The following is a 225999-nucleotide window of genomic DNA, read 5'->3' as shown; positions in this document are numbered from 1 at the left end:
TCCGGCATGTCGCTCACGTGGACCCAGCGCACCGGCCGGTCCAGCTGTTGTGCGCTGAGCACCTCGGGCTCGCCGGCCTGCACCACCGGCAGGCTGACGATGTCGCGCACGGTCGGGATCATTTTACAAAGTGTAATGAACCGGCTGATCAGGATTACAAGATGATCGTCCCGCTGGTATTGACGGTGGCCCAGAGTAGTACCAGTACTTACCGCCACAGGAAGGTTCGGGAATCCATGAGCAATGTCATCCAGCATTGGCGCGACGGCAAGGTGTTTGCCGGCACTTCGACCGCCACCGCCCCGGTGACCAACCCGGCGACCGGTGCGGTCACCGGCGAGGTCGCGCTGGCCAGTGTGGATGACGCGCGTGCGGTGATCGACGCCGCCGCCGCGGCGTTCCCGGCCTGGCGGGACACGTCCCTGACCAAGCGCACCTCGGTGTTGTTCGCCTTCCGCGAGCTGCTCAACCAGCGGAAGGGCGAACTCGCAGAGATTATTACCAGCGAGCACGGCAAGGTGCTCTCCGATGCGCTCGGCGAGGTCAGCCGTGGTCTGGAAGTCGTCGAGTTCGCTTGCGGCATCCCGAATCTGCTCAAGGGTGGATTCAGCGAGAACGCGTCGACCAACGTCGACGTGCACTCCGTGCTGCAGCCGCTGGGACCGGTCGGCATCGTCTCGCCGTTCAACTTCCCCGCCATGGTGCCGATGTGGTTCTTCCCGATCGCCATCGCCGCCGGTAACACCGTGGTGCTCAAGCCGTCGGAGAAAGACCCGAGCGCCTCGCTGTGGATGGCGCAGCTGTGGGCCGAGGCCGGACTGCCCGAGGGTGTGTTCAACGTCCTGCAGGGTGACAAGACGGCAGTCGACGAGGTGCTGACCAACCCCAAGATCAAGGCGGTGTCCTTCGTCGGGTCCACCCCGATCGCGCAGTACGTGTACGCCACTGCCACCGCGGCAGGCAAGCGCGTGCAGGCCCTGGGTGGGGCCAAGAACCACGCGGTGATCCTGCCCGACGCCGATCTGGACCTCGCGGCCGATGCCATGATCAACGCCGGATTCGGTTCCGCCGGTGAGCGCTGCATGGCCATCTCGGCCGCCGTCGCTGTGGGCCCCGTCGCCGACGAGCTGGTCGCCAAGATCGCCGAGCGTGCCGCCACCATCAAAACCGGTGACGGAACCAAGGATTCGGACATGGGGCCGCTGGTCACCAAGGCCCACCGCGACAAGGTGGCCTCCTACATCGACGCGGGCGAGGCCGACGGTGCCAAGGTCGTCGTCGACGGCCGTACGGTCCTGGACGGGGCGGGTCAACGGGATTCGGGTGGCTTCTGGCTCGGCCCGACCCTGCTCGACAACGTCACCCCGGAGATGAGCGTCTACACCGACGAGATCTTCGGCCCGGTGCTGTCGGTCCTGCGCGTCGAGACCTACGACGAGGCGCTTGAGCTGATCAACAACAACCCGTACGGCAACGGCACCGCGATCTTCACCAACGACGGTGGCGCCGCGCGGCGGTTCCAGAACGAGGTCGAGGTCGGCATGGTCGGCATCAACGTGCCGATCCCGGTTCCGATGTCCTACTACAGCTTTGGTGGTTGGAAGGCATCGCTGTTCGGTGACAGCCATGCGCACGGCGCCGAAGGCGTGCACTTCTTCACCCGCACCAAGGCCATCACCACCCGCTGGCTGGACCCCAGCCACGGTGGCATCAACCTCGGCTTCCCCGAGAACAAGTGAGAGAATTCAACTCATGACTGCGATTCAAGAGTCCGCCACGCTGCCCAACGGGTTGACCGTCGATGCGGCGAAGGCCGAGGCCGCGCGGGCCTACGAACTAGACCGCGCACACGTGTTCCACTCCTGGTCGGCGCAGGAGGAGATCTCGCCGATGACGATCACCGCCGCCCAGGGTTCGTACGTCTGGGACGGTGACGGCAACCGGCTGCTGGACTTCTCCTCCCAGCTGGTCAACACCAACATCGGTCATCAGCACCCGAAAGTTGTTGCCGCGATTGCCGAGCAGGCCGCCAAGCTCTGCACCGTGGCTCCGCAATACGCCAACTCGGCACGTTCGGAGGCGGCCCGGCTGATCGCCGAGCGCACCCCCGGTGAGCTGAACAAGGTGTTCTTCACCAACGGCGGCGCCGACGCGGTCGAGCACGCGGTCCGGATGGCCCGCCTGCACACCGGCCGCTACAAGGTGCTGTCGCGGTACCGCGCCTACCACGGTGGCACCGACACCGCGATCAACCTGACCGGTGACCCGCGGCGCTGGCCCAACGACCGCGGCAATTCCGGCACCCTGCACTTCAACGGGCCGTTCCTCTACCGCTCGTCGTTCCACGCCGAAACCGAGGAACAGGAATCCCAGCGCGCTCTGGAGTACCTCGACAAGCTGATCCAGATGGAGGGTCCGACCACCATCGCCGCGATCATCCTGGAGTCGATCCCGGGTACCGCGGGCATCATGGTCCCGCCGCCGGGGTACATGGCCGGGGTGCGCGAGATCTGCGACCGCTACGGCATCGTGTTCATCGCCGACGAGGTGATGGCCGGCTTCGGTCGTAGTGGAAAGTGGTTCTCCATCGGCCATTTCGACGTGGTGCCCGATCTGCTCACCTTCGCCAAGGGGGTGAACTCCGGTTACGTTCCGCTCGGTGGTGTCGCGATCAGCCCGGCCATCTACGAGACGTTCGCGCATCGTCCGTACCCGGGTGGGCTGACCTATTCCGGGCACCCGCTGGCCACCGCGGCTGCGGTCGCCACCATCAACGCCATGGCTGACGAGGGCATGGTCGAGAACGCCGCCAAGATCGGTGCCGAGGTGCTGGCACCCGGCCTGGCCGAGTTGGCGGCCAAGCACCGCAGCGTCGGCGAGGTGCGTGGCGCGGGCGTGTTCTGGGCGGTCGAGCTCGTGGCGGATCAGCAGACCCGCGAACCGTTGGCGCCCTACGGTGGCTCCAGCCCGGCGATGAATGCCGTGATCGGCGCGTGCAAGGCCAACGGCTTGCTGCCGTTCGCCAACTTCAACCGCATCCACGTGGTGCCGCCGTGCAACGTCACCGAAGAAGAGGCGCGCGAGGGTCTGGCGATCCTGGACTCCGCGCTCGACGTCGCCGATCAGCACGCCAACTGATCTCGGCTGAGTAGTCAACGGCCCGGCTGTGCGGTTTCCGCTCACCGGGCCGTTGCTTTCAGCGCCGGCCGGTTATGAGGTCCTTGATCTCGGCCAGATGCTCGTCGACTGAGCGCAGGCGGGCTCGGGTCTCTTGACGGAAGTCCGTCAGTTCGCGCTCGACCGAGGTGAGCCGCCCCTCGACGGAGGTGAGTCGTTGGCCCTGCTCACGCTGATTGGCACCCAATGCGTTGACTGCCGCAAGCACCGCGCGATAGTCAAAATGGGAGGCCTCCAGCGCTGCCACCCGCGCTTCGAGGTCTTCGAGGGCTGCCATCGCCCCATCGTATGGAGGCGGGGGCGTCACCGCCATGCCATCGCCACACCTTGTGGATAACTCCGTTGCCGCTTGATCCGCACGGCGAGTTGAGACACTGGACCGGTGCGTTCACCTGCCCAGTGCTGGCTAACCGACATGGACGGCGTCCTGGTCCGCGAGGAGCACGCGCTCCCGGGCGCCGCCGAGTTCCTGCAGACTCTGGCCGACAAACAACGGCCGTTTCTGGTGCTCACCAACAACTCGATCTTCACCCCGCGCGATCTGGCGGCCCGACTGGCCCGGTCGGGGCTGATCGTGCCCGAGACGTCGATCTGGACCTCCGCACTGGCGACCGCGGCGTTCCTGGCCGATCAGCAGCCGGGCGGCTCGGCGTATGTGATCGGCGAGGCCGGGCTGACCACCGCGCTGCACGAGGCCGGCTACACCCTGACCGACATCGATCCCGACTATGTGGTGTTGGGGGAGACCCGCACCTACTCCTTCGAGGCGATCACCAAGGCCGTCCGACTGATTCTCGGCGGCGCCCGATTCATCGCCACCAACCCCGATGTCTCAGGTCCGTCGGCCGAGGGCCCGTTGCCCGCGACGGGATCGGTGGCGGCGATGATCACCAAGGCCACCGGCCGCGACCCCTACTTCGTCGGGAAGCCCAATCCGATGATGTTCCGCAGTGCGCTCAATCGGATCGAGGCGCATTCGGAGAACACCGTGATGGTGGGGGACCGGATGGACACCGACGTGGTGGCCGGGATCGAGGCGGGTCTGGAGACCATCCTGGTGCTCACCGGTTCGACGTCTGTCTCCGACATCGAACGTTATCCGTTCCGGCCCAGCCGCGTGCTGCCGTCGATCGCCGAGGCGATCGAGCTGATCTGAATGACCATCGAGCCCATCGACGCGTACTTCACCGCGACGGTAGCGTCGCTCATCGCGCCGGGCTCAGAGGATGCCCCGGCACTGGATATGCCGAATCCCTTGGCGCTCTTCGACGCTCAGCTGGGCAGCAGGCATCTGGACCTGGCCGCCCGGTGGCTGCGTTCGCAGGGGCAGGGCTTCTACACCATCGGATCGTCCGGGCACGAGGGTAATGCCGCTGTCGCCGCCGCCCTGCGGCCGAGCGATCCGGCGTTGCTGCACTATCGGTCGGGCGGCTTCTACCTGGCCCGCGCCGCGCAGGTCGACGGCTGCGATCCGCTGCGCGACGTGCTGCTGGGGTTGGTGGCGGCCACCGCTGAGCCGATCTCCGGCGGGCGGCACAAGGTGTTCGGCCGTCAGGACCTGAACATCATTCCGCAGACGTCCACCATCGCGTCACATCTGCCGCGGTCGGTCGGGGTGGCGTTTTCGATCGCCCGCACCCGCAAGCTCGGTGTGGCCTGCCCATGGCCGGAGGACGCGGTCACCGTGTGCAGTTTCGGTGACGCCTCGGCCAATCATTCGACGACCGTCGGCGCCGTCAATGCCGCCCTGCACGCCGCATACCAGGGTCTGCCGATGCCGCTGCTGTTGGTCTGCGAGGACAACGGCATCGGGATCAGCACGCCGACGCCGCGCGGCTGGATCGCCCGTGCCTACGGGGACCGCAAGGGGTTGCAGTACTTCGCCGCCGACGGGTGCGACCTCGTCGATGTGGTCGAAACCGCACGCGCCGCGGCCGATTGGGTCCGGCGCGTTCGCAAACCGGCATTCTTACACCTGCGCACGGTACGGCTGATGGGTCATGCCGGGTCCGACTATGAGCAGGCCTACCGGCGGCCCGCCGACATCGTTGCCGACTATGAGCGTGACCCCGTGCTGACCACCGCGAGAACACTTGTGGCCCATGGCATCCTGACGCCCGATCAGGTGCTGCAACGCTATGAGGACAAACGGGCCGAGGTGATGAGCCTGGCGCGCGAGGTCAGCGATCGTCCGCGATTGGACAGTGCGACGGCGGTGATGCAACCGCTGCGCGAAACACTGGACGAGGCCAGGTCGGTCTCCGCCGTCGCGCCGGGTGAGCCCGGCGGTCCACCGCTGACCCTGGCTCTGGCCGTCAATCGGGCGCTGCAGGAGGTGCTGCAGGCGCATCCGGAGGCGATCGTGTTCGGCGAGGACATCGCCCGTAAGGGCGGTGTCTACGGGGTGACCCGCGGCCTGCAGGCTGCGGCCGGCCCCGCGCGGGTCTTCGACACCCTGCTCGACGAACAAACCATCCTGGGACTGGCCCTGGGCGCCGGTGTCTCGGGGCTGGTGCCGATCCCGGAGATCCAGTACCTGGCCTATCTGCACAACGCCGCCGATCAGATCCGCGGTGAGGGGGCCACGCTGCAGTTCTTCTCCAACCGGCAGTACCGCAATCCGATGGTGGTGCGGATCGCGGGCTACGGGTATCAAAAGGGGTTCGGCGGTCACTTCCACAACGACGATTCGGTCGCCGCGATCCGCGACATCCCCGGGGTGGTGATCGCCTCGCCGGCCCGGCCCGACGACGCCGCGGCGATGCTGCACACTTGCGTTTCCGCCGCGAAATCCGCTGGTGCGGTGTGCATTTACCTCGAACCCATCGCCTTGTACCACAGCAAGGATCTCTATGCCGACGGTGACGAGCAGTGGCTGGCGGCCTATCCGCAGCAGCCTGTCCGTGTCGGTACGGCCCGCACGTACGGCAACGGTGTCGACCTGACCATCCTGACGTTCGCCAACGGACTGTGGATGAGCCTGCGGGTCGCGGCTCGCCTGGAGCGCGCCGGGATCGCCGCCCGGGTGGTCGACCTACGCTGGCTGTCGCCGCTGCCGGTCGAGGACATGCTGCGCGAGGCGGACGCGACCGGACGGGTGCTCATCGTCGACGAGACCCGCCGCACCGGGGGCGTGGGGGAAGGGGTGCTGGCCGAACTCGCTGACCACGGCTTCACCGGGCGGGTGCAGCGGGTCTCCAGTGCCGACAGCTTCATCCCGCTGGGCGATGCCGCACTGGAGGTGCTGTTGTCCGAGGACACCATCGAGGCCGCCGCGGTGAAACTGGTGGGCGAACCGGCTTGATAGCTTGACTCCCATGGCCGAATCCGTAACGCCGGACCCGACCCGCCCGCTGGCCGGGGTACGGATCGTCGAGATCTCCAGTTTCGTCGCCGTGCCGCTGGCCGGCATGACCCTGGCCCAGTTGGGCGCCGAGGTGGTGCGCGTCGATCCCATCGGGGGTGCCGCCGACTATCACCGCTGGCCGCTGACCGACGGTGGCGACAGCATCTACTGGGCCGGGCTGAACAAGGGCAAGCGTTCTGTGGCTGCCGATATGCGGTCACCGGAGGGCCAGCAGCTGGTGCAACGGCTGATCGCCGAGGCCGGTGCGCTCATCACGAATGTGGCTGGACGGCAATGGCATTCGTACGACGTGCTGTCCGCGCAGCGTCCCGACCTGATCCACGTCGAGGTGTCCGGGCGTGCCGACGGCGGCACCGGGGTGGATTACACGGTCAACGCCGGGTTGGGCTTCCCGATGGTCACCGGGCCAGCCCAGCTGTCCACCCCGGTGAACCATGTGTTGCCCGCCTGGGATGTCAGCTGCGGGCTGTACGTGGCGCTGGCAGTCAGTGCCGCACTGCGACACCGTGATTCCACCGGTGAGGGCGCCCGGATCAGCATTCCGCTGGAGAACGTCGCACTGGCCACGGCGGGCAATCTCGGATTCCTGACGGAGGTGATGGTCAACGGTACGGGCCGCGAACGGCTCGGCAACACGCTGTACGGCACGTACGGCCAGAACTTCACCAGCAGCGACGGCGTCGGTTTCATGCTGGTGGCGCTCACCGGACGGCACTTCCGGGACCTCACCGAGGTCACCGGCACCACCAAAGCCGTTGCCGCCCTTGCCGAGGCGTTCGGCGCAGACTTCACCGACGAGGGGCAGCGGTACATCCACCGAGACGCCCTGACTGGCCTGTTCACCTTGTGGTTCAGCGAACACACCGCCGAGGAGATCAGTGCGGCGCTGTCGGGCACCTCGGTGCTCTGGGAGCAGTACCGCAGCTTCGCGGAGGTCGCCGTCAACGAGCGGGTGGTCGCCAATCCGCTGTTCACCCCGCTGGAGCAACCCCGCATCGGCACCTACCTGGCGCCGGGCCTGCCGGTTTCGATCGGCGGGATGTATCCGCCCGCGGTCCCTGCTCCCGCTCTCGGCGACGACACGAACTCGGTGCTGGCCGAGCACCTCGGGCTCGGTGCCGACGAGATTGCCGCGCTGACCGAATCAGGCACTGTCGCAACGGGTACCGATCAATGAGTGCTCTGCTGAAGCTGTTGGACGTACGGGCCGCCGATGGCGATGTGTTCACCGGGCAGGCCAGCGGTCCGGCAGGCAAGCGGGCCTACGGTGGTCTGCTCGCCGCACAGAGCCTGGCCGCCGCCTGCCGGACGGTGGGCGATGACCGGTCACCGACCAACATGCACCTGCAGTTCCTGCGCGGCGGGGACGCCGGGGAACCGGTCGAGCAGCGCGTGCACCGCGTGTACGACGGGCGTACCGCCTCGGCGCGACGTGTCGAATCGTATGAGCATGGCCGCATGCTGACCACGGCCACGGTGTCGTTCGCGACGGCCCTCGCCGGCCCCACACACGGGCTCGGTGCGATGCCACACGACCCCGAGGTGCTTCCGTGCACCGGCCCGCCCGGTCCGGCGCCGTCCCTGCCGCTCGACGAGTTCGACATCCGCATCGCCGACGACGGTTCGGGCGAGGAGTTCGTGCGCCGCATGTGGTGGCGGGTCACCACCGAGCTGCCGGACGATCCGTTGGTGCACATGCTGATCGCGGTGTACATCACCGACCTGTACGGCATCGATCCGGCGTTGGCTGTGCATGGGCACAGCATGCGGTCGCGCAGTCACCGCAGTGGCACCACGGATTCGTCGATCTGGTTTCACCGTCCGGTGCGGGCCGGGGAGTGGAACCTGCTGGAGTCACGCTCACCTGCCGCTGAGCGGGGGCGGGGGCTGATCACGTCAAGCCTGCTGCGTGCCGACGGTGCGGTGGCCGCCACGCTGGTGCAGGAGGGGCTGGTCGCCGACCGCGTGGCGGACTGAGTTTCCCTGCCGAGCAGACACGTAGGGACCCACTTTCGTCGCGATCCGGGCACCTACGCGTCTTCTCGCGAACTTCCTTCGGGTCACGTTGATCAGGTACGTGAGCGCCACCCCCACGATCAGCGCCGCCAGCACACCGAGCACCCGGTGGTCGCCGAACAACGGATAGACCTGGTAGTGCGTCAGGTACGTGTACAGCGAGGCCTCGGCGAGCAGCCCGCAGCCAGTCGCTATCGGCGCGGGACAGCGCACCGCGGGCAGCCAGATCAGCAGTGCGAACCCGGCCAGTACCAGGGTTTCCCGGCCAGTGTTGCCGAAGTAGCCGTGCAAGCCCACCGCCAGCACGACGGTGACGAGGGCGCGTTGCCAGGTGGCGGTGGCCTTGGCCGCCACCCACCCGGCCGCGAAGAACCAGAACGCCAGCACCGTGAACCAGGCTTCGCGGCCCAGACCCAAACCGGGTAGGTCGTAACGCAATACCAACCCGAGTGCGAGGAACGCCGCGGCGAAGGCCAACGGGCGGCGTCGCTCCAGCCGGTCGGCACCCGGCAGCGCGCATACCGCGGTCAGTGCCACCAGGATCCAGACGAGGGCCTCGACGAACCACAATCGTCCGGCGGTCATGCTGTCGGGCGGCCCGAGGAACTTGTTGGCCAGCAACAGGTTCGACGCGTGATAGTCGTCGGTGACGACCAGCGCGACGGCGACCCAGACGATGGAGGGCACGGCGATCCAGGCGATCGTGTTGCGCAGGTGACGTAGCCGCGTCGACGGCGGGGCCGGGGTCAGGCAGAACCGGCCGAAGTTGTAACCGGCCACCCCGAGCAGGATGTGCGCACCGCCCCACAGTGCGAATAACTCGGCATGCGAACCGACGATGAGGACAATGGCTGCGGCACGCAGGGCGACGCTGGTTTCCACGGTTGCCCATCGACGCCGACGGGGCGCGCAATGGTGCTCCAGGTCCCGCAGCGGCATCCGGTGCCAATCCTTCGGCAGCCGTCCCAGGGCGCGTTCCAGCCGAACCGACATCGCCACATAGGACAGTGAGTTACCGCCGAGATCGATGAAGCTGGCGTCGCGGTCGACGGACGCAGCAGGCAGGTGTAGAACCTCGGCGAACAGGCCCTTCAGGTCCGAGATGTCGCCGACTGGGGGTGCGGCGGCCAACGTGCGCACCGTGGCGTAATCGGGCTTGCCCGAGATCAACCGGGGCAGTTCGGAGACGAGCGCCGAGCGCACCGCACCGGCGGGCACGCCGGCCAGAGTGGCGGTCAACTGCTGCACTTCACCGGCAGTCGTGGCGCCCGTGTCAACGGCGGCCACCGCAAGGGCTTCGCCGTCGTCGGCGCACAACGCCGTCACTCCGTGGTCGGCGAGGGTGGTCTGGAGACGGTCGAGGTCGATGCGCAGGCCGAACAGCTTCACGAATCGGCCACTGCGGCCGATGACTTCGTACAGGCCGTCCGAGGTGCGCCGGGCGATGTCGCCGGTGCGGAGTTCGGAGATGGTGGCGCCGAGGGCCAGGTCCTCGGGTCGCTGCGCGTATCCGAGCATCACGTTGGCGCCGCGGTAGACGAGTTCACCTGTGCCCTCGGGCCAGCCGTCACCGGAACGGATGGACAGGCTGCCGCCGGGAATCGGACGTCCGACGGCTTCGGGGTGTGCCAGAGCCAATTCCGGTGGCAGATAAGCCATCCGGGCGGTCGCCTCGGTGGCGCCGTACATCACGAACAGCTGCCAGCCACGGCGCTGTCCCAGTGCCGCGAAACGGCGCACCCGATCGGGTGCCATCCGCCCACCCGCCTGGGTGAGGTACCGCAGATGGGGCAGGTCCATGGTGTCGAAGCCGATGCGGTCGAGCAGTTCGAACGTGTGGCTTACCCCGGCGAAGGTGGTGGCCCGGTAACGGGTGAACAGGTCCCAGAACTCGTCGTCGACCACCGAGCGATCGGTGAGGACCAGGCCGGCTCCGCGCAGCAGGTGACTGTTGACCACCGACAGTCCGTAGCAGTACGACAGTGGCAATGTCGTTGCCGCCCGATCGGTTTCACTGATCGCGAGGTACTCGGCGATGGCGGCGGCATTGCTGGCGAGATTGGTGTAGGACAGCCGGACCAGCTTCGGTGACCCGGTGCTGCCCGAGGTCGACATCAGCAGTGCCAGATCGTCGTGCAGCCGGTGCGTGCTGTGGGTGCGCCGGTGGTGGATGCCTGCGGCGTCGATCACGGTGTCGGGGGAGTAGGTCCGCAGGATCGTGCCGTGGTCGCCGTCCGCGGGTACCGGCAAGGACACGTGGCCACCGGCCAGTGCGCCCAGGTAGTGCACCAGGGTGGGCAGGTCGTTGCGTGCTTCGAGAAGCACGAGGCGTCGTTCGGTGCCCAGCGTCATCGCGGACTGTGACACGAGGTCGGCGAGGGTCGAGTAGCTGATCTGCCGGGTCTCGGTGAAGACCGCGATCCGGTCACCGTGCGCCCTCAACGCGGAGACGATGTGGCTCAAGGCAACGCCGTTCCCGCGCCCCGCACATTGATCCGGACCTTGGTGTCGCGGGCCGGCGGATTCAGGCTGTGCTGGCGCACGACGATGGGCTCACCGGCTGCGGCCGGCTCGATGGTGAGCAGCACATCGTGGCCGAGGAACTCGGTGCCGACCACGGTTCCCACACTGGCGGCGGCGTGGGCATCACCCTCGCTGTCCGAAATCGCGGTGGCGACAAGCTGTTCAGGCCGCAGCACCAGCGTGCACGGACCGTCGGCGGCGCCGGCCTGTACCGGTATCCGGCCCAGCGCGCTGTCGGCCCAACCTGACGTGACGGTGCCGGCCACCGTGATGCAGTCCCCGAGGAACTCGGCGGTGAACCGGTCGGCGGGTTGGCGGTACACGTGCTCGGGTGTTCCGACCTGGGTGAACCTGCCCTCGCGCATCACCGCGACCTGATCGGAGATCGACAGCGCCTCCTCCTGGTCGTGCGTCACGATCAGGGTGGTCACCCCGGTCTCGGACAGCGCACGGGCCACGGACTTTCGGGTGGCGGCACGCAGTCCGGTGTCGAGCGCGCTGAACGGCTCGTCGAGCAGCATGACCACCGGCCGGCGGGCCAGCGCCCGGGCCAACGCGACGCGCTGCTGCTGGCCACCGGAGAGTTGATGCGGGCGGCGCTGCGCGAACGACGAATCCAGGGACACGGTGGCCAGCAGCTCGCCGACCCTGGCCCGGGCCGCAGTGCCGCGCTCGCGCAGACCGTAAGCGACGTTCTGGGCCACCGTGAGGTGGGGGAACAATGCACCGTCCTGTGCCACGTAGCCGACGTCGCGTCGATGGGGTGCGACAGTGTTTGTCGGACTTGCCATTTCGCGCCCACCGATGGTCACGGTGCCGGCGTCGGGGGATTCGAAGCCGGCGATCACCCGTAGCAGCGTGGTCTTACCGCACCCGGACGACCCGACCACCGCGGTGATGGTGCCCGGCGTCAGGGTCAGGTCGATGCCGTCGAGCACCGCAGTGCCGTCGAAGGACTTGCGGAGTCCGCGCACCTGCAGGACATCGTCGGTCACAGGGCAGCCACCTTTGTCGACTGACGCAACAGCATCAGGGTCACGGGTATGGACAAGGCGATCAGCATCAGGGCGTAGGGTGCCGCCGCGGCGTAATCGAGTTCGCTGCTCAGCGACCAGAACCGCATGGCCAGGGTGCGGGTGCCGGTCGGTGCCAGCAACAGCGTCGCGGTCAATTCCGTTGCCACGGCGACGAAAACCAGCGAGGCCCCGGCCGCGGCGGCCGGGGCGGTCAGCCGCAGGGTGATCAGCACGAACGTCCGCGCCGGTGAGGCCCCCAGCGAACGTGAGGCTTCTTCCACTGACGGCGGGACCTGTGCCAGGCCCGAGCGCAGGCTGACCAGGGCGCGCGGCAGGAACAGCAGCACGTAGGCGCAGATCACCAGGGCGGCAGTCTGATAGAGCGGGGGAGCGTAGCGGATCGCGACGGTGACCAGGGCCAGCGCGGTGACGATGCCGGGCATCGAGCTGGTGATGAAGTTGGCGCCCTCGATCGAGCGGGCCAGCAGGCCGCGGTAGCGGACGGCGACCCAGGCGAACGGGAAGGCCAGCACGGTGGTCAGAACCGCGGCGGCAGCGGCCAGCGTCGCGGTCTGGGCGAGCGCGGTACCGATCTCGGTGGCGTCCCACACCTGCGCGCCACCGATCCACGTCCACCGCGTCAGCGTCCACAGCGGAACTCCCAGTGCCAGGGCGGCCAGGGCCAGCAATCCGACGGTGGCCGGCACCATGGTGTGGCCCAGGCGCATCGGCGCACTGGCCCGTTGCGCTCCGGAGCCGATCCGTGCGAAGCGGGCATTGCCGCGGGCCGCGGCTTCGGTGACCAACAGCAGCAGGCACAGCAGCACCAGAACGGCGGCCAGCGTGGCGCCGGCCGCGCCGTCGAACGTGGCCTGGAACTGTTCGAAGATCGCGGTGGTGAAGGTCGAGAAGCGGATCATCGCGAACGCGCCGTATTCGGCCAGCAGGTGGACACCGATCAGCAGTGCGCCGCCCAGGATCGCGAGGCGCAGCTGCGGCAGCACCACCCGGAAGAACACGCCCGAGGAACCCGAACCGAGTGCGCGGGCCGATTCCTCGAGTGCCGGGTCGATGCGACGCAGCGTGGCCGCGGCGGGCACATAGACGAACGGGAAGTACGACAGCGTCGCGATCAGCACCCCGGCCGAGAAACCGTGCAAAGACGGCACCACACTCACCCAGGCGTAGCTGTTGACGAACGCGGGCACGGCCAGGGGTGCGACGAACACCGGCCGCCACCATGTCCGTCCCGGCAGATCGGTGCGCTCAACCAGCCAGGCTGCTCCGACTCCGAGCACAACGCACACGGGCACGGTGATCACGACCAGGCCCACGGTGTTGAGCAGGAGTTCGCCGACCCGGGGCCTCACCACCAGCTCGATCACCCGACCCGGGCCGGTGGTGATGACCGACCAGGCGACGTAACCCAGCGGGATGAAGGTCGCTGCCAGCAAGAGCACCACGGCGGAGCTCAGCGCTGCCCCCGGCCGGGGACGTGCGGAACGCTGCTGCGGTCCGGGTTGAGCCGGTGGTGCTTCTGTCGCGACCAATTACAGCAAGCCAGCTTTCGTCATCAGGTCGGTGACCTTGGCGGCATCGAGATTGGACGGGTTGACCGCGGGCGCCTGCAACGTGTCCAACGGCGGCAGGGCCGGGTTGGCCGCGACACCACTGGCGACCGGGTATTCGAACGAGGTGCCCTTCTGCAGCACTTCCTGACCGGCCTTGCCCGTGATGAACCGGAGGAACCGCTGGGCCTGATCCTGCTTCTTGCTGGATTTCAGGACGCCGCCGCCGGACAGGCTGACGAACGCGCCGGGATCTTGGTTCTTGAAGTAGTGGAGGGCGGTGTTCCCGCTGATCTCCTTGGTCTTGGCTTGATCGCGGAACCAGTAGTAGTGATAGATGATCCCGCCGTCGACCTGACCGTCGTTCACGGCGCGCAGCGTCGCGATGTTGTCCTGGAGCACAACGGCATTGGTCTTCAATCCGGCCAGCCACTGCGCCGTGGCCGGCTCGCCCTTCAGCTCGAGGATGGCCGCGACGATCGCCTGGAAGTCCGCCTTGGCCGGCGGCGCACCCCAGCGGCCCTTCCACTGCGGCTGCTGCAGATCCATGATCGAGTGGGGCAGCTGATCGGCCGGCAGCTTGGCCTTGTTGTAGACGAAGACCGTCGAGCGCGCCGCCACGCCGCTCCACTTGTTCGACGACGGGCGGAACTGGGCCGGGACCTGGTCGAGGGTCTGCTGCTCGACGTCGGCGAACAGCCCGGCCTTCTCGACAGCGGCCATCGCCGGGGAGTTCTCGGTGAGGAAAACGTCGGCCGGGGAGGCGTTGCCCTCGGCCACCAGCTGGTTGCCGAGCTCGGTGTCACCGCCCTGCCGGTAGGTGACCTTGATGCCGGTCTCCTTGGTGAACGCGTCGATCCACTCCTTGGTGAGCGACTCGTGCTGGGCGTTGTAGATCAACAGCTCGTCAGACCCCGAACTGGAGCACGCGACCATCCCGGCGGCGACCGCGACGGCAGACAGGACAACAGCAACCCGGCGGCTCCAGCGTGTGAGCATCAAGTGAATCCTTTCGGCGTTAGCTGAGCATCACCTAAGGACACTACCGGGGTGGGCGAGACCTGTGGATGAACTCGACGCTGGGGATAACTCGGCCGGATTGAGCAGATGCTGTCGGACCGGGTCCGCACGGTGTGGGCATGAGTTCTCTGACACGGGCCGAGATCGGCGCACTGGGCGAACAGCTGGCCGTCGAGTATCTGACGGCACAGGGCTTGCGCACCCTGACCCGCAACTGGCGATGCCGCTACGGCGAGCTCGACGTGATCGCCGTGGACGTCGCCACCAACACGGCGGTCTTCGTCGAGGTGAAGACCCGCACCGGCGATGGTTTCGGCGGGCTGGCCGAGGCGGTGACGGCCCAGAAGGTGCGCCGCATCCGCCGGCTGGCGGCGCTGTGGCTGGCCGAGCAGGAGGTTCGTTTCGCCGCACTGCGCATCGACGTGATCGGGGTGCGCCTCGGCCGCCGCCGAGAACCCGAGCTGACGCACCTCAAGGGGGTGGGTTGAAATGGGTTTGGGCAGAGCCTATTCGGTGGCCGTGCGTGCGGTGGACGGCGTCATCGTGGAGATCGAGGCGGATATCACCTCGGGGCTGCCGGGCGTGCATCTGGTGGGGTTGCCCGACACCGCCCTGCAGGAGTCGCGGGATCGGGTGCGGGCGGCGATCACCAACTGTGGCAACGAATGGCCGATGTCGCGCCTGACGTTGGCGTTGTCCCCGGCCACGTTGCGCAAGGTCGGTTCGGTCTATGACGTGGCGCTGGCGGCTGCGGTGCTCTCGGCGCACACCAAGACGGCCTGGGCCCGGCTGGAAAAGTCGGTTCTGCTCGGCGAACTCGCCCTCGACGGCCGTATCCGTCCGGTCCACGGCGTCCTGCCGGCGGTGTTGGCCGCCAAGCAGGAGGGCTGGCCCCTCGTGGTGGTGCCCGTCGACAACCTGGCCGAGGCGAGTCTGGTGGACGGGATCGAGGTGTGCGGTGTGCGCACGTTGCGTCAGCTGCAGGCCTGGCTCGACGGCAAAGGGGATCTGGTGGCGCGGGTGGCCGCGCCGGGGTGCGCCCCCGAGCCCACAGCTGATCTTGCCGACGTGGTCGGTCAGGCTCAGGCCCGCTACGCCCTGGAGGTGGCCGCCGCGGGTGCTCACCACCTGATGCTCACCGGCCCTCCCGGCATCGGTAAAACGATGTTGGCGCAGCGTCTTCCAGGCTTGTTGCCGCCGTTGTCGCCGGGGGAGTCGTTGGAGGTCACCGCGATTCACTCCGTGGCAGGGCTGCTGGCAGGGGATACACCGCTGATCACGCGGCCGCCGTTCGTGGCTCCTCACCACACCTCGACCGTGGCGGCGCTCGTCGGAGGCGGAAGCGGGTTCGCTCGCCCCGGAGCGGTCAGTCGGGCACACCGCGGTGTGTTGTTTCTCGACGAGTTCGCCGAGATGGGCTCAAGTGCCCTCGAAGCGCTGCGAACCCCGTTGGAGGACGGTGAGATCCGGCTGGCCCGCCGGGACGGGGTGGCGTGTTACCCAGCCCGCTTCCAACTGGTTCTGGCGGCCAATCCGTGCCCGTGCGCGCCGCCCAAATCGCAGGACTGTGTCTGTTCGGCCCAGGCCAGGCTGCGGTATCGCGGCAAGCTGTCCGGGCCATTGGTGGACCGCGTCGACCTGCAGGTGGAGTTGCATCCCGTCAGCGTCGGAGCATTCACCCCGCAGGTCGGAGAGTCGAGCGCCGTGGTGCGTGACCGCGTTGCGGCAGCCCGCCTCGCCGCCCAGGAAAGGTGGAAGCCGTACGGGATCGGTACCAACGCCGAGGTCGGCGGTTCGCTGCTGCGGCGTGAGTTCCGACTGCCCAGAGCCGCCATGGAGCCGTTGCGGTCCGCACTCGACCTTGGGGTGATCAGCATGCGCGGCGCCGACAGGAGTTTGAGAGTCGCCTGGACGTTGGCCGATCTCGCCGGCCGGACCATGCCGGCGCGTGAGGACGTGGCCACGGCGTTGGGCTTCCGTCGGGCCGGGGGTGTGTCATGACCGACGAGGTCCGGCGTGCCTGGGCCTATCTGTCACGGGTCGCTGAGCCGCCGTGCGCGGAACTGGCGGCCTTCGTCGCGCAGGTGGGTCCTGTCGAGGCGGCCGATCGGGTCAAATCCGGTGAAGTCGAGTCGGAGTTGTCGAGCCGGGTCGAGGCCCGTCGGGAATTGGATTGTGCAGTCAAGGATCTGGACATCCTCGACAAGATGGGCGGGCGGTTGATCACCCCCGATCACGATGAGTGGCCGCTGCTGCGATTCCGCGCACTGGGCGTGGGCAAGGATCGCAAGCGTTCCAATGATCATCCGCCGTTGGTGTTGTGGGCGAGCGGGCCGGTCCGGCTCGACGAGGTGACTGAGCGCGCCGCGGCGATCGTCGGTACCCGCGCGGCCACGGCGTACGGCGAGCACGTGACCGCTGACTTGGCCGCTGGGTTGGTTGAGCGCGAGGTGACGGTGGTGTCCGGTGGTGCGTATGGAATCGACGGAGCAGCGCACCGCGCCGCCCTGGCCTGTGAGGGCATGACCGTCGCGATCGTCGCCGGCGGCATCGACAATCCGTACCCGGCCGGGCACAGCGCACTGTTCCACCGGATCCGCCAAGAATGCCTGTTGGTCAGCGAGTATCCGCCTGGCGTGGCGCCGGGCCGGCTGCGGTTTCTCACCCGCAACCGGTTGGTCGCTGCACTCTCGGGCGCGACGGTGGTCGTCGAGGCCGGGTTGCGCAGCGGTGCGGCCAATACAGCCGGGTGGGCCAAGTTGCTGGGCCGGTCGGTGTGCGCGGTGCCAGGGCCGGTGACATCGGCGGCATCGGCGGGATGCCATGCGCTGCTCCGAGGTGGTGCCAATCTGGTCGGCCGTGCCGAGGAGATCGTCGAACTCGTCGGCCGCATAGGCGAACTCGCGTCGGAGGAACCGCATCCGGTGGCGCCGCTCGACAAGCTCTCGCCGATTGAGAAACAGGTCTACGACGCGCTGCCGTCGCGCGGCGCCCACACCGTGGACGAGATCGCGATGCTCGCCGCCCTTCCGCCGCATCAGATACTGGGGCCGTTGACGACGTTGGAGCTCGCCGGGATGGTCGTCAGCGAGGACGGGTGCTGGCGGTTGCGCCGGCGCCGGTAGACCCCATGCGCGGGGCCTGTCTCCGTATAGTCGATGAGGTCGGCTAATAAAGAGATCCGGCCGAGCGAGTTTTGGAGGCGGTATGGCAGGACGTCCCGTGCACACTTTTGAAGTGGTGCGCCGCGAGCAACTGACCGACCACATGGTCAGGCTGGTGCTGGGCGGCAACGGTGAAAATGGCTTCGACACGTTCTCGCCCAACGAGTTCAGCGATGCCTACGTCAAAATCGCCATCGTCCCTGACGGTGTCGATGTCGCGGCGCTGCCGAAGCCCTTGACACTGGACAGCTTTCAGGAATTGCCCGCCGAGCAGCGACCGACGGTGCGCACCTACACCGTGCGCAACGTCGACACCGAGCGTGGCGAGATCACCATTGACTTCGTCGTGCACGGTGAGCAGGGCGTAGCCGCACCGTGGGCTGCGGCGGTCCAACCCGGTCAGCCCGCTTACCTGATGGGGCCGAGCGGGGCCTACACCCCCGACCCGGCCGCTGATTGGCATCTGCTGGCTGGTGACGAAGCCGCGCTGCCCGCGATCAGCGCAGCACTGGAAGCCTTGCCCGACAACGCGATCGGCAAGGTTTTCATCGAGGTGGCCGGCCCGGGGGATGAAATCGCGCTCACCGCTCCCGATGGTGTCGAGGTCACATGGATCCACCGGGGTGGGCGCGCAGACCTGGTCGGCGACGACCACGCCGGAGACAACGCACCACTGATAGCCGCGGTCAAAGAGGCGGCCTGGCTGCCAGGCCAGGTCCAGGTGTTCATCCACGGCGAGGCCCAGGCCGTCATGCACAATCTGCGCCCGTACATCCGCAAGGAGCGCGGCGTCCCGGCGAAGTGGGCCGCCTCGATCTCGGGCTACTGGCGTCGTGGACGCACCGAGGAGACGTTCCGGCAATGGAAGGCCGAGCTGGCAAAAGCGGAGGCCGACACCGCGGGCTGACGCCAGATGGCAAGGTAGCCGTCATGGCATTCGGCGATTACCAACTCGAGATCTACCTCCAGGGGCTGTCCGGCGTACTGCCGACCATGCCGATGGACTACGCAGGACTTGAGGCCAAGGCCCAGGCGGCCATGCCGGCCTCGATCTGGTCGTATGTGGCCGGTGGTGCCGGTGACGAGCGCACTCAGCAGGTCAACCGCACCGCCTTCGACAGGTGGGGGTTGATGCCCCGGATGTTCAACGCGCACCGGGAGCGCGATCTGTCCGTCGAGGTGTTCGGGCTCAAACTGCCGTCCCCGTTGTTCATGGCGCCGATCGGGGTGCTGGGCATCTGCGGGCAGGACGGTCACGGCGACCTGGCCGGTGCCCGCGCCGCGGCGCGGACCGGGGTGCCGCTGATGGTGTCCACCCTCACCGAGGATCCGCTGGAAGACGTCGCCGCCGAATTCGGCGACACCCCAGGCTTTTTCCAGCTGTACACACCGACCGACAAGGACCTGGCCGCCAGTCTGGTGCAGCGTGCCGAGAAGGCCGGGTACAAGGGCATCGTCGTCACGCTCGACACCTGGGTGCCGGGTTGGCGCCCTCGCGACCTGTCCACCTCGAACTTCCCGCAGTTACGCGGCAAATGTCTGGCCAACTACACCAGTGACCCGGTGTTCCGCGCCGGCCTGCAGCAGCCGCCCGAGGAGAATCCCCAGGCCACGGTGCTGCGCTGGGTCAGCCTCTTCGGCAATCCGCTGACCTGGGATGACCTGCCGTGGCTGCGGTCGCTGACCAAGCTGCCGCTGATCCTGAAGGGCATCTGTCACCCCGACGACGTCCGGCGGGCCAAAGACGGTGGCGTCGACGGTATCTACTGTTCGAATCATGGTGGGCGCCAAGCCAATGGTGGCCTGCCGGCGATCGACTGCCTGCCCGGTGTGGTCGAGGCCGCCGACGGGCTGCCGGTGCTGTTCGACTCGGGAATCCGCAACGGCGCCGACATCGTCAAGGCGCTTGCGCTGGGCGCCACCGCGGTCGGTGTGGGCCGTCCGTATGCCTACGGGCTGGCCTTGGGCGGCACTGACGGCATCGTCCATGTGCTGCGGTCGCTGCTCGCCGAGGCCGACCTGATCATGGGCGTCGACGGTTATCCGACGCTGGCCGACCTCACGCCGGAGACGCTGCGGCGCGTCGACTGACCTCCGGAGCCCGCTCGACGCCACGTTCGGCGGGTGGGCTGGTTTGGCGGCTTCATCGTCACGCTGGAGTGGCGCTCGGGCTCGGCAGCCACTCCAGTGTGACGAACCGCGGTGAAAGCCGCGAGTAGCAGTCGCAGCTAACGCCACACGTAGAAAGGCAGCTCATGACGCCTGGCCATTGATTATTCATAGGTGTAGCATTTTCCTTCATGAGTGTAGAAACCGTTCGCGGAAGGGCCGCCCACCTGGGGCCCGAGCGGCGGCGCCCGCAGGTGCTGGATGCGGCGCTGGCGATCGCGGTGAACGAGGGAGTCGCCGCGGTCACGATCGGTGCGGTGGCACAGCGACTCAAGGTCACCCGCCCGGTGGTGTACTCATGTTTTCCCGACCGGGTCGAATTGCTGAGGGCATTGCTCGAGCGGGAATTGGCGCTGCTGGTCCAGGGGGCGATCGACGCGCTGCCCTACGGTCGCGCCGACGCCGACGAAACCGTCTTCGTCGAGGGCTTCCAGGCGCTGCTGGAGACGGTGGCCGGCCGGCCCGATTCGTGGCGGCTCGTGATGAGCGCCGACCCGGATCCGGCCGTGGCCAAACACTTCCGCAACGGCCGCGCGCTGATGGTCGGCAAGGTCTCCCGCCGGCTGGCGCCCACGCTGGAACGTTGGGGCACCACCGCCGCCGACAAGAAGCTGCCGGTGCTGGTCGAGCAATTCGTGTCTACCTGTGAAGGCGCGGTGCGAACCTTGTTGCATGACGACGGAAAAGACTGGACCCCAACCACATTGGGCGAATTCATCGGATCGGCCACCTATCGGGCGTTTCGCACCGCCTGATCCCGTACAGAGGAGTTGTCACATGTCTGATCTGCAGCCGATGGCTGACTACGGATTCTTCGGACCGAATTCGGTGACCTGGAAGGTCTGGGGCCATGCGACCACGCCGATCATCGGACTGCAGCGTGCCGTGGTGGTCGAGGAACTCGACCCTGCACTGATCGCCGCGGTCGATACCACCGGCGCCAATTACGATCGGCCCCGCACCCGTTACGACCGGACCGTGCGTTACTTCGCGATGGTCGCCTTCGCCGACACCGAATCGGTGCTCAAGACCGCCGATGTGCTGGTCAAAGTCCACTCGAAAGCCATTGGTACGGAACCCCTGAGTGGCAACAAGTACGACGCCAATGACCCCCAGTCGCAGCTGTGGATCCTGCTCACCGGCTGGCATTCGGTGCTCAAGGCCTACGAGCTGTACGGCGGCGGCAAGCTGACGGCCGAGGAGGAGGCCCGTTACTGGCAGGACTGTGCCCGGGCCGCCGAGTTCCAGACCTGCGATCCGGCCGACGTCCCACGGACCCGCGAGGGCATCAACGACTACTTCGAGCAGATGCGGTCACACCTCGCCGTCAGCGAGGCCGCCCGCGCGATGATGGATCACCTGCTCAACGCCAAGGTGGTGCTGCCGCCCGCACCGCGTGCTGCGAAACCGGCCGTCGAGGTTCTCAACTGGTTCCTGCGCGCCGGAACCATTGCCACCATGCCGCGCTGGATGCGCCGGCTCAGTGGGTTCGACCAGCCACGGGTGATCGACCTGGCCGTGCGGCCGGTGCTCAAGCTCGGCTTCGGCGTGGTCGACCGGGTTCCCCAGTTGAAGCTGTTGGTGGCCAAGATCATTTCGCCGTCGGTGGTGCCGATCGCGGGCCCCTACATCATGGGTATACCGCCCCGGTCGACCGAGGTGCTCAGCCCGGAAGAAGGGCGCAAGCGCTACGGCTACGTCAAGCCCGCCGAGGCACACAAGGAGTTGCGGGCCCGCCAGCACGAGCGGGTGTTCGGCCAGGGGCAACGGCCCAGCGATGAAGGCCTCATCGAATCTCAGTCCTACTTAGGGAGTTTGGCGTGACCGCACGATCTGATGTCCTGTTCGACCCGAACCGGACCGACTTCGACCAGTTCGACAGCAGAACCAGGGAAATCTTCCGGGCCACCATCGACTTCTTCGAGTCCCACGGCAAGCGGTGGCTCAAGCAGCAGGACCGGGATCGGGTCTGGTACAGCGATTTTCTCGACCTGGTCAAGCGGGAGGGCATCTTCGCGACGTTCCTGACTCCGGCGTCGGAGGCCGCCGGCGATCCCGACAAGCGCTGGGACACCGCGCGCAATGCCATGTACAGTCAGATCCTCGGGTTCTACGGCATGCAGTACTGGTACGTCTGGCAGGTCACCATCCTCGGCCTCGGTCCGATCTGGCAGTCGGAGAACACGGTGGCGCGCAAGAAGGCTGCCGCCCTGTTGGATTCAGGGGAGATCTTCGCCTTCGGGCTGTCCGAGCAGGACCACGGCGCCGATGTCTACTCGACCGACATGGTGCTGACACCGAACGCGGATGGGTCGTACTCGGCGAACGGCGGCAAGTACTACATCGGCAACGGCAACCTGGCCGGCATGGTCTCGGTGTTCGGCCGTCGCTCCGACAAACCGATCATCGACAGTTCTGATCTCGACCGGCGCCGTCCCGCGCAGGACTTCGAGGGGTACCTCTTTTTCGCCGCCGACAGCCAGCATTCGAACTACCACCTGCGCAAGAACGTCGTCGACGGCCAGATGTACGTCGCGGCGTTCGACCTGGAGAACTATCCGGTCAGTGCCGACGACATCCTGCACGAGGGCAAGGCGGCCTTCAACGCCGCGATCAACACCGTCAACATCGGCAAGTTCAACCTCGGATTCGGGGCGATCGGGGCTTGCGAGCACGCCATGTACGAGGCCGTCACCCACGCCGAGAACCGCGTGCTGTTCGGCCAGCGGGTCACTGAGTTCCCGCAGATCCGCCGCATGCTCGCCGACGGCTACGCCCGCTTGATCGGGATGAAGCTCTACAGCGAGCGGGCCATCGACTACATGCGCAGCGCAAGCGCGGACGACCGGCGCTACCTGTTGTTCAACGCGATCGAGAAGATGAACGTCACCCGCGAGGGCGAGAAGATCGTGACATTGCTCGCCGATACCATCGCCGCCCGCGCTTTCGAATCCGACATGTACTTCACCATGGCATTGCTCGGCCTCACTGGATTGCCACGCCTCGAGGGCACGGTGCACGTCAACATGGCGCTGTCACTGAAGTTCATGCAGAACTACATGTTCGGCGCGTCCAGCGTCGGACTTGTGGCGCTGTCCGCATTGCCGGTCGGCCGGGCCCCGGCGCCGCTGGTGAGCGCACTCGCCGGCGGTTTGCGTGCTGCCGGTGGAGTCATCGCTGGTTCACCTGTGGCGCAGCGCATTCCACCACTCAAGGCGTTGCTGGCTGAGGTCCCGCAGATTCCGACGCGCAGGGATGCGACCAACGACGACTTCTTGTTCCGCCAGGGGTCGAGCAGTGGGTTGGCGAAGATCAGGTTCGGAGACTGGCAGTCGGTGCTGCGCAGGTTCTCGTCGACGCCGAACGTCGCTGTATTCCTGGCCCAGGCGCAGGCGTTGCAGACGCTGCTGGCGGTGGCGACACCCAACGCCGACCAACAACGCAACGTCGACTTCTTGTTCGCGATCGGTGAGATGTTCACCCTGATCCCGTATGCCCAGCTGATTCTGGAGCAGGCGGAGACCGAGGCGATCGACGCCGATTTCATCGACCAGCTGTTCGAGGTGCTCGTCACCGACATGTCCACGCACGCGACCAAGCTGCATTGCCATCCGGATGCTACTGCGGTGCAACAGCAGCGCGCCCTCGACATCGTCAAGCAGCCAGTTGCGGACGGCGCCCGCCGCGATCGTGTGGTGGCAGGTGTGCGCGGATTGGCCGGCCGCTACGAGATGAACCCGTGATGGTCACGCGACGGTAGCGGCTCGGCGCGTCGGGTGCAGCGCGGGCGTAGTTCTGCCACGGTGGCACGGTGCCCGTAGTTCAGGATGTGCTCGCCGAGTTCGACGAATACCTGGCGCTGCAGTGCGGCAGGTCTGCACACACCCGCCGCGCCTACCGGGGTGACCTGACTGCGCTGTTCGATTTCACCGGCGGCGGACTGGAGACTCTGACCCTGCCGAGGTTGCGCTCGTGGTTGGCCGCCCAGGCTGCAGCCGGAACGGCGCGGACCACGTTGGCGCGCCGAACCTCCTCGGTCAAGACCTTCTCCACCTGGGCGACACGGCGGGGACTGTTGCCGAATGACCCCGCCGCGCGGTTGCAGGTGCCCAAGGCTCACCGCACGCTGCCTGCGGTGCTGCGCCGCGACCAGGCAGTGGACGCCATGGAAGCGATGAATTCAGCTGTGCAGGAAGGTGACCCGCTCGCGCTGCGGGACAGGTTGATCGTCGAGCTGCTGTATGCCACCGGTATTCGGGTCAGCGAACTGTGCGGTCTGGACATCGATGACATCGACACCCCGCGCCGGGTGCTGCGGGTGTTGGGTAAGGGCAACAAGCAGCGCACGGTCCCGTTCGGGGAACCGGCGCTGGTCGCGTTGACCTCCTGGCTCACCGACGGGCGGCCCGAGCTGGTCACTGCCGATTCCGGCCCCGCGCTCCTGCTCGGGGCGCGCGGCAAGCGCCTCGACCCCCGTCAGGCCCGAACCGTGGTGCACCAGACCGTCTCTGCCGTCGACGGTGCCCCCGCCATCGGCCCCCACGGACTACGCCACAGCGCGGCCACCCACCTGCTGGAAGGCGGTGCCGACCTGCGCGTCGTACAGGAGTTGTTGGGACACAGTTCGCTGGCCACCACCCAGCTCTACACACACGTCACAGTGGAACGGTTGCGCGCGGTGCACGACCAGGCGCACCCACGAGCCTGAAGAGGAGATCGTGCCGGAGTTGACTGTCGAGCCGACCCGAACCACCGTCGATCTGCCCTGCGGGCCGGTGTCCTATCTCAGCTGGGCCACCGACCACACGGCGCCGACCGTCGTCTTGCTGCACGGTGGAGGCGTGGACAGCGCGTCGTTGTCCTGGGGCGGTATCGGCCCCCGGTTGGCGGAGGCGGGCTACCGCGTGATCGCGCCCGACCATCCCGGCTATGGCTGCAGTCCGCCGGCGCGGTTGCCCGTGACACAGGACCGTTTGGTCGGCTACGTGGGGGAGTTCGTCGACGGACTCGACCTGCAGCGCTACGCGATCGGCGGGCTGTCACTCGGTGGGGGTATGACCATCGGCCATGTCCTGGACCGGCCGCAGCGGGTGACGGGTGCGATGCTGCTGGGCAGTTACGGCCTGATGCCGCGCCTCTCGGACGGGCCGATGTCCGGTGTGCGGCAACTGGTCACGTGGGTGACGCTGCGTACCGGTCTGCTCGGAGCGGTGACGCGGTGGGTGGGCACCAACCGCCGAGCGATGGTGCGCAGCATGCAGGCCCTGATCACCGACCCCGCCCAGGTCACCGATGCGTTGATGGACGAGGTCATGGCTGCCGCGGGCCAACCGGAGGGATTCTCGGCGTTCGAGCAGTGGCAACGCGATCAGGTCCGGTGGAACCGGCTGCGCACGGACTACAGCGGACGGTTGTCATCGTTTCCCCGCCCGGCGCTGATCGTCCACGGTGACCATGATCCGGGCGTGCCGGTTGCGCGGGCCCGGGCGGCCGCGGAGTTGATCCCGGACGCGGAGCTCAAAATCATTGCAGGAGCCGGACATTGGGTGCAGCGCGACCGTCCGGACGCTGTGCTGGAGGCGATGACCGGGTTTCTGGAGGGCGTCGTCGGCCGTTAGCGCAGCAGCTTGATGACTTCGGCCAGGTGCGGAAGCACCGACTCGCGGCCCGTCCATGCGTCGATCGCCGTCCAGTAGCTGATCCCGAACCGACGCTGCCGCTCGGCCAGAGACTCGGCCATCTGCTCGTAGCTGCCGAACAATGCAAACGGCGATTCCAACAGCAGTTCCGTCGAGGCGCCCAACGGCCCGGCCACCTCGGCTGCCGCGGCCGCGGGGTCGTCGGTGTGGACCACGAACTGCAGCAACCCGTTGAGCTCGATGGCTTCGAACCGGTCGCCGGCGGCATCGTGCACAACAGCGATCCGGTCCAGCAGGCCCTTCGCGTCGAAGTGAGTCAGCCGGACCTCCGTGGCGTCATGGTTGTGACTGAAACCCGCCAGCCCGGCGATATCGGCGACCCGGCCGGCGAGCTGCAGCACGCGCGTGCCGTTGCCACCGATGAGCAGCGGCACGTCGACTCCTGCCGGTGCGACCAGCGAGCCGGCGTCCGCCCGCACGCAGTAGTGCGCGCCGTCCACGTCCACGGGCTCACCGGCCAGGAGTGGGCGGATCACGTCGACGGATTCGATCAACCGGTCCACCCTGGTGGCGCCGTTGTCGAATTTCAGTCCGGCCGCGTCATATTCGGCCTTCATATGGCCCGCACCCAGGCCCAACTCGAACCGTCCACCCGACAGCGCTGCCACGCTTACGGTTTCCCGTGCGGTGTCGACCGGATGACGCAGATCGTTGTTGAGCACGAGTGTGCCGGTGCGCAGGCGTGAGGTGACGGCACAGGCGGTGGCCGCCCCGCTGAACGGTGCCACTGTCGGTGCCAGGTGGTCGGGGATCGTCATGACGTCGAACCCGGATCGTTCGACGGTGCGCGCGAACTCGGCGAAATCGGCACCGCGGGGGAGTGCGGTGTGCAGACCGAATCGCATCGGCCGGGTGCGGTGGAAATGCGACGCGACGGTCATATTTCGACCCTAGGCCGCACTCGGTGACGTGTGCGCGTGCGCGAACTGCTGATGTTTGGCGGCGTGGCGGTCGGCAGACACGCACGGTCGCGGTGCAGGGGGGTCACCCACCCACCGGCTTGAGCCGGATCGGGGTCTCGGCGAGCAGCCCCAACGGGTTGACGTAGTCCGCCCTGGCAGCTGCGCCCCACATCGCTCCCCAGTGCAGGCAGGCCGCCACCGGACAACCGGGGTGACCGGCCAGCAGCGTGCCGAGCAGCTGCCCGGCGGTGACGGTCTGTCCGGGCCGGACCGTGGCCTGTACCGGCTCGTAGCTGGTGCGCAGCCCACCCGGATGGGCGAGCGAGACCACCGGCCGCCCGGCCAGCACACCGGCGAACACCACAGTTCCCGGGCCGGCGGCATAGACCGGTTGATCCGGCGCGGACGCGAGGTCGATGCCGCGGTGGCCGCGGTTCCAGTTGGGGGAGGGGGCGTCGAAACCCCTGGTCACCGTCGGTCGGGGGGACACCGGCCACTGCAGTCGGGAGGTCTCGGCGTGGGCGGCCGCCGGCCAGATCCACGTCATACTGAGCAGCAGCGCCGTCACGGCAAACCTCACTGCTTCAGTTCAGCGTCAACCCCGGGCGGTCCGGAAGCCCCAAAGTCGGGGGCTGTGGATGGATGGGCCCGCGTTTGCCGCGTGGTAAAAGCACCCCTGCCCAGCGTGTAAACTTCTACCCGCAGCTCGCTTGCGGGCTGACTTCGCGTGTCTGCGCATATTGATCGCCTTGATGGGGTCGTACACGGATGCCGACGGTCCTGACCTGGGATTTCCCGGATCGGGTTCGGCGTCCGGGCAGGCACCAGGGCCTGGCATCACCCGACGCCTGGCGACAACCGACACATAAAGGAATGAGCTCATGGCTGTTGTGACCATGAAGCAGCTGCTGGACAGCGGCGCTCACTTCGGGCATCAGACCCGACGCTGGAACCCCAAGATGAAGCGGTTCATCTTCACCGACCGCAACGGCATCTACATCATCGATCTGCAGCAGACGCTGACCTACATCGACAAGGCCTACGAGTTCGTCAAGGAGACGGTGGCCCACGGCGGCTCCGTCCTGTTCGTCGGCACCAAGAAGCAGGCGCAGGAGTCCATCGCCGAAGAGGCCACCCGCGTCGGTATGCCCTACGTGAACCAGCGCTGGCTGGGCGGCATGCTCACCAACTTCTCCACCGTGCACAAGCGCCTGCAGCGCCTCAAGGAGCTCGAGGCCATGGAGCAGACCGGTGGCTTCGAGGGTCGCACCAAGAAGGAAATCCTCATGCTCACGCGTGAGAAGAACAAGCTTGAGCGCAGCCTCGGCGGTATCCGGGACATGCAGAAGGTGCCCTCGGCCATCTGGGTCGTCGACACCAACAAGGAGCACCTGGCGGTCAACGAGGCCATCAAGCTCGGTATCCCGGTCATCGCGATCCTGGACACCAACTGCGACCCCGATCAGGTCAACTACCCGATCCCGGGCAACGACGACGCCATCCGTTCGGCCGCCCTGCTGACCAAGGTCGTCGCCTCCGCGGTTGCCGAGGGCCTGCAGGCTCGCGCCGGTCAGGGTGCCGGTGAGAAGCAGGACACCGAGGGTGCTGCTGAGCCGCTCGCCGAGTGGGAGCAGGAGCTGCTCGCCGGTGCGACCGCTGGTACCGCCGAAGGCGAGGCCGCTGCTGCACCCGAAACATCCACTGACGCTTCGTAATTCCAGGAGAAGTCTTAAATGGCTAACTACACCGCCGCCGACGTCAAGCGCCTTCGGGAGCTGACCGGCTCCGGCATGATGGACTGCAAGAACGCGCTGGCCGAATCGGACGGCGATTTCGACAAGGCCGTCGAGTTGCTCCGTATCAAGGGCGCCAAGGACGTCGGCAAGCGCGCTGAGCGCGCCACCGCCGAGGGTCTGGTCGCGGCCAAGGACGGCGCGCTCATCGAGCTGAACTCCGAGACCGACTTCGTCGCCAAGAACGCCGAATTCCAGGAGCTCGCCAACCAGGTCGTGGCGGCCGCCGCTGCGGCGAAGGCCGGCGATGTGGATGCCCTCAAGGCCGCCAAGGTTGGCGACACCACGGTCGAACAGGCCATCGCCGACCTGTCCGCCAAGATCGGCGAGAAGCTCGAGCTGCGTCGGGTTGCCTACTTCGACGGCACGGTCGAGACCTACCTGCACAAGCGTGCCGCGGACCTGCCGCCGGCCGTTGGTGTCCTGGTGGAGTACACCGCCGGCGACGCGGAGAAGGGCAAGGAGGCCGCCCACGCGGTCGCCCTGCAGATCGCCGCGCTCAAGGCCAAGTACCTCACCCGTGAGGACGTCCCCGCCGACATCGTCGCCAACGAGCGGCGCATCGCCGAGGAGACCGCGAAGGAAGAGGGCAAGCCCGAGCAGGCGCTGCCCAAGATCATCGAAGGTCGCGTCACGGGCTACTACAAGGACGTCGTGCTGCTGGACCAGCCGTCGGTGTCCGACAACAAGAAGACCGTCAAGGCGCTGCTCGACGAGGCCGGTGTCACCGTGACCCGCTTCGTGCGGTTCGAGGTCGGTCAGGCCTGACACCGAGAAGACTCGGGCGGCACATCACACCCGATTGACGGCTCGGCCGTCGCCGCCCGTCGCAAAACCCCGCGCTCATTCCGGCGATCCCGGAAAGCGCGGGGTTTTGTTCATTCGTGACCCGGTCGGTGCCGGGTAGTTGCTCACGGCGGGGCAACAGGCTTTGCCGATGTGGGAGTGTGGCAGGTACGAATGGGTTGGGGAGTGGTGTTGGAGGTGACATGCGCGTAGGTGTGGTGTTTCCGCAGACGGAACTCGGCGGAGATCCGGGAGCGGTGCGCGCATACGGCCAGCGTGTCGAAGAGTTGGGCTACACCCACATCCTGGCCTACGACCATGTGGTCGGCGCCGATCCGGCTGTTCACCGGGACTGGTCGGGCCCATATGACCTCTACACCACTTTTCACGAGCCGATGGTGATGTTCGGCTACCTGGCCGCAGTCACCTCGTTGGAACTGGTCACCGGGGTGATCATCCTGCCGCAGCGCCAGGCCGTTCTGGTTGCCAAGCAGGCCGCCGAGGTCGACCTGCTCAGCGGTGGGCGGATGCGCCTGGGCGTCGGGCTGGGCTGGAATGCGGTCGAGTACGAGGCGCTCGGCGAGGATTTCGGAAACCGTGGCAAGCGGTCCGAGGAGCAGGTCGAGTTGATGCGTCGGCTGTGGACCGAATCGTCGGTGACCTTCGAAGGTCGCCACCACCGGGTGACCGGTGCGGGTCTGGCGCCGCTGCCGGTGCAGCGTCCGATCCCGGTGTGGTTCGGCGCTGCCTCCGCTCGCGCCCTGGAGCGGGCCGGGCGACTCGGCGACGGCTGGTTCCCGATGGTCGGGCCGGGGCTGGAACTCGACGACGCCCGGGCCAGGGTTGAGCGTGCGGCTGTCTCCGCCGGGCGAGATCCCGCCGGGATCGGCATGGAGGGTCGGGTGACCTGGACCGGCGATCCGGACAAGGTGGTGGCCGACATCGCCGCGTGGGCCGACGCCGGGGCCACCCACGTCACCGTGAACACCATGGGAGCCGGTCTGCGGACCGTCGACGAGCATCTGGCTGTGCTGCAGAGCGTGGCCCGGACGCAGTAAGCGGCGGTTGGGCGGCGAGAGCCCGCCGCCCGATCGGTACCAGTTGGTACCGTCTGGTCATGAGTCGAATCTTCGCCTTCGGCGACGACGCCCTCGGTGAACACGACGCCGTCGGCCTGGTGGAAGAGCTGCGAGCCGGCCGGGTATCGGCGGCCGACCTGATCGAGGCGGCAGTGGCGCGCGTCGAGGCGGTCAATCCCACCCTCAACGGGCTGGCATTCGAGGCCTTCGACCGGGCCCACGCCCGCGGCGCCGCCCCCAGCCCCTACGGCGGGTACTTCGACGGTGTCCCGACCTTCGTCAAGGACAACTCCGCGGTCGAGGGCATGCCGACGATGCGCGGCACCGATGCGTGGGAACCCCGCGCCGAAACGTCGCACGGCGACTTCGCCCGCGCCTACCTCGCCACCGGCCTCGTGGCGCTGGGAAAGACCCGGCTCTCGGAATTCGGTTTCAGCGCGGCGTGCGAGCACCCTCGGCTCGGCCCGGTGCGCAATCCATGGAACCCGCTCTATACCGCGGGCGCGTCCTCGTCGGGTTCGGGTGCCTTCGTCGCGGCCGGAGTCGTACCCATCGCGCACGCCAACGACGGCGGCGGATCGATCCGGATCCCGGCGGCCTGCAACGGGCTCGTCGGTCTCAAGCCAACCCGGGGTCGGCTGCCGCAGGATCACGATCTGCGGATGATGCCGTTGCGGATCGTGGCCGACGGCGTGCTCACCCGGTCGGTGCGTGATACCGCAGCGCTGTACCGGGAGATGGAACGCGTCTACCGCAACCCCAAACTGCCACCGATCGGCGATGTCAGCCGCCCGGGCAAACAGCGTCTGCGCATCGCGGTGTGCACGCAGTCCGTCGTGCACGATGCCGGCCCGGAGATGACCGAGCTGACCCACAAGACCGCAGCGCTGCTCGAGGAGCTGGGGCACCAGATCACCGTGATCGGCAATCCGGTCCAGCCCCGGTTCAAGGATGATTTCCTGCTGTACTGGTCGTTCCTGGCCTATGCGTTGGTACGCGGTGGGAAGCGATCCTTCGGCCCGAGCTTCGACCGCGACAAGCTCGACAATCTCACGTTGGGCCTGGAACGACACGCATCGCGCAACCTGTATCGGGTCCCGGCGGCGATCGCCCACCTGGCCCGGTCGCGGCGGATCACCGAGCGACTGTCCAACAGCTATGACGCGGTGCTCATGCCCACCCTGGCCGAGCCCACCCTGGAAATCGGCCGGCTCGATCCCACGGCGGACTACCAGCAGATCATCGACCGGCTGCTGGGTTGGGTGGCGTTCACACCGCTGCAGAACGCCACCGGGGACCCGGCCATCTCGCTGCCGCTGGCCCAGACGAAAACCGGCCTTCCGGTGGGCATGATGCTGTCGGCGACCCGTGGCCGCGAAGCGCTGCTGCTGGAGCTGGCGTACGAGCTGGAGGAGGCCAGGCCCTGGCCGCGTATCCAGGATCCGGTTCCCACAGCTCCGCGGAAGCGGGCACGAAAAGCAGTGAAGTAGACCGTTTTTACGCGACCAGAGCCAGATCTGAGACGCGCTCCCGCCTCCACACCCGGGTTTTGCTCAGGTGCTGCGCTCAGGGGTGGCGATGTGCTCTTATGATGACCGTCAGGTGTCAGAGTTTGCGGGGGTGTGAATGACGTCTGGGCCAGACGAGCAGTGGAACCAGGCCGGCGAGGGATCGATTCGTTGGCAGGATCCGGCCACAGCCACGCCACGGCCTCCGACCGTGGCCGAGGCGCGGCAGCGCGACAAGATGCAGAAGGAGCGCGAGGCCGCCGAGGCGTGGGCCAGGCAGCAGGAGGAGACGCGCGAACAGCGTGCCGCCACCGGCAAGAAGATCCTGATGGGCTCGGTGGCCGTGGTCGGTGTGGTCGGAGTCATCGCGCTGGGCTACCACTTGTTGCACAAAGAGGAAATCGCGGCCTCGTGTGTCAAGGACGGGACCAACGAGGTGGTGCCCGATTCGTATTGCTCCAGCGGCCACAGCGGCTCCGGGGGCACCTTCATCTACCTCGGCTCGCCATACCGGTACTACTACGGCGGCAACAACAGCGGCGTCGGCACCATTGCCCGAGGCGGGACCATCGAACAGCCCAAGGGCACCACGGCCAAGACCAAGTCGGGGACGTCGATCTCGCGCGGCGGTTTCGGCTCGTCGTCGAGCTACGGCAAGAGTTCGGGGAGCTGAATGCACCGCCAACGCAGTTCCCCGCGACCAGGCTGGGAACAGATCGTCGCCGACCAAGGCATGTGTTATGGCACTCCGGCACGCGACGCGACCGGCGCCGACCGCCCGTACTGGGACGAGTCGGTGCACTACGTCTTCGACATGGACGAGGTGCTGTCGATCGAGGCCTCGGTCGAGGTGCTGCACTCGATGTGTCTGGAGGCTGTCGAGCACGTCGTGCTGACCGGGCGCTACCGCGACTTCGGGCTTCCCGAGTGGAGCTGGGAGCACATCGAGAAGTCGTGGCGGCGCAGCGACCCGCATCTCTACGGCAGATTCGACCTGCGCTACGACGGTCGTCGGCCGCCGGTTCTGCTGGAATACAACGCCGATACGCCCACCACACTGTTGGAGGCGGCGATCCTGCAGTGGCACTGGAAGACCGACGTCTACCCGGCCGACGATCAGTGGAACTCGTTGCACGAGAAGCTGGTTGCCCGCTGGGCTGAGGTCCGTGACCGCCTCCCGGGCGCCGAGACCTACTTCACTTGGTCGGGTGCCGAGCACACCGGTGAGGATCACGTCACCGTGGCCTACCTCCAGGAGTGTGCAGCGGAAGCCGGCCTGCACACCGTGGGCCTGGCCATCGAGGACATCGGGTTCGACCGCGACCTCGACCAGTTCGTCGACCTGGAGGAAGCTCCGATGTCGTCGATCTTCAAGCTCTACCCGTGGGAGTGGATGCTCGACGACGATTTCGGCCGTCGGGCCGTCGAATCGTTGCCGGCCACCATGTGGGTGGAACCGCTGTGGAAGACGCTGCTGAGCAACAAGGCGATCCTGGCCGTGCTGTGGGAGATGTATCCGGGGCATCCGAATCTGCTGCCCGCCTACGTCGATGACCCGCACGAGCTCACCGACTACGTTCGCAAACCGAAGCTGGGCCGCGAGGGCGCCAACATCACCATCGTCGGCGCAGGCTTCGAGACCGAGACCGGCGGTGTCTACGGCGAAGAGGGCTACGTGTACCAGTTGCTCGATCCGCTACCGCAGTTCGACGACATGCGCCCCGCGTTGGGGGCGTGGATAGTCGGCGACGAATCTGCCGGACTCGGGATCCGCGAGACCTCGGGTCTCGTCACCGACAACGGCGCTGCCTTTGTGCCACACCGCATCCCGCAGTGACCCGGAAGGAATACCTATGACAACCACTCTGGTTGCGCTCGACTCCGATTACTGGTCGGTTCTCGGCCACGGCGTCTCGGCGATCGTGTTGTACACGATTGTCGGTGTGGCACTGATGGTCCTGGGTTTCTACGTGATCGACTGGACCACACCCGGGCCATTGCGGACCTTGGTACGAGCGGGCCGCCCGAATGCTGCCGCTGTGACGGCCTCCGGCGTGGTGTCGATGGCTTTCATCATCGTTCTCGCCATCTACTCCTCGTCGGGTGACCTCGTCCAGGGGCTCATCATGACGCTGGTGTTCGGGCTCTTGGGCATTGCGGCCCAGGCGTTTTCCGTTCGGCTCATCGGCGCGATCAAAGGCATCGACATCGGCATGGTGCTGGCCTCCGAGCGGTTCACGCCCCAGGTCCTGGTCGTGACGGCGTCCTACCTGGCTTTCGGGCTGATCGTCGCGGCGGCGATCCTGTAGCTGGCGCTACAGGGACCGGCACACCGCGGCGGCCGCGCGGGTCAACGCGGCGGGGCCGTCGCGCAGGGCCTGATCCAGCGGAGTGCCCGGCTCGGTGATGGCGACCAGCTGTGCCACCCCGTTGGCCAGCAGGACGTCGGCGTCGGGGGACACCCGACCGGCGAAGATCACCACCTGGGTGCCGGTGTGCGCGGCCACCCGGGCGACGCCGAACGGCGTCTTGCCCAGCATGGTCTGGGCGTCCACGCTGCCCTCCCCGGTGAACACCCAGTCCGCTCCGATCAGTGCCTGCGCCAGCCCCACGGTCTCGGCGATCACCTCGACACCCGGGTCGCATTCGGCGGCAAGGAATTCCATCAGCCCGAAACCCAGGCCCCCGGCGGCCCCGGCACCCGGGCGATCGGGCCGGGCGTGGCCGAGAGCGGTCTGGGTCACTTCGACCAGGCGGGCGAGGGCGGCTTCGAGGGTTGCGACGTCTGACGGGGTGGCTCCCTTCTGCGGTCCGAAAACCGCACTGGCACCACCGGTTCCGAGCAGCGGTGCGGTGACGTCGGAGGCGATCCGGACGTGTACTTGGGCGAGCCTGGGGTCCAGGCCGGCGACGTCGATGTGATGGAGCCGGGCCAATGCCGCGCCGCCGGGTGGCAGAACGGCACCGTCGGTGTCGGTGAAGGCGACGCCGAGCGCGGTGAGCATGCCGGCCCCGCCGTCATTGGTAGCCGAACCGCCGATGCCGATCAGCAGCTCGGTCGCGCCGTGCTCCAGGGCTGAGGTGATGAGCTGTCCGACTCCGAAGGTGCTGGCGCGCAGGATGTCACGATCCTCCGGTGCCACCAGCTCTAGGCCGGAGGCGGCGGCCATTTCGATCACGGCCAGGTGACGCTCGGCGACATAGCCGTAGGTGGCCGCGACCGGTCGGCCGAGCGGGTCCTGCACCGTCTCGGTGATGCGGTCACCGCCGAGCGCGTCGACGACGGCGTCGACGGTGCCTTCACCGCCGTCGGCCATCGGCACCCCGATACATTCGGCCTCCGGCAGTGCAGACCGGACGCCCTCGCGCAGCGCTGCGACCGCTTGCGACGCGGTCATCGACTCCTTGAACGAGTCCGGGGCCAGCACGATCTTCATCGGCTGGCGACATTACCGACTGCGGCGCCACACGGCGCGCCAGACGGCATGCCGGTTCAGGGAACGGCGTGGGCCAACAGTCGCTTGAGCTCGCGTCGCTGCTCGGCGTCGAGGCGATCGAGCACCTCCTCCTCGGCGGCGTACACGGCGGCTTCGGCGCGTGCGAGCAATTCGGCGCCCTCGGCGGTCAGCTCGGCGGGTAGCGCGCGTCCGGAGTCGACGGTGGCCGGCCTGCGCACCGCCCCTCGGTCTTGTAGCCCGCGCACCACGTTGTTCATCGCCTGCGGTGACACGTTGGTGTGGCGGGCGAGCTCGGCGTTGGACTGACCCGGGGCCATGGACAGGATGCGCAGGCAGACGAACTCGGGCAGTTTGAGGCCCAGTGGTTGGAGTTGCGCGGAGACCCGTGGCTGCAGCACCGCGACCACGCGATACATCAAGTAGCCGAGTGGCTGCTCCTCCAGGGCGGCTCCCTTATCGGAGTTCATGTCAAGCATATTGACACATATCAACCAGGTTGATATACCGGACGTATGACCACGCCAAGCGAAATGTCAGACGCAATGTTCGAATCCGCTTACCGCGGTGAGGCTCCGGAGTTCGCTGGGGTACGCCCGCCGTGGAGCATCGGCGAACCGCAGCCCGAGATCGCGGCCCTGATTGCCGAGGGCAAATTCCACGGGGAGGTGCTCGACGCCGGCTGCGGTGAGGCGGCCACCGCTCTCGACCTGGCCGAGCGCGGATTCACCACGGTCGGGCTGGATCAGTCGGCCACCGCCATCGAGTTGGCCAGGGCCGAGGCGGCCAAACGCGGGCTCACCAACGCGACCTTCGAAGTGGCCGATATCAGTGCCTTCACCGGTTACGACGGCCGTTTCGGCACGATCGTCGACAGCACGCTGTTCCACTCGATGCCCGTGGAACTGAGGGACGGCTACCAGCAGTCGATCGTGCGGGCCGCTGCTCCCGGCGCCTCCTACTTTGTGCTGGTGTTCGACAAGGGGACGATGGGCGATTCCGGACCGGCCAATCCGGTCAGCGAGGACGAATTGCGTGAGGTCGTCGGCAAGTACTGGGTGATCGACGACGTGCGGCCGGCCCGCATCCACGCGCACGTGCCTGCGGAATTTGCCAACTTCGCGGATTTCGCCCGAATGGACCTCCGTGACGAGGGCAAGGACCGGAAGTCGATGGCCGCCTGGTTGCTTCAGGCGCACCTGGGATAGGCGCCGGCTGAGCTGCGCCGCCGGCGACACTCGGTCCTGCAGAGTTCACCCAAACTAGGTGTGCCGCCCGCCATAGGGCAGGATGGAGAGGCCGTCCAGGGGTAACCCGGGTGGCTCTCTACATGCGAGGAGTGCCGAGGAGACCGATGGCGGATCCGAATGTCGCCGGCGAGGGCGCAGCACCCATTCGTCCCTTTTACAAAAGGGTTCTGCTGAAACTCGGCGGAGAGATGTTCGGCGGCGGCCAGGTCGGCCTCGACCCCGACGTCGTGCACCAGGTGGCCCGCCAGATCGCCGCAGTGGTGCGTAGCGGAGTTCAGGTCGCGGTCGTGATCGGTGGTGGCAACTTCTTCCGCGGCGCCCAACTTCAGCAGCGCGGGATGGAACGCACCCGCAGCGACTACATGGGCATGCTCGGCACGGTGATGAACAGCCTTGCGCTGCAGGACTTCCTGGAGAAAGAGGGCATCGACACCCGCGTGCAGACCGCCATCACGATGGGGCAGGTCGCCGAGCCGTACATCCCGTTGCGGGCCGTGCGACACCTGGAAAAGGGTCGCGTCGTCATCTTCGGTGCCGGCATGGGCCTTCCGTACTTCTCCACCGACACGACGGCCGCGCAGCGGGCTCTCGAGATCGGGGCCGACGTGGTGCTGATGGCCAAGGCTGTCGACGGCGTCTACACCGCCGACCCACGCGAGGACCTGAACGCCGAGTTGCTCACCGAAGTCAGCCATCGTGATGTCATCGACCGTGGCCTGCGGGTCGCCGATGCCACTGCCTTCAGTTTGTGCATGGACAACCGCATGCCGATGCTGGTGTTCAACCTGCTCACCGAAGGCAATATCGCCCGTGCCGTGGCGGGTGAGAAGATCGGAACACTGGTCACCACCACCACCTGACCTGCCGCGCACGCGAGGAGCAAGATCGATGGAGAACCCGAAGTGATCGACGAAACTCTCTTCGACGCCGAAGAGAAGATGGAAAAGGCCGTGAGTGTGGCCCGTGACGACCTGGCCACGATCCGCACCGGCCGGGCCAATCCGGGCATGTTCTCCCGGATCAACATCGAGTACTACGGGTCGATGACGCCGATCACGCAGATGGCGAGCATCAACGTGCCCGAGGCGCGGCTCGTCGTCATCAAGCCCTACGAGGCCGCTCAGCTCCGGCCGATCGAGGACGCGATCCGTAACTCCGACCTCGGGGTCAACCCGACGAACGACGGCAATATCATCCGGATCTCCATCCCTCAGCTCACCGAGGAGCGCCGCCGCGAGCTGGTCAAGCAGGCAAAGTCCAAGGGCGAGGACGCCAAGGTGTCCGTGCGCAACATTCGTCGTAAGGCGATGGAAGAGCTCAGCCGGATCAAGAAGGACGGCGAGGCCGGCGAGGACGAGGTCGGGCGCGCGGAAAAGGATCTCGACAAATCCACCCACACCTACACCAGTCAGATCGACGAGTTGGTCAAGCACAAGGAAGGCGAGTTGCTGGAGGTCTAGGCGACCTTCAGCACCCCAGTCCCGTGGCACAGACCGAGCCACCGCAGAAGACCTCGCGCGCCGGCCGTGACCTGCCGGCCGCCATCACCGTCGGCGTGGTCCTCGGCGCCCTCGCGATAGGCACCCTGCTCTTTGCGCCCATCTGGTGGCTGCCGCTGTTGGCCATCGCCATCGCCATCGCCACCCATGAGGTGATCCGGCGGATGCGTGAGCACGGTTACGCATTGCCCGCCGTTCCGCTGCTGCTGGGTGGCCAGGCGATGATCTGGCTGACGTGGCCCTTCGGGGCCGTCGGTCTGCTGGGCGCCTATGGCGGCACGATCGTCGTCTGCATGGTCTGGCGTCTGGTCGGGCAGGGCCTGGACCAGCAACCGGTCAATTACCTGCGAGATGTCGCCGCCACGATCCTGCTTGCCACGTGGGTGCCGTTGTTCGCGGCCTTCACCGCGCTGCTCATCTTCGCCGACCACGGCGGAGTCCGGGTTTTCACCATCATCGTGACGGTCGTCTTCGCCGACATCGGCGGCTACGTCGCGGGCGTCCTGTTCGGCAAGCATCTGCTCGCGCCGGCGATCAGTCCGAAGAAGTCCTGGGAAGGTTTGGGCGGATCGCTGCTGTTCGGTGTCACCGCAGCGGTGTTGTCCGTGGCGTTCCTGTTGGACAAGCCGGCCTGGGTGGGCGTACCGCTCGGCCTCTTGCTGGTGATCACCGGTGTGCTCGGGGACCTGGTCGAATCGCAGGTCAAACGCGATCTCGGCATCAAGGACATGGGCACGCTACTGCCGGGCCACGGCGGGATCATGGACCGCATCGACGCGATGTTGCCGTCCGCCGTCGTCGGCTGGATCGTGCTCACGCTCCTCGCGTAGACCGCGTTCGCTGCGTGTGGCAGACGCGTTCAGCCAGCAGGCGATCGCACCCAGGACCAGTCCCGCGGCGATGCCGATGTTCACCCGCTCGCCGAGCATGAGCCAGGACAACACCCCGGCGACTGCGGGGATCACACAGAACAGCATCGCGACCGCCGACGCCCCGTGCAGGTTGATGGCCCGCACGTAGAGCGACACCCCGAGGATGGCGTTGAGCAGCACCACGCCGGCCACCGCCAGCACGGCTTTGGTGGCGTCATGCACCTCGATCGGGGTGCTGAGCGCCAGCGCCAACGCGGGTAGGAACGCGACGGCGTTCTGCACGGAGGTCGAGGCCCGGAAGTCGACATCAGAGCAGAACCGCTGCTGATACACCCCGCCTGCCGCCAGACCGAGCAATGCCACCAACAGCAATCCGACTGCCGGGTCGATACCACCTGAGGTGACCAGTCGCGTCGCGCATGCTGCCAGCACTGCGGCGATACCGAGCACCAACGCGACGATCCGGCGTGGTGTCAGCCGGTCACGTAGGAACACCGCGGCCAGCAGTGCCGTCGCCACCGGGTTCATCGCAATGACCACCGCGCAGAGCACTGCCGGGGCGCCCTGCTGAATCGCAACGTAGAGCGCACAGAACTGCACCGCCTGCATGAGCAGACCCGCCACCGCGACGTGCAGCAGCTTCCGGCCCGTCGGGAAGCCGACCCGGGCCAGCCCGGCCCAGGTGCCGAGGATCAGTCCTGCCGCCCCGAAACGAACCGCCAACACCGCCATCGGGGAGAGGGCGTGCACGGCCAGGTTCCCGATCGGATAACCCAGGGCGTAGAAGAACGTCACGGTGGTCGCCGTGCGCATCGGCATCGGAGTGGGCGGCATGATCCCTATCGTGAGCGAGCCTCGTGCGCGCGGTCCAACGATTATCGGCAATCACGATTGATCATCGATGCTAATCAATTCGGCGGAATAACCCGATGAATAGGGTGAAACACCAGGTCTTTGATCGTGAGTACTGATCGGAGTACCTTGATCGCATGGGTCAGGTGCTGGACATCGCGCCGCTGCGCAGCGTGGTGGCGGTGGCGGACTGTGGCGGGTTTCACCGTGCCGCCGCGGTGTTGCACATGACGCAGTCGGCCGTCAGCCAGCATGTGCGGCGGATCGAGGCCGTCGTGGGTGGCCCCGTCGTCGAACGGTCCGGTCGCGGGGTCGCCTTCACCGAACTGGGCCACCGCGTACTCGGGCACGCCCGGGGCATCCTCGCCGCCCACGACGCGGCGCTGACCGATCTCGGTGCAGCCGAGGAACAGGTGCTGCTGATCGGTGCCACCGAGCACGGCGCCGATGTCATGCTGCCCGCCCTCACTGCGGCGCTGGGCGAGCGGTTGCCGAACTGGCGGCTGCGGTTTCGCCTCGACCGCAATGTCACGCTCGCCGACGCCGTCGAACACGGTCTGGTCGACCTTGCCGTGATGCTCGACGGTTCCGGGATGGACCCCGCTCACGCCTCGGGAACGCTTGCACTGAAATGGGTTTCGGGGCGCAGCCTCGCTGCGCACGCGGCGAACCAGCCGTTGCCGGTGGTGATGTTCTCCGAACCCTGCACATTGCGCGAACCCACGTTCGCCACGCTCGACCGCAGCGGGACCGACTACCGCATCGCTGCCGAATCCGCGAACCTCTCCGGCCTGTTCGCAGCGGTGCGCTCTGGTCTCGGGGTGGCTCTGCTGCCGATGATCGGCCGGCTGCCCGACGGGTTGTGTCTGGCCGAGGGGCTGCCCCCGGCCAGCCGCGCATCGGTCTTCGTCCGCGGCCGTCCCGGGGTGGATAACGATGTCCTGGACACCGTTGAGCGCACTGTTCACGATGTTCTCGCCGAACAAGCCTGATACTGGAAAAGACATGAAGCAGGAATTGGTCTTCGAAGCCCCGCGCCGCGGCATGCCGCCGCGGCACCTTGCCGACCTCGACGAGGACGGCCGCGCTGCTGCCGTCACCGAGCTGGGGCTGCCGAAATTCCGGGCCAAACAGCTGGCCAACCAGTACTACGGCCGCCTGATCGCCGACCCGAAGCAGATGACCGACCTGCCTGCCGCGGTGCGAGATCAGGTGGCCGAGGCACTGTTCCCTACGCTGATCGACCCGGTGAAGCAGGTCCAGTGCGACGCGGGGGAGACCCGCAAGACGCTGTGGCGCGCCGGCGACGGCACGACCTTCGAGTCGGTGCTGATGCGCTATCCGCAGCGCAACACGGTGTGCATCTCCTCGCAGGCTGGCTGCGGCATGGCCTGCCCGTTCTGCGCGACCGGCCAGGGCGGCCTGATGCGCAACCTGTCCACCGCCGAGATCCTCGAACAGGTCCGGTCGGCGTCGTCGGCCATGCGGCTCGAACATGACGGGCGGCTGTCCAACATCGTCTTCATGGGCATGGGTGAGCCGCTGGCCAACTACAACCGGGTGGTCGCCGCGGTGAAGCGCATCATTGCGCCGCCGCCGAACGGTTTCGGGATCAGCGCCCGGTCGGTGACGGTGTCGACGGTCGGTCTGGCTCCGGCCATCCGCAAGCTCGCCGACGAACGCCTCGGCGTCACCCTTGCCGTGTCGCTGCACACCCCCGACGATGAACTACGCGACACCCTGGTGCCGGTCAACAACCGGTGGAAGGTGGATGAAGTTCTGGACGCGGCGCGGTACTACGCCGACGTCACCGGCCGTCGCGTGTCCATCGAGTACGCGTTGATCCGCGATGTCAACGACCAGCCTTGGCGCGCAGACCTTCTCGGTAAGAAGCTGCACAGCAAGCTGGGGCAGCTGGTGCACGTCAACCTCATCCCACTCAACCCGACGCCGGGCAGCAAATGGGACGCCAGTCCCAAACCCGCCGAGCGTGAGTTCGTCAAACGCGTTCAGGCCAAGGGCGTGTCGTGCACCGTGCGCGACACCCGGGGGCGTGAGATCGCCGCGGCCTGTGGCCAGTTGGCCGCCGAGGGCTGAGGTGCGGCGTCGACTTTGAACTGAGGGTGCAAAAGGTCGAGTAGACGTCTGCGTCGATTCAATGTCAACGTGGGTCGTCAGGCTTGACCCGGCGCGTTGGTGAACCACAGGTTCTCTTCGCGCAGACTGCGACTGCGCCAACCGTCGAGGGTGCGCACCAACTCGTGATGGTAGTACCCGCCGCACGCGCTGATCTCGGCCATCCCGGGCAACTGCATGGGGTTGTAGAACATCGCCCGCACCGTTGCGGCGTCGCCGTCGCTTTCCAGGATCTCGACGTTGGTGATGTAGTGCATGCTCCACGGGATCACCCCGAAGTTGGCGGCGAACCAGTCGACCACCTCGTCGCGACTGCCCACGACGGCCCCCGCCGACGAGTAATCGATGTGTGCGTCCTCGGTGAACACCGACCTGTACAGCTCCCAGTCCTTGGAGTCGACCGCCCGCGCGTAGCGGTACAGCAGGGCCGAGATGTCGGAATGCTCGCTCACTATTCGGGCATCCCGATGGTCTTGGATTCGAAGTACTCCTTGAAGCCTTCCTCGCCGTTGCGCCGGCCCAGACCGCTCTGCTTCGAGCCACCGAACGGGCTGTTGATACCGAAGTGGCTGCGGCTGTTGATGGTGACGTTGCCGGTCCGGATGCGGCGTGCGACGGCGAAGGCCCGGTCGACGTCACCGGATGAAACCTCCCCGGACAGGCCGTAAATCGAGTTGTTGGCGATGGCGACCGCTTCGTCGTCGGAGTCATACGGGGTGACCGTCAGCACGGGTCCGAAGATCTCCTCCTGCGCGACCTGCGAATCGGGGTCGACGTCGGCGAGCAGCGTGGGCTGAGTGTAGTAACCCGTGGGCAGGTTTTCCGGAACGCCGCCGCCGGTGACCAGGCGGGCGCCCGAATCGATGCCCGACTTGATGAGCCCGAGCACCTTTTCGCGCTGCGTGGCGCTGATCTGCGGGCCCTGCATGATGCCCGGGGTCCACGGGTCGCCGACCGGGAAGTTCTCCATCGCGCCCTTGAGGAGCTCGACTCCTTCGTCGTAACGGCTGCGGGGGAGCAGGATCCGGCTGGGCAGGATGCAGGACTGGCCGCTCATGACGCAGGCCATCATCGCCGCGATGGGCAGTGCCGAGTTGAAGTCGGCGTCGTCGAGCACGATGTGCGCGGACTTGCCGCCGAGCTCGAGCATCGTCTTCTTGACCGTCGACGCGCCGGCGGCCAAGATGGCGCGTCCGGTCGCGGTCGAACCGGTGAAGGTGATCATGTCCACCCGCGGATCCGCCGACAGTGCGGCGCCGACCTCATTGGCGTTCGAGACGACGACGTTGAACACGCCGGCCGGGATGTCGGTGTGCTCGGCGACGATGCGACCCAGCTCGGTACCTGACCACGGAGTGAGCTGCGCGGGCTTGAGCACCACCGTGTTGCCGGCCATCAAGGCCGGAACGGTCTCGGCGACGTTGAGGTAGAACGGCACATTCCACGGGGTGATGGCGCCGACCACACCGACCGGTTCATAGGCGATCTTGCGTCGCGCCGGCCCGAGCTGGGTTTGGTGGACGCCATTGTCGACCACGTACTCGAAATTCCTGCCGTGTTCGGCCCAGTGCTTGACCTCGCCGATCGGATCTTCGATCTGGGAGCCGGTGACGGTGATGGGACAGCCCACCTCGGTGACCAGAATCCGGCGCAGACGCTCTTTCTCGGCATCCAGCGCGTCGTGCAGCTGCATCAGGCAGTGGTAGCGGAACTCGACGTCGCGGCTCCAGTCGGTTTCGTCGAAGGCTCGTCGCGCGGCACCGACGGCACGCTCGATGTCGGCCACCGTGCCGTCGGTGGCCTGGCCCGCCACCTGCTCGCTGGCGGGGTGTACGACGTCGAACTTCGCGCCGCCGCTGGTGTATTGGAGTTCCCCGTCGATGAGCATCCGCTCGTCACCGGCGAGCACGCCGGTGTCGCTCTGCACCTGAGTCATGCCGATAGCTTTACAAAATTTACGTGTCGTGTCACCCCTCAAAACGAGGATTTGACCGATCGGGAAGTCTCTGCGATCGTAGAGTTCCGAATGTCACGCCAGAGTGGCGGTCGGCGCCGAGAGTCACGCCGGCGTGACGGAAAGGGGTTCAGAACCGAGCAGAAACAATCAGAACCGAGCAGAAACAAGTAGCGGCGAGGCTGGAGTTCTCAGTTCGAGTCGGGCTGTTTCAGGCCGACGGCATGACGCAGCTGCGCCAGAAACTGGTCGCCGTCATCGCTGCGCACGATGTAGTGCGAGACCGCGACCCGGATCGCGGTGGCCGCCTTGACCGGGGCATTGGCGCCCGACAGCAGCTTGAGCAGTCGTGCGCGCATGAGGGGGATGACGTTGGCCAGTTGGGCGATCACGACTTCCGGCTCGATGTCGACCAGCCGGACCCCCGAATACGACTGCTGATACTGCACGATGAAACGCAGTGCGGCGTCAAGCTTCTCGTTGCCGCGCAGGCCTACGGTCGCGCGGCTGATGCCGTGGTCGAACATCTCGCGCTCGTAGGTACCGAACGCGTCGAGTAGCTCCTGTTTGTCGGCGAACCAGCGATACAACGTGGGCCGGGAAACGCCAGCCTGCAGCGCCACCTCGGACAGACTCAGCTTGGTCTGACCGCTGCGGGCCAGCACCTCGGCCGTCGCGACCAGGATTCGGTGGCGTGTCGAGGTGTCTTCGACTGATGCGTCCCGCTGCGCGGGTAGAGGTTCATTCACGTCCAGGCCTTGGTTGTTCGTGGTTCACCAAATGGTAGGACCATCACAGCAACTTCTTGAGTATTGCCACAGTCTCGAGGTCGGCCAAGGCTGCCACGCCCCGCCTGGCTCCTTCTATTGCGATACCTTCATCCTGCATACCGCCGAGTCCGGCGGTGATGACCGGTGCGGCGTAGGCGTAGATCGCACCGAGCCGGTAGCGCTCCCACAGGTCATCGTGACCCAGCGTCGGTCCGCCCGCCGCGGCGAGTGCGCGTCGGTACTCTTCGAGCAGGTCGCGTTCGGCAGCCTGCCGGTCGGCCGTGGTCATGCAGGTGACCAGCGTGTAGGCCAGCTCTCGGCCCGGATGGCCGCGGCGCACGGCCTGCCAGTCGAGCAGGCCCGCTTCGCCGTCGCGGAAGAACAGGTTGCCCGGATGCGCGTCACCGTGCATCACGGTGTGTGGTGGCCGGTCCAGTAGTTGGGCCGCCGCGCGATAGTTCTCGTCGATGAACCGGCCGTCGGCCACCGGTATGTCGGTGCTCTCGGCCAGCCGTTTCGTCGACAGCTTGAGCAGGGAACCGGTCATCAGCGAGGTGTGGTCCCCGGACGCGGAATACAGCCAGCCCAGCGGCCCGGTGCCGGTTCTGGCCGGCAGCCGCCCCCAGAACGAAGCGTGGACCCGGGCCAGGAGCTCGACGGTCTGCGCGGCGCGGTCCTTGTCCAGTGGATGCAGGGTGTCGGTGAACTCGCATGGGCTGAGCGTCAGGTCTTCCAATGCCAGTACGTACCGCCCGGTCAGGGCATCGAAGGCGGCGCCGTAGGCGCGGGGCACTCCGGGCAGGCCGTCGGCCAGTTGTTGGTAGAAGCGCACCTCGGTGTGCCCCAGCCGGCCCAGCTCGCCCATCATCCGGGTGGCCGCGGTTTCGGCGGGCATCTTGACGAAGACCGATTCCGGCGCGTCGACTCCCGTCAGTGCCAGTCGCGCCCGCGACGACGTGCCGGCGTCACCGCCGATGATCGATACCGATTCGATCCTGCGCCCGGTGAGCTGCGACAGGTAGGCCGGGTGGAGGTCGCCGATGCGGCGGGGCATTGCACGCATTCGGCTGACGGCCGCGTCGGTTGCGATACGTTGCACGCCATGGCCGATATGTGCGGCCAAGCCGGCGACAGGGACGAGGCGGCGGGCCGGTGTGAGCATTGGCCAAGTTTACAAATCTCAATCAGATTGTAAAGCATTTTCGGAAGGAGCGTTGATGGCGGGTCCGATGGAGGGTTTTCGGGTCATCGAGTTGGGCGTGTGGGTCGCCGCGCCGGCCGCCGGAGCGATCCTCGCCGACTGGGGCGCCGACGTCATCAAGATCGAACCGCCCTCGGGTGATCCGGCGCGAACCTTCGGTCGGATGCTCGGCCTCGATCCGGACCTGGGCGTGGCGGCCAACCCGCCCTTCGAGATGGACAACCGGTCCAAGCGCAGCATCGTCCTCGACCTCGCCACCACCGAGGGACGTGATAACGCACGGGAATTGCTTTCTACCGCAGACGTTTTCCTGACAAATGTGCGCCCGGCAGCGTTGCACCGGCTCGAACTCGACTTCGAGACCGTCGCGGCGCGCAATCCACGTCTGGTGTACGGGTTGGTCACCGGTTATGGCCTGACCGGGCCGGAGGCGGATCGGGCGGCCTACGACGTCGCCGCGTTCTGGGCGCGCGCCGGTGTGGCCGATCTGCTCACCCGCCCCGGCGACACTCCGCCGTTTCAGCGCGGCGGCATGGGGGACCACTCCGCCGGAATGACGCTGGCGGCCGCGGTGTGCGCCGCGCTGCTCGCCAGAAACCGCACGGGCACAGGCCAATTGGTCAGCACCTCGCTGTACCGGCAGGGTGCCTACACCGTCAGCTTCGATCTCAACACCGTGCTGATGAGCGGTGAACAGATCGCGATCGGTCAACGCGAGGCAATGGCCAACCCGTGTATGAACAACTACGCCGCCGGTGACGGGAAGCGCTTCTGGATCGTCGGGCTGCAGGGGGACCGGCACTGGCCCGCACTGTGCCGGGTGGTGGCTCGCGAGGACTGGCTGACCGACACCCGGTTCGCCACGGCGCGGGACCGGTACCGCAACGCCCGCGAGCTGATCGCCGAGTTGGACACCATCTTCGCTGCCCATCCGATGGACCACTGGGCCCCGCTCTTCGATGGCGAGCCCGATTTCTTCTGGTCGCCGATCAACAGCCTCGACGACGTCATCGCCGACGAGCAGTTCCACGCTGCCGGTGGCATCGTCGAAGTGCCCGACGGCATGTCGACCGTGCCGATGGTGGCCAGCCCCGCCGACTTCTCGGCCACGCCGTGGCAGCCACGCATGGTTGCCCCGACCCTCGGGGCGCACACCGACGAGATCCTGGCCGAGCTACGGGGCGGTCAGGATCGGTGAGCGTTGATGCCCGCGAGCAGTTCATCGAGCTGCTCGCGGGTGACCTTGCCCGCCGAGAACCCGACCATCCGACCGACCGGCACTGATTCCAGCATCCGCAGCAGGTCGCTGCCGAGCGCGGAATCGGCAGCACCGAACGGGGATGCACTACCCAGCGCCGTCAGGATGGTCTGCGCTGCCGTGGGGTCGGCGAGCAGTTCGCCCAGCGTCGACTCCCGGGTGAACGGCCGCGCCGGCTCGTCGCCGGCGACGGTCACCGTCGCGCTCAGCCGGATGTCTCGGCTTGATGCCCCCACCGACACCTCATATCCGCCGGATTCCACGACCCAGCGGGCGGCATCCGTGCTCCAGTACGCGAGATCGGTTCGGTCGACGGCGATTTCGACCGTCTGTCGGCGCCCTGGTTCGAGGGTGACCGAAGCGAATCCGGCCAACCAACGCGCCGGCCTGCCGACGCGGGAGCCGGGTAGCCCGGCGTAGGCCTGCACCACGTCCCGGCCCGGTCGATCTCCGGTATTGGTGACCGTCACACGCACGGTCACACCGGCACCGGTAGCCTCCAGCTCGAGATCCGAGTACGTGAAGCAGGTGTAGGACAAGCCGTGGCCGAACGGGAATGCCACCGGTAGATCCCGCGTGTCATACCAGCGGTAGCCGACGAACATCCGCTCCCCGTAGACGGTGTGACCCGATTCGGACGGAAAGTTGAGATAGGCCGGAGAATCCTGCAGCCGCAGCGGCACCGTCTCGGCCAACCGGCCCGAGGGGTTCGCAACGCCGAACACCACGTCGGCGAGCGCGCCGCCGCCGGCCTGCCCGAGCAGCGCCCCGTCCATGACCGCCGGGGCCAGATCGGCGACGGTGTCGAGGCGTACCACGCCACCATGGGCCAGTACCACCACCGTGCGCGGCTGGACCTCGACGACGGCACGCAACAGGTCGAGTTGTTCGGGCGGCAGATCGATGTGCTCGCGGTCGTAGCCCTCGGATTCCTCTTCGGCGGTGAGCCCGAGGAATACGATTGCGGTTTCCGCAGATTCAGCGGCCGCGGCTGCAGCCGCGACGTCGGTTCCGGAGGAGTAGCTGACCGGATGGTCGCCCGCCAGCCTGCGGATCTCGTCCAACGGAATGTCGACGCGGGACGGGTTCACATGGGAACTGCCGCCACCCTGATATCTGGGCTCCTGGGCGAACCGGCCGATGACCGCAAGGGTTGACGGCGCCAGCGGCAGCAGATCATCGTCGTTCTTCAACAACACGATGGCTCGGGTGGCCGCCTCGCGGGCCAGCTCGTGGTGGGCATTGACATCGAATGATGTTGCAGCGGGGGGTGTCCGGGTGACGCGGCGCGACAGGTCGGCCACCCGTGCGGCGGCCCGTGCGACGGCAGCCGCGTCCAACTCGCCGGCGCGGACCGCGCGCACCACCTCGGCATCGGAGCTGCCACCGGTCGCCGGCATCTCCAGGTCCAGGCCCGCGGCCACCGCCGCGACCCGGTCGGACACCGCGCCCCAGTCGCTGACCACCACGCCGTCGAAACCCCATTCGTCACGCAGGACCGTGGTCAGCAGCCAGGTGTTCTCCGAGGCATAGACGCCGTTGATCCGGTTATAGGAGCACATCACGGTCCAGGGTCGGGCCTGGCGCACCACGATCTCGAACGTCCGCAGGTAGATCTCACGTAACGTGCGGACGTCGACGTCGGAGCTGGCACGCATGCGATCGTGCTCGGCGTTGTTGGCCGCGAAGTGTTTCAGCGACGCGCCGACACCACGGCTTTGTACGCCGCGCACCCAGGCCGCCCCGAGCGTGCCGGACAGGAGCGGGTCTTCGGAGTAGTACTCGAAGTTGCGCCCGCACCGTGGGTCGCGCTTGATGTTGACTCCGGGGCCGAGCAGCACGTGGACGCCCAGCGCACGGCTTTCGTCGCCGAGAGCCTGACCGATCCGTTCCACCAGTTCGGGATCCCAGGTCTGGCTGAGCCCGACCGCGGGCGGAAAACAGGTCGCCGGCTCACTGCCGGAGATGCCCAGATGATCTGTCGCACTGCCGGATTGACGGCGAACGCCGTGCGGTCCGTCGGTGAGCATGATGGCCGGCACCGTGCCGATTGCTTTGGTGGTCCAGAAGCTCGCGCCGCTGCCCAGCGCGGCCTGGTCGGTCAGGTCGAGCCCGGCGATGGCATCAATGGAGTCGGTCACCGCCGCCAGCGTAGCGCCGGATGCGGCTCGCCCAGGTCAATGCGGGTGTCGGACGCCGGCGGCATGGCGCAGCTGTGCGAGGAAATCGTCGGCGTCATCGCTGCGAACCAGGTAGTGACAGACCGCAACCCGCACTGCGGTGGCCGCGGCGATGTCGGCGTCGGGCCCGGTGGTCAGTCGCTGCAGGCGCTCCCGCATCAGCGGGATGACCTGGGTGAGGCGTTTGATGACCTGTTCGGGCTCGATATCGACCATACGCAGACCCGGGTAGGACTGCTGGTACTCGACCACCGTGCGCAGGGCGGCATCCAGGTGCTCGCCCTCGGGCAGATCGGCGGAGGCCTGTGCCACCGCCTGTTCGTAATACTTGCGCTCCCACACGACGAACGCGTCGAGCAGCTCCTGTTTGGAGGCGAACCAGCGGTAGAGCGTGGGCCGGGACACCCCGGCCTGCATCGCCACCTCGGACAGACTGAGCTTGGTCATCCCGTTGGCCCCGAGCACCTCGGCGGTCGCGGCCAGGATCCGCCCTCGGGTACTGCTCTCGTCGTCGAGGGACGATATTTCCGCCATGCCCACAGCTTTACAAACTATCGACGAACTGTCACGCTAATTCGTGGCGCGACACTGTGGTCGGACGCCGTGCAGGGAGGGAATACCGTGACAGTTGCCAGCTCACCGCAGGCACGCGAATACAGCCCATTCGACATCACGTCGCACGACTTCTGGAGCCGGCCGTTCGCGAAGCGCGACGAGACTTTCGCTCGGTTGCGTGCCGCTGACGGCCTGAGCTGGCATCAGCCGCTGTCGACACTCTTCGACGTCGAAGAGCCGGGTTTCTGGGCGATCACCCGCCGCGCCGACATCCAGTTCGTGAGCCAGCATCCTGAGTTGTTCACCTCCACAAAGGGTGTGGCGCTGGATCCGATGCCGGCCGACGTGCAGAAGTTCGCCACCTTCTTCCTGATGATGGATCCGCCCGAGCACACCACGTATCGCCGCCTGATCAGCTCGGCGTTCACCCCGCGGAACGTGCGCAAGATCGAGGAGCAGATTCACCGCAACGCGGTTTCCGTCGTCGACGAACTGATCGGCGCCGGCGACGTCGATTTCGTCGAGGCGTGCTCGGCGCAGCTACCGATGCGGACGATCTCCGACATGCTCGGTGTGCCCACCGCCGATCAGCCCGCATTGGCCAAGGCGGCCGAAAAGCTCTTCAGCATGAGCGACGACGAGTACTCGTCTCTCGAGGAGCGGGCGATGGCCACCATCAACGAGATCATGCTGATCTCGAACACCGGGGTCGAGCTGGCCAAGTTCCGGCGGGCCAACCCCGGCGACGACCTGATGACCAGCATCGTCAACGCCGAGGTCGACGGCCACCGGCTCACCGACGAGGAAATCGGCGCCTTCCTGATCCTGCTGGCCTCGGCCGGCAACGACACCACCAAGCAGACCACCACCCACGCGATGATGGCACTGGCCGCAAATCCGGACCAGAAGGATTGGCTGCTGGAGGATTTCGACAACCGGATCGGTCTGGCCACCGAGGAATTCGTTCGGTGGGCCACCCCGGTGATCCAGTTCGCGCGGCATGCCACCGAGGACGTCGAACTGGCCGGCCAGCAGATCAGGGCCGGTGACAAGGTGGGCCTGTTCTACTGTTCGGGCAACCGGGACGAGTCGGTGTTCACCGAGCCCGGCCGTTTCGACCTCAGTCGTTCGCCCAATCCGCAGGTCGGTTTCGGTGGTGGCGGCCCGCACTTCTGCCTGGGTAATCAGCTGGCCAAGACCGAGTTGCGACATCTGTTCCGTGAGTTGCTGACTCGGCTCAAGGCCGTCGAGTTCGGTGAGCCCGAACTGCTGTACAGCAGTTTCGTGCACGGCATCAAGCGCGTGCCCGCGCACATCGCGTAGGTCGCGGCCATGCGCGTGGAAGTCGATCTGGGCAAGTGCACCGGGCACGGCATCTGCGAATCGATCGCCGAGGACGTGTTCGAGGTTTCCGACGAGGGCATGGTGCACATCCACGGCGACGACCACCCCGAGAGCGACCGGGAACGATTGCAGCAGGCCGTGACTCAGTGTCCGGCTGGGGCTCTGCGGATGCAGGGCTGAATCACGTCGACCGGCCAGCTATGTGCACGATCTTCCGGAATTCGTGTCATAACTGGCCATTGGGCGACTGAATCGTCAGCCCAGCGACACAAGTAACCGGCTCGGCCCGCGCACCGTGTAGTTGGTGCCGTAGTCCAGTGGACCGGCCAACTGCCAGTCACCCACGGTGCCGATCAGTTCCTCGAGGAAGATCTGGGCCTCCAGACGAGCCAAGTTCATCCCGAGACAACTGTGCAGGCCGAACGCGAATCCCAGGTGCGACAGCTTGCGCCTGGTGACGTCGAAGTCGTCGGGGTGCTCCCAGCGTCGCGGATCGCGATTGGCCGCGCCCAGGAGCAGGGTGATCCGTTCACCGTCGGCCATGGCAACGTCACCGACGGTCACGCCGTCACCGACCACATCGCGGAAGATGGAGTGCGACACCGTTTCCAGGCGGTGCACCTCTTCCACCGCGTCCAGCGCCAGAGTGTGATCTGCCTGTAGGGCTCGGCGCTGATCCGGATGTGTGGCCAGCGTCGCGACGATCTGAGCGAGCAGCTTGGCGGTGGTCTCGTTGCCGGCGAACACCAATTGGGTGTTGCTGGCGACGATCTCCTGCTCGGTCATGTGCTCACACGCGTATTCGTGGGCGACCATCGTCCCGATCAGATCCCAGCTGTCGTCGGCGGGGCAGCCGCGGCGGGGCAACTGCTCACGAATGTAGGAATTCAGTTGGGCGGTTGCGTGTTTCCCGGCTGCGATCAAGTCAGCTCCGTGCTCGTTCGGCATGCTGTAGCCCTCGGCGGAAGCGCCCATCGCGTCGCTCCACACGGTGAACTGGCCGACCATCTCCGGTTCCACGCCGAGCATGTGCGCGATCACCTCCGTCGGGATGCCACGGGTGAGTTCCGAGACCACCTCGACGGTTTCGCCATCACGCAATCTGGCGGCGACCGGCTCCAGCCTGGACCGGACGATTTCGGTGATCACCGGGCGCAGTCGTGCCAAGGCCCTGGGGCGGAAATCGCCGGACCAGATCGACCGGATCTGATCATGGTGCGGACCGTCGTAGAACTCCATCGTCGGCCCGCCGAACACCGCGGCGTGCTCCACCTGACCGCGTTCGGAGCCGAACCGTGAAGGTGCGCTGAGGATCTGCTTGACCAGGTCGAATTCGCCGACCATCCAGCGGTTGATCCGCTCGTTGAAGACGATTCCGCCCAGATCCCGGATCTCGCGGTAACGCTCCCACGGCTCGGCGACGAACGCCGGGTCGGTGGTGTCGAACGACAGCAGCGGAGAATGGGTGGCGACCATAGCTGCCATGTTGACAATTGTGTGCAATTCTGTAAAGCATGAGTTTCAAAGACCTCGGCCGGGAACTGTCCAACTGGGGCCGCTGGGGGCCGGACGACCAGATCGGCACCCTCAACCTCGTCGAGCCCCGTCATGTGCAGGCCGCGGCCCGTGAAGTCCGTTCGGGCAAGGTGTTTCAGCTGAGTATCCCGGTGGGCAAGGACGGTCCCCAGAGCGGTATCGGCGGCCGGCTCAACCCGGTTCACCTGATGTCGATGCAGCCCGACGACTGGGAGCCACACGGTCTGCAGGTTGCTGACGACTGGATCATCATGCCGTTGCAGTCCGGCACTCAGTGGGACGCCCTGTCGCACGTCGCCTACGACGACAAGCTGTACAACGGCTACTCGACCGACCAGGTCCGCACCCGTGCCGGCGCCCGTCAGTTGGCTGTCGACGCCTTCACCGACAAGATCGCCGGGCGCGGGGTGCTGCTCGACATCGCCCGGTTACACGGAGTGGACTGGCTCGAAGGCGGTACCGCGATCACCCCGGCCGATCTCGAAGCGGCCGAACAGGCGCAGAGCGTGACGGTCGGCGAGGCCGACTTCCTGCTGGTGCGCACCGGGTGGCGGGGCAGGCTGCTGGCGCAGGGCCGCGACGACTGGATGTCCACCGAGCCGGGCCTTGGCATCGACTGTGCGCGCTGGTTGCATGACCGTGGCGTCGCGGCGGTGGGCAGCGACAACTGGGCCATCGAGGTGATCCCCAGCGAGACAGGGGAGACGCTGCCGCTGCACTGCATCCTGATCCGCGACATGGGCATGCCGCTGGCCGAGATCCTCGATCTCGACGAGCTGGCCGCCGACTGTGCTGCTGACGGCCTGTGGAGTTTCCTGTTCGTGGCGCCGCCGCTGCACATCAGCAACGCGGTCGGCTCACCCGTCACGCCCATCGCGATCAAATGAGCCCGGCCTTTCAGTACCGGTTGCGCACACCGACCCCGTTGGTCACGGTCGAGGACTATCGGGACGTGGCGCGCCGGGTACTGCCGAAAATGGTGTGGGCCTACCTCGACGGCGGGGCCGAAGACGAGCGCACGTTGCGCGCCAATCGCAACGCCTTTGCGAACTGGTCACTGCGCCAACGGGTCCTGGCCGGTCACTCCGAGGCTGACCTGGGTGTGACGATCGACGGGCAGCGACTCGAGCTGCCAGTGGTGCTGGCCCCCACGGGACTCACCGGCCTCGCGCACTGGTCGGGTGAACTGGCCGCCGCGCAAGCCGCCGAACGTGTCGGAACCCGTCTGACGCTGTCCACGGCGTCGTCGTACTCCATCGAGGAAGTCGCGGCGGGAACCTCGGCCGACCACTGGTTCCAGCTGTATCCATGGGGCGACGGCCCGTTCTCGGATTCGATGCTCAGCCGGGCTCGTGACGCCGGGTATCGCATCCTGGTGGTGACGGTCGACGTTCCCGTGCAGGGCAACCGGACGGGGGAGCGGCGCACCGGCATGGGGCACCCGCCGATCCTCACTCCGCGCCGGATCGCCGACGCCGCGATCCGGCCGCACTGGTGGTACGGGCTGCTGCGACACCAGCGGATGACGATGCGCAGTCTCACCCATACCGCCGGAGCGAAAGGGGCGGTGGAATCCGTCAGCATCCAAAATCGCCGGATGCGGCCGGATCTCAGCTGGCGTGACGTCGCCGCGCTCCGCGAGCGCTGGGACGGGCCGTTCCTCGTCAAAGGCGTGCTGGAACCCGGCGATGCGGTGCGCGCGATCGATGACGTGGGCGCCACCGGGGTGGTGGTGTCCAATCATGGTGGGCGCCAACTCAATGGCGCGATCGCGTCGGTCGACGCGTTGCCCGACATCGCGGACGCGGTCGGCGGCCGCGCCACCGTGCTGCTGGACAGCGGCGTGCGAACCGGTAGCGACATCGTGACGGCGCTGGCTCTCGGCGCCGACGCCGTACTGATCGGCCGGCCCTACCTCTACGGACTGGCCGTTGCCGGTGGCGCGGGGGTGGGCGCAGTGCTCGACATTCTGGCTGCCGAGATCCGGTCGACGCTGACGCTGATGGGCGTGGCGAGCGTCGCCGACCTGACCCGTGACGTTCTTCGGCGAGCAGACGCGTAGGTACCCAAAAAGCGCTATTGACGGGTACTTGAGTGTCTGCTCGCGCTAGGAACGCTTGGGCGGACGCGGCCGCACCAGCACCGACTGTTGGATCGCGCCGACCGCACCGCTCTGGTCGAACAGCGTCCCGACCGTGGTGCCGATACCGTCGGGCCCATAGTTGGTGTCAGCACGGATGCCGATCCACTCGCCGTCCGGCACTCGGTGGATGTGCACGACCAGATCGGTATTGAGGAACGTCCACTTTCGGATGTCGATCTTGGAGCCGATTCCGTTGGCGTCATCGGCCACCGCGAACAGCCGCTGCAACGGCGTCATCGGCTCACCCTTGACCACGTCGACCGTCGGCTTGAGCCAGGACTCACCGGGCCCGGGTGCCTGCGGCACCGTCAGCCAGCGCCAGTCCACGCTGTGCACGTAGTTGGGCTCCCAGTTCTTGGCCATGTCGCGGCTGCGGGCCTGCTCGAGCGGTGGTAGCGGCTCGACCCCGGTGTGCGCGACCGCGGTGGTGTCCAGCCGCAACATCCGCCAACCGCTGGCCCGGGCCACCACCCGGGGATCACCATCGGGCCCGGTCGCCAGCATTTCGGCGCTGACCAGTTCGATCTGCTTGCCCGGTCGCTCCAGCTGCGCACGTACCCACAGATCACCCTCGGAGGGCACGCCGCCCATCAGATCGATCGCCACCCGGCTCAACCGGGTTTCGGCACGGTGCTCACACACTTCCAGCGCCCGCACCAGCAACGCCGATACCGGGGCACCGTGCTGGATCGCCGCCGACCAGGTGCCGCGCGCCATGTCGGTCGCGCGAAATTTCGCTCCGATCGGATCGTTCTCGTCGATCAGCTCGTAGTAAGAGTCAGACATGTCTACCTGTCGTCAGTGGTGGTGATGTGAGTCGTGATCGCCCGGAGCGGGCGTTTCGACCATCAGCGCGTCGACCCGCGACAGTTTGGTGCCGATCAGTCGCTCCGGATAGGCGTCGGTGGTGGTGACCAGAAACAGCGTGCGTCCCTCGACACCGCCGAGGGCGCACGCGATCGCGGTACGTCCGTCGGTTTCGATTCGATGCGTGATGGCCGATCCGCCGGGCGCGATGCGCTGGAACTCGTGGGCCAACGTCAATGCCGCCCACACCCCGCCCTCGACGTCGATCGCGAGACCGTCGGGAGGGCCGTCGAGCCCCTCGGCGAACACCCGCCGATCGGTGAGGCCGCCGTCGGCGCCGATGGCGAACGCGCTCAGTCGTCGTGCGGTGGACTCCGCGACGATCAGGGTGGCGCCGTCCGGGGTGATCACCATGCCGTTGGGGAAGTCGAGATGTTCGGCGACGACAGCCGTGGTGCCGTCGGGGTCGATGCGCACGATCACCCCATCCGTACGGGCCTGCGATCCGACATAGGCCCGGCCGTGCTCATCGACCACCATGTCACCGAGGGCGGCGGGGACCAGGTCGGTCAGATCGGACAGAAGTTCGACTGCGTCGCCGTCGTAGCGCAGCACCTGGCGGCGCTCGGTCGACACGATCAGCAGGGTGCCGTCGGGCCGAAAACCCAACCCGGACGGGGAATGTCCGGGGACAGGCAGCGTGGTCATGGAGCCTGCCAGCGTGACCGTGTGCACGGCCTCGCCCAACATGTCGGAAAACCAGAGCAGACCCTCGAACCAGCGCGGGCCTTCACCAAAACAGAAACCCTGTGCCAGTTCGGTTGTCCCGGTTTGGTCGGTTCCCGCCGTCATGTTCCCGCACCTTTACAAAACACGCCTCAAGTGTCACGCTCGCAGGGTGTCACTGTCAACCACCGGAGCGTCGTGATGAAGAAGTTCTACGGCCACACGCTGCTGTACTTGCACGAGACCATCGACCTTGGGTCCGGTCGAACCGATCGGTTCACAGAAATCTTCGGTGAGGTCTATCAGCCGATGATGGAGGACCTCGGAGCCCGGCTGTTCTCGATCTGGGAAACCACGGCCTACAACGGGCACTGGCCGCAGGTGACGATCATCTGGGAGATCGACGCATTCGCCGACTACGCCCGGATCGGCAAGGCGCAGGCGGTCGGCGGCAGCCACGAGAAGCCCGCACTGCAGTGGGCGTCCTACCTGTCCGAGATCGGGGCCCGTGGTGAGGGCCGAATCATGTACGCCGGCAAGTACAACCGGACACTCGCACAGTTGCGAGAGGCGAACTTCGGTGCCGGCCTGGTGATCCAGGAGATCATGGAGACCAAGCCCGGACGTCAGGACGACTACATCCGGGAACTCGAGCGGCTGTATGTGCCGTGGTCGGAAAGCACCGGCAAACGTTGGCTGGGTTCGTTCATCACCACCTTCCGGTTCAACGAGGTGATCCACTACTGGGCACTCGACGACGACTGGGACTGCTTCGAGAACCACTACCCGTCGTGGAAGGGCAATCCGCCCGCGGAGATCGTCACCTGGATGAGCGTGGCGCCCGCGCTTCGCGACGGCTGGGAAGATTCCATTCTTTCAGCCCTGCCGCCGTCGCCGCTGAAGTAGGACTGCCGTGAATCAGCCCGTGCTGCAGGATTTCACCTACGATCCGTTCGATCCGGACGTGATGGCCAACCCGCTGCCGTACTACCGGATCCTGCGCGACGAGTACCCGGTGTACTACATCGACAAATGGGACACCTACGCGCTGTCCCGGTTCGACGACATCTGGAACATGCTCGGACTCAACGACGGGACCTTCGTCGCCTCGGAGGGGACCCTGCCGGCCGCGAACGTGCTGGCGAACCGCAACGACGGCCCGGTCCCCGATCCGCCGCTTCATCCCATGCCCTTCCACGCCAACTTCGATTCCCCGCTCTACGAGAATGTGCGGCGGTGCACCTCGGCGCAGTTTCGGCCGCGGTCGGCGGCCAAGCTGGCCGAGAGGATCCGGACGTTGGCCAACGAGCGCCTGGACGAGTTGCTGCCACGCGGCACCTTCGACCTCACGCAGGATTACGGTGGCATCGTCGCCGCCGCGATGGTGTGCGAGTTCGTCGGACTGCCAGTCGATCTCGCGCCGGAGGTGCTGGCCACGGTCAACGCGGGCAGCCTCGCGCAACCCGGGGAGGGGGTGGAGGTGGGCAACGCCCGCCCCGGCTACCTGTCCTACCTCACCCCGATCATCGAGCGGCGGCGCGCAGCCGGTCACGACGGCAGCGTGCCGATCGCCGATGCCCTGATCGACTTCCGGCTGCCGGATGGATCGGCGTTCGGGGACATGGAAGCCGCTGTGCAGATGCTCGGCGTGTTCATCGGCGGCACCGAGACGGTTCCGAAGATCACTGCGACCGGGCTGTGGCAATTGCTCCGGCACCCCGACCAGTTGGCCGCGGTACGTTCCGATCTGGACGCCAACGTGCCGGTCGCCCGCGAGGAGATCATCCGGCACAGCGCCCCGGCGCAGTGGTTCGCCCGGACGGTGCGGCGGCCGTACACCGTTCACGGCACCACCATCAATCCCGGGCAACGGGTCATCACACTGCTGGCGTCGGCCGCCCGAGACGAACGGGAGTACGAAAATCCGGACGATTTCGTGTGGAACCGGCCCATCGAACGGCTGTTGTCGTTCGGCCACGGGCAGCATTTCTGCCTCGGCGTACACGTGGCCCGGCTGGAGATCACCATCATGATCCAGGAATTCCTCAAGCGCGTGCCTGATTACCGCATCGACGAGGCCTCGGCATCCCGGCCGCCGTCGAGTTTCCAGTGGGGCTGGAACAACATTCCCGTGGAGGTGTGACGTGTGGTCGTATCGACTCGTCGCTCCATTTACGTTCGAGCGGCAAGAGGTTTCAGAACCATCGCCGGAATCTTTGGCCGACGGCCAGGTACTACTCGACTTCCTGGCCGCCGGTATCTGTGGCAGCGATCTCCCGGGATTCCGTGGAACCCAAGGCAAGCTGCCGGGGGACACCGGATGCTGCGCGGCGGAGATGAACGGCTTCCCCATCCACGAGATCGTGGGCGAGGTACTGGCCAGCCGCCATCCGGACCACCGGCCGGGCGAGCGGGTGGTGGGGTGGGCGTCGGGTTTCGACGGTCTGATGGGCCGCGTGATCGCCGACGGAGCCGGGCTGGTCTCCTACGATCCAGCGCTGACGCCGGAACAGGCCGTCGGCCTGCAGCCGCTGGCGTGTGTCCTCTACGCCGTCGAACAACTGCCGGTTCTGGAAGGCCGTCACGTCGCGATAATCGGACAGGGCTCGATCGGCTTGTTGTTCTCCTATGTGGCAAAGGCTTTCGGTGCCGCACGGGTTACCGGGGTGGATCCGGTGGATCGTTCTTCGGTGAGCGCCCAGTTCGGGGTTGACGACGCGGTCCGGGCCACCAGTGACCGTTGGGTCCGACATCTGGAACACGCGGACAAGCCCGATGTCGTCATCGAGGCGGTCGGGCACCAGGTCGCCACGCTCAACCACGCGTTGGAAGCCGCCGCGTTCGGGGGCACGGTGTTCTACTTCGGGGTGCCCGACGACGACAGCTATCCGATCAGCATGCGCACGATGTTGCGGAACAACCTCACCCTGAAATCTGGTGTGACACTGGACCGTCAGCGCGTGCTGCGCCGGGCCGACGAGTTTGCCAGGGAGCATCCCGACCTCTTGCCCAGCTACGTGACCCACACTTTCGGCTCGGACGATGTGCAGGCGGCATTCGAACTGGCCTGTCGTCCGGTGCCCGGGCGCGTCAAGATTGCGATCACCCGATGAACCCCAGTCGCCTGCAGGACGCGTTGGCATCCAACTCCCAGGTCTGGGGTGGATGGGTGGTCGGGCCGACGATCCTCGGGCCCGAGGAGTTCGCCGCGGCGGGATACCACTACGTCGGATTCGACGTTCAGCATGGGTATCTCGACGATGCGGACGTGGCGCTGCTGTTGCGGCGCCTGGAGCACGTGCCGATCGCCACCGCCGTGCGCCTGCCCTCGGCCGATCCCGCACCGATCGGCCGGGTGCTCGACGCCGGCGCTGACGCGGTGATCATCGCGATGGTGGAATCGGCCGAGCAGGCCGCCTCGGCGGTGGCGGCTACGCGATATGCGCCCGCCGGGATACGCAGCTTCGGGCCGTTGCGTGCTGGTCTGGGACACGACACCGCAGCGCTGGAAGCCCGGGTGAGTGTGTTCGCGATGATCGAGACCGCGCGGGGTCTGGCTGCTGCCGACGAGATCTGCGCGGTGCCCGGCCTCACCGGGATCTACGTCGGCCCGGCTGATCTGGCCATCTCGATGGGTTACCAACTGTCCGATGCCTGGACGCATCCCGAGGTGCGGGCGGCGATGGTCGCGATCCGGACTGCCGCCCATGCGGCCGGACTGGTCTCCGGGATCCATGCCGGCGCAGGAAAACTCGGAAAGGCCATGGCCGACTTGGGGTTCCAGATGATCACGCTGGCCTCGGAATCGCAGGCGCTGCGCCGGGGTGCCACCGAACACCTCAACGAGGCAACAGGAAATACCGACGGTCCGTCTGCCCCCGCGCAAGCCGCGACCGGCACCGAACGAGGAGGCTACAACTGAACGCAGGACCACAGCCCGGCCGCACCCGGGTGGCCTTGGTGACCGGAGCTGCCCGGGGCCAGGGCGCGGCCATCGTGCGCAGGCTGGTGACCGACGGCTACCGGGTGACCGCGGGGGATCATCTGATCGACGAACTCACCCCTACTACAATGGAGTTCGGCGACGATGTGTTGGCTGTCGAGCTCGACGTGACATCGTCAGAGCACTGGCAAGCTGCCGTATCGGCCACCGTGGCCCGATTTGGTGGGCTCAACGCACTGGTGAACAACGCCGGTGTGCTGCACAGTGCCTCGATCGCCGAGGAAACCCCGAGCGGTTTCGAGGGCTTGTGGCGAGTGAACTGCCTGGGGCCGTTCCTGGGACTGCAGGCAGCGCTCGAGCCGCTGCGGCGCGCGGACAGCGCCGCGGTGGTGAACACCTGCAGCACCGGCGCGATCCGCCCGTTTCCGCACCACGCGGCCTACGGTTCGTCGAAGTGGGCACTGCGCGGCCTCACGCAGGTGGCGGCCGCCGAACTCGGCCGTCACGGGATCCGGGTCAACTCGATCTTTCCCGGCCCCGTCGAGACGCCGATGCTCGACGAGTCCACCCAGGCCCGGCTGGCGGAGCGGGCCACGTTGGGGCGGCTGGGCAAGCCGAGCGAGATGGCCGACGCGGTGGCGTTCCTATTGTCCGACCAGGCGGCGTTCATCACCGGTTCGGAGCTCGTCATCGACGGCGGCCAATGTCTGCAGATCGGATGACGCAGGTGCCCGGTTCAAGACTGTCAGTCGGGATCATCGGTGCCGGTCCGGGTGGGCTGGCGCTCGGAATCTTCCTGAAGAAGGCGGGTTTCGACGATTTCACGATCTTCGACCGCGAGGACGGGGTCGGCGGAACCTGGCGGATCAACACGTACCCAGGTCTGGCCTGCGACGTGAAGTCGCACCTCTACTCGTATTCGTTTGATCTCAATGCCGGCTGGAGCCGGCTGTGGGCGGGGCAACCGGAGATCCTCGAGTACTTCGAGCGCTGCGCCGAGCGCTACCGGTTGGGTCCGCATCTGCAGCTGAACGCCGAGGTCACCTCGGCGCGGTGGAATGTCGACACCAACAGTTGGCTGTTGACCACGGCCTCGGGAGGGCAGCACCGCTTCGACATCGTGGTGTCCGCCATCGGACTGTTCACCCAGCCGCTGCAACCGGATCTGGTGGCCGAGGAGCCGTTCACCGGCACCGTCATGCACACCGCTGAATGGGATCACAGCGTGGCGCTCGACGGTGCCAGGGTAGCCGTTCTCGGCACCGGATCGACTGCTTCCCAAGTGGTTCCGGAACTGGCGAAGGTGGCCGACAAGGTGTACTCGGTGCAACGTTCGGCGACCTGGGTGCTGCCCAAGCCCGACCGCCCGTACACCGACCGGGAACGCTGGCTGTTCGCGCATGTGCCGTTCGCGAAGAAGATCTACCGGACCCGGCTGTGGCTGCGCAGTGAATCCAACATCGCGGTCATCGAGAACGGCAGCGACAAGACCCAAGAGTTCAAGGCGATTGCACTCAACCTCCTCGAATCGACCGTCGCCGACGAGGAATTGCGCGCCCGGCTCACCCCGGATCACCCGCTGGGGTGCAAGAGACTGGTGTTCTCCCCGGATTTCATCGCGGCGTTGACCAAGCCCAACGTCGAGGTGGTGTCCAGCCCGGCTCGTGCGCTGCGGGCCCGGTCCCTGGTCACCGAGGACGGCCGGGAACTCGACGTCGATGTCGTGGTGTGCGCCACCGGTTATGCGGCGGCCGATTACCTGGGTGAGATCGAGGTGACCGGTGAAGGCGGGGCGTCGCTGCACGACACCTGGAGTGACGGGGCATTCGCCTACCTGGGCATGACGGTGCCGGGCTTCCCGAATTTCTTCATGCTGTACGGGCCGAACACCAATGTCGGCTCCAACAGCGTCATCTTCATCCTCGAGGCGCAGGCCCGCTACGTGGTGCGGGCCCTGAAACACCTTCGGCGCAAACGTAAGTCCTATGTGGCGGTGCGTCCCGGCGCGATGGCCGCGTTTCTCGCCGACATCGACCGGTGGATGCAGGGCACCGTGTGGCTGACCCGGTGCAGCAGTTACTTCCGGGCCCCGAGCGGCCGGGTGGTCACCCAGTGGCCGCGCAGCGCCCGAGCTTTCTGGTCGATGACCCGCCGGTTCCGGTCCGCGGACTACACTTTCGAACCGCCCATCAACTACCCGGCCCGGGTCCCCGCGGCCGCCGATCGGACGGACGGCTGAGCCATGGCCTGGCTGGAGCGCCTCGACCCCGCGTTACACGGGTTTGCCGAGGCCCGGACCGACCTGAGCGCCGAGCAGTTGGGCGTGGTGCGTACCTCGCTGGATCAGCGTCGGCGGGACGCTGCGCAGGTGCTGGACACCCCCGGTGTGGAGATCGTCGGGGCCCGCGTCGCACTCGGGCGGCGCACCATCCCGGTTCGCATCTACCGCGGTGGACCGTCGCCGTCGCCGGTGGTCGTCTACTGCCATTCGGGTGCCTTCGTCCTCGGCAATCTCGACACCGACCAGATCCAATGCGTGGAGTTGGCCAGGCGGGCCAGGTGCACGGTGATCGCGATGGATTATCGGCTGGCGCCCGAGTATCCGTATCCGGCCGCTTTCGACGATGCGATGGTGGTGCTCAACTGGGCAGCCACGCTGGCCGGGGAACTCGACATCGATGCCGGCCGCATCGCAGTTGCCGGCACCAGCGCCGGCGGCGCGCTGGCCGCGCTGCTGGCCCAGCACTCCGCAGCCGGTTCCGCTCCACCGATCGTGTTCCAGGCGATGCATCAGCCCGTGCTCGATGACCGGCCCACCCGTTCCAAGCAGGAATTCTCCGACACCCCGGGCTTCGACGGCCCGGCAACGGTGGCGATGTGGCGGCACTATGCGGGCGCGAGGGACGTTCCGGAGGCGGCGGTGCCCGCCCGGGCCGCCACCCTGGCCGGTGTGGCGCCGGCACTGATCACCTGCTCGGAACTCGATCCGCTGCGCGACGAGGCACTCGACTATGCGCGCAGGCTGCTCGCCGACGGCGTTGCCACCGAACTGCATCTGTTTCCCGGGACGTGCCACGGGTTCGATTCGTTGCTTCCCGAGTGGGAGGTCAGCCACCAGCTTTTCGCACTACAAGGTGCGGCGTTGCGCCGCGCCCTGCACGGATGACGCGGTAGCTGGCCAGCACGGCGGTGGTTGCGATCGACGTTGTGGGCAATAATGCAGGTCTGTTCTATCCGGATTTCGCACGGACAAATCTGTGCGGCCGGTGCGACGATGGCTACGGCACGCCTGAGGGGTCAACCCGGGTACGTCGGGAGCGAGTAAGCGATTGAGAGGTAACTATGTCGGCCGACGACGACCGGCTCATGTACTCCGGCGACGCCAAACACGCCAGGGAACCTCTGGGATACGGCGGACTCGACGCCCTGCTGGGCGGACCGGTCGCGGCCCTGCCGAGCGGACGGTCCCGCCACGGCGACGCCAGGGTATCGACTCCTCCCATCGTTCTGACCTCGAATTTCGCCGCTCCCCGCGAATCGGAGATCACCACCAAGCTCCCGCCGGTCCCCGGCCGCCCGATCAGCGGGTCGTCCTCGGCCGGGAGCTGGATCCTGGAACAACCGGTCCCGGCGGCCGCTCCGGGCGAGCCCCGCGCCATCGACAACCTCTCCCGCGTCGGCGTGCGCTCCTCGGTCAAGATGCAGCCGCGGCGCGGCTGGCGGCGGGCGGTCTATGTCACGACTCGCCTCAACCTGGGGTTGTCCCGCGACGAGCTGTACGAACTGGACCTCTACGCCAGGGTGCGCCGCACCGCCCGTGAGTCCCACCAGATCGGTGTCTTCGGCCTGAAGGGCGGCGTGGGCAAGACCACCGTCACCGTGGCGCTCGGATCGGTGCTGAGCGCGGTTCGGGGTGACCGGATCCTCGCCGTCGACGCCGACCCGGCCGGCGGCAATCTGGCCGACCGGGCAGGACGGCAGTCCGCGGCGACGGTGAGCGATCTCCTGGCCGCCAAGGACCTGTCGCGTTACAACGACGTCCGGGCCTACACCAGCATGAACGAGTCGAAGCTGGAAGTGCTGTCCAGCGATGAGTACAGCGGTGCCAGTCGGGCCTTCAACGACGCCGACTGGAATGCGGCCACCGCCGCTGTCTCGAAGCACTACAACCTGGTGCTGGCCGACTGCGCGGCCGACATGTTCGCGCCGGCCGGCCGCGGCGTGTTGGCGACGGTTTCCAGTGCGGTCATCGTGGCCAGTGCCTCGATCGACGGTGCCCGCCAGGCCGCGGTGACCATGGACTGGTTGCGTCACAACGGGTACCAGGACCTGCTCAACCGCTCCTGCGTGGTGGTCAACCACGTCGGGCCCCGTAAACCCAACGTGAACACCGGCGACCTGGTGCACCAGTTCCAGAAGCATGTGGCTCCGGGCCGGGTGTTCGTGCTGCCGTGGGACAAACACATCGCGGCGGGCACCGAGATCCATTTCGATCTGCTGCGGCCGGCGTTCCGGCGCCGCACCCTGCAGTTGGCGGCGGCGCTGTCCGACGATTTCGAGGGCGGTGCGGGCGTCTGATCCGCGGCTCAGCCGTGCCGGCTTGATTCGCGGCTCAGCCGCGGTGCCTGATTCGCGGCTCAGCCGCCGTGCCTGATTCGCGGCTCAGCCGCGGCAGCTAGCTTGACTCGCCGCTCAACTCTCGGGCCACAGCGGCGTGATAGGCGTCGATGTTGGCCGGGTTGACCACGCGGAACAGTGCATCCGGCAACGGGGCATCTTTGTAGGCCTCGATGGTCATCGTGCGACTGAACAGCGTGATGTCGTTGCCCGGGCGGGTGAACTGGTACTGCACGGTGATGCGGCCTTCTCTGCCGCCGTTGCCGTCGGCATCGTGGCCGAGCCGGCCTACCGAGTTGAACACCCACATCCGCGGTCGCATGGCGATCGCCAGGTGCCAGGTGTAGATCTGCGTGCCGTCGGGTCCGGCCTCGGTCCAGGTGTCGCCGACCTCGAGCGGCAGCCGCTCGGGTAGTCCGCCGATGTGCGCACTCCCAGGGTAGGTCTTCACCCAGTTCGCCGGATTGGTGACGAAGTCATAGATCTCCTCCGCTGATTGTGTGAACGCGGTTTCGGAACTGGTCGTCACGATGCCCAAAGTTGTTCGCCTTCCTCGGTGTTCCCGGTGTGATCAGAGCTCGCAGCCGCAGGTTGCCGACGCCCCCGAGGAGGGAAGCTCGGCGAGTACGTCCACCCGCGTCGTGTCGAAGCTGAGGAATCCCTGGATGGGCAGGGACTCCGGAGGGGTCTCGGGGTAACTCCACGCCACGTCGGCGATGACGGTGTCACCCACGACCGCCGACCAGTAGGCGGCGATGCCCTTGTAGTTGCAGTACGACGTGGTCGAACTGGGCTGCAGGAGATCGGTGCGGACCAGGGTGGGGTCCACATACAGTCGCGGTTCCAGTGCCGTCTCGAAGACGATCACTGTGTCGTCGGTGTCGACGAGAACGGACCCGGCGGCCGTCACCCGAAGGCCTCGGCGGGACGGCCGGCAGTCGATCCGGTGGTAGGGGTTCGGCGGGTAGTGCACCAGCTTGCGTCCCTCTTCGAACCACGCGTCGACGGCATCCCAGGGCACCGTCACGTATCCCGGTGCCTCGGCCACCGGCGCATGCGGAAGGCCGCCGACCTCGTCGCTCGGAAACGCATAGCTGAGCGGGTGGCCGGCGCGGTGCACCATCAGGGCATGTTCGGTGTCGAGCACGGCGACATCGCCGCGCAGGGCTTGAATACGGCGCGGGTGCGGTTCGACGTAGACCGTGCCGCCCGCGAGCGGTGGCGTGAACCAACCGGCCGGTTGTGTACTCAACGGACCCCGCCCTGCGACGAGACTCATTGCGGGACCTCCATTTTGGCAGACTGATGGATATGGGCGCGGCCATCGAACGCAGCGGTGTCCGTTCGGGGGGTCGATCGCTGCGTCCAGATAGAAGCTTTACAGATTCTCTTGAGAATGTCACGCTGTTGGGTGAGGCGGGCCACACCGCAACACCCCCGTCGAGAGTGCCGGCCGATCAGCCCTTTGGACCCGGATTGGATGCCCTATGTCCCTACAGTCAGGAATGTCCGCACAGTTGTCCGAAGCGCGCGGCGGCAATGTGCACGGCACGGTTGCCCGCACTGGCCCGCTGTCCGGGCCGCGGGCGCAGCCCGACAAGACCCTGCAGTACGAACTCAACGTGGTGGCCGCCGACGTCACCGCCGTGGTGTCGGCTATCGGCGGATGGTTGTTCGACCGGGCGATGGCGGGCTGGCGTGTCAGCGTCGCCGCCGACGCCTGTGCAGACGAGCGTGCACTCCGGATCCTCGGGGTGAAAGCCGTTGATCTGACCGGCCTGTGGTCGACCGAGGCAGATGCGGTGACGATGACGGCGATCGGGACCGATCGGTTCGAATCCGGTGACCACGTACGCGCCGTGCGCCGATCCGGTACCGGCGTGGTCTTTTTCGGGGCACATGGCCCTGACGGTCTGAGCGGGGCCGTGGACCATGTGCAGTACCAGCCGAGCGCGGCAGCGCTGGCGTTCAAGGCTCACGCGTTGGTGATCGCCGGGGCGAATCCGGGTTCGACCGGGCAGGTCGAGACACTGTTCCGGTACGGACGATCTGCGGGCCTGCTCGAGGCCGATCTGGTGCCGGTGTGTTGATGTCCCGACAGGCGTCTGTCGCCGGTCTGCTCGAGGTGTTCGATGTGACGCAGGCCGGACCGGACCGGTTCGTCGGCGTCACCGGACCGGCCGGCACCGACGGCAGGAAGGTGGCCAAGGGTACGCAAGCGTTGGGCCAGGCCATCGTCGCAGTGGCAAAGCGGTTCCCCGACAAGGCAATTCGTTCGGCCCATGCGGTCTTTACCCGGCCGGTCGAGATCGACTCCACCGTCGAGCTGGCGGTGACCGTGGTGCACGAGGGCCGTTCGACGGCGACGGCTGTGGTGGCCGTCGCCCAGGATTCACGGTTGTGCGCGACCGTTACGGTTCTCGCCGATGTGCCCGCGGGCGACGTCGTCAGTCACCATGCGTTGCGGCCCGACGTCGAGACGCCCGAGGACGCCCACCCGGCCGGGCGGGCCATGGCCGGTCATGAGTTGCGCCTGGTCGATGTGGTCGATGTGAACAGTCCCGAGGAGGTGGGGCCGCCGGAACTCTACGCCTGGCTGCGCTATGACCCGATCCCTGAACGGGACGAACTCGGCAAGGCGCTGCTGGCATATTTCACGGGCCAACTCGGAATCTCCACCACCATGCGGCCGCATCGCGGGATCGGCACGGCGCAGGCGCACTCGACGCTGTCGACCGCCCTGATGTCGACATCGGTCAGCTTCCACGAGCCGGTGGAGTGGGACGGCTGGTTGCTCTACGGCCACGAGAGCACCGCGGCCGGACAGGGGATGTCATATGTTCGCGGTCAGGTGCATACCGAGGATGGCGAGCTGCTGGCGTCATTCGCCCAGGAGGGGCTGATTCGCCCGATGCGACCGGTGGATACCGCGATCGATGTGCCGGCCCGGTTGTAGGGCCGGCGGGCGCGCTGTGCGGCTAGCGGATCCAGCCGCGGCGACGCAGCCAGATGTTGCGGATCACGGCCAGGAAGATGAGCGCCGCGAACGTGATGAGGAACCAGTTCTCGACATGTCCGATGTGGTTGCCGTGCATCATGACCAGCAGGAAGATCGCGGACAGGATGCCGCCGAGGTGGATCACCTTGATGTTCAGATCCGACCAGCCCCACGCTGCGGACGGCACTTCCTCGACGTCGACGCCGTTGTTGCGCTCCACTTCGGTGCTGGCCACGGTTGCTCCTCCGGATCGAACTGGCTTCAGGCTTGGCTTCCGCACATTCTGACATACGACACTGCGTCGTACGCCGGCCCTGGGGGTTCAACCGAGGCGCCGGTACCTCCGCAGGGCCTCCTGGCGCTCCTCGGCGTGGTCGACGAGCGGTTCCGGATACGACCTCGGTCGTCCGGCGCCGAGTTTGTGTACATCGGCGACATCGGCCAACTCCGGTATCCAGCGTCGGATGTAGTCGCCGTCGGGGTCGAACTTCGCGCCCTGCAGGTCCGGATTGAAAACGCGGAAGTACGGTGCGGCGTCGGTGCCGCAACCGGCTGCCCACTGCCACCCGTGCTGGTTGTTGGCCAGATCGCCGTCGATCAACTGGTCCAGAAACCAGCGCGCGCCCCATTGCCATGGCAGATGCAGGTCCTTGACGAGAAACGAGGCCACGATCATGCGCACCCGGTTGTGCATGAAGCCGGTCGAGGCGAGCTGGCGCATCCCGGCATCGACGATCGGGAAGCCCGTCCGGCCGTCCTTCCACGCCTCGAATGCCTGCTGGGCCGCCTCGCCGTCGTCCACTTCGATCGCGTCGAAGTCGCGGTTCCAGTTTCGCCACGCGCTGTCGGGCCAGTGGTGCAGCACGGCGGCATAGAAATCGCGGAAGGCCAGCTCGCGCAGGTAGGTCTCATCGTTCGAGTCGAGGTCAACGGCCATGGAGCGTGGGTGGATGGCGCCGAACTTGAGGTGCGCCGACATCCGGCTGGTGGCATCGAGGCCCGGGCGGTCGCGCCGGGCCGGATAGTCGGCCAATTCCTCCGCCACGAATTCCCGCCACTGCGACCGCGCCGCGTCCTCGCCTGCTTCGAAAATCAGTTGTCCTGTGACAGAAGGAATTTCGACGCGTGCGGAGATGTCGTCAGGGATATCGGCCGGGTCGATCCAGTGCGCGCAATCGGGCCCGGAATCCGCAGGCATGCGCCAGCCGTGCCGACGCCAGGCGCGGAAGAACGGCGTGAAGACCTGATATGGCGCGCCATCAGATTTGGTGATCCTGCCGGGCGACACCAGATAGCCCGATCCTGTTGCACACAGGTCGGTTTCGCCGAGGGCCGCCCGGACCGCCTCGTCGCGACGCCGGCCGAACGGCGCGTGGTCCTGCGAGGTGTGCACCGAGGCGGCGCCGATGGCCCGGGCGAGCGCCGGAATCCGCTGTTCTGGTCGGCCACGAGTCACCAGAAGTCTTCCATCGAGGTTGTCGGTGAGGTTGCGCAAGGCCCGGTACAGATACTGCAGGCGACGTGCACCCGCGGATGCCTCCAGTCGCGGATCGAGCACGTAGCAGGCCAGTACCTCGCCGCCTTCTCGTGCGGCCTCCAGCAGGGCGGGATGGTCGTGGCACCGCAGGTCTCGCCGGAACCAGAGCAGTGTGGGCATGTGTCCATGCTGCCTATGAACACACCGGAATACACGGAAGGGCGCAGATGCAGTTTTGGAGCGGTACGGCATTCATGGACACCACCGACGCGCTGGCGGTGGCGCCGTTGCTCGACGAGGCCGGCTATCACGGCATGGTCTGCTCGGATCACATGATCTATCCGCGCGAGCTGTCATCGCCGTATCCGGACTCGTCGACGGGTAAGCCACCGTGGGCGCCGGAGACGGCCTGGCCGGACTCCTGGGTTCTGATCGGGGCAATGGCGGCGCTGACCCGCCGGTTGCGTTTCTCCAACGCCGTATACGTGGCGCCCGCGCGTCCGCTGCTCGAGGTCGCCAAGCAGGTGGCGACGGCCGCGGTGATCTCCGGTGGTCGGGTGGCGCTCGGGGTCGGGGTCGGCTGGATGCGTGAGGAGTTCGAGCTCATGGGCCAGGATTTCGACACTCGCGGCAAGCGGCTCGACGAGATGATTCCGGCGCTGCGCGAGATCTGGCGCGGCGGCTGGGTGTCGTACGACGGGCGCTACTACTCGGTTCCCGAGCTGATGATCGAACCGCATCCGCCCGCCCCCGTGCCGATCCTGTGCGGCGGTGAATCAGAGGCGGCGCTGCGGCGGGCGGCCCGATCGTGCGACGGCTGGATCGGCTACGCCTACACGCTGGAGCAGGCCACCCGCTACACCACCCGGTTGGCCGAACTGCGCCGTGACCACGGGCGGCAGGACGAGCCGTTCGACATCATCCTGGCGCTGCTGGATCCGCCGTCCGCGGATCTGTACAAGCGCGCCGAGGATCTCGGCATCACCGCGGTGATGTGTGCGCCCTGGCTCTCAATGCCCAACGGCGCCACCGGCGTCGACCGATTCCGGGGTCCCATCGAGCAGTTCGCGGAAACGGTCATCGCGAAGATCTGCTGACCGGGGCTACCCGGTCGGCGCCACTATGATCGCGCTAAACCGGTGTGGACAGGGAGGGTCATGAAGCGCACGCTGATGCGCGTCGGCCAAGCCGGCGCTGCCGGTGTCCTCATCGCCGCCGGGATCGGGCTCGGCGCTTATAACGCCTGGTGGGTGGCGGTGTTGGTCTCAATTCCGCTCATCGTCGCGGGTCTTGCGATTGCACCCCGGCTCTCGCGGGCATCCGACCTTGAGGTGTTCGGGGACCTGACGCATCCGCAAGCGGTGCCGGTCCGTGTCGACGCACTCGCCCGCAGCAGTCTCACCGACGACGATCTGCAGCCGACACTGGTGAGCGCGACGATCAGCCCACCGCACGACACCGTGTATCAGGCGCGGTGGATCGCGTCGATGTCACGTGGCAACTTTCGCTCCCTGACGGAAAATCCGCTCACGACGCTGCCGCCAGATCGACTGCCCGCGCGCGACGTTTCCCGTCCGCCGGGCTTCGGCGATCACCGCGGCGCGCGCGACGTGATCTATCCGGTGGTGACCGTGCTGGTGACGTTCGCCGTGCTGTTCGGGGTTGGCGAGGCCTGGCATATCTCGTTCGGTCGGCCGGCGTCGCCTGTGCCACGGGCCGATACCGAAACCAAGTCGAAGAGCATGAACTTCAACGCCCGTCGTGACGGCATGATCCGCGCGATCGCCGAACAGTTCGGTCCGGCGGCGTCCAACAATCTGCTCGATCTGCGTCTCACTGCCAGCGGGTCGGACTATGGCACGGTGCTCGACCCGACCAACGGTGACGCGACGATCGTCTACATCAACAACGGCGGCGACGCGTTCATCACGCCGTCACAGCGGGTGCTCCGCAAGGACAGCACTTTCACGGCTGCCGAGATCGCGTCGACCGATCTGGACGCGATCGCCGACAAGATGGCCCAACGTGCGAGCTCGGCGGGGCAGCGGGGTGACCTGGAGATCAAACGGTCGGCGCCCGGCGCTCCGGTGATGCTGACCGGCTCCTTCGGTGGCAAGACCGTCAACGGCCTCCCGGACGGCACAGTGGGCGAGATCTTCGATCCGGCGGATTTCGCGGTGTCGTTCGACAAGGCGCGAGAAGCGTTGGCACAGGCCGGGATTACAGCCTCCGACCGGGTGCTGACGAACTTCGAGATCCGCGGCACCCACCGGGCCACGCCGACCGCGCACGCGAGCCAACTCCAGAGCAGCGGCGGGGTGCTGCTGGATTTCGACACCGGTGACCGGTCCGGTCAGATCGTCATCGTGCCGGGCGAACTGCCCGAGGTCAGCGCTGAGTCGCACCACTCGCGGAGGCAGACGTTCGCTTTCGACGACATCAGCCGGGAAGCGTTCGAATCCGTTCGCGCACAAGCGATGCAACGTGGCGCCCTCGAACCCTACGAACGGGAGGCTGTCGAGATCTGGATGACCGACCGGGAGATCGACCAGCACCGGTTGGCGATCCGGATCGAGCTCGCGGGCGTGGATGCGGCGACTGGGACCTACTCGGTCACCGGTGAATTCCTTGCGCCCGGCGCCATTTGAGTGTCACTGCGGTTTGGCCGCCTCGATGGCCCGCCGCGTGACACCCTCCAGTTGCGCGAGTTGGACTTTGGGTGGATGCAGGGCGCCACGGTCGGCGAGTTTGGTGACGATTTCGCGGACCCGGCCGTAATAGGTGGCCTGTTCGGCGGGGGTGGTGCTTGACGTGGCGTGGTTGTAGAGCTTGAGTGCGGTATCCAGTTCAGCGCGATCGGTCGCATCCAGATAGGACGTGCCGACCTTCTTCCCGTGTGATTCGCACGCGATCCAGGCGCGGCGCAGGGCCACCACCGCCTGTTGGTAGGCATCGGCCAGTCCCCGGCTGCCCGGAAAGTCCTCGGTGCGCAATGCCTGCGCCTCGTCGAGAGCGACATGGAACGTCTGCGTCGGTTCGACGGTGACGTCGGTGATCGCGGGGTAGCGCAACAACATCGCCGGGTCGAGTTCGTAGGCGCCGTAGGCGCCGAGGATGTCGCTGTGGCGCCGGGCGGCCTCCTCCCACAACCGCCGCGCCGCGTCGTCGGTCCCGGCGTCGGCGATCCGCGAACTCGAAACCGGCGCTTCGATACCGGATTCGGAATCGGGCAATCTCGATTCCAACCGGCGCAGGATCTCGACGGCCGCGGGGTCGGAGCCGACGACGGCCACTCGCCATTCCTCGCTGCCGGCGTCGGCGGTGAAGGCCAGCGTCAGGTACTGCTGCCCCCGCACGGTCAAGAGCCGACCGTCGGTCGTGGTGTCAGCAGCTGGTCCCGCTCGACTCACCGCGATCAGTGATGACAGCGGGTAGCTGACGATGCCGTGGAACTCATGGCCGAGAGAGACGGTGTCGTCATCGACCGTGATCAGCACCGCGCCCGGCTTCTCCAGCCGCCCGTAGGCCACAGCGGCCAGTCCGGCGGCGATGAACATGGCCACAACGGCGGCGGTGACAAGTCCGGACACCTCGGCGTAGCTGAGCGCGACCAGCGTGACCATCCCCGCCAACAGGGCGGCGCCCGATGCGACGGCTGACGCACGGTGCCGGCTGGTCAGGTACTCGGTCCGAGCAGTGACGGGGAACGTCCGGGCGTCCTCGGCAGAGTTCATCCGCCTGAGCATACGGTCGCGTCCAGGTGGCCCTTCGGTGCGCGCCGCAGCGGCATGCATCAACATGACGCTTGTGGTGATGTCAAAATGATGTCACCATGACGCCATGGATTTGCAGCCGTATGTCGACACCGTCCGGCACGAACTCGGCGTGGCCGCCGCGGCGGGAGGGCCAGAGGCCGAGGCATTGGCCCACCGACTGACCGCGCCACTGGAATCGGCGCTGCGCCTGGCTCTGCTGGAGGCGCTGTCCGAGGCTGCCGAGCAGATCACCCGCGAATTCGCCCCCGGATCCGTCCATGTCCGGCTCAACGGGCGTGACCCCGAGTTCACGGTCCAGCCCGCGGAGGCCGACGCTTCCGCACCTCCCGTCATGGACGTCCCCGACGACGGTGACGGCGGCACCTGGCGCGTGTCGCTACGAGTCCCGGCGAGCCTGCGGGCCGGGGTGGAGGCCGCCGCCCGGCGGGACGGTGTGTCCGTGAATGCCTGGCTCGTACGTTCGGCCGCGGCGGCCATCGGTCGGACCGGGCGAGCGAGTCGCGGCACCGACAAGACCTTCAGCGGCTGGGTCCGCTGACCGATCGACAGGAGAAACCGATGCCCAAGTTCCACACCGCCGAACCCATCACGGCCGTCGTCGAAGTCGTTGCCGGCACGGTGCGCCTGGCAGCCACCGGCCGCGAGGACACCGTCGTCGACATCAAACCGCGAGATCCCGAACGCACCTCCGACGTGCGCGCGGCCGAACAGGCCCGGATCGATTTTCACGACGGCACTCTCGTGGTGACCGCAGGCAGGAAGGTCCTGTCGATGGGACGTGGGGGAGCGGTCCGCGTCGACATCGCCCTGCCGACCGGCTCCCGACTGAATCTGTCCTCCGCGTCGGCCGACATCGACGCCGAGGGTGGGTACTCGGACTGCCGTCTCGCCACGGCGAGCGGCCCGATGCGCGTGGCCAGTGTCGCGGGAAACCTCAAGGCGGACAGCGCCTCCGGTGATATCACCATCGGCGACCTGACGGGCAACGCGCGGATCGCCACCGCGTCCGGCGACGCGCAGATCGCTCGCGTGGATGGCGATATGAAGTTCCAGGCGGCCAGCGGCAGCCTCACCGTCGGAACTCTGCACGGTCACGTCAGGCATCAAACCGCCTCGGGTTCTGTCACCGTCGCCGTAGCCGTCAACGGTGCGCTGAGCGCGCAAACCGGCAGCGGCGAGGTCGAAGTCGGCATTCCGGAGGGCACCGCCGCGCGGCTCGAACTCAAGACCCACTCCGGCACCGTCGACAACGGGTTGCAGTCCTCGGACGGGCCGGCCGACGGTGACGAGACATTCAGGCTCCAGGCCCGCACCGGATCCGGAGACATCTCGATCCGCCGTGCCGTCGGTCCGGTGTCCGCGGGCCACTCCTCTTAGGCGGGTTGTCCGGGGCGCGTTAGGCCGGATCGAACCGAAACACCGTCAAACGTCCTGCCAGTGCCTCGAACTCGTCGGCTGTGCCCTCGACCACCAGGCCGCTGCGCTTGGCGAAGCCGACACCGACCGGAACCTTGACCGCGAACGCTCGCAGCACCGGACGTGACTGGTCCGGCGTGAGTTCGACAATCCTGACCGTCCGGGAGCGTCGGCCCCGGGTCAGGGTTCCAGTACGGGCGGCACGCGCATTGGCCGCCCAGTCCGAGCCGGGGTAGCCCGCTACCGTGTAGAGCTCGCCGTCGTGGTCGAACGGTGTCATCGGAGTGCGGCGGGGTTTACCCGTCTTGCGGCCCGGGACGGTCAGCACCATCGCCGGTCCGGTCGGGATCCCGAGGCTCTGCACCGCCATCATCACCTTGTTCATCGGCTTGAGCCAGCGCGGTGGGTGTGGCTCGGTCGCGTGTCCTGACATGTCTTGTCCTCCTCAGCTATTGGCGAAAAGCTCGCGGTGGTCGGCCACCCACTCGGCAAAAGTCGTGGCCGGCCGACCGAGAATCTTGTCCACCTCGTGGGTGACCAGCGCGGGCCTTTCGACCGTGTCGGCCAACAGGCCCATGTAGGCATCGGCGAATGCGGCCGGAAAGCCCAGATCGACGAACCGCTGCCGTACCACCTCGGTGGGCACCTCGTGATAGCGCAGCGGCCGGTCCAGCACGCGGCCGATCGTTGCCACCAGTTCGGTGTTGGTGAGTGCCTGTGGTCCGGTCAGCGGGATGCGCTGTCCCACAAGGTCGTCGGTGAGCAGTGCGACGGCGGCGACGGCGGATATGTCGGCGTCGACGATCACCGCGGTGGACGCGGCGGCATACGGTCCGCTCACCACATCGCCGGCCTGGATCTGCGCCGACCACATGCCCGCGAAGTTGGACGCGAACACCGTGGGGCGCAGGCTGACCCACTCCAGGCCGGAGGCCACGGCCAGCTGCTCGACTTCACGGTTGCGATCCCCGCGGACCCGGGACGGTTGCCGGGTGTCGTCGTCATCGGCGTTGATCGCAGACAACGCGACCAGGCGTTGCGCCCCGGCGGCGCGGGCCAATTCGACTGTCGCGGCCAGATCCGGGCCCAGGGCCCGGGAATTGAGGAAGACCGCCGAGGCGCCGACCATGCCTTCGGCGGCCGATCGCACCGCCTCGACACCGGACGGGAACCCGGCGGCGTCAGGATTGCGGCTGACGGCGCGCACGCGGGCACCGACACGGACGAGTTCGGAGACGAGCGGGCGGCCGACGTTGCCGGTTGCGCCCGTGACGAGAATTGTGTTCATGCGATCAAGGACGGGGCGGCCGTCCAGAAAGTTACAGCGGCTACGAATCAAGGCCACGAGTAACTTTTCGGGCCGCGGATTCGTCGTAGACACATGAACGGATCTGCCGGTCTCGAGGCGGCGTGGCGTGACCACCACCCCTATCTGGTCAACCTCGCCTACCGCATGCTGGGCGACATCGGTGACGCCGAGGACGTCGCGCAGGAAGCGTTTCTGCGGCTGGCCGGCGCCGACCAGGAGCATCTCGATGATGTCCGCGCCTGGTTGACAGTGGTGGCGGGCCGGCTGTCCCTGGACCTCCTGCGATCGGCCCGGGCGCGGCTCGAACGCCCCGACGGCTCGGCGGCACTGGCCACGACCGCGGCTGTCGGCTCCGACCCGGCAGACCGCGTCACTCTCGACGACCAGGTCGGCTCGGCGCTGCTGGCGGTGCTGACCCGGCTCAGTCCCGGCGAGCGCGTCGCATTCGTACTGCACGACATCTTCCGGGTCCCGTTCGACGACATCGCCGACACGGTGGGCCGCCCGGTCGGAACGTGCCGACAGCTGGCGCGCCGGGCCCGGACGAAGGTGACCGGCGCCGCGCCGACGCTGGATCAGGTCAGCGCCGACGAGCACCGACAGGTCACCGATGCGTTCATCACCGCGTGTGCCAACGGCGACGTGGCGGCGCTGGCCTCGGTGCTCGACCCGAGCGTCTGGGGTGTCGGCACGGTGCTCACCGACCCCGCCCTGCGTCAGGTCAACCACGGCCGCCATGACGTCGCGACAAACCTGCTCCGCTACCTCGGGCCGGGGGCGACGGTGGTGTGCGCGGCCGAACCGGTGCTGCTGGCCTACGACCGGCACCGGCTGTTCGCGGTCGTGGTGCTGACCATCCGCGACGGGCTGGTGCTCAAGATCGAGGCCACGGCCGACCCGTCGGCTCGGCAGGCGAGTCAGCCCTGAGTCGGTTCGATCCCGACCGGACCGTCCTCGGCGATGACCTCCCACTCGCCGAACGGCTGCAAACCCAGCGACTTGGCGAGCGCCACGGACGCGTAGTTGTCGAGCTGACAGCGGTACTGCGGTTCGTAGCCCTGCTCGTAGACATAGCGGCTCAGAGCGCGAACCACGGTGCGCGCGTGACCGTTTCCGCGGAAGGGCGACAGGGTCAGTACACCGAGGTCGGCGAGCGGCGCGTCGTCCCACGGATACGCGCTGGCCGCACACACCAGCCGAGGTTGCTCGAACGCCCCGAACACCGCCCAGTGGTCGAGCTCCACGTACGCGCCGTCCAGGTCAGCTGCCGAGGCGCCCGACTCGAATTCCGCGAAAATCGCACTGTCGAGGTCGGTCAACCGGCGCACGTCCGGGCAGTCATCGGTCAACGACTCGCGTGTCCCCGATCCGAAGTAGAACACGTAGTCCGCGCCGTTCAGGGTGATGCCGGCGGCCGTGAGGGCCCGGCGGAACTCCGCTTCCGACAGGTTGGCCCGCCCACCCAGTCGCGCCCGGTCGGCAAGATCGGGGGTCAGGGCTGCGCTGACCCGGCCGTCGGCGGTCTTGAGCACCATGACGGGGGAGTCGACGTCGAGGTCCGGCCTGGTCACGACGGTGAAGTCCGTGTCGCGGTACAACACGTCACCGGCGAAGCAGGTTTGCCAGTACGCGGCGACGGCCGGTGCGAACAGCGGGCTTGAGAAGGCGGACATGCTCATTTTCTGGAGAGGTTCGACGGGCCTCTTGACGGTAAGCGCGGTCGCAAGCGAATTTTGGCCGGCGCATTAGGGAACGCCCATCACAGCGCGGCACAATGGGTTGGTGAGCGATTCCCCGGCGCGGCAGCGCGTGCTGATCCTCGGAAGCACCGGATCCATCGGCACGCAGGCGCTCGACGTCATCGCAGCCAATCCCGACCGGTTCGAGGTCGTCGGCCTGGCTGCCGGTGGGGGTAACCCCGACCTGCTCGCCGCCCAGCGCGCCGCGACCGGCGTCACCAACATCGCGGTGGCCGACGCGGCCGCCGCGGAGAAGGTCGGCGACGTGACCTATGCCGGTCCTGACGCGGCAACCCGCCTGGTCGAGAACACCGAAGCCGATGTGGTGCTCAACGCGCTGGTGGGGGCGTTGGGGCTGGCGCCGACGCTGGCCGCCCTGGCCACCGGTGCGCGGCTGGCCCTGGCCAACAAGGAGTCACTGGTCGCGGGTGGCCCCCTGGTGCTCAAGGCGGCCGCACCGGGGCAGATCGTCCCGGTGGACTCCGAACACTCCGCGATGGCCCAGTGCCTGCGGGGCGGCACCGCCGACGAGGTCGCCAAGATCGTGCTCACCGCGTCGGGCGGTCCGTTCCTCGGATGGTCGGCCGCTGACCTGGAATCGGTCACCCCGGAGCAGGCCGGCAAGCATCCGACCTGGTCCATGGGCCCGATGAACACGCTGAACTCGGCGACCCTGATCAACAAGGGCCTGGAGTTGATCGAAACCCATCTCCTGTTCGGCATCGACTACGAGCGCATCGAGGTCGTGGTGCATCCGCAGTCGATCGTGCACTCGATGGCCACCTTCACCGACGGCTCGACACTGGCCCAGGCCAGCCCGCCGGACATGAAACTGCCGATCGCGCTGGCCCTGGGCTGGCCCGAACGGGTCGCCGGCGCGGCCCTGGCCTGTGACTTCACCACTGCCTCGACCTGGGAATTCCTGCCGCTGGACAACGAGGTGTTCCCCGCCGTGAATCTGGCCCGGCAGGCCGGAACGCGTGGCGGCTGCCTGACCGCGGTCTACAACGCGGCCAACGAAGAAGCGGCAGAAGCGTTCCTTTCCGATCGGATCTCGTTCCCGGCGATCGTCGACACCGTCGGTGACGTGTTGCACGCTGCCGACCAGTGGGCTGCCGAACCCGCTACCGTGGAAGAAGTACTCGACGCGCAGCGGTGGGCCAGGGATATGGCCCGGCGCACCGTCGAGCAGAAATCCGTCAGAAAAGGGCTCGTCACCAAATGATGTTCGTTATCGGCATCGCGCTGTTCGCGCTGGCCATCCTGGTATCGGTGGCCCTGCACGAATGCGGGCACATGTGGGTGGCGCGCGCCACCGGCATGAAGGTGCGACGCTACTTCGTGGGCTTCGGCCCGACGCTGTGGTCGACGCGGCGGCCCAACCGGCTGGGGGAGACCGAGTACGGCATCAAGGCCATCCCGCTGGGTGGGTTCTGCGACATCGCCGGTATGACGTCGGTCGACGAGATCGCACCCGAAGACCGGCCATATGCGATGTACAAGCAGAAGGTGTGGAAGCGCGTCGCGGTGTTGTTCGCCGGGCCCGCGATGAACTTCATCATCGGGTTCGTGCTCCTCTATGCGGTCGCGATCATGTGGGGCCTGCCCAACATCAATCAGCCCACTACTGCGAAGGTCGGCGAAACCGGTTGTGTGGCAGCACAACTGAGCCTCGACAAGATGGGTGAGTGCACCGGGCCCGGTCCCGCCGCGTTGGCCGGTATCCAGGCCGGCGACGAGATCGTCAAGGTCGGCGACACTCCCGTCTCGGACTTCAAGCAGATGGCCACCGAGATCCGCAAGCTCAACGGCCCGGTGTCGATCGAACTCAAGCGCGACGGTCAGACCATCACGACCGTCGTCGACGTGACCCAGACCAAGCGGTTCACCAGCACGGAGGCCAAGGAGGCCACCACCGTCGGCGCCATCGGCGTCAGCGAGGCCCGGGGTGAGCCGCCGACGCAGTACAACGCGATCACCGCGGTGCCCGCCACGTTCTCGTTCACCGGCGACCTCGCGGTCGAGCTCGGTAAGTCGCTGGCCAAGATCCCGACCAAAATCGGTGCGCTGGTGCACGCGATCGGCGGCGGCGAGCGCGACAAGGAAACCCCGATCAGTGTCGTCGGCGCGAGCATCATCGGCGGCGAGACGGTCGAGGCCGGGCTGTGGGTGGCGTTCTGGTTCTTCCTGGCGCAGTTGAACTTTGTGCTCGGGGCCGTCAATCTGGTGCCGCTGCTACCGTTCGACGGCGGCCACATCGCGGTCGCGACGTACGAGAAGATCCGCAATATGTTCCGTGCCGCCCGCGGCAAAGTCGCCGCAGCCCCGGTCAACTACCTCAAACTCATGCCCGCCACCTACGTGGTGTTGCTGGTGGTGGTCAGCTACATGCTGTTGACCGTGACCGCCGACCTGGTCAACCCGCTCAGCATCTTCGACTAGGAGATCTCATCTCATGACGTCCATCGGTTTGGGAATGCCCGCACCCCCGGCACCGACCCTGGCGCCGCGCCGCAAAACCCGTCAGCTCGACGTGGGTGGTGTCGGCATCGGCAGCGAGCACCCGATCGCCGTGCAGTCCATGTGCACCACCAAGACGCACGACGTCAACTCGACGCTGCAGCAGATCGCCGAGCTGACCGCGTCGGGTTGCGACATCGTGCGGGTGGCCTGCCCCCGGCAAGAGGACGCCGACGCGCTCGCCGAGATCGCCCGGCACAGCCAGATCCCGGTGATCGCCGACATCCACTTCCAGCCCAAGTACATCTTCGCCGCGATCGACGCCGGCTGTGCCGCCGTGCGCGTCAACCCCGGCAACATCAAGGAGTTCGACGGCCGGGTCAAAGAGGTGGCCAAGGCCGCCGGTGAAGCGGGCATCCCGATCCGGATCGGCGTCAACGCCGGCTCGCTGGACCCACGGTTGCTGCAGAAGTACGGCAAGGCCACCCCAGAGGCGCTGGTCGAATCCGCGCTGTGGGAGGCGTCGCTGTTCGAGGAGCACGGCTATGGCGACATCAAGATCAGCGTCAAGCACAACGACCCCGTGATCATGGTCGAGGCGTACCGCCAACTTGCCGCCCAGTGCGACTACCCGCTGCACCTCGGTGTCACCGAGGCCGGCCCGGCGTTCCAGGGCACGATCAAGTCCGCGGTGGCGTTCGGCGCGCTGCTGTCGGAGGGCATCGGCGACACCATCCGGGTGTCCCTTTCTGCGCCGCCCGCCGAAGAGGTCAAGGTCGGCAATCAGATCCTGGAGTCGCTCAACCTGCGACCGCGTGGCCTGGAGATCGTGTCCTGCCCGTCCTGCGGGCGCGCCCAGGTCGACGTGTACACGCTGGCCAACGCGGTGAGCGCGGGCCTGGACGGCCTCGATGTCCCGTTGCGGGTCGCGGTGATGGGCTGTGTGGTCAACGGTCCGGGTGAGGCCCGCGAGGCCGATCTGGGCGTTGCCTCCGGTAACGGCAAGGGCCAGATCTTCGTCAAGGGTGAGGTCATCAAGACCGTGCCCGAGGCACAGATCGTCGAGACACTTATCGAAGAGGCGATGCGGCTGGCGGAATCCGCGGGTTCAGATGATGCCAGCGGTTCGCCAGTGGTGACCGTAAGCTGATAGCGACCCTGTGAGCGGGGTCACCCAGCCTTGGCTTGAGCAGAGGGAATCGCCAATGTCGGCTCCGCCGCTGTTCCGACTCGTCGACGAGCGACGAGTTTCCGTGGTGCGCGACGCCACCCCTTGCCTGCAGGTGTTCGACGAGGATCCGGTGGGGTCGTGCATGGTGGCCGCGCGTGTCGCCGAGTTCGGCGTCGAGCACGGCGCGATCGGCGGGGAGCTGTGGACGCGCCGCGGCGTCACCGAGTCGTTGTGTTACGCCGGGCCCAATCTGATCCCGCTACGCGGTGACGCCGAGGATCTCAAGGCGTTCTCGGACAAGGCGATGAGCACCGCGCGGCGCTGCTCCTCGGTGGTGGGCCGCGCCGAGCTGGTGATGCCGATGTGGCGCCGGCTGGAATCGGTATGGGGTTCCGCCCGTGACGTCCGCGAGCAGCAGCCGCTGATGGCGTTGAGCTCGATGCCGCTTTGCGCGATCGATCCGGCGGTCCGCCCGGTGCGAATGGAGGAACTCGACACCTACCTGGTGGCGGCCATCGACATGTTCATCGGCGAGGTCGGGGTCGACCCGCGGTTGGGTGACGGCGGTCGTGGTTACCGTCGCCGCATCGCCAGCCTGATCGCCGCGGGACGGGCGTGGGCCCGGTTCGAGCGCGGCGAGGTGGTGTTCAAGGCCGAGGTCGGGTCGCAGTCGCCCACGGTCGGCCAGATCCAGGGGGTGTGGGTGCATCCGGAGTGGCGCGGCCATGGGCTCGGTACGTCCGGGACAGCGGCGCTGGCGTCCGCCGTGGTGGCCTCGGGCCGTATCGCAAGCTTGTACGTCAACAGCTACAACACGGTGGCTCGGGCGACGTACGCGCGCATCGGATTCGAGCAGGTCGGTACGTTCGCCACCATCCTGCTGGACTGAGCGCGTCGGGTCCCGGTGTCACCGCCGTCCGGCGGCGGCCCGCGCCAGCAGCTCGTCGACCGACCATTGATCGTCGGCATGAGCGCCGTATTTGGCCGCGAGCACCACGCCGTCGGGTGCGATCAGGAAATCTGCTGGTAGCCCGAGCCGTCCACCGGCCTGCCTGCCGGCCGGTGCGCGGAATCGTCCGCGCAGTGTCAGGGCACTGCCTCGGACGAGCGCCGGCCAACTGCGGGGATCGAGCAGGGCGCGGGCGCTGGACTCCACACCGAACTGTCGGTAGATGTCCTTGTCCGGGTCGGCAACGGTCGCAAACGGCAGATCCGCTGTGTGCTCGGCCAATTCGGCGGCAGGGGAGTGGAAGAAGACCACTTCGCGGATGCCCGCGGCGTGGATCTCGGCATGCCGGGCGACGAAGGACTGCAAATGCAGATTGCAGATCGGGCAACCGGCGAAGCGCCTGAACTGCAGGTGGACCAGATCGCTCGGGTCGGGCACCGGGATGTGTTCGCCTGTGACACTGCGGAATTGGTATCGACCGATGGTCCTTGGTGCCTTGGGCGAGACGGGTGTGGTCACGGGTCCTCCTGGTTAGCGTGCACTGTACGCCTATGATTGGACGGTATAGGAGTGCGGTGTACGCTGTCAATCGTCATGCCGCGCCCACGTTCACTCACCCAACGTCAGGTTGCCGCAGCTGCGCTTGAGGTCGTCGACACCGACGGGCTGGCGGGGCTGTCGATGCGAGCTGTCGCTCGTCAGTTGGGCATGGGCACCATGTCTCTGTATCGGTACGTGGCCGATCGGGACGAGCTCGAAGCGATGGTGGTGGACCTCGTGCTCGACGGAGTCGATCTCGTATCGCCTCGGGGATCCGTGCGACACCAACTCGCCGAACTCGCCGAGCGGGTACGTACGGCGACCGCGCGGCATCCGGCCGTGGCGCCGCTGATGCTCACGCACCGACATCGCTCGCCGGCGTCACTGCGCTGGGGTGAGTCGGTGCTCGGCGTGCTCACGACCGCCGGATATGACGGCGAGCGACGGGTCTACGCGTTCCGCGCCCTGCTCGCCTACATCTTCGGAGCGCTCGAGATCGAGATACTGGGAAGTCTGGCCGGGCCAGGTACCCAGGCGCTGGCGGGCTTGCCGGCGGGCGAATATCCGTTGTTGTCGGAGACTGCGGCGGTCGCCGCAGGCATCGGGCCCGATGAGGAGTTCCGGCGCGGCCTCGAGATCCTGTTGAGTGCCCTGGACGTGTGAAGCGGGCAACTCATCGGTCTCGCCACAGTCTCGGTTCGGTATCGGTGCGCCTCCGACGATTCCGGCCTCCACGTTTCTAACATCAGCCTCAATGGCAACTCAAACATCATCAGTCACACGGACCGCGGGCCTGTTCACGGTCATCGCGGTCCTCGGGGCGACGGCGCTCAGTGCCTGCACCCCACGGCCCGACGGGCCGGAGCCTGCCGCCGAACAGTTCTTCGCGGCACTGGCCACTGGTGACACCGCGGCAGCGGCGGCGCTGGCCGACCGGCCCGACGATGCCAAGACCGCTCTTGGTGAAGCGTGGAACGGTTTGCAGGCCACCGGACTCGACGCGCAGATCCTGGGTTCGAAGTACGCCGGGGACACCGGCAGCGTCACCTACCGCTACACCTGGCACCTGCCGAAGAACCGCACCTGGACCTACGACGGGCAGCTCAACATGATCCGGGACGAGGGTCGGTGGGAGGTGCGCTGGAGCGCCACCGGACTGCACCCCAGGCTGGGTGAGCACCAGACCTTTGCCCTGCGGGCCGACGCGCCGCGACGGGCATCGGTCAACGAGCGTGGCGGTACCGATGTGCTGGTACCCGGCTACATCTATGCCTACGCACTCGACGCGAGGGCGGCCGGTGCCGCGCTGATGCCGACGTCCCGCGCGGTCGCCGACGCCCTGCGGGGATTCGACCCCGCCTTGGGAGACCCCCAGCGACTCGCCGAACAGGCGAGCGCGTCCGCGCAGCCGATGAGCCTGATCACGCTGAGGCAATCCGACAACGACCGGATCGCGCCCGCCATCGGCCGGCTGCCCGGCGTCGTCGTCACCCCGCAGCCCGAAATGTTGCCCACCGATGAAACTTTCGCTCCGGCGATCGTCAACGAGGTCAAGAGATCGGTGGCCGACCAGCTCGACGGTCAGCCGGGCTGGCGGGTGGTCACGGTCAATCAGAACGGCGTCGATGTCGACGTGCTCAACGAGGTGGCCGGTGATCCGGCACCGTCGATCACCATCAGCCTGGACCGCTCTGTGCAGGACGCCGCGCAGAACGCGGTCAACACCACCGGCAAACAGGCGATGATCGTCGCGATCAAACCGTCCACCGGCGAGATCCTGGCCGTCGCGCAGAACGGGGCCGCCGACGCCGTCGGACCGCTCGCCACCATGGGGCAGTTCCCGCCCGGTTCGACCTTCAAGATGGTCACCGCGGGCGCGGCCATCGAGCGCGACATGGCAACGCCCAACACTCTTTTGGGGTGCCCCGGCACGCTCGACATCGGGCACCGGACCGTCACCAACTACGACGCATTCGATCTCGGCACCGTGCCGATGTCACGCGCATTCGCCAATTCGTGCAACACCACCTTCGGTGAGCTCGCCAGCCGGATGCCTCCACGCGGTCTCACCCAGGCCGCTGCGCGCTACGGCATCGGTACCGACTACCAGGTGGACGGCATCAACACGTTGACCGGTTCGGTGCCGCCCACAGTCGACCTGGCCGAGCGCACCGAGGACGGCTTCGGCCAGGGCAAGGTGCTCGTCAGCCCGTTCGGCATGGCGCTGGCGGCCGCGACCGTGGCGGCGGGCCGGACTCCGGTGCCGCAACTCATCGAGGGTCGCCAGACCATGGTCGACCGCGCGGGGGCCCCGATCAGCCCGAAGATGGTGGACGGACTGCGACCGATGATGCGGTTGGTGGTGACCAACGGCACGGCCAAGGATCTCAACGGGCTCGGCGACGTGCGCGGCAAGACCGGGGAGGCCGAGTTCATGGGTGGCTCGCACTCCTGGTTCGCCGGTTACCGCGGGGACATGGCGTTCGCGGCGCTGATCGTCGGCGGCGGCAGCTCGGAGTACGCGGTGCGGATGTGCAAGACCATGTTCGACAGCCTTCCCCCCGACTACCTGGCCTGAACGGCGGTACCGTTGAACCTGCCATGACAGGGATCAATGAACAATCTGTGGACCTACGCGTCTCCGATGCGGACCGCAATGGCACGCTGCGGCGGCTGCACAATGCCGTGGCACTCGGACTGATCGACATCGCCGAGTTCGAGGAGCGCTCCGCGATGGTGTCGCACGCCCGTCTACATTCGGACCTCGATGCGTTGGTGGGGGATCTGCCCGGGCCCGGAGCCATCGTCACCACCGCCACCGACCGCGTCGAGTTGCGCGGTGTGCTCGGCTCGCTGAAACGCCAGGGTGAATGGACCGTTCCGACCCGGCTGGCCCTGGTACGCCGGATGGGTTCGGTGGAGCTGGATCTGACCCGGGCCCGGTTCGCCGGGCCGATGGTGGTCATCGAGCTGGACATGAAATTCGGGTCGGTGGAGATCCGGTTGCCCGACGGCGCGAGCGCCTCGATCGACGACGTCGAGGTGATCGTGGGCAGCGCCGACGATCACCGTCGCGACGCGCCGGCCGAGGGTTCTCCGCACATCATCCTGACCGGCAAGGTGGTGTGCGGTTCGGTCGATATCCGTGGGCCGCGGCGCAACTGGAAGCTGACGCTGCGCCGGTCCTGATCTCAGCGAGGTTCGAGCACCGCGAACGTCAGCGTCGCGCGGGCAGCGAGCCGACCGCGGGTGACGTCGGTGACGTCGACCGAGGTCACGATGAGGCGTTTCCCGGCCCGTACGACCTTCGCCTCCGCGCGAGCCGTGCCCATGATCGGCGCGAGGAAGTGGATGTTGAGGTCGGCGGTCGTCACGTCGTAGCCGACCCCGCTGGCATTGCCGGCCAGCATCCCTGCCGCGATGTCGATCAGAGTGGCCACCAAACCGCCCTGCAGGGCGCCGCGGACGTTGGCGAGGTCGGGCCGGTTGTCCATTTCGAGTACCAGCCTGTCGGCGCTCGACTCGACCTCGCGGTACTCCAGTAGTTCCAGCACATGAACGGTTTCGGTCATCGCCGTGCCTCAGTCATCCTCGTACGGTAACACCATTACCGGTTAACGAGAGGACCGCTCTCGCGAGGGTTGCCGCAGCGCCTCGGTGGCCGGCAGCTCGACGCCGCGCAACGCTGGAGGCGTTGTCGCTGAACTGACGATTAAGCTGTCCACATGCCAGTTCGTACCGCCCTGCGCCCCGGCGTGCAGTCACCGACCCTGCCGGTTCCGAAGTCGATCCCACGACCGGAGTACGCATGGAAGTCGACCGTGCAGGAGGGCAGCGAACCCTGGGTGCAAACGCCCGAGGTGATCGACAAGATGCGCGTCGCGGGCCAGATCGCGGCGGCGGCCCTGGCCGAGGCCGGCAAGGCCGTGGCGCCCGGCGTCACCACCGACGAGTTGGACCGCATCGCCCACGAATACATGATCGATCACGGTGCCTATCCATCGACCCTGGGCTACAAGGCATTTCCCAAATCCTGCTGCACCTCGCTCAATGAGGTGATCTGCCACGGGATTCCGGATTCGACCGTGATCGAGGACGGTGACATCGTCAACATCGACGTCACCGCCTACATCGACGGCGTGCACGGTGACACCAATGCCACGTTCCTGGCCGGCGACGTCTCCGAGGAACACCGGCTGCTCGTCGAGCGCACTCACGAGGCGACCATGCGCGCCATCAAGGCGGTCAAGCCCGGGCGCGCGCTGTCAATCGTCGGCAGGGTGATCGAAGCCTACGCAAACCGATTCGGCTACAACGTGGTTCGTGATTTCACCGGGCACGGCATCGGCACCACCTTCCACAACGGGTTGGTGGTGCTGCACTACGATCAGCCGGCCGTGGAGACCGTGCTGGAACCGGGCATGACCTTCACCATCGAGCCGATGATCAACCTCGGATCGCTCGACTACGAGATCTGGGACGACGACTGGACCGTGGTGACCAAGGACGGCAAGTGGACCGCTCAGTTCGAGCACACCCTGGTGGTCACCGAAGACGGCGCCGAGATCCTGACCCTGCCGTGACGCAGGTACCGTGAGCGGCGCGTTGCTGGTCGCCGGCACCACCTCCGACGCCGGCAAGTCGATGGTCGTGGCGGGGCTGTGCCGGTTGTTGGCGCGCAAGGGCCTGTCTGTGGCGCCGTTCAAGGCGCAGAACATGTCCAACAACTCGGCGGTCACCGTCGACGGCGGCGAGATCGGCCGCGCCCAGGCCATGCAGGCCCGGGCCGCCGGGCTGGCGCCCAGCACCAGGTTCAACCCCATCCTGCTCAAGCCTGGCGGGGACCGCACGTCACAGTTGGTGATCCGCGGCCAGGTGGCCGGAACGGTGGCCGCCGGCGATTACTTCACCCACCGGGAGCGGCTCGCCGCTGTCGTCGCCGACGAATTGGCCTCACTGAGATCCGAATTCGACGTGGTGATCTGTGAAGGGGCCGGCTCTCCGGCCGAGATCAACCTGCGTGCCACCGACCTCGCCAACATGGGGCTGGCCCGTGCGGCAGATCTGCCTGTCATCGTCGTGGGCGACATCGACCGCGGCGGTCTACTGGCCCACCTGCACGGCACCGTGGCGGTCCTGGCCCCTGAGGACCAGGCGCTCATCGCGGGATTCGTCGTCAACAAATTCCGTGGTGACCCAGCCCTCCTCGAACCCGGCCTGCGGCAGCTGCTGGAGCTGACCGGGCGGCCCACCTACGGCGTGATCCCGTTCGACGACGGGATCTGGCTCGACACCGAGGATTCGGTGTCGGTCCGGCCCGGCGGCATGGTGGGCACACCGCAGCCGCCCCGCGGGGCGCAGACACTCACTGTCGCCGCGATCAGGCTGCCGCGCATCTCCAACTCCACCGACATCGAGGCACTGGCCTGCGAGCCCGGTGTTGCGGTGCGCTGGGTCGCCGACGCCGCAGACCTCGCCGGCGTCGACCTCGTGGTGATTCCCGGAAGCAAAGCCACCGTCAGCGACCTGGCCTGGCTACGGCAACGCGGCCTGGCCGAGGCCGTCCTCGAACACGCGGCCCAGGGCCGGCCCGTGCTCGGGGTGTGCGGCGGGTTCCAGATGCTGTGCCGCCGCATCGACGACGGCGTCGAGTCCGCGGCTTCGGAATCCGTCGAGGGGCTCGGCCTGATCGACGCCGACATCGAATTCGCTCTCCACAAAACCCTGCGGCACTGGGAAGAACCGTTGTGGGGCTACGAGATCCATCACGGGCAGGTGACCCGCAGCGCAGCCGATGACTGGCTGGGAATCGGGCTCCGTTGCGGCTCGGTGTACGGCACCCACTGGCACGGTCTGCTCGACAACGACCACCTGCGCCGGGCCTGGCTCAGCGAGGTCGCCGCGGGTGCAGGTCGCGACGGGTTCGTGGTTGCCGACGACATCGACGTCCGGGGTCGGCGCGACGCCCAGTTGGATCTGATGGCCGACCTGCTGGCCGCACATCTCGACGTCGATGCCGTGATGGACCTGGTGGCGCAGGGGCCGCCGCCGCGGCCCACCATGAGCACTGCGCTCGCTGATGTACCTCGGTAACCTGGGCAGATGATCCGGTGCCATCGGTGGGTGGCAGCTTTGGTGGGGCTGGTCGCCGTGATGACGGTGTCCGGTTGCTCGACCGTGGTCGCCGGATCTGCCACCTGGCCTGGGGCCACGCTCGAGAAAGTGTTGCTGACGCCCGCCGACTTCCCGCCCGGTGTGCAGTTCGATCGCGTGATCGACGACGGCGGCGGTCCTGGCGGATCCGGTGGATCGCCACCGATGCTGTCCAACCCGGCCGGATGCAGTGACGGCCTGACCCGGGTGATCGCCGAAACCGCCGAGCGGGGCCCGGGCAGTGCCGCGCAGATCATCGCCGCCTACGACGGCGCGCGCATGGTGCTGACGGTGATGACCTCGCCGCTGCCGCTCGACCGGCTGGCCGCCACCGCAGAACGGTGCGCACAGTTCTCCACCTACTTCGATCCGGCGGACAAGGGCATCCCGATGACCACAACCAAGGTCGCTGCGCCGCGTGCGTCGGCGTTGGCCTATCAACAGACCATGCGGCTGGGCGGTGAGGAACAGAGCATCTTCTTCGCCTTCGAGAACGTCGGCAACTGGGCGGTTCTCGGCATCGCGTTCCCGGCCCAGAATCCTTCTATCGTCGCCAAAGGTGCATTGCCGCAGACATTTCTGGACGTTTTCGGCATCCAGGCCCACCGCCTGGATGCACGCTGACGCCGACGTCAGGACAATATTGATTCCGGCCCGCACGTCGCTACTGGACGGTAGTTTGTCCGAATGCTTACCACCGTCGCGACGATCGACGGATTCACCACGCCCGTCGACGTCTCGGGACCTGAGCAGGGTTCCACCGTGGTGGTGCTGAGCGCGGGCCATCACGGTCCAGCCGCTTATGAGCCGATCTGCCGACGGTTGCACACCGCGTCACTGCGCACGGTGATCATCGGTCCCGATCCACGCTTGACCGCCAAGTCCGTGGTCGGCATTCTCGATTCGCTCAACATCAAATGGGCGTTGCTGGTGGGCGACCGACTCGGGGGAGAACTTGCCTGGGAGCTGGCCGCCACCCGGCTGGACAAGTTCATCGGCCTGGTGGTGGTGGACCGCGGCCACCCACGTGTCGCCGACGCCACCGGTGTGATCCGCGACGACGAATGCCCCCCGGTGGAGATGAATACCACCGTGCTGGTCAGCACCCCTGCTGCCCGCGCAGTGGCCAAGGCCAGCCAGCGCTACGTCTACGGTGACTTCCGCTTGGTGGAGATGCCGGGCCGGCGCAGTGCCGGTGATTCGACCGCGCAACTGGCGGCCGAGATCGTGCTGCGCACCAGCAGTTGGTGACGGGTCGCGGCCTGCTCTTGATTGTCACGCTGGAGTGGCGGTCGACCTCGAGTGTCACGCTGGAGTGACAGCCGGCGGTGTTGGGCTGCGCCGTGCTCGTGGTTTGTCACGCTGGAGTGGCTTTGGCCGCCGAGTGTCACGCTGGAGTGACGACGTAACGGCAAATCCGGCGGCCTGCCTTCGCGCGGGCGCTCAGTCAGCCGCAACTGTGTTGTCGGGTCGGCGGCCTGCCTTCGCGCGGGCGCTCAGTCAGCCGCCTCCGAAGGCTTCCAGGCTTGCGGCAACCCCGGCTGCTGCGGGAACAGGAAATCCACAAACGCCGCGGCCGTGGGCTGCGGCTCATGATTGGCCAGGCCTGGGCGTTCGTTGGCTTCGATGAAGACGTACTCACGGCCCGTCACATCGGGCACCAGCAGGTCGATTCCCGTCACCGGTATGCCGAGCGCCTCGGCCGCTGCCACTGCGACCCGGCACAGTTCCGGGTTCACCTCTGCGGTGACGTCGTGGATCGTCCCGCCCTGGTGCAGGTTCGCGGTCCGTCGCACCCGCAGCCGCTCGCCCTCGGGCAGCACATCGTCGAACGACCATCCGGCCTCGGCGACCGTGCCCTTGGTGACGTCGTCGATCGGGATGCGCGATTCCCCACCGGTGGCGGCGGCGCGGCGCCGCGACTGCGTCTCGATCAGCTCGCCGATGGTGTGCTTGCCGGTGCCGACGATCTCGGCGGGCCGGCGAATCGCGGCGGCCACCACCTTGCCGTCGATCACGACCAGGCGAAGATCGTCGCCGGCGGCGCGCTGCTCGATCAGCACCTCCGGATATTGCTCGCGGGCCCGGTGCAGCGCCGCGTCCAGCTCGTCGCCGCCATCGACCCCGACGGTGATCCCCTTGCCCTGCTCGCCGCGGGTGGGTTTGACCACCACATCGCCGACCTCGGCCAGGAACTCGTGATCTTCGGCGTCGAAAGTGGCCAGGCGGCCCTTCGGCACCGTGATACCGGCGTCTGAGACGATGCGTCGGGTCTGGCGCTTGTCGTCGCATCGGGCCATGGCCACCGCAGAAGTGAACTCCGAGAGCGACTCCCGGGTGATGACGCTGCGACCGCCGTGCGACAGCCGCATCTCTCCGGCGCCCGCATCGAGCACCTCGACGCGGATGCCCCGACGCATGGCTTCGTCGGCGATGATGCGGGCATAGGGATTCAGATCGTCGACGGTCTCCGGAGGATGGGTGAACAACGGCTCGTTGATCGCGTTCTTACGCTTGACGGCCAGCACCGGGACCCGGTGGAAGCCCAGTTTCTCGTAGAGCGCGATCGCGGCGGAGTTGTCGTGGGCCACAGAGAGATCCAGGTAGGCCCGGCCCCGTTCGCGGAAGATCCCGGCCAGGGTCCTGGTGAGCGCATCGCCGACGCCGGGGAGTCCGGCCGCCGGATCCACAGCCAGGCTCCACAGGCTCGACCCGTCCTCGGGGTCGGCGAACAACCGCTTGTGGTCGACGCCGGTGACGGTGCCCACTACAGTGCCGTCGTCGTCGCGCACCGCGACCAGATAGACCACGGCAGGGGTGAGGGTGTGGTTGTGCCAGATGACGTCGACGGGTGCGGGGACCATCCCGCACCGCACGTACACCCGGTTCATCGCGTCGGCGTCGTTCGGCGTCTGCAAGGTACGCACGGTGAACCCGACGGGCTGGGCGGCGGTGAGTTCGTCGGTGAACCGCAACCGGTAGGTGTGGCTCGGGTCGATGAACAGTTCCGCAGGGGAGCGGGCGATCAGCACGTGCGATTCGCGGGCGTAGATGCAGATGTCGCGGCGGCCCGGGCCTTCCCGCTGCAGCACCTCGGCCAGAGTCTCGGGGTCGGCGAACGTCTGCCCGAAAATCAGTCGACCCCAGCCTAATTCGAGTACCACATCGTCGGCCATGGCGTCGACGAGGTGCTGCGGTGAGGCATCGTGCAGGCCGAGCGTGATCGCCTCGGTGTGGTCGGGCTCCATTGCCGGGGCCGACGCGTCATGGTCGGTGGCGGTCATGCCGCGGCTCCCGTCACACCGTGGCGCTGCAGCCACAACTCGAGCAGCGCGATCTGCCATAACTCGTTGCCACGCAGAGGAGTCAGCCTGCCGTTCGGGTCGGCCAACAGCCGGTCGACGGCCTCGGGACGGAACAGGCCGCGCTCCTTGGCCTCCGGCGCATAGAGCGCATCGCGGACCATGTCCAGGTACGGCCCCTCGAGGTGGGTCAGCGCCGGGACCGGGAAATATCCCTTGGGTCGATCGATCACCGCTGCCGGAATCACCCGGCGCGCAGCCTGTTTGAGCACACCCTTGCCGCCGTACGCGGTCTTCAGGCCTGGTGGGCAGGTGGCGGCCAACTCGACGAGCTCGTGGTCGAGGAACGGCACGCGGCCTTCCAGGCCCCACGCCATGGTCATGTTGTCCACGCGCTTGACCGGATCGTCGACCAGCATCACGGTGGTATCGAGCCGCAACGCCCGGTCCACACCGGTCTCGGCACCCGCCGCAGCGAAGTGATCGGTCACGAAGACCCCGCTTGGGTCGCCGTCGGCCCGGTATCCGTCGCTGATCAGTGCGGCCACTCCGGTGCTGTCCCGGTCGAAGAACGCGCCGCGGTAGCTGGCCACCGAACCGTCCAGGCTGGCCGCGCCCGGTTCGGCCATCGGCGGGTACCAGTGGTATCCGGCGAAGACCTCGTCGGCGCCCTGTCCGGACTGCACCACTTTGACGTGCTTGGCTACTTCCTGGCTGAGCAGGTAGAAGGCTACGCAGTCATGGCTGACCATCGGTTCGCTCATCGCGCCGATCGCTCCGTCGAGGGCGGGCAGCATGCGGGCGGTGTCGATCCGGATCTGGTGATGATCGGTTTCGAAATGCTCGGCGATGATGTCGGAGTACTTGAACTCGTCACCGGCCACGCCGCCCACGGACTCGAAGCCGATCGAGAAGGTGGACAGACCGTGTTGGCCGGCCTCGGCGAGCAGGCCGACGATCAGGGAAGAGTCGACGCCGCCGGACAGCAGGCACCCGACGGGCACGTCGGCCACCAGACGTCGCTCGACAGCGCGCCGCAGTGACTCCAGTACCGCGTCCTCCCAATCCTTTTCCGACCAGTCGGCCCGGTCGGCGTGCCGGCTGAAGTCCGGCGACCAGTAGACCGTGGTGTGCCTGCTGCCGTCGGGTTCGATTGCGACGACGGAAGCGGGCGGCACCTTCTTGATGCCCTGCAGGATGGTCAACGGGGGCGGCACCACCGAATGGAACGTGAGGTAGTGGTGCAGCGCGATCGGGTCGATCCGGGTGTCGACCCCGCCGCCGGCCAGCAGCGCGGGCAGGGACGAGGCGAACCGGATCCGATGGTTGTCCTCGGTGATGTAGAGCGGCTTGATGCCAAGCCGGTCCCGGCCCAGCAGCACCCGGCCGGTGTCCCGCTCGACGATCGCGAACGCGAACATCCCCATCAGGTGCTCGACGAACCGGTCGCCCCAGTGGTGATAGGCCTTGAGCAACACCTCGGTGTCGCTGTGCGAGAAGAAGCGGTAGCCGTGCCCGGACAGTTCCCGGCGCAGCTCCTGGTAGTTGTAGATGCAGCCGTTCCAGCAAACGGTCAATCCCAGTTCGGGATCGACCATGGGCTGGGCGCCCGCTTCGGTCAGGTCAATGATTTTCAGGCGGCGGTGACCCAGTGCGACCCGGCCTTGCGACCAAACACCGGCCGCGTCCGGACCCCTGGGTGCCATCGCGTCTGCCATGGCCGACACCGCTGAAATATCCGGTGTCCGGCCATCGAGACGCACCTCCCCGGCGGCTCCACACATCAGTTCGACCCTACACAGGATCTGGCGTCGGTGCGCCACCCGCGGTGTGTCGGGGGTGTGACCAGGACATGTCGGACAGTGGCCCTATTCTCCTCGCATGAGGCCTGGATTCGGCTTCGGGATAGCCCGTGACGAGCTGATTCGCGATTTCGGAGCGCAGTCGACCGTGCGCGGTGAACGTTATGCCGTCGAGGGCCGGGTCCGCGACATCGAGTTCGATGCCGAAGAGCGTCTGCTGCGCGGGCGGTGCGTGGGTTCGCATGGTCAGCTGTATGTCCTTGAGGTCGGACTGTCGCCGGGAAGTCGGGCTGTCGTCGAGTGGGCATTGTGTTCATGCCCCGTGGGGTCGTTCTGCAAACATGCCGTCGCCCTGGTGCTGGCGGCCTCCCCGGCTGATGCGGCACATGAGCCGGTGGAGCGTTGGCGCTACGTCCTCGACAAGGTGCTCGACGAGGTCGCCGCCCCGGAAGGGGGCGGCAAACCGATCGCGCTGGAATTCTCCATCGGTGCACCCACGCGCTACCGCCCGGGGACGCTGCTGATGCTGCGTCCGCTGACTCTGGGCAAACGGGGCACCTGGATCACCCGGGCGTTGACCTGGGGCCGCCTCGCGGACTATCCCGATCCCGGCGAGTTCGATCGTGAGCAGTACCGGGCGGTGCGGGCACTGGTGTCGGAGATGGTGCGGTACTCCTCGCCGCACAGCGGTGAGGGAATGATGCTCAACGGCATGCCCGCGACCTTGTGGCCACGGCTCGACGAGGTGCTCGCCGCGGGCGTGACCATCGTGGCCGACTCCGCAACGGGCATTCGTGCGGTCGAGTTGGCCAAGAACGTCCACCTCCGGTTGGACTTCGCCGCCGAGGGCGGTGGCGGTGCGGTGATGTCGGTGTCCCTGATCATCGACGGACAGGAACGCGACCCCGACGGCGTCGGGCTGATCGGGATGCCGGCTCCGCACGGGATGTTTCAGGTGGTCGACTCGGTGCTACGGCTCGGTGCCTTCGATCCGGTACCCGCACGCACCATGGCCGAAATGCTGGGCCATCACGAGCAGGTGCACATCCCGGCCGACATGGCGCGTGAACTCGCGGTCGACATCCTGCCCCGCCTGGCGAGCAGCGTGGACATGGAGGTCGCCGACGGGCTCTTCGTCCCACCGGCCATTACCGGACCGAAGCCCGCGCTGACTGTCAAAGTCGTCGACGGCGGCGCACGGGTCTTCTGGAGCACCCGGTACGAGGTCAACGATCAGCATCACGACTTCGACCCGTTGTCTTCGGCCGGGCTGATCGGATATCGCGACCCGGCCGCGGAGGAGGAGCTGTGGCAGCGGGTACTGCCGGCGTTGCAGGTGGTCGCGGCGGCCGCGCAGGACTGGAAACGTCAAGCCTCCCAGCATGTCAACCGCCGGATCTCCACGACGCTCGACGCCGAGGCCGTCCACGAGTTACGGGCCATCGTCAATGCCGTGAGCGCTGTGGACGCGGTCGCGGTCGCGTCCCGGCGCACTCTGCTGGGCGGGGTCAACCTCACCGCAGTGGAGGCTGCCGTGTTGTGTGACCAGACCCTGCCGCAGCTGGACTGCTACGCGGATCTGATCGTCGATGCCGATGGCCGGTACCGAGCTGCCGGCGCCGACCCGGTGCTGTCGTTCTCCGGGGACATCTCCGCTCCGGGTGACTGGTTCAACCTGAACGTCACGGTATCTGTGGACGGCGAGACGGTGGCCCTGCCCGAGGTCATCCGCGAATTGGCCACTGGCGCAACGCACATGTTGCTGCCGTCGGGTATCTACTTCCGGCTCGACACGCCGGAGCTGGTCCGGCTGAGGGCCTTGCTCGACGAGGCGCGTGCGCTCGGTGAGATCGACGGGGACCGGGTCAACGCCGCATCGCTCAACGTCACATTGTGGGACGAACTGCTGGAGCTCGGCGTTGTCGACGAGCAGCTCGCCCGGTGGCGGGCGAATCTGGCGCGCTTGGCCGCCGCGCGTCCGCCGGCGCCGATCGCACCGCCGGTTGGCCTCGACGCCGACCTGCGCGACTACCAGCGGGACGGGCTGGACTGGCTTTCATTCCTGTGGGACAACGGGATCGGCGGAGTGCTCGCCGACGACATGGGCCTGGGCAAGACCGTGCAGACCTTGGCGCTCATCGCGCGGGCGGTGGCCGGGGGCGCCGGCAAGTTCCTGGTGGTGGCGCCGACGAGCGTGGCCCGCAACTGGGTGGCCGAGTGCCGCAAGTTCACCCCTGACCTGAGTGCGGTGGTACTGACCTCCACCACCGCCCGCTCGGCGGTGGGTTTGGCCGAACAGGTGGCCGCGGCCGACATCGTCGTCACCTCCTACACGCTGCTGCGGATGGACGTCGCCGCCTATTCGCAAATCCAGTGGGCCGGAATGGTTCTCGACGAGGCCCAGTTCGTCAAGAATCACCACAGCAAGACCCATCAGGCCGCCCGGCTGCTCGACGTGCCGTTCAAGGTGGCGATCACCGGCACACCGATGGAGAACAATCTGATGGAGTTGTGGTCGCTGCTGTCGATCACCGTGCCCGGTTTGTTCCCGTCACCGAAGGTGTTCGAGACGTATTTCCGTAAGCCGATCGAATCGGGTCAGGCCGACGACCTGCTTCCGGTGCTGCGCCGGCGGATCAAGCCGGTGCTGTTGCGCCGCACCAAAGGCCAGGTGCTCACCGAGTTGCCACCGAAGAGTGAGCAGGTGCTGACCATCGGTCTGAGCGCCAAGCACCGCAAGATCTATGACACGCGGCTGGCGCGGGAACGCCAGAAAGTGTTGGGACTGCTGGGGGACTGGGAGAAGAACCGGTTCCAGATCTTCCGGTCGCTGACGCTGCTGCGCCAGCTCAGCCTGCACCCGGGGCTGGTCGACGACTCCGCGCGCTCGGTGGGTTCGGCCAAGATCGACTTCCTGGTTGAACAGCTCGATCAACTGGTGGCAGAGGGGCACAGTGCGCTGGTGTTCAGCCAGTTCACCGGGTTCCTCGGCATCGTCAGGTCGCATCTGGATTCTGCGGGGATCGCCTACAGCTACCTCGACGGTTCCGTCGACTCCGACGGAAGGGCCAGGGCCATCGAGGAATTCGGTGCCGGTACCAAGCAGGTGTTCCTGATCAGCCTGAAGGCGGGCGGATTCGGGCTCAACCTCACCGCCGCCGACTACTGCTTTCTGTGCGACCCGTGGTGGAGCCCGGCCGCCGAGGCACAGGCCGTCGACCGGGCCCACCGCATCGGGCAGGCCCGGCCGGTCAGCGTCTACCGTCTGGTGGCGGAGAACACCATCGAGGAGAAAGTGGTTGCGCTGCAGGACCGCAAGCGGGCCCTGTTCGCCGCGGTGGTCGACGACGGCGACCTGTTCGGCTCAGCCATCACAGCCTCCGATATCCGCGAGTTGCTCGGCTGATCGACCGGAGACGGGTGTGCTGGCGGTGTCCACCTGTTTGATCGGACCGGTGAACCAGTGCTTCACCGAGGCGTGCCAGTAGATGAACAGCAGTATCAGCACGCTGCCCACCAGCAGCGGGGTGTAGTTCACGAACTTCCACTCGAAGCTCGGGTCCCACGGCATGCCACCGAGCGAGGTCGGGAACATCGCGATGATCGCGGTGACGATGATCTCGACGATCGCCACCGGTGCCATCCACTTGTACCTGTTTCCGACATTCCACTTGCCCTGCTCGAAGGAGTCGCCGGCCTTCCACCGGTAATAGATCGGCACCGCGAAGCACAGGTACAGGCCAACCACACCGATCGAGACGACCGCGTAGAACGCGACCGGGGACGGGACGTCCACACCGTTGACCGGAATCTTCACCGGCACGATGGCGGGCAAGGTGATGATGGCCGCGACCACCGCGGTGATGATGACGGCGTTGGCGGGCACGCGGCTGGCACTGACCTTCGACCACCATTGGTGCCCGGGGACCGCGCGGTCCCGGCTGAAGGCGAACAGCATGCGCGAGGCGCTGGTCTGGCAGGCCGTGGTGCAGAACAGCTGTCCCGCAGTGGCGATCAGCAGTACGACGCCGGCCCACTTGGATCCCAGTGCCTGGGTGAAGATGGTCGCCACCGCGCCACCGTTGGCCGATACCTCGTCGGAGTTCTGCACGGCGAACAGGAACGACAGCAACAGGATCCAGCCACCGATCGCCGAATAGAAGATCGACTGCCAGATGCCCTTCGCGGCGGCATTGGCCGCGCTCTTGGTCTCTTCGGACAGGTGCGCCGACGCGTCATAGCCGGTGATCGTGTACTGCGTGAGGATCGCCGAGATGGGCAGGACGAACAGCAGGAAGCCCCAACCGGACGTCGAGCCGGAGAAGATCCCGGAATTGTTGATGGTCTTGGCGAAAACATCGGAGACACTTGCATGTTGGTCCGGGAGTAGCCACAGGATCGCGATCACTGCAGTGGCTCCGGCGACGTGCCACCACACCGAGACATTGTTGATGACGGCCAGCAGGTGCGACGAGAAGATGTTGATCAGGGCCGAGACCGCCAGGATGATCAGGAACATGATGAACACCCGGGTCAGGCTGTAGCCGGCCAGCCAGGATTCGCTGAACGTGCCCAGGGTGAGGTCCAGGAATGTCGCGCTGCCGTAGGACACCGACGCCAGAATTGCGATCAGGCCGATCAGGTTGAGCCAGCCGGTGTAGAAGCCGGCCCTGGGCCCGCCGAGTTTGGAAGCCCACCAATAGATTCCACCTGAGGTGGGATAGGCGGAGACCAGTTCGGCCAGACAGAATCCGATGATCAGGATGAAGACCGAGACGATCGGCCAACCCCAGGCGATGGCGGCAGGGCCGCCGTTGTTCCAGCCCAATCCGAACGACGTGAAGCAACCGGCGAGGATCGAGATGATCGAGAACGAGATGGCGAAGTTGGAGAATCCTGACCAGGACCGCTGCAGTTCCTGGACGTAACCGAGTTTGGCGAGATGTTGTTCGTCGTCCGTGAGTTGTTCGGTGAGTTCTTCGTGCCCCTCGGGCATGGCGGCTCCTCGTGTGCCGGGCGGTGGGCGGTCTGCCAAACGGACCATAGAACTTTATTGGTCTGCTGTCCTACCTTTTGACGTGACAATCGTGCTAATTCGGTGCACGATCGTCACGTCATCGGCGAGACAATGGTCGGCTGGACGTCAGGTTGGTCGGCAAGTCCCACACGGGCAGGAGGGTGCGCAATGAGCCAGAACCCCGGCATGCTGGCACGAGCCGACCTGGAGCAAATGGTGGCGGCGGGTGAGATCGACACCGTGATCGTCGCCTTCTGCGATATGCAGGGCCGGCTGACGGGCAAGCGGGTTTCGGGCCGGTTGTTCGTCGAAGAGGTCGCCGCCCACGGCGCGGAGTGCTGCAACTACCTGCTTGCGGTCGACGTCGACATGAACACCGTCGGCGGATACTCGATGTCGAGTTGGGAAACCGGCTACGGCGACATGGTGATGACAGCCGACTTCAGCACCTTGCGCTTGATCCCATGGCTGCCCGGCACCGCGCTGGTCATGGCTGACCTGTCGTGGCTCGACGGTCGTCCTGTCGAACAGGCGCCCCGCAGCATCCTCAACCGGCAGATCGACCGCCTGGTCGAGCGCGAACTCGTGCCGTACGTCGGGACCGAGCTCGAATTCATGGTGTTCGACAACACTTTCCGCGAGGCGTGGGCGGCGGGCTACCGGGGCCTGACGCCGGCCAGCGACTACAACGTCGACTACGCCATGATGGCGTCCACCCGGATGGAACCGCTGCTGCGCGACATCCGCCTCGGCATGGAGGGCGCCGGGTTGTACTGCGAGGGTGTCAAGGGAGAGTGCAACCTGGGTCAGCAGGAGATCGCGTTCCGCTACGACCACGCCCGCAACACCTGCGACAACCACACCATCTACAAGAACGGTGCCAAGGAGATCGCCGACCAGCACGGCAAGAGCTTGACGTTCATGGCGAAATTCGATGAGCGCGAGGGCAACAGCTGTCACATCCACGTCTCGCTACGCGGGGATGACGGGTCTCCTGTGTTCGCCGACGAGTCCGATCCGCGGGGAATGTCGTCGATGTTCCGCAGCTTCATCGCGGGTCAACTGGCCACGCTGCGTGAGATGACGCTGTTCTACGCTCCGAACATCAATTCCTACAAGAGGTTTGCCGACGGCAGCTTCGCGCCCACCGCCATTGCCTGGGGTATGGACAACCGCACCTGCGCGTTGCGGGTGGTCGGTCACGGGCCTGGTATGCGGGTGGAATGCCGGACACCCGGAGGCGACGTCAACCAGTACCTTGCGGTGTCGGCGCTTCTCGCCGGCGGGCTGTATGGCATCGATCACGAGCTGGAACTACCCGACCCGCTGCCGGGCAACGCCTATGCCAGTGAGGCGCAACGGCTGCCCACCACCCTGGCCGAGGCGGCTGAGCTGTTCGCAAAGTCCGAGGTGGCACGCGCGGCGTTCGGGGACGACGTCGTCGAGCACTACCTCAACAACGCGCGCGTCGAGTTGGCTGCGTTCAATTCCACAGTGACCGACTGGGAAAGGGTCCGCGGCTTTGAACGGCTCTGAGATGGGCTCGACATCCAGCGCGAGCAGGCCCCCGCAAGCGGGAGGGGCCCCCAGCGTGGGTCCCGTAAAGGGGCCGATATCGGGTACCTTCACGTCTGCTCGCCGGGAGACTGAGGTCCACCCGGTCATCGGCATGACGACCTATCTGCAGCAGGCGCAGACGGGTATTTGGGATGTACGGGCCAGCTTCTTGCCGCAGGTCTACTTCGAAGGCATCACCCGGGCCGGTGGGACCGCTCTTCTGCTGCCGCCGCAAGCGGTGGACCGCGACATCGCCGACCGGGTGCTCGACCGCCTCGACGGCCTGGTGATCACCGGCGGCCCGGATGTCGATCCGGCCCGCTACGGCCAACAGCCGCACCCGGCCACCAACGAACCAGACAGCGGGCGTGACGCGTGGGAGTTCGCTCTGCTGGAAAGTGCTCTGCAACACGGCATTCCGGTGCTCGGTGTGTGCCGCGGGGCGCAGGTTCTCAACGCGGCGCTGGGCGGCACGTTGCACCAGCATCTACCCGACGTCATCGGGAGCACGCATCACCAGAAGGGCAATGCGGTGTTCGGCACCTCGACGGTACGCACCGTGCCGAACACCCGACTGGCGGCTCTGATCGGCGATTCCTCCGATGCGCAGTGCTATCACCATCAGGCCATCGATCTACTGGGCGAGGGCCTGGTGGTCAGCGCCCGGGATGCCGACGGGGTCATCGAGGCGGTTGAGCTACCCGGCGAGGCCTTCGTGGTCGGCGTGCAATGGCATCCGGAGGAGACTCTCGATGACTTGAGACTGTTCGCCGCCCTGGTCGATGCGGCCGGAACCTATGCAACAGAAAGGATCTCATGACATCCAGTCAGGTCATCAATCCGGCGACCGAGGAGCTGTTGACCACCGTCGACCTCCTCGACGTGGCCGCTGTCGACGACGCAGTGGCGCGTGCCGCCGCGGCGCAGCGGAAATGGTGCCGGCTGGCTCCGGCCGAGCGGGCGGCAGGCTTGCGAGCCTTCGCCGGTGTCGTCGACGCACACATTGATGAGCTGGCCGCCCTCGAGGTTGCCAATTCCGGGCATCCGATCGCGCAGGCCGAATGGGAGGCCGGGCACGTCCGCGATGTCCTGCAGTTCTACTCGGCGACTCCGGAAAGATTGAGCGGCAAGCAGATCCCGGTGGCCGGCGGTCTGGACGTCACGTTCAACGAGCCGCTCGGCGTGGTCGGCGTGATCACACCGTGGAACTTCCCGATGACCATCGCCGCGTGGGGCTTCGCCCCGGCGCTCGCCGCCGGCAACGCCGTCGTGCTCAAGCCCGCCGAGTGGACCCCGCTGACCACGATCCGGCTCGGTGAGCTCGCCATCGCATCGGGCTTGCCGGAGGGGCTCTTTCAGGTGCTGCCGGGCAAGGGCTCGGTGGTGGGAGAACGGTTCGTCACCCATCCAGGCGTCCGCAAGGTCGTGTTCACCGGATCCACCGAGGTGGGGATGCGGGTGATGGCCGGAGCGGCGGCCCAGGTCAAACGGGTGACCCTGGAATTGGGTGGCAAGAGCGCGAACATCGTTTTCGACGACTGCGATCTGGAGAAGGCGGCAGCCACCGCGCCATACGGCGTATTCGACAACGCTGGACAGGACTGCTGTGCGCGCAGCCGGATCCTGGTGCAGCGCAATGTCTACGACCGGTTCATGGAGCTGCTGGAGCCGGCCGTCAAGGGCGTCATCGTGGGGGACCCCACGGTGCGTGACACCGAGATGGGGCCGTTGGTGTCCCGTCCGCACTGGGAGTCGGTGGCCTCCTACGTGCCCGACGGCGCGCCGGTCGCATTCCGGGCGTCTGCCCCTGAGGGGCCCGGGTTCTGGTTCCCGCCGACGGTGTTGACGCCGCAGCGTACGGACCGGACCGTGACCGAGGAGATCTTCGGCCCCGTGGTGACCGTGCTGCCGTTCGAGGACGAGGCCGACGCCATCGCACTGGCCAACGACACGCCTTACGGTTTGTCGGGCTCGATCTGGACCGACAACCTCTCGCGAGCGATGCGGGTGTCGCGGGCGGTGGAATCGGGCAATCTCAGTGTCAATTCGCATTCCTCGGTGCGCTACAACACGCCGTTCGGTGGCTTCAAACAGTCCGGACTCGGGCGCGAGTTGGGGCCTGACGCACCGTTGTCTTTCACCGAGACCAAGAACGTCTTTTTCGCAGTAGAGGAGCTGTAGATGGATCTGACCCAACGTCTGGCCGGCAAGATCGCCGTGATCACCGGGGGCGCCAGCGGCATCGGCCTGGCCACCGGCCGGCGATTGCGCGCCGAGGGGGCCACGATCGTGGTGGGCGACATCGACCCTGCCACCGGAGAGGCCGCCGCCGAAGAACTCGACGGGTTGTTCGTCCCGGTCGACGTGTCCGATCAGGATGCCGTCGACAACCTCTTCGATACTGCGGCGGCGACATTCGGATCGGTCGACATCGCGTTCAACAACGCCGGGATCTCGCCACCCGAAGATGACCTGATCGAGACCACCGACCTGCCGGCCTGGCAACGGGTGCAGGACATCAACCTGAAATCGGTCTACTTGTCGTGCCGGGCGGCGCTGCGCCACATGGTGCCCGCGGGCAAGGGCTCGATCATCAACACCGCATCGTTCGTGGCGGTGATGGGCTCGGCCACCTCCCAGATCTCCTACACCGCGTCCAAGGGCGGCGTGCTGGCGATGTCGCGCGAACTCGGCGTGCAGTATGCGAGGCAGGGAATCCGGGTCAACGCACTGTGCCCCGGGCCGGTCAACACCCCGCTACTACAGGAGTTGTTCGCCAAGGATCCCGAGCGTGCCGCGCGCCGGCTGGTACACATCCCGCTGGGCCGGTTCGCCGAACCCGAGGAGCTGGCCGCCGCGGTGGCGTTCCTGGCCAGTGACGACGCGTCGTTCATCACCGGTTCGACATTCCTCGTCGACGGTGGCATCAGCTCCGCGTACGTGACGCCCCTGTGACACCCTGGTAGCTCGCCATGACAGCCGAACCGGATCCCCAGCCCGCCGCGGAAACGGCCGGTGCCCTGCTGCGTCCGGTCCGGCTGGGCAATGCCTTCGAGGACACCGTGGGTCGGCTGCTGGAGACGATCCGACTGGGCGTGTTGGGTCCGGGGGAGTCGCTTCCGCCAGAGCGTGAGCTTGCCGCGCGGCTCGGGGTCAGTCGCGACACCGTCCGGGAGGCGATCAAATCGCTCGCCGATGCCGGTTATCTGGTGTCCAAGCGGGGTAGGTACGGCGGCACCTTCCTCGCCGCTGAGTTGCCCAGGCACACCGCCGACGGTCCGAGTCCGACCCGCGCGGAGATCGACGATGCGTTGCGGCTGCGCGAGATCCTGGAGGTCGGGGCGGCGCGGATGGCGGCCGGACGGACGTTGAGTGCGGCCGAGCGGGAGGGCCTGTGGTCGCGGCTGGAAGACGTCCGCGCGGCCGAGCCCGACGATTACCGCCGCCTGGATTCGCGGCTGCACTTGGCCATCGCGGAGGCCGCGGGTTCGCCGTCACTGGTACCGCTGGTCGCCGAGAACCGCATGCGGCTCAATGCGCTGCTGGATCAGATCCCGCTGCTGCTGCGCAACATCGCCCATTCCGACGAACAGCACGAAGCGATCGTGATGGCGATCCTGGCTGGTGACAGCGAGCGGGCCGCCGCGGCCATGCTGGCCCACGTCGGGGGATCGGCGGCCTTGCTGCACGGCTTCCTGGACTAGATTCGTACCGTGGACCGGCACGGTAAACAGGTCCAGGTCGAACGCGCGTCGTCGGCCTTGGCCGACGTCGACACCCCAGGGTGGGCGCAGCGCTTCGACCTGCTGTCCGACCCGCACCGGCTGGAGATCCTGCTCGGCCTGCACCGCGCGCCGGGCATCTGTGTCAGTGACCTGGCCACCGCTCTCGGCCGCTCGGAAAACGCCGTCTCCCAGGCGTTGCGTGTGCTCCGGGACCAGGGCTGGGTCACCTCCACCCGGGCCGGCCGGACGGTGAACTACCGGCTCGAGGACGAGACCGTGCACGACCTACTGCACTGGATCGGGGCCCGGCACGGCTGAAACCGTGCTCATCTGTTCACCTGGACAGATATCCAGTGCCGTCCTAGGCTCGCCGAATGACCATTGGCGCGGCTCCCGAGGTGACGACGACGAAGCCGCAGCCATTCGACCGCCCGGACTGGATTTCGATTGCGATGGTCGGCGCGGTGGTGTTGTTGCTACATGTATTCGGTTGGGGCGTGCTGGTTTTCGGGGTTGCCCCGCAACACATCACGCTGGGATCGGCCGGCGTGTTCGGGGTCGGAATCGGAATCACCGCCTATCTGCTGGGCGTGCGCCACGCGTTCGACGCCGACCACATCGCCGTCATCGACAACACCACCCGAAAACTCGTCGGTGAGGGCACGCGGTCACTTTCCGCAGGATTCTGGTTCTCGCTGGGGCATTCCAGCGTGGTGTTCGGGCTGGCCCTGTTGTTGGCGTTCGGAGTTCATGCGCTGGCCGGACCGGTGCAGAACGAAGAATCGCCGATGTTGCAGACCCTGGGACTGATCGGGTCGGTGGTGGCCGGGACATTCCTCATTCTGATCGGCCTGACGAATCTGTTCGCCGTGGTCGGTATCGCCAAGATCTTCCGCGCCATGCGTAGCGGACAGTTCGACGAAGCCGAGCTCGAACGTCAACTTCACCACCGAGGCTTCCTGGCCCGCCTGCTCGGCCGGGTCATGCGACGGGTGAGCAAGCCGTGGCACCTGTACCCGGTCGGCTTCCTGATGGGCCTTGGCTTCGACACCGCCACCCAGGTGGCGCTTCTGGTGCTGGCGGCGGGTGCGGCCGCATTCACCTTGCCCTGGTACGCCATTCTCGTGCTTCCGGTGCTCTTCGCGGCAGGGATGAGCCTGTTCGACAGCCTGGACGGAATCTTCATGGCGCGGGCCTACGGCTGGGCGTTCCTGCAGCCGGTCCGCAAGGTCTATTACAACCTGACTGTCACCGTGCTGTCGGTCATCGTGGCACTGGTGGTCGGCGTCATCGTTCTGGCCGGTCTCCTGGTCGAGCGCCTGGGCATCACCACGGGTCCGCTGGCATTCATCGGTTCGGCCGATCTGGAGTTCGTCGGGTTCGCGATCGTCGGGTTGTTCGTACTGAGCTGGCTTGTCGCCCTCGGAATCTGGCGGTTCGGCCGGATCGAGCAGCGCTGGGCTGCACGGGCCTAATCGATCAGGCCCAGCAAGGCGTTCTCGATCACCTCGGGCAGCGCCGGGTGAATCCAGTACTGGCCCCGGGCCACCTCTTCGGCGGTCTGCCCGAAGCTCATCGCCTGGATCAGCGGCTGGATGATCGAGGACGCCTGATAGCCCATGATGTGGGCGCCCAGTAGCTTGCCGGTGGCACGGTCGCCGATCAGCTTGGCAATGCCGGTGGTGTCCTCCATCGCCCAGCCGTACGCGGTGTCGCCGTAGCCCTGGATCTTGGTGACATAGTCGTAGCCCTCGTCGCGGGCCTGCTCCTCGGTCAATCCGACCGTGGCGATCTGTGGGTCGGTGAATACCGCGGACGGTACGAATCGGTGGTCGCTGCGCACCATCGCGCCGGTGTCATCCCACTCGCGCAGCAGGTTCTCCCTGACCACCCGGGACTCATGGTTGGCCACGTGTTTGAGCTGATAGTCCGAGGACACGTCACCGAGTGCGAAAATGCCACGCGCCGTTGTGCGTTGGTATTCGTCCACGATCACCAGGCCGTCCTCGTCGACCTCGACCCCGGCGAGGTCGGCATCGAGCAGGTCCCCGTTGGGGACGCGTCCGGTGGCCACCAGCAGCATGTCGGCGGGCAGCGTCTTGCCGTCGTCGAGTTCGAGGACGATCTTGTCGCCGTCCTGATGAGAACCGACCACGTTCTCGTGGGTCCGGAAGTCCCACTTCTCCGCGGCCAGCGCGCTGAATTCCCGGCAGATCGTCTCGTCGCAATGGCTGAGAAGGCAGTCGCCACGCACCACGATGGTGACCCGCACGCCCAGCGCCGAGAACACATGGGCGAACTCGGCGGCGACGAATCCGCCGCCGACGATCACCAGGTGTTCGGGCAGCTCGGGGATACGCATGATGTCGTCGCTGGTGTAGTACGTGACGCCGCAGTCCATGATGGCCGGCGGGACGTAGGCGCGGGACCCGGCCGCGATGACCACCTGGTCGCTGCTGAATTCGTCACCGGCCTCGGTGCGCAGCGTGTAGCGGCCATCGGCGGTCTTGGGCCCGAAGCGGGTGTGGCTGCCGTACACCGTGATGTGGGGGTCGTTGCGGCGATAGTCCTCGCCGCCGGCGGCGATCGGGTCGATCCGGCCGAACACCCGCGCGACGACGTCGGGCCAGCGCACCTTGTCGATGTGGGAATCGATGCCGTACTTGGCGCTGTCCTTGATCGTGTCCGCGACGTCAGCGGCGTAGACGAACATCTTGGTGGGGATGCAGCCGACGTTCAGGCAGGTGCCGCCGAACGTGCCCTGCTCGCAGATCGCGACCTTCTTGCCGGCATAGCGCTCGTCGAGAATGCTGTTGCCCGAGCCGGTACCGATGATCGTCAGATCGTAATGCTCCATGTGCGCTCCCTATCCGGAAGATGTTGTGCTCGGCCGCGTTTGCAGGCTCAGGTAGTAGTCCAGCCAGCGGTCGAGCTCACCGTAGGCCGCCGTGCGGGCGTCGGCCATCGACAGGAACACGTCGTGCTTGGCGTCGGTGATCGGTGCGACTGTGGTGTGGTTACCCACGCAACCCGACCACCGTGCGATCTGGCGAACATCGAGTACCGCATCGCCGCGCTGCATCGCGGACGGATCGGAAGTTTCGGTGACACTCCGGTCCGAACGCAGGATCAGGTTCGGTACGCCGACGTCCAGGCCGCGGTGTAAGCGGGCCTGTCCGCGGCGGATCGCATTGATCCACCCGAGGGTGACAGGGAAGCCTCCCAACGGTTTCCAGTCGAGGTTGTAGTCGAAATCGCCGCCGTAGTCGCGGTGAAGTGTTGTGCCGTACCCACCTTCGGTGGGTCTGCGGATCACCGACAGCTTGCGCAGCCGGGCCAGGGCGATCAGCGCGGCCGATGTGGGTGCGGTGCGCAGGATCGCCGGGCCGTGCAGGTCGAAGAACGGGCTGTTCAGGATCAGTCCGCCGACGTGCAACGGAGCGAGCCGGCGGCTGCGACGCAGACGATCGGCGAACAACGTGAGGATCAGCCCTCCCGCCGAATGCCCGTACAGGCACACCGTGGCGTTGTCGGTGTCGGCCGCGATCACCTCCAGCGCGCGCTGAAGCTCGTCGTCGTACCGCGCCAGATCGGTGGTGAAATGCGCGGTCTGCCCCTCGTGTCGGGAGCGTCCGCACTTGGGGAGATCCAGCGCGTAGAACGCGAAGCCGCGCTCGGCGAATCGATCCGCCAGTTCGGTGTGGAAGAAGTAGTCGGTGTAGCCGTGCAGTGCCAGCACCGCGTGGCCGGGGCGGGCGGACCCGCTCGCCGTGGCGGCCGGGCCGCGGCGAACCAGCGTGGCGACCAGGTCGCCTTCGCCATCGGGATCAGGTCCTGCATCGATGGTCTGTTGCCAGAACCCCGGCAATACATCCGGCTCCCAAGAGGGCTCCCGTGACGTCACGGTTCCACCCTAGCCGCGCGCCGGAAACGGGTGTCGTAACGACGGCGGAGAGTCCGTTTGCCGGACCGGGGACCTGCAGAGTTGCCGGGCCACCCGCCAGATCCAGGGGTGCCCGGCGGCCGATGTCGGGTTGAGAAGGCCTGACGGGTGACGGATCGCACTACCATGCCTGGCCAACTGGGATTCGTCGCGCGATAACCTGGGCATAACAAAAGCCGTCCATGTCGACGGGCCGCGCAACAACAAAGGACGAGCGATCAGGGTGTCTGAGGCAAACGTGGGTACGACCGTGAAGACAGACGTCGTGCTGGTTGGGGCCGGCATCATGAGCGCAACCCTCGGCGCTCTGATCCGTCTGCTGGAGCCGGACTGGTCCATCACCATGATCGAGCGGCTCGACGGCGCTGCCGCCGAGAGCAGCGATCCGTGGAACAACGCAGGTACCGGGCACTCGGCGCTGTGTGAGCTGAACTACACGCCCGAGCTGTCCGATGGCTCAATCGACACCACCAAGGCCATCAACGTCAACGAGCAGTTCCAGGTGTCGCGGCAGTTCTGGGCCTACGCGGCCGAGAACGGCGTGCTGCCCGACGTGCGCGGCTTCCTCAACCCGATCCCGCACGTCAGTTTCGTGCACGGCGCAGGCAACGTCGACTACCTCAAGCGCCGGCATCAGGCCCTCGTCGGTAACCCGCTGTTCGCGTCGATGGAATTCATCGACGACAAGGACGAGTTCGCGCGCCGGCTGCCGTTCATGGCCGCCAAGCGCGATTTCTCCGATCCGGTCGGGCTGAACTGGTCGCAGCACGGCACCGACGTCGACTTCGGCGCACTCTCGCGCCAGCTCATCGGCTTCACCGCGCAGCGTGGGATGGACACCCTGTTCGGCCATGAGGTCCGCAACCTGCGCAAGGAATCGGACGGGACCTGGACGCTCAAGGTGACCAACCGGCGCACCGGTCTCAAGCGCAAGTTCAATGCGAAGTTCGTGTTCGTCGGCGCCGGTGGTGGCGCGCTACCGCTGCTGCAGAAGTCCGGCATCCCCGAGGCCAAGGGCTTCGGCGGATTCCCGGTCGGCGGCGCGTTCCTGCGGACCAACAACCAGGCGCTGACCGCAGGCCACCAGGCAAAGGTGTACGGGCTGCCGCCCCTGGGCGCCCCGCCGATGTCGGTGCCGCACCTGGACACCCGCGTGATCAACGGCAAGTCGTGGCTGCTGTTCGGTCCGTTCGCCGGTTGGACGCCGAAGTTCCTCAAGCAGGGCAAGTTCACCGACCTGCCGTTGTCGGTCAAGCCCAACAACATCATGTCGATGCTCGGCGTCGGGCTCACCGAGATGGGGCTGGTCAACTACCTGGTCGGCCAGCTGCTGCTGAGTGAGGCCGCACGGGTCGACACCTTGCGCGAATTCGCGCCCAGCGCAGTCGATTCCGATTGGGAGCTCGACATCGCCGGACAGCGCGTGCAGGTCATCCGGCGCAAGGGTGCGGGTGGTGTGCTGGAGTTCGGCACCACCGTGCTGACCGCCGCCGACGGCAGCATCGCCGGCCTGCTCGGCGCCTCGCCGGGCGCGTCCACCGCCGTGCCGGCCATGCTCGACGTGCTGGAGCGCTGCTTCACCGATCGGTACCAGAGCTGGTTGCCGAAGCTCAAGGAGATGGTGCCTTCCCTCGGTACCAAGCTGTCCACCGAACCCGGCCTGTTCGAGGAAGTGTGGGCGTGGGGCACCAAGGCGCTGCAGCTGGACGTCCCTGTGACTGCGTGACCGGGGCGGGCGGATGACGGTCGCACTACGCCGCAGTTGGGCCAAAGACCTAGACGTACCAACACTTTACGAGCTGCTCAAGCTCCGTGTCGAGGTGTTCGTGGTGGAGCAGGCCACGCCCTACCCTGAGCTCGACGGCCGGGATCTGCTCGCCGAGACCCGCCACTTCTGGCTGGAAAGCCCGGACGGAGAAGTCATTTCGACGCTGCGGTTGATGGAGGAGCATCCCGGCGGCGAGAAGGCATTCCGGATCGGCCGGGTGTGCACCAAACGCAGTGCCCGGGGTAGCGGCCACACGACCCGGCTCATGCAGGCCGCGCTGGCCGAAGTCGGCGACTACCCGTGCCACATCAATGCCCAGACCTACCTGATCGACATGTACGGCCGGCACGGATTCGTCCGTGACGGCGACGAATTCCTTGATGACGGAATCCCGCACGTGCCGATGGTGCGGGCCGGGTTCCGGACCGACGAGCGCTTGCGCGAGGAGCCGACATGACCGACGAGCGCTTGCGCGAGGAGCCGACATGACCGAGAGCGAGTCCTCCTGATGACGGCCGAGACCCACACCTACCCGTTCAGCGCACTGGTGGGGCAGGACCGGCTGCGCCTGGCCCTGCTGCTGTGCGCGGTTCATCCCGAGATCGGCGGCGTGCTGATCCGCGGTGAGAAGGGGACGGCGAAATCCACCGCGGTCCGCGGCCTGGCTGCGGTGCTGTCCGCGGTCGACGACGACGCGCGCCTGGTGGAATTGCCGATCGGCGCCACCGAGGACCGGGTGGTCGGATCGCTGGATCTGCAGAAGGTGCTCCGCGACGGCGAGCACGCGTTCTCGCCGGGCCTGCTGGCCCGCGCCCACGGTGGCGTCCTCTACGTCGACGAGGTCAACCTGCTGCACGACCACCTGGTCGACGTGCTGCTCGATGCCGCCGCCATGGGACGGGTTCACGTTGAACGCGAAGGGATTTCGCACTCGCACGAGTCCCGGTTCGTCCTGATCGGCACCATGAACCCCGAAGAGGGGGAGCTGCGCCCGCAGCTGCTGGACCGGTTCGGTCTGACCGTCGACGTCGCCGCCTCACGCGATGTCGACGTCCGCGTCGAGGTGATCCGCGCCCGCATGGCGTTCGAAGCCGACCCGCGGGCCTTCGTCGAGCGCCACGCGGGCGCCGATGCGGAGCTGGCCGACCGGATCGCCGCCGCCCGCGCGGCGATCGGCTCGGTCGAACTGCCCGACACCGAATTGCGGCGCATCGCGGCGCTGTGCGCGGCATTCGACGTCGACGGGATGCGTGCCGATCTGGTGGTGGCACGCACCGCCGTCGCTCACGCTGCCTGGCGCGGTGCCACCATGGTCGCCGAAGAGGACATCCGAGTGGCCGCCGAACTGGCGTTGCCGCACCGGCGCCGGCGTGATCCGTTCGACGACCCGGGCCTGGACCCCGAACGTCTCGAAGAGGCCATGCAGCAGGCGGGGGAGTCGGCCGCCCAGTCGGGCAATGACGCCGAGCCTGACCCCGATTTCGATCCAGACTTCGATCCGCCCGGCGGAGGCGTCGACTCCGGCGCGGACGGGCAGCCGGCACAGGGGAATTCGACGCCACGCAACTCGAAAACATCGGCGAACCGCCCGAGCGCCCCGCCGTCGGCGGTGTTCCGGACCAAGGCGCTGGTGGTGCCCGGAGTCGGCGAGGGCGCGCCCGGCCGCCGTTCGAGGGCCCGCAACCGCACCGGCACCCCCATCGCGGCCACCGCGGAACCCGGCAGCGGGCACGGGCTGCACATGTTCGCCACCTTGCTCGCCACCGCAGGCCGCCAACAGGGTGCGGGACTGCCGCGGCCCCGCCCCGAGGACATCCGGCGTGCGGTACGGGAAGGCCGCGAAGGCAATCTGGTGATCTTCGTCGTCGACGCCTCCGGGTCCATGGCCGCCCGCGACCGGATGTCGGCGGTCACCGGCGCGACGCTGTCGCTCCTGCGCGACGCCTACCAACGTCGGGACAAGGTCGCGGTGATCACGTTCCGTCAACAGGACGCTCGGGTGCTGCTGCCGCCCACCACCTCGGTGCACATCGCCGGCCGCCGGCTGGCCCGGTTCGATACCGGGGGCAAGACTCCGCTGGCCCAGGGGCTGCTGGCGGCCCGCGATCTGGTGATCCGGGAGAAGGCCCGTGATCGGGCCCGGCGCAGCCTGGTGGTGGTGCTCACCGACGGCCGCGCCACCGGCGGCCCCGATCCGCTGGGCCGTACCCGGCAGGCCGCGGCCGCGCTGGTGGCCGAGGGCGCTGCCGCCGTGGTGGTGGATTGTGAAACATCTTTTGTGCGACTGGGATTGGCCGGGCAACTGGCTGAGCAGCTGGGGTCGCCGGCAGTCCGGCTCGAGCAGTTGCGCGCGGCCGAACTGACCCGGCTCGTCCAGCACCAGACTGCCGCCTGACGCGGCCTCATACTCTGCGCAGAAAGGACCGCCCATGCCACAGGGACAGCCGCTGACGGTGCCCGACGACGGCCTCACCACCAAGGCCCGACGCAACGCGCCGCTGCTCGCCGTGCACACCGGGCCGGGGAAGGGCAAGTCCACCGCGGCCTTCGGCATGGCGCTGCGGGCCTGGAACCAGGGCTTTTCGGTCGCGGTGTTCCAGTTCGTCAAGAGCGCGAAGTGGAAGGTCGGCGAGGAGGCCGTGTTCGGTCAGCTCGGTCGGCTGCACGACGAGCACGGGGCCGGCGGGCCGGTCGAATGGCACAAGATGGGCTCGGGCTGGTCCTGGACCCGCAAGCACGGCAGTGATGTCGACCATGCCGCGGCGGCCGCCGACGGTTGGGCCGAGATCAAACGTCGGCTGGCGGAGGAGCGTCATCAGTTCTATGTGCTCGACGAGTTCACCTATCCGCTCAAATGGGGCTGGGTTGCCGTAGACGAAGTAGTTGAGGTGCTGAATGCCCGCCCGGGTAGCCAGCATGTGGTGATCACGGGCCGCGATGCCCCGCAGGCCCTGATCGACGCCGCGGACCTGGTGACGGAGATGACGAAGATCAAGCATCCGATGGATGCCGGCCGCAAAGGCCAGAAGGGCATCGAATGGTAGGCGTGGTCGCCCTCGTTCGCGCGAGCAGACGCGTAGGTGCCCGGAAACGGCCGTTGCGAGGTACCCAAGCGTCTGCTCGCCGGAAGAAATGAAAACCACCCCGGCAGTGGTGATCGCTGCTCCGGCCTCGGGCAGCGGGAAGACCACGGTGGCAACGGGTTTGGTCGGTGCGCTGCGCCAGGCCGGTCACACGGTGGCGCCGTTCAAGGTGGGTCCGGACTTCATCGATCCCGGTTACCATGCCCTGGCCGCCGGCCGCCCGGGCCGCAACCTGGATCCGGTGCTCGTCGGTGAGGATCTGATCGGACCGCTGTACCGGCACGGCTGCGCCGGCGCCGACATCGCGGTGGTCGAAGGCGTGATGGGCCTGTTCGACGGTCGCATCGAGGGGCAGATGACCGGTATCCCGCGGGGTTCGGCGGCCCAGGTGGCCGGCCTGCTGGGTGCCCCGGTGGTGCTGGTGGTCGATGCCCGTGGGCAGAGTCACAGCGTCGCGGCCCTGATCCACGGCTTCGTCACCTTCGACCCGGCGGTGCGGATCGCCGGGGTGGTCCTCAACCGGGTGGGTTCCGACCGGCACGAGGCGGTGCTGCGCCAGGCCTGTGAACACGCGGGGGTGCAGGTCCTCGGTGCGATTCCGCGGAGTGACGAGTTAACGGTCCCATCAAGACATCTCGGTCTCATCACCGCCGTCGAGCACGGCCGGCAGGCCCGTGACGCGGTGGCCGCAATGACCGCCCTGGTGGCCCGGCACGTGGATCTCGGGGCCCTGGCATCCGCAGCTAGCGCGCACGTCACCGCCGAGCCGTGGAGCCCCGTCGCCGAGTCGGTGACCAACGTCACGGTCGCCCTGGCGGCCGGCAAGGCCTTCAGCTTCAGCTATGCCGAGCATGCCGAGCTGCTGCAGGGGGCCGGGGCGCAGGTCGCCGAGTTCGACCCCCTGTCCGAACCGCTGCCCGCCGGTGCGGATGCGCTGGTGCTGCCCGGCGGGTTTCCCGAGCAGTTCACGGCCGAACTGTCGGCCAACGATGTTGTCCGCCAGCAGATCCGCCGCCTTGCTGCCAGCGGAGCCCCGGTGCATGCCGAGTGCGCAGGTCTGACGTATCTGGTCGACGATCTCGACGGGGTGCCGATGTGCGGTGTGCTGGCCGGTTCGGCGCGGTTCACCGAACGCCTCACGCTGGGCTACCGCGACGCGGTGGCGGTCGTGGACTCCAGCATGCACGCGGCAGGCGATCGGGTCACCGGTCACGAATTCCACCGGACTGCCGTCGAATTCGTCGAACAACCATCGCCCGCCTGGGCGTTCGCCGGGCCCGGCCAGGCGGGCCGGCGGGACGGTGCCGTGCAGCGCGGTGTGCATGCCGGATATCTCCACACCCACCCCGCGGCACATCCGGAGGCCATCACCCGCTTCGTGGCGTCGGCGGTGCCGACACAACGGTCGGGTGGCAGCAACCACTAAGCTCGGCGGGTGACCGAGAATGCCTACCTCGTCGGCCTGCGCCTGTCGGGCAAGAAGGTCGTCGTTGTCGGCGGCGGAACCGTCGCGCAACGTCGGCTGCCCCTGCTGATCGCCCATGGCGCCGACGTACATGTGATTGCACGGGCGGCCAGCCCCGCGGTGGAGGCGCTGTCGCACGACGACCCGGGGATCACCCTGCAACTGCGCGACTTCCGCGCCGGGGATCTCGACGGCGCCTGGTATGTGCTTGCGGCCACGGACGACTCCGAGGTCAACGCCGCCATCGCCGCCGAAGCCGACGAGCGGCGCATCTTCTGCGTCCGCGCCGACGTGGCGCGCGAGGGATCCGCCGTGACCCCCGCAACGTTCGACTCCGACGGCCTGTCGGTGGGCGTCCTCGCCGGCGGGGAGCACCGCCGTTCGGCGGCCATCCGCACCGCCATCCACGAAGCGCTACAGCGCGGCCTGCTCACCGCAGACGCCGGTGACGAGCCGGGGGAGGCGCCCCGTGGGGTGGCTCTCGTCGGCGGCGGCCCCGGCGATCCCGAGTTGATCACCGTGCGCGGACGCCGCCTGCTGGCCCGCGCAGATGTGGTGGTCGCAGACCGGCTGGCGCCCCAGGAGTTGCTCGCCGAACTCGGACCTCACGTCGAGGTGATCGACGCGGCCAAAATCCCGTACGGCCGGGCGATGGCGCAGGAGGCGATCAACCAGGTACTCGTGGACCGGGCCCGCGACGGAAAATTCGTCGTCCGGCTCAAAGGCGGTGACCCGTTCGTCTTCGCCCGCGGATATGAAGAGGTCCTGGCGTGCACCGAGGCCGGCATCCCGGTGACCGTCGTTCCCGGTGTGACGAGTGCCATATCGGTACCCGCACTGGCCGGGGTTCCGGTCACCCACCGCGGCATGACCCACGAGTTCGTGGTGGTCAGCGGCCATGTTGCGCCTGGCCACCCCGAATCGTTAGTCAATTGGAATGCGCTGGCGGCGATGACCGGCACCATCGTGCTGCTGATGGCCGTCGAACGCATCGAGCTGTTCACCAAGGCGCTCCTGGACGGGGGCCGACCTGCGGATACGCCGGTCCTCGTGGTGCAACACGGCACCACCCTCGCGCAGCGCACCCTGCTGGCGACACTCGGCGACGCGCCCGAGCGGATTCGTGCGGACGGCATTCGACCTCCGGCGATCATCGTGATCGGACCTGTGGCGGCCTTCGCCGGTTAAAGGATTCTTAAGATTCCGGTAAGGTGACGCGTTATGACGGCACTCAACGACGCCGAGCGCCAGGGCCTCGCCGCCCGCCTCCCGTCCTGGTTCCCGTCCTGGGGCTTCCTTTCCGCGGTGATCGCAATCGGTGGCATGCAGCTGCTCGCCACGATGGACAGCACGGTCGCGATCGTCGCGTTGCCGCGGATCCAGGACGAACTCGGCCTGTCCGACGCCGGGCGCAGCTGGGTCATCACCGCCTACGTCCTGACCTTCGGCGGCCTGATGCTCCTGGGCGGACGGCTCGGCGACACGATCGGCCGCAAGCGCACCTTCATCGTGGGCGTCGGGTTGTTCATCATCGCCTCGATCCTGTGCGGCATCGCCTGGAATGAGGCCACCCTGGTCGTCGCCCGGCTGCTTCAGGGCGTCGGCGCCGCCATCGCGGCACCAACAGGGCTCGCGCTCGTCGCGACGACGTTCCCCAAAGGCCCGGCCCGCAACGCTGCCACCGCGGTGTTCGGAGCCATGACCGCAGTCGGTTCGGTGATGGGCCTGGTGGTCGGCGGAGCTCTCACCGAGGTGTCCTGGCGGTGGGCCTTCCTGGTCAACGTGCCCATCGGTCTGGTGATGCTGTACCTGGCCCGTACCTCGCTGCAGGAAACGCATCGCGAGCGGATGAAGTTGGATGCCGCCGGCGCGCTGCTGGCCACGCTGGCCTGTACGGCCGCGGTGTTCGCCTTCACCCAGGGCCCGGAGAGCGGCTGGTTGTCCCCGATCACGCTCGGCTCCGGTGCCGCGGCAGCCGTCTTCGGCATTGCCTTCCTCATTGCCGAGCGCAGCGCCGAGAACCCGGTGGTGCCGTTCGACCTGTTCCACGAACGCAACCGGGTCGCCACGTTCGCGGCGATCTTCCTGGCCGGCGGTGTGCTGTTCACCCTGACCGTGCTGATCGGTCTCTACGTGCAGGACATCCTGGGCTACAGCGCCCTGCACGCCGGCGTCGGCTTCATTCCGTTCGTGATCGGCATGGGCATCGGCCTCGGGGCCTCGTCCCAGATCGTGCGGTTCTTCCAGCCGCGCATCGTGGTGATCGCGGGCGGGATCCTGGTGCTCGGGGCCATGCTCTACGGCTCGACGCTGCACGCCGGCATTCCGTACTTCCCGAACCTGGTGCTGCCGATCACCATCGGCGGTATCGGTATCGGCATGATCGTGGTGCCGCTGACGCTCTCGGCGATCGCCGGTGTCGACATTGACCGTATCGGTCCGGCGTCGGCCATCGCGCTGATGCTGCAGAACCTGGGCGGCCCGCTCGTGCTGGCCATCATCCAGGCGGTCATCACCTCGCGCACCCTTTACCTGGGCGGCATCACCGGTCCGGTCAAGGACATGAACGAACCGCAACTGGCGGCGCTCGACGCGGGCTACACGTACGGATTGCTGTGGGTGGCCGCGGTCGCGGTCCTGGTCGGTGTCGCGGCATTGTTCATCGGCTACACCTCCAAGCAGGTGGCCCACGCCCAGGACGTCAAGGAAGCCATCGACGCCGGAGAGCTCGAAGTCGACTGACCTCGTCCCGGTCGCGGAGTTAGGCTGACGCCGATGAACCGCCGGGAGATCTCGGACGCCGTCGGCCCGCTGGGCTGGCGCCTGGTGCTGGGAGCCGTCTACACCGAGGTCCTGGCCCCGTCGATGGGCGACGCCGCCTCAGCGGCCGGCCACGTCGTGCACGCGGCCGGCGCGGATGCGTCACAACACCTCTCCGTCGACATCCGCGGTGACCGGGCGGTGCTGAGGCTGCGCACGCGCGACGCCCACGCGGTGACCGAGCGGGATCTGGAACTCGCCCGTGAGGTGTCCCAGGCGCTGGCCGGGCACGGCTTCGAAACGACCACCGGTCGTGTGGCCGTCCAGGCGATCGAGATCGCGATCGACGCCCTCGACATCGGTGCGGTCCGCCCGTTCTGGAAGGCCGTCACGGGTTATATAGACGAAACCCCAGCTGAACCGGGCGTATCAGATCTCAACGCCGGACTCGTGGATCCCTTCGGCCGTGGCCCGGCCATCTGGTTTCAGCAGATGGATGCGCCTCGGGCCCAACGTAACCGGATCCACCTCGACATCGACGTTCCCCACGACGCGGCGCAGGCCCGCGTCGACGCGGCGCTGGCCGCAGGCGGCATATTGCTCAGTGACCGGGTCGCCCCGCGCTTTTGGGTGCTGGCCGACACCGAGGGCAACGAAGCCTGCATCTGTACCTGGCAGGGCCGTGACTGAAGACACGCCTTAAGGTTGTCGCCTGTGATCACCCGCATGTCCGAGCTGTTCCTGAGAACCCTGCGCGACGACCCCGCTGATGCCGAGGTGCCCAGCCACAAGCTGCTCATCCGCGCCGGCTATGTCCGGCCGGTCGGCCCCGGCATCTACAGCTGGCTGCCGCTGGGCCTGCGGGTGCTGCGCCGGATCGAGAACATCGTGCGGGAAGAGATGAACGCGATCGGTGGCCAGGAGATCCTGCTGCCTGCACTGCTGCCCCGCGGCGCCTACGAGACCACCAACCGGTGGACCGAGTACGGCGACACCCTGTTCCGGCTGCAGGACCGGCGGGGCAACGACTACCTGCTCGGGCCGACGCACGAGGAGATCTTCACGCTGACAGTCAAGGGGGAGTACTCCTCCTACAAGGACTTCCCGGTGATCCTGTACCAGGTCCAAACCAAGTACCGCGACGAGGCGCGTCCGAGGGCCGGCATTCTGCGCGGCCGTGAGTTCGTGATGAAGGACTCGTACTCGTTCGACGTCGACGACGACGGCCTGAAGAACGCGTACCACGCGCACCGTGAGGCGTACCAGAAGATCTTCGGCCGCCTGGGTGTGCGCTACGTGATCGTGTCGGCGGTCTCGGGCGCGATGGGCGGCAGTGCCTCCGAGGAGTTCCTGGCCGAGAGTGAGGTCGGTGAGGACACCTTCGTGCGTTGCCTGGATTCCGGCTACGCCGCCAATGTGGAGGCGGTGATCACCCGGGCACCGGCGCCGCTGCCGATCGACGGGCAGGCCGCCGCGCAGGTTCACGACACCCCGGACACCCCCACCATCGCGACACTGGTGGACTGGGCCAATTCGGCTGGCCTGGAACAGTTCTCTGATCGCGAGGTCACCGCCGCCGATACCCTGAAGAACGTCCTGCTCAAGACCCGCGAGCCCGGCGGCGAGTGGGAGCTGCTGGCGGTCGGTGTGCCGGGGGACCGCGAGGTCGACGAGAAACGCCTCGGCGCTGCGCTGGAACCCGCCGAGTTCGCCCTGCTCGACGACGCGGATTTCGCCAAGAACCCGTTCCTGGTCAAGGGCTACGTCGGACCGAAGGCCTTGCTGGACAACGGGGTTCGCTACCTCGTCGATCCGCGCGTGGTGGACGGCACAGCGTGGATCACCGGTGCCGACGCGCCTAACAGGCACGTCGTCGGCCTGGTCGCAGGCCGTGACTTCACTCCCGACGGCACCATCGAGGCCGCCGAGGTCCGCGAAGGCGACCCGTCGCCGGACGGCGCCGGCGTGCTCGCCTCGGCGCGGGGCATCGAGATCGGTCACATTTTCCAGCTGGGCCGCAAGTACGCGGAGGCCTTCACCGCCGACGTGCTCGGCGAGGACGGCAAGCCGGTACGGCTCACGATGGGCTCCTACGGCATCGGGGTTTCCCGCATGGTCGCGGTGATCGCCGAGCAGCAGCACGACGAACTCGGCCTGCGCTGGCCCAGCGCCGTCGCACCTTTTGATGTGCACGTGGTCGTGGCCAACAAGGACGACGCCGCACGGACCGGGGCGACCGAACTGGTCGCCGCGCTGGACCGGCTGGGCCACGAGGTGCTGTTCGACGACCGCAAGGCCTCACCCGGCGTGAAATTCAAGGACGCCGAGTTGCTGGGTATGCCGTGGATCGTCGTTGTCGGACGCGGCTTCTCCGACGGTGTGGTGGAGCTGCGCAACCGGTTCACCGGTGAGAACCGCGAGATCGCCGTCGACGATGCGGCGGCCGAGATCTCGGCGGCCCTCACCGCCGGCTGATCCAGCGCGAGCAGACGTGGCGGTACCCCGGAGAACGCGTTACCGGGTACCTGAGCGTCTGCTCGCGGGTTATTCGCCGCCGCCGGGGAAAGCGACCGTCACCGGCCAGGCGTTGACGATGGCTCGCCACCTGGCCGCCGTGACGGCAGTCTGGGTCAGCGCGGCCACCGCGAACGTGCGGTCGTCGTCACTGACGGCCTGCTCGAGCACCGCACGCCAGGCCACCGAGGAGTCCTCCTCCATCCGGATCGCGAGGTTGGCCGCGTCGGCCGGATCGGTGACCGGCGCAGGCAACTGATATCCGGCCGCGGGCAGCGGCGGGGTGACCGAACGGGCTTCGAGCCTGGCCATGGCCTCCTCGCGACGCGCCCGATGTTCGGCCATCGCCGTGGCGACCAGCGCGTTGTCCTCGGCCGTCGAATGAGCAGAGACCAGCCCGTAACCGTAGATGACCCCATGCTCGACGGCCACGGCGTCGAACAGTGCGGCATCGGCGGCGGTCGTCGGCCGGGTGGGCGAGGTGGTCGATCGTGGTCCCGGTGAGGTCACTGTGCACCTCCCAGCGCGACGGTGTGGCCGGCCGTGCACGAGGCCGCGATGGATCCGAGCAGTCCGGCGCGATAGCCGGACAATCTGCGGGCCAGGCCGGCGGCCCGGTCGGCGGACTCTCTGAGCGCATCGACGACGTCATCGACGCTGGGCGCCGACGGGTCTGCCCCGGTACCCGGAGCAGCCTTGGCTGTGCTCTTGGTGGTGGCAGTGGTGGTGTTCGCCGGGGTGGAACCCGTCATCCGGGTCAACTCGTCGGCCAGGGCTTTGGCGTGCGCGCTGCGATCGGTCGCCACCGCATTTAGCGCCCGGGTCACCGGTGCCTGGGCAGGCTGGGCGGCGGCCGCGTCGGCGGCCAGCGCACTGTCGGCGCGCGCCCGGTCCAACTGCGCGGTCAGGTCGTCCACTTCGGGTTGAGGGGGCGTCGTACTGCATGCGGCGGTGGCGCCCAGCAGGGCAAGGGCCGCGGCCGAGAGCAGTACGCGTCGCCGGCTGATGTCTGCATGGGCGCTCGGCACGGTGAACATCCTGCCATTGCTCAGACACCCGCCTGACGCGGCGCTGACTGGCCGGCCGGCCCGGGCGCGACGACATTCGCCACGCACCGAACTGCGATTGGCGGTTGCTGCCGGGGGCCTGGCGTATCGTGGATAGGCAATTCCGGGGCCGATCCAGGTGGCTGGCCCTGAGACTTTGTGTCGGAGACAATTCAAGATGAGGAGCTCGCCGTGGCACCGGATCCAAAGTTGCGGTCTGCGGATTTGCCGTCGCAGACGCAGGTGATCGAGCTGCTCGATGGCGAGTTCGCACGCGCAGGCTATGAAATCGACGATGTCGTGGTCGACGCGTCGACCCGGCCGCCCCGCATCACCGTGATCGCCGACGGCGACGAAGGTCTCGATCTCGATTCGCTGGCGGCGCTGTCGCGGACGGCTTCTGAGTTGCTCGACCAGGTTGCACCGGGCGACACGCCGTATGTGCTCGACGTCACCTCGCCGGGTGTGGATCGGCCCCTCACCAAGGCCAAGCACTTCCGCCGCGCCCGCGGGCGCAAGGCCGAGCTCACGCTGGCCGACGGTTCGGTGTTCACCGGCAGGCTCGGGGAAACCGACGGCACGGTCCTGAAAGTCGTGGTGCCGGAAGGTCGCGAACTGGCCATCCGTGAGATCGCTCTGACTGATATCGCCAAAGCTGTTGTCCAAGTGGAGTTTTCACCTCCGAACCGACGCGAATTGGAACTGTCGGGAGAAACTGGGAAGGGGGCCGGCGAATGAACATCGACATGGCGGCGCTGCATGCCATCGAAGCCGACAAGGGCATCACTGTCGACGTGGTCGTGGAGACCATCAAATCGGCGTTGCTCACCGCGTATCGCCATACCGAGGGTCATGAGCCCGACGCGCACATCGACATCGACCGGAAGACCGGCGTGGTCAAGGTGATCGCCCGTCAGACCGACGCCGACGGCAACGTCCTGCACGAATGGGATGACACACCCGAAGGATTCGGGCGGATCGCCGCGACGACGGCCCGCCAGGTGATCCTGCAGCGGCTGCGCGACGCGGAGAACGAGAAGACCTACGGGGAGTTCGCAGCCCACGAGGGCGACATCGTGGCCGGAGTCATCCAGCGCGACGCGCGCGCCAACGCCCGCGGGCTGGTCGTGGTCCGGATCGGCAGCGAGACCAAGGGCTCGGAAGGCGTGATCCCCAGCGCCGAGCAGGTGCCGGGGGAGCGCTACGAGCACGGCGACCGGTTGCGCTGCTACGTCGTCGGCGTCACCCGAGGCGCCCGCGAGCCGTTGATCACGCTGTCCCGGACCCACCCGAACCTGGTCCGCAAGCTGTTCTCCTTGGAGGTACCCGAGATCGCCGACGGATCGGTGGAGATCGTGGCGGTCGCCCGGGAGGCCGGGCACCGGTCCAAGATCGCCGTGGCCTCGCGGGTCCCCGGACTGAACGCCAAGGGTGCCTGTATCGGCCCGATGGGGCAGCGGGTGCGCAATGTGATGAGCGAACTGTCCGGCGAGAAGATCGACATCATCGACTACGACGAGGACGCCGCCCGATTCGTCGCCAACGCCCTGTCACCGGCAAAAGTCGTGTCCGTGTCGGTGATCGATGAGGCCGCGCGGGCGGCACGGGTGATCGTGCCGGACTTCCAGCTTTCACTGGCGATCGGCAAAGAAGGACAAAATGCCAGGTTGGCGGCCCGGCTGACCGGCTGGCGGATCGATATCCGCAGCGATGCGGCGCCGCAACCGGAGCAGGATGTGCGTCCCGGGGCGGTACACGACTGACAGTAGTGACCGGCGTTTCGGAGCACGGGCCCCGGGGCGGTAGACTCAGCCGTGATCCAGCGCGAGACTCCGGCTCTGACGCAACGAAGCACCTCCGACACCTCTGTCGGACCAGTGCGGACCTGCATAGGGTGTCGGAAGCGAGAGTTGGCCGCCGAGTTGCTCCGAGTGGTTGCGGTGACCGACGGGAACGGGACGAGTTCCGTAACCGTTGACCCCGCGGCGAGTCTGCCTGGGCGTGGTGCGTGGCTGCACCCCGACCAGCAGTGCGCACAGATGGCAGTGAAGCGACGAGCCTTCGTCCGAGCGTTGCGACTCACCGGTTCACCGGATACATCCGCGGTGATCGAGTACGTCGAGAAGTTCGACCTCGACGGGCCCGCCACCCCGGCAACAGAACAGGTAGCGAAGAACATGAGCACACCGTGAAGTCCCGATGACCATGCGTCATAGCTAAACCCGAGGCGCGGCGCCTACCACCGCTGTTGCCTCCAGACGAGGAGATGTAGTGGCAGCAGGTAAGGCCCGTGTACACGAGTTGGCGAAGGAACTCGGTGTCACCAGCAAGGAACTCTTAGCCAAGCTCAAGGAGCAGGGCGAGTTCGTCAAGTCGGCGTCCTCCACTGTGGAGCCGCCGGTCGCGCGTCGTTTGCGCGAGTCGTTCGGCACCAAGGCCGGCGGCAAGAAGCCCGAAGACAAGCCCCGCCCGCAGGGCAACGCTGCAGCGTCCGCGGCACCCAAGCCCGGCGCTCCGGCTCCCAGCCCCGCGACGGCGGCCAAGCCGTCACCGGCCAAGCCCGCGGCCCCCGTGGCCCCGGCGGTCGAACCCCAGGCTCCGGCAGCCGAGGCGGCCCCGGTCGCTCCGGCCCGTCCTGCCGCACCCAAGCCGGCTGCCCCGCAGCCTCCGGCCGCGCCCAGTGCGCCGGCCGCTGCTGCGCCCAGCGCCCCGGCAGCGCCCACTCCGGGCGCCACGCCCGGTCCGCGGCCCACTCCCGGTGCCACCCCCGGCCCGCGTCCGGGTCCGGCGTCGGGTGCCCCGAAGCCGGCCCCGCGGGCCCCGCGGGTCGGCAACAACCCCTTCTCTTCGCAGCAGCCGGTCGAGCGGCCCATCCCGCGGCCGCAGCCGCGTCCCGGTGCCCCGCGTCCCGGTGGTGGCCCGCGTCCGTCGCCCGGCAACATGCCGCCGCGTCCGGCCGGTGCCGGTGCTCCCGGACGTGGTGGCCCACGTCCCGGCCCGCGTCCCGGTGGCGGCCCCCGTCCCGGCGGTGCCGGTCAGGGTGCTCGTCCCGGTGGCGGTGGCGGCGGTAACTACCGCGGCGGCGGTGCCGGTGGTGGCGGTGGCGCACCCGCAGGTGGTGGCGGCGGTTTCCGCGGCCGCCCCGGTGGTGGTGGCGGCGGTCGTCCCGGTCAGCGCGGTGGCGCAGCCGGTGCGTTCGGTCGTCCCGGCGGTGCCCCGAAGCGCGGCCGTAAGTCGAAGCGGGCGAAACGCGCCGAATACGAGAACATGCAGGCGCCGGTCGTCGGTGGTGTGCGGTTGCCCAAGGGCAACGGCGAGACCATCCGGCTCGCCCGCGGCGCATCGCTGAGCGACTTCGCCGAGAAGATCGACGCCAACCCGGCCGCGCTGGTCCAGGCGCTGTTCAACCTCGGTGAGATGGTCACCGCGACCCAGTCGGTCGGTGACGACACCCTGGAGCTGCTCGGCAGCGAGATGAACTTCAAGGTGCAGGTCGTCTCGCCCGAGGACGAGGACCGCGAACTGCTGCAGTCCTTCGACCTCACCTACGGCGAGGACGAGGGCGACGAGGACGACCTCGAGTTCCGCCCGCCTGTGGTCACCGTCATGGGTCACGTCGACCACGGCAAGACCCGACTGCTGGACACCATCCGCAACGCCACCGTCCGCGAGGGCGAGGCCGGCGGCATCACCCAGCACATCGGCGCCTACCAGGTCGAGGTCGATCTGGACGGCAACGTCCGGCCGATCACCTTCATCGACACCCCCGGTCACGAGGCGTTCACCGCCATGCGTGCCCGTGGTGCCAAGGCGACCGACATCGCGATCCTCGTGGTCGCGGCCGACGACGGCGTCATGCCGCAGACGGTGGAGGCCATCAACCACGCGCAGGCCGCTGATGTCCCGATCGTGGTGGCGGTCAACAAGATCGACAAGGAAGGCGCCGACCCGGCCAAGATCCGGGCGCAGCTCACCGAGTACAACCTGGTGGCCGAGGACTACGGCGGCGACACCATGTTCGTCGACATCTCGGCCAAGCAGGGCACCAACATCCAGGCGCTGCTGGAAGCGGTCGTACTGACCGCCGACGCGGCCCTGGACCTGCGGGCCAACCCCGACATGGAGGCCCAGGGTGTGGCGATCGAGGCGCACCTGGACCGCGGTCGCGGTCCGGTGGCCACGGTGCTCATCCAGCGCGGCACCCTGCGTGTCGGCGACTCGGTGGTGGCCGGCGATGCCTATGGCCGCGTCCGCCGGATGGTCGACGAGCACGGCGACGACGTCGAAGAGGCGCTGCCCTCGCGTCCGGTCCAGGTCATCGGCTTCACGTCGGTGCCCGGTGCCGGTGACAACTTCCTGGTTGTCGACGAGGACCGCATCGCCCGCCAGATCGCCGACCGGCGCAGCGCGCGCAAGCGCAACGCGCTGGCCGCACGCAGCCGCAAGCGGATCAGCCTGGAAGACCTGGATTCGGCACTGAAGGAAACCAGCCAGCTGAACCTGATCCTCAAGGGCGACAACGCCGGTACGGTCGAAGCCCTCGAGGAAGCGCTGATGGGCATCGAGATCGACGACGAAGTGGAGCTGCGGGTCATCGACCGCGGTGTCGGTGGTGTCACCGAGACCAACGTCAACCTGGCTTCTGCCTCGGACGCGATCATCATCGGGTTCAACGTCCGTGCCGAAGGCAAGGCGACCGAGCTGGCCAACCGCGAGGGTGTGGAGATCCGGTACTACTCGGTGATCTACCAGGCCATCGACGAGATCGAGAAGGCCCTCAAGGGCATGCTCAAGCCGGTCTACGAGGAGAAGGAACTCGGCCGCGCCGAGATCCGGGCGATCTTCCGGTCGTCGAAGGTCGGCAACATCGCCGGCTGCCTGGTCACCTCGGGCATCATGCGTCGCAACGCCAAGGCACGGCTGCTGCGTGACAACACGGTGGTCGCGCAGAACCTCACGGTGTCCTCGCTCAAGCGCGAGAAGGACGATGCCACCGAGGTCCGCGAGGGTTACGAGTGCGGTCTGACGCTGACCTACAACGACATCAAGGAAGGCGACGTCGTCGAGACGTACGAACTCGTCGAGAAGGTTCGGACGTAGGGTATGGCTGATCCGGCACGGGCCAAGCGGCTGGCCAAGCGGATCTCCACCATCGTCGCCTCGGCGATCGAGTACGAGATCAAGGATCCGCGGCTCAACGGCGTGACGATCACCGATGCCAAGATGACCGGTGATCTGCACGACGCCACGCTGTACTACACGGTCATCGGGACCAGTCTCGATGAGGAACCGGACTATGCCGGCGTGGCCGCGGCGCTGGAAAGTGCCAAGGGCGTATTGCGGACAAAGGTGGGCGCCGGGACCGGGGTGCGATTCACCCCGACCCTGGCGTTCGTCCGCGACACCGTGCCCGACGCGGCGCACCGGATGGAGGAGCTGCTGGCCCGGGCGCGGGCTGCCGATGAGGAAGTGGCGAGAGTCAGGCAGGGCGCCAAGCATGCCGGCGACGAAGACCCGTACCGTGTGAACGGGGCGGAGGACACTGATGGGCTTGCCGACGGGGCAGACACAGAGGATGCCGGTGACCGCGATCGAACGGATGACTGAAACTGCTCATTCGGGGGCACCCAACGGGTGCCCTTCCGGTCAGCGTGTCGACGCGCGTGCGGCAGCCGACCTTCTCTCCGGCGCGGCGAGCATCAGTGTGGTGTGCCATGTCTATCCCGATGCCGACACCATCGGCGCCGGGCTGGCCCTCGCACAGGTGCTCGACGACGCCGGCAAACAGGTCGAGGTGGCCTTCGCGGCTCCCGACCAGCTGCCCGAATCCCTGCAGACCCTGCCGGGCGGGCATCTGATGGTCTCGCCGAGCGCCATCCGGGATGACGCTGATCTGGTTGTCACAGTGGACATCCCGAGCGTCAATCGGCTTGGTGCACTGGCGGGACTGGCCGGCCCCGGCCGTGAGGTCCTGGTGATCGATCACCATGCGTCCAATCAGTTGTTCGGCACCGCCAACTACGTCGACCCGACGGCGGATTCCACCACGATGCTGGTGGCCGAACTTCTCGACGCCTGGGACAAGCCCATCGACAAGCGGGTGGCGCACTGTCTGTACGCCGGGCTGACCACCGACACCGGCTCGTTCCGCTGGGCGACCGCGCGGGCGCACCGGTTGGCGGCCCGGTTGGTCGAACTCGGAGTGGACAACGCTTCGATCAGTCGCGCTCTCCTCGACACGCATCCGTTTGCATGGTTGCCGATGCTGTCGCGGGTGCTGGCTTCGGCGCGGCTGCTCCCGGCTGCTGTCGGTGGCCGCGGACTCGTGTACGCCGTTGTGCCGCATGACGAATGGTCCAGCGCCCGGCCCGAGGAAGTGGAAAGCATCGTCGACATCGTGCGCACCACCCAACAGGCAGAGGTTGCCGCGGTGTTCAAAGAGATTGAGCCGCAACACTGGTCGGTGTCGATGCGGGCGAAGTCGCTGAACCTGGCCACGGTCGCCAGCTCATTCGGTGGCGGCGGTCACCCGCACGCGGCCGGGTACTCGGCCGCCGGGCCCGCCGATGACGTCGTGCAGGCGCTTGCGCAAGCTCTTGCCTGACTGCGTGCGGCACGCCTCTCCCGGGCGGGCGCATGGTTGAACCCGAAGGCGATATTCCCGTCACGCCGGCCACCACCCGCCGGATCGCCGGCCTGGCGTTTCCGGCACTCGGTGTGCTGGCCGCCGAGCCGATCTACCTGCTCTTCGACATCGCCATCGTCGGGCGGCTGGGCGCGCTCAGCCTGGCCGGCCTGGCGATCGGCGGCCTGATCCTCGGCCTGGTCAACTCGCAGGGCACGTTCCTGTCCTACGGCACCACGGCACGCTCGGCCCGCATGTTCGGGGCGGGTGACCGGCAGTCCGCCGTCGGCGAAGGTGTGCAGGCCACCTGGTTGGCCCTCGGACTGGGCCTCCTGATCATCGCGGTGGTACAGGCGGCGGCGGTGCCGCTGCTGTCGGCGATCGCGGGACGCTCCGACATCGCCGACGCCGCACTGCCGTGGCTGCGGATCGCCATCCTGGCCGCCCCGGCGATCCTGGTGTCGCTGGCAGGCAATGGCTGGATGCGCGGGGTACAGGACACGGTCCGGCCGCTGCGCTACGTGGTGTTCGGGTTCGCTGTGTCGGCGGTGCTCTGCCCGCCGCTGGTCTACGGCTGGCTGGGCCTGCCCCGGCTGGAGCTGGCCGGATCTGCGGTGGCCAACCTGGTGGGGCAGTGGGTGGCGGCGCTGTTGTTCCTGCGGGCCCTGTTGAGTGAGAAGGTGGCGCTACGGATTCAGCCCGCGGTACTGCGGGCCCAGTTGACCATGGGCCGGGATCTGCTGTTGCGGTCGATGGCGTTCCAGGCCTGCTTTCTGTCGGCCGGAGCCGTCGCTGCCCGGTTCGGTGCCGCGGCCGTGGCGGCCCATCAGGTTGTCCTGCAGGTCTGGAGTTTCCTTGCACTGGTGCTGGATTCGCTCGCCATCGCCGCGCAGTCGCTCGTCGGCGCGGCGTTGGGCGCGGGTCAACTTGCGCATGCCAAGAGCGTGGCCTGGCGGGTGACGCTGTTCTCCACGATGGCCGGTGTGGTGCTGGCCCTGGTGTTCGCCGTCGGCTCCTCGGTGCTGCCGCCCGTGTTCACCGATGATCAATCGGTGCTGGCGGCGATCAGGGTGCCGTGGTGGTTCCTGGTGGCCCAATTGCCGGTGGCGGGAATCGTCTTCGCCCTCGACGGTGTGCTTCTGGGCGCCGGCGACGCCAAATTCATGCGCAACGCGACCCTGGCCAGCGCGCTGGTCGGGTTCCTGCCGCTGATCTGGTTGTCGCTCATCTACGGCTGGGGCCTGTTCGGTATCTGGTCGGGGCTGAGCACGTTCATGGTGCTGAGGCTGATCTTCGTCGGCTGGCGGGCGTTCTCAGGGCGCTGGATGGTGCCCGGGACCGCTTAGTTGCAGTTGCACCGCGAGTGAGCGTGTCTGCACCCCGACACGCCGCTCAGCACAGGCATTTTGCGCACGCTCGTGCATGGGGCTACTGCCGCTTACCGCTGACCACCCAGACTGCTCCCTTTCCCGCGCCGTGCTCGGCCACTGACACCTCATCGAATCCGATGCCACGGCACAGCGTCGCAAACGCCTCGGCCTGCTGTCGTGTCCAGCCGTGGCTGGCCAATCCGGTGGCGTCATCGGGTGATTGACGCTCGATCGCGATCAACCTTCCACCCGGAACCAGCACGCGGTGGGCCTCGGCAACTGCCTTGTCGACGTCCTGCCAGTGGTGCACGGTGGCCAGTGCCCACACCACCGTGGCAGAACTGCCCGGCACGGGCAGTGCTTCTGCGGTGCCCTCGCGCCAGGTGATGGGCGCGCGTTTCGGCGTGACCAGCCGCGCGATGCGCACCATGGTGGACGAGGGGTCGACGCCGGTCACTTGCGCCCCGCGGCGGGCGGCCACTCGGGCGGCGGTGCCCGGTCCGCAGCCCACATCCACGACATGGTCTGCCGACGAGAGTTGCGCGACATCAGCGACCAACCGGGCCTTCGCCCGGCCCACCAGGAGGAAGGCCAGCCCGCACAACACCCCGGTGACCCCCGCGAACCCGGGGTGGTCGGCATGGTGATTGATCGCACGCGCGGCGTTCATAGGTAGACCTTGCCGGTTCAAGGTGGGTTGAAGTCAAATGGCGGCATGGACCTGATCCCGATCGGAGAGGCCGCGGCGAGGTTGCAGATGAGCCCGTCGGCGTTGCGGTACTACGACGAACGCGGCTTGGTGTCCCCTCGACAGCGGCAGGCCGGCAAGCGGATGTACGGGCCCGAGGAGCTGCGCCGGCTCGCGTTGCTCAAGATTGTGAACCGGTTGGGTCTTCCCCTCGACACCGCGGCCGCGGTGCTCGACGCGCCGAGTGAACAGTGGCGCGAGACGGTGCGCGAGCAGATCGCCGCGCTGGATCGGGTGATAGCGCAAGCGCAAGGGGCGCAACAGTTTCTGATTCATGCGTTGCGTTGCCCGAAAGACCACCCGGCGCGCGAATGCGACACCATGATCGGCGCGCTGGACCGGCTCGTCGATGGGATGAGCGTCGAGGAACTCGCCAGCGACCAGGCCGGGTGGCTCGTGGACTGACCCTCACCCGAGAATCCCTGGAGAACGCCCGCTTTGTCACGCTGGAGTGGCACTCGAGCTCGACCGCCACTCCAGCGTGACAAAGCGCGTCAGCGCACCTGCGCGCGTCCCCGCTCGATCACGGAGCTGCGGCTGGCCGCGATGTCGTCGCCGGACGCCGTTGCCATCCAGGCGCGGGCGGAGGCCGCTTCGATCCACAGCCCTTGATTGGTCTGGGATTCGTCGATGCGGTGGTAAGAGGCCAGTAGCGCCCGGACCGCGGCTTGATTGTTGGCGACGATCGAGGCGGCCACCTTGCGAGCCGTTGGCAGCAGCTCGTCGTGGGGGACCACCTCGGTGACCAGCCCGGCCCGCAATGCGTCGGTGGCCGAGAGATAGTCACCGGTCAGGCTCATCCGCCGGGCCATGCCCACCCCGACTTTCTGCGGCAGGCGCACGCTCAGGCCCCAGGTCGGCAACAGCCCGACCCGCGCGTGGGTGTCGGCGAATCGGGCCTGCTCGGAGGCGATCAGGATGTCGCAGTACAGCGCCAGCTCCAGCCCACCGGTGACCGCGGCGCCGTTGATCGCGCCGATCACCGGCTTGGTCATCGCCGGCCACTTGGGGGAGATGTCGGGCAGCTCGGTGGTGTCGCCGAGTTCCTTGAGGTCCAGGCCTGCGCAGAACACCGGATCGGCACCGGTGAGGATCACCACGTCGACACCCTCGTCGGCCTGCGCGTCGCGCAACGCCTGGTAGAACTCGGTGCGCAGTCGCGACGACAGGGCGTTGCGGGACTGGGGCCGGTTCAGCGTCAGGGTGCGGACTCGGTCGGTGGTCTCGATCAGCAGGACGTCATCACTCATGCGATCAACCTATCGTGGGGTCATGTGCCGCAATATCACGGAGCTGCGTGGGCTGGAGCCCGCCGCCACTGACGAAGAGATCGAAGCCGCGGCGCGCCAGTATGTGCGCAAGGTCAGCGGCATCACCCGACCGACCGGGGCCAACGTCGAGGCCTTCGAGGCCGCCGTCGCCGAGGTCACCGCCACGACCACCAGGCTGCTCGACGGACTCGCCCCGCGTCGGCAGCCGCCGAAAACCGTCCCGCCTCTACGTCGTCCAGAGGTGCGAGCCCGCCTGGCCGCACAGTGAGGCCGACTCCTGCGCTCAAGGAGTGGAGCGCGGCCGTGCACGCGCTGCTCGACGGTCGACAGACCGTGCTGCTGCGCAAGGGTGGCATCCACGAAAAGCGGTTCTCGGTCGCCGCACCGGAATTCGTGCTGTTCCCGACGATCGCGCACAGCCACGCCGAACGGGTGCGCCTCGAACACCATGACCTGCTCGCTGAGGCGTCCGCCGACAGCACCCAGGACACCGTGACGGTTCGAGCTGGAGCGAAAGTTGTTGCCGCTGTGGAGGTCAACCGTCCCGAGTCGATCGACGACCTGGCCGACCTGCACATCTGGACCGCCGAATCGGTGCGGGCCGACCGCCTCGATTTCCGCCCCAAACACCGCCTGACCGTCCTGGTCGTCCAGGTGGCCCCGTTGCGCACGCCGATTCAGCTGACCCGCACCCCCGAGTTCGCCGGATGCAAGAGCTGGGTCGACCTTGCGCTGCAGGCGGACTGGGGCCCGCCGGTGCACGACGACGCGATGTTGCGTGATGTCGCTGAGCGGGTGCGAACCTCAGTCGGCTGAGGGCGGCACCGGGCCGGCAGGCAACACCACCCGCGACACCCCGCCCTGACCGTGATGCACGGTATGGGTGGCCGGCACCAGCTGGGAACCGGAGATCGGCGGCTCGGCGGTGCCCAGGTTACGGGCGAAGCGTGGATGTGAGCCGCCGGCGATCAGCAGTCGGATCCGTGACCCCGCGGGGAAGCGGTGCGCGACGGCGTCGAGCTCGAGCCGAACCGGTCCGGTGTGATCATTCAACCGGAGGAAACCATCGGACACGTTGCGGGACCGGCCTTTTGCGTCCACCTCACTGATCCGCACGAAGATGTCGTGATGTGGGTTGTCGCAGCTGTGTGCCAGCTCGACGACCGGGTTTCCGGCCACATACAGATCGGCAGGAAGCGGATCGCCGGTGAACGTCAGCACATCGTCGCGCCGGGCCAGTCGAGTGTCGTCGCGGTATCCGCCGGCCGCGGCTAGCAGCCGGCCGCCGACGGTGGGCGTGGGGTCGGCGGGGTCATAGGTGAACGTCGATGAGCGCTCGCGCGAAGAGCTGTCGTCCGACGGCGGGGCGGTGTCCGGCGGAGCGCTGTCGGTCAGTCGACCCGTCGGCTGCAGGAACAACTCGTGCTCCGGCATGGCCGGCGGCCAGTCGGCCAGCTCCACCCAGCCGCGCCCGTTGACATGGATCCGGACGGTGCTGCGGGTGGTCTCGCCGTGGCCGGCCAGGTGGGCGCCCAGCCAGTCCAGCGATTCGCCGACCACGGTGGTGAGCCCCTTGGTCATCAGCTGTGTGTGAGTCCACGGACCGACCGTCAATGCCACCGGGACACCGCGCCGGTGCAGCTGCTCGTACTGCTCCAAGGTTTGGTCCAGGAACAGGTCCTGCCATCCACTGAGCAGCAGGATGGGTACCTCGGCCTGCTGCAATGCGTCGTCGAACCGCAACAGGTCCCAGAACGGATCGTCGCGTTCGGGATGCTCCAGCCAGGATTCGTACCACGGTGCGCCCGTGCCCAGCAGCTGACGGCCGGCTGCACCCATGGGTAGGCCGGCGGTCGCCTTGGCGAGCTCGGCGGGCCCGCGCAGCTGCCGCGACAGGGCCTGCACCACGCCGGGCTCCTCCTGGCGGGCGACCATCGCACTCCAGCCGAGGAAGTCGTTGAGGGAGAACGATCCGGTGCCCCAGGAGGATGCGCTGAAGTCGTGCGGGCCGACGGTGATGACGGCGGCCTTCATCTCCGGCGGCGGATCGGCCAGCAGCGCCCACTGGGTGAAGCCGAGGTAGGACAGGCCCACAGTGGCGAACGAGCCGGTGAACCACGGCTGGTCGCGCAGCCAAGCCACGGTGTCGGCGCCGTCGGCCATTTCGTGGACCATCGGTGTGAATTGCCCGCCTGAGCCGAACGTGCCGCGCACACTCTGCAGCACCACGTGGTAGCCGCGAGCCGCATACACCTGGGCGAAAAGGGGTGAGAACGGGAAGCGTCGGCCGTAGGGCCCGCGCACCAGGAGAGTGCCCGCGGGACTGTCGGTGACGGGTGCGTAGTGATCGGCGATCAGCTCGACCCCGTCGCGCATCGGCACCCGCAGCCCGTGCTGCACTGTGAAGTCGGTCGTGTGCGGCGGCAGACCCAGAACTTTGCTGACCGCCTTACCGGCGTACCGGCGGAACTTGCTCACGCAACCAGGTTACGGATCGGCCGCCGCGGTGCTCGGACTCGGCGGCGCTCAGAACTTGTAGTACGGCGCGAGTTCGTGGGCCCGCTGCAGGTTGACCTGCAGGCAGTCCGGCCGATCCGGGGAGTGGACCGGCGAGTAGAACAGCGACTGCTGGATGAGGCCGTAACTGGTCTTGAACGCGATCATGCAGGTGACCCACCACCGATCGTTCCAGTCGGTCGGCTTCATGATCCAGTACTGCGCCGCGCGGTGACCGTTCACGTCCAACTCGACCGCATCGGCCGGAATGGTCTGCTCGTAGGTGCGCCAAACGAACGCCTCGACGGCCATCTGGTAATTGCCGGCGTCGTAGTGGCAGCGCAGGCTGTCCTCAGGCTCGGGCGGGGTGTAGGCCAGGCCGATCCGCTGGACCGCGTCGAACGGGATGTCATTGCACGGATCGAACGGTGAGGGGTCCGTGGTCTCGACGACCGGCCACTTGATCGTGGTGGACACGTTGGTCATCGGGAGGTCGGTGACGTCGAGTCGGAGCGGGCCCGAGTCTGCGCCTTGGGTCTGGTTCGGCTGCCACGCCACGAGCACCGCCGCAACCAACGCCGCAACCAGCCCTGTCGAAGCCGAAAGTAGGCGCAACTTGGCGGCCATCACACCCCCTCGTAGTTTGGTGGCAAAACCGTTCCCCGGCTTGCGGGGAGTGTAGCGGTCTGTCGCGACGGACTCGACCATAAACGAGAACCTGTTCTAGTTGTCAACGGCCTGCTGTCGCGCCGCCCGGTTAGGCTGGTCCGTTGTGGTGGTGCAACTGTGATGATTGATCACGAATCAAGGGACCGGCAGCCGGTTCTGTGGGCGATCAGCGACCTGCATACCGGTCACAACGGGAACAAGCCGGTGACCGAGTCGCTGTATCCGGCCTCGCCGGACGACTGGCTGATCGTCGCGGGTGATGTCGGGGAGCGCACCGATGAGATCAGATGGGCTCTGGACCTGCTGCGCAAGCGGTTCGCAAAAGTCATCTGGGTTCCGGGCAACCACGAACTGTGGACCACGAACAAGGACCCGATGCAGATCTTCGGCCGGTCCCGCTATGACTATCTGGTCGACATGTGCGACCAGATGGGTGTCATCACTCCCGAGCACCCGTTCCCGGTGTGGACCGAACAGGGCGGCCCGGCCACGATCGTGCCGATGTTCCTGCTCTACGACTACACCTTCCTGCCCGAGGGAGCCTCGAACAAGGCCGAGGGGTTGGCCATCGCCCGGGACCGGAACGTCGTCGGCACCGATGAGTTCCTGTTGTCCAGTGAGCCCTACGCGCCCCGCGACGCCTGGTGTCGTGAACGGGTGGCGGCCACCCGCAAGCGACTCGAAGACCTGGACTGGATGACCCCGACGGTTCAGGTCAACCACTTTCCGATGGTCCGAGAACCCTGCGATGCGATGTTCTATCCGGAGTTCTCGTTGTGGTGCGGTACGACGGCCACCAGGGACTGGCACACCCGCTACAACGCGATCTGCTCGGTATACGGCCATCTGCACATTCCACGCACCACGTGGTACGACGACGTGCGCTTCGAAGAGGTTTCGGTCGGCTATCCGCGGGAGTGGCGTCGCCGCAAGCCCTTCCGTTGGCTGCGCCAGATCCTGCCCGACCCCAACTACACGCCCGGGTATCTCAACGAGTTCGGCGGACACTTCCAGATCACGGCCGAGATGCGAGCCCACGCACAGCAGATGCAGGAGCGCATCAAGGCGAGGCGCGCATGAGCGGCACGTTGTTGGGGCAGGTGCTGCCTGATATGCCGGACAAGCTCGCGGCGGCCGAGATGTACGACGACCCGCCGGGTCTGACGGCGCTTCCGGAGGAGGCGGAACTGGTGGCCCGTGCGGTGGCCAAGCGGCGTAACGAGTTCACCACGGTGCGCTACTGCGCCCGCCAGGCGTTGGGCGAGCTGGGCGTGGGTCCGGTCCCGATCCTGAAGGGGGACAAGGGCGAGCCGTGCTGGCCCGACGGCATCGTCGGTAGCCTGACGCACTGTCAGGGCTTTCGCGGGGCGGTGGTCGGCCGGGTCGGCGGTGTCCGCTCCGTCGGCATCGACGCCGAACCGCACGACGTGCTACCCGACGGGGTGCTGGGCGCCATCTCCCTGCCGTTGGAGCGCTCCGAGCTGGGTGGGCTGCCCGACGGTTTGCACTGGGACCGAATCCTGTTCTGCGCCAAGGAGGCTACCTACAAGGCGTGGTACCCGTTGACCCACCGCTGGCTCGGGTTCGAAGATGCCCACATCACGTTCGGGGTGGACGGGTCGGGCACCGCCGGAACATTCCGCTCCCAGATCCTCATCGACCCGGCCGCCGAACACGGGCCGCCGCTGACCGCACTCGACGGCCGCTGGTCGGTGCGCGACGGCGTCACGTTGACGGCGATCGTGCTGTGAGCCGACCGGTTCCGGACCCCGGTTTGGTGATCGTCGACAAGCCGGCCGGAATGACCAGTCATGACGTGGTGGGTCGGTGCCGGCGACTGTTCGGCACCCGCAAGGTCGGTCACGCCGGCACGCTCGACCCGATGGCGACCGGTGTGCTGGTGGTGGGGATCGAACGCGCCACCAAGATCCTCGGCCTGCTCACCGCTACCGACAAGTCGTATTCGGCAACGATCCGGCTGGGACAGACCACCACGACCGAAGATGCCGAAGGTGAAGTGCTGCAGTCGGTCTCAGCTGCGAGCGTGACCGACGAGCAGATCGAAGCCGCCGTCGCGACGCTGCGCGGCGACATCGAGCAGGTGCCCTCGGCGGTGAGCGCCATCAAGGTCGGCGGTCAGCGGGCCTACAAGCTGGCGCGTGAGGGGCAGACTGTCGAGTTGGCCGCCCGGCCCGTACGCATCGGCCGGTTCGAGGTACTCGCCGTCCGGCGGGTGGACGACTTCGTCGACGTTGATGTCGAGGTGGACTGTTCCTCGGGCACCTATATCCGCGCCCTGGCTCGCGATGTCGGTGTGGCGCTGGGTGTTGGTGGGCATCTGACGGCCCTGCGGCGCACCAAGGTCGGTCGGTACGGCCTCGACGAGGCCCGCACCCTGGACGAGCTCGCAGAGGAGGCGCGGCTGAGCTACTCGCTCGACGAGGCCTGCCTGGTCGGTTTTCCGCGCCGCGACCTGACCGACGCGGAAACCGAGGACACGCGGCACGGCCGGGCGCTGACCCCCGCCGGGATCGACGGGGTCTACGCTGCCACCGCGCCCGACGGGCGGGTCATCGCACTGCTGCAGGACGGCACGTCGCGCACCAAGAACGTCGTGGTGCTCCGGCCGGCGACGCTGTAGGTGACTGTTGCGACGCTACATGCAATCAAGTCGGTATGTTAGGTCCATGCTGACCATTACCCTGGTCGGCTAGGATTCGGGCGATGTCAGCAGTGGTCAACGGGCAGGCCAAGCGGCGCACGCAGGCTGAGCGCAGCGCTGCGATGCGGACGCGCCTGCTGGATGCCACGGTTGAGTGCCTGGTCACCTACGGGTACGCGGGCACCACCACGCAGCGGGTCGCAGAGGTCGCGGGCGTCACGCGCGGCGCCCAGGTGCACCACTTCCGGTCCAAGGAAGACCTGGTGGTGGCGGCGATCGAGCACTTGGCCGAGCAGCGAGTCCAGGCCGCGGTTCGTGATCTCGGGCGAGCGGCCGGCAGTCCGGATGCGGTGTCGACGATGCTGGACTACCTCTGGGAATCGCATCAAGGTCCGATTTTCGTTGCCACGCTGGAACTCTGGGTGGCAGCTCGCACCGACGCGGTGCTGGCGGCGCAGATCGAGCGCGTCGAGCCGATCGTCAACGGTGCGCTGATCGCAGCATTGGCGCAACTGGTGCCAGACCGGGCTGCGCAAAAAGAACTGCGAGACCTGGCGTATACCGCCATGGACGCACTGCGGGGGATTCTGTTGTCCAGTTTCGCCGACCGCAACCCGGAGCGCGCCAAGAAGCGCTGGGACCGGGTGTGCGTCCAGTTGCGCGGCATGCTCACCGAAGCTCTGGGTGGCGAAACCCTGAGCGTCGACAACTGACCGCAGACTCCACTTCGTAACGAGCCTTCGGTCTCTCCACCTGCCATCTTCTGGTGAACCTCGGACGGTCCAGCAGACCCTCTTGTTAAGATACAAACCAGTTGGTATGTTTCTGACATCGCACAGAAAGTGAGGGTTTGATGCCCAACAAGGTGTATGTGATCGGTGTCGGGATGACGAAGTTCGAGAAGCCCGGCCACCGGACCAACGACGACGGGTCGGCGTGGGATTACCCGGATATGGCTCGCGAATCTGGCTCGAAAGCATTGGCGGACGCGGGGATTGACTACCGCGAGATTCAGGAGGCCTACGTCGGCTACGTCTATGGGGAATCGACCTCAGGGCAGCGGGCCGTCTACGAACTCGGGATGACAGGTCTTCCGATCGTCAACGTGAACAACAACTGTTCGACTGGATCCACCGCGTTGTATCTCGCGGCGCGGGCGGTGCGGAGCGGCATGGCCGACTGCGCGCTGGCGCTCGGTTTCGAGAAGATGCAGCCTGGCTCCCTCGGGTCGACGTACGACGATCGCGAACAGCCGATGGCCAAGCATTTCCTGGCGCTGGCCGAGATCTCCGAAGTGTTGTTTCCGCCGGCGCCCTGGATGTTCGGCGCTGCCGGGCGTGAACATATGAAGCAATACGGTTCCACCGCAGAGCATTTCGCCAAGATCGGTCACAAGAACCACAAGCACTCCGTGAACAACCCGTACGCCCAGTTCCAGGACGAGCACAGCCTCGACGACATCCTCGGTTCGCGGATGATCTACGACCCGCTGACCAAGCTGCAGTGCTCACCGACCTCTGATGGGTCCGGAGCGGCGATCCTGGCCAGCGAGGAGTTCGTCGACAAGCACGGACTGTCCGCCCGGGCCGTGGAGATCGTCGGTCAGGCAATGACCACCGATTTCGAGAACAGCTTCGACGGCACCTGTAAGGCATTGATCGGCCATCACATGAATGTCGCTGCCGCCCGGCAGGTTTACGACGAGTCAGGGCTTGGCCCCGAAGATTTTCAGGTCATCGAACTCCACGACTGCTTCAGCGCCAACGAACTGCTGCTGTACGAGGCGTTGGGTCTGTGTGGCGAGGGGGAGGCGCCGAAGCTGATCGACAACGGCGACACCACCTATGGCGGGAGGTGGGTAGTCAATCCGTCCGGCGGGCTGATCTCGAAGGGCCATCCTCTCGGTGCCACCGGCCTGGCGCAATGCGCCGAACTCACCTGGCAACTGCGCGGCACCGCCGACAAACGTCAGGTCGACGGCGTCACCGCCGCATTGCAACACAACATCGGCCTCGGCGGCGCCGCCGTCGTGACCGCTTACCAGCGCGCCGAGCGCTAGAGATTTCCTCCGCGAGCAGACGTGAAAGCACCCGGTTCTACGGCATGTCGGGTGCGTACACGTCTGCTCGCCCAACAAACAGGAGAAACGAACAATGGGACACATCGAAGCAACCCGTGACCTGACGGCTGGACCGGACGCACTGTGGGCGACCGTGTCCGATCCGCAGACCTGGGACAAGTGGTTCACCGTCCACGACAAATGGCTCGAGGAGCCGCCGGCCACGTTGACCGCCGGGGCGAAGCTCAGCGCCAAGATCGTCATGCTGGGCATGGCGAACAAGATCGACTGGACCATCGAATCCGTCGACGCACCCAACAGCCTCGTGCTTTCCGGCGCCGGTATGGCCGGCGTGAAGGCGAAGTTCGCGTTCACCATCGACCCGACCGGCACCGGGTCCCGCTTCACCGTCAGCGGTGACTTCGAAGGCGCGCTCGTCAAGGGTGCGCTGGCAAAGGCCGTGGAGAAGGACGGTGTCAAGCAACTCGACAAGAGCCTCGATGCGCTCGACGCGTTGGCATCGGCGGCGGCATGACCGCGATCGAGGAAGAACTGGTATTCGACGACAGCGGGCTGAACACCTGGACCGACGAGGAGCGGTTCGAGGTCACCAGTGAACGTCTCGCCGAATATGCCGCGGCCACCAACGATCCGATCCCGGCGCACCGCTCCGGTGACATCGCTCCTCCGGTGTTCGCGATCGTTCCGGTGTTCGAGGCGCTTTTGGTTCCCGCGGTCGACGTGTTGCCGGTCGAACTCATCCCAAGGGTGGTCCACGGCGAACAGGACTTCCATTTCCACCGGCCGATCCGGCCCGGCGACAAGCTGGTGTCACGCGGGAAGATGATCGGCTACGAGGGCCTGGAGAACGGAACCCGTGCAGCGATCTACCTCGAATGCCGCACGGAGGATGGCGAACTCGTCAACGAACAATACGTCACCACGTTCGTGCGGGGCTTCGACGCCGGCAAGACGATGGGGGAGTTAAGCCCGAGTCACCGGTTCGACGAAACGTTGCGTGCCGGCGCCCCGGTAGCGACCGTCGTCCAACACGTCGATGATGACCAGACATTCCGGTACAGCCCGGCTTCGGGCGACCCGATGCCCATTCACCTCGACGAGGAGGTGGCGAGGGATGCCGGTCTGCCCGGCATCATCGCGCACGGCCTTTGCACCATGGCGTTCACGTCGTGGGCCGTGCTCACCGAAGTGGCGGGATCGGATGTGAACCGACTCAAGCGATTTGCGGTGCGGTTCTCCAAGATGGTGCTCCCCGGCGACGACCTAGAGACCCGCATCTGGTGGAAGGGGTCGTCCGACGGTGTCACGACATACGCATTCGAAACCGCCAGGGGCTCCGATTTCGTCATCACCGACGGCCTGGCCGAAATAGCCGAGGAGGCATAGCAAGATGGGTGCATTGGAAGGACGCGTCGCGGTCATCACCGGCGCGGGTCGCGGAATCGGGCGGGAACACGCCCTGCTGTTCGCGTCGGAAGGGGCCAGCGTCGTCGTCAACGATCTGGGCGGCAGCAACGCCGGCGAGGGCACAGACGCCGGGCCGGCGCATGACGTGGTCGCGGAGATCCAGGCTGCCGGCGGCAAGGCCGTGGCCAATACCGCGAACGTTGCCACCTGGGATGGGGCGAAGTCCTTGGTACAGCAGGCGATCGACGAGTTCGGTCGGCTCGACGTCGTCGTCAACAACGCCGGAATACTGCGAGACGGATTCATCCCGACGATGGCCGAGGCGGACTGGGACGCGGTGATCGCCGTTCACCTCAAGGGGCACTTCTCGGTACTGCGCCACGCGGCCGAGTACTGGAAAGCCCAGTCGAAGGCCGGCGACCAGCCCAACGCAGCGGTGATCAACACCGCATCGGGCTCGGGGACCACGATCCCGAACGCCGGACAGGCGAACTACGGATCGGCCAAGGCGGCGATCGCCGCGCTGACTCTGGTAGCCGCCGACGAGTTGGAACGCTACGGCGTCCGGGTGAATGCGATCGCGCCGATCGCTCGGACCCGACTCACCCTGGCGACCCCCGGGATGGGCGCGCTGATGGCGGAACCCGAGGACGAGGGAGAGGCCGACCTGTTCAGCCCGGCCAACATCTCACCGCTCGTCGCCTACCTCGCGACGGAGAAGTGTCCGGTCACTGGTCGGGTGTACGCCGTTCAGGGCGGGGCGATCTCGCAGTTGGCCGGCTGGCACGACGTCGAGACCATCGAGACGGACGGTCTGTGGCAGATCGACGACATCGCCGGACGGCTGCCGTCATGATCGAGTGGTCCGACACCGATGTGATCATGCGTGACACGGTCCGCGAGTTCATCGACAAGGAGATCCGGCCGCATCTCGACGGGCTGGAGAGTGGTGAGCTGTCGCCGTACCCGTTCGCCCGCAAGCTGTTCAGTGAGTTCGGGCTCGACGTGATGACGGCCGAGGCAGTCAAGGCCATGCTCGACAAGGAGCGCGAACGCGGAGTCGGCGAGCGCCGGCAGTCCTCCGGCGGCATGAGTGGTCTCGGCGAACAGGCCTCGATGGCTGCGGTCATGGTCGCAGAGCTGGCCGGGGTCAGTATCGGGCTGCTCAGCACCGTGGGGGTCAGTCTGGGGCTGGGAGCGGCGACCATCATGAGCCGTGGCACCTTGGCTCAGAAGGAGCGGTGGCTGCCGGAACTGATGACGCTGGAAAAGGTTGCGGCCTGGGCGATCACCGAACCCGATGCGGGATCGGATGCGTTCGGCGGTATGAAGACCTACGTCAAGCGTGACGGTGCCGATTACATCCTGAACGGACAGAAGACCTTCATCACCAACGGCCCCTGTGCCGATGTGCTGATCGTCTACGCCAAGCTGGACGAGGGCAACGCCGGGACTGACCGGCGGGACCGCCCGGTGCTCACCTTCGTGCTGGACTCCGGCATGCCCGGCCTGACCCAGGGCAAGCCGTTCAAGAAGATGGGCATGATGTCCTCGCCCACGGGTGAGTTGTTCTTCGACAACGTGCGGATCAGCCCCGATCGCTTGTTGGGGGAGACCGAATCTCACTCCGGAGGCGACGGACGCGACAGTGCGCGAGCGAATTTCGCCGCGGAGCGTGTCGGGGTGGCGTTGATGTCGTTGGGCATCATCAACGAGTGTCACCGGCTCTGCCTGGACTATGCGAAGACCCGCACGTTGTGGGGTAAGAAGATCGCCGAGTTCCAGTTGATCCAGCTGAAGCTGGCCAAGATGGAGATCGCGCGGATCAATGTGCAGAACATGGTGTTCCAGACGCTGGAACGGCTGAAGTCTGGCTCGCTTCCGACGCTTTCGGAGGCCTCGGCGATCAAGCTCTACTCGTCGGAGGCCGCGACGGAGGTGGCCATGGACGCCGTTCAGTTGTTCGGCGGCAACGGCTACATGGCCGAATACCGCGTCGAGCAACTTGCGCGTGACGCCAAGTCGCTGATGATCTACGCGGGCAGCAACGAGGTGCAGGTGACTCACATCGCGAAGGGGCTGCTCGCGGGATGATCGCCGCAAACCGCGCTCACTTCGGCGGGGTGGGCACCAGAGTGCTGTCGGTGCCGGGCAGCGGGACCCCGGTGGTTCTGCTGCACGGCTACGCCGACAGTGCTGACACGTGGCGTGCGGTGCTCACGCGCTTGGAGGCGCTCGGACACAGGGCGCTCGCGGTCGATCTGCCCGGCTTCGGCCAGGCGGATCCGCGCCGCGCCGGCCCCTTGCGGCCGCAGTTCGATGCCTTCGCCGACGCACTTCTGGCCGAGACCGGACCCGTCGTCCTGGTGGGAAACTCGCTCGGTGCGGCGACGGCGCTCGGTGCGGCGGCCCGAAATCCGGACCTGGTCACGGCGGTCGTCGCGCTGAACGATCCGCTCAATGCCCGCCACTGGATCGCCAAACTAGCCCGAAAGCGCTCCATCCCCGCAGGGTTCTGGTCATGCGTGGCACGCGTCCCGGTTCCGGCGCGTACGCTGCGCTGGCTCACCGTTACCGCTGTGCCGCGGGTGCTGTACGGCCCAGGGATCACCGCCGATCCTCAGGTCGTGGCCTATTGGTCCGGTTTGGTGTCGGGGGCGTCCGATGTCGCGGCGTTGGGGCGGGATGCCTTCCAATATGCGCATGAGGCGCTGGGTGGTCACCACGGTATCCGGGTCGGCTGCCCCACCGTGGTCGTGCACGGCGCGCGTGACCGGATCATTCCTGTCAATGCCAGTCAGACACTGCACCAACAGATTCCAGGAAGTGAGCTCGTCGTGCTGTCCCGATCGGGTCATTGTCCACAACTCGACGATCCTGATGCCGTGGTTAGGATCATCACAGAGATCGGTGTAGCCGCGTGATGGGCGTACTGCATCAGCTGCGCGATGTCGTGGCGGCCGCTGTAGTTCTGCAGCGTCGCGGTCTGGTCGACCTGAGCGATCCCCTTGCAGCGCTCCGTGCGTCCCATGCCTTACGCAAGTACGGGTCGTTCGGCGGCCTGATCACCCACGCCGCTGCGCGATACGGCGACACGACTGCACTTGTCGACGAAGCCGGAACCCTGAGCTTCCGCGATCTGGAACGAACGTCGAATGCGTTGGCCCGCGGACTGTCCCGCAAGGGAGTCGAAGCGGGATCGGTAGTCGGCGTCCTCGAACGCAATCACCGGGGACTGATGCTCGCACTGGCGGCGGCGGGCAAGATCGGCGCCAGAGTGGTACTGCTCAACACCGGATTCGCAGCACCGCAGCTGGCCGACGTCTGTACGCGGGAGAGTGTTTCGGCGGTTGTCGCCGATGAGGAGTTCACAGCACTACTCGACGCGCTGCCGCCAGGTATCGAGAAGATCGTCGGATGGGCTGATGACGCAACGACGCGTAGCACGTTGGATACCGTCGCGCAGGACGAGTGGACCGATCCGTTGCCCGCGCCGGGCAGGCTCGGTGGGATGGTCTTGTTGACCAGCGGTACCACCGGAACGCCCAAGGGCGCACCGCGAAACAAGGTCAGCCCGTTGCAATCCGCCCAGTTGCTCGACCGGATCCCGTGGCCGGCCGGCGGGGCCTACTGTGTGGCGGCACCGATGTTCCATGCCACTGGGCTGGCGACCTGCTCGCTGGGACTTGCACTGGGCAACCGCGTCGTGTTGTCCCGCCGATTCGAGCCCGAGGACACACTTGCGTCGATCGAGAACCACCGGGCGGGCGCGCTCATCGTCGTGCCGACGATGTTGCAGCGAATCCTCGACCTGGGTCCCGATGTGCTCGGGCGCTATGACACCTCCTCGCTGGAGGTGGTGTTCGCTGCCGGTTCTGCGCTTTCGCCAGACCTCTGCCGGCGCACGGCAGACGTGTTCGGCGACGTGCTCTACAACCTGTACGGGTCGACCGAAGTCGCTGTCGCAGCCGTCGCCACCCCCAGCGAACTGCGGGCGGCCCCGGGCACCGTGGGACGTCCACCGGTCGGATGCGCCGTGGCCGCCTACGACGAGCAACGCCGCAGGATCACCGAACCCGGGTGTAGCGGAACGCTTTTCGTGTCCAGCGGGCTGAGCTTCTCGGGGTACACCGACGGTGGACACAAGGAGATCGTCGACGGTCTGTTGTCCTCGGGGGACACCGGGCATTTCACCGCCGACGGGTTGTGGTTCGTCGACGGTCGTGACGACGACATGATCGTCTCCGGGGGAGAGAACGTCTTCCCACTCGAGGTCGAGAACCTGCTCGCCGACCACCCGGCGGTGGTCGAATCATGTGTCCTCGGCGTGGACGACGATGACTTCGGAAAACGATTGCGAGCTTTCGTGGTTCGCAATCCGGATTCTGATCTGGATGCCGATGGTGTCAGGACGTATGTCCGTGCCGGGCTGGCCCGGCACAAGGTTCCCCGGGACGTGATCTTCGTCGACTCGTTGCCGCGCAACGAGACCGGAAAAGTCCTCAAAGGAGCGTTGCGGAAGGAGTTCCGATGAATACGACCCCATTCGGAAGTGGACAGGTGGTGGCGATCACCGGCGGTGCGCGGGGGATCGGCAGGGCGACCGGGGCGGCGTTTCTGCGCGCCGGTGCGCGGGTCGCACTGGGCGACATCGACGCCGAGTTGGTCGAGAAGACGGCGGGCGAACTCGTCGAGGCGACCGGGGGTGTGGTGTGCGGGCTGCCGCTCGATGTCACCGACCGGGCATCGTTCTCGTCGTTTCTCGACGCGACCCAGGAACGGCTCGGCCCACTGGGCGCGCTGGTGAACAACGCAGGCATCATGCCGACCGGCGAGTTCACGCAGGAGGACGACGACATGACCGACCGGATGGTCGCGATCAACCTGAGTGGTGTCCTCTACGGATCGAAGCTCGCTGCGAACCGGATGGCCGGGCGCCGTGGTCACATCGTCAACGTGGCGTCGCTGGCCGGTGTGAGCGCCTTTCCGGGATTGGCCACCTACTGCGCCACCAAGCACGCGGTCGTGGGGTTCTCCGAGGCGCTGCACCTCGAACTGGCCGCTACGGGAATCGGAGTCACCGCGGTGCTGCCCGGCGTGGTGCACACCGAACTGTCTGCCGGGCACAGCACTCCGAAATGGATTCGGCCGATCGCTGAGGTCGAACCCGAGGATGTCGCGGCTGCGATCGTCTCCGCAGTAGGAAGCCGCAAGAACACGGTTGCGGTACCTCGGGCCCTGGGCGCGATGATCAAAGTCGCCTCCGGCCTACCCGACAGCGTGCGGCACCGACTCTCCCGCACTGCCCATTTCGACACCGCATTCACCCATGTCGACGCGGAAGCACGGGCGGCCTACCACCGGCGTCTCGACATCTGAGGGCCTCAAAGCTGGCCGTGGCGAGGCGGTTTCGTGCCGGAGAGCGTGTAGTTGCCGATGTGACGGATCTTCCAGCGGGTCGCGTCGTGCAAGGTGTGCGTGCGCGCGTCACGCCAGTAGCGCGACAAGTTGCCCGACGCCGACGCGCTGCGGGTCCCGCCGAATTCGAACAATGCGCTGCCCGCTTCCACCGCGGCGCGGGCGGCGGCCACCTTGGCGATCGCCACCGCGATCGAGGCCGCCGCCGCGCTGTCCTCGGTGAGATCGGCCCGGGCCGCGTCGACCCGGAGGGCCGCCTCGGCGAGTAACGCTTGCGCGCCTCGCACCGTCACCGTCAGCTCACCGGCGACCTGTACGAGGGTCGGGTCTTCGACGGCGCTGGACACCGACGCCTCGAAATGCGGACGGGCGTTGGCCGCCTGACGCACCCCTTCCTCCAGCGCGGCCGTCGCGATGCCCACATCGAGAGCTGCGTGCAGCAGCTGAGCCCGCGCCCCGTAGACCGTGGGCCGCGTGAAGATCGGGCTGAACTCGACGACGTGCTCCGCCGGCACCTCGACGGCATCGAGCGTGACGGTGCCCGAGGCCGTGGTCCGCTGGCCCATGCCATCCCAGTCGTCGACAACTTCGACCCCGTGGGCATCGCGTGGGACGAACGCGATTGCCTTGGGGGTGGCGGCCGTCGGCACCAGCCCCGAGCCATCCGAGCGCGACGCCCGCACGATCAGCCAGTCGGCGAACAACGCCCCCGTCGAGTAGTACTTGCGGCCGTCGAGTACATAGCCCGGGCCCGAGGGGGTGAGCGTCGTGGTGTCCACGTCGACGGGATGAGGACCCCGTTCGGACTGGGCATTGGCGAACAGCGCCCCATCCAGCACCAGGCCGTAGAAGTACGCCTGCTGCTCCGGCGTGCCCTGCAGACGCAAAGCCTCCAGGAACGTGAAATGCGAATGCGGAATCTGGCCGATCGACGGGTCGCCGTGCGCGATCAGTCGCAGCACCTCGGCGAGCACCGACACGGGCACGTCGAGCCCGCCGTACTCGGCCGGCACCGTCACGGCCAGCAGCCCCGATTCCTTGAGGGCCCGCACCTGCTCGTGCGGCAGGGCCCGGTGCGCGTCACGGGCGCCGGCCTCCTCGGCGAACGAACTCGACAGCTGCGCCGCGGCGGCTAGCGCGGCCCGGGCCGAGGAGATGCGGGTAGCGCCGGCCAGATCGGTCATCGCGGTGTACCGACGAACGGGATCGAGGCGGGCGCACCGGCTTGTGCGCCTCCGCCGAACAGCCCGCGCTCGCGCAGGATCGGCACCACGCCCTCGCCGAACCAGAACAGCTCCTCCAGATGCGGATAGCCGGAAAAGATGAACTCGTCGATACCGATCTCGGCGTACTCGGCGATCCGGTCGGCGACCTCGGTGTGGGACCCGACCAGCGCGGTGCCTGCCCCGCCGCGCACCAGCCCGACGCCCGACCACAGGTTGGGGGCGATTTCCAGGCTGCGGGCGTCGCTCCAGGTGCCGTTGGCGCGGTTGCCCTCGTGCAGGGCACGCATGCGTTTCTGGCCCTCGGACTGGCTGCGCGCGAGTCCGGCCTGTGCGGCGGCGACGGTCTCCTCGTCCAGGGCGGCGACCAGCCGATCGGCCTGGGCCCACGCCTCCTCGGAGGTGTCGCGCGAAATGGTGTGCAGGCGGATACCGAAACGCAGCTTGCGTCCCTGCTCCTCACCGAGCGCCCGGATCCACTCGATCTTCTCCCGCACCGCGGCCGGGGGCTCGCCCCAGGTCAGGTAGACGTCGGAGTGCCGGGCCGCCACCGGTCCGGCCGCCTGCGAGCTGCCGCCGAAGTACAGCGGCGGTACCGGGGTCGGGGGCAGGGCCAGCGAGGCCTCCTCGACGTCGATGTACTCACCCTTGTGGGTCACGGTCTCGCCGGCCCACAACCGGCGCACCACGTCGAGGAACTCGTCGCAACGCGCATACCGGGCGTCCTTGTCCAGGTGGTCGCCGAAGGCCCGCTGCTCGTGCGCCTCGCCGCCGACGACGACGTTGAGCAGAATCCGGCCGGGTGCGTGCCGGGCGAACGTCGCAGCCATCTGAGCCGACAACGTCGGGCTCACCAGACCTGGGCGGAACGCGACCAGGAACGCCAGCGACGTCGTCTCACGGGCCAGCAGCGCCGCGGTGATGAAGGCGTCCTCGCACCAGGCACCCGTCGGGATCAGCGCGCCGGTGAAACCGAACCGCTCGGCCGAGCGGACGATCGACGCCAGGTAGTCGATCGAGGCCTCGCGGTCACCACCGGCAGAACCGGCGGGCGTGCCGTGGCCGCCGCCGACGATGAGCCGGCTGTCGCCGTAGGTGGGTAGGAACCAGTGCAGAGAGACAGTCACGAACAGGACATCTTGGTGTCGAATCGGCTGTTGCACACGGGTAAAAATCGCGCTGATCCAGACACCTGTCAGGGTCGCGGTGTCGTGGAGCGGCAGATCAGCTCGCGACGACCCAGATTGCCTCGGCAGCCGGATTGCCCAGCTCGACCTGGACGCTGGTGTCGTCTCCCGTGGCGGTGGCGCTACCTGGATTTCCCGGGTTCTCGATGGCCACCGAGATGACGCCGGCGAAATCGCGCCGCGCCACCACCCGGACCCGTGAATCGAGGCTGATCCCGACGCTGTCGAAATACCGCAACATCTCCGGATCGGCATCGGAGATGCGGGCCACCGTACCGGCGTCGCCGTCCTGGCACGCCGAGAGCTGGCGGGCCGGCGGGGTGGGCACCTGGCCATCGGCGGCCGGGATCGGATCTCCGTGCGGATCGCGCGTCGGGTGGCCCAGCTTGGCGTCGATCCGGTCCAGCATCCGGTCACTCACGGCGTGCTCGAGGATCTCGGCCTCGTCGTGCACCTCGTCCCAGCCGTAGCCCAGCTCCTGGACCAGGAACGTCTCCATCAGCCGGTGCCGGCGGACCATCGCCAACGCCGCGCGCCGGCCGGCATCGGTCAGCGTCACCGCGCCGTACTTCTCGTGGTGGACCAGGCCCTGGTCGGCGAGTTTGCGAATGGATTCGGACGCCGTGGATGCCGACACGCCGATCCGCTCGGCCAGCAGTTTTGTGCTGACCTTTTCGCGAGACCACTCCTGGGCTGTCCAGATGACTTTCAGATAGTCCTGGGCAACCGTGGAGAGGTCTTGGTGGTTACCGTCTGGACTCACAGTAGGAAAGTTTAGGCAATCATCACCTGATCGGGGGATCTAGAGCAGACCGCGTCGCGTTCGGGTCGTAGGCTGATCGCGTGCAGCGCTGGCGTGGGCAGGACGAGATCCCCACGGACTGGGGCAGGTGTGTAGTCACCATCGGGGTGTTCGACGGGGTTCACCGCGGACACGCAGAGTTGATCAGCCATGCGGTGAAAGCCGGCCGATCACGCGGAGTACCGGTGGTTCTCATGACCTTCGATCCCCATCCGATGGAGGTGGTGTTTCCGGGCAGTCATCCGGCACAGCTGACCACGCTGACCCGGCGTGCCGAGCTGGTCGAGGAACTCGGTGTGGACGTGTTCCTGGTCATGCCGTTCACCTCGGATTTCATGAAGCTCACGCCCGAGCGCTACATCCACGAGTTGTTGGTCGAAGACCTGCACGTGCTCGAAGTGGTGGTCGGGGAGAACTTCACCTTCGGCAAGAAGGCCGCCGGGAACGTCGAGATGCTGCGCAAGGCAGGGGAGCGGTTCGGCTTCGCGGTCGAGAGCATGTCGTTGGTGACCGAATCGCTCGATGCCGAGCATCGCGACGAGCGGGTCACCTTCTCCTCGACATACATCCGTTCCTGCGTCGACGCCGGTGACGTCGTGGCGGCCGCCGAAGCGCTGGGCCGTCCGCACCGCGTCGAAGGCGTGGTGGTGCGCGGCGACGGGCGCGGCCGGGTACTGGGGTTCCCGACGGCCAACGTGGCGCCACCGATGTTCTCGGCGATTCCGGCGGACGGGGTGTACGCCGCCTGGTTCACCGTGCTGGGGCACGGCCCGGTGATGGGAACGGTGACGCCCGGTGAGCGGTATCAGGCCGCGGTGTCGGTGGGTACCAACCCGACCTTCTCCGGGCGGACCCGCACGGTCGAGGCATTCGTGCTCGATACCGAGGCCGATCTGTACGGTCAGCACGTCGCGGTCGATTTCGTGTCCCGGATCCGGGGCATGGAAAAGTTCGACCGGGTGGAAGAACTGGTCGCGGAGATGAAGCGGGACGCCGACAAGGCGCGCACGCTTCTGAGTTCACACTGAGGCGGGATTTAATTCGCGGCTCGCCGCGGTGCTAAACTCTGCTCCGATCCGGTGCATGCTGCAGTCCGCGGTGGCTGTGCCGAGAATATGTTCGCGGGACTGAAATGATGGAGTTACTTTCGTGGCGCTTACTGCCGAGCAGAAAAAAGAAATCCTGACCAGCTACGGTCTGCACGAGACCGACACCGGTTCGCCGGAGGCCCAGGTCGCCCTGCTGACCAAGCGGATCTCGGATCTGACCGAGCACCTCAAGCAGCACAAGCACGACCACCACTCGCGTCGCGGTCTGCTGCTGCTGGTCGGCCGTCGTCGCCGGCTGCTGAAGTACGTCGCCCAGGTCGACGTGGCGCGCTACCGCTCGCTGATCGAGCGCCTCGGGCTGCGTCGCTGACGCGGCGTCGGTGCCACCACTTTCCGCGGCTGCCCCTCTGGGGGCAGCCGCGCTACTTTTCCTCGGCGGTCTGACCGCATGCTCGTCCGCGGCGGCCGCGGACATGAAGGCAGGGGACTGCCTGAAGATGAGCGGCACGTACGAGCGCCCGGACTCCAGTCGGGCGGAGTGCGGCAGCGAAGCGTCGAACTACAAGGTCATCTCCACAGTCACCGACAGCGACCAGTGCCCAGTCGACGTCGACACCTATTACTCGGTGCGCAGCGCCTTCAGTGAAGAGACCCAGACGCTCTGTCTGGACATCGACTGGATCGCCGGCGGCTGTATGAGCATCGATCCGGAGAACGACAAAGACCCGTATCGGGTGGACTGCGCGGATTCGTCTGCGCCCCACCGGCAACGGGCCACCGAGGTTCTGCGCGGGGTGTCGAACGTCGATCAGTGCGCCAGCGGAGTGGGCTACGCCTACTCGGAACGCCAGTTCACCGTATGCGTGGAGGACGTGTCCTAGCTGGCACGGATGGCTGTTGGGACGTTGCTCCCGTGTAACATGAGGGCGTTCAGTGGCTGGAATCTGCGCTGAACACAGGGTGCGGCACCCGCGAACTGCGGGCGCTGTTCCTGCGAGTCATATCGGGCCCGCCTGGACGGGCGGTCTTCGGTAGTGGCTGCCGGAACCCCGACACAGGGATCATCTCTGGGGGTTATCCGGCCGCTTCGATCGACGGCCGTAGCCGTATCCAGGGCCCGTGGCGCATCGCCACCGTGACGCCGCGAAAACAGTTGAATGAATTCGAAAGAGGCCAACGGACTCTATGTCTGTAGTTGAACTTGAAGACGGTGTGTTCGAATCCACCGCAACCCTCGACAACGGGAGCTTCGGCACCCGCACCATCCGTTTCGAGACCGGGCGGCTCGCGCAGCAGGCCGCCGGTTCCGTCGTCGCCTACCTCGACGACGAGACCATGCTGCTGAGCGCCACCACTGCCAGCAAGACGCCGAAGGACCACTTCGACTTCTTCCCGCTGACCATCGACGTCGAGGAGCGGATGTACGCCGCGGGCCGGATCCCCGGCTCGTTCTTCCGGCGTGAGGGCCGTCCGTCGACCGACGCGATCCTGACCTGTCGCCTGATCGACCGGCCGCTGCGCCCGTCGTTCGTCAGCGGTCTGCGTAACGAGATCCAGGTCGTGGTGACGGTGCTGAGCCTGGATCCGAAGGATCTGTACGACGTGCTGGCCATCAACGCCGCGTCGGCGTCGACGCAGATCTCCGGCCTGCCGTTCTCCGGCCCGGTCGGCGGCGTGCGCGTCGCCTTGATAGACGGCCAGTGGGTTGCCTTCCCGACCGTCGAGCAGCTGGAGAAGGCTGTCTTCGACATGGTCGTGGCGGGCCGCAAGGTGGGCGACGACGTCGCGATCATGATGGTCGAGGCCGAAGCCACCGAGAACGTGATCGAGTTGGTCGCCGGCGGCGCCCAGGCTCCCACCGAGGCCGTCGTCGCCGAGGGCCTTGAGGCGGCCAAACCGTTCATCGCGACCCTGTGCGATGCGCAGGCTGCGCTGGCGGAGAAGGCTGCCAAAGAGATCGCCGAGTACCCGCTGTTCCCGGATTACGAGGCAGATGTCTACGACGCCGTGGCCGCGGTGGCCACCGACGCGCTGTCGGAGGCACTGACCATCGCGGGCAAGCACGAGCGCGACGACCGCACCAACGAGATCAAGGTCGAGGTGCTCGAGCGTCTGGGTGACACCTACGCCGGCCGTGAGAAGGAGATCGGCGCGGCGTACCGGTCGCTGACCAAAAAGCTTGTGCGCCAGCGCATCCTGACCGACCACTTCCGCATCGACGGCCGTGGCGTCACCGACATCCGGGCGCTCTCGGCCGAGGTGGCCATCATCCCGCGGGCGCACGGCAGCGCGCTGTTCGAGCGCGGCGAGACCCAGATCATGGGTGTCACCACGCTGGACATGGTCAAGATGGCCCAGCAGATCGACTCGCTGGGGCCCGAGACGTCCAAGCGCTACATGCACCACTACAACTTCCCGCCGTTCTCGACCGGTGAGACCGGCCGCGTCGGTTCGCCCAAGCGCCGCGAGATCGGCCACGGCGCGCTGGCCGAGCGTGCGCTGGTGCCCGTACTGCCCAGCGTCGAGGAGTTCCCGTACGCGATCCGCCAGGTGTCGGAGGCATTGGGCTCCAACGGTTCCACCTCGATGGGCTCGGTGTGTGCCTCGACCCTGTCGCTGCTGAACGCCGGTGTACCGCTCAAGGCGCCGGTGGCCGGCATCGCCATGGGTCTGGTCTCCGACGAGGTCAACGGCGAGACCCGCTACGTGACGCTGACCGACATCCTCGGCGCCGAGGATGCCTTCGGCGACATGGACTTCAAGTGCGCAGGCACCAAGGACTTCGTCACCGCGCTGCAGCTCGACACCAAGCTCGACGGCATCCCGTCGAAGGTGCTGGCGGGCGCACTGAGCCAGGCCAAGGACGCGCGCCTGACCATCCTGGACGTGATGGCCGAGGCCATCGATGCCCCCGATGAGATGAGCCCGTACGCACCGCGGATCACCACGATCAAGGTTCCGGTCGACAAGATCGGCGAGGTCATTGGGCCCAAGGGCAAGATGATCAACTCGATCACCGAGGAGACCGGTGCGTCGATCTCGATCGAGGATGACGGCACGGTGTTCGTCGGTGCCTCCAACGGCGAAGCCGCGCAGGCCGCGATCGACAAGATCAACGCCATCGCCAACCCGCAGCTGCCCAAGATCGGTGAGCGGTTCCTCGGGACCGTGGTCAAGACAACCGATTTCGGTGCGTTCGTGTCGCTGCTGCCGGGTCGTGACGGCCTGGTCCACATCTCCAAGCTGGGCCGCGGCAAGCGGATCAACAAGGTCGAAGATGTGGTGAAGGTCGGCGACAAGCTCCGCGTGGAGATCGCCGACATCGACAACCGCGGCAAGATCTCGCTGGTGCTCGTGGACGAAGAGACTGCGGAGAAGGCGGATCCGGCTGCCGACGGCGCCCCGGCCACCGCCGACGCCGCCGCCGCCGAGTCCTGATCACCTCAGCTCGATACAAGGCGTTTGCACTGAATACCACTGATGTCCGTCGGACAGATCTGCCCGGCGGACTCCGGGTGGTCACTGAGTACATCCCGTCGGTGCGTTCGGCATCCGTCGGGGTCTGGGTAGGTGTCGGTTCCCGCGACGAAGGACGAAGCGTCGCGGGTGCCGCCCACTTCCTGGAACACCTGCTGTTCAAGGCCACCCCGACGCGCAGCGCAGTCGATATTGCACAGGCTGTCGATGCCGTCGGTGGTGAGCTGAACGCGTTCACGACGCGCGAGCACACCTGCTACTACGCACATGTGCTCGACTCCGACCTGGAACTCGCCGTCGACCTGGTGGCCGACGTCGTGTTGCGGGGCCGTTGTGCCACCGAGGATGTCGAGGTGGAGCGCGACGTCGTCCTCGAAGAGATCGCCATGCGCGACGACGATCCCGAGGACAGTCTCGGTGACGTGTTCCTGACAGCGATGTTCGGCGATCACCCGGTCGGACGGCCGGTGATCGGCAGCGTCGAGTCCATCGAGACGATGACGCGCGCGCAGTTGCACTCCTTCCACGTGCGCCGTTACACGCCCGAACGGATGATCGTGGCGGTGGCGGGCAACATCGACCACGACGTGGTCGTTTCGCTCGTGCGGCAGCATTTCGGTCCGCGACTGGAACCCGGACGCACCGCGGTGGCACCGCGCAAAGGGGCGGGACGTGTCGTCGGCAAGCCGTCGCTGCTCGTGGTCGACCGCGACGGAGAGCAGACCCACGTGTCGCTGGGCGTTCGCACGCCCGGCCGGCACTGGGAACACCGGTGGGCGCTGTCGGTGCTCAACACCGCCCTCGGTGGCGGCCTGAGTTCCCGTCTGTTCCAGCAGATCCGGGAATCCCGCGGCCTGGCCTACTCGGTGTATTCGACGGTCGACACCTTTGCCGACAGCGGTGCGCTCTCGGTGTACGCCGGCTGTCAGCCCGAGCGGTTCGACGAAGTCGTCCGGGTGACCACCGAGGTGCTGGAAGGCGTTGCCAGAGACGGGATCACCGCCGACGAGTGCCGGATCGCCAAGGGCTCGTTGCGTGGTGGGCTGGTGCTGGGTCTGGAGGACTCCGGATCGCGCATGCACCGGATCGGCCGCAGTGAGCTCAATTACGGCGAACACCGGACCATCGATCACACGCTGGCCCAGATCGAGGCCGTCACCCTCGAAGAGGTCAATGCGGTGGCACATCAGTTGCTGTCCCGCGACTACGGTGCGGCCGTACTCGGCCCGCATCGATCGAAAAAGACTCTGCCGCAACAGCTTCAAACTATCGTCGGCTGACCCGCTAGGCTGGGTCCGATGACGGGACTCTCGCGGCGCAATGTTCTGATCGGTTCGCTCGTGGCGGCGGCTGCCGTCGGAGCCGGTGTGGGTAACGCCGCACCGGCGTTCGCGACTCCGGTAGATGACCAGATCGCCGAACTGGAACGTCGTGACAACGCCCTGATCGGCTTGTCCGCGACCAATCTGGATTCCGGACGGACACTCACGCACCGGCCCGACGAGATGTTCGCGATGTGTTCGACGTTCAAGGGGTATGCCGCGGCGCGCGTGCTGCAGATGGTCGGGCGTGGGCAGATCTCACTGGACAACCGGGTGTTCGTCGACCCGGAGGCGCTCGTGCCGAACTCTCCGGTCACCGAGACCCATGCCGGTTCCGAGATGACGCTGGCGGAGCTGTGTCAGGCGGCACTGCAGCGGAGCGACAACACTGCGGGCAACCTGCTGCTGAAAACGATTGACGGGCCTGCCGGCATCACCGCGTTCGCTCGTAGCATCGGAGATGAGCGCACCCGGCTGGACCGCTGGGAGGTCGAGCTGAACTCGGCGATTCCCGGGGACCCGAGAGATACGTCCACTCCGGCGGCGCTGGCGATCGGATACCGCGAGATCCTGGTCGGTGACGCGTTGGGCCCGCCGCAGCGGCGCCAGCTGCAGGACTGGATGCGGGCCAACCAGACCTCGAGCGTGCGTGCCGGACTGCCGGAGGGCTGGACCACCGCCGACAAGACCGGCAGCGGGGACTACGGCAGCACCAACGACGTGGGGATCGTCTATGGGCCGAACGGGCAACGGTTGTTGTTGGCGGTGATGACGCGGTCGCAGGCCGACGACCCGAAGGCCGACAACCTGCGTCCGCTCATCGGTGAGTTGACCGCGCTGATTCTGCCGGCGCTACTCTGAGTGTTCGGCGGATTCGATTGCGGTCGAGCCGTTCTCGGTGTCCTGGATTGCGATCTGGCGGGCGCCGGCGGGGTTCTGCGACAACGGCACACGCACGGTCAGGATGCCGCGCTCGTAGCCGGCGGTGATGTTGTCCTCATCGGCCTCGGCGGGCAGGGTCACGGTGCGCAGGAACGAGCCGTAGGAGAACTCCGACCGCGCGGTGGTGTCGGCACGCTCTGAACGCTCGGCCTTCACGGTCAGCTGGCCGTCGGCGACAGTGATCTGAACGTCGTTGGCCGGATCGATACCGGGGATCTCCGCCCGCAGTTCGTAGTGGTCCTCGGTGACCTCGTCCTCGATGCGCATGAGGTTGCGCTCGAAGATCGGACGCAGGCGGGGGAACGGGGTGATGCCGGCGAAGAACTCCGAGAGCTCGGGCAGCAGCGGGCGGGGCTGGTGCGCGACGGGCAGGTTGACCATGGGTGACTCCTCAGTCCTGGAACGTCGATCGGAGGAAAAGACCTTGTAACGCTTGCCCTTTCGATCCAAGCACCGACGTGGAGCCACTGGCCGAATGTGTGGTTAACAGCGCGCGTACGCGTGGCTGCTAGGTCACCCGCATCGAGTCGTCGCGCTGTAGGACGAAGAAATACGGCTTGCGGGAGTTCCGCAGGTCCATCGCCCCGATCACGGTGTCGTCGGACAGCCGCCGGAACACGTCGTTGATGGGTAGCTGGTCGTAGACCATCGTCGCGGTGTCCACGCCGCGGTACCGGGTGGTGCGCAACCTGGCCTTGGGCGCGCGGGTCTGCAGCAGGGGCCGCAACGCCGCGATCGGCCCTGTCATCGACCGGTTCCGAAGCAGAGGGATTTTGGTCGACACCCCGAGGCCGCCGAATGCCAGCAGCGGGTTGAGCGCCCACAGCGAGGTGCCGTCGCCGGTGGGGAACAACAGGGGGTGCACGGTCTCGGCATCGACGAACTGCTTGCCCCACCAACCGCTGGCCGCCAGCAGACCATCCATCGGATGTCCGGTGGGTAGTTCGGCGCCGTGCCAGGTGCCGAGCATGAACTCCGGCTCCACAGCCTCGGCCGCGTCGAAGATTGCCAGCGCCTCGGCGGTGGTCGTCGGCACGGTGGGTAACAACTGCTGCAGCAACATGGACACAACCATACTTGACACGTGTCAAGTTTGACCCTGCCGGGGTGCAACCGCCCGGCCGAAGGGATTCGGCCGGGCGATCGTGAGAGGTTTGCCTACGCCAGGACTGTGCCCGGATCGGTGAACGGCATGTCGAGGTCGGCGGCGACCTGCTCGGACAGCAGCGCACCTTCGTGCGTCGATAGACCCTTGGCCAGCGCTTGGTCGGCCGCGCAGGCGGCCTTCCAGCCCTTGTCGGCCAACTTGAGGACGTACGGCATGGTGGCGTTGGTCAGTGCGAAGGTTGACGTGCGCGGCACGGAGCCGGGCATGTTGGCCACGCAGTAGAACACCGTGTCGTGCACGGCGAACGTCGGGTCGTCATGGGTGGTGGGGCGGGAGTCCTCGAAGCAGCCGCCCTGGTCGATGGCGATGTCGACCAGCACCGCGCCCGGCTTCATGTGGGCCACGGTCGAATTGGTGACCAACTTGGGTGCCTTGGCGCCCGGGATCAACACCGCGCCGATCACCAGATCTGCCTTCTTGACGGCCTCTTCGAGCTCCAGGCTGGACGAGTAACGCGTTTCGATGCCGGCGTTGGTCTCGTTGTCGATCTTGCGCAGCGTGTTGATGTTCAGGTCGAACACGGTGACGTGGGCGCCCATGCCCTTGGCGATGCGGGCCGCGTTGTAGCCGGCCACGCCACCGCCGATGACGACGACCTCGGCCGGTGCGACACCGGGAACGCCACCCATCAGAACGCCGCGGCCACCCTGCGTGCGCATCAGGTGGTACGAGCCGACCTGCGCGGACAGCCGGCCGGCGACCTCGCTCATCGGCGCCAACAGCGGCAGCGCACCATCAGCGGTCTGCACCGTCTCGTAGGCGATCGAGGTGGTGTTCGAGGCGAGCAGCGCGTCGGTGCATTCCTTGGACGCCGCCAGATGTAGATAGGTGAACAGCGTCTGGCCCTTGCGCATGCGCGAGTACTCCGCCGCGATGGGCTCCTTGACCTTGAGGAGCAGCTCGGCATCGGCCCAGACCTGATCGGCAGTGGTGACGATCTCCGCGCCTGCGGCCTTGAAGTCGTTGTCGGTGATGGCCGAACCCTCGCCGGCGCCGGCCTGGATGATCACGTCGTGGCCGCGTCGGGTCAGTTCCGCCACGCCCGCCGGGGTGATGGCCACGCGGTACTCGTTGTTCTTGATCTCGGTCGGGATGCCGACGAGCATGCTCGCTCCTTCAAAGTTGGGGTGCTGAAAATAAGTGTGAAGAACCTTCGATAAGTGAGCAATATCTCCGACGAAGATTCGTTAAGCTCGTCGAGTGGCGGAAGAATCATCAAACTTGCCCGGGCGTGTGGCCCGTTCGCCGAAGGATGTTCGGCCTGATCTCGACGACGTGGACCGGCGCATCCTGTTGGCGCTGCACGCCGACGCCCGCATGTCCAACAGCGCACTGGCGGAGACGGTCGGTATCGCCGCCTCGACCTGCCACGGTCGGGTGCGCAGGCTCCAGGAGATCGGAGTGATCCGCGGCTTCTACACCGATATCGATCCGGCTGCCGTGGGACTCAGTCTGCAGGCAATGATCTCGGTGAGTCTGCAATCGAACGCGCGGGGCAAGATCCGCAATTTCATTGCCCACATCCGCACCCGGCCGCAGGTGATGGACGTGTACTTCCTGGCCGGGGGAGACGATTTCATCCTGCACGTGGCCGCGCGTGACACCGATGACCTGCGGGCATTCGTGGTGGAGAACCTCAACGCCGACGCCGATGTCGCCGGGACGCAGACCTCGCTGATCTTCGAGCATCTGCGTGGGGCGTCACCGCTCTGACGTCACTGCGCGCGCAGCACCAGTCCGTTGCCGTCGGTGTCGGAGAGCCTCAGTTCGTCGGCGTCGATGGATGTCTGGACTGTGCCGTTGAGGACCCGCAACACGGCTTGCTCGATCTCGTTGATCTCCGGTGCGCAGGCCATCTTGGTGGTGGCCAGCGGGCCGAACTCGATCACTGCCGGCGACCCGGAAACGGTGGCGCGGCCGGTGATTCGATTGCAGCCCGTCGAACCGCTGACAGCGCCGTCGTCGCCGATGGTCAGCGTGGGTTTGGCCTGCTCGAGTGCAACCGAGGTGCTGACCGCCTGCGCGGACACCAGGCTGGTGACCTGCCAGGTGGTGCCGGTGAGCGGGTGATCGGGGTCGGCCACTTTTTTGTCCCGCAGCGTGACGGTCGCAGCGTCGGTGCGCAAGGTGAGGGTGTCGCCCGACAACGACCAGGTTGGCTTGGCGCCGAACAACTTTGATACCCAGGCATCCGAATCGCCGACCGGTGGTGGGCAGGCCATCATGGTCATCGCAAGTTGGGTCGTGATCCGGCCATCGGCAAGATCGGCGGAGCCGGAACCATGGTTACAGCCGGCGAAGGTGCTGATCTGCTTCCCATCGAAACCGACCGTCAGCGGTCCGCCGCCGGGGATCTGCTCACCCTCCACCTGCTCCGAGATGAAGGTGCGACCGTTGAGGTCTGCGGCGTCGGCGGCCGCGTTCTCCGAGCATCCCATGAATGCAAGAACGGCAACGACGAACGGCACCACCTGGACAGGACGCATGGTTCCACCGTAGTTGGCAGATGCACGTGCGCTGCGGGTACTCGCAATCAGGTTGCCGGACAGCCGGTTTCGTCGTCCCTCGATCGGATCCCTTTCAGCCGGATACTGCGGGGTCTGCCGCTGTGCCTCGCACGCCTGCCAACGGCACGCCGGGGCGGCTGCGGATGCGCCCTCGGAACGTTACGTCGGTTACTTCTGCCGACGGGATGTGACGCACATCGTCTCGCGGTCGCAATTTAATGTTTGCCGCACTCGGCCCGTTGCAGTTGCAGACGTCTCTGATCGTTTGCGAGAGTTCTGCTCGCTCACTCTGCTGACCAACTGGTTGGCCGCGTCAACAAGTTGGAGGTTTGCGCGTGGCCCCATCCGCCGTGACGTCGCGGGTCCGAGCCCAACGACGGTTCAAGCACTGGCGATACGACCCGCCGTACAAGACGGCGAGCGCGGGAATGATCATCCTGCTGGTCGCGGTGCTGACGTTGACCTGGATGCAGTTCCGCGGAACCTTCGAGAACAAAACGCAGCTGACCGTGTTGTCGGGTCGGGCTGGTCTGGCGATGGATCCGGGGTCCAAGGTCACCTTCAACGGTGTGCCGATCGGTCGGTTGGCTTCCATCGATGTCGTCACTGTCGACAACAATCCCGAGGCCAAGCTGACCTTGGATGTCAAGCCTCAGTATTTGAAGCTGATTCCGGAGAATGTGACCGCTGAACTGCGGGCGACGACGGTGTTCGGCAACAAGTACATCTCGTTCTTGTCGCCGCCGGACCCGTCGCCGACGCGGTTGTCGCCGGCGACGCCGATCCGGGCCCAGGGTGTGACCACGGAGTTCAACACGTTGTTCGAGACGATCACCGCGATCTCCGAACAGATCGACCCGATCAAGTTGAATCAGACGCTGACGGCGACGGCTCAGGCGTTGGACGGTCTGGGGGAGAAGTTCGGTCAGTCGATTGTCGACGGCAACGACATCTTGGGTGATCTGAATCCGCGGATGCCTCAGATTCGTCGTGACATCGCGGGTCTGGCTGATTTGGGTGAGGTGTATGCGAACGCGGGCCCGGATTTGTTCGATGGTTTGACCGATGCTGTGACGACGGCTCGCACACTCGACGAGCAGCGCGGCAACCTAGATCAGGCGCTGGTGGCCGCGGTCGGTTTCGGAAACACCGGCGGTGACATTTTGGAGCGGGGTGGGCCGTATCTGGTCCGCGGCGCCCAGGACCTGCTGCCGGTCAGCGAGATGCTCGACCGCAACAGCCCGGCGTTGGCGTGTTCTGTCCGCAACTATGCCGAGGCCGCGCCGAAGTTTGCCGCCCAGACCCGCAACGGTTACGCGCTTGAACTGCACGACTTCCTGATCGGGGCGGGCAACCCGTACGTCTATCCCGACAACCTGCCGCGGGTCAACGCCAAGGGTGGGCCCGAGGGCCGGCCCGGCTGCTGGCAGCCGGTCACCAAGGACCTGTGGCCGGCTCCGTATCTGGTGATGGATACCGGTGCATCGATCGCCCCGTACAACCACCTCGAGCTGGGACAACCGCTGGTGTCCGAGTACGTGTGGGGCCGCCAGATCGGCGCGGACACCATCAATCCGTAGGTGTCGGGACGAGTGGACGGCAGCGATCGCAAGCCGGCGTTCAACGTCCATCGTTCGAGCATCAGGGCGACAGGACAAAGTTTTCTCGGAGCGGCCCCAATACCGCCGGCAAGCACGGGCAGTAGGCTCCCAACCATGCGAGTTGGTGTTCTCGGGGCTAAGGGCAAAGTCGGCGCGACCATGGTGCACGCGGTCGAATCGGCGGCGGATCTGACATTTTCGACCGGGGTCGACGTCGGTGACTCGCTGAGCTTGCTCACCGACACCAAGACCGACGTGGTCATTGACTTCACCCATCCCGATGTGGTGATGGACAACCTGAAATTCCTCATCGACAACGGTATTCACGCGGTCGTCGGAACCACCGGATTCACCTGGGAGCGCATCGAACAGGTGGAGGCCTGGCTCAAGGAGAAGCCCGAGTCCGCGGTGCTCATCGCGCCGAACTTCGCCATCGGCGCCGTGCTGTCGATGCACTTCGCCCAGCAGGCGGCACGCTATTTCGAATCGGTCGAGATCATCGAACTGCACCACCCGCACAAGGCCGACGCTCCGTCCGGCACCGCCGCACGTACTGCGAAGCTCATCGCCGAGGCGCGAAAAGGCATGCCGCCCAACCCGGACGCCACCAGCACCGGTCTGGAGGGGGCCCGCGGCGCCGATGTGGACGGGGTGCCGGTGCATTCGGTGCGGCTGGCCGGCCTGGTCGCCCACCAGGAGGTGCTGTTCGGAACGCAGGGGGAGACGCTGACGATCCGGCACGACAGCCTGGACCGGTCCTCGTTCGTGCCGGGCGTGCTGCTGGCCGTGCGGAAGGTCGGCGAGCGGCCCGGCCTGACCATCGGCATTGAGCCGCTGCTCGACCTGTCGTGAGCGACGGCGCGCGGTCGCTGCGCATCCAACTGGTGATCGGCTTCATGTGCCTGGCGCTGATCGTCTACTTCCTGATGCTGGGACGCACCGCGCTCATCTTCATCACCTCGGGTGAGCCGGCCGCGATCGGGCTGGGCGTGGCACTGCTGGTGTTTCCGCTGATCGGTATCTGGGTGTTGGTGACCACGCTGCGGGCCGGTCTGGCGCATCAACGATTGGCTCGGCTCGCCCGTGAACAGGACATGGAACTCGACGTCAGCGAGCTGCCGACCCGGCCATCGGGCCGTATCGAACGCGACGCGGCCGACGAACTGTTCGGGACGGTGAAGGCCGAACTGGAGGCCGACCCGGACAATTGGGTTCGCTGGTACCGGTTGGCCCGCGCCTATGACTTCGCCGGTGACCGGGGCCGCGCGCGCGAGACCATGCGCACGGCGGTGCGGATGCAGGAACAACAGTCGTCATGACCAAGACGCTGCTGGTGGTGCAGCACACGCCGTCTCCGGCAACGCGAGAGCTTCTCGAGGCGGTACTCGCCGGCGCGCACGATCCGGACGTCTCCGGGGTTGAGGTGCAGTCCAAGCCGGCGTTAGCTGCGACCGTCAGTGACATGTTGGCCGCCGACGGTTACTTGTTCGGCACCACAGCCAATTTCGGCTACATGAGCGGCGCATTGAAGCACTTCTTCGATACCGTGTACTACCCGAGCCTCGATCACGTGGCCGGGCGCCCGTACGGGCTGTGGGTACATGGCAACAACGACACGGTCGGTGCTGCGGGTGCGGTCGACAAGATTGTGACCGGGCTGGCGTTGGTCAAAGCGGCTGACGTGCTTGAAGTTACGGGAGTGGTGGACGGAGCCGTCCGTGAGCGCGCCTACGAGTTGGGCGGCACGTTGGCTGCCACGCTGATGGACTGACGAGAGGACAGCTATGCCGGGGATCGCTGAACTTGCACTCGGAGCCGCGCCCATCGCCGGTGGCGCGATGCTCGGGGTGATCGCAGGCAACCTCAAACCGCCGGACATCCGCGGCATGATCACCAAGGACCTCGATCTGTTGGACCGGTTGCCCGCCGAAGACGTCGAACGGAAAGCGCGGCTCAAGGCCAGTATCGACGAACGTATCGACGGCTTGATCGATGCGAGTGACCGCAGCCGCGAAATCCGTGAGGCCGCGATGTCCTACCGTGGAAACTGGCGGGACATCGTCGTTTTCATCTGCGCGCTGCTGTTCACGTTCATCTGGTGGAACGTCAGTCACAGCCGCTCCAACTGGCTGGTGATGTTCATCGCGATGATCATCGTGTCCGTCGCCGCGGGCATTTACGCAGGCCGCGGAATCGTCCGCGCGATCAACAACTTCATGCACCGCAACGACGACAAAGCACGGGCCTGAGCGAACCTCAGTAGTGGTACGTGTCGGACGGCGCCGGCACGTGGTCCGGGTCGTCGCTGTACTCGGGTTCGTGGATGCCGTACGCCCGGGCCAGATCCAGGATCTTGTTGGCCCGGGCGATCCGGGGCAGGTCTGACCCGTTGCGGATCTCACCGCCGTCGCGCTGGAATTCGGCGAAAAATTCCTTCGCCCAACTGATCTCGTCCTGAGATGGGGCCAGACCCTCGTTGACCGTGGCGCACTGATCCGGCGTCAGGCATATCTTGCCGGTCATCCCGAACTCGGCCGAGACCGCTGTCGCCTCCGACAGCCGCAGCGCGCTGGACCCCACGGTGGGGCCGTCGATGGCGCCAGGAAGACCGGCGGCCTTGGCGGCGATGGTGAAGCGTGAGCGCGCATACGCCAGCGTTGCCGGGTTGTCACCGAAGCCGGTGTCGCGCCGAAAATCGCCGATGCCGAAGGCGAGCCGGAACGCGCCCTTGGCCGAGGCGATCTCGGTGATCCGCTCCAGGCCCCGGGCGGTCTCCACCAGCGCGACGATGGGCACGTCCGGCAGGCGTCGGGCAGTCTCGGTCACATGGTCCACCGACTCGACCATGGCCAGCATCACACCGCCGACCGAGGTTCCGGCCAGCATCTCCAGATCGTCAGCCCACCACGGGGTGCCGAAGCCGTTGATCCGGACCCAGTCGCTGTTGTCGTCGGCCAGCCAGCGGGTCACCTTCTCGCGCGCGGCCACCTTGTCCTTGGGGGCCACCGCGTCCTCGATGTCGAGGACGACGATGTCGGCGTGCGAGCGGGCCGCCGGGGCGAACCGCTCGTACTGTGCGCCGTTTACCAGCAACCAGCTCCGGGCCAGTACCGGATCGATCCGGAATCCGGGCTCGGTGGAATGGGACTCGTCGGAGAAGGGCTGGTCATACACGCCGTCAATCGTCGCCTACCGCCTATGCCGGGGTTAACGCGGCCCCGAACACCCGCTCGGTGTTCTCCCAGTGCCGCTGTGCGGCTGCCTCGTCGTACACCGCGGTGTGATCCGGCACCGCGAAGCCGTGGGCTGCGGGATAGAACTCGATGGTGTGGTCGACGGCTGCGCCCGACAGCGCATCCTCCAACCTTTTGCCGTCGTCCTCGGTGAACGACGCGTCGTTCTCGGCCGCGGCCACATAAACGGTGGCCTGGATCTTGTCGGCCAGCAGGTGGGGGCTGTCCGGGTCGTCTTCGACGGCCAGTCGGCCGCCGTGGAAGGACAGCGCAGCCGCGACTCGCTCCGGCACCCGGGTGGCGACGATCAACGAGGCACGGCCGCCCATGCAGTAGCCGGTGGTGCCGAACTTCTCGCCGGTGACGTCGGGTCGAGCCGCCAGGTAGTCGAAGAATGCCTCGGCATCGGCGGCCAGTATCTCGGGGGTGAGAGTGCCCATCAGTTCGAAGAGCTGCCTGCGCTGCTCCTGGTCGGTGAACACGGTGTTGAGGTCGAAGGGTCCCCAGCCCGGGTTGCGGTAGTAGACGTCGGGTACCAGCACGACGTAACCGAATCCGGCCAGCTTGGCCGCCATCTCTTCCATGGTGGGGCGTAGGCCGCCGGCGTCGGGGAACAGCACGACGCCAGGCCAGGGACCTTCTCCCTCCGGTGTGGCGACGGTGACGCGGCAGGTGCCATCAGCTGTGGTGATCGTGTCTGTGGTGGTCGGCATGGCTCCGTTCTACTCTCCGTGCCGACACGTAAGCTGAGTGGCGTGCCGATCCCGACCCCCTACGAAGACCTGCTGCGAAAGGTGACCGAGCAGGGGGTGGCGAAATCCGATCGCACCGGTACCGGCACCCGCAGTCTGTTCGGACACCAGATGCGCTATGACCTGGCCGCCGGCTTTCCGTTGCTCACCACCAAGAAGGTGCACACCAAATCGGTGATCTACGAATTGCTGTGGTTTCTGCGCGGCGATTCGAACGTGCGGTGGCTGCAGGACCACGGTGTGACGATCTGGGATGAATGGGCCAGTGAGACAGGCGATCTGGGCCCGGTGTACGGCGTGCAGTGGCGGTCGTGGCCGACACCGTCGGGCGAGCACATCGACCAGATCTCGAACGCGCTGGATCTGCTCAAGCGTGACCCCGATTCGCGGCGCAACATCGTCTCGGCGTGGAACGTCGGCGAGATCCCCCAGATGGCGCTGCCACCGTGCCACGCCTTCTTCCAGTTCTATGTCGCCGACGGCAAGTTGTCCTGCCAGCTGTACCAGCGCAGTGCCGACCTCTTCCTGGGCGTGCCGTTCAACATTGCCAGCTACGCACTGCTGACCCACATGATGGCCGCGCAGGCCGGGCTCGGCGTCGGTGAGTTCGTCTGGACCGGCGGCGACTGCCACATCTACGACAACCACGTCGACCAGGTGGCCCTGCAGCTGAGCAGGGATCCCAGACCGTACCCAGAACTCGTTCTGGCGCAACGTGACTCGATCTTCGACTACAGCTTTGAGGATATTGCGATTCTGAATTACAACCCGCACCCGGCGATCAAGGCGCCCGTCGCTGTATGACCGACGATCTTCGACAGCTGGCGATGATCTGGGCGCAGTCCACCTCAGGCGTCATCGGCCGTGACAACGGCATTCCGTGGAATCTGCCGGAGGACCAGGCCCGGTTCAAGCAGCTCACCCTAGGGCAGACAGTGGTGATGGGCCGGCTGACCTGGGAGTCGCTCCCGGCCAAGGTCCGCCCGCTGCCGGGCCGGCGCAACGTCGTGATCACCCGCGATCCCGGATACGTGGCCGACGGTGCCGAGGTACTGACCGGCCTCGACGACGTGTTCCGCGGCTGGGTGATCGGCGGATCGCAGATCTACGCCCAGGCCCTTCCGTTCGCGGTCCGCTGCGAGGTGACCGAGATCGACATCGACCTGCCTCCAACAGCGGGCGACGCGATGGCGCCGGGGCTCGACGATTCGTGGACGAAGACCACCGGAGAGTGGTTGACCAGCAGCTCAGGTTTGCGGTACCGGTTCTGCAGTTACGTGCGCACGCGGTAACCGGCCAGCCGGCGCACCTCACTGTCGGGGTCGTCGACGGCCAGCTCGTCGATCCGTCGCTCCAGGTTCTTCACCACCTCGCTGTCGAGGTCTCCGGGACCCATCGGTCCGATCAGATCGCTGAGAACGATGACCGCGTGGCGGCGGATCACGGGCTCGGAATGGTCGAGTCCGGGACGGACACCCGGTAGGTCGGCCCCGTCCAGGGTGCAATAGCCGGTGCCGGGTTTCAGATCCTCTGCGACCTCCCCCGCGACCGCCGGATCGGCAAGCCCGGCGGCCAGCAGTGTGTAATCCAGTGGCAGGTGCGAGCGCCCCTGATCGCGAAACGAACGGTAGGGCGCAGCGACCGCCGCCGATCGGCTACCGGCCGGAAGATCGTTGCGCGCCAACACCTCCAGCCCGGCACCGAGGCGGCCGAGAGCCGCAGCCACCCAGTCGTGGGCGTTACCGCGCAGCGGCAGGGCCGCCCACAGCGCGTCCATCACGTCAGGCGTGACGATGTTGAGGTCGGCCAGGAATTTGGCGCCCGTCCAGGCGGTCTCGGGATGGCCGAGTGCCGCTACTGCGACCGGTACGGCGGCAGCACCGGTGTCGAGCAGGAGTTCGGTGGCGCGTTCCCGGCCGAGTTCGTGGCCCGGTCCGCTGACGAGACCGGCCGCCGCGGCGAGTGCTGCCACCCGCTGCTCGACGGGCAGGGCCAGAAGTTCACGTTCGGCTTCGGCAGAAGCGACGTACTCGGGGAAGTGACGCCGCAGCTCGTCGGCGGTCAACGAGCGGACCAGCAGGTCGGCATCCTCGTCGTCGAGGTACACGACCACGTCGTCGGGCAGGGTGCCGTCGGCGACGAGGGCGGTCCGCACCCCGGCCGCGATGGTCAGCATCGCCTCGGCGAACCGATCCCACGCCTGCTCCCACGGCGCGCGGGGTAGGCCCGTGACCGCAGCGATGAGCCGATCACTCCACTCCGAATCGGTTTCGCCCCACTCGTAGTCCTGATACTCCCAATCCGGCGGGCTGAACCGGCAATCCGGCTCCTCGACCGACTCCTCGGTGGCCAGCGCAAGATTCGGAAGGTAGATCACCCCGGTGGTCTCGGCATAGAACTCGCTGAATGCCACGGCATACGGCGTTTCTGAGGCGGCTGTCGCGACCAGCGCGCGGACCGCGTCCGCGGCAGCCAGGGTCAACTCGGTCTCGAACGCATCCCAGTCCACTGCCACGCGGACCAGTATCGCTCCAATCCGCTCCGCTACTTGTCGGGGCTGTTGCGCCAATCCGCTCCGCTACTTGTCGGGCCTGTTGCGCCAATCCGCTCCGCTACTTGTCGGTGCCGTAGGGAACGATGGCTACGTGGCCACCCTCACCAGCACACAGGCCCGCCGCATCGCCGTCGCGGCCCAGGGATTTCACGAATCCAAACCCCGCGGGCCGGTCACCCGTGCGCATCTGCGCAGGTTGATCTCCCGCATTCAGGTGCTGCAGTTGGATTCGGTGTCGGTGGCGGTGCGGGCCCACTACGCGCCGGTGTTCAGCCGGCTGGGGCCGTACGACCGCGATGCGCTGGACCGGGCGGCCTGGTCGCACAGCGCGCGTTCACCCCGGCTTCTGACCGAGTACTGGGCGCACGAGGCTGCGCTGATGGCGGTCGAGGACTGGCCGCTGCTGCGGTGGCGCATGCGGGAGTACACGCACGGGCGGTGGGGTACCGAGATCGTCCGGAAGAATCCCAAGTTGGCCGACGACATCGTGGCGGCGGTCGCTGAGCTCGGGCCGTCGACCGCCGGCCAGATCGAGGCACATCTCGAGTCCGAGCCGCGCGGCCGCAAGGGTCCGTGGTGGGACCGCAGTGAGACCAAGTGGGTCGCTGAGGCGCTGTGGTCCTCGGGCGTCCTGACGACGGCCACGCGGGTCGGCTTCGCCCGGCACTACGACCTCACCGAGCGGGTGCTGCCGGCGGAGGTGCTGGCTCGGCACGTCGACGACGACGAAGCGGTCCGGGAACTGACCTTGCGCGCGGCGACCGCACTGGGGGTCGGCACCGAGGCCGATATCCGCGACTACTTCCGGATGGGTGCGCGGCAGGTCAAGCCGGCGATCGCCAAGCTGGTGGCCGACGGGCAGCTCGAGGCCGTCGACGTCGACGGCACCCCGGCCTACCTGCGTGCGGGCCAGACGGTTCCGCGGCGCGACCGCGGGACCGCACTGCTGTGCCCGTTCGACCCGTTGATCTTCTTCCGGCCCCGGGTGGAGCGGTGGTTCGATTTTCACTACCGCATCGAAATCTACGTACCCGCGCCCAAACGCCAATTCGGTTACTACGTATGGCCGTTTCTGCTCGACGGGGAACTGGTGGCACGAGTCGACCTCAAACGGACCGATGCGGCGCTGCAGGTATTGGGCGCATTCTCCGAAGACGGCCGCGACCGTTCACGGGTCGCGGACGCGTTGGCGGGGGAGCTGCAATCGATGGCCGCATGGCTCGGGGTCGACGACGTGACCGTCGGGTCGCGCGGCGACCTCGCCGACGCGCTGCGCATGGCGTTGCGGTGAGTGCGACGTGGCCGTTCGAGTCGAGTAACAAGGACAACGGCGATGTATCGCCACGAGCAGCGTAGCCACACCGCTCATCCACACGTACGAGGCTCGAACGTCGACATCGTCGGCTACACAACGTAACTGGGCCACCGACGTACCCGCCGGCGCTGAGCGACCAGAGCGGTACCCGGTCTACTACTCATCCGTAGTGCAGGGCGATCATCGCTGATTGACGGCCAGTGCGGGGGCGTCGCCGCAAAAGCGGTCGCTACGTCGCTGCCACGCGGCGGTGCGCGTCAACCACCAGTCGTAGCGTTGAACCTCAAGATGGCAGTCCGGCTCCGCATGCTGCTGGGCCCACCGCACGGCGGTGCGTTTGCGCCAGAACCCAGCGATCGGCATCACGCCGCCGTCAGGGCGGTGCATGAAGACATACCATCCAAAACTCAACGGGACCCCCCGGCCACCATCAGACAAGATTACCTAGACAAGCATACTAATCTCGCTGCCGGCCGGCGCGGTTGGCCGGGCGGACATGCCGACTACTGCACGTTCGCCCAGTAGTCGGGGGATCCGCCCGGATGCCATCCCCGTTGTAGCGTTTGGGGGAGGCCTCTTTCAGTCGTGGGCCCCCGTGCTCACCACCAATCGGCCGGTGGTCTCGCGGGCGGCCATCCGCGCCAACGCCTGCGGCAGTTGATCCCACTCCACGTTGTCGCCCACCACAGTCTGCAGCCGGTCGGTACGCATCAGCTCGAGAATCTGCACGTGGGCATCGAGGCCCTCGGAGCGCGCCGGCCAGTTGAACCCGAGCGTGCGGCGCACGGCCAGGGGATCGGTCACATAGACCAGACAGACCCCGCACACATCGAAGTTGCCGTAGGCGATCGGACGCGGCGAGATGTAGTCGCCGTCTTCGAGGGCGATGTCCTCGGCGAACCCTGCCATCAGGTGACGTCCGTTGAATCCCATGCAGCGGAACGTATTCGTCGTCACGCTTCCGCCCACCGCGTCGAACGCGACGTCGACGCCGCGGCCGTAGGTGAGGTCCATGACCTGCTCGACCCAGTTGTCGTCGCGGTAGTTGACGGCGTGGTCTGCGCCCAGCTTCCGGCAGAGCTCCAGCTTCTCCTCGCTGCCGGCGGTGGCGATCACCTTGGCGCCCAGCGCCTTTCCGAGGACCAGCGCACCCGACCCGGTGCCACCGGCCGCCGCGTGCACCAGCAGCGTCTCACCGGGTTGCAACCGGCCGCGTTCGCGCAGTGCGAACCAGCCCAGATGGAACGGGTAGTGCAGGGCGGCGCCGTCGACGTCGCTGACCCACTCCGGCAGATCGAGCACTGTCGCCGCGTCGACGATGGCGTACGACGCATACCCTCCGAAGGCCATCACCGGGATCCCGACCACGCGGCGGCCGACCAGATGTTCGGCACCCAGGCCCGCACTCTCGACCACTCCGACCGCTTCCATGCCCGGCACGAACGGCGGCTGCAGGGGCAGCGTGGTGTAACGCCCCTTGATGATGTCGATGTCGTTGAAGTTCAGGCAGAACGCGCGGACTGCGACGCGGACTTCGTTGGGGCCGGGTGCACGCACCTCGACGGTTTGGCGTTCCAGTACCTCGGTGGGTTCGCCGAGCGCGGTGGCCACCCAGGCCTCCGCTGTGATGGGCTGTGGTGCAGGCTGGTTCATTTGTCCTCCGTAGGGGTGAGAAAGCGCTCGCGGTAGGCGCGGAAACGCTCGGCCAGGGCGGCCGGATCGAGCTGTAGATGGGACGGGTCGTAGATGACGCCCCCGTAGCGCCCGCGGGGGTGTGCGGTGAGGAAGTCGCTCATGGCCGCGCGGACATCGTCGCCGAACGGCTGGTCGGCGAGCCGGTAGATGTCCGCGAGCGTGGCCCGCTCGTCGGCCATGAAGTCGTCGAACCGGACGTCGATGGACTGCCCGGTGGGCAGCACATCGCGATCCCGGATACAGCCGGCGAGCAGATCGTCGATGCGGCCCAACCAGTATCGGGTCACCTTGGCCACGTCGGGCTGCGTGACCGCCATCCGCATCGAGTAGCAGATCATGGTCATCATCGACAGCGTCACCTCGACCGGATCGCGGTGCGTGACAATGAAAGTGGCATCGGGGAAGGTGGCGGCCAGGGTCGGGAACTGCTCGAGGTGCTGGGGTGATTTCAGCACCCAGCGGGTTCCGCCGCGCAACCACTGCATGGCCTGCAGGCTGCGCTTCACATGCGCATAGGACGGCGCCTGATCGTGTGCCTTGTAGTGAGCCGCGAAGCTCGGCACGTAATACATGGTTTCCCAAAGCATCCCGGAAATGTCATTTGCCAGGAGCTGGATCTCCTCATGGGCGTGCTCGACGGTCATGTCGTGCATCCGCTTGAACTCCGGCATCGAGGAGTTGATCAGTTCGAGGCCGGCAGCGCAGCGGTCCCCCCGGGGTCCGGGTGTGTCTTCTTCCCCGGGCGCAGGCACCGGCTCGAGGCTCTCCCAGTACGGCAGGTGGCGCAGCGCGGGATCCGCGGCGAGCAGGTTGTGCAGATGCGTGGTGCCGGTGCGGGGCAAACCGCAGATGATGATCGGCCGCTCGATCGCGATGTCCTCGATCTCGGGATGGTCGGCGATCAGTGCCTCCAGCCGCAGCCGATTGACCAGGCTGCCCACCAGCTGCTCGAAGGCCATTGCCGTGCCGGAGTCGCACAGGCCGGCTTCCTCACGCAGCGCGGTACACAGCACGTCGAGACGTTCCCGGAACGCCGGGTCACCGAAATCATCCAGCCCGGACCGCTCGGTGGCGGCCGCCAGCAGCGCCTCGGGGTCCAGCTCCAGATTCGCACCGTAGGCGGCCAGTCCGTCGCGGATCGGTTGGGCGGCCGCAGGATAGGCAGGGTTGGCCAGGTCGTCGAACCGGATGGGGGCGGGACGCTGCAGGTCGGCGGTCACAGGGCCGCGACTTCGGCCACGTCGACCACCCGACACTGCGGGTGTGCGGGGGTCTCGTCGGGCAGGAACCAGCGCAGCCAGATCAGGCCCTTGGGCCGGCCGGCTGTCGAGACCCAGTTCGGGTGGCCCGGGTCCTTGTCGCTGATGACGATCCGCCACGACCCGTCCGGTTCGTAGGTGACATGGGCGCCGTTGATCGTGACGCGTTCGTGCGTGTAGTCGAAGGTGTGGAGGAACGGATTCCACAGGCAGAGGTTCCAGAACACACACTCGGGCGAGGTGCCCTCGATGATCAGGGCCTGATCCGGTTCAAGGTCGTAAGCGCCCATGGCGTACGCCGCGTCGGCGGCTGACCACCCGTAGGCGTTCTGGGGGACCGGGAACGGTGGGTGCAGCTGGTTGGCGGGCTCAACCCTGGTGGGCAGGAAGGAAACCTGCTCGTGCAGCCAGGCCTTGGCGTACCGGAAGCGGCGGGCCAGATCTGCGGCGCTGTCGGACCGCCGGGCGGGCGGGTCGAGCGCCTCGATTCGCCACGTCGGGCGGCGGTCGGTGGTGGGATCGTTCAGATAATCACGGGTCAAGGCGAATTCGGTGTCGGCGTCCAGCTTGAGCCAGGCGCCCGGGTGGGAATCGGGGCTCATGATGAACTCGAAGTTGCCGTCCTCGTCGAACTCCAGGTCGCGGTTGTTGATCGTGCCGACGATGCGGTCGCTGTAGCGGCCTTCACCAGGCCCGCCGTAGACGGTCATCGACAGGTACACCGCATCACCGCGGTTGCCGGTGACTCGATAGGTGCGCGCCGGGTTCAGCGGTGCGAGCTGATAGAACGCATCCGAATTGTCACCGCCCCACTTGAGGTACGGGCTGATGACGTCGACGAGGATGGGCTTGTCCCGGTCACCCCACACGTAGGCGTCGACGCTGACCCGCAGCAGGCTGAACGTGAGGCGGTACCCGTCGAGCAGATCGGGTTCGCTCAGCGCGGGCTCGGCGGTCAGCAATTTCTGCTCGATGCCGCGCAGCTCGTCGAGCAGCGCGTTGAACGCCTCTGACAATTCGGCCTTGTCGGTCATGGTCGGTCCTTCTTTCGTGGTTGTTTACGTCCTGCTCCTTCGGTCAGCAAGGAGCACAATCGATCTGCGGTGTCGTCGACATCGATGTCCGGTTCCATGTGCGCGGCGTAGAACGCGGTGCCGATCAACGCTTGGTAGACCATGTCGACGTCGACATCGGGACGGACCCGGCTCTGCTCCACGCCTGAGGCGACCAGAGAGCGGAAGGCGCCCTTGGTCTGCTCATCGAGCAGTTGCTGGGTCTTGATGTGTAGTTCCGGGTCGCGGCGACGTTCGGTCAGGATGCCGAGTGCGGCGGCCTCCACCACGGGATCGCGCCAGAAGGTGAGTACCGCCGAGGTGAAGCCGCGCAGGTCGGCGTCGAAATCTCCTGAGAGCGACAGCAGTTCACCACCAGGTGGCTGGCCGAAGGCGGCATCGAAGACGAGGTGGGCCTTCGACGGCCACCGCCGATAGATGGTGGGCCGGCTGACGCCGGCCTCGCGGGCGATGGCCTCGATTGACAGTTGGTCGTAGCCGTCACGTGCGAGCAGGTCGCGGGTGGCGCGCATGATGTCGCGCTGAGTTTGTGGATCACGTGGCCGTCCCGGGCCTGTGAGCGAGGACACACGATTAAGTTACGATGCGTCACGTAATTAGGTCAAGAGGCAAATTGGTCTGGATGCGCGCCGCTATCGACACCGGGGTCGTGGTTGTCGTCGAACAGCAGCCCTGCCGTCGAAACCGACGCGGAGATCCGCCAGGAGAGCGGTCAGGTCCCGCGGTCAATCAGGTCGAACACCATCACGGCATGTGAAAACCGTTGTGGGGTAACGCCCACCGGGCCATAAGGATGGTCGAGCATGAAGACGAGGAAGAGCAGCAGGGTCAGCAGCACAGTGACGGTGCTGACCAGGATCATGTGAGCGCGGCTGCTCTCGAGGCGCATGAAGCTGGCCAGCGTGATCAGTACCAGGCTGCCGAAGATCAGGGCGCACCACAACAGCACGGGTATCCGTGGACTGGAGTTGAGGATGCGCGCACTGCGGTCCGAGGTCAGGACAGCCAGTTGGCTGAGGAACTGACTGTTGATCGGGCTGGCGGTCGAGTCCGACTTGGCAGTGCCGACGATGCGATACATCTCAGTGAGTGCGTGTCGGCCGTTGTTGCTGATGGCGCCGAACTCTTCCTTGCCCCATCCAGGACCCTGTACCGCTGCGGTGTATGCGCGCAGCTGTTCACGCACCTGGGTCTGTTCCGGCTGCGGCATGGCCACCGTCTGGCGGTACATGGTGACCAACGTCGAGGCTTCGTTGGACACGTTGGTCTGCGCGGAGAGATATTGCTGCCATCCGACGACAACGGTGAACCCCAGCAATGCACCGTAGACGAGGCCGACGACGGTGAGGAACGGTGACAACACCGAGTTGTGCTCAGGGCGGGTGTCGCGCGCGATGACGCGGCTGGCCAGCAACACGCTGCCGACCGCCAGCGCCACGGCGCCGACGACAACCACGGCAAGCAGGAGCCAGGTTCCGAACAACCCGAAGTCGCCCATAGGTGAGAAGGATGCCAGCAAACTTCCCGTCGCGAAGGCGGATCGATCGGTTTGGGGGCAGGTTCCCGATCAGATCATCTGCAGTGCGGCGAGGCAGACATCGGTGGACCCGAAGGCGTTGTTCGGCTTGACGCGTTTGTGGGCGACGCCGCCGTACCGCCTCTCGGAGAAGATGATGCGGCCGTCGGGGCTGAACCCGATTTCCAGCTCCGTGACCACGCCGGTGGCGCTGAGCAGAGGGTGTTCCCACACCATCGTGCGGTACTCCGCATTGGGGCCGCTGTCGAAGATCAGGTCCCAGTCTTTCTCGTTGGCGCGTTCGCGGACCAGGTCCAGCATCTCGTAGTACACGGCGGTTCCTCTCATGATCACTTTTCCTTGCTTGGTCTCGGGGAGATACGTTGCGCGGCAGGGGCGCCGACGGTTGTGTCGAGCGTCCTGCACGTCGTGCCTGGCGTCTGTCGGCTGATCGGACCACGGCCGGGACGGCGCTGCATCCGCCGATCGGGGGACACGGACGGACGAATTGGTCGCTGCCCCTCGATCAGCGACCAATTCGTCGGTCTCGGGGACACCTCAGCGCCCGGGCAGGACCTGGGTGACGGTGGCTTGTAGATCAGCGCCTTCTGGGCCGTCGAGTGTGGTTTCGCGGTCGAACGTGGCGATACCGTCACCGTCGATGGTGAAGTTGCCGATCTGCGTCTGATCACCACCCGTGACCCGGAAGACCACGGTGGTCTTGTCCGGCAATGGCTTTGAGCTCACGTGCTGCGGATTGATCGTGTACCGGTAGATACAGCCCGCCGATCCGAAGCACTTCTGCTCGGTGACGACCACCCCGATGACAAAATCAGCTGCGGTGGGTGGCGACGCGACCGGGGCCGGTGTCGACGACTCCCCGGCGTCCCACTTCGGTGCGCCGCTGGGATTCGCCGAGACCCGGTCCGGTGAAACACAGCCCGCGAGCGCCGCGGCGAGGAGCGTCGCGGCCAGGGTTGCGCGAATGATCGTGCGTAGCATCGAGAGACCTTCCAATTCAGGTGGGTGGGCCGGGTGGCGGGACAGGGTCCAAGCTGTGAATCCGCCGCCCGGTGTCCGGGGAACAGGACAGTAAAGACGACGGCCCCGACAACTCCGATCAGGAGGCGACGGCCGACGGGCCGTCCGGCGACTCGGTTGAGGCGTCGGCGAGGGCGGCCAGGGCGTCGGAGAGCAACCGGTGGATCCCGGAATTGATGACGGTGCAGCCGCTTTCGATCTTCGTGGCGTTCTTCTGAATCGAGCCTGCCGCCTTCTTAACTTCGTCGAGCTTCGCCAGCTGGGCAACCGCTTCGGCGATCTTCTCCTCGGCCGTGGCGATCTGATGTGAACCCTTCCGCGAGGATGCGGCCAGTGCACTGGTACGCAGCAGCATCAAGATGGTGCGCAGGAGTTCCGGATCATCGGACGCGGGGTCGAATGCGACCACGATCCGCCGCGGGCCCAGGACCCGGATCGACTGCCCGCCGTTCTGCGCCGGCGTGCGGACCACACCGAGGGCGGCCGTCGCCTGCCGGTTGCGTTCGGCCTCGTCGAAATACTCGGTCCACTTGTCCCGGGGCGAGTCGGTCATCTCAACGACGACGCGGGCGACGCCGCCGTTGATGGTGAGTACGCCATCACCCTTCTTGGACCGCGGAACCTCACCCACCGTGGTGCGGGTATCGGTGTACTCGTCGCCGAGGCCAGCCGCGATACCGGCGAACAGGGAATTGAGCTGATTCTCGAACGTGTCACCCTTAATCGGAGTGACCTTCGCCAGATTCGCCTTGGCTTCCTGGATCTTCAGCGCTTCGGTCAGGTTCTCGACCTTTTGCGCGAGGTCCTGGTGGTTGTCCGCGATCTGTTTCGTGAGTTTCTGCTGCTGTTCATCGAGCACACGTGTGTGCTTGGCGATTGGTGAAGTCGGGTCGCTCGGGTCGAACTGTTTGGCGGCCTTGCTGACCAACTCGGCGGTGCCGGCCTTCAGCGTGGCGTCGATGGATGTCCCGAACTTGTCGAGGATGGGCTGCAGCTTGCCCATCAATTCCGGGTGGTCACCGCCGAAGATTTTCTGCAGCTCAGTGGTGACATCGTTCTTTGCGGCTGCGACGGCTTGGGTGAATTCCTTGCGACTGGTGGCGTCTGCCTCGACGAGGGCCTTCTTGGCGTCGTTGGCCGCCTTGGTCATGGCGTCGGACGCAGCCTTGGTGGCGCGTTCGGTGCTCTCCGTGAGCTTGGTGGTCGAGTCCGCGGCCTTGTCGCCGACGTCCTTGAGCATCTGCTGCAGAGCCTTGGCGTCCTGAGCCTGGCCGACGGCCGACAGTGCGTGTGCCCCGATCTTGATGGCTTCGGTGACGAACTCGGTGAGGTCGGCGCCGGTAAGCGCCTCGGTGTCGTCGACGACCGGCCCGCGTTCGCCGGCGCTCCAGCGCCGGGCTTCGCGCGCAACATCCTTGTCGCGCACGGTGAGTCGTTCGATCTCCACAGCATCGAGGGTGTCGTTGAAATGCGCCTGCGGTGTGGTCTTGCTCATGTCTGCCTCCTGGCATTCGGGATTCCGCGGATTGCGGAGTGGATGCGAAAAGCGTGCGACCTGATGCAGAAGATGACAACATAAATAGCTGATAAGCGGGCTTATCAGATAAACAACTTGATGATGTAGACAGTGAGGCTTAGTTTGAGATAGTCCGAGGAGGGAGGCCCGATGAGCACGCTGACGTTGCAAGACGTGGCCGACCTTGCCAAGGTACGCCGACCGGTGGTCAGTATGTGGCGAAGACGGCCTCTCGTTCGTGGCGTGTCCATGCCGTTTCCCGAACCGGTCGAAACGGTGCAGGGCCTCGCGCGGTTCGACCGGACCGAGATCGTGGACTGGTTGACCCGGACCGGCCGGGGCAACAACACCGAGCACAGCTATGACGCACCGGCGGTCGCCGTGCCTGATGGCGCACAGCTGGAGGACGTTGTCACGCTGCTTTGCTGGCATGTACTCAGTGGTGCAGACCTGGCCGGCACCTCAAAGGCGCGGCGGAGTCGCGCTGCGGATGAATTCGACCCTGACGACGTCATAGTTGCCCGTGAGATCCGAGAGATGACGGTCTCCGCTGACGTCCTCGCGTATGTCGATGATCTGGTGGAGGCATCGCACGGCCCGGGTGATGCGCTGACGCGAGTCGAGACCGGGCGCCTCAGGCGCGATCTCGGCCTGCGTGAGCTTACTTCGCGCGGCATTGAACTGCTGCAGTGTGTTCTGGAAGCTGCCACCGTGCATCTGGAACAGGACCAGGTCGTATTGCGGGCCGAGGGTTCGGCTGCTGTCCTCGATGTGGCCGAGGTATGCGGCGTGGACATCACCACCTCGGATCGGGCACTGCGGCGCCGTGCGGTGATTCGAGGCATCGGGATGCGAGAAAGTGCTGTGGGAAAGCAGGTCTCAGCGGTCTCCGCCGTGGGTCACGATATTGCCGAAACGCTGGACCTCCTGGATGATGCAGTGCTCGGGCTTGAACCGGGTGACGTCGCAGTGCTGGTCGGATCGGCCGCAGCGCTGGCCGATGAGCTGGCCGGGCCACTGCAGACTCGCCGAGCCGCGGTGTTGCGCGTCGACAACCTGGTTGCGGCCTTGCGGCTGCCCCGCGGGTTGTGGCGGGAAGCGCATCGTCAGGCCCTGGCGGTGTGGGTATGCCTGGGTGCCGCGCATGCTGAGATGCCGTGGGTTGCCGACCTCAGCGCGGTTGACGAGATCGAGTTGACCGACTTGGCCGCGGATGTCGCCGGTGCGTTGACGCAGACTGAGGACCGTGCATTCCGCTATGCACGGAGCATGGCGGCGTCGACGATGCGCGCCGGCGGCCCGGTGGTGCCGCGCGGCGTACGGGCCGTGCGGGTCGGTCCTGGTGTCGCCGCGAAACACATCGACGACGTTCACCGCGCGACCCTGACGACGACCACACCGCTGCGACCCCTTGACGTCCTGGTTGAGCCCGCACCCGGCAATGTTCGACTGCAACATCGTTCGCTTGGCGAGTTGCACGTGCACAAGCGCCTCGTCATCAAGCGGGGCCGTCGTATTGATCCGGCCCACGCGTCACCTGACGGCACCGTCGCGGTGTTGCCGGCGGAGGTACATGGGCCGATTGCGCTCGATCCGTTTGATGCGGCATTGCAGTACCCGCACGCGGCCCGCACCGAACCCGGCGACGTGATCTTCATCGAGAAACCGCGACCACGAGCCTGGGTCGATCCTGTCGGTGGGGCGATGGTCGCCTCCCCGGCGCGCATCCTGCGCCTCACCGAGGCCGCCGAGGTTGGCCCGCACGTGCTGGCCACCGTCATCAACGAAAAAGCTTCTCCCGGCAGCGAATGGAAGACCTGGAGTGTGCCCGTGCTCGGGCGCGAGGAAACCGAACGTCTCGAAGCGGCATTACGCGCAGCTGACACCTACGAAGCTCAGGCGCGTCGCCGTGCACAGGCGGCCGTCGAGCTGAAATCAGCGTTGATCGACGGGGTCGCCTCCGGCGCCTTGACCCTCGACGCACAGGCCACCACGCCCGGCGTCGCCGCGGCAATCGACAGAGGAACAGGAAAGGACCGGTAGCGATGCCGCCCCGCAAGAAACAAGAGCCGCAGGCACCTTCGACGATGAAGGAACTGAAGGACACACTGTGGAAGGCCGCCGACAAACTGCGTGGCTCGCTGTCGGCCAGCCAGTACAAGGACGTGATCCTGGGGCTGGTGTTCCTCAAGTACGTCTCGGATGCGTTCGACGAACGGCGTGAGGCGATCCGCGCCGAGCTGGCCGCTGACGGGATGGACGAGTCGCAGATCGAGGATCTGATCGATGACCCTGAGGAATACCACGGCTACAACGTGTTCGTGGTCCCGCCGAACGCGCGGTGGAACTTCCTGGCGGAGAACGCCAAGGGCAAACCCGCCGCCGGGGGCGAGGTGGCCAAGAACATCGGCCAGCTCATCGACGAGGCGATGGATGCGGTGATGAAGGCCAATCCCACCCTCGTCGGCACCCTGCCGCGGCTCTACAACCGCGACAACATAGACCAGCGCCGGCTCGGAGAACTCATCGACCTGTTCAACAGTGCCCGGTTCAGCCGTCAAGGTGAGCACCGGGCGCGTGACCTGATGGGGGAGGTCTACGAGTACTTCCTGGGGAATTTCGCTCGGGCGGAAGGGAAGCGCGGCGGCGAGTTCTTCACCCCACCCAGTGTGGTGAAGGTAATCGTGGAAGTGCTGGAACCGACGAAGGGTCGGGTGTACGACCCGTGTTGTGGGTCGGGCGGCATGTTCGTACAGACCGAGAAGTTCATTGCCGAACATGACGGTGATCCCAAAGACATTGCGATCTACGGCCAGGAGAGCATCGAGGAGACCTGGCGGATGGCGAAGATGAACCTCGCCATCCACGGCATCGACAATAAGGGCCTGGGTGCTCGCTGGGGTGACACGTTCGCCCGGGATCAGCATGCCGACGTCCAGATGGATTACGTGATGGCCAATCCGCCCTTCAACATCAAGGATTGGACCCGCAACGAGGAAGACCCGCGCTGGCGCTTCGGGGTGCCGCCGGCCAACAACGCCAACTATGCCTGGATTCAACACATCCTCTCGAAGTTGGCACCGGGCGGGAAGGCCGGCGTGGTGATGGCCAACGGGTCGATGTCCTCGAACTCCAACGGTGAAGGCGATATTCGTGCCCAGATCGTCGAAGCTGATCTGGTGTCGTGCATGATCGCGCTGCCGACTCAGTTGTTCCGCAGCACCGGGATCCCGGTGTGCCTGTGGTTCTTCGCCAAGGACAAGACCGTCGGCAAGCAGGGATCTGAGGATCGGTCCGGACAGGTGTTGTTCATCGATGCGCGGGAACTGGGTTACATGGTGGATCGGGCCGAGCGTGCGTTGTCGAACGAAGAGATCGTCCGGATCGGGGATACCTACCATGCCTGGCGCGGGTCGACTTCAGCCAAGGCGAAAAAGATTACCTACGAGGATGTTCCGGGCTTTTGTAAGTCAGCCACGCTCGCAAAGATCAAGGCAGCCGACTACGCGCTAACACCGGGACGGTATGTCGGGGCCGCCAAGGTCGAGGATGACGGTGAGCCGATCGACGAGAAGATCGCGCGGCTGACAAAGGAGCTGCTGGAGGCATTTGACGAGTCGGCGCGGCTGGAAGTTGTTGTGCGGAAGCAGTTGGAGCATCTCGATGGGTGATCGTGTGGTTGCATTCTCAGACCTGGTGAGAGCTAATCTGCTCGAGGTTGGCGCGGGAAGGCCACGCTCCGCCGGATTGGATCGATTCCCGCTCTCCATCCTGAGGGTCGCAGATATCGCGGAAGGCAGAGTACGTCCGTCGTCATTTCCGATCAACACGCCGGACACCGAGTTGCCGGCGCTGGGTCCAAAGACCTCCAAGCCTGGTGACGTTGTCCTTACGACCAAGGGAACGGTTGGGCGTGTGGCCATCATGCCTTCCAGCGGTCCGGCCTTTGCCTACAGTCCCCAGTTATGCTATTTCCGGCCAGTTGCCAACGGGCCGTTGAGAGCTCGTTACCTCTACTACTGGTTCAAGAGCGAAGAGTTCTGGAACCAGGCCGATGCCCTCAAAGGGCAGACTGATATGGCTGATTTCATCAGCCTGTCCGACATCTATTCGATCAGCATGAGGCTCCCATCCGTTGACGAGCAGCTGGTGGCAATCGGTATTCTGGGCGCGATCGACGACAAGATTGCGGCTAATGAACGTACGACATCTGCGATCGCTGAACTTCTATCGGCACGCTTTCGGCGAGCAGTTTCCACCGCGGAAGCTGCGACCGTACGGTTCTTCGATGCTTTTGAAGTCGACTTCGGCGAGGCGTACAAAAGCCGATCGTTTTCGGCGGTGGGTGTCGGGCGACCTTTGATCCGCATCCGTGACCTCCAGTCGAACGCCCCTCAGGTGTGGACGACTGAGACACGACCGGGTGAGGTCATTGTCGAGCCCGGAGATGTGCTCGTCGGAATGGACGGAGAGTTCCGAGCCAAGTGCTGGATCGGCCAGCCGGGGTTGTTGAATCAGCGAGTATGCAGGATCCGGGCCAAGGAGGCAGGCTCGGCCTTTGTTTTAGAGGCAATCCGTCCGGTCCTCTCCGCGCTGGAGCGAGAGAAGTCTGCAACAACGGTGATACACCTCAATAAGGCGGACCTGGCGCGTTCGCAGCTTCGCGTTCCACATGGGAGAGCGCTAGCGGCTCTGGAAGCGGTTGCGGAACCGTTGGTCAGTTCGTATGTGGCTGTGCAGGCGGAGTCGCGTCAGCTGGCTCGCACCCGCGACGAACTCCTCCCACTCCTGATGTCCGGCAAGATCCGGGTCGAGGACTCAGAGGCTGCTGCTGCGGAGGTGCTGTAATGCCCTACGAGCTGGCGGACCGCTTGGTCGTCGGAGTCGCGTCAAGCGCTCTCTTCGATTTGTCAAAGTCTGATGCCTACTTCCGCAAACACGGCGAGGCAAAATACCGTATGTACCAAGATAATCGGCTCGATAAGACACTTAAGCCAGGCGTCGCATTCCCGTTTATCGAGCGATTATTGGCACTCAATGATCTTCGGCCTGGTGATCCTCTGGTCGAGGTCATCATCCTGTCGCGCAACGACCCGATGACTGGGCTGAGGGTGATGAGGTCAGTTGATGCGCATGGGCTGAAGATGACCCGTGCGGTCTTTACCCAAGGCCAGTCTCCATACGCATACATCAAGGCATTCAGCATGTCGTTGTTCCTCTCGGGGAACCGAAGGGACGTGGACGACGCCATCGCGTTGGGATTGCCTGCAGGTCATGTGCTTCCGTCATCGGCAAAATACGATGCCAACGACGCATCGTTGCGGGTCGCGTTCGACTTTGACAGTGTCCTTGCCAGCGATGAGTCTGAGCGGGTTTACAGGACTTCTGGCGGTCTTGAGGACTACCTCGAACATGAGTCCACAAAACGGGATGTTCCACTTGCGCCTGGTCTTCTGAAGCCACTTCTGGAAGATCTCAACAGGATTCAGACGATTGAAGCGGAACGTATGTCCGCAGATGCATCGTACGAACCCAGGCTGCGGGTTTCGTTGGTCACCGCACGGAACGCACCTGCTCACGAGCGGGCGGTCAACTCGCTTCGCGCCTGGGGTGTCAACGTGAACGACGCGTTCTTCCTTGGCGGGATCGAGAAGTCGACGGTGCTTCAGGTGCTCCGCCCGCATATTTTCTTCGAAGACCAACAGGGACACCTCGATACGGCCGTCGAACACATCGCTGGCGTGCACATTCCCTATGGGGTCGCAAACGAGGCGCATGCTCGCGACGGAAGCGGCGTCGATGTGGGCTTTCCTCCTAATAGCGAGGAGCAAGCGGCGCTAATGGCCGTTGGTGCGCTAGAGGGGGTGACGGATGAACCGGCAAGGCAGCAGATCGCCTAACGTCTGTGGTGAGGAGTTCAGGCGCCTGGCAACAGACTCAGTTCTCTTGCACTCTTGCGGTCGCACCCTTGCGCTCTTGCGGCAGCGCAAGGGACAACCCGGCGATGGACGGCGCAGGTTCCGTACTCGCCGCGAGTTTTGTCGGTCCTGACGCGGAGAGTTGGGGCTATGACAAAACAGGAGAAGCCCGGCGCGGCAGGTGCACGATTTCCCATGACAACCACCACTGCCGCTGTGCCGGCGTGGTATCCCGAGTTGCTTGATGCGGTCGCCGACCATGTCCAGACCGGCCGTCAGCGGGCGGTCCGAGCGGCCAACCAGGAGTTGGTTGCCACGTATTGGCAGGTTGGCAGAGAAATCGTGGCCCGCATGGAGTTCGAAGGCTGGGGCGCTCGGGTCGTTGACCGCCTGGCGGCGGACCTGCGCGAGCGCTTCCCCCATGCCAAAGGGTTTTCGCCTCGGAACCTCCGATATATGCGAACATTCGCCGAGGCATGGCCGGACTGGGCAATGTTGCAACGCAGCGTTGCAACATTGCCGTGGCGCCATCAGATCGCATTGTTGGAGAAGCTCGATGCTCTCGACCTTCGGCTTTGGTATGCGGAAGCCGCGATTGAGCAGGGTTGGAGCCGAGATGTACTGGTGCACCAGATCGACACCCAGCTTCACGAGCGCTCCGGACAGGCGGTCACCAACTTCGCTCGCACCTTGCCTCCGGCTGATTCGGACCTGGCCCAGCAAGCGACCCGTGACCCCTACCTGTTCGATTTCGTGGGTATCGCCGATGTCCGGCGCGAGTATGACTTGGAAACGGCGCTGACCAACCACGTCGAGAAGTTCCTTCTCGAACTCGGGCAGGGCTTCGCGTTCGTCGGCCGTCAGGTGCACCTCGAGCTCGGTGATGCCGACTTCTACGCCGACCTGCTGTTCTATCACTTGAGGCTGCGATGCTTCGTGGTGGTCGAGCTCAAAGCGGGAGACTTTGATCCCAGTTACTTGGGGCAGCTCGGCATGTATATGGCGGCTGTCGACGACCTACTGCGCCATGCTGACGACAAGCCGACCATTGGTCTGATGTTGTGCAAGAGCAAGAACAATGTCGTGGCTGAGTATGCGTTGCGTGGCTACGCAGCGCCGATCGGTGTCGCGGAGTGGAAGACCGCGATCATCGCCAGCCTGCCGGAAGAACTACAGGCCGGCCTGCCCACAGTCGAAGAACTCGAAGCCGAACTAGAAGGCGACATGACCGAAGGAGATTCGCCGTGACCGGATTCAGTGAAGCCGATTGGGAACTGGTGGCGCTCGACACCCTCGGCGAGCATGAATGGGAGACGGCTACCGGCAACCAGATCGCCCCAGGCGCCGACGACGGCCGGGAATCGTGGGACGACATCGTGCTGCCCGGGCGCATGCTCGCCAAGATGCGTGACCTGAATCCCGACGTCCCTGTCGACTACCTTGACCAGGCCCGCGCCGCGATCATCCAGCCCCAGTCCCAGGACGCGCTCGCCGAAAACTACCGACTGCACCAGTATCTCGTCCACGGCTACCGCGGCATCAGCTACATCGACGCGGACGGCATCGAGCAGAACCCGACGATCCGGTTAGTCAGCCACAAGCCCGACGAGAACGAATTCCTTGCCGTGCAGCAGGTTACGGTCCGCACCCAGGAAAAACACCGGCGCTTCGACATCGTCCTCTACCTCAACGGCATGCCGGTCGGGATCATTGAACTCAAACAGGCCGGCGCCAAACACGCCGACATCGCCGGCGCGCACGCCCAGCTGCAGACGTACCTGCGCGAATTTCCCATGGCGTTCCGGTTCGCGGTGCTCACCGTGATCAGTGACGGCATCAACGCCCGCTACGGCACCCCGTTCACGCCATTCGAGCATTTCGCACCGTGGAACGTCGACGACGACGGCAAGCTCGTTACCTTCGGCGACCTGGCCGTCGACGAAGATGTCCCGATCGAGCTGGAAACGCTCATCGACGGATTGTTCAACACCGAACGCTTTCTCCAACTGTTGCGCAACTTCACCGCCTTCGACGAAGACGGCGACGGGCTGACCAAACGAATCGCCAAGCCACACCAGTACTTCGCCGTCACCAAGGCAGTCGGCTCCACAGTGCAGGCCGCCGAAACCAACGGCAAGGCCGGCGTCGTCTGGCACACCCAGGGCTCAGGCAAGTCGATGGAGATGGAGCTCTACGCCCACCTGGTCGCCCAACAGGCCAAACTCAAGAACCCAACCATCGTCGTCGTCACCGACCGTAAAGAGCTCGACTCCCAGCTGTACGAAACTTTCAACCGGTCCCGCCTGCTTGCGGAATCGCCGGTCAAGGTATCCAAGCGCTCGGAGCTGCGCGACGAACTGTCCAACCGCACCACCGGTGGCATCTACTTCACCACGCTGCAGAAGTTCGACCTGACCAAGCAGGAACGCGAGTCCGGGTCGGACCACCCGTTGCTCAGTGATCGTCGCAACGTCATCGTGATCGTCGACGAAGCCCACCGCAGCCACTACGACCAACTCGACGGATATGCCCGCCACATTCGTGACGCACTGCCCAACGCTGTGTTCATCGCCTTCACCGGGACACCGATCTCGGGGATCGATCGCGATACCCGCGAGGTGTTCGGTCCCGACATCGACGTCTATGACCTGACCCGTGCGGTCAAAGACAAGGCCACGGTGCCGGTCTATTTCGAGCCGCGGCTGGCCAAGGTCGGCTGGTCGAAAGACTTCAGCGAAGACGACCTCGACCACGCTGTGGACGAAGCAACCCTCGGCCTCGACGATGTGGAACGCGCCCAGATCGAGAAGTCCGTCGCCGTCATCAACGCGATTTACGGCGCTCCGGAGCGGTTGGCCAAGCTTGCTCAGGACATCGTTACGCATTGGGATGCCCGCTCAGAAGCCATGCGGCCGTTCATCGAATCACCGGGCAAGGCCTTCATCGTCGGCGCGACCCGCGAGATCTGCGCGCGCCTCTACGAGGAGATCGTCACCCTCCGCCCTGAGTGGCATGACAATTCCATCGACAAGGGCGTCATCAAGGTGGTCTATTCGGGCTCCGCGCAGGACCAGGGACTGATCGCCAAACATGTTCGCCGCGAAGGCCAGAACAAGACCATTCAAAAGCGCCTGCGCGACGCCGACGACGAACTGCAGATTGTCATCGTCAAAGACATGATGCTCACCGGGTTCGACGCGCCACCGTTGCACACGCTGTATCTGGATCGCCCTCTCAAGGGGGCGTTGTTGATGCAGACGCTGGCGCGTGTCAACCGCACCTTCCGGGGCAAGCCCTCAGGCCTGCTGGTCGCTTACGCACCATTGATTGACAACCTGGCCGAGGCGCTCGCCGAATACACCGAAACCGACCGCAAGGAACAGCCGCTCGGCAAGGACGTCGACGAGGCGGTCGCACTGACGACCGCGCTGGTCGGTCAACTCGACGAGTTGTGTGCCGTGTATGACTGGCGGTCGAAAATCACGGCCCAGCACGGCAGTTGGCTGAAGACTGCCGTCAATCTCGCTGGGCGCCTGCGGGACCCCGGTACGCCGGGAAACCAGGCCGAGCCAAGCCTGGGGGACAGGTTCCGGACGCTGTCCGCGCAGTTGGCGCGGGCCTGGTCATTGTGTGCGGGTAACCAAACCCTGGACGCGCTGCGCCAGACGGTCAAGTTCTACGAGCAGGTTCGCGTGGTGATGGGCAAGCTCGACGCGCAGCAGCGTCAGGCCGAGGGCAAACCGATCCCTGAGGACATCAAACGGCTGCTGTCGGTGCTCGTCGACGAGTCGACCACAGCCGGCGGCATCGTCGACATCTACGAGGCGGCTGGACTGTCCAAGCCGTCACTGTCGGAACTGACCCCCGAATTCGAAGCCAAAACCAAGCGTTCCGACAACCCTCACCTGGCGATCGAGGCGCTGCGGGCGCTGATCACCGAGGAAATGGGAGTGGCCACCCGTAACAACCTCGTGCGGCAACGCTCATTCTCCGACCGTGTCGGCGAGCTGATGCGCAAGTACACCAATCAGCAGATCACCTCTGCCGAGGTGATCGCTGAGCTCATCGCGATGGCCAAAGAAGTTGCCGCCGAAGGTGACCGCGGCAAGCGATTCTCGCCGCCGCTGTCACACGACGAGTTGGCCTTCTATGACGCGGTCGCCGACAACGAATCAGCACTCGAATTCCAGGGGGAGGACATCCTCGCGCAGATCGCGCGGGAGCTGGTCACCGTAATGCAACGGGACACCAAGACGGACTGGACCGTCCGTGATGATGTGCGGGCCAAACTGCGGTCGTCGATCAAACGGCTCCTGGTCAAATACAAATACCCGCCCGACAAACAAGCATCTGCCATCAAGCTGGTGATTGACCAGATGGAGGCGTTGGCGCCGCGATATGCCGAAGCTGTGCGGCTGAAAACAACAGGGGGAGAAGATGGTTGATCGATTGGCTCGGGTGTTCGATGCGGTGCAGGACGGGTTCCTGCATGACCCGCGTTTCACGGACCCAGCTGCGCGGAAACGACACGTGGATTTGCTGCGCACGCAGCAAGAGGCATTTGCACGGGAGCTGGTAGAGGAGGGTGCCGTCGACCACGCGTGGGAGGCTGCGGAAGATCTGGTGATCGAGCGCGACATCATCGCGGTGCTGCCGCCGCGAGTGGTACACGAGAACCGCCACCGCTGGGCGTATTTGGAAGCCGAAGTGACCGATCCCGTGGACCCGGCGACGGTGCGTCATGACGAGCTCAGCACTCTGCATTGGTACGACCGTGCCGCGGCGGCGACCGTGGATTCGCCGGAGCCAGTGGGTGATCCGGCCGAGTACCGGGGGACCAGCCCAATCGAGGACGTCGCACTGGCTCCGGAGATGACGTGGACCGATGCCGACAAGAAGGCAGCGCTTGAGGAAGCGATCCGCATCTACGGGATCGAACCGGGGCAATGGTTCGACCTGGACTGGCCGCCCGTCGCGCATCTCTACGACCCCGGCCACGTGCACCAGACCGACTTCGTGTCCTGTGATGCCCACGTCAATGACGACGGCGACGACGATTGTCAGGACTGCCTTGATTCGGTACGTGATGTTGTCGAGAACATGGCGGAGTGGAAGTGGACAACTGCGTTGCGCATTAACGAGATTGGGTTTGATCGTGATGGCGAGGAATTTTCCACGGAATGCTACTCCGAACAAGCCTTTGAGGTCCTGACGACACGTCAGGATCCGCGGGAGGTCCTCATCGGCCCGCCGGGGCAGGGCCGCCATTGGTGAGCTCGGAAGCCTCAGCAGTTCGGATTTACCGGAATTTTGCGAGTACCCCGAAAGGGCTCCGGGCACCATGAGGTAACTTCCTTCAGCAGTTAGCTAGCTCCGGGGGGTGCAGTGGCGAGTGGTTTGGAAGTCAATACGGACGGATTGCGAACGGCGTCGGGTGCCAGCGATATTGTCGCGTCCGCACTTAAAGTGGGAACTGCGGTCGGTGCGTCCGGTAGCCACGCGAGCCACGCCGGAGTCGGCGCGTTCGACGCGGCGATCGGCGCATTGCGGGATCGCCAATCCATCCGAATCTCGGACCAGGCTGATGACCTGTCGGTAAGCAGCGCCCGCTATGAACATGTGGATGGTGACGCGGCGGACGACATCACGGGGACGGTATGAGCGCCGCGCCCGTTCGTACTGGTGGATTGACGACGCGGTCGGAGATCGAGGACTGGCCGACCACCCACCTGGACGACGCCGCTAATCGCTGGCGAGAACGCGCAACGGAGTCCGAGACGGCGTTCGACCAGCATCGGCTGAACATCGCCGCACCTGCTGGAACCGAATGGTCGGGGGATGCCAAGGACGCCGCCTTGTATCGGGTGACGGCTGACTGTTCGGCGGTCCGTAGGCAGGGTGATGTGCAGCGTGAAGCCGCGAGCACGGCCGAGAACGGAAGCGCTGACATCAAGGCTGCCCAGCGCAATGCATTGAACGCGATTGCTGAGGCAGAGGCGGACGGCTTCACCGTGAATGAGGATTTGTCGTTGACCGACACCCGTTATGCGTCGTCACTGCTCAGAGCGCCTGCTAACCGCGCGCAAACCGCTGTGGAACACGCCGAGTACATTCGATGGAACGCTGAGCAACTGGTCAAGACTGACAGCCTTGTAGGTGAACGGCTCACAGCTAAAGCCGCTGAGTTGCAGGGAATCCGCTTCGATGGCGAACGTGATGACGGCCATGACTTGACTCAGCTAGTGAGCAACGAAATCAAGGAGACTCCCTTTGACGCTCCATTTCCGCTGGATCCAGCACCTGCCGGTGGAAGTATCGAGGTGGACGACAGCGCTATCGACCGTGAGGCACCAATATTTCCGCCGAACCTCATGCCGCGGGACAAAGAATTTGCTGCCTCGGACAAGAATGGGTTAGAGCGGACTCTGCTGGGCAATAAGGCGCGTGCCAAGGGCGAGTTAGCGATCGCCTACATGCGAGCACACGGCTGGGACTTGACCGGTGATGTCATGGACCACTACATGGCGAATGAATCCGGCGGACGTGATCCATCCATGGCCAAGCCGTTCCGGTTGAGTACCGCGCAGACCGATGCTCTGGCTAACGACACCACGAGTGGATATCAAGGAAACCAGGCCTTGCCAGGAGTCCTGGAGAACGCACGGCAGACGGCGATTGCAAATGCGGCGAATTCGGGTCAGTCTGTCTACACCGAAGTGTATGGGGCTGATCCGAACACTGCGGCGATGGGAAAGGGCTGGAATCCGGTCGGCACCAGCAACCCAGACAACGTATATGCGCTGGGTCGCTATTCAGTACAAGTAGTGACTCAAGTGGAAATCGGTTCTGACCACGAACCGATTGTGCGGCAACGTTACTTCGTCTACGACTACACGGACTACGCGCACCCCAACGGGGTTGGCGGCGGACCGATGGAGAATATGAAGCGGGCCGCAATCGATGATTTGGCTACTCTGCGGGACATCGGCTGGGCCCGCGGCTTTGACACTACCGGCACAAGCAGCATCCGAACCCTAGCCCAGTGACAAGTGAGGTACAGGCAACGATGGCACGGTACTTTCTCGGGACCATATTGCTGGCTCTGGTGGGTTTAGCTGGCTGTTCTGGTGAGGTGACCTTCGAGAAGAATGCGCTCGACGAGGCCGAGTCGCAGCACGAACTGAACGGCCTCGGCATTACCGTCCCTGACGGCTACTCGTTTCGTTCGATGATCAAAATGCCACCGCCAGGTTCCGGCGGTGCCAGCTACGACGGGGTGTTCGAATCGTCACCTCCCCCCGAGCCAGTAGAAGTCGACTCCGCACCGGTTCCAATGACGCCAACGACATGCCAGGAACTGAGGAAGTCTGAACTTCCCGATGGTCTGGCTTGTTCGCTCCTGTCTGACTTGCGGCATGGCGCAGTGCTTCTCACTGACAGCGCGAACAATCTCAGCGTGATTTCGGGGCAACTGCCGTCCGGTAAGTCACGCATCTACGTATCCGTGTCGGGTCATTGAGGCCCAGTTCGTGGCAATTGACATGGTCTACATGCGGACTCTGGGTGAGCGAGGATGGTCTGCATCAGTTCCCTGCGAATCAGACGGAGTTCACTCCATGCGGAGACGGTCCGAAGAGGGGCGACGAGTTGTCGAAGACATGGCTGTTGAAGTGGCGACTTCCTAGCAAGATCTGCCGGGCTCGAGGTGAGAACTCCGGCGCTAGATGACTTCGAGGAATTCCTCGGGCACGGTGACGAGGGCTTCGGTATTGCCCTGCGAATCCATGAACTCCACCTCATAGGCGGGTGGGAGATTGGATTGCCCGAAATCGGTGTAGTCCATCACGACGGTCCCGACCGCCCCAGCGGGCAGGTTGTGCTCCGGCATCGGTTGTCTCAGTCGGACGCGACCGCGCTCTTCCGGTCGTGCCGGCCCGGGTTGCGGGGTACTCTGCGCCCGCTCGTACTCGGCGGCGCTGGATACGGCGAGTGCGACGGCGCCGCCGACGGCCGCGATGAACGCGATGACCACGAGAGCGCCGTAGCCCGGTCGCGAAACATCACCCAGCAGAACCACCCCGACGATTCCGGGCACCACGGTTTCGCCGACCACCAATGCCGCAGCCACCCCGTTCACGGATCCGACCTGCAGAGCGACGGTGAACAGATAGAAGCCACCGAGACCGGCGAGCACCACGGCCCACGACGCCGGGTCGGCGATCAGCACACGGAGGTTCAGGGGATCGAGACCGTCCACGAGCCGAATTGCCACCGCCATCGACCCGTAGAGCACGCCGGCGATCAGGCCCGCGGGCACCGCGGCGTTGCGCCCGAGCAGCCGGGCCAGCGCGGCACCGAGACCGAGGATGATCGCCGACACGACCAGGACACCCAAATGCATGACCGCCCCGGGGTTCCGGTCACCCAGCGGCCCGGCGGTGGCTCCCAGGATGCACAGCGCCACAAGAACTATCGCGATCGCGGTCCAGTCGCGCCGGTGGAGTCGGACGCCGAGCACAAAGATGCTCAGCACGGCGGTGACCACGAGGTTGGCGCTGATGATCGTCTGCGACAGGAACAGTGGAATCAAACGGGCCGAGACCAGGCTGCCCACAAAGCCGAGAAGGTCCAGCGCCATGCCCGCGATGAAGATCGGGGCGAGCATCGCGCCGATCGTCGAACGCAGGGTGGGGCCGCGCTCTGCGGTCTCGGTCGCGTCGACGGAATGCCCTGCGGCATACGACTGCAGTACCGAGGCTGTCCCGTAGCCGACGCACGCCAGTAGTGCGGCGGCTACGCCGATCAGCACTGCGAACCCTCGTGGTGTGCGATCGAGACGACGCGGAACATCAGCCGAGTCTAGGAGCGCGAGCCTGCCGGTTCGGGTGAATCCGGGGCCTGCGGGTCAGCGCGGGAGCTGATTCACCACCGCCGTCGTGACGTCGGAGACCACCGCGGCGTCGTCTCCGTCGACCGCGACGACGGGGACGAGTCGGCTCGGGTGGCCGGCGTCGACGCCGTCGAAGTCGTCACCGACGACGGCGTCAGCGAAGGTCGTTCCCTCGTGGACCTTTCGGTAACCGTCGTGATCGCCGAACTTCGTCGGCTCGGCCTCGGCGGCCACCGATTCCCGCGACCGGTAGTCGAAGGTCACCAAGACCTCGGTCGCGTCGACGGTGAAGAAGCACGACGTGAGGGACTGGTCCTTCCAGTCGAACGACACCTTTCGCGACTCCTGCAACGTCGGCACCACCGCGCACGGGGCCGCGTCGGTGAGGGCCGTCACCGTCGTGTGCGGGGAACTGCCCTGCGTCGGGTGCTCCGGCCATGTCGAGATCACCGCGCGGGCTAACGGATTGGCGGTCGCGCACGCATCCCGATCGCGCTCCATCGACACCCGCAGCCGCACCGCGATGTCGTTCTCGAAGGCCACGTCGTAGCTGCATGCGCTTTCGACGAGCTGAGCGCGCACCTCGGGGGTGAGAGTTGAGGCGGCATCGATACGGCGCGCCTTGACACCGTCGATCTCCTCGAGAGAGCCGAGCGACGAGGTCAGGAAGTCGAACGGTACGAAGGCAACTGACCAAAAGACGTCGATCCCGCGGGAGGAACCGTCATCCACGACGGCTTCACACGAGGTCGAGTTCGCCGACGTGCCGAATGCCTTGACGGTGCCGAGCGCCTCGAGATGGCTGGGCTCGATCAAGGCGCACGGATCGATCCCGCGCGCCCACGCGATGGTCTCTGCACGTGACAGCGGCTGCGGTGCCGGCCCGGAAGTCGACGATGGCGCAGCCGGCGTCGTCGAGGTCGTCGTCGAACAACCCGCGACGAGCATCACCACTGCCGAGAACAACCCGACCCGCACCGACTGCGACATTGCGTCCCCCCACGCTGGATGAAGCCAGAAGCTTGCCCTTCATCTTGGCGGAGAAAATCGCGCGATAGTAGCGGCATTTCCGGCAATACGATCTGACGATGCAGATCCGGGGGTGGGGTTCGGCGGCCGTCGTTGCGGTGGCACTGTTGCTGGGCGGATGCACACCGGAGCGACCCGCAACCGAGACGCCGACGACGTCCTCGGCCGGTGCCACGAACACCGCAGGACCACAGGCACTGCCGCCGTGCGCCTCCGTGTCGATCTCCTTCGAACCGGCGTTGGATCACCAAAACATCCGCTGCACACTGACTCTCGACGGCGATTCGAGCATCACCGTGTCCAGCGACCCGGCGTGGTCGTTCAGCGTCCGACGCGGTGACACAACCGTCCAGGAGTTCCGCGAACCCACCGACAAGATCGGCCAGACCGGGGTGGCCGCAGTGCTGCAGGACATCGACCAGAGCGGCACCCCGGTCCTGCTGGTCGTCACCGGAAGAGGCGGAACGGGTGGCGAGCCCATGGCGGTGTGGCGGCCGACCGGACAGCCGACGCACTTCGTCCGTGCCGGCGAACTGTTCGGATTTCGGCAGTTCTATCGAACGCCCGAAGGGTTCTTCGGGAATTACGCGCATTCCGGCGCGGCCGCGGGAGCCGTCACCCTCTACCGGTGGGACGCCGACGTCCTGGCTGAAGCCGTCGCACTCGACGTCCAGGTCCCGGACTGGCCGAAGAGCCCGGGCGACATCCGTGAGTGGATCCGCAACGGCAACGTCGATTGCGCCCTCTCCAACGACGACTATCCACCGGGCGCACTGGCCACGCGGACCGCGGCGATGAAAGCCGCCGGTATCGATCCGGCGACCGCGGCTCAGCACTTCTGCGCGCAACCGTGGGTCGCCACCATCTACCGATGAGGCACATTGGTGCGGTCCGCCTGCAGCTCGACAGTAGGGTGGGCGAGTGGCCGAGATCGCGCCGCTGCGCGTGCAGCTGATCGCCAAGACGGAATTCCAGGCACCGCCTGACGTGCCGTGGAGCACCGATGCCGCGGGCGGGCCTGCGCTCACCGAGTTCGCCGGCCGGGCCTGTTACCAGAGTTGGTCGAAGCCCAATCCACGAACGGCAACCAACGCGAGCTACATCCGCCACATCATCGACGTCGGCCACTTCTCGGTGCTCGAACACGCATCGGTGTCCTTCTACATCAGCGGCATCTCCCGGTCGGCCACCCACGAGCTGATCCGGCACCGGCATTTCTCCTACTCACAGCTCTCGCAGCGCTATGTCCCCGAGAACGACGCCGAGGTGGTGGTTCCGCCTGGCTTCGAGGACGACCCGGAGTTGGTGCAGATCTTCACCGCGGCGGCCGACGCCAGCCGCGCGACCTACACCGAGCTGCTGGATCGGCTGGAGGCCAAGTTCGCCGACCAACCCAACGCGGTCCTGCGTCGCAAGCAGGCCAGACAGGCCGCCCGGGCGGTGCTGCCCAATGCCACCGAGACCCGCATCGTGGTCACCGGCAACTACCGCGCCTGGCGCCATTTCATCGCGATGCGGGCCAGTGAACATGCCGATGTGGAGATCCGCAGGCTGGCGATCGCCTGTCTGCGTGAGCTCGTGGAGGCGGCTCCGGCGGTGTTCTCCGATTTCGAGATTTCGACGCTGGCGGATGGTAGTGAGGTGGCTACCTCGCCTTTGGCGACGGAGGCTTGACGGAGTCGCCGGTTGGTACGGCGACGGAGGTCCGATCGACCCAGGGTAATCTTGGCGCGTGAGTACGAGCGGAATCGATGTAACGGCGCAGTTGGGCACGGTGTTGACCGCAATGGTGACGCCGTTCAAGCCCGACGGCTCGCTCGATCTCGATGCTGCCGCCCGCCTGGCCCATCACCTGATCGACGCCGGCTGCGACGGCCTGGTGCTCTCGGGCACCACCGGTGAGTCCCCGACCACCACCGATGACGAGAAGCTCGCGCTCCTGCGCACGGTGCTGGAGGCCGTGGGGGACCGGGCCCGCATCATCGCCGGGGCGGGCAGCTACGACACCGCGCACAGCGTGCACATGGCCAAGGCCTGCGCCACCGAGGGGGCACACGGCCTGCTCGTGGTGACGCCGTACTACTCGCGGCCCCCGCAGGCGGGGCTGCTTGCGCACTTCACGGCCGTGGCCGATGCCACCGACCTGCCGAACCTGCTCTACGACATCCCTCCGCGTTCGTCGATCCCGATCGCTTGGGAGACCATCCGTGCCCTGGCTGTTCACCCGAACATCGTGGGTGTCAAGGATGCCAAGGGCGATCTGCACGGCGGCGGCGAGATGCTCGCCGAGACCGGGTTGGCGTACTACTCGGGCGACGACACCTTGAACCTGCCCTGGTTGGCGATGGGGGCGGTTGGCTTCGTCAGCGTCTGGGGCCACCTGGCCGCCGGACAGTTGCGAGACATGCTGACCGCGTTCAACTCTGGCGATATCGCGACAGCGCGCAAGATCAACCTGTCTTTGGCCCCGCTGGCCCGCGCCCAGGCCCACCTCGGCGGCGTGACCATGTCCAAGGAAGGTTTGCGGTTGCAGGGATTCGATGCGGGCCTGCCACGGCTGCCGCAGATCCCCGCCACCCCCGCCGAGATCGAGGCGCTGGCCGCCGACATGCGCGCGGCAGCGGTGTTGCGATAGTGAGCACCGAACTCGCGCCCCCCAAGCCCCTGGCCCCCGGCGGTCTGCGAGTTACCGCGCTGGGCGGAATCAGCGAGATCGGCCGCAACATGACGGTCTTCGAGCACCTGGGCAGGCTGCTCATCGTGGACTGCGGGGTGCTGTTCCCCGGGCACGACGAACCCGGCGTCGACCTCATCCTGCCGGACCTGCGCCACGTCGAGGACCGCCTCGAAGACGTCGAAGCCCTCGTCGTCACCCATGCGCACGAGGACCACATCGGCGCGATTCCCTACCTGCTCAAGTTGCGTCCGGACATACCGGTGGTCGGCTCGAAGTTCACCATCGCACTGATTCGCGAGAAGTGCCGTGAACACCGGATCAAGCCGGTGTTCGTCGAGGTCGGCGAGCGGCAGAGCAGCCAGCACGGCGTCTTCGAATGCGAATACTTCGCGGTCAACCACTCGATCCCGGGATGTCTGGCCGTCGCGATCCACACCGGCGCCGGCACCGTGCTGCACACCGGCGACATCAAGCTCGACCAGCAACCGCTCGACGGCCGTCCGACCGACCTGCCGGGCATGTCGCGGCTCGGCGATGCCGGCGTCGACCTGTTCCTGTGTGACTCGACCAACTCCGAACACCCGGGTGTCAGCCCGTCGGAGAGCGAGGTCGGCCCGACGCTGCACCGGCTGATCCGCGGCGCCGAGGGCCGGGTGATCGTGGCCTGCTTCGCGTCGAACGTCGATCGCGTGCAACAGATCGTCGACGCCGCCGTGGCACTGGGCCGGCGGGTCTCGTTCGTCGGGCGCTCGATGGTGCGAAACATGGGCATCGCCCGCGAGCTCGGCTATCTGCGGGTGGCCGATTCCGACATCCTCGACATCGGAGCGGCCGAGATGATGCCGGCCGACAAGGTCGTGCTGATCACCACCGGCACGCAGGGCGAGCCGATGGCGGCGCTGTCGCGGATGTCGCGTGGTGAGCATCGCAGCATCACGCTGACGGCGGGCGATCTGATCATCCTGTCCTCATCGCTGATCCCGGGCAACGAGGAAGCGGTCTACGGCGTCATCGACGCGCTGGCCAAGATCGGGGCCCGTGTCGTCACCAACGCCCAAGCGCGCGTACATGTTTCCGGCCACGCCTATGCGGGTGAGCTACTGTTCCTCTACAACGGGGTGCGGCCCCGCAATGTCATGCCCGTGCACGGCACCTGGCGGCACATGCGCGCCAATGCGGCGCTGGCCGCGAGCACCGGGGTGCCGCAGGAGAACATCGTGCTGGCCGAGAACGGCGTGAGTGTGGACCTCGTCGCCGGTAAGGCCTCGATCTCCGGCGCGGTGACCGTCGGCAAGATGTTCGTCGACGGGCTGATCACCGGGGACGTCGGTGACGCCACACTCGGTGAACGCCTCATCCTGTCCTCGGGCTTCGTGGCGGTGACCGTGGTGATCCACCGCGAGACCGGAAAGCCCGCCGCACCCGCGCATCTGCATTCCCGCGGTTTCTCGGAGGATCCGAAGGCGCTGGAGGCGGTCGCCCGCAACGTCGAGCGCGAGCTGGAAAGCCTTGCCGCCGATAACGTCACCGACCCGACCCGCATCGCCCAGGCGGTCCGGCGGACCGTGGGCAAGTGGGTGGGCGAGACCTACCGTCGCCAGCCGATGATCGTCCCGACCGTCATCGAGATCTAGCCGAATTTGGTGCCCGGACCGCCTGGCCGGGCCGGTTAGATTGGGTCAGTGAGCCACCCCGCACCACAGGTGCCATTGGAACGACGCCGCCCGCTTCCACCGTTCGATTCGGCGGACGACATCAAGCGAGTAGTGGAGTATCCGCACACGATCCGTGTGATGGTGGGATTGATGGTCATCGCGGCTGTCATCTTCTTCAGCGTGACGGCATATGCCTTCGCCACCCAAGGGCACCAGAACGTGGTTGTCGTTGCGGGATTTGTGGTGGTGTTCTGCGCGTTCTACTTTGGTGCCACCAAATTCGGGATTCCGTTGCTGATGCGTCGCTTCTACGACCGGGCCACGCGCGGAGGCGTGCTGTGCGACGTGTTCCCGGCCGGTTGTCCCGATGCCAATTTGGCGATCCTGATCGACGCCAGATTGTCCGATGCACAGGCGGCGTACGTCCATGACGTGATGACCACCTGGCTCGGACGATTGGCTTCAGACCCGACGGTGCAGGCTCAGGCCGGCGATCTGTTCGCCGACGGCCCGATTCGCGTCGCCGACGAACTCGCCGGCCCTGCCGCCCGGGGCGGGTTTCTGGTGGCCAGTGACAAGAATCCGGGCAACGGGTGGCGACTCATCCTCCCGGAGGAAAACCCGCGCGACCCGCAGCGTCCGTATACGAAAGGCCTTGTGGTGAAGGTCAATACGCCCAGTCCGGAGTCAGCCGGCCAGTAGCAGGGCCCCGCCGGCTAACAACGCGATCACCTTGATGAGTTCGAACCCGACGTAGTAGTAATGCGCCTGCGAGCGTGACTGCGCTTCTTCGCCCGGGGTGACGGCAAGGACAGCGTTGGAACGCTGAATGAGCTTGGGCCGCACGGCGATCAACTGCACCGCCAGTGCCGCGATGGCAATTGCGAAGGCCACGATCACGCCGGGCGACGGGCGCTGCATGGCGAAGACCACGATGATGACGACGGCGAATGCGGTTTCCACGGCGTTGAGTGCGCGGAAAACCCTGCGCCCGATGCCGAGTCCGATCTGCAGCGTCACCCCCGGGGCCTGGAACTTCAGCGGCGCCTCGATGAACGAGATCGCCAGCACCATCCCCAGCCAGCAGAAGGCGACCGCTACCGCGACAGCCGGACCGGCATTCATCACATACCTCCCAACGGGCCGACTGCTCGGCCAATCTTCCGGCCAACCGGCGCCTGCCAGCTTGCCAAAGCTCCCCACACCAACCTGAGGTGGATCGGCGAGGTGATCATGGCTAGAGTTTATACAAGAACATGTTGTAGAAACTAGGGGTAGGCGTGCGACCGGCCTGGAAAGGGATCTGTCCGATGGCTGAAGACCTGGCGGGGCGTGACGATGTGGAGCTGCTCCTGTGGCGGTTCTACAGCAAGGCGCTGTCCGATCCCGTGCTTGCCGAGCCGTTCACCGAGCTGCGCGTCAAGGGACTGCGGTCCCACATCCCGGTCATGGGCGACTTCTGGGAGACCGTGCTGTTCCGTGCCGGGCGCTACCGGGGCAGCGCGCTGACCGTGCACCGTGAACTGCACGCCCGTCATCCGTTGGCGGCGCGGCATTTCGTGCGCTGGCTGACCCTGTGGACCGACACTGTCGACGAGCTCTTCGAGGGCCCGCATGCCGAGCGAGCCAAGCTCCAGGCCGGGCGCATCGCCAAAGCCATGCACCGCAGACTGGCCGGGGCCGACGCCGCCGAACTCGACGCTCTGGTTGCCTGCTAACGCTTTTCGGCGTACGCGGTCCATTCCACCTGAGAGGCGGTCAGCTTGCGCCCAGCCGGCGAAATGTAATGCTCGGTGAGGTAATCGGGCCCGGCCTGCTCGGTCAGCTGCCAGCCGTAGGGCTCGATGAAGGCCGCCACCCGGTCTGGTTCGAGCCCGAACTGCCACAGTTGACTGCGAACCCGGAACCGGCGATACAGCGTTTCCGCACCGTAGCGATTGGTGCCGTCGATGAAATCGCCGCGGACATAGGTGAATCCGATTCTGCTCGCCGGCGCTGCCGAACGGAGGAACTCGAAGGTCGACGCGACACCGTCGGCGCTCAGGTACTGAGTCACGCCTTCCCAGATGAAGAAGGTGCGGTGGTCGCCGCGGTGGCCATGTCGGGCGAGTTCAGCAGCCAGGTCGTCGTTTTCGAAATCCACCGGCACCAGGTGAACCGACGGGGGAGCGGCCCCCAGCGCACTGCGCACCACCGAGCGTTTGCGCTCGATGTTGACCGGCAGATCCACTTCGAACACCGGCACCGCACTGTGTCGTGCGAGGCGGTAGGCCTTGGTGTCGAGGCCTGCGCCGAGAATCACCACGGCGTCGATATCAGGCAACGCCTCGGTGAGCTTGTCGCCGAGGTAACGCTTGCGGCAGGTCAGATTCGCCCACAGTCCCGGGCCCGACCGTTCGGTGGCCTGGATCAGAAGTCTGCGAGCAACCGACCAGCGCGCGGTCCGGGTGAAGGCGCGCACGCCGGCCGGCAGGAATGACAGCGCCATGTCGTCGTCGACCAACCGTCGCTGCACCGGCTCGTACTGTTCGACGGCGGCCAGGACCATCGGGCCGACGGCCGTAGCAGCGACGGGATTGCTCATCGTTTGTTGACGATGCCCGCATCGACCGGAAGTGTCACCCCGGTGATGTAGCGCGCCTGATCGGACACCAGCCACGCCACCGCGTTCGCGACGTCTTCCGACTGGATCACCTGCACCGGTAGCGCATTGCTGAAATCGGTCGGTGCGTTCAACTCCTCGGCGATGTGTTTCAGCCATCCGCGGGTGAACTCGTTGTTGATCATCGGGGTGTCCACCCCGGTGGGGTGAATCGTGTTGACCCGAATGCTGTGCGGGGCGAGGAAGTTGGCGTAGGCCCGCATCAGTCCGACCACACCGTGCTTGGCCGCGGTGTAGCCCAGCGAGCCGCGGTCGCCGCCGCCCACCCCGATCAGTCCCGCCGCCGAGCTGATTAGCACGATCGACCCGCCGTCACCCTGGGGGACCATGATCGGAATCGCCGCCTCGACAGTGTGGTGCGCGCCGGTCAGGTTCACGTCGACGACATCGCGCCAGCCGTCGGGGCCCGATTGCATCGGGGCGATCCCGGCGTTGGCGACGACGATGTCGAGCCGGCCGAACCGGTCCACTCCGGTCTGCAGTGCCGCCCGCAGCGCCTGCTCGTCACGGACATCGGCCTGTACGGCCACGATCCGGCCACCCGCGTCTTCCACGAGCTTGACTGTCGCAGCCAGATCGTCGGGCGTGGCCAGGGGGTAGGGCACCGATTCGATCTGATCGCACAGATCGATCGCGATGATGTCGGCCCCGTCGGCGGCCAGCCGCAGGGCCTCCGCCCGGCCCTGGCCGCGCGCGGCGCCGGTGATGAACGCGACCTTCCCAGCCAGGGGAGCGGCGGTGGACATCAGTGCATTCTCTTCTTCGCGCAAGCGCTCATCAGTGTTGTTTCTTCTTCGCGCAAGCGCTCATCAGCCGGCCCGCAGCTGTCCCTTGGCGGGGTCACCCGCCACCACGGGCTGCAACATTTTGATATCGGGAGCGCCGTCGAGCAGCTCGCCGATCGAGCCGAACAGGGTGCCGATGGCCGGAGCGGTGCTGTGGGTCTTGAGTGCGTCGGCGTCGGCCCACTGCTCGACGAAGACGAACGTGCCGTCGGACTCATGCAGTGAATACAGCTGGCAGCCCGGCTCGTCGTGCACGGCCGCGACGGCGTTGGTGCAGGCCTCGCGCACGGCGTCGACGGACTCGGGCTTGGCCTTCATGGTGGCGACGACAACAACTGGCATAGGTGCAGAACTCCTCGTGAGAACCGAAACTGGACGACTGTCCACCCTAGGCGATAACCCGACGAAAATGGTTCGTATGGCTAAGTGTCATTTGAGACCGTCTTGTGACCCGTGTGGCACATGGTGATTGTGGGGCATGTGCGACTAGGCTTGCGGACATGGCTAACAAGACCGCCGGCCGATCCGGAGCGCGTTCGAGCAGGTCGAATGCCAGCTCGCGGGGCGGTTCGCGGCGTCCGGCGCCGGCCCGCAAGGGACGCCCGGCTGCGCCGCGGCGTAAGCCCGCACGCCGGCCCCAGGCCTCACCTGTCGCTGCCGCGGGCCAGAAGCTCGGCCAAGGTGCCCGCGCCGGGTGGCTGATGCTGGCCAAGGGAGCCGGATCGACCGCCCGCTCGGTGGGCCGGGCCCGCGATATCGAACCCGGACACCGCCGCGACGGGCTGGCGCTCGCGCTGCTGGGTATCGCCGTCGTGGTGGCCGCCAGTTCGTGGTTCCATGCGGCCGGCCCGGTGGGTCAGTGGATCGACACCGCCGTACGCACCCTGATCGGTGGACCGGTGGTGCTGGTGCCCGTCATTCTCGGCGCCATCGCCGTCGTCCTGATGCGCACCGAGCCGGACCCGGAGTCGCGCCCCCGGCTGATCCTGGGATCGGCCATGATCGCGCTGCCGTTGCTCGGCCTATGGCACCTGTGGTCGGGATCGCCGCAGGATCCCGTCGCACGCCAGCACGCCGCCGGATTCGTCGGCTTCGCCATCGGTGGGCCCCTGTCGGACGGGCTGACCGAGTGGATCGCCGCGCCGCTGTTGTTCATGGGTGTGCTGTTCGGTCTGTTGTTGGTCACCGGGACGACGATCCGCGAGGTGCCCTCGACCCTGCGGACCATGTTCAGCACCCGGGCGTTCCACGACGAGTACGACGATGACGAGTACGACGACTACGTCGATGAGTACGAGGACGACGGCTACGACGATCTGTCCGACGGCTACTACGACGACGACGCGTCGCGCGGCGACGCCCAGACCTGGCCGACAGCCGCCATCGAAGCCCCCAAGGCGCCGGCCGGCACGCCGATGGACAACTACCCGCTGCCCGAGGACACCGATGCGCCGACCGTCCCCGAGCCTGCGGTCAAACCGCGCCCTCGCAAGAAGGCCGAAGTCAAATCCGAGCCGAAGGCCAAACCCTCTGATGACACCCTCGTCATGGACCGAGTGGTCGAGGGGCCGTACAACCTGCCCTCCCTGGATCTGCTGATCGCCGGCGACCCGCCGAAGCTGCGCACCGCGGCCAACGACCAGATGACCGACGCCATCACCTCGGTGCTGGAACAGTTCAAGGTCGACGCCGCCGTGACCGGTTGCACCCGCGGGCCGACCGTCACCCGCTACGAGGTCGAACTCGGACCCGGCGTCAAGGTCGAGAAGATCACCGCGCTGCACCGCAACATCGCCTACGCCGTCGCCACCGAGAGCGTGCGCATGCTGGCCCCGATCCCCGGCAAGTCCGCCGTGGGCATCGAGGTGCCCAACTCCGACCGTGAAATGGTCCGGCTCTCCGACGTTCTCACTGCGCCGTCGACCCGTCGCGACCACCACCCGCTGGTGATCGGCCTGGGCAAGGACATCGAAGGCGACTTCGTCTCGGCCAACCTGGCCAAGATGCCGCACCTTCTGGTGGCCGGTTCGACCGGCTCGGGTAAGTCCAGCTTCGTCAACTCCATGCTGGTCTCACTGTTGGCGCGGGCCACCCCGGAAGAGGTCAGGATGATCCTGATCGACCCGAAGATGGTGGAACTCACGCCGTACGAAGGCATTCCGCACCTCATCACGCCGATCATCACGGAACCGAAGAAGGCTGCCGCGGCACTGGCCTGGCTGGTCGAGGAGATGGAACAGCGCTACCAGGACATGAAGGCGTCCCGGGTCCGCCACATCGACGTGTTCAACGAGAAGGTGCGTTCGGGCGAGATCAGCACCCCGCTGGGTAGCGAGCGGGTCTACAAGCCCTACCCCTACATCCTGGCCATCGTCGACGAGCTCGCGGACCTGATGATGACCGCACCGCGTGACGTCGAGGACGCCATCGTCCGCATCACGCAGAAAGCCCGTGCCGCCGGTATCCACCTGGTGCTCGCCACCCAGCGGCCGTCGGTGGACGTCGTCACCGGTCTGATCAAGACCAACGTGCCGTCCCGGCTCGCGTTCGCGACCTCGTCACTCACCGACAGCCGCGTCATCCTGGACCAGCCAGGCGCCGAGAAGCTGATCGGCATGGGCGACGGCCTGTTCCTGCCGATGGGCGCCAACAAGCCGCTGCGCATGCAGGGCGCGTTCATCACCGACGAGGAGATCCACGCCGTCGTCGAGGCCACCAAGACCCAGGCCGAGCCGGAGTTCGTCGAGGGTGTCACCGCGGTCAAGGCCGGCGAGCGCAAGGACGTCGACCCGGACATCGGCGACGACATGGATGTCTTCCTGCAGGCCGTTGAGCTCGTGGTGTCTTCTCAGTTCGGCTCCACCTCGATGCTGCAGCGCAAGCTGCGTGTCGGTTTCGCCAAGGCGGGCCGGCTCATGGACCTGATGGAGACCCGACAGATAGTCGGGCCGTCCGAGGGCTCCAAGGCCCGCGAGGTGCTCGTGAAGCCTGACGAGCTGGCCGGCACGCTGATGCTGATCCGCGGCGGGTCCGACGCCAACGGTGCCGACGCGGACGACGATCCCGACGAGTTCTGAACCGCTGAGAGCGTCAACAACATTCGGGTGTCGACCACGTTGACGGGGTAGTCGAACTAGGCCTGCTTCCAGGCCGCGTCACGTAGGCCGGGCACCTGCTCTTTCAGCGCCTGGACCTGCGCGGAGGTCGCCTCCGGGCGCACCGTGACCGTGGTGTCGAAGGAATTGGTGTCGCCCGAGGTGGCGGCAGTCAGCACGGATTCGACGATGGGTGAGCGCGCGGCGCTCAGCCAGGTGGCCACGGTGTCGGCGACCAACGTCAGGTCCCACCCGGGCTCCACGCGGAGCCACGCGGAGGAGTCATTTCGCAGGGAGTAGTTGGGACGGGATCCGCCCAGCGGGTAGGTCAGCGTCAACTCGGCGGAGTTGGCCCGGTCCAGGTCCTCAACCAGGCCCTGTTCCATGAATGTCTTGGCTGCCGCACCGGCTTGCTCCGGTGTTGCGGAGGAACCCAAATCGGCTTTGAAGTAAATGAGTTCGCCGACGGTGATGTTGTGGGTGTAGTCGAGGTCGACGGTGGATATGCCTGGCATGGACTGCAGTTGGCGCACGATCGCCTCTGCGCCGGATTTGTGCCCGCCGGTGAGGTCGTTGATCAGGCCGCAACCGGCGGTACTGGTCGCGACGGCCAGACCGGCGACGGCCAGGGCCGCCGTTGTCGATTTCCGCACGATCCCCCTGAACTGATGCAGGTTTACAACGTCAACAACATACGGGTATTGCCCAGGGTATTGGGCTTGACGTAGGACAGGTCGAGGAACTCCGCCACACCGGTGTCGTACGAGCGGCACATCTCCTCGTACACCTCGGCGGTCACCGGGGTGCCGTCGATCTCCTCGAACCCGTGCTTGCCGAAGAAGTCGACCTCGAAGGTCAGCACGAAGATGCGGCTCAGGTGCAACTCGCGGGCGACGCCGAGCAACTGCTCGACGAGAACATGTCCCACGCCGGTGCCGCGGACTTTCGGATGCACCGCCACGGTGCGCACCTCACCGAGATCGGCCCACAACACATGGAGCGCACCACATCCGACCAGCTCACCGTCGAGTTCGGCGACCCAGAATTCCTGGACCGCCTCGTACAGCGTGACCAGGTTCTTCTCCAGCAGGATCTTTCCCGCGTAGACGTCGACCAGGCCCTTGATCGCCGGGACATCGGACGTGCGGGCGCGGCGCACCACAGGCTGCTGGCGCGGCTCGACACTGCCTGGGTTCACAGGCGCAAGAGTATCCGTTACGGCAACCGATATTCTGTTGCGGTGCCGGGCCAACCTTCTACCGATCCGGTGGTCCCGCGTGCGCGCGTGGCCAACCTCGCCAACGTGCTCACCGGTGTACGAATGGTGCTGGTTCCGGTCTTCCTCGTATTTCTGTTCGTCGGCGACGGTCATGAATCCGGCTGGCGGATCGCCGCTTTCGCGGTGTTCGCGGTCGCGGTGATCACCGACCATCTCGATGGTGCGTTGGCCCGCAGCTACGGCATGATCACCGAGTTCGGCACCCTGGCCGATCCGATCGCCGACAAGGCGCTGATCGGCGCGGCGCTGATCGGACTCTCGATGCTGCACGACCTGCCCTGGTGGATCACCGTGGTGGTACTGACCCGTGAGATCGGAATCACGGTGCTGCGGTTCGCCGTGCTGCGTCACGGAGTGATCCCGGCCAGCCGTGGCGGCAAGCTCAAGACACTGGTGCAGGCCGTGGCCATCGGGTTGTTCGTGCTTCCGCTGCATTCGTGGCCCGACATCTGGCTCGATGTGGCCTGGGTGATCATGTGGGCCGCCGTGGTGCTGACCGTGCTCACCGGCGCCGATTACGTCCTCTCTGCGATCAGGGATTCACGTGGACGATCCGCTGCTCACTGACGACGCCAGGGCGCTGGTCGCCGACCTGACGGTGCGCTCACAGAGCGTGGCCACCGCCGAGTCGCTGACCGGCGGCCTGCTCGCCGCGACGCTCGCAGGCGTGACAGGGGCCAGTGCGGTGCTACAAGGCGGACTGATCACCTACAACGAGGACACCAAGATCTGGTTGGCCGGCGTGGCCCCCCAGGTGCTCGACGCGGTCGGCCCCGTCGCTGCGCCGACCGCGCGGGCGCTGGCGGTCGGCGCCCGGCAGCGGTGCGCGGCCACCTGGGGTGTCGGCCTGACCGGCGTGGCCGGGCCGGAACCGCACGGCGGACACCCGGTGGGCACCGTGTTCATCGGCCTCGCCGGCCCGGTCGACACCGACGTCGTCGAGTTGGCCCTGTCCGGCTCGCGCTGGGACATCCGCCGCGCCGCCGTCGACGAGGCGATCGCCCGGCTGCGTTTCCTGGTCGAGAACCAGTAACCCAGATCTGCACCGGACTGCGGGAACCATGCGGTGGTCCGCGGCGTTGGTCAGTCAGCGGACCTGCGACCGCCAGGCGAAGGAGGGCACGATGACGGCATTGCTGCGTGAGGTGATTGGCGACGTGCTGCGTAACGCCCGCACCGAACAGGGTCGGACGTTGCGTCAAGTGTCCGACACGGCCCGGGTCAGCCTCGGGTACCTCTCCGAAGTCGAGCGGGGCCGCAAGGAGGCCTCCAGCGAACTGCTCAGCGCCATCTGCGACGCGCTGGACGTCCCGCTGTCGCGGGTGCTCACCGATGCCGGCGAGAGCATGGCCGAGCGTGAACACGCCTCCACAGCCGCCCGTCCCGATGTCGCTGCCAACGTCGCCCACATCGATGCGTCGACCAAGGTGGTCATCCCGCAGGTCGTGTCGATGGCCGTCGCGTGACTTGGGCCTGACGCCACCGCCGATGCCGGATTGATCGCGCTGTTCGTGTGCGGGTACGAATTTTCGCAAAACGCCCATGCGAACAGTCGACGGGACTGTGGCTGCCTGTCCAGAACCGATAAGTTGGCATCAGAGGAATTGCGGCAACCTGAAGAGCAGTAGGACCCGAGCACCGGCTTGCTGGGCAAGCCTGACAGACAAGCCCGACAGATAAGGCGGAACGAACCCATGGCCAATCCGTTCGTCAAGGCATGGAAGTACCTGATGGCGCTGTTCAGCTCCAAGGTCGACGAATATGCCGACCCGAAGGTGCAGATCCAGCAGGCCATCGAGGACGCGCAGCGGCAACACCAGGCCCTGACCCAGCAGGCCGCCCAGGTCATCGGCAACCAGCGCCAGCTCGAGATGCGACTCAGCCGGCAGCTCGCCGACATCGAGAAGCTGCAGGTCAACGTCCGCCAGGCGCTGACGCTGGCCGATCAGGCCACCGCTGCCGGCGACGCGGCCAAGGCCACCGAGTACAACAACGCCGCCGAGGCGTTCGCCGCCCAGCTCGTCACCGGAGAGCAGAGCGTCGAGGACCTCAAGGGTCTGCACGATCAGGCCCTTCAGTCCGCCGCGCAGGCCAAGAAGGCCGTCGAGCAGAACGCGATGATGCTGCAGCAGAAGATCGCCGAGCGCACCAAGCTGCTGTCCCAGCTCGAGCAGGCAAAGATGCAGGAGCAGGTCAGTGCCTCGCTCCGCTCCATGAGCGAGGTCGCCGCACCGGGCAACACCCCGAGCCTCGACGAGGTTCGCGACAAGATCGAGCGCCGCTACGCCAACGCCATCGGCCAGGCCGAGCTGGCGCAGAACTCGGTGCAGGGCCGCATGATGGAGGTGCAGCAGGCCAGCGTCCAGATGGCCGGCCATTCCCGGCTCGAGCAGATCCGGGCGTCGATGCGCGGCGACGCACTGCCCAGCGGCGGAGCCACCCCGTCCACCCCGGCCACTCCGGCAGCCAACCAGACTCCTGCCACCCCCGAGAATCCGCTCGGCCAGTAGAGATTCGAGTGTTCTAGATCATGGCTACCAAGACCGGTCGACCCGACGCCTGGAAATCGTTGGTGCAACGGGGTATCGACACCGCGGCAGACCTGTCCGGGGCCCTGACCGAGAAGCTCAGCGCCGCCGCCGATCCGCGCGCAAAGCTGTTGCGCAAGCGGCGGTGGGCGCTGCGCTTCGGGGTGTTCTTCACCCTGGCCACCGGGTTCTGGGTGCTCGCCACGGCGCTGCTGGCATCGTGGAGCACACCGGTCTGGGGCCTGATCATCACCGGCGCCATCGCGGCCGGTGCGGCATTCCCCGCGACGCTGTTCTGGCTGCGTTACCGCTGGCTGCGCGCGGAACCGCTGCCGGCGCAGCGGCCGGTCTCCGGACGTCGGTTGCCGCCGTGGGGTTCCGCGGCCCGTCAACCCATGGCGGCGCTGGTGGCCTCCGAGCGCGGCATGTTCTCGCTACTCGGTGTACTTGAACGCGGTCGGATACTTCCGGCCGACGAATTGCGGGAACTGACCGCGGTGGCCAACCACACTGCGCGGACCATGGCAGCTACCGCCACCGAGGTGGTGTCGATGGAGCGGGCCATCAGCAATGCCCCGCAGTCGCGCCAGCATCTGGTGCCCACCATCAACGCGTTCACCGCGCAGCTCGGCCAAGGCGTGCGGCAGTACAACGAGATGGTCACTGCCGCAGCGCAACTCGTATCGACGGTGAACGGCGGTCAGAGTGCGGCGTCGCCGTTGTCGCAGCAGCGCTACCGCAACGAGTTGACCGGCGCCACCGATCGTCTGGTCGGGTGGGCGCAGGCGTTCGACGAACTCGGTCAGCTGCGCCGCGCCTGACGCGCTGTTACAGCGACGTGCGCAGCGACGGCACGACCACACCGACGAGGCCGCGCAGCGTCGCCTTGAACATGTCAAGGAAGTCGAAGTAGTCCCGCCACAGCGTGATTCGGCCTTCGTGCACCTCGAACACGCCGCAGACCCAGAACTGCAGGCGCAGCGGCCCGAAGACCAGGGCGTCGGTGCGCTCGGTCAGGACCGCGGCGCCGTCGGCGGCGATCCGGTGGATCTTCACCTCGAAGCCGGCCTTGCCCTGCATCGAGCGGAACAGCTTCATCGCACGTTGGCGCCCGTAGATGGTCGGGAGCCCGACGTTCTGGTAGACGAGGTTCTGTGCCAGTGCGTTCTCGGCGGTGTCGAAGTCCTGCTCCTGCAGCGCGTTGAGGAACGTTTCGACCGTGCCGGTCTGGGTCGCCGCTGCGGTGGTGGATTGGTCAGACATGCCCGAAGCCTAGTGGGGGATGCCTGTGGCAAGGTAGGCCGGTGCGCGTAGCGGTGGTCGCCGGGCCCGATCCCGGACATGCCTTCCCGGCCCTTGCGTTGTGCCTGCAGTTCCTCGCCGCGGGGGATACCCCGACGCTGCTGACCGGGGTGGAGTGGCTCGACACCGCGCGGGCTGCCGGCGTCGACGCACGAGAACTCGTCGGTCTCGATGCGACCGATGGGGACGACGACGCCGACGCTGGGGCCAAGATCCATCAGCGCGCCGGGCGGATGGCGCAGCTCAACGTGCCCGTGCTGGAGGAGCTGCAACCGGATCTCGTGGTTTCCGACGTGATCACCGCCTGCGGCGGGCTGGCTGCCGAGCTGCTCGGGTTGCCGTGGGTGGAGCTCAACCCACATCCGCTGTACCTGCCGTCGAAGGGCTTGCCACCGCTCGGCAGCGGGCTGGCCCCGGGCGTCGGCATCCGGGGACGCCTGCGCGACACGGTCATGCGAGCCCTGACCGCGCGATCCGTGCGGGCGGGACTGGCCGACCGGGCCGGAGTACGCGCCTCGATCGGCCTGCCCGCGGACGACCCCGGCCCGTTGCGTCGCTTGATCGCCACCCTGCCGGCACTGGAGGTGCCGCGCCCGGACTGGCCGGCCGAGGCCGTGGTGGTCGGTCCGCTGCACTTCGAACCGACCGAGGCGGTGCTGACCGTGCCGCCGGGCTCGGGTCCGGTGGTGATGGTGGCGCCCTCTACCGCGACCACCGGGACGCAGGGGATGGCCGAACTGGTGCTGGAGTCGCTGCGCCCGGGGCAGACACTGCCCGAGGGGGCCCGCGTGGTGGTGTCGCGGCTCGGCGGGGCCGCCGTGGAGGTGCCGCCGTGGGCGGCGGTGGGGCTCGGCCGTCAGGACGAGCTGCTGTCGCACGCCGATCTGGTGATCTGCGGTGGCGGGCACGGCCTGGTGTCCAAGGCGCTGCTGGCAGGTGTGCCGATGGTGGTGGTGCCGGGGGGCGGTGATCAGTGGGAGATCGCCAATCGCGTTGTGCGTCAAGGCAGTGCGCAGCTGGTGCGGCCCCTTTCCGGGGAGGCGCTCACCGCGGCGGTCGACACCGTGCTCGGGGCATCGTCCTACCGTGCGGCCGCTGTGCGCGCCGGCGCCTCGATCGCCGAGGTGGCAGATCCGGTACGGGTGTGCCATGACGCGCTGGCAGGCACTCGGTAGGTTGGGCCCGTGCGGTTGACGGAATTCCATGAGCTCGTGGACGGCCAATTCGGCGCGATGCGGGGTCGTTCGCTGCTCGTCGACCATGTGCTGGCGGCCCTCGACGGCCGCACTGCCGCGCAGGCCATCGAGGACGGGGTGGAGCCGCGCAGCGTGTGGCGGGCGTTGTGTGCGGACTTCGACGTCCCGCGCGAGCAGTGGTGAACAGCCACCGGTGAGCCGACGGGTCTTTTCCCGGCCGCCGATTCGGCGTATACCGGAGTCATGGGCCTTGGTGACCACCCGATGCGGACACCTCTTTACGGTGTTCTGCTGGTGATCGCAGCGGTACTGCTGTGTTGGTTGGTCGCGTCGACGCTGGCCGGATGGCCGGCGGCCCTCGGATACTTCCTGGCCATCGCCGTCGGCGCGGTCGGGTTCGTCATGACGCTGCGGGATCTCGACAATTTTCCGAACTGGCGTCGCTGACGGAGATCATCTCCGGCGTGTCTCCTTGAATCGAACAGATGTTCGTCTAGTCTGGGTGCAGTCCGACTGAGCCGACTTGTCGGTGGCCTGTTCTAACGTCACCGCCAACCGATCGGAACACCGGTCAACACGACTACTCGGAGAGGCACCATCATGGCGCAACAGGCCCCTGATCGCGAAAAAGCGCTCGAACTGGCGATGGCCCAGATCGACAAGAACTTCGGTAAAGGCTCGGTGATGCGCCTCGGCGAGGAGGTGCGCCAGCCCATCTCGGTGATCCCCACCGGTTCGATTTCCCTGGACGTCGCGCTCGGTATCGGTGGCCTGCCTCGCGGCCGCGTGGTCGAGATCTACGGCCCGGAATCCTCGGGTAAGACCACTGTGGCGTTGCACGCGGTGGCCAACGCCCAGGCTGCCGGCGGTATCGCGGCGTTCATCGACGCTGAGCACGCCCTGGATCCCGAGTACGCCAAGAAGCTCGGTGTGGACACCGATTCGCTGCTGGTCAGCCAGCCCGACACGGGTGAGCAGGCACTGGAGATCGCCGACATGCTGGTGCGCTCGGGCGCGCTGGACATCTTGGTGATCGACTCGGTGGCCGCGCTGGTGCCCCGCGCCGAGATCGAGGGTGAGATGGGTGACAGCCACGTCGGTCTGCAGGCCCGCCTGATGAGCCAGGCGCTACGCAAGATGACCGGTGCGCTGAACAACTCGGGCACCACCGCGATCTTCATCAACCAGCTCCGCGAGAAGATCGGCGTGATGTTCGGCTCGCCCGAAACCACCACGGGCGGTAAGGCTCTGAAGTTCTACGCCTCGGTCCGTCTCGACGTCCGGCGTATCGAGACGCTCAAGGACGGCACGGACGCGGTCGGTAACCGGACCCGCGTCAAGGTCGTCAAGAACAAGGTCTCGCCGCCGTTCAAGCAGGCCGAGTTCGACATCCTGTACGGCCACGGCATCAGCCGCGAGGGCTCGCTCATCGACATGGGTGTCGAGCACGGCTTCATCCGCAAGTCCGGCTCCTGGTTCACCTATGAGGGTGAGCAGTTGGGGCAGGGCAAGGAGAATGCCCGCAAGTTCATGTTGGAGAACGTCGACGTCGCCAACGAGATCGAGAAGAAGATCAAGGAAAAGCTCGGTATCGGCGCTGTCGTGACCGCCGAGGCAAAGGCTGATGACGTCCTTCCCGCCCCGGTTGACTTCTGAGTCGTCGGGTACGCCCGACGGGGAGCAGACGCAGGATCCTCGCAAACGTGAGGAGCAGGCAAAGAATGTCTGTCTGCGTCTGCTCACTGTGCGGGCCCGCACCCGCTCCGAACTGATCGAACAGCTCACCAAACGGGGTTACGAGGAAGACCTCAGCACCAAGGTGCTGAACAGGTTGACCGAGGTCGGGCTGATCGATGACGAGGATTTCGCCGAACAGTGGGTGCGGTCCCGGCACGCCAACTCAGGAAAAGGCAAGCGCGCCTTGGCTGTTGAGCTTCGCAAGAAGGGCGTGGACAAAGAGGTCATCGACGCCGCGCTGGCCGACCTGGATCCGGCTGCCGAGCGACAACGGGCCGAGCAGCTGGTTCGGGACAAGTTGCGTCGCGAGCGGCTCGATGACGACGATGGCGACGTGAAGGTGACGCGTCGGCTCGTCGGCATGTTGGCCCGTCGCGGCTACAACCAGTCGATGGCCTTCGACGTTGTCAGCGTCGAACTGGCCGGCGAACGGGAACGGCGCCGGGTGTAGCGGCCGCATTGTGTCGCTATACGCGGGTCAGTCCCGTTGAGTGTGCAGCACCTGCGCTCCCGGTGCGCCTTCCTGTTCGACGGCCTCTGGTTCCAGCGGCGCGGGCCCACGGCTGGAACGACGCATTCGCCGTTCCAGCCAGGTGGCGAATGAGGACAGTGCGAAGTTGATCGTGATCAACAGCAGTGCCACGACCATGAGCGCGGGTAGATAGTTGCGGTAGGTCGAACCGAGGTTGGTGGTCTGGCGCACCACCTCCAGGAAGGTGATCTGGTAGCCGATCGCCGTGTCCTTGAGGATCACCACCATCTGGGAGATCAGAACCGGCAGCATCGAGGTGATGGCCTGCGGTAGCTGGATGAGCCGCATCGTCGAACCCCAGCGCAGACCGAGTGACGCCGCAGCCTCGACCTGACCCCGTGGCAGAGAGTTGACTCCCGCCCGGATGATCTCGGCGATCACCGCGCCGTTGTAGAGGGTCAGGCCGGTGACCACGCCGGCCAGCGCCTGATACTTCGACGGCATGCTGTCGAGGAGCCCATACGCCGCGAAGCTGAAGATCATCATGATCAGCACCGGTACGGCGCGGAAGAACTCGACGAACACCGCACAGGGCCAACGGATGAACGCCACCGGCGTCATCCGTCCGACACCGAGCAAGAGGCCCAGTGCGAGTGCCAGCACGATCGACAGGGCGGCCGCGGTCAGCGTGCCCTGGAGGCCGGGCAGCAAGTAGGTCCGCCACAGATCGGCCGTCAGGAACGGTTGCCACTTGTCCCAGTCGAGTTGACCCTTCTCGTTGAAGCGCCACAGCACGACGCCGATGATGACGGCGGTCACCGCAATGGCCAGGATCGCCACGATGATGTTCCGCACCCGGGCCCGGGGGCCGGGAACATCGAAGAGAACCGAAGCGCTGGACATCTAGCGCTGCACCGCCAATCTCTTGCCGAGCCAACCGAACAGCAGACCCAACGGCAATGTCAGGATGACGAATCCGGCGGCGAAGATGATGCCGACCGTCAGCAGTGCGGCGGTGTTCTCCGTCATCGTCTTCATCAACCACGCCGCCTCGACGACGCCGATGGCCGAGGCGATGGTGGTGTTCTTGGTCAGGGCGATCAGCACTGAACCCAACGGCAGGATCACCGCGCGAAAAGCCTGTGGTAGCAGGATCAACCGCAGGTTCTGTCCGAACGACAGACCGAGCGAGCGGGCCGCCTCGGCCTGGCCGATCGGCACGGTGTTGACCCCGGCCCGCACCGTCTCACACACGAAAGATGCGGTGTAGATCGTCAACCCGAGTACGGCCAGGCGGAAACTGCTGTCCACGATGAACGTCGGCGAGTCCGCCGCGGCCAGCGTGATCCGCAGCGTCTGCCCCACCCCGAGTGAGCAGAAGATGATGATCAGCGTCAGGGGAGTGTTACGGACGATGTTCACATAGATTGCGCCGAGCCAGTTCAGCACCGGCACCGGTGCCAATCTCATCGCCGCCAACAACGTGCCCAGGATCAATGCGCCGACGGCGGAGTAAATCGTCAGCCGGATGGTGATCCAGAATGCCGCGAAGATCTGGTCGCGGTACTCGGTGAATATCTCCACGGGGGAGTTGCTTCCTCCGACTCAGCGGTCGACGGTCGGCGGTGTCGGCGCCTGGATGCCGGCCGGCCCGAGGTTCTTGTCGAACGCTTCTTTCCACGCTCCGCTGTTGATCATCTTCTCGATCGCATCGTTGATCTTGCCGCGCAGTTCGGTGTCGTCCTTCTTGAGGCCGATGCCGTAGCGCTCCTCGGAGAATGGCTTACCGACGATCTTGAATTCCCCTGGAGTCTGCGCGGCGTATCCGGCCAGGATCACCTCATCGGTGGTCACGGCGTCGACTCCACGGTTCCTGAGGGCGTCGATGCACAGGGTGTAGGTGTCGTACAGCTGCAGTTGAACGTCCGGATACTTCTCCTTGATCCGCTGAGCCGGCGTCGAACCGGATACCGAGCACACCTTCTGGTTGTTCGCCAGGGACTCCGCTCCGGTGATGGCGTTCTCGTCGGCGCGGACCAGCAGGCTCTGACCGGTGACCAGGTAGGGCCCGGCGAACGCCACTTTCTCCTGACGCGCCGGGCTGATCGAGTAGGTCCCGACGATGTATTCGACCTGACCGTTCTGGATCAGCGTCTCGCGCTGCGGCGAGGGCGCTTCCTTCCACTCGATCTTGTCCTCGGGATAACCGAGTTCGTTGGCCACGTATTTGGCCACATCGACGTCGAACCCGGACATGGTGCCGTCAGGCTTCTTCTGGCCGAGGCCGGGTTGGTCGTACTTGGTGCCGATGACGATCTTGCTGGAGTCGCCACCACCGCCACATGCGGTCGCGGCGAAGGGGAGTGCGATCGCGAGCGCGAGGGTACCGACCAACTTGAACGGCACGGAGGGCATGTTCGGGTTCCTTTCGGCGGAGCGTCAGTGATGAAGGATCTTGCCGAGAAAATCTTTGGCGCGGTCGGATTTCGGGTTGTCGAAGAACTCGGCCGGTGGCGCGTCCTCGACGATGGCGCCATCGGCCATGAACACCACGCGATCGGATGCCCGGCGGGCGAAGCCCATCTCGTGGGTGACCACCACCATCGTCATGCCCTCGCCGGCCAGCGACGTCATCACGGCCAGGACCTCGTTGATCATCTCGGGGTCCAGGGCGCTGGTCGGCTCGTCGAAGAGCATCACCTTGGGTTTCATCGCCAACGATCGTGCGATGGCCACGCGTTGCTGCTGACCGCCGGACAGCTGGGCCGGGTATTTGTCGGCCTGGTTGGCCACTCCGACCCGGTCCAACAGGGCCATGGCGGCCTCCCTGGCCTGTGCCTTGGGCTTGCGTCGCACCTTCACCGGGGCGAGCATGACGTTCTCCAGGATCGTCTTGTGCGCGAACAGGTTGAAGGACTGGAACACCATGCCGACATCCGACCGCAGCTGAGCCAGTTTGCGACCCTCGGCGGGCAGCTCCTGACCATCGACCGCGATGCTGCCCGAGTCGATGGTCTCCAGCCGATTGATGGTGCGGCACAACGTGGATTTACCCGAACCCGACGGTCCGAGGACCACGACGACCTCGCCGCGCCCCACATCGAGGTTGATGTCGTTGAGTACGTGCAAGGGCCCGAAGTGCTTGTTGACTCCCTGAAGTGAGATCATCGGCACACCTGGTGGCGCCGCGTCGTCGACCTGCGGCTGCTCGCCGGGGCTACCCATGGCAGGTGACCTTACCCAGGGAACGCCCGGCCTGCCCGGATCTCGTCAATCCGCCGCGTTGACGTTTCGGGTGGCTCCGTACCATTGAGGCCGTGACGACGATGGTGAACCGGGACGCGGCGCGCGACGAGCGCCCGCGCGAGGAGTCGACGACACAGCCCGGCTCCGAACGCACCTATCAGGTCCGCACCTACGGCTGTCAGATGAACGTGCACGACTCCGAGCGGCTGTCCGGCCTGCTGGAGGACGCCGGATACCGTAGGGCCCCCGACGGCGCCGACGCCGACATCGTCGTGTTCAACACCTGTGCGGTGCGCGAGAACGCCGACAACAAGCTCTACGGCAATCTCAGTCATCTGGCCCCGCGCAAGCAGGCCGATCCGAACTTGCAGATCGCCGTCGGCGGATGCCTGGCCCAGAAGGACCGCGAGTCGGTACTGCGCCGCGCCCCCTGGGTCGATGTGGTCTTCGGCACCCACAACATCGGGTCCCTGCCCACACTGCTGGAGCGGGCCCGCCACAACCGCGCCGCCCAGGTCGAGATCGTCGAAGCGCTGCAGGAGTTTCCGTCCACCCTGCCTGCGACGCGCGAGTCGGCCTATGCGGCGTGGGTGTCGATCTCGGTGGGCTGCAACAACACCTGCACGTTCTGCATCGTGCCGTCGCTGCGCGGCAAAGAGGTCGACCGCCGTCCCGGGGACATCCTGGCCGAGGTGCAGACCCTGGCTTCCCAAGGCGTGCTCGAGGTCACCCTGCTGGGCCAGAACGTCAACGCCTACGGTGTGTCGTTTGCCGACCCCGATGTTCCGCGCGACCGCAGTGCGTTCGCCAAGCTGCTCCGCGCCTGCGGCGACGTGGAGGGGCTGGAGCGGGTGCGGTTCACCTCACCCCACCCCGCCGAGTTCACCGACGACGTGATCGAGGCGATGGCGCAGACCCCCAACGTCTGCCCGACACTGCACATGCCGCTGCAGTCCGGTTCGGACCGGATCCTCCAGGCGATGCGCCGCTCGTACCGGGCCGACCGCTACCTGGGCATCATCGACAAGGTGCGTGCCGCGATCCCGGACGCGGCCATCACCACCGACCTGATCGTCGGCTTCCCCGGCGAGACCGAGGAAGATTTCCAGGCCACCCTCGATGTCGTCGAGCGGTCGCGTTTCTCGACTGCGTTCACCTTCCAGTACTCCATCCGGCCCGGTACCCCCGCCGCCGACATGCCCGACCAGTTGCCGAAAGCCGTTGTCACCGAACGCTATCAGCGGCTGATCGAGCTGCAGGAGCGAATTTCTCTGGAGGAGAACCAGGCCCAGATCGGGCGGGCGGTGGAACTGCTGGTCGCCACGGGCGAGGGCCGAAAGGACGCCAGCACCGCCCGCATGTCGGGCCGGGCCCGCGACGGCAGACTGGTGCATTTCAGCCCTGGCGGCGACGTGGAGCGGATCCGACCCGGTGACATCGTCACCACCACCGTGACCGGTGCCGCGCCGCACCATCTGATCGCCGACGCCCCGTTGGTCACCCATCGCCGTACCCTCGCCGGCGACGCCCACGAGGCGGGGCGGCGCCCGCGGACCGGCGTCGGCCTCGGGCTGCCGCGGATCGGTGCGCCGGAAACCTCGCCGTCATCAGGAGGATGTGGCTGTTGAGCAACGAAAGCGACTTCGACCGGTTCAAGGACGACCTGGCGGCCGTCGAGCGCAAGGTCACCCGCGAATTCGACACGGGGCCGCGTGCGATGGTCGTGGCCATCCTGGTGTTCGTGGTGCTGCTGTCGTTCGTGCTGCCGCACACCGGCACCACCAAGGGGTTCGACGTCCTGGTCGGTGACGCCACGGCCGTAAGCGACGGCATCTCACTGCCGTCGCGGGTGTTCACCTGGTTGGCGCTGGTGTTCTCGGTCGGCTTCTCCACCCTGGCGCTGATCACCCGCCGCTGGGCGCTGGCCTGGACGGCCCTGGCCGGTTCTGCGGTGGCCAGCGCGCTCGGGATGCTTGCGGTGTGGTCGCGTCAGACCGCGGCGGGGCATCCCGGTCCCGGAATCGGGCTGATCATCGGGTGGCTGGCCGTGATCGTCCTGACCTTCCACTGGGCTCGCGTGGTGTGGTCGCGCACCGCGCTGCAGCTGGCGGCAGAAGAGGACCGGCGCCGCGAAGCCGCGAAGCATCAGCAGCACGGCGTGCTCGGCATCCCCATGCCCGGTGACAGTAAGACCGACGTGACCAAAACCGACGTCGCGAAGCCCGACACCTCCGGTGACAAGCCGGATCAGCCCGACCAGGCCTAGCTGCGCTCAGAAAAGCCTGGGAGCTGTAAACGCTCTCCGAGCGTGGTGTTACCTGCGCTCTCCGAGTGTGGCGGCCGCGGCGTCAGCCCACTGACGCCACTGTTCGGCGCTCGCCCTGGCCTCGGCTGCATCCTTGGCCCGTCCGGCGGCCTCCGCCTTCTCGGCCTGCTTCTCGAACTGTTCGGCACGGGCACGGAACTGGTCGGCACGGGCCTGCGCCTCGGGGTCCACACCACCGGCCGGGGCGTCTCGGACCTTCTTCTCGACGGCACGCAGGCGGCGTTCCAGATCGGCGGCCCGCTCGCGGGGAACCTTGCCGATCGCGTCCCACTTGTCGCCGATCGTGCGCAGTGCGGCGCGGGCGGCATCCAGATCCGTCGTGTCGATCTTCTCGGCCTCGGCCAGCAGCGCTTCCTTGGCGGTGGCATTTGCCTTGAACTCGGCGTCACGTTCGGCGTGGGCGGCGTTACGGGCCCCGAAGAACGTGTCCTGAGCGGCCTTGAACCGGTGCCACAACGCGTCGTCGACGTCCTTGGCGGCGCGTCCGGCGGCCTTCCACTGGGTCAGCAGATCGCGGAACGCGGCACCGGTGGCGCCCCAGTCGGTCGAGCCGGACAGCTGCTCGGCCTGCTCGCACAGCGCCTCCTTCTGCTGGCGGGCGCCTACCCGGCCGCGGTCCAGTTCGGCGAAGTGCGAGCCGCGACGACGGTTGAACGTCTCGCGGGCCGACGAGTAGCGCTTCCACAGGGCGTCGTCGAGCTTGCGGTCCAGTCCGGTGATGGTGCGCCACTCATCGAGGATCTCGCGCAGGCGGTCACCGGCGGACTTCCACTGGGTGGAGTTGGCTGCCAGATCCTCGGCCTCGGCGGCGAGTGCCTCCTTGCGTGCGGTCTGGGCGGCGCGGTGCTCGTCGCGCTGGGCCCGCTCGGTCTTGGCGGCTTCGTCGGCGTGTTCCAGGATGGCCGACAGGCGGGCGCTCAGCGCGTCGACATCGCCGAGAACTGCTGCGGTGGGCAGACTTTCCGCCAACGCCGCGGCCGCAGATTTGATCTTGCGCGCATCGCCGGTGCCTGACGACAGCCGGCGTTCGAGCAGGGCGACCTCGGTGTGCAGATCGTCGAAGCGCCGACCGAAGTGCGCGTACGCCGACTCGGTGTCGCCGGCCTGCCATGAGCCGATGACACGCTCGCCGGATCCGCTGATCAACCACACCGTGCCGTCGTCATCGACGCGGCCGAATTGGTGTGGGTCGCCGGCCGGCGCCACGGCAACCACGGGTGCGACCCGGCTGGGGCGGGGAACGGGGCGGGGTGGTCCGGGCCTCGGAACGGGCGTGGGCTTCGGGGTGGGCCCGGAGGTCGACTCGGGGGTGGCTCCGCCTGGCTCACTGGTTGTCATATCCGCTCCTCGTACTCCGCACGGTTGCCCGCGCATCTGCCGCGCGACGCGGCGCCTGATGCTGTCGCTTTGTCCGCTATTGAAGCAGGTCGTGCTGTGCCGTGCCCACGGCTTTAGGTGCAATGCCCTGACAAACTCGCACGGACGTGTTCTCACCCGGGCCGATCTGGGCGTCCGACCGGGCCTCGGCGCGCACCCCAGAAGGGGCCGCGCACTAGTTTGGTGAGGTGCTGAGCGCCATCGCGATCGTCCCTGCCACACCGGTTCTGGTGCCCGAACTGGTGGGTGCGGCTGCGGGCGAGGTGGCCGACCTGCGGGAGGCCGTCGTCGCCGCAGCGCGTTCGCTACCGCCGCGCTGGCTGGCCGTCGGGGTCGGCCCCGGTGACGCGGTGTACGGGCCGGACTGTGCAGGGACCTTCGCCGGCTACGGCGCCGACGTCCCAGTGGCTCTCAGCCCCGGCGCGATGGGCGATCCGGTGGCGCTGCCGCTGTGTGCCCTGGTCGCGGGGTGGATCCGCGGACAGGTGGCACCCGGTGCCGACATCGAGGTGCACGTCTGTGCCGCATCACAGCAGGTCGGCGAGGCGCTGGCCCGGGGGCGCGCGCTGCGCGCCCGCCTCGACGAATCTGCGGATCCCGTCGGTGTCCTCGTGGTCGCCGATGGCCTGAACACGCTCACCCCGGCGGCACCCGGTGGCCACGACCCGGACTCGGCGCCGGTGCAACAGCAAGTCGACGATGCGCTGGCCACCGGAGACCTCTCGGCGCTGGCCGAGCTGCCCGGAACCGTGCTCGGCAGGGTTGCCTACCAGGTACTGGCCGGTCTGACCGAACCCGAGCCGGGATCGGCCCGTGAGCGCTATCGCGGAGCCCCGTACGGCGTCGGCTACTTCGTCGGCGAATGGCTGCCGTGACCCGGCCCATCGCGGTCATCGGGCCGACCGGCACGGGGAAGTCGGCGCTGGCGCTCGCGCTGGCCGAGAATGTGGGCGGCGAGATCGTGAATGCCGACGCCATGCAGCTCTACCGCGGCATGGACATCGGCACTGCCAAGTTGCCGGTCACCGAGCGGCGCGGCATCCCACACCACCAGCTCGATGTCCTTGACGTCACCGAGACCGCGACGGTGGCCCGCTATCAGCAGGAGGCCGCGGCCGACGTGGAAGCCATCGCGGCCCGCGGCGCAGTGCCGGTGATCGTGGGCGGTTCGATGCTGTACATCCAGTCACTGCTCGACGAGTGGACGTTTCCGGCCACCGATCCGACGGTGCGGGCGCGGTGGGAGGCGCGGCTGGCCGAGGTCGGGGTGGCCGCCCTGCACGTCGAGCTGACCCGGGTGGACCCTGCCGCGGGTGCGTCGATACTGCCGACCGATGGCCGGCGGATCGTGCGGGCCCTGGAGGTCGTGGAGCTCACCGGGCAGCCGTTCGCTGCCTCGGCGCCGAGCATCGGTATACCGCGCTGGGACACTGCGATCATCGGATTGGACTGGGACACAGCCGTTCTCGATCAGCGCCTGGAACAACGCACCGACCTGATGTTCGACGAAGGCCTGGTGGACGAGGTGCGGACGCTGATCGGTTGCGGCCTGCGCGACGGGGTCACCGCGGCGCGGGCACTCGGCTATGCGCAGGTGTTGGCTGACCTGGATGCCGGGGGAGACGGCTCGGCCGCGCGGGAGCCGACGTTCATCGGCACCCGCCGCTATGTGCGCCGGCAGCGCTCGTGGTTCCGGCGTGATCATCGGGTCGTGTGGTTGGACGGGGCGGCCGACGGGCTGGTGCACGACGCGTTGCGGGCGTGGCGGCACGTATCCTGAACAGGTGATCTCCGGCGCAGTTGGTTTTGTGAAAGGGCACGGCACCCAGAACGATTTCGTGGTGCTGCCCGACCTCGACGCCGCGCTGTCGCTGACGCCGAACGCCGTCGCCGCACTGTGCGACCGGCGCCGCGGCCTCGGCGCCGACGGCGTGCTGCGGGTGACGACTGCGGGTGCCGCGCAGGGTGCCGGGGTGTTCGACCGACTTCCCGACGGGGTGGCGGCCTCGGACTGGTACATGGACTACCGCAACGCCGACGGGTCGATCGCGCAGATGTGCGGCAACGGCGTACGGGTGTTCGCGCACTACCTGCGCGCGTCCGGACTGGAATCTGCCGACGAGTTCGTGGTCGGGTCACTGGCCGGTCCCCGTCCGGTGGTGTTGCACAGCGTCGACGCGACGACCGCCGACGTCACGGTCGAGATGGGCAAGGCCAACCAGTTCGGCACCGGCACCGCCGTCGTCGGCGGTCGCAAGGTCAGCGGGCTGGCCGTCGACATGGGCAATCCGCACCTGGCCTGTGTCGGGCTGACCGAGGACGAGTTGGCGGCACTCGATGTGGCCGCACCGGTGTCGTTCGACACGCAGCTGTTCCCCGACGGCGTCAACGTCGAGGTCCTGACCGCTCCGGTGAACGGCGCGGTCTCGATGCGGGTACACGAACGCGGTGTCGGCGAGACCCGCTCCTGCGGTACCGGCACCGTCGCGGCCGCGCTGGCGGCCCTGGACGGTCAGGGTGCCGATACCGGGACGTTGCGGGTCCGCATCCCCGGGGGCGAGGTCACCGTGACGATCACCGAGTCCACCAGCTTCCTGCGCGGCCCCTCCGTGCTGGTGGCCCGTGGTGAGCTCTCCGACGTGTGGTGGAACGCTGCCCACGCCTAATAGGGATGCGCGCGGCCCGATGCACGTGACAACCTGTAAGTACATATGACTCATCCAGAACATCCCGTCACACCCAGCACCGGCGAGCTGGCCCTCGAAGACCGCGCCTCACTGCGCCGCGTCGCCGGGCTCTCCACCGAACTCACCGACGTCACCGAGGTCGAGTACCGCCAGCTCAGGCTGGAACGCGTGGTCCTGGTCGGAGTGTGGACCGAAGGCAGCGCGGCCGATGCCGATGCCAGCCTGGCCGAGCTGGCGGCACTCGCCGAGACCGCCGGGTCCGAAGTACTCGAGGGGCTGATCCAGCGCCGCGACAAGCCCGACCCGTCCACCTACATCGGCTCGGGCAAAGCCGTCGAACTGCGCGAGGTGGTCCTGGCCACCGGGGCGGACACCGTGATCTGCGACGGCGAACTCTCGCCTGCGCAGCTCAACTCACTGGAGAAGGTCGTCAAGGTCAAGGTGATCGACCGGACCGCGCTGATCCTGGACATCTTCGCCCAGCACGCCACCAGCCGGGAGGGCAAGGCGCAGGTGTCGCTGGCCCAGATGGAGTACATGCTGCCCCGGCTGCGCGGCTGGGGTGAATCGATGTCGCGCCAGGCCGGCGGGCGCGCCGGCGGTGCCGGTGGCGGCGTGGGAACCCGCGGGCCCGGTGAGACCAAGATCGAGACCGACCGCCGCCGTATCCGGGAGCGGATGGCCAAGCTGCGCCGCGAGATTCGCGACATGAAGAAGGTCCGCGATACCCAGCGCAGCCGGCGGCTGACCTCGGATGCCGCCTCGGTGGCCATCGTCGGCTACACCAACGCCGGCAAGTCCAGCCTGCTCAACGCACTGACCGGGGCCGGTGTGCTGGTGGAGAACGCCCTGTTCGCCACGCTCGAACCCACCACGCGGCGTGGCGAATTCGACGACGGCCGGCCGTTCGTGCTGACCGACACGGTCGGCTTCGTCCGGCACCTGCCCACCCAGTTGGTCGAGGCCTTCCGGTCCACGCTCGAAGAGGTGGTCGATGCCGACCTGCTGGTGCACGTCGTGGACGGGTCCGACGACCATCCGCTGGCGCAGATCAATGCGGTCCGGCAGGTGGTCAACGACGTGATCGTCGAATACGACATCGCCCCGCCCCCGGAGCTGTTGGTGGTCAACAAGATCGACGCGGCCACCGATCTCGGACTGGCCGCGCTGCGCCGCGCCCTGCCCGATGCGGTCTTCGTTTCGGCGCACACCGGCGAGGGGCTGGACCGGTTGCGGGCCCGGATGGCGGAGATGATCCCGCCGACCGACGCCACGGTGGACGTGACGATTCCCTACGACCGCGGGGATCTGGTCGCGCGGGTGCACGCCGACGGTCGGGTGGACGCTACCGAGCACACTGCCGACGGCACCCGCATCAAGGCGCGGGTGCCCATGGCACTGGCCGCGAGCCTGGGTGAGTTCGCCACCTTCTGAGCGGGCGTCAGGCGGCAGATTTCTTCTTGCTGCTGGTGCCCTTTGCGCTGGTGCCCTTTGCCTCGGGACGGTCCGTGGCCTTTTCCTTCGCGCCGTCGTGACCGAGGGCCTTGCGCACGCCGCTTCGGAGCGACTTGGCCATGTCACGCGCCGGATGTCCCTTGGTAGCGAGCGCTTTCGGCAATGAGGGACGCTGCTTCGGGGCCGTCGCGTCGTCGGCCGCGCTCGGTGCCGTCTCGGGGTCGGTGACCGTGCTCAGACGCCGGAGCGGTTGGTCATCCGAGATGGCGGCGACTTTCGTGGTGTCGGCAACGGTCTTGTCGGCAACGGTCTTGTTGGCAACGGTCTTGTCGGCAGTGTCCGGGATCCGGACGGTCACGCCGGACTGCGTCGGATCGGTCCATCCGGGCAGTGGGTCGAGCCCGGGGTTGAGCGCGGCCCGGATGCCCTCCGGAACGTCGTTCACCAGGTCGGTGGCCAACTTGACCGGGTTGAACCTGGGCAGCAACTGGAACGGTGTCGGATTGCTGTAGTCGGTTCTGGTGTAACCGGTTTCGATCAGGGTCTGCGCCATCGGGGAGATCAGGTCGACGAGCGGGATCACCACGGCGGACGTGCCGGTCGCCGCACCCAGGTCGAGCAGCGGCTGCATGATGGGCAGCGTCTTCGCCGGCAGGGTGACGTAGTACGTATCGCTGCCGTCGACCTTCTGGCAGTGAGTCTCGGCACTGCAGTTCGCTTTCGCGTTCTCGATCGCGGCCTGCACCTGTTCGGGTGTGTAGCCGTATGGCGTTGCGGTGGCCGGATCGTCGCCTCGGGGGTCCAGGTAGGAGCCGTGCACGTACTCGAATCCGGCCAGCGCATTCGCCAGGGCGAGCGGATTGAGCACCCATGACGGAGCGTCGGCGACACCGTCGTACTGAAGCGCAATGTCGTAGGTCTCGATGCCGGTGTCCGTCGGAGTGGGTTGACCGAATGTCGCGTCGAGGATCGGGACGGTGCCGAGGATCGCCAGCCTCTCGAAGAGGCCGCCGTCAGGGCGGTTGGGGTTACCGATCAGGACGAAGCTCAGATTCTGCTTCTGTTCGTCGGTCAGGTCCGCCAGGTTCCCCTTGACGATGCCGGCCACCGTGGCGCCCTGCGAATAGCCGAAGACCGTCACGGGATGCGCCGCACTGGGGTTGTTGGCGCCGACGAGTTCACTGGTCAGCCGGGTGACCCCGCTGGCCACCGACACGTTCCATTTGGCACCCTCCAGTCCGCCCCAGCCTGGGAGTGGGATGGGCCAGAACTGGGCGATGTAGGGGATGGCCACCGGCGCCGCACAATCCTCGGCGCCGCAACTACCGCTGGGCTGGACGTAGTAGTCCACGGCGTTGGCCAGGTAATTGTTGGAGTCCTGCGGGTTCGGGGTTCCGGTACCCGGGACGATCAGCGGTGTCACCGCGACCACCAGACCGATTGCTGCGGTACCGACGGGCGTCAGGCCGATGACCACCGAGCCGGATACCGCTACGGCGCCGACCAGCAGTGACCTGGCAGCAGAACGGGGTGAGAATCGCATCGGCCCGGATCTCCTTCTGCTGACGAAGCCGTCAGCGCTGAAGGGATCTTTGCACCGGCACGCAACTGTCACCGGGAAAACAGCCGAAGTGGTTGCGGCCCAACAGTTTCAGCGTCGTCGGATCACCGGAGGCTCATGTGCCCGCACCGGGGGGAGGGCTCCATCGAACTTCTCGACCTGCACCAGCACATGCGCGCCGGTGCAGCCATGCGCCAGCGACGAGGTCCCGACATCGTCGGTGAGGACGTTGGGATTGCCGTGCACGCACATCGAATCGGGATCTGACGGTTCGCCCGGGTCGTACCACGCTCCGGTCGGCAGTTGCACCACCGACGGGCGCACCCGGTCGTCGATCATCACCCCGGCCAGACACGCCCCGCGGTCGTTGAACACCCGCACTACGTCACCGTCTGCGAGCCCGCGGGCCGAGGCGTCATCGGGGTGGATGCGGATCGGTTCGCGCCCTTGTACTTTCGATGCCTGACTGGTGGCGCCGCCGTCGAGTTGGCTGTGCAGGCGGGTAGCGGGCTGATTGGCCAGCAGATGCAACGGATAGCGGGCGGCCCGCGCACCGCCGAGCCACTCGGTCGGCTCGTACCAGCGGGGGTGGCCGGCACAGTCGGGGTAGCCGAATCCGTCGATGGTCTGCGAGAAGATCTCGATGCGGCCGCTCGGGGTGGCCAGTCGGTGTCCGACCGGATCGGCCCGGAAATCGGCCAGCAGTGTCAACCCCGGTTCGGTGGGTAACCGCAGATGACCCGCAGTCCAGAACTGGTCGAATCCGGGAACCTCGAAATCCAGACCCGCTGACCACTTTTCGTACATATGAACCAGCCACTGCCGTGCCGTGCGGCCTTCGGTGAACTGCTCGCCGAACCCGAGTCGGTCGGCCAGCGCCGAGAACGTGGTGTAGTCGTCGCGGGAGTCCGCGTACGGCGGGGCCAGTGCAGGCATGGCGACCAGCAGCGGATCATTGCGTGACCCCGAGTAGTCCTCGCGCTCATAGGCGGTGGTCGAGGGCACGACGACGTCGGCATGCTTGGCCATCGCCGTCCAGTACGGGTCGTGCACCACGATGGTGTCCACCCGGGACAGGGCCCGGCGCAACCTCGGAATGTTCTGGTGATGGTGGAACGGGTTGCCGCCGGCCCAGTACACGCACCTGATGTCGGGGTAGGTCAGGTGCAGTCCGTTGTAATCGAACGGTTGTGCTACTCCTCATGTTCTTGTGGGTAGTTGAGGGTTCAGGCCGCCGAGGCAGAGGTAGATCATTGAGGTCAGTGCTTTGGCGGAGTGGTGTCCGTAGC

At 66.7% G+C, this 225999-nt stretch carries 222 protein-coding genes and 2 pseudogenes (1 of these 224 only partly in view); 147 read left to right on the top strand and 77 right to left on the bottom strand.

The window, feature by feature from the left end; translation table 11 throughout:
* Positions 1-122 carry the 5' portion of a PucR family transcriptional regulator gene (locus tag AC4ELS_RS21140; RefSeq protein WP_064959878.1) on the bottom strand. It extends 1483 nt beyond the left edge of the window, so only the first 122 of its 1605 coding nucleotides appear in the window; the start codon lies at positions 120-122; its stop codon lies off the left edge, out of view.
* Positions 123-236: 114 nt separating this feature from the next.
* On the opposite strand from AC4ELS_RS21140, the gene AC4ELS_RS21135 reads away from it, so the two are divergent.
* Both AC4ELS_RS21135 and AC4ELS_RS21130 read left to right on the top strand, forming a co-directional pair.
* Positions 237-1739: a CoA-acylating methylmalonate-semialdehyde dehydrogenase gene (locus AC4ELS_RS21135; RefSeq protein WP_499049122.1), complete on the top strand. Its 1503-nt coding sequence runs from the start codon at positions 237-239 to the stop codon at positions 1737-1739.
* A gap of 13 nt (positions 1740-1752) precedes the next feature.
* Positions 1753-3138 carry an aspartate aminotransferase family protein gene (locus tag AC4ELS_RS21130; protein ID WP_499049119.1) on the top strand — a complete coding sequence of 462 codons (1386 nt, stop codon included), beginning with the start codon at positions 1753-1755 and terminating at the stop codon, positions 3136-3138.
* 58 nt (positions 3139-3196) lie between these two features.
* Here AC4ELS_RS21130 and AC4ELS_RS21125 read toward each other — a convergent pair whose 3' ends face one another.
* Positions 3197-3454 carry a hypothetical protein gene (locus tag AC4ELS_RS21125; protein WP_064886967.1) on the bottom strand — a complete coding sequence of 86 codons (258 nt, stop codon included), beginning with the start codon at positions 3452-3454 and terminating at the stop codon, positions 3197-3199.
* A 105-nt stretch (positions 3455-3559) separates the two neighbouring features.
* Here AC4ELS_RS21125 and AC4ELS_RS21120 point away from each other — a divergent pair, with 105 nt between their 5' ends.
* From AC4ELS_RS21120 to AC4ELS_RS21105, 4 genes are read left to right on the top strand one after another with little or no spacing between them, the layout of a single operon-like run.
* Positions 3560-4333, top strand: coding sequence for an HAD-IIA family hydrolase (locus tag AC4ELS_RS21120; RefSeq protein ID WP_064886966.1), 774 nt, complete (start codon positions 3560-3562; stop codon positions 4331-4333).
* Positions 4334-6481 carry a thiamine pyrophosphate-dependent enzyme gene (locus AC4ELS_RS21115; protein WP_499049115.1) on the top strand — a complete coding sequence of 716 codons (2148 nt, stop codon included), beginning with the start codon at positions 4334-4336 and terminating at the stop codon, positions 6479-6481.
* 13 nt (positions 6482-6494) lie between these two features.
* Positions 6495-7721: a CoA transferase gene (locus AC4ELS_RS21110; RefSeq protein ID WP_499049112.1), complete on the top strand. Its 1227-nt coding sequence runs from the start codon at positions 6495-6497 to the stop codon at positions 7719-7721.
* On the top strand, positions 7718-8521 hold the full coding sequence (locus tag AC4ELS_RS21105) for an acyl-CoA thioesterase (protein WP_448446818.1): 804 nt from the start codon (positions 7718-7720) through the stop codon (positions 8519-8521). The genes AC4ELS_RS21110 and AC4ELS_RS21105 overlap by 4 nt, the downstream gene beginning before the upstream one ends.
* Here the strand turns inward: AC4ELS_RS21105 and AC4ELS_RS21100 are convergent.
* The 4 genes from AC4ELS_RS21100 to AC4ELS_RS21085 are packed head-to-tail and all read right to left on the bottom strand — an operon-like array spanning position 8441 to position 14666.
* Positions 8441-11023: an AMP-binding protein gene (locus AC4ELS_RS21100; RefSeq protein WP_499049109.1), complete on the bottom strand. Its 2583-nt coding sequence runs from the start codon at positions 11021-11023 to the stop codon at positions 8441-8443. The genes AC4ELS_RS21105 and AC4ELS_RS21100 overlap by 81 nt on opposite strands.
* Positions 11020-12078 carry an ABC transporter ATP-binding protein gene (locus AC4ELS_RS21095; protein ID WP_448446814.1) on the bottom strand — a complete coding sequence of 353 codons (1059 nt, stop codon included), beginning with the start codon at positions 12076-12078 and terminating at the stop codon, positions 11020-11022. Before AC4ELS_RS21095 ends, AC4ELS_RS21100 begins: the two co-directional genes overlap by 4 nt.
* Entirely contained in the window at positions 12075-13649 is a 1575-nt protein-coding gene (locus tag AC4ELS_RS21090; RefSeq protein ID WP_448446812.1) for an ABC transporter permease, read from the bottom strand. Before AC4ELS_RS21090 ends, AC4ELS_RS21095 begins: the two co-directional genes overlap by 4 nt.
* Positions 13650-14666 carry an iron ABC transporter substrate-binding protein gene (locus AC4ELS_RS21085; RefSeq protein ID WP_064886959.1) on the bottom strand — a complete coding sequence of 339 codons (1017 nt, stop codon included), beginning with the start codon at positions 14664-14666 and terminating at the stop codon, positions 13650-13652. It abuts the gene before it with no gap.
* A gap of 140 nt (positions 14667-14806) precedes the next feature.
* Here AC4ELS_RS21085 and AC4ELS_RS21080 point away from each other — a divergent pair, with 140 nt between their 5' ends.
* From AC4ELS_RS21080 to AC4ELS_RS21035, 10 genes are all read left to right on the top strand, one after another.
* Positions 14807-15175, top strand: a complete 369-nt coding sequence (locus AC4ELS_RS21080; RefSeq protein ID WP_061264549.1) for a YraN family protein — start codon at positions 14807-14809, stop codon at positions 15173-15175.
* 1 nt (position 15176) lies between these two features.
* A complete protein-coding gene (locus tag AC4ELS_RS21075; RefSeq protein ID WP_499049104.1) occupies positions 15177-16688 on the top strand; it encodes a YifB family Mg chelatase-like AAA ATPase in 1512 nt (503 codons plus the stop codon).
* On the top strand, positions 16685-17812 hold the full coding sequence (gene dprA / locus AC4ELS_RS21070; protein WP_499049101.1) for a DNA-processing protein DprA: 1128 nt from the start codon (positions 16685-16687) through the stop codon (positions 17810-17812). Before AC4ELS_RS21075 ends, dprA begins: the two co-directional genes overlap by 4 nt.
* Before the next feature lie 82 nt (positions 17813-17894).
* Positions 17895-18758 (top strand): siderophore-interacting protein, encoded by an 864-nt coding sequence (locus AC4ELS_RS21065; RefSeq protein WP_499049098.1) that lies wholly within the window; start codon positions 17895-17897, stop codon positions 18756-18758.
* Between the two features lie 23 nt (positions 18759-18781).
* Positions 18782-19942 carry a lactate 2-monooxygenase gene (locus tag AC4ELS_RS21060; RefSeq protein ID WP_061264661.1) on the top strand — a complete coding sequence of 387 codons (1161 nt, stop codon included), beginning with the start codon at positions 18782-18784 and terminating at the stop codon, positions 19940-19942.
* 209 nt (positions 19943-20151) lie between these two features.
* Positions 20152-20775 carry a TetR/AcrR family transcriptional regulator gene (locus tag AC4ELS_RS21055; protein WP_499049095.1) on the top strand — a complete coding sequence of 208 codons (624 nt, stop codon included), beginning with the start codon at positions 20152-20154 and terminating at the stop codon, positions 20773-20775.
* Between the two features lie 22 nt (positions 20776-20797).
* Positions 20798-21844: an oxygenase MpaB family protein gene (locus AC4ELS_RS21050; protein WP_448446800.1), complete on the top strand. Its 1047-nt coding sequence runs from the start codon at positions 20798-20800 to the stop codon at positions 21842-21844.
* On the top strand, positions 21841-23763 hold the full coding sequence (locus tag AC4ELS_RS21045) for an acyl-CoA dehydrogenase family protein (protein ID WP_499049093.1): 1923 nt from the start codon (positions 21841-21843) through the stop codon (positions 23761-23763). The genes AC4ELS_RS21050 and AC4ELS_RS21045 overlap by 4 nt, the downstream gene beginning before the upstream one ends.
* Before the next feature lie 68 nt (positions 23764-23831).
* Complete coding sequence (locus AC4ELS_RS21040; protein ID WP_065147246.1) at positions 23832-24728, top strand: tyrosine recombinase XerC; 897 nt, start codon at positions 23832-23834, stop codon at positions 24726-24728.
* A 10-nt stretch (positions 24729-24738) separates the two neighbouring features.
* Entirely contained in the window at positions 24739-25638 is a 900-nt protein-coding gene (locus AC4ELS_RS21035; protein WP_448446796.1) for an alpha/beta fold hydrolase, read from the top strand.
* Here the strand turns inward: AC4ELS_RS21035 and AC4ELS_RS21030 are convergent.
* Together AC4ELS_RS21030 and AC4ELS_RS21025 are read right to left on the bottom strand one after the other, a co-directional pair.
* Positions 25635-26600, bottom strand: coding sequence for a TIGR03621 family F420-dependent LLM class oxidoreductase (locus AC4ELS_RS21030; RefSeq protein ID WP_499049091.1), 966 nt, complete (start codon positions 26598-26600; stop codon positions 25635-25637). The two genes, AC4ELS_RS21035 and AC4ELS_RS21030, sit on opposite strands and share 4 nt — an antisense overlap.
* Positions 26601-26703: 103 nt before the next feature.
* Positions 26704-27168, bottom strand: coding sequence for a M23 family metallopeptidase (locus tag AC4ELS_RS21025; RefSeq protein WP_499049156.1), 465 nt, complete (start codon positions 27166-27168; stop codon positions 26704-26706).
* A 334-nt stretch (positions 27169-27502) separates the two neighbouring features.
* Here AC4ELS_RS21025 and rpsB point away from each other — a divergent pair, with 334 nt between their 5' ends.
* From rpsB to AC4ELS_RS20990, 7 genes are all read left to right on the top strand, one after another.
* The gene (rpsB, locus tag AC4ELS_RS21020; RefSeq protein ID WP_064886954.1) at positions 27503-28336 is read left to right on the top strand and encodes a 30S ribosomal protein S2; all 834 of its coding nucleotides are present in this window, start codon (positions 27503-27505) and stop codon (positions 28334-28336) included.
* A gap of 18 nt (positions 28337-28354) precedes the next feature.
* Entirely contained in the window at positions 28355-29182 is an 828-nt protein-coding gene (gene tsf / locus AC4ELS_RS21015) for a translation elongation factor Ts (protein ID WP_064886953.1), read from the top strand.
* A gap of 221 nt (positions 29183-29403) precedes the next feature.
* A complete protein-coding gene (locus AC4ELS_RS21010) occupies positions 29404-30258 on the top strand; it encodes an LLM class F420-dependent oxidoreductase (protein WP_448446791.1) in 855 nt (284 codons plus the stop codon).
* A gap of 59 nt (positions 30259-30317) precedes the next feature.
* Entirely contained in the window at positions 30318-31769 is a 1452-nt protein-coding gene (locus tag AC4ELS_RS21005) for an amidase (protein WP_499049088.1), read from the top strand.
* A gap of 136 nt (positions 31770-31905) precedes the next feature.
* Positions 31906-32460: a hypothetical protein gene (locus tag AC4ELS_RS21000; protein ID WP_064886950.1), complete on the top strand. Its 555-nt coding sequence runs from the start codon at positions 31906-31908 to the stop codon at positions 32458-32460.
* A complete protein-coding gene (locus AC4ELS_RS20995; protein ID WP_499049085.1) occupies positions 32461-33624 on the top strand; it encodes a glutathionylspermidine synthase family protein in 1164 nt (387 codons plus the stop codon). It abuts the gene before it with no gap.
* A gap of 16 nt (positions 33625-33640) precedes the next feature.
* On the top strand, positions 33641-34096 hold the full coding sequence (locus AC4ELS_RS20990) for a DUF350 domain-containing protein (protein ID WP_055112942.1): 456 nt from the start codon (positions 33641-33643) through the stop codon (positions 34094-34096).
* A gap of 6 nt (positions 34097-34102) precedes the next feature.
* Here the strand turns inward: AC4ELS_RS20990 and AC4ELS_RS20985 are convergent, their stop codons facing one another.
* On the bottom strand, positions 34103-35224 hold the full coding sequence (locus AC4ELS_RS20985) for a glycerate kinase (protein ID WP_499049082.1): 1122 nt from the start codon (positions 35222-35224) through the stop codon (positions 34103-34105).
* 56 nt (positions 35225-35280) lie between these two features.
* Entirely contained in the window at positions 35281-35712 is a 432-nt protein-coding gene (locus AC4ELS_RS20980) for a MarR family winged helix-turn-helix transcriptional regulator (RefSeq protein ID WP_448446784.1), read from the bottom strand.
* A gap of 45 nt (positions 35713-35757) precedes the next feature.
* Between AC4ELS_RS20980 and AC4ELS_RS20975 the strand changes: the two genes are divergently transcribed.
* The 4 genes from AC4ELS_RS20975 (at position 35758) to AC4ELS_RS20960 (ending at position 38821) form a co-directional block, all read left to right on the top strand.
* Complete coding sequence (locus tag AC4ELS_RS20975) at positions 35758-36450, top strand: class I SAM-dependent methyltransferase (RefSeq protein WP_448446782.1); 693 nt, start codon at positions 35758-35760, stop codon at positions 36448-36450.
* 146 nt (positions 36451-36596) lie between these two features.
* Positions 36597-37352 carry a UMP kinase gene (pyrH, locus tag AC4ELS_RS20970; RefSeq protein ID WP_055112949.1) on the top strand — a complete coding sequence of 252 codons (756 nt, stop codon included), beginning with the start codon at positions 36597-36599 and terminating at the stop codon, positions 37350-37352.
* A gap of 42 nt (positions 37353-37394) precedes the next feature.
* Positions 37395-37952: a ribosome recycling factor gene (gene frr, locus AC4ELS_RS20965; protein ID WP_055112951.1), complete on the top strand. Its 558-nt coding sequence runs from the start codon at positions 37395-37397 to the stop codon at positions 37950-37952.
* A 23-nt stretch (positions 37953-37975) separates the two neighbouring features.
* Positions 37976-38821, top strand: a complete 846-nt coding sequence (locus tag AC4ELS_RS20960) for a phosphatidate cytidylyltransferase (RefSeq protein WP_064886945.1) — start codon at positions 37976-37978, stop codon at positions 38819-38821.
* On the opposite strand, the gene AC4ELS_RS20955 is transcribed toward AC4ELS_RS20960, so the two are convergent.
* Entirely contained in the window at positions 38729-39682 is a 954-nt protein-coding gene (locus AC4ELS_RS20955; protein WP_064886986.1) for a DMT family transporter, read from the bottom strand. The two genes, AC4ELS_RS20960 and AC4ELS_RS20955, sit on opposite strands and share 93 nt — an antisense overlap.
* Before the next feature lie 170 nt (positions 39683-39852).
* On the opposite strand from AC4ELS_RS20955, the gene AC4ELS_RS20950 reads away from it, so the two are divergent.
* Both AC4ELS_RS20950 and rlmN read left to right on the top strand, forming a co-directional pair.
* A complete protein-coding gene (locus AC4ELS_RS20950; protein ID WP_499049077.1) occupies positions 39853-40707 on the top strand; it encodes a LysR family transcriptional regulator in 855 nt (284 codons plus the stop codon).
* A gap of 13 nt (positions 40708-40720) precedes the next feature.
* Entirely contained in the window at positions 40721-41812 is a 1092-nt protein-coding gene (gene rlmN / locus AC4ELS_RS20945; protein WP_064886943.1) for a dual-specificity RNA methyltransferase RlmN, read from the top strand.
* Between the two features lie 77 nt (positions 41813-41889).
* Here rlmN and AC4ELS_RS20940 read toward each other — a convergent pair whose 3' ends face one another.
* The 4 genes from AC4ELS_RS20940 to AC4ELS_RS20925 form a co-directional block, all read right to left on the bottom strand.
* A complete protein-coding gene (locus tag AC4ELS_RS20940; protein ID WP_448446778.1) occupies positions 41890-42303 on the bottom strand; it encodes a nuclear transport factor 2 family protein in 414 nt (137 codons plus the stop codon).
* Positions 42303-43787: an aldehyde dehydrogenase family protein gene (locus tag AC4ELS_RS20935; RefSeq protein ID WP_448446776.1), complete on the bottom strand. Its 1485-nt coding sequence runs from the start codon at positions 43785-43787 to the stop codon at positions 42303-42305. Before AC4ELS_RS20935 ends, AC4ELS_RS20940 begins: the two co-directional genes overlap by 1 nt.
* A gap of 209 nt (positions 43788-43996) precedes the next feature.
* On the bottom strand, positions 43997-44554 hold the full coding sequence (locus AC4ELS_RS20930) for a TetR/AcrR family transcriptional regulator (RefSeq protein WP_064886940.1): 558 nt from the start codon (positions 44552-44554) through the stop codon (positions 43997-43999).
* 43 nt (positions 44555-44597) lie between these two features.
* Positions 44598-45737 carry a phosphotransferase gene (locus AC4ELS_RS20925; RefSeq protein ID WP_499049074.1) on the bottom strand — a complete coding sequence of 380 codons (1140 nt, stop codon included), beginning with the start codon at positions 45735-45737 and terminating at the stop codon, positions 44598-44600.
* Between the two features lie 55 nt (positions 45738-45792).
* Between AC4ELS_RS20925 and AC4ELS_RS20920 the strand changes: the two genes are divergently transcribed.
* Positions 45793-46974 (top strand): CoA transferase, encoded by a 1182-nt coding sequence (locus AC4ELS_RS20920; protein WP_499049071.1) that lies wholly within the window; start codon positions 45793-45795, stop codon positions 46972-46974.
* On the opposite strand, the gene AC4ELS_RS20915 is transcribed toward AC4ELS_RS20920, so the two are convergent.
* A complete protein-coding gene (locus AC4ELS_RS20915; protein WP_499049068.1) occupies positions 46962-49175 on the bottom strand; it encodes a glycoside hydrolase family 3 C-terminal domain-containing protein in 2214 nt (737 codons plus the stop codon). The two genes, AC4ELS_RS20920 and AC4ELS_RS20915, sit on opposite strands and share 13 nt — an antisense overlap.
* 36 nt (positions 49176-49211) lie before the next feature.
* Positions 49212-49748, bottom strand: a complete 537-nt coding sequence (locus tag AC4ELS_RS20910; RefSeq protein ID WP_499049065.1) for a TetR/AcrR family transcriptional regulator — start codon at positions 49746-49748, stop codon at positions 49212-49214.
* Between the two features lie 87 nt (positions 49749-49835).
* Here AC4ELS_RS20910 and AC4ELS_RS20905 point away from each other — a divergent pair, with 87 nt between their 5' ends.
* Positions 49836-51092, top strand: a complete 1257-nt coding sequence (locus AC4ELS_RS20905) for a cytochrome P450 (RefSeq protein ID WP_064886935.1) — start codon at positions 49836-49838, stop codon at positions 51090-51092.
* Between the two features lie 9 nt (positions 51093-51101).
* Positions 51102-51293, top strand: a complete 192-nt coding sequence (locus tag AC4ELS_RS20900; RefSeq protein ID WP_064959915.1) for a ferredoxin — start codon at positions 51102-51104, stop codon at positions 51291-51293.
* Between the two features lie 75 nt (positions 51294-51368).
* Here AC4ELS_RS20900 and AC4ELS_RS20895 read toward each other — a convergent pair whose 3' ends face one another.
* Positions 51369-52598: a cytochrome P450 gene (locus AC4ELS_RS20895; protein WP_499049060.1), complete on the bottom strand. Its 1230-nt coding sequence runs from the start codon at positions 52596-52598 to the stop codon at positions 51369-51371.
* A 29-nt stretch (positions 52599-52627) separates the two neighbouring features.
* Between AC4ELS_RS20895 and AC4ELS_RS20890 the strand changes: the two genes are divergently transcribed.
* Positions 52628-53536, top strand: a complete 909-nt coding sequence (locus AC4ELS_RS20890; RefSeq protein WP_064959917.1) for a cyclase family protein — start codon at positions 52628-52630, stop codon at positions 53534-53536.
* Complete coding sequence (locus AC4ELS_RS20885) at positions 53533-54711, top strand: alpha-hydroxy acid oxidase (RefSeq protein WP_499049058.1); 1179 nt, start codon at positions 53533-53535, stop codon at positions 54709-54711. Before AC4ELS_RS20890 ends, AC4ELS_RS20885 begins: the two co-directional genes overlap by 4 nt.
* A 45-nt stretch (positions 54712-54756) precedes the next feature.
* Here the strand turns inward: AC4ELS_RS20885 and AC4ELS_RS20880 are convergent, their stop codons facing one another.
* Positions 54757-55578 carry a thioesterase family protein gene (locus AC4ELS_RS20880; RefSeq protein WP_064959919.1) on the bottom strand — a complete coding sequence of 274 codons (822 nt, stop codon included), beginning with the start codon at positions 55576-55578 and terminating at the stop codon, positions 54757-54759.
* 12 nt (positions 55579-55590) lie between these two features.
* Entirely contained in the window at positions 55591-56451 is an 861-nt protein-coding gene (locus AC4ELS_RS20875; RefSeq protein WP_064886929.1) for an SMP-30/gluconolactonase/LRE family protein, read from the bottom strand.
* 75 nt (positions 56452-56526) lie between these two features.
* On the opposite strand from AC4ELS_RS20875, the gene AC4ELS_RS20870 reads away from it, so the two are divergent.
* The 8 genes from AC4ELS_RS20870 (at position 56527) to AC4ELS_RS20835 (ending at position 64846) form a co-directional block, all read left to right on the top strand.
* Positions 56527-57231 carry an NIPSNAP family protein gene (locus AC4ELS_RS20870; protein WP_499049056.1) on the top strand — a complete coding sequence of 235 codons (705 nt, stop codon included), beginning with the start codon at positions 56527-56529 and terminating at the stop codon, positions 57229-57231.
* A gap of 61 nt (positions 57232-57292) precedes the next feature.
* Positions 57293-58468 carry a cytochrome P450 gene (locus AC4ELS_RS20865; protein WP_463806102.1) on the top strand — a complete coding sequence of 392 codons (1176 nt, stop codon included), beginning with the start codon at positions 57293-57295 and terminating at the stop codon, positions 58466-58468.
* Between the two features lies 1 nt (position 58469).
* Positions 58470-59438, top strand: a complete 969-nt coding sequence (locus tag AC4ELS_RS20860; protein WP_448446752.1) for a zinc-binding dehydrogenase — start codon at positions 58470-58472, stop codon at positions 59436-59438.
* The gene (locus AC4ELS_RS20855) at positions 59435-60247 is read left to right on the top strand and encodes an HpcH/HpaI aldolase family protein (RefSeq protein ID WP_064886926.1); all 813 of its coding nucleotides are present in this window, start codon (positions 59435-59437) and stop codon (positions 60245-60247) included. Before AC4ELS_RS20860 ends, AC4ELS_RS20855 begins: the two co-directional genes overlap by 4 nt.
* A gap of 38 nt (positions 60248-60285) precedes the next feature.
* The gene (locus AC4ELS_RS20850; RefSeq protein WP_499049054.1) at positions 60286-60990 is read left to right on the top strand and encodes an SDR family NAD(P)-dependent oxidoreductase; all 705 of its coding nucleotides are present in this window, start codon (positions 60286-60288) and stop codon (positions 60988-60990) included.
* On the top strand, positions 60972-62507 hold the full coding sequence (locus tag AC4ELS_RS20845; RefSeq protein ID WP_499049052.1) for a flavin-containing monooxygenase: 1536 nt from the start codon (positions 60972-60974) through the stop codon (positions 62505-62507). Before AC4ELS_RS20850 ends, AC4ELS_RS20845 begins: the two co-directional genes overlap by 19 nt.
* 3 nt (positions 62508-62510) lie before the next feature.
* Positions 62511-63434 carry an alpha/beta hydrolase gene (locus AC4ELS_RS20840; protein WP_499049050.1) on the top strand — a complete coding sequence of 308 codons (924 nt, stop codon included), beginning with the start codon at positions 62511-62513 and terminating at the stop codon, positions 63432-63434.
* Positions 63435-63610: 176 nt separating this feature from the next.
* Positions 63611-64846, top strand: a complete 1236-nt coding sequence (locus AC4ELS_RS20835) for a MinD/ParA family ATP-binding protein (RefSeq protein WP_082941885.1) — start codon at positions 63611-63613, stop codon at positions 64844-64846.
* A 97-nt stretch (positions 64847-64943) separates the two neighbouring features.
* Here AC4ELS_RS20835 and AC4ELS_RS20830 read toward each other — a convergent pair whose 3' ends face one another.
* The gene (locus AC4ELS_RS20830) at positions 64944-65423 is read right to left on the bottom strand and encodes a hypothetical protein (protein WP_064886922.1); all 480 of its coding nucleotides are present in this window, start codon (positions 65421-65423) and stop codon (positions 64944-64946) included.
* A 33-nt stretch (positions 65424-65456) separates the two neighbouring features.
* Positions 65457-66164 (bottom strand): DUF427 domain-containing protein, encoded by a 708-nt coding sequence (locus tag AC4ELS_RS20825; protein ID WP_448446741.1) that lies wholly within the window; start codon positions 66162-66164, stop codon positions 65457-65459.
* A gap of 226 nt (positions 66165-66390) precedes the next feature.
* Here AC4ELS_RS20825 and AC4ELS_RS20820 point away from each other — a divergent pair, with 226 nt between their 5' ends.
* Together AC4ELS_RS20820 and AC4ELS_RS20815 are read left to right on the top strand one after the other, a co-directional pair.
* Entirely contained in the window at positions 66391-66975 is a 585-nt protein-coding gene (locus AC4ELS_RS20820) for a hypothetical protein (RefSeq protein WP_448446739.1), read from the top strand.
* A complete protein-coding gene (locus AC4ELS_RS20815; protein WP_463790307.1) occupies positions 66975-67841 on the top strand; it encodes an acyl-CoA thioesterase in 867 nt (288 codons plus the stop codon). Before AC4ELS_RS20820 ends, AC4ELS_RS20815 begins: the two co-directional genes overlap by 1 nt.
* A 22-nt stretch (positions 67842-67863) precedes the next feature.
* On the opposite strand, the gene AC4ELS_RS20810 is transcribed toward AC4ELS_RS20815, so the two are convergent.
* Positions 67864-68118 (bottom strand): DUF2631 domain-containing protein, encoded by a 255-nt coding sequence (locus tag AC4ELS_RS20810; RefSeq protein WP_064886919.1) that lies wholly within the window; start codon positions 68116-68118, stop codon positions 67864-67866.
* Between the two features lie 87 nt (positions 68119-68205).
* Positions 68206-69540, bottom strand: a complete 1335-nt coding sequence (locus AC4ELS_RS20805; RefSeq protein WP_463790308.1) for a cryptochrome/photolyase family protein — start codon at positions 69538-69540, stop codon at positions 68206-68208.
* A 47-nt stretch (positions 69541-69587) separates the two neighbouring features.
* On the opposite strand from AC4ELS_RS20805, the gene AC4ELS_RS20800 reads away from it, so the two are divergent.
* Entirely contained in the window at positions 69588-70457 is an 870-nt protein-coding gene (locus AC4ELS_RS20800; RefSeq protein ID WP_448446733.1) for a TIGR03619 family F420-dependent LLM class oxidoreductase, read from the top strand.
* Between the two features lie 60 nt (positions 70458-70517).
* Entirely contained in the window at positions 70518-72008 is a 1491-nt protein-coding gene (locus AC4ELS_RS20795; RefSeq protein ID WP_499049045.1) for a hypothetical protein, read from the top strand.
* A 3-nt stretch (positions 72009-72011) separates the two neighbouring features.
* Here the strand turns inward: AC4ELS_RS20795 and AC4ELS_RS20790 are convergent, their stop codons facing one another.
* The gene (locus AC4ELS_RS20790) at positions 72012-73094 is read right to left on the bottom strand and encodes a hypothetical protein (protein ID WP_499049042.1); all 1083 of its coding nucleotides are present in this window, start codon (positions 73092-73094) and stop codon (positions 72012-72014) included.
* Positions 73095-73200: 106 nt separating this feature from the next.
* Between AC4ELS_RS20790 and AC4ELS_RS20785 the strand changes: the two genes are divergently transcribed.
* Together AC4ELS_RS20785 and AC4ELS_RS20780 are read left to right on the top strand one after the other, a co-directional pair.
* Entirely contained in the window at positions 73201-73674 is a 474-nt protein-coding gene (locus tag AC4ELS_RS20785; RefSeq protein WP_499049040.1) for a histidine kinase, read from the top strand.
* A 20-nt stretch (positions 73675-73694) separates the two neighbouring features.
* Positions 73695-74513 (top strand): DUF4097 family beta strand repeat-containing protein, encoded by an 819-nt coding sequence (locus tag AC4ELS_RS20780; RefSeq protein WP_499049037.1) that lies wholly within the window; start codon positions 73695-73697, stop codon positions 74511-74513.
* A gap of 19 nt (positions 74514-74532) precedes the next feature.
* On the opposite strand, the gene AC4ELS_RS20775 is transcribed toward AC4ELS_RS20780, so the two are convergent.
* Positions 74533-74985 carry a nitroreductase family deazaflavin-dependent oxidoreductase gene (locus AC4ELS_RS20775; protein ID WP_499049034.1) on the bottom strand — a complete coding sequence of 151 codons (453 nt, stop codon included), beginning with the start codon at positions 74983-74985 and terminating at the stop codon, positions 74533-74535.
* A gap of 12 nt (positions 74986-74997) precedes the next feature.
* Positions 74998-75840, bottom strand: a complete 843-nt coding sequence (locus AC4ELS_RS20770) for an NmrA family NAD(P)-binding protein (RefSeq protein ID WP_499049031.1) — start codon at positions 75838-75840, stop codon at positions 74998-75000.
* A gap of 93 nt (positions 75841-75933) precedes the next feature.
* Between AC4ELS_RS20770 and sigI the strand changes: the two genes are divergently transcribed.
* Positions 75934-76788, top strand: a complete 855-nt coding sequence (gene sigI / locus AC4ELS_RS20765) for an RNA polymerase sigma factor SigI (RefSeq protein WP_064886911.1) — start codon at positions 75934-75936, stop codon at positions 76786-76788.
* Here the strand turns inward: sigI and AC4ELS_RS20760 are convergent.
* On the bottom strand, positions 76779-77534 hold the full coding sequence (locus AC4ELS_RS20760) for a GNAT family N-acetyltransferase (protein ID WP_463806068.1): 756 nt from the start codon (positions 77532-77534) through the stop codon (positions 76779-76781). The genes sigI and AC4ELS_RS20760 overlap by 10 nt on opposite strands.
* A 106-nt stretch (positions 77535-77640) precedes the next feature.
* Here AC4ELS_RS20760 and dxr point away from each other — a divergent pair, with 106 nt between their 5' ends.
* From dxr to AC4ELS_RS20740, 4 genes are read left to right on the top strand one after another with little or no spacing between them, the layout of a single operon-like run.
* Complete coding sequence (gene dxr / locus AC4ELS_RS20755) at positions 77641-78825, top strand: 1-deoxy-D-xylulose-5-phosphate reductoisomerase (protein ID WP_499049028.1); 1185 nt, start codon at positions 77641-77643, stop codon at positions 78823-78825.
* The gene (locus tag AC4ELS_RS20750; protein WP_064886905.1) at positions 78822-80042 is read left to right on the top strand and encodes a M50 family metallopeptidase; all 1221 of its coding nucleotides are present in this window, start codon (positions 78822-78824) and stop codon (positions 80040-80042) included. Before dxr ends, AC4ELS_RS20750 begins: the two co-directional genes overlap by 4 nt.
* Before the next feature lie 13 nt (positions 80043-80055).
* Entirely contained in the window at positions 80056-81210 is a 1155-nt protein-coding gene (gene ispG, locus AC4ELS_RS20745) for a flavodoxin-dependent (E)-4-hydroxy-3-methylbut-2-enyl-diphosphate synthase (protein ID WP_055113031.1), read from the top strand.
* Between the two features lie 55 nt (positions 81211-81265).
* Positions 81266-82120, top strand: coding sequence for a GNAT family N-acetyltransferase (locus AC4ELS_RS20740; protein WP_064886903.1), 855 nt, complete (start codon positions 81266-81268; stop codon positions 82118-82120).
* 18 nt (positions 82121-82138) lie between these two features.
* Here AC4ELS_RS20740 and AC4ELS_RS20735 read toward each other — a convergent pair whose 3' ends face one another.
* Complete coding sequence (locus AC4ELS_RS20735) at positions 82139-82699, bottom strand: peroxiredoxin-like family protein (protein ID WP_448446717.1); 561 nt, start codon at positions 82697-82699, stop codon at positions 82139-82141.
* Between the two features lie 75 nt (positions 82700-82774).
* On the opposite strand from AC4ELS_RS20735, the gene AC4ELS_RS20730 reads away from it, so the two are divergent.
* From AC4ELS_RS20730 to AC4ELS_RS20720, 3 genes are all read left to right on the top strand, one after another.
* The gene (locus tag AC4ELS_RS20730; protein ID WP_448446715.1) at positions 82775-83383 is read left to right on the top strand and encodes a TetR/AcrR family transcriptional regulator; all 609 of its coding nucleotides are present in this window, start codon (positions 82775-82777) and stop codon (positions 83381-83383) included.
* Positions 83384-83474: 91 nt separating this feature from the next.
* Positions 83475-85298 carry a penicillin-binding transpeptidase domain-containing protein gene (locus AC4ELS_RS20725; protein WP_064886899.1) on the top strand — a complete coding sequence of 608 codons (1824 nt, stop codon included), beginning with the start codon at positions 83475-83477 and terminating at the stop codon, positions 85296-85298.
* Between the two features lie 23 nt (positions 85299-85321).
* Positions 85322-85909 carry a DUF1707 SHOCT-like domain-containing protein gene (locus AC4ELS_RS20720; RefSeq protein ID WP_055113041.1) on the top strand — a complete coding sequence of 196 codons (588 nt, stop codon included), beginning with the start codon at positions 85322-85324 and terminating at the stop codon, positions 85907-85909.
* Positions 85910-85911: 2 nt separating this feature from the next.
* Here the strand turns inward: AC4ELS_RS20720 and AC4ELS_RS20715 are convergent, their stop codons facing one another.
* Positions 85912-86292, bottom strand: coding sequence for a PaaI family thioesterase (locus AC4ELS_RS20715; protein ID WP_064959931.1), 381 nt, complete (start codon positions 86290-86292; stop codon positions 85912-85914).
* A gap of 153 nt (positions 86293-86445) precedes the next feature.
* Here AC4ELS_RS20715 and map point away from each other — a divergent pair, with 153 nt between their 5' ends.
* The 4 genes from map to AC4ELS_RS20695 all read left to right on the top strand — a co-directional run bounded on the left by map (position 86446) and on the right by AC4ELS_RS20695 (position 90124).
* Positions 86446-87303 (top strand): type I methionyl aminopeptidase, encoded by an 858-nt coding sequence (gene map / locus AC4ELS_RS20710; protein WP_064959932.1) that lies wholly within the window; start codon positions 86446-86448, stop codon positions 87301-87303.
* Between the two features lie 10 nt (positions 87304-87313).
* Complete coding sequence (locus AC4ELS_RS20705) at positions 87314-88813, top strand: cobyric acid synthase (RefSeq protein ID WP_499049024.1); 1500 nt, start codon at positions 87314-87316, stop codon at positions 88811-88813.
* A 9-nt stretch (positions 88814-88822) separates the two neighbouring features.
* The gene (locus AC4ELS_RS20700) at positions 88823-89497 is read left to right on the top strand and encodes a hypothetical protein (RefSeq protein ID WP_499049021.1); all 675 of its coding nucleotides are present in this window, start codon (positions 88823-88825) and stop codon (positions 89495-89497) included.
* Between the two features lie 63 nt (positions 89498-89560).
* Positions 89561-90124, top strand: coding sequence for an alpha/beta fold hydrolase (locus tag AC4ELS_RS20695; protein ID WP_064886892.1), 564 nt, complete (start codon positions 89561-89563; stop codon positions 90122-90124).
* 245 nt (positions 90125-90369) lie between these two features.
* On the opposite strand, the gene ngg is transcribed toward AC4ELS_RS20695, so the two are convergent.
* The gene (ngg, locus tag AC4ELS_RS20690; protein WP_064886891.1) at positions 90370-92157 is read right to left on the bottom strand and encodes an N-acetylglutaminylglutamine synthetase; all 1788 of its coding nucleotides are present in this window, start codon (positions 92155-92157) and stop codon (positions 90370-90372) included.
* On the bottom strand, positions 92154-93959 hold the full coding sequence (locus tag AC4ELS_RS20685) for an N-acetylglutaminylglutamine amidotransferase (protein ID WP_463790320.1): 1806 nt from the start codon (positions 93957-93959) through the stop codon (positions 92154-92156). Before AC4ELS_RS20685 ends, ngg begins: the two co-directional genes overlap by 4 nt.
* 97 nt (positions 93960-94056) lie before the next feature.
* Here AC4ELS_RS20685 and AC4ELS_RS20680 point away from each other — a divergent pair, with 97 nt between their 5' ends.
* Positions 94057-97383, top strand: a complete 3327-nt coding sequence (locus tag AC4ELS_RS20680; protein WP_498882957.1) for a DEAD/DEAH box helicase — start codon at positions 94057-94059, stop codon at positions 97381-97383.
* Here the strand turns inward: AC4ELS_RS20680 and AC4ELS_RS20675 are convergent.
* On the bottom strand, positions 97342-98973 hold the full coding sequence (locus tag AC4ELS_RS20675; RefSeq protein WP_498882956.1) for an amino acid permease: 1632 nt from the start codon (positions 98971-98973) through the stop codon (positions 97342-97344). The genes AC4ELS_RS20680 and AC4ELS_RS20675 overlap by 42 nt on opposite strands.
* Positions 98974-99162: 189 nt before the next feature.
* Between AC4ELS_RS20675 and AC4ELS_RS20670 the strand changes: the two genes are divergently transcribed.
* The 7 genes from AC4ELS_RS20670 (at position 99163) to nicT (ending at position 105751) form a co-directional block, all read left to right on the top strand.
* The gene (locus AC4ELS_RS20670; RefSeq protein WP_499049018.1) at positions 99163-100530 is read left to right on the top strand and encodes a glutamine synthetase family protein; all 1368 of its coding nucleotides are present in this window, start codon (positions 99163-99165) and stop codon (positions 100528-100530) included.
* Positions 100531-100663: 133 nt separating this feature from the next.
* On the top strand, positions 100664-101371 hold the full coding sequence (locus AC4ELS_RS20665; protein ID WP_499049015.1) for a gamma-glutamyl-gamma-aminobutyrate hydrolase family protein: 708 nt from the start codon (positions 100664-100666) through the stop codon (positions 101369-101371).
* Positions 101368-102732, top strand: a complete 1365-nt coding sequence (locus AC4ELS_RS20660; protein ID WP_499049012.1) for an aldehyde dehydrogenase family protein — start codon at positions 101368-101370, stop codon at positions 102730-102732. Before AC4ELS_RS20665 ends, AC4ELS_RS20660 begins: the two co-directional genes overlap by 4 nt.
* Positions 102733-103506 carry a 3-oxoacyl-ACP reductase gene (locus AC4ELS_RS20655; protein WP_499049009.1) on the top strand — a complete coding sequence of 258 codons (774 nt, stop codon included), beginning with the start codon at positions 102733-102735 and terminating at the stop codon, positions 103504-103506.
* A gap of 17 nt (positions 103507-103523) precedes the next feature.
* Positions 103524-104255: a FadR/GntR family transcriptional regulator gene (locus AC4ELS_RS20650; RefSeq protein ID WP_448448978.1), complete on the top strand. Its 732-nt coding sequence runs from the start codon at positions 103524-103526 to the stop codon at positions 104253-104255.
* Between the two features lie 9 nt (positions 104256-104264).
* Complete coding sequence (locus AC4ELS_RS20645; protein ID WP_064886877.1) at positions 104265-104594, top strand: ArsR/SmtB family transcription factor; 330 nt, start codon at positions 104265-104267, stop codon at positions 104592-104594.
* 56 nt (positions 104595-104650) lie between these two features.
* Positions 104651-105751, top strand: a complete 1101-nt coding sequence (gene nicT / locus AC4ELS_RS20640) for a Nickel transporter NicT (protein WP_499049006.1) — start codon at positions 104651-104653, stop codon at positions 105749-105751.
* On the opposite strand, the gene mtr is transcribed toward nicT, so the two are convergent.
* Positions 105748-107133 carry a mycothione reductase gene (mtr, locus tag AC4ELS_RS20635; protein ID WP_499049003.1) on the bottom strand — a complete coding sequence of 462 codons (1386 nt, stop codon included), beginning with the start codon at positions 107131-107133 and terminating at the stop codon, positions 105748-105750. The genes nicT and mtr overlap by 4 nt on opposite strands.
* A gap of 9 nt (positions 107134-107142) precedes the next feature.
* Positions 107143-108180 carry an alpha/beta hydrolase gene (locus AC4ELS_RS20630; RefSeq protein WP_498882950.1) on the bottom strand — a complete coding sequence of 346 codons (1038 nt, stop codon included), beginning with the start codon at positions 108178-108180 and terminating at the stop codon, positions 107143-107145.
* Between the two features lie 325 nt (positions 108181-108505).
* Between AC4ELS_RS20630 and mqo the strand changes: the two genes are divergently transcribed.
* The 9 genes from mqo to AC4ELS_RS20585 all read left to right on the top strand — a co-directional run bounded on the left by mqo (position 108506) and on the right by AC4ELS_RS20585 (position 119770).
* A complete protein-coding gene (gene mqo / locus AC4ELS_RS20625) occupies positions 108506-109945 on the top strand; it encodes a malate dehydrogenase (quinone) (RefSeq protein WP_276029272.1) in 1440 nt (479 codons plus the stop codon).
* Positions 109946-109958: 13 nt separating this feature from the next.
* Positions 109959-110444, top strand: coding sequence for a GNAT family N-acetyltransferase (locus AC4ELS_RS20620; protein ID WP_064886870.1), 486 nt, complete (start codon positions 109959-109961; stop codon positions 110442-110444).
* Positions 110445-110495: 51 nt separating this feature from the next.
* Positions 110496-112382 carry a magnesium chelatase subunit D family protein gene (locus tag AC4ELS_RS20615; protein WP_499049001.1) on the top strand — a complete coding sequence of 629 codons (1887 nt, stop codon included), beginning with the start codon at positions 110496-110498 and terminating at the stop codon, positions 112380-112382.
* 34 nt (positions 112383-112416) lie between these two features.
* Positions 112417-113031 (top strand): cob(I)yrinic acid a,c-diamide adenosyltransferase, encoded by a 615-nt coding sequence (gene cobO / locus AC4ELS_RS20610; protein WP_448448974.1) that lies wholly within the window; start codon positions 112417-112419, stop codon positions 113029-113031.
* A gap of 88 nt (positions 113032-113119) precedes the next feature.
* Positions 113120-114496: a cobyrinic acid a,c-diamide synthase CobB gene (locus AC4ELS_RS20605; RefSeq protein WP_448448973.1), complete on the top strand. Its 1377-nt coding sequence runs from the start codon at positions 113120-113122 to the stop codon at positions 114494-114496.
* Between the two features lie 9 nt (positions 114497-114505).
* On the top strand, positions 114506-115723 hold the full coding sequence (gene cobA, locus AC4ELS_RS20600; RefSeq protein WP_064959945.1) for a uroporphyrinogen-III C-methyltransferase: 1218 nt from the start codon (positions 114506-114508) through the stop codon (positions 115721-115723).
* A gap of 33 nt (positions 115724-115756) precedes the next feature.
* Positions 115757-117277: an MFS transporter gene (locus AC4ELS_RS20595; protein WP_448448972.1), complete on the top strand. Its 1521-nt coding sequence runs from the start codon at positions 115757-115759 to the stop codon at positions 117275-117277.
* A 33-nt stretch (positions 117278-117310) separates the two neighbouring features.
* Positions 117311-117985, top strand: a complete 675-nt coding sequence (locus AC4ELS_RS20590) for a 4a-hydroxytetrahydrobiopterin dehydratase family protein (protein ID WP_499048998.1) — start codon at positions 117311-117313, stop codon at positions 117983-117985.
* A gap of 24 nt (positions 117986-118009) precedes the next feature.
* Positions 118010-119770 (top strand): proline--tRNA ligase, encoded by a 1761-nt coding sequence (locus tag AC4ELS_RS20585; protein WP_499048995.1) that lies wholly within the window; start codon positions 118010-118012, stop codon positions 119768-119770.
* A gap of 69 nt (positions 119771-119839) precedes the next feature.
* On the opposite strand, the gene AC4ELS_RS20580 is transcribed toward AC4ELS_RS20585, so the two are convergent.
* Complete coding sequence (locus tag AC4ELS_RS20580) at positions 119840-120319, bottom strand: ferritin-like domain-containing protein (protein ID WP_064886856.1); 480 nt, start codon at positions 120317-120319, stop codon at positions 119840-119842.
* Positions 120316-120846, bottom strand: a complete 531-nt coding sequence (locus AC4ELS_RS20575; RefSeq protein WP_110777797.1) for a hypothetical protein — start codon at positions 120844-120846, stop codon at positions 120316-120318. Before AC4ELS_RS20575 ends, AC4ELS_RS20580 begins: the two co-directional genes overlap by 4 nt.
* Positions 120847-121047: 201 nt before the next feature.
* Here AC4ELS_RS20575 and rimP point away from each other — a divergent pair, with 201 nt between their 5' ends.
* The 7 genes from rimP (at position 121048) to AC4ELS_RS20540 (ending at position 128826) form a co-directional block, all read left to right on the top strand.
* Positions 121048-121593 (top strand): ribosome maturation factor RimP, encoded by a 546-nt coding sequence (gene rimP / locus AC4ELS_RS20570; protein ID WP_064886979.1) that lies wholly within the window; start codon positions 121048-121050, stop codon positions 121591-121593.
* Positions 121590-122618: a transcription termination factor NusA gene (nusA, locus tag AC4ELS_RS20565; RefSeq protein WP_055113091.1), complete on the top strand. Its 1029-nt coding sequence runs from the start codon at positions 121590-121592 to the stop codon at positions 122616-122618. Before rimP ends, nusA begins: the two co-directional genes overlap by 4 nt.
* A gap of 51 nt (positions 122619-122669) precedes the next feature.
* Complete coding sequence (locus AC4ELS_RS20560; RefSeq protein ID WP_082941880.1) at positions 122670-123047, top strand: YlxR family protein; 378 nt, start codon at positions 122670-122672, stop codon at positions 123045-123047.
* 79 nt (positions 123048-123126) lie between these two features.
* Positions 123127-125955, top strand: coding sequence for a translation initiation factor IF-2 (gene infB, locus AC4ELS_RS20555; RefSeq protein WP_448448968.1), 2829 nt, complete (start codon positions 123127-123129; stop codon positions 125953-125955).
* A gap of 3 nt (positions 125956-125958) precedes the next feature.
* Positions 125959-126462: a 30S ribosome-binding factor RbfA gene (gene rbfA, locus AC4ELS_RS20550; RefSeq protein ID WP_064884259.1), complete on the top strand. Its 504-nt coding sequence runs from the start codon at positions 125959-125961 to the stop codon at positions 126460-126462.
* Positions 126455-127459 carry a DHH family phosphoesterase gene (locus tag AC4ELS_RS20545; RefSeq protein WP_064959974.1) on the top strand — a complete coding sequence of 335 codons (1005 nt, stop codon included), beginning with the start codon at positions 126455-126457 and terminating at the stop codon, positions 127457-127459. Before rbfA ends, AC4ELS_RS20545 begins: the two co-directional genes overlap by 8 nt.
* 32 nt (positions 127460-127491) lie before the next feature.
* The gene (locus AC4ELS_RS20540) at positions 127492-128826 is read left to right on the top strand and encodes an MATE family efflux transporter (RefSeq protein ID WP_448448967.1); all 1335 of its coding nucleotides are present in this window, start codon (positions 127492-127494) and stop codon (positions 128824-128826) included.
* A gap of 82 nt (positions 128827-128908) precedes the next feature.
* Here the strand turns inward: AC4ELS_RS20540 and AC4ELS_RS20535 are convergent, their stop codons facing one another.
* On the bottom strand, positions 128909-129520 hold the full coding sequence (locus AC4ELS_RS20535) for a class I SAM-dependent methyltransferase (protein ID WP_448448966.1): 612 nt from the start codon (positions 129518-129520) through the stop codon (positions 128909-128911).
* Between the two features lie 45 nt (positions 129521-129565).
* On the opposite strand from AC4ELS_RS20535, the gene AC4ELS_RS20530 reads away from it, so the two are divergent.
* On the top strand, positions 129566-130003 hold the full coding sequence (locus tag AC4ELS_RS20530) for a MerR family transcriptional regulator (RefSeq protein WP_448448965.1): 438 nt from the start codon (positions 129566-129568) through the stop codon (positions 130001-130003).
* An 89-nt stretch (positions 130004-130092) separates the two neighbouring features.
* Here AC4ELS_RS20530 and AC4ELS_RS20525 read toward each other — a convergent pair whose 3' ends face one another.
* Positions 130093-130848: an enoyl-CoA hydratase gene (locus AC4ELS_RS20525; protein ID WP_064884273.1), complete on the bottom strand. Its 756-nt coding sequence runs from the start codon at positions 130846-130848 to the stop codon at positions 130093-130095.
* A 22-nt stretch (positions 130849-130870) separates the two neighbouring features.
* On the opposite strand from AC4ELS_RS20525, the gene AC4ELS_RS20520 reads away from it, so the two are divergent.
* On the top strand, positions 130871-131137 hold the full coding sequence (locus AC4ELS_RS20520; RefSeq protein ID WP_064884276.1) for a DUF2277 domain-containing protein: 267 nt from the start codon (positions 130871-130873) through the stop codon (positions 131135-131137).
* Positions 131134-131685 (top strand): DUF1802 family protein, encoded by a 552-nt coding sequence (locus AC4ELS_RS20515; RefSeq protein WP_448448964.1) that lies wholly within the window; start codon positions 131134-131136, stop codon positions 131683-131685. Before AC4ELS_RS20520 ends, AC4ELS_RS20515 begins: the two co-directional genes overlap by 4 nt.
* Here the strand turns inward: AC4ELS_RS20515 and AC4ELS_RS20510 are convergent.
* Entirely contained in the window at positions 131674-133347 is a 1674-nt protein-coding gene (locus AC4ELS_RS20510; RefSeq protein WP_499048990.1) for a CocE/NonD family hydrolase, read from the bottom strand. The genes AC4ELS_RS20515 and AC4ELS_RS20510 overlap by 12 nt on opposite strands.
* A gap of 48 nt (positions 133348-133395) precedes the next feature.
* Positions 133396-133992, bottom strand: a complete 597-nt coding sequence (locus AC4ELS_RS20505) for a DUF3558 domain-containing protein (RefSeq protein WP_064884485.1) — start codon at positions 133990-133992, stop codon at positions 133396-133398.
* A 162-nt stretch (positions 133993-134154) separates the two neighbouring features.
* Between AC4ELS_RS20505 and pptH the strand changes: the two genes are divergently transcribed.
* The 12 genes from pptH to AC4ELS_RS20445 all read left to right on the top strand — a co-directional run bounded on the left by pptH (position 134155) and on the right by AC4ELS_RS20445 (position 145562).
* Positions 134155-135114 carry an ACP phosphodiesterase PptH gene (pptH, locus tag AC4ELS_RS20500; protein WP_499048987.1) on the top strand — a complete coding sequence of 320 codons (960 nt, stop codon included), beginning with the start codon at positions 134155-134157 and terminating at the stop codon, positions 135112-135114.
* A complete protein-coding gene (gene pptT / locus AC4ELS_RS20495) occupies positions 135111-135785 on the top strand; it encodes a 4'-phosphopantetheinyl transferase PptT (protein ID WP_064959954.1) in 675 nt (224 codons plus the stop codon). Before pptH ends, pptT begins: the two co-directional genes overlap by 4 nt.
* Entirely contained in the window at positions 135782-136675 is an 894-nt protein-coding gene (gene truB / locus AC4ELS_RS20490; protein WP_082941740.1) for a tRNA pseudouridine(55) synthase TruB, read from the top strand. The genes pptT and truB overlap by 4 nt, the downstream gene beginning before the upstream one ends.
* An 83-nt stretch (positions 136676-136758) precedes the next feature.
* Entirely contained in the window at positions 136759-137409 is a 651-nt protein-coding gene (locus tag AC4ELS_RS20485; protein WP_064884286.1) for a TetR/AcrR family transcriptional regulator, read from the top strand.
* A 140-nt stretch (positions 137410-137549) separates the two neighbouring features.
* Positions 137550-138755 carry a lipid-transfer protein gene (locus AC4ELS_RS20480; protein WP_448448960.1) on the top strand — a complete coding sequence of 402 codons (1206 nt, stop codon included), beginning with the start codon at positions 137550-137552 and terminating at the stop codon, positions 138753-138755.
* Positions 138756-138849: 94 nt separating this feature from the next.
* Complete coding sequence (locus AC4ELS_RS20475) at positions 138850-139290, top strand: type II toxin-antitoxin system Rv0910 family toxin (protein WP_448448959.1); 441 nt, start codon at positions 138850-138852, stop codon at positions 139288-139290.
* Positions 139287-140162 carry a MaoC/PaaZ C-terminal domain-containing protein gene (locus AC4ELS_RS20470; RefSeq protein ID WP_448448958.1) on the top strand — a complete coding sequence of 292 codons (876 nt, stop codon included), beginning with the start codon at positions 139287-139289 and terminating at the stop codon, positions 140160-140162. Before AC4ELS_RS20475 ends, AC4ELS_RS20470 begins: the two co-directional genes overlap by 4 nt.
* Before the next feature lie 4 nt (positions 140163-140166).
* Positions 140167-141039 (top strand): SDR family oxidoreductase, encoded by an 873-nt coding sequence (locus AC4ELS_RS20465; protein WP_064959958.1) that lies wholly within the window; start codon positions 140167-140169, stop codon positions 141037-141039.
* Complete coding sequence (locus AC4ELS_RS20460) at positions 141036-142277, top strand: acyl-CoA dehydrogenase family protein (protein ID WP_448448957.1); 1242 nt, start codon at positions 141036-141038, stop codon at positions 142275-142277. Before AC4ELS_RS20465 ends, AC4ELS_RS20460 begins: the two co-directional genes overlap by 4 nt.
* Positions 142274-143107, top strand: a complete 834-nt coding sequence (locus tag AC4ELS_RS20455) for an alpha/beta fold hydrolase (protein ID WP_448448956.1) — start codon at positions 142274-142276, stop codon at positions 143105-143107. Before AC4ELS_RS20460 ends, AC4ELS_RS20455 begins: the two co-directional genes overlap by 4 nt.
* Positions 143107-144717 (top strand): acyl-CoA synthetase, encoded by a 1611-nt coding sequence (locus tag AC4ELS_RS20450; protein ID WP_448448955.1) that lies wholly within the window; start codon positions 143107-143109, stop codon positions 144715-144717. The genes AC4ELS_RS20455 and AC4ELS_RS20450 overlap by 1 nt, the downstream gene beginning before the upstream one ends.
* Positions 144714-145562: an SDR family oxidoreductase gene (locus tag AC4ELS_RS20445; protein ID WP_064959962.1), complete on the top strand. Its 849-nt coding sequence runs from the start codon at positions 144714-144716 to the stop codon at positions 145560-145562. Before AC4ELS_RS20450 ends, AC4ELS_RS20445 begins: the two co-directional genes overlap by 4 nt.
* 5 nt (positions 145563-145567) lie before the next feature.
* On the opposite strand, the gene AC4ELS_RS20440 is transcribed toward AC4ELS_RS20445, so the two are convergent.
* The 3 genes from AC4ELS_RS20440 to mntR all read right to left on the bottom strand — a co-directional run bounded on the left by AC4ELS_RS20440 (position 145568) and on the right by mntR (position 148774).
* Positions 145568-146785, bottom strand: coding sequence for an SfnB family sulfur acquisition oxidoreductase (locus tag AC4ELS_RS20440; protein ID WP_448448954.1), 1218 nt, complete (start codon positions 146783-146785; stop codon positions 145568-145570).
* Complete coding sequence (locus AC4ELS_RS20435) at positions 146782-147951, bottom strand: LLM class flavin-dependent oxidoreductase (protein ID WP_064884305.1); 1170 nt, start codon at positions 147949-147951, stop codon at positions 146782-146784. The genes AC4ELS_RS20440 and AC4ELS_RS20435 overlap by 4 nt, the downstream gene beginning before the upstream one ends.
* Before the next feature lie 97 nt (positions 147952-148048).
* Complete coding sequence (mntR, locus tag AC4ELS_RS20430; RefSeq protein ID WP_064884307.1) at positions 148049-148774, bottom strand: manganese-binding transcriptional regulator MntR; 726 nt, start codon at positions 148772-148774, stop codon at positions 148049-148051.
* Between the two features lie 80 nt (positions 148775-148854).
* Between mntR and AC4ELS_RS20425 the strand changes: the two genes are divergently transcribed.
* The 6 genes from AC4ELS_RS20425 (at position 148855) to bla (ending at position 155522) form a co-directional block, all read left to right on the top strand.
* Positions 148855-149841 carry a bifunctional riboflavin kinase/FAD synthetase gene (locus tag AC4ELS_RS20425; RefSeq protein ID WP_064884309.1) on the top strand — a complete coding sequence of 329 codons (987 nt, stop codon included), beginning with the start codon at positions 148855-148857 and terminating at the stop codon, positions 149839-149841.
* Positions 149842-149962: 121 nt separating this feature from the next.
* Positions 149963-150232, top strand: a complete 270-nt coding sequence (gene rpsO / locus AC4ELS_RS20420; RefSeq protein WP_055113116.1) for a 30S ribosomal protein S15 — start codon at positions 149963-149965, stop codon at positions 150230-150232.
* Positions 150233-150242: 10 nt separating this feature from the next.
* The gene (gene lppU, locus AC4ELS_RS20415) at positions 150243-150743 is read left to right on the top strand and encodes an LppU family putative lipoprotein (protein WP_448457122.1); all 501 of its coding nucleotides are present in this window, start codon (positions 150243-150245) and stop codon (positions 150741-150743) included.
* Positions 150744-151047: 304 nt separating this feature from the next.
* Positions 151048-153300 (top strand): polyribonucleotide nucleotidyltransferase, encoded by a 2253-nt coding sequence (locus AC4ELS_RS20410; RefSeq protein WP_448449092.1) that lies wholly within the window; start codon positions 151048-151050, stop codon positions 153298-153300.
* Positions 153301-153329: 29 nt separating this feature from the next.
* Positions 153330-154619, top strand: coding sequence for a M16 family metallopeptidase (locus AC4ELS_RS20405; RefSeq protein WP_064884315.1), 1290 nt, complete (start codon positions 153330-153332; stop codon positions 154617-154619).
* A gap of 18 nt (positions 154620-154637) precedes the next feature.
* Complete coding sequence (gene bla, locus AC4ELS_RS20400) at positions 154638-155522, top strand: class A beta-lactamase (RefSeq protein WP_499048983.1); 885 nt, start codon at positions 154638-154640, stop codon at positions 155520-155522.
* On the opposite strand, the gene AC4ELS_RS20395 is transcribed toward bla, so the two are convergent.
* The 3 genes from AC4ELS_RS20395 to ald form a co-directional block, all read right to left on the bottom strand.
* Positions 155514-155984, bottom strand: a complete 471-nt coding sequence (locus AC4ELS_RS20395; protein ID WP_064884319.1) for an Hsp20/alpha crystallin family protein — start codon at positions 155982-155984, stop codon at positions 155514-155516. The genes bla and AC4ELS_RS20395 overlap by 9 nt on opposite strands.
* Positions 155985-156111: 127 nt before the next feature.
* Positions 156112-156666, bottom strand: coding sequence for a DUF4334 domain-containing protein (locus AC4ELS_RS20390; protein ID WP_064884489.1), 555 nt, complete (start codon positions 156664-156666; stop codon positions 156112-156114).
* 95 nt (positions 156667-156761) lie between these two features.
* A complete protein-coding gene (ald, locus tag AC4ELS_RS20385; protein ID WP_448449095.1) occupies positions 156762-157877 on the bottom strand; it encodes an alanine dehydrogenase in 1116 nt (371 codons plus the stop codon).
* 94 nt (positions 157878-157971) lie between these two features.
* Here ald and aldR point away from each other — a divergent pair, with 94 nt between their 5' ends.
* The gene (aldR, locus tag AC4ELS_RS20380; RefSeq protein WP_064960177.1) at positions 157972-158484 is read left to right on the top strand and encodes an HTH-type transcriptional regulator AldR; all 513 of its coding nucleotides are present in this window, start codon (positions 157972-157974) and stop codon (positions 158482-158484) included.
* 2 nt (positions 158485-158486) lie between these two features.
* Here the strand turns inward: aldR and AC4ELS_RS20375 are convergent, their stop codons facing one another.
* A complete protein-coding gene (locus tag AC4ELS_RS20375) occupies positions 158487-159257 on the bottom strand; it encodes an META domain-containing protein (RefSeq protein WP_064884325.1) in 771 nt (256 codons plus the stop codon).
* A 449-nt stretch (positions 159258-159706) separates the two neighbouring features.
* On the opposite strand from AC4ELS_RS20375, the gene AC4ELS_RS20370 reads away from it, so the two are divergent.
* The 5 genes from AC4ELS_RS20370 (at position 159707) to AC4ELS_RS20350 (ending at position 163128) form a co-directional block, all read left to right on the top strand.
* A complete protein-coding gene (locus tag AC4ELS_RS20370; protein WP_499049152.1) occupies positions 159707-160858 on the top strand; it encodes an MCE family protein in 1152 nt (383 codons plus the stop codon).
* Positions 160859-160993: 135 nt separating this feature from the next.
* A complete protein-coding gene (gene dapB, locus AC4ELS_RS20365; protein ID WP_064884326.1) occupies positions 160994-161731 on the top strand; it encodes a 4-hydroxy-tetrahydrodipicolinate reductase in 738 nt (245 codons plus the stop codon).
* Positions 161728-162198: a hypothetical protein gene (locus AC4ELS_RS20360; protein WP_064884328.1), complete on the top strand. Its 471-nt coding sequence runs from the start codon at positions 161728-161730 to the stop codon at positions 162196-162198. Before dapB ends, AC4ELS_RS20360 begins: the two co-directional genes overlap by 4 nt.
* Positions 162195-162650, top strand: coding sequence for a flavodoxin family protein (locus AC4ELS_RS20355; protein ID WP_499048979.1), 456 nt, complete (start codon positions 162195-162197; stop codon positions 162648-162650). The genes AC4ELS_RS20360 and AC4ELS_RS20355 overlap by 4 nt, the downstream gene beginning before the upstream one ends.
* Before the next feature lie 13 nt (positions 162651-162663).
* Positions 162664-163128, top strand: coding sequence for a hypothetical protein (locus AC4ELS_RS20350; RefSeq protein ID WP_064884332.1), 465 nt, complete (start codon positions 162664-162666; stop codon positions 163126-163128).
* 7 nt (positions 163129-163135) lie between these two features.
* Here the strand turns inward: AC4ELS_RS20350 and AC4ELS_RS20345 are convergent, their stop codons facing one another.
* Both AC4ELS_RS20345 and AC4ELS_RS20340 read right to left on the bottom strand, forming a co-directional pair.
* Complete coding sequence (locus AC4ELS_RS20345) at positions 163136-164053, bottom strand: HpcH/HpaI aldolase/citrate lyase family protein (RefSeq protein ID WP_064884334.1); 918 nt, start codon at positions 164051-164053, stop codon at positions 163136-163138.
* Between the two features lie 22 nt (positions 164054-164075).
* Positions 164076-164825, bottom strand: a complete 750-nt coding sequence (locus tag AC4ELS_RS20340; RefSeq protein WP_064884336.1) for a dienelactone hydrolase family protein — start codon at positions 164823-164825, stop codon at positions 164076-164078.
* A gap of 42 nt (positions 164826-164867) precedes the next feature.
* On the opposite strand from AC4ELS_RS20340, the gene AC4ELS_RS20335 reads away from it, so the two are divergent.
* Positions 164868-165668, top strand: a complete 801-nt coding sequence (locus AC4ELS_RS20335; RefSeq protein WP_064960180.1) for a thymidylate synthase — start codon at positions 164868-164870, stop codon at positions 165666-165668.
* Complete coding sequence (locus AC4ELS_RS20330; protein WP_499048976.1) at positions 165665-166156, top strand: dihydrofolate reductase; 492 nt, start codon at positions 165665-165667, stop codon at positions 166154-166156. The genes AC4ELS_RS20335 and AC4ELS_RS20330 overlap by 4 nt, the downstream gene beginning before the upstream one ends.
* Here AC4ELS_RS20330 and AC4ELS_RS20325 read toward each other — a convergent pair.
* A complete protein-coding gene (locus AC4ELS_RS20325) occupies positions 166138-167379 on the bottom strand; it encodes a hypothetical protein (RefSeq protein WP_499048973.1) in 1242 nt (413 codons plus the stop codon). The genes AC4ELS_RS20330 and AC4ELS_RS20325 overlap by 19 nt on opposite strands.
* Positions 167380-167509: 130 nt before the next feature.
* On the opposite strand from AC4ELS_RS20325, the gene AC4ELS_RS20320 reads away from it, so the two are divergent.
* Positions 167510-168709 (top strand): winged helix-turn-helix domain-containing protein, encoded by a 1200-nt coding sequence (locus AC4ELS_RS20320; RefSeq protein ID WP_499048970.1) that lies wholly within the window; start codon positions 167510-167512, stop codon positions 168707-168709.
* Between the two features lie 204 nt (positions 168710-168913).
* Here AC4ELS_RS20320 and AC4ELS_RS20315 read toward each other — a convergent pair whose 3' ends face one another.
* From AC4ELS_RS20315 to AC4ELS_RS20275, 9 genes are all read right to left on the bottom strand, one after another.
* Positions 168914-169120: a hypothetical protein gene (locus AC4ELS_RS20315; protein ID WP_499048967.1), complete on the bottom strand. Its 207-nt coding sequence runs from the start codon at positions 169118-169120 to the stop codon at positions 168914-168916.
* A gap of 192 nt (positions 169121-169312) precedes the next feature.
* A complete protein-coding gene (locus AC4ELS_RS20310; protein WP_499048964.1) occupies positions 169313-170386 on the bottom strand; it encodes a zinc-binding dehydrogenase in 1074 nt (357 codons plus the stop codon).
* A complete protein-coding gene (locus AC4ELS_RS20305) occupies positions 170383-171648 on the bottom strand; it encodes a sulfotransferase family protein (RefSeq protein ID WP_499048961.1) in 1266 nt (421 codons plus the stop codon). The genes AC4ELS_RS20310 and AC4ELS_RS20305 overlap by 4 nt, the downstream gene beginning before the upstream one ends.
* Positions 171645-172721, bottom strand: a complete 1077-nt coding sequence (locus tag AC4ELS_RS20300) for a DUF1214 domain-containing protein (protein WP_064884352.1) — start codon at positions 172719-172721, stop codon at positions 171645-171647. Before AC4ELS_RS20300 ends, AC4ELS_RS20305 begins: the two co-directional genes overlap by 4 nt.
* On the bottom strand, positions 172718-173329 hold the full coding sequence (locus tag AC4ELS_RS20295; protein ID WP_064960186.1) for a TetR/AcrR family transcriptional regulator: 612 nt from the start codon (positions 173327-173329) through the stop codon (positions 172718-172720). Before AC4ELS_RS20295 ends, AC4ELS_RS20300 begins: the two co-directional genes overlap by 4 nt.
* Positions 173330-173472: 143 nt before the next feature.
* Positions 173473-174258: a bestrophin-like domain gene (locus AC4ELS_RS20290; protein WP_499048958.1), complete on the bottom strand. Its 786-nt coding sequence runs from the start codon at positions 174256-174258 to the stop codon at positions 173473-173475.
* Between the two features lie 69 nt (positions 174259-174327).
* Complete coding sequence (locus tag AC4ELS_RS20285; RefSeq protein WP_174554294.1) at positions 174328-174624, bottom strand: hypothetical protein; 297 nt, start codon at positions 174622-174624, stop codon at positions 174328-174330.
* A 210-nt stretch (positions 174625-174834) separates the two neighbouring features.
* The gene (locus tag AC4ELS_RS20280) at positions 174835-175278 is read right to left on the bottom strand and encodes a hypothetical protein (RefSeq protein WP_064884360.1); all 444 of its coding nucleotides are present in this window, start codon (positions 175276-175278) and stop codon (positions 174835-174837) included.
* Between the two features lie 118 nt (positions 175279-175396).
* On the bottom strand, positions 175397-176812 hold the full coding sequence (locus tag AC4ELS_RS20275) for a Fis family transcriptional regulator (RefSeq protein WP_499048955.1): 1416 nt from the start codon (positions 176810-176812) through the stop codon (positions 175397-175399).
* A gap of 171 nt (positions 176813-176983) precedes the next feature.
* On the opposite strand from AC4ELS_RS20275, the gene AC4ELS_RS20270 reads away from it, so the two are divergent.
* From AC4ELS_RS20270 to AC4ELS_RS20225, 10 genes are all read left to right on the top strand, one after another.
* On the top strand, positions 176984-178876 hold the full coding sequence (locus tag AC4ELS_RS20270) for a hypothetical protein (protein ID WP_499048953.1): 1893 nt from the start codon (positions 176984-176986) through the stop codon (positions 178874-178876).
* Between the two features lie 2 nt (positions 178877-178878).
* Positions 178879-180504 (top strand): class I SAM-dependent DNA methyltransferase, encoded by a 1626-nt coding sequence (locus AC4ELS_RS20265; protein ID WP_499048950.1) that lies wholly within the window; start codon positions 178879-178881, stop codon positions 180502-180504.
* Positions 180497-181681, top strand: coding sequence for a restriction endonuclease subunit S domain-containing protein (locus AC4ELS_RS20260; protein WP_499048948.1), 1185 nt, complete (start codon positions 180497-180499; stop codon positions 181679-181681). The genes AC4ELS_RS20265 and AC4ELS_RS20260 overlap by 8 nt, the downstream gene beginning before the upstream one ends.
* Positions 181681-182733, top strand: a complete 1053-nt coding sequence (locus tag AC4ELS_RS20255; protein WP_499048946.1) for a 5'-nucleotidase — start codon at positions 181681-181683, stop codon at positions 182731-182733. Before AC4ELS_RS20260 ends, AC4ELS_RS20255 begins: the two co-directional genes overlap by 1 nt.
* A gap of 168 nt (positions 182734-182901) precedes the next feature.
* Positions 182902-183999 (top strand): PDDEXK nuclease domain-containing protein, encoded by a 1098-nt coding sequence (locus tag AC4ELS_RS20250; RefSeq protein ID WP_499048943.1) that lies wholly within the window; start codon positions 182902-182904, stop codon positions 183997-183999.
* On the top strand, positions 183996-187196 hold the full coding sequence (locus AC4ELS_RS20245; protein WP_499048941.1) for a type I restriction endonuclease subunit R: 3201 nt from the start codon (positions 183996-183998) through the stop codon (positions 187194-187196). Before AC4ELS_RS20250 ends, AC4ELS_RS20245 begins: the two co-directional genes overlap by 4 nt.
* Positions 187189-188025: a hypothetical protein gene (locus AC4ELS_RS20240; protein ID WP_499048938.1), complete on the top strand. Its 837-nt coding sequence runs from the start codon at positions 187189-187191 to the stop codon at positions 188023-188025. Before AC4ELS_RS20245 ends, AC4ELS_RS20240 begins: the two co-directional genes overlap by 8 nt.
* Before the next feature lie 123 nt (positions 188026-188148).
* Complete coding sequence (locus tag AC4ELS_RS20235; RefSeq protein WP_499048935.1) at positions 188149-188412, top strand: hypothetical protein; 264 nt, start codon at positions 188149-188151, stop codon at positions 188410-188412.
* The gene (locus AC4ELS_RS20230) at positions 188409-189797 is read left to right on the top strand and encodes a hypothetical protein (protein WP_499048932.1); all 1389 of its coding nucleotides are present in this window, start codon (positions 188409-188411) and stop codon (positions 189795-189797) included. The genes AC4ELS_RS20235 and AC4ELS_RS20230 overlap by 4 nt, the downstream gene beginning before the upstream one ends.
* Before the next feature lie 86 nt (positions 189798-189883).
* Entirely contained in the window at positions 189884-190270 is a 387-nt protein-coding gene (locus tag AC4ELS_RS20225; RefSeq protein WP_499048929.1) for a hypothetical protein, read from the top strand.
* Positions 190271-190471: 201 nt separating this feature from the next.
* Here the strand turns inward: AC4ELS_RS20225 and AC4ELS_RS20220 are convergent, their stop codons facing one another.
* The 3 genes and pseudogenes from AC4ELS_RS20220 to AC4ELS_RS20210 form a co-directional block, all read right to left on the bottom strand.
* Positions 190472-190651: a DUF4926 domain-containing protein gene (locus AC4ELS_RS20220; RefSeq protein ID WP_499049149.1), complete on the bottom strand. Its 180-nt coding sequence runs from the start codon at positions 190649-190651 to the stop codon at positions 190472-190474.
* 33 nt (positions 190652-190684) lie between these two features.
* Positions 190685-191560: pseudogene (locus AC4ELS_RS20215) on the bottom strand (hypothetical protein); the annotation flags it as partial.
* A gap of 96 nt (positions 191561-191656) precedes the next feature.
* Positions 191657-192631, bottom strand: coding sequence for a DUF3558 family protein (locus tag AC4ELS_RS20210; protein WP_491838792.1), 975 nt, complete (start codon positions 192629-192631; stop codon positions 191657-191659).
* A 98-nt stretch (positions 192632-192729) separates the two neighbouring features.
* Between AC4ELS_RS20210 and AC4ELS_RS20205 the strand changes: the two genes are divergently transcribed.
* Genes AC4ELS_RS20205 through AC4ELS_RS20185 form a run of 5 tightly spaced genes read left to right on the top strand, consistent with a single transcriptional unit; the run spans position 192730 to position 197704 of the window.
* The gene (locus AC4ELS_RS20205; protein WP_499048926.1) at positions 192730-193545 is read left to right on the top strand and encodes a hypothetical protein; all 816 of its coding nucleotides are present in this window, start codon (positions 192730-192732) and stop codon (positions 193543-193545) included.
* 46 nt (positions 193546-193591) lie between these two features.
* The gene (gene thyX / locus AC4ELS_RS20200) at positions 193592-194344 is read left to right on the top strand and encodes an FAD-dependent thymidylate synthase (protein ID WP_491838794.1); all 753 of its coding nucleotides are present in this window, start codon (positions 193592-193594) and stop codon (positions 194342-194344) included.
* A 58-nt stretch (positions 194345-194402) separates the two neighbouring features.
* Positions 194403-195305, top strand: a complete 903-nt coding sequence (gene dapA, locus AC4ELS_RS20195; RefSeq protein ID WP_499048923.1) for a 4-hydroxy-tetrahydrodipicolinate synthase — start codon at positions 194403-194405, stop codon at positions 195303-195305.
* Positions 195305-196981 (top strand): ribonuclease J, encoded by a 1677-nt coding sequence (locus tag AC4ELS_RS20190; protein ID WP_055113186.1) that lies wholly within the window; start codon positions 195305-195307, stop codon positions 196979-196981. The genes dapA and AC4ELS_RS20190 overlap by 1 nt, the downstream gene beginning before the upstream one ends.
* 48 nt (positions 196982-197029) lie before the next feature.
* Entirely contained in the window at positions 197030-197704 is a 675-nt protein-coding gene (locus AC4ELS_RS20185) for a hypothetical protein (RefSeq protein ID WP_499048920.1), read from the top strand.
* Here the strand turns inward: AC4ELS_RS20185 and AC4ELS_RS20180 are convergent.
* A complete protein-coding gene (locus AC4ELS_RS20180; protein ID WP_499048917.1) occupies positions 197690-198127 on the bottom strand; it encodes a hypothetical protein in 438 nt (145 codons plus the stop codon). The two genes, AC4ELS_RS20185 and AC4ELS_RS20180, sit on opposite strands and share 15 nt — an antisense overlap.
* A gap of 185 nt (positions 198128-198312) precedes the next feature.
* Here AC4ELS_RS20180 and AC4ELS_RS20175 point away from each other — a divergent pair, with 185 nt between their 5' ends.
* Positions 198313-198720: a group III truncated hemoglobin gene (locus tag AC4ELS_RS20175; protein WP_064884374.1), complete on the top strand. Its 408-nt coding sequence runs from the start codon at positions 198313-198315 to the stop codon at positions 198718-198720.
* Here AC4ELS_RS20175 and AC4ELS_RS20170 read toward each other — a convergent pair.
* From AC4ELS_RS20170 to AC4ELS_RS20160, 3 genes are all read right to left on the bottom strand, one after another.
* Positions 198717-199586, bottom strand: coding sequence for an SAM-dependent methyltransferase (locus AC4ELS_RS20170; RefSeq protein WP_499048914.1), 870 nt, complete (start codon positions 199584-199586; stop codon positions 198717-198719). The two genes, AC4ELS_RS20175 and AC4ELS_RS20170, sit on opposite strands and share 4 nt — an antisense overlap.
* On the bottom strand, positions 199583-200410 hold the full coding sequence (locus AC4ELS_RS20165; protein ID WP_448448554.1) for a mycofactocin-coupled SDR family oxidoreductase: 828 nt from the start codon (positions 200408-200410) through the stop codon (positions 199583-199585). The genes AC4ELS_RS20170 and AC4ELS_RS20165 overlap by 4 nt, the downstream gene beginning before the upstream one ends.
* Positions 200411-200473: 63 nt before the next feature.
* Entirely contained in the window at positions 200474-200791 is a 318-nt protein-coding gene (locus AC4ELS_RS20160) for a putative quinol monooxygenase (protein WP_064884380.1), read from the bottom strand.
* A gap of 158 nt (positions 200792-200949) precedes the next feature.
* On the opposite strand from AC4ELS_RS20160, the gene AC4ELS_RS20155 reads away from it, so the two are divergent.
* The gene (locus tag AC4ELS_RS20155; protein WP_499048912.1) at positions 200950-203526 is read left to right on the top strand and encodes an FtsK/SpoIIIE family DNA translocase; all 2577 of its coding nucleotides are present in this window, start codon (positions 200950-200952) and stop codon (positions 203524-203526) included.
* A gap of 56 nt (positions 203527-203582) precedes the next feature.
* On the opposite strand, the gene AC4ELS_RS20150 is transcribed toward AC4ELS_RS20155, so the two are convergent.
* Both AC4ELS_RS20150 and AC4ELS_RS20145 read right to left on the bottom strand, forming a co-directional pair.
* A complete protein-coding gene (locus AC4ELS_RS20150) occupies positions 203583-204197 on the bottom strand; it encodes a hypothetical protein (protein ID WP_499048909.1) in 615 nt (204 codons plus the stop codon).
* A 23-nt stretch (positions 204198-204220) separates the two neighbouring features.
* Positions 204221-204742 (bottom strand): amino-acid N-acetyltransferase, encoded by a 522-nt coding sequence (locus tag AC4ELS_RS20145; protein ID WP_499048906.1) that lies wholly within the window; start codon positions 204740-204742, stop codon positions 204221-204223.
* Positions 204743-204784: 42 nt separating this feature from the next.
* Between AC4ELS_RS20145 and pgsA the strand changes: the two genes are divergently transcribed.
* The 5 genes from pgsA (at position 204785) to pspM (ending at position 208172) form a co-directional block, all read left to right on the top strand.
* Positions 204785-205390: a CDP-diacylglycerol--glycerol-3-phosphate 3-phosphatidyltransferase gene (gene pgsA, locus AC4ELS_RS20140; RefSeq protein WP_110916992.1), complete on the top strand. Its 606-nt coding sequence runs from the start codon at positions 204785-204787 to the stop codon at positions 205388-205390.
* Entirely contained in the window at positions 205368-205856 is a 489-nt protein-coding gene (locus AC4ELS_RS20135; RefSeq protein ID WP_064884388.1) for a CinA family protein, read from the top strand. The genes pgsA and AC4ELS_RS20135 overlap by 23 nt, the downstream gene beginning before the upstream one ends.
* Before the next feature lie 91 nt (positions 205857-205947).
* Complete coding sequence (gene clgR, locus AC4ELS_RS20130; protein ID WP_448448550.1) at positions 205948-206289, top strand: transcriptional regulator ClgR; 342 nt, start codon at positions 205948-205950, stop codon at positions 206287-206289.
* Positions 206290-206517: 228 nt separating this feature from the next.
* Positions 206518-207333 (top strand): phage shock protein PspA, encoded by an 816-nt coding sequence (gene pspA, locus AC4ELS_RS20125; protein WP_499048902.1) that lies wholly within the window; start codon positions 206518-206520, stop codon positions 207331-207333.
* A 20-nt stretch (positions 207334-207353) separates the two neighbouring features.
* A complete protein-coding gene (gene pspM, locus AC4ELS_RS20120) occupies positions 207354-208172 on the top strand; it encodes a phage shock envelope stress response protein PspM (RefSeq protein ID WP_448448549.1) in 819 nt (272 codons plus the stop codon).
* A gap of 7 nt (positions 208173-208179) precedes the next feature.
* Here pspM and AC4ELS_RS20115 read toward each other — a convergent pair whose 3' ends face one another.
* Positions 208180-208614, bottom strand: a complete 435-nt coding sequence (locus tag AC4ELS_RS20115) for a limonene-1,2-epoxide hydrolase (RefSeq protein ID WP_064960201.1) — start codon at positions 208612-208614, stop codon at positions 208180-208182.
* A gap of 41 nt (positions 208615-208655) precedes the next feature.
* On the opposite strand from AC4ELS_RS20115, the gene AC4ELS_RS20110 reads away from it, so the two are divergent.
* The 5 genes from AC4ELS_RS20110 to recX all read left to right on the top strand — a co-directional run bounded on the left by AC4ELS_RS20110 (position 208656) and on the right by recX (position 212037).
* On the top strand, positions 208656-209828 hold the full coding sequence (locus AC4ELS_RS20110) for a glycosyltransferase (RefSeq protein ID WP_499048899.1): 1173 nt from the start codon (positions 208656-208658) through the stop codon (positions 209826-209828).
* A 9-nt stretch (positions 209829-209837) separates the two neighbouring features.
* The gene (locus AC4ELS_RS20105) at positions 209838-210032 is read left to right on the top strand and encodes a DUF3046 domain-containing protein (protein WP_055113214.1); all 195 of its coding nucleotides are present in this window, start codon (positions 209838-209840) and stop codon (positions 210030-210032) included.
* A 60-nt stretch (positions 210033-210092) separates the two neighbouring features.
* A complete protein-coding gene (locus tag AC4ELS_RS20100; protein ID WP_055113216.1) occupies positions 210093-210296 on the top strand; it encodes a hypothetical protein in 204 nt (67 codons plus the stop codon).
* Between the two features lie 153 nt (positions 210297-210449).
* On the top strand, positions 210450-211505 hold the full coding sequence (gene recA / locus AC4ELS_RS20095) for a recombinase RecA (protein WP_055113217.1): 1056 nt from the start codon (positions 210450-210452) through the stop codon (positions 211503-211505).
* Entirely contained in the window at positions 211474-212037 is a 564-nt protein-coding gene (gene recX / locus AC4ELS_RS20090) for a recombination regulator RecX (RefSeq protein ID WP_064884398.1), read from the top strand. Before recA ends, recX begins: the two co-directional genes overlap by 32 nt.
* Before the next feature lie 27 nt (positions 212038-212064).
* Here the strand turns inward: recX and AC4ELS_RS20085 are convergent, their stop codons facing one another.
* From AC4ELS_RS20085 to AC4ELS_RS20070, 4 genes are read right to left on the bottom strand one after another with little or no spacing between them, the layout of a single operon-like run.
* Positions 212065-212961 (bottom strand): amino acid ABC transporter permease, encoded by an 897-nt coding sequence (locus AC4ELS_RS20085; protein WP_064960203.1) that lies wholly within the window; start codon positions 212959-212961, stop codon positions 212065-212067.
* Complete coding sequence (locus AC4ELS_RS20080; protein ID WP_499048895.1) at positions 212962-213642, bottom strand: amino acid ABC transporter permease; 681 nt, start codon at positions 213640-213642, stop codon at positions 212962-212964. It lies immediately after the preceding gene.
* Positions 213643-213663: 21 nt separating this feature from the next.
* Positions 213664-214473, bottom strand: coding sequence for a glutamate ABC transporter substrate-binding protein (locus tag AC4ELS_RS20075; RefSeq protein ID WP_064884404.1), 810 nt, complete (start codon positions 214471-214473; stop codon positions 213664-213666).
* 24 nt (positions 214474-214497) lie between these two features.
* Positions 214498-215226 carry an amino acid ABC transporter ATP-binding protein gene (locus AC4ELS_RS20070; protein ID WP_064884497.1) on the bottom strand — a complete coding sequence of 243 codons (729 nt, stop codon included), beginning with the start codon at positions 215224-215226 and terminating at the stop codon, positions 214498-214500.
* Positions 215227-215384: 158 nt separating this feature from the next.
* Between AC4ELS_RS20070 and miaB the strand changes: the two genes are divergently transcribed.
* Together miaB and AC4ELS_RS20060 are read left to right on the top strand one after the other, a co-directional pair.
* The gene (gene miaB, locus AC4ELS_RS20065) at positions 215385-216932 is read left to right on the top strand and encodes a tRNA (N6-isopentenyl adenosine(37)-C2)-methylthiotransferase MiaB (RefSeq protein WP_499049146.1); all 1548 of its coding nucleotides are present in this window, start codon (positions 215385-215387) and stop codon (positions 216930-216932) included.
* Complete coding sequence (locus tag AC4ELS_RS20060) at positions 216920-217570, top strand: Rv2732c family membrane protein (protein WP_064960205.1); 651 nt, start codon at positions 216920-216922, stop codon at positions 217568-217570. The genes miaB and AC4ELS_RS20060 overlap by 13 nt, the downstream gene beginning before the upstream one ends.
* 48 nt (positions 217571-217618) lie before the next feature.
* Here the strand turns inward: AC4ELS_RS20060 and AC4ELS_RS20055 are convergent, their stop codons facing one another.
* Positions 217619-218968 carry a DUF349 domain-containing protein gene (locus AC4ELS_RS20055; protein WP_499048892.1) on the bottom strand — a complete coding sequence of 450 codons (1350 nt, stop codon included), beginning with the start codon at positions 218966-218968 and terminating at the stop codon, positions 217619-217621.
* Between the two features lie 227 nt (positions 218969-219195).
* Between AC4ELS_RS20055 and AC4ELS_RS20050 the strand changes: the two genes are divergently transcribed.
* The 4 genes from AC4ELS_RS20050 to hflX are packed head-to-tail and all read left to right on the top strand — an operon-like array spanning position 219196 to position 223128.
* Positions 219196-219882 (top strand): class III extradiol ring-cleavage dioxygenase family protein, encoded by a 687-nt coding sequence (locus AC4ELS_RS20050; protein ID WP_499048889.1) that lies wholly within the window; start codon positions 219196-219198, stop codon positions 219880-219882.
* A complete protein-coding gene (gene miaA, locus AC4ELS_RS20045) occupies positions 219870-220787 on the top strand; it encodes a tRNA (adenosine(37)-N6)-dimethylallyltransferase MiaA (RefSeq protein WP_499048887.1) in 918 nt (305 codons plus the stop codon). Before AC4ELS_RS20050 ends, miaA begins: the two co-directional genes overlap by 13 nt.
* 7 nt (positions 220788-220794) lie before the next feature.
* Positions 220795-221673 carry a diaminopimelate epimerase gene (dapF, locus tag AC4ELS_RS20040; protein WP_499049143.1) on the top strand — a complete coding sequence of 293 codons (879 nt, stop codon included), beginning with the start codon at positions 220795-220797 and terminating at the stop codon, positions 221671-221673.
* Between the two features lie 45 nt (positions 221674-221718).
* Entirely contained in the window at positions 221719-223128 is a 1410-nt protein-coding gene (gene hflX, locus AC4ELS_RS20035) for a GTPase HflX (protein WP_499048884.1), read from the top strand.
* Between the two features lie 7 nt (positions 223129-223135).
* On the opposite strand, the gene AC4ELS_RS20030 is transcribed toward hflX, so the two are convergent.
* Together AC4ELS_RS20030 and AC4ELS_RS20025 are read right to left on the bottom strand one after the other, a co-directional pair.
* The gene (locus tag AC4ELS_RS20030; protein WP_499048881.1) at positions 223136-224692 is read right to left on the bottom strand and encodes a PE-PPE domain-containing protein; all 1557 of its coding nucleotides are present in this window, start codon (positions 224690-224692) and stop codon (positions 223136-223138) included.
* Between the two features lie 108 nt (positions 224693-224800).
* Positions 224801-225901: pseudogene (locus AC4ELS_RS20025) on the bottom strand (molybdopterin dinucleotide binding domain-containing protein); the annotation flags it as partial.
* Between the last annotated feature and the right edge of the window lie 98 nt (positions 225902-225999).

Source organism: Mycobacterium shunyiense (assembly GCF_058270035.1).
This window is presented reverse-complemented; position numbering and strand designations above follow the sequence as displayed.

Bases quoted from the DNA above. Each gene is read 5' to 3' on its own strand.
- AC4ELS_RS20650 (WP_448448978.1), top strand. From the start codon at position 103,524: ATGACAGCCGAACCGGATCCCCAGCCCGCCGCGGAAACGGCCGGTGCC.
- AC4ELS_RS20210 (WP_491838792.1), bottom strand. From the start codon at position 192,631: ATGTCGCAGTCGGTGCGGGTCGGGTTGTTCTCGGCAGTGGTGATGCTC.
- AC4ELS_RS20030 (WP_499048881.1), bottom strand. From the start codon at position 224,692: ATGCGATTCTCACCCCGTTCTGCTGCCAGGTCACTGCTGGTCGGCGCC.
- AC4ELS_RS20990 (WP_055112942.1), top strand. From the start codon at position 33,641: ATGACAACCACTCTGGTTGCGCTCGACTCCGATTACTGGTCGGTTCTC.
- AC4ELS_RS21135 (WP_499049122.1), top strand. From the start codon at position 237: ATGAGCAATGTCATCCAGCATTGGCGCGACGGCAAGGTGTTTGCCGGC.
- AC4ELS_RS20505 (WP_064884485.1), bottom strand. From the start codon at position 133,992: ATGGCCGCCAAGTTGCGCCTACTTTCGGCTTCGACAGGGCTGGTTGCG.
- AC4ELS_RS20060 (WP_064960205.1), top strand. From the start codon at position 216,920: ATGTGGCTGTTGAGCAACGAAAGCGACTTCGACCGGTTCAAGGACGAC.
- AC4ELS_RS20660 (WP_499049012.1), top strand. From the start codon at position 101,368: ATGACATCCAGTCAGGTCATCAATCCGGCGACCGAGGAGCTGTTGACC.
- AC4ELS_RS20575 (WP_110777797.1), bottom strand. From the start codon at position 120,846: ATGTTCACCGTGCCGAGCGCCCATGCAGACATCAGCCGGCGACGCGTA.
- AC4ELS_RS20775 (WP_499049034.1), bottom strand. From the start codon at position 74,985: ATGTCAGGACACGCGACCGAGCCACACCCACCGCGCTGGCTCAAGCCG.
- AC4ELS_RS20115 (WP_064960201.1), bottom strand. From the start codon at position 208,614: ATGTCTGACCAATCCACCACCGCAGCGGCGACCCAGACCGGCACGGTC.
- AC4ELS_RS20815 (WP_463790307.1), top strand. From the start codon at position 66,975: ATGTCCCGACAGGCGTCTGTCGCCGGTCTGCTCGAGGTGTTCGATGTG.
- ispG (WP_055113031.1), top strand. From the start codon at position 80,056: ATGACGTCCATCGGTTTGGGAATGCCCGCACCCCCGGCACCGACCCTG.
- AC4ELS_RS21010 (WP_448446791.1), top strand. From the start codon at position 29,404: ATGCGCGTAGGTGTGGTGTTTCCGCAGACGGAACTCGGCGGAGATCCG.
- AC4ELS_RS20845 (WP_499049052.1), top strand. From the start codon at position 60,972: ATGTCTGCAGATCGGATGACGCAGGTGCCCGGTTCAAGACTGTCAGTC.
- AC4ELS_RS20975 (WP_448446782.1), top strand. From the start codon at position 35,758: ATGACCACGCCAAGCGAAATGTCAGACGCAATGTTCGAATCCGCTTAC.
- AC4ELS_RS20250 (WP_499048943.1), top strand. From the start codon at position 182,902: ATGACAAAACAGGAGAAGCCCGGCGCGGCAGGTGCACGATTTCCCATG.
- AC4ELS_RS20685 (WP_463790320.1), bottom strand. From the start codon at position 93,959: ATGTGTGGAGCCGCCGGGGAGGTGCGTCTCGATGGCCGGACACCGGAT.
- AC4ELS_RS20715 (WP_064959931.1), bottom strand. From the start codon at position 86,292: ATGACCGAAACCGTTCATGTGCTGGAACTACTGGAGTACCGCGAGGTC.
- AC4ELS_RS20900 (WP_064959915.1), top strand. From the start codon at position 51,102: ATGCGCGTGGAAGTCGATCTGGGCAAGTGCACCGGGCACGGCATCTGC.
- AC4ELS_RS20160 (WP_064884380.1), bottom strand. From the start codon at position 200,791: ATGCCAGTTGTTGTCGTCGCCACCATGAAGGCCAAGCCCGAGTCCGTC.
- pspA (WP_499048902.1), top strand. From the start codon at position 206,518: ATGGCCAATCCGTTCGTCAAGGCATGGAAGTACCTGATGGCGCTGTTC.
- AC4ELS_RS20740 (WP_064886903.1), top strand. From the start codon at position 81,266: ATGTCGGCTCCGCCGCTGTTCCGACTCGTCGACGAGCGACGAGTTTCC.
- AC4ELS_RS20280 (WP_064884360.1), bottom strand. From the start codon at position 175,278: ATGCTACGCACGATCATTCGCGCAACCCTGGCCGCGACGCTCCTCGCC.
- AC4ELS_RS21130 (WP_499049119.1), top strand. From the start codon at position 1,753: ATGACTGCGATTCAAGAGTCCGCCACGCTGCCCAACGGGTTGACCGTC.
- dapB (WP_064884326.1), top strand. From the start codon at position 160,994: ATGCGAGTTGGTGTTCTCGGGGCTAAGGGCAAAGTCGGCGCGACCATG.
- AC4ELS_RS20285 (WP_174554294.1), bottom strand. From the start codon at position 174,624: ATGAGAGGAACCGCCGTGTACTACGAGATGCTGGACCTGGTCCGCGAA.
- AC4ELS_RS20480 (WP_448448960.1), top strand. From the start codon at position 137,550: ATGCCCAACAAGGTGTATGTGATCGGTGTCGGGATGACGAAGTTCGAG.
- AC4ELS_RS20330 (WP_499048976.1), top strand. From the start codon at position 165,665: ATGACCGACGATCTTCGACAGCTGGCGATGATCTGGGCGCAGTCCACC.
- AC4ELS_RS20315 (WP_499048967.1), bottom strand. From the start codon at position 169,120: ATGCACCGCCCTGACGGCGGCGTGATGCCGATCGCTGGGTTCTGGCGC.
- AC4ELS_RS20410 (WP_448449092.1), top strand. From the start codon at position 151,048: ATGTCTGTAGTTGAACTTGAAGACGGTGTGTTCGAATCCACCGCAACC.
- AC4ELS_RS20920 (WP_499049071.1), top strand. From the start codon at position 45,793: ATGGCGGGTCCGATGGAGGGTTTTCGGGTCATCGAGTTGGGCGTGTGG.
- AC4ELS_RS20355 (WP_499048979.1), top strand. From the start codon at position 162,195: ATGACCAAGACGCTGCTGGTGGTGCAGCACACGCCGTCTCCGGCAACG.
- AC4ELS_RS20485 (WP_064884286.1), top strand. From the start codon at position 136,759: ATGTCAGCAGTGGTCAACGGGCAGGCCAAGCGGCGCACGCAGGCTGAG.
- AC4ELS_RS20075 (WP_064884404.1), bottom strand. From the start codon at position 214,473: ATGCCCTCCGTGCCGTTCAAGTTGGTCGGTACCCTCGCGCTCGCGATC.
- AC4ELS_RS20525 (WP_064884273.1), bottom strand. From the start codon at position 130,848: ATGAGTGATGACGTCCTGCTGATCGAGACCACCGACCGAGTCCGCACC.
- AC4ELS_RS20980 (WP_448446784.1), bottom strand. From the start codon at position 35,712: ATGAACTCCGATAAGGGAGCCGCCCTGGAGGAGCAGCCACTCGGCTAC.
- AC4ELS_RS20655 (WP_499049009.1), top strand. From the start codon at position 102,733: ATGGATCTGACCCAACGTCTGGCCGGCAAGATCGCCGTGATCACCGGG.
- AC4ELS_RS20545 (WP_064959974.1), top strand. From the start codon at position 126,455: ATGACTGAAACTGCTCATTCGGGGGCACCCAACGGGTGCCCTTCCGGT.
- AC4ELS_RS21085 (WP_064886959.1), bottom strand. From the start codon at position 14,666: ATGCTCACACGCTGGAGCCGCCGGGTTGCTGTTGTCCTGTCTGCCGTC.
- AC4ELS_RS20540 (WP_448448967.1), top strand. From the start codon at position 127,492: ATGGTTGAACCCGAAGGCGATATTCCCGTCACGCCGGCCACCACCCGC.
- AC4ELS_RS20370 (WP_499049152.1), top strand. From the start codon at position 159,707: ATGATCATCCTGCTGGTCGCGGTGCTGACGTTGACCTGGATGCAGTTC.
- AC4ELS_RS20790 (WP_499049042.1), bottom strand. From the start codon at position 73,094: ATGAACTCTGCCGAGGACGCCCGGACGTTCCCCGTCACTGCTCGGACC.
- AC4ELS_RS20175 (WP_064884374.1), top strand. From the start codon at position 198,313: ATGGCTGAAGACCTGGCGGGGCGTGACGATGTGGAGCTGCTCCTGTGG.
- AC4ELS_RS20895 (WP_499049060.1), bottom strand. From the start codon at position 52,598: ATGGCAGCTATGGTCGCCACCCATTCTCCGCTGCTGTCGTTCGACACC.
- AC4ELS_RS21030 (WP_499049091.1), bottom strand. From the start codon at position 26,600: ATGACCGTCGCGTCGCATTTCCACCGCACCCGGCCGATGCGATTCGGT.
- AC4ELS_RS20460 (WP_448448957.1), top strand. From the start codon at position 141,036: ATGATCGAGTGGTCCGACACCGATGTGATCATGCGTGACACGGTCCGC.
- AC4ELS_RS20675 (WP_498882956.1), bottom strand. From the start codon at position 98,973: ATGCCCGAGGGGCACGAAGAACTCACCGAACAACTCACGGACGACGAA.
- pyrH (WP_055112949.1), top strand. From the start codon at position 36,597: ATGGCGGATCCGAATGTCGCCGGCGAGGGCGCAGCACCCATTCGTCCC.
- AC4ELS_RS20255 (WP_499048946.1), top strand. From the start codon at position 181,681: ATGCCCTACGAGCTGGCGGACCGCTTGGTCGTCGGAGTCGCGTCAAGC.
- AC4ELS_RS20785 (WP_499049040.1), top strand. From the start codon at position 73,201: ATGGATTTGCAGCCGTATGTCGACACCGTCCGGCACGAACTCGGCGTG.
- AC4ELS_RS20695 (WP_064886892.1), top strand. From the start codon at position 89,561: ATGCTTACCACCGTCGCGACGATCGACGGATTCACCACGCCCGTCGAC.
- AC4ELS_RS20165 (WP_448448554.1), bottom strand. From the start codon at position 200,410: ATGTCCACCGCCGCTCCCCTGGCTGGGAAGGTCGCGTTCATCACCGGC.
- AC4ELS_RS20595 (WP_448448972.1), top strand. From the start codon at position 115,757: ATGACGGCACTCAACGACGCCGAGCGCCAGGGCCTCGCCGCCCGCCTC.
- AC4ELS_RS20925 (WP_499049074.1), bottom strand. From the start codon at position 45,737: ATGCTCACACCGGCCCGCCGCCTCGTCCCTGTCGCCGGCTTGGCCGCA.
- recX (WP_064884398.1), top strand. From the start codon at position 211,474: ATGACGTCCTTCCCGCCCCGGTTGACTTCTGAGTCGTCGGGTACGCCC.
- AC4ELS_RS20205 (WP_499048926.1), top strand. From the start codon at position 192,730: ATGCAGATCCGGGGGTGGGGTTCGGCGGCCGTCGTTGCGGTGGCACTG.
- clgR (WP_448448550.1), top strand. From the start codon at position 205,948: ATGACGGCATTGCTGCGTGAGGTGATTGGCGACGTGCTGCGTAACGCC.
- AC4ELS_RS20270 (WP_499048953.1), top strand. From the start codon at position 176,984: ATGAGCACGCTGACGTTGCAAGACGTGGCCGACCTTGCCAAGGTACGC.
- AC4ELS_RS20780 (WP_499049037.1), top strand. From the start codon at position 73,695: ATGCCCAAGTTCCACACCGCCGAACCCATCACGGCCGTCGTCGAAGTC.
- AC4ELS_RS20800 (WP_448446733.1), top strand. From the start codon at position 69,588: ATGCAGTTTTGGAGCGGTACGGCATTCATGGACACCACCGACGCGCTG.
- bla (WP_499048983.1), top strand. From the start codon at position 154,638: ATGACGGGACTCTCGCGGCGCAATGTTCTGATCGGTTCGCTCGTGGCG.
- AC4ELS_RS20390 (WP_064884489.1), bottom strand. From the start codon at position 156,666: ATGTTGCTGCAGCAGTTGTTACCCACCGTGCCGACGACCACCGCCGAG.
- AC4ELS_RS20855 (WP_064886926.1), top strand. From the start codon at position 59,435: ATGAACCCCAGTCGCCTGCAGGACGCGTTGGCATCCAACTCCCAGGTC.
- AC4ELS_RS20155 (WP_499048912.1), top strand. From the start codon at position 200,950: ATGGCTAACAAGACCGCCGGCCGATCCGGAGCGCGTTCGAGCAGGTCG.
- rbfA (WP_064884259.1), top strand. From the start codon at position 125,959: ATGGCTGATCCGGCACGGGCCAAGCGGCTGGCCAAGCGGATCTCCACC.
- mqo (WP_276029272.1), top strand. From the start codon at position 108,506: ATGAGCGCAACCCTCGGCGCTCTGATCCGTCTGCTGGAGCCGGACTGG.
- ngg (WP_064886891.1), bottom strand. From the start codon at position 92,157: ATGACCGCCACCGACCATGACGCGTCGGCCCCGGCAATGGAGCCCGAC.
- AC4ELS_RS20055 (WP_499048892.1), bottom strand. From the start codon at position 218,968: ATGACAACCAGTGAGCCAGGCGGAGCCACCCCCGAGTCGACCTCCGGG.
- AC4ELS_RS20395 (WP_064884319.1), bottom strand. From the start codon at position 155,984: ATGGTCAACCTGCCCGTCGCGCACCAGCCCCGCCCGCTGCTGCCCGAG.
- AC4ELS_RS20955 (WP_064886986.1), bottom strand. From the start codon at position 39,682: ATGCCGATGCGCACGGCGACCACCGTGACGTTCTTCTACGCCCTGGGT.
- AC4ELS_RS20300 (WP_064884352.1), bottom strand. From the start codon at position 172,721: ATGACCGACAAGGCCGAATTGTCAGAGGCGTTCAACGCGCTGCTCGAC.
- AC4ELS_RS20180 (WP_499048917.1), bottom strand. From the start codon at position 198,127: ATGAATGCCGGTCCGGCTGTCGCGGTAGCGGTCGCCTTCTGCTGGCTG.
- AC4ELS_RS20725 (WP_064886899.1), top strand. From the start codon at position 83,475: ATGGCAACTCAAACATCATCAGTCACACGGACCGCGGGCCTGTTCACG.
- AC4ELS_RS20910 (WP_499049065.1), bottom strand. From the start codon at position 49,748: ATGGCGGAAATATCGTCCCTCGACGACGAGAGCAGTACCCGAGGGCGG.
- AC4ELS_RS20605 (WP_448448973.1), top strand. From the start codon at position 113,120: ATGAAAACCACCCCGGCAGTGGTGATCGCTGCTCCGGCCTCGGGCAGC.
- AC4ELS_RS20275 (WP_499048955.1), bottom strand. From the start codon at position 176,812: ATGAGCAAGACCACACCGCAGGCGCATTTCAACGACACCCTCGATGCT.
- AC4ELS_RS20615 (WP_499049001.1), top strand. From the start codon at position 110,496: ATGACGGCCGAGACCCACACCTACCCGTTCAGCGCACTGGTGGGGCAG.
- AC4ELS_RS20680 (WP_498882957.1), top strand. From the start codon at position 94,057: ATGAGGCCTGGATTCGGCTTCGGGATAGCCCGTGACGAGCTGATTCGC.
- tsf (WP_064886953.1), top strand. From the start codon at position 28,355: ATGGCTAACTACACCGCCGCCGACGTCAAGCGCCTTCGGGAGCTGACC.
- AC4ELS_RS20310 (WP_499048964.1), bottom strand. From the start codon at position 170,386: ATGAACCAGCCTGCACCACAGCCCATCACAGCGGAGGCCTGGGTGGCC.
- dprA (WP_499049101.1), top strand. From the start codon at position 16,685: ATGACCGACGAGGTCCGGCGTGCCTGGGCCTATCTGTCACGGGTCGCT.
- AC4ELS_RS20720 (WP_055113041.1), top strand. From the start codon at position 85,322: ATGACAGGGATCAATGAACAATCTGTGGACCTACGCGTCTCCGATGCG.
- AC4ELS_RS20865 (WP_463806102.1), top strand. From the start codon at position 57,293: ATGGCCAACCCGCTGCCGTACTACCGGATCCTGCGCGACGAGTACCCG.
- AC4ELS_RS20835 (WP_082941885.1), top strand. From the start codon at position 63,611: ATGTCGGCCGACGACGACCGGCTCATGTACTCCGGCGACGCCAAACAC.
- AC4ELS_RS20470 (WP_448448958.1), top strand. From the start codon at position 139,287: ATGACCGCGATCGAGGAAGAACTGGTATTCGACGACAGCGGGCTGAAC.
- AC4ELS_RS21080 (WP_061264549.1), top strand. From the start codon at position 14,807: ATGAGTTCTCTGACACGGGCCGAGATCGGCGCACTGGGCGAACAGCTG.
- AC4ELS_RS20070 (WP_064884497.1), bottom strand. From the start codon at position 215,226: ATGATCTCACTTCAGGGAGTCAACAAGCACTTCGGGCCCTTGCACGTA.
- AC4ELS_RS20530 (WP_448448965.1), top strand. From the start codon at position 129,566: ATGGACCTGATCCCGATCGGAGAGGCCGCGGCGAGGTTGCAGATGAGC.
- AC4ELS_RS20170 (WP_499048914.1), bottom strand. From the start codon at position 199,586: ATGAGCAATCCCGTCGCTGCTACGGCCGTCGGCCCGATGGTCCTGGCC.
- AC4ELS_RS20590 (WP_499048998.1), top strand. From the start codon at position 117,311: ATGAACCGCCGGGAGATCTCGGACGCCGTCGGCCCGCTGGGCTGGCGC.
- AC4ELS_RS20440 (WP_448448954.1), bottom strand. From the start codon at position 146,785: ATGACCGATCTGGCCGGCGCTACCCGCATCTCCTCGGCCCGGGCCGCG.
- AC4ELS_RS20375 (WP_064884325.1), bottom strand. From the start codon at position 159,257: ATGCGTCCTGTCCAGGTGGTGCCGTTCGTCGTTGCCGTTCTTGCATTC.
- AC4ELS_RS20670 (WP_499049018.1), top strand. From the start codon at position 99,163: ATGAGCCAGAACCCCGGCATGCTGGCACGAGCCGACCTGGAGCAAATG.
- AC4ELS_RS20805 (WP_463790308.1), bottom strand. From the start codon at position 69,540: ATGCCCACACTGCTCTGGTTCCGGCGAGACCTGCGGTGCCACGACCAT.
- AC4ELS_RS20840 (WP_499049050.1), top strand. From the start codon at position 62,511: ATGGCCTGGCTGGAGCGCCTCGACCCCGCGTTACACGGGTTTGCCGAG.
- AC4ELS_RS20100 (WP_055113216.1), top strand. From the start codon at position 210,093: ATGGGCCTTGGTGACCACCCGATGCGGACACCTCTTTACGGTGTTCTG.
- AC4ELS_RS21055 (WP_499049095.1), top strand. From the start codon at position 20,152: ATGAGTGTAGAAACCGTTCGCGGAAGGGCCGCCCACCTGGGGCCCGAG.
- AC4ELS_RS20885 (WP_499049058.1), top strand. From the start codon at position 53,533: ATGAGCCCGGCCTTTCAGTACCGGTTGCGCACACCGACCCCGTTGGTC.
- AC4ELS_RS21050 (WP_448446800.1), top strand. From the start codon at position 20,798: ATGTCTGATCTGCAGCCGATGGCTGACTACGGATTCTTCGGACCGAAT.
- AC4ELS_RS21005 (WP_499049088.1), top strand. From the start codon at position 30,318: ATGAGTCGAATCTTCGCCTTCGGCGACGACGCCCTCGGTGAACACGAC.
- rpsB (WP_064886954.1), top strand. From the start codon at position 27,503: ATGGCTGTTGTGACCATGAAGCAGCTGCTGGACAGCGGCGCTCACTTC.
- map (WP_064959932.1), top strand. From the start codon at position 86,446: ATGCCAGTTCGTACCGCCCTGCGCCCCGGCGTGCAGTCACCGACCCTG.
- miaA (WP_499048887.1), top strand. From the start codon at position 219,870: ATGGCTGCCGTGACCCGGCCCATCGCGGTCATCGGGCCGACCGGCACG.
- hflX (WP_499048884.1), top strand. From the start codon at position 221,719: ATGACTCATCCAGAACATCCCGTCACACCCAGCACCGGCGAGCTGGCC.
- AC4ELS_RS20475 (WP_448448959.1), top strand. From the start codon at position 138,850: ATGGGACACATCGAAGCAACCCGTGACCTGACGGCTGGACCGGACGCA.
- AC4ELS_RS20665 (WP_499049015.1), top strand. From the start codon at position 100,664: ATGACGACCTATCTGCAGCAGGCGCAGACGGGTATTTGGGATGTACGG.
- AC4ELS_RS20700 (WP_499049021.1), top strand. From the start codon at position 88,823: ATGATCCGGTGCCATCGGTGGGTGGCAGCTTTGGTGGGGCTGGTCGCC.
- AC4ELS_RS20240 (WP_499048938.1), top strand. From the start codon at position 187,189: ATGGTTGATCGATTGGCTCGGGTGTTCGATGCGGTGCAGGACGGGTTC.
- AC4ELS_RS21125 (WP_064886967.1), bottom strand. From the start codon at position 3,454: ATGGCAGCCCTCGAAGACCTCGAAGCGCGGGTGGCAGCGCTGGAGGCC.
- recA (WP_055113217.1), top strand. From the start codon at position 210,450: ATGGCGCAACAGGCCCCTGATCGCGAAAAAGCGCTCGAACTGGCGATG.
- AC4ELS_RS21060 (WP_061264661.1), top strand. From the start codon at position 18,782: ATGGCATTCGGCGATTACCAACTCGAGATCTACCTCCAGGGGCTGTCC.
- AC4ELS_RS20535 (WP_448448966.1), bottom strand. From the start codon at position 129,520: ATGAACGCCGCGCGTGCGATCAATCACCATGCCGACCACCCCGGGTTC.
- AC4ELS_RS20455 (WP_448448956.1), top strand. From the start codon at position 142,274: ATGATCGCCGCAAACCGCGCTCACTTCGGCGGGGTGGGCACCAGAGTG.
- nusA (WP_055113091.1), top strand. From the start codon at position 121,590: ATGAACATCGACATGGCGGCGCTGCATGCCATCGAAGCCGACAAGGGC.
- AC4ELS_RS20260 (WP_499048948.1), top strand. From the start codon at position 180,497: ATGGGTGATCGTGTGGTTGCATTCTCAGACCTGGTGAGAGCTAATCTG.
- AC4ELS_RS20290 (WP_499048958.1), bottom strand. From the start codon at position 174,258: ATGGGCGACTTCGGGTTGTTCGGAACCTGGCTCCTGCTTGCCGTGGTT.
- AC4ELS_RS20520 (WP_064884276.1), top strand. From the start codon at position 130,871: ATGTGCCGCAATATCACGGAGCTGCGTGGGCTGGAGCCCGCCGCCACT.
- miaB (WP_499049146.1), top strand. From the start codon at position 215,385: ATGGTGAACCGGGACGCGGCGCGCGACGAGCGCCCGCGCGAGGAGTCG.
- AC4ELS_RS20995 (WP_499049085.1), top strand. From the start codon at position 32,461: ATGCACCGCCAACGCAGTTCCCCGCGACCAGGCTGGGAACAGATCGTC.
- AC4ELS_RS20620 (WP_064886870.1), top strand. From the start codon at position 109,959: ATGACGGTCGCACTACGCCGCAGTTGGGCCAAAGACCTAGACGTACCA.
- AC4ELS_RS20350 (WP_064884332.1), top strand. From the start codon at position 162,664: ATGCCGGGGATCGCTGAACTTGCACTCGGAGCCGCGCCCATCGCCGGT.
- AC4ELS_RS20085 (WP_064960203.1), bottom strand. From the start codon at position 212,961: ATGTCCAGCGCTTCGGTTCTCTTCGATGTTCCCGGCCCCCGGGCCCGG.
- AC4ELS_RS20465 (WP_064959958.1), top strand. From the start codon at position 140,167: ATGGGTGCATTGGAAGGACGCGTCGCGGTCATCACCGGCGCGGGTCGC.
- nicT (WP_499049006.1), top strand. From the start codon at position 104,651: ATGACCATTGGCGCGGCTCCCGAGGTGACGACGACGAAGCCGCAGCCA.
- AC4ELS_RS20445 (WP_064959962.1), top strand. From the start codon at position 144,714: ATGAATACGACCCCATTCGGAAGTGGACAGGTGGTGGCGATCACCGGC.
- AC4ELS_RS20825 (WP_448446741.1), bottom strand. From the start codon at position 66,164: ATGAGTCTCGTCGCAGGGCGGGGTCCGTTGAGTACACAACCGGCCGGT.
- AC4ELS_RS20890 (WP_064959917.1), top strand. From the start codon at position 52,628: ATGAGTTTCAAAGACCTCGGCCGGGAACTGTCCAACTGGGGCCGCTGG.
- pptT (WP_064959954.1), top strand. From the start codon at position 135,111: ATGAGCGGCACGTTGTTGGGGCAGGTGCTGCCTGATATGCCGGACAAG.
- AC4ELS_RS21105 (WP_448446818.1), top strand. From the start codon at position 7,718: ATGAGTGCTCTGCTGAAGCTGTTGGACGTACGGGCCGCCGATGGCGAT.
- AC4ELS_RS20760 (WP_463806068.1), bottom strand. From the start codon at position 77,534: ATGTCCGCCTTCTCAAGCCCGCTGTTCGCACCGGCCGTCGCCGCGTAC.
- AC4ELS_RS20770 (WP_499049031.1), bottom strand. From the start codon at position 75,840: ATGAACACAATTCTCGTCACGGGCGCAACCGGCAACGTCGGCCGCCCG.
- AC4ELS_RS20870 (WP_499049056.1), top strand. From the start codon at position 56,527: ATGAAGAAGTTCTACGGCCACACGCTGCTGTACTTGCACGAGACCATC.
- ald (WP_448449095.1), bottom strand. From the start codon at position 157,877: ATGCTCGTCGGCATCCCGACCGAGATCAAGAACAACGAGTACCGCGTG.
- AC4ELS_RS20950 (WP_499049077.1), top strand. From the start codon at position 39,853: ATGGGTCAGGTGCTGGACATCGCGCCGCTGCGCAGCGTGGTGGCGGTG.
- AC4ELS_RS20795 (WP_499049045.1), top strand. From the start codon at position 70,518: ATGAAGCGCACGCTGATGCGCGTCGGCCAAGCCGGCGCTGCCGGTGTC.
- AC4ELS_RS21065 (WP_499049098.1), top strand. From the start codon at position 17,895: ATGGCAGGACGTCCCGTGCACACTTTTGAAGTGGTGCGCCGCGAGCAA.
- AC4ELS_RS20750 (WP_064886905.1), top strand. From the start codon at position 78,822: ATGATGTTCGTTATCGGCATCGCGCTGTTCGCGCTGGCCATCCTGGTA.
- rlmN (WP_064886943.1), top strand. From the start codon at position 40,721: ATGAAGCAGGAATTGGTCTTCGAAGCCCCGCGCCGCGGCATGCCGCCG.
- AC4ELS_RS20985 (WP_499049082.1), bottom strand. From the start codon at position 35,224: ATGAAGATCGTGCTGGCCCCGGACTCGTTCAAGGAGTCGATGACCGCG.
- mtr (WP_499049003.1), bottom strand. From the start codon at position 107,133: ATGGAGCATTACGATCTGACGATCATCGGTACCGGCTCGGGCAACAGC.
- AC4ELS_RS20450 (WP_448448955.1), top strand. From the start codon at position 143,107: ATGGGCGTACTGCATCAGCTGCGCGATGTCGTGGCGGCCGCTGTAGTT.
- pptH (WP_499048987.1), top strand. From the start codon at position 134,155: ATGATTGATCACGAATCAAGGGACCGGCAGCCGGTTCTGTGGGCGATC.
- AC4ELS_RS20875 (WP_064886929.1), bottom strand. From the start codon at position 56,451: ATGACGGCGGGAACCGACCAAACCGGGACAACCGAACTGGCACAGGGT.
- cobO (WP_448448974.1), top strand. From the start codon at position 112,417: ATGCCACAGGGACAGCCGCTGACGGTGCCCGACGACGGCCTCACCACC.
- AC4ELS_RS20230 (WP_499048932.1), top strand. From the start codon at position 188,409: ATGAGCGCCGCGCCCGTTCGTACTGGTGGATTGACGACGCGGTCGGAG.
- AC4ELS_RS20820 (WP_448446739.1), top strand. From the start codon at position 66,391: ATGTCCGCACAGTTGTCCGAAGCGCGCGGCGGCAATGTGCACGGCACG.
- AC4ELS_RS20880 (WP_064959919.1), bottom strand. From the start codon at position 55,578: ATGTCTGACTCTTACTACGAGCTGATCGACGAGAACGATCCGATCGGA.
- AC4ELS_RS20265 (WP_499048950.1), top strand. From the start codon at position 178,879: ATGCCGCCCCGCAAGAAACAAGAGCCGCAGGCACCTTCGACGATGAAG.
- AC4ELS_RS20730 (WP_448446715.1), top strand. From the start codon at position 82,775: ATGCCGCGCCCACGTTCACTCACCCAACGTCAGGTTGCCGCAGCTGCG.
- pspM (WP_448448549.1), top strand. From the start codon at position 207,354: ATGGCTACCAAGACCGGTCGACCCGACGCCTGGAAATCGTTGGTGCAA.
- AC4ELS_RS21000 (WP_064886950.1), top strand. From the start codon at position 31,906: ATGACGTCTGGGCCAGACGAGCAGTGGAACCAGGCCGGCGAGGGATCG.
- sigI (WP_064886911.1), top strand. From the start codon at position 75,934: ATGAACGGATCTGCCGGTCTCGAGGCGGCGTGGCGTGACCACCACCCC.
- AC4ELS_RS21025 (WP_499049156.1), bottom strand. From the start codon at position 27,168: ATGACGTGGATCTGGCCGGCGGCCGCCCACGCCGAGACCTCCCGACTG.
- AC4ELS_RS21075 (WP_499049104.1), top strand. From the start codon at position 15,177: ATGGGTTTGGGCAGAGCCTATTCGGTGGCCGTGCGTGCGGTGGACGGC.
- AC4ELS_RS21110 (WP_499049112.1), top strand. From the start codon at position 6,495: ATGGCCGAATCCGTAACGCCGGACCCGACCCGCCCGCTGGCCGGGGTA.
- AC4ELS_RS20935 (WP_448446776.1), bottom strand. From the start codon at position 43,787: ATGACTCAGGTGCAGAGCGACACCGGCGTGCTCGCCGGTGACGAGCGG.
- AC4ELS_RS21115 (WP_499049115.1), top strand. From the start codon at position 4,334: ATGACCATCGAGCCCATCGACGCGTACTTCACCGCGACGGTAGCGTCG.
- AC4ELS_RS20340 (WP_064884336.1), bottom strand. From the start codon at position 164,825: ATGCCGACCACCACAGACACGATCACCACAGCTGATGGCACCTGCCGC.